The 230,686-nt window shown below is 43.8% G+C and carries 211 protein-coding genes, 1 tRNA gene, 2 pseudogenes and 2 riboswitches (2 of these 216 only partly in view); of the genes and pseudogenes, 24 read left to right on the top strand and 190 right to left on the bottom strand.

What is annotated here, in order from left to right; all coding sequences use genetic code 11:
* From KQI39_RS01590 to KQI39_RS01575, 4 genes are all read right to left on the bottom strand, one after another.
* On the bottom strand, positions 1-459 hold the beginning of the coding sequence (locus KQI39_RS01590) for an aconitate hydratase (RefSeq protein ID WP_216415937.1). It extends 1,500 nt beyond the left edge of the window; 459 of the gene's 1,959 nt are visible here — the first part of the coding sequence; the start codon lies at positions 457-459; the stop codon falls past the left edge of the window.
* Between the two features lie 142 nt (positions 460-601).
* Positions 602-1,819 (bottom strand): NAD(P)-dependent oxidoreductase, encoded by a 1,218-nt coding sequence (locus KQI39_RS01585; RefSeq protein ID WP_216415935.1) that lies wholly within the window; start codon positions 1,817-1,819, stop codon positions 602-604.
* 116 nt (positions 1,820-1,935) lie between these two features.
* The gene (locus tag KQI39_RS01580) at positions 1,936-2,562 is read right to left on the bottom strand and encodes an RraA family protein (protein WP_216415933.1); all 627 of its coding nucleotides are present in this window, start codon (positions 2,560-2,562) and stop codon (positions 1,936-1,938) included.
* Between the two features lie 111 nt (positions 2,563-2,673).
* A complete protein-coding gene (locus tag KQI39_RS01575) occupies positions 2,674-4,962 on the bottom strand; it encodes a hydratase (RefSeq protein ID WP_216415931.1) in 2,289 nt (762 codons plus the stop codon).
* A gap of 215 nt (positions 4,963-5,177) precedes the next feature.
* On the opposite strand from KQI39_RS01575, the gene KQI39_RS01570 reads away from it, so the two are divergent.
* Positions 5,178-5,813 carry a hypothetical protein gene (locus tag KQI39_RS01570; RefSeq protein ID WP_216415929.1) on the top strand — a complete coding sequence of 212 codons (636 nt, stop codon included), beginning with the start codon at positions 5,178-5,180 and terminating at the stop codon, positions 5,811-5,813.
* A 77-nt stretch (positions 5,814-5,890) separates the two neighbouring features.
* Here the strand turns inward: KQI39_RS01570 and KQI39_RS01565 are convergent, their stop codons facing one another.
* From KQI39_RS01565 to KQI39_RS17525, 14 genes are all read right to left on the bottom strand, one after another.
* Complete coding sequence (locus KQI39_RS01565) at positions 5,891-7,303, bottom strand: amidophosphoribosyltransferase (RefSeq protein ID WP_148447825.1); 1,413 nt, start codon at positions 7,301-7,303, stop codon at positions 5,891-5,893.
* Between the two features lie 199 nt (positions 7,304-7,502).
* Positions 7,503-7,970: a TspO/MBR family protein gene (locus KQI39_RS01560; RefSeq protein WP_174095610.1), complete on the bottom strand. Its 468-nt coding sequence runs from the start codon at positions 7,968-7,970 to the stop codon at positions 7,503-7,505.
* Positions 7,971-8,162: 192 nt separating this feature from the next.
* Positions 8,163-10,721 (bottom strand): heavy metal translocating P-type ATPase, encoded by a 2,559-nt coding sequence (locus KQI39_RS01555; protein WP_216415927.1) that lies wholly within the window; start codon positions 10,719-10,721, stop codon positions 8,163-8,165.
* Positions 10,722-10,757: 36 nt separating this feature from the next.
* The gene (locus KQI39_RS01550; RefSeq protein ID WP_148447831.1) at positions 10,758-11,069 is read right to left on the bottom strand and encodes a metal-sensing transcriptional repressor; all 312 of its coding nucleotides are present in this window, start codon (positions 11,067-11,069) and stop codon (positions 10,758-10,760) included.
* Positions 11,070-11,301: 232 nt separating this feature from the next.
* Positions 11,302-12,699: a tRNA (N6-isopentenyl adenosine(37)-C2)-methylthiotransferase MiaB gene (gene miaB / locus KQI39_RS01545; protein WP_148447833.1), complete on the bottom strand. Its 1,398-nt coding sequence runs from the start codon at positions 12,697-12,699 to the stop codon at positions 11,302-11,304.
* A gap of 132 nt (positions 12,700-12,831) precedes the next feature.
* Positions 12,832-14,406 carry a cardiolipin synthase gene (cls, locus tag KQI39_RS01540; RefSeq protein WP_216415925.1) on the bottom strand — a complete coding sequence of 525 codons (1,575 nt, stop codon included), beginning with the start codon at positions 14,404-14,406 and terminating at the stop codon, positions 12,832-12,834.
* Between the two features lie 83 nt (positions 14,407-14,489).
* Complete coding sequence (rpsU, locus tag KQI39_RS01535; protein WP_004222305.1) at positions 14,490-14,666, bottom strand: 30S ribosomal protein S21; 177 nt, start codon at positions 14,664-14,666, stop codon at positions 14,490-14,492.
* Between the two features lie 165 nt (positions 14,667-14,831).
* Positions 14,832-17,474, bottom strand: a complete 2,643-nt coding sequence (gene alaS, locus KQI39_RS01530) for an alanine--tRNA ligase (RefSeq protein WP_216415923.1) — start codon at positions 17,472-17,474, stop codon at positions 14,832-14,834.
* A gap of 86 nt (positions 17,475-17,560) precedes the next feature.
* Complete coding sequence (gene tyrS / locus KQI39_RS01525; RefSeq protein ID WP_216415921.1) at positions 17,561-18,787, bottom strand: tyrosine--tRNA ligase; 1,227 nt, start codon at positions 18,785-18,787, stop codon at positions 17,561-17,563.
* A gap of 494 nt (positions 18,788-19,281) precedes the next feature.
* Positions 19,282-19,761 carry a ribonuclease HI gene (gene rnhA / locus KQI39_RS01520; RefSeq protein ID WP_216415919.1) on the bottom strand — a complete coding sequence of 160 codons (480 nt, stop codon included), beginning with the start codon at positions 19,759-19,761 and terminating at the stop codon, positions 19,282-19,284.
* 85 nt (positions 19,762-19,846) lie between these two features.
* Positions 19,847-21,583, bottom strand: coding sequence for a MutS-related protein (locus KQI39_RS01515; protein ID WP_216415917.1), 1,737 nt, complete (start codon positions 21,581-21,583; stop codon positions 19,847-19,849).
* A 122-nt stretch (positions 21,584-21,705) separates the two neighbouring features.
* On the bottom strand, positions 21,706-22,974 hold the full coding sequence (locus tag KQI39_RS01510) for a cell wall hydrolase (protein WP_253293014.1): 1,269 nt from the start codon (positions 22,972-22,974) through the stop codon (positions 21,706-21,708).
* A 185-nt stretch (positions 22,975-23,159) separates the two neighbouring features.
* Entirely contained in the window at positions 23,160-23,480 is a 321-nt protein-coding gene (locus KQI39_RS17995) for a hypothetical protein (protein WP_216415915.1), read from the bottom strand.
* Between the two features lie 13 nt (positions 23,481-23,493).
* Positions 23,494-23,628 (bottom strand): hypothetical protein, encoded by a 135-nt coding sequence (locus KQI39_RS17525; protein WP_256442586.1) that lies wholly within the window; start codon positions 23,626-23,628, stop codon positions 23,494-23,496.
* A gap of 102 nt (positions 23,629-23,730) precedes the next feature.
* On the opposite strand from KQI39_RS17525, the gene KQI39_RS01500 reads away from it, so the two are divergent.
* The 6 genes from KQI39_RS01500 to folK all read left to right on the top strand — a co-directional run bounded on the left by KQI39_RS01500 (position 23,731) and on the right by folK (position 27,506).
* Positions 23,731-24,069: a hypothetical protein gene (locus KQI39_RS01500; protein ID WP_148447847.1), complete on the top strand. Its 339-nt coding sequence runs from the start codon at positions 23,731-23,733 to the stop codon at positions 24,067-24,069.
* Positions 24,070-24,085: 16 nt separating this feature from the next.
* Positions 24,086-24,361 carry a hypothetical protein gene (locus tag KQI39_RS01495; RefSeq protein WP_216415912.1) on the top strand — a complete coding sequence of 92 codons (276 nt, stop codon included), beginning with the start codon at positions 24,086-24,088 and terminating at the stop codon, positions 24,359-24,361.
* Between the two features lie 221 nt (positions 24,362-24,582).
* Positions 24,583-24,679: riboswitch (THF riboswitch) on the top strand.
* 144 nt (positions 24,680-24,823) lie between these two features.
* The gene (gene folE / locus KQI39_RS01490) at positions 24,824-25,381 is read left to right on the top strand and encodes a GTP cyclohydrolase I FolE (protein ID WP_148447851.1); all 558 of its coding nucleotides are present in this window, start codon (positions 24,824-24,826) and stop codon (positions 25,379-25,381) included.
* On the top strand, positions 25,381-25,857 hold the full coding sequence (locus tag KQI39_RS01485; protein ID WP_216415910.1) for an HD domain-containing protein: 477 nt from the start codon (positions 25,381-25,383) through the stop codon (positions 25,855-25,857). Before folE ends, KQI39_RS01485 begins: the two co-directional genes overlap by 1 nt.
* An 11-nt stretch (positions 25,858-25,868) precedes the next feature.
* A complete protein-coding gene (gene folP, locus KQI39_RS01480) occupies positions 25,869-26,675 on the top strand; it encodes a dihydropteroate synthase (RefSeq protein WP_216415908.1) in 807 nt (268 codons plus the stop codon).
* A 9-nt stretch (positions 26,676-26,684) separates the two neighbouring features.
* Positions 26,685-27,506, top strand: a complete 822-nt coding sequence (gene folK / locus KQI39_RS01475) for a 2-amino-4-hydroxy-6-hydroxymethyldihydropteridine diphosphokinase (RefSeq protein ID WP_216415906.1) — start codon at positions 26,685-26,687, stop codon at positions 27,504-27,506.
* 244 nt (positions 27,507-27,750) lie between these two features.
* Here folK and putP read toward each other — a convergent pair whose 3' ends face one another.
* From putP to KQI39_RS01380, 20 genes are all read right to left on the bottom strand, one after another.
* Positions 27,751-29,259: a sodium/proline symporter PutP gene (putP, locus tag KQI39_RS01470; RefSeq protein WP_216416096.1), complete on the bottom strand. Its 1,509-nt coding sequence runs from the start codon at positions 29,257-29,259 to the stop codon at positions 27,751-27,753.
* A 197-nt stretch (positions 29,260-29,456) separates the two neighbouring features.
* Positions 29,457-30,704, bottom strand: coding sequence for a hypothetical protein (locus KQI39_RS01465; protein WP_216415904.1), 1,248 nt, complete (start codon positions 30,702-30,704; stop codon positions 29,457-29,459).
* 18 nt (positions 30,705-30,722) lie between these two features.
* Positions 30,723-31,688: an ABC transporter ATP-binding protein gene (locus KQI39_RS01460; RefSeq protein ID WP_216415902.1), complete on the bottom strand. Its 966-nt coding sequence runs from the start codon at positions 31,686-31,688 to the stop codon at positions 30,723-30,725.
* Positions 31,681-32,466: an ABC transporter ATP-binding protein gene (locus KQI39_RS01455; protein ID WP_021976429.1), complete on the bottom strand. Its 786-nt coding sequence runs from the start codon at positions 32,464-32,466 to the stop codon at positions 31,681-31,683. The genes KQI39_RS01460 and KQI39_RS01455 overlap by 8 nt, the downstream gene beginning before the upstream one ends.
* Before the next feature lie 14 nt (positions 32,467-32,480).
* The gene (locus tag KQI39_RS01450; protein ID WP_216415900.1) at positions 32,481-34,049 is read right to left on the bottom strand and encodes an ABC transporter substrate-binding protein; all 1,569 of its coding nucleotides are present in this window, start codon (positions 34,047-34,049) and stop codon (positions 32,481-32,483) included.
* 63 nt (positions 34,050-34,112) lie between these two features.
* On the bottom strand, positions 34,113-34,940 hold the full coding sequence (nikC, locus tag KQI39_RS01445; RefSeq protein WP_173761678.1) for a nickel transporter permease: 828 nt from the start codon (positions 34,938-34,940) through the stop codon (positions 34,113-34,115).
* Complete coding sequence (gene nikB / locus KQI39_RS01440; RefSeq protein WP_118062895.1) at positions 34,941-35,879, bottom strand: nickel ABC transporter permease; 939 nt, start codon at positions 35,877-35,879, stop codon at positions 34,941-34,943.
* 189 nt (positions 35,880-36,068) lie between these two features.
* Positions 36,069-36,258: riboswitch (cobalamin riboswitch) on the bottom strand.
* 288 nt (positions 36,259-36,546) lie between these two features.
* Entirely contained in the window at positions 36,547-37,506 is a 960-nt protein-coding gene (locus KQI39_RS01435; protein WP_118062897.1) for a M14 family metallopeptidase, read from the bottom strand.
* 94 nt (positions 37,507-37,600) lie between these two features.
* Complete coding sequence (hisIE, locus tag KQI39_RS01430; RefSeq protein WP_216415899.1) at positions 37,601-38,881, bottom strand: bifunctional phosphoribosyl-AMP cyclohydrolase/phosphoribosyl-ATP diphosphatase HisIE; 1,281 nt, start codon at positions 38,879-38,881, stop codon at positions 37,601-37,603.
* Between the two features lie 19 nt (positions 38,882-38,900).
* Positions 38,901-39,488 carry an imidazoleglycerol-phosphate dehydratase HisB gene (gene hisB / locus KQI39_RS01425; protein ID WP_216415897.1) on the bottom strand — a complete coding sequence of 196 codons (588 nt, stop codon included), beginning with the start codon at positions 39,486-39,488 and terminating at the stop codon, positions 38,901-38,903.
* Positions 39,488-40,798, bottom strand: coding sequence for a histidinol dehydrogenase (gene hisD / locus KQI39_RS01420; protein ID WP_021976577.1), 1,311 nt, complete (start codon positions 40,796-40,798; stop codon positions 39,488-39,490). Before hisD ends, hisB begins: the two co-directional genes overlap by 1 nt.
* A gap of 79 nt (positions 40,799-40,877) precedes the next feature.
* Positions 40,878-41,516, bottom strand: a complete 639-nt coding sequence (gene hisG, locus KQI39_RS01415; RefSeq protein WP_148447866.1) for an ATP phosphoribosyltransferase — start codon at positions 41,514-41,516, stop codon at positions 40,878-40,880.
* Positions 41,516-42,637: an ATP phosphoribosyltransferase regulatory subunit gene (gene hisZ / locus KQI39_RS01410; RefSeq protein WP_216415895.1), complete on the bottom strand. Its 1,122-nt coding sequence runs from the start codon at positions 42,635-42,637 to the stop codon at positions 41,516-41,518. Before hisZ ends, hisG begins: the two co-directional genes overlap by 1 nt.
* A 109-nt stretch (positions 42,638-42,746) precedes the next feature.
* Positions 42,747-43,280: a Holliday junction resolvase RecU gene (locus tag KQI39_RS01405; protein WP_148447870.1), complete on the bottom strand. Its 534-nt coding sequence runs from the start codon at positions 43,278-43,280 to the stop codon at positions 42,747-42,749.
* An 11-nt stretch (positions 43,281-43,291) separates the two neighbouring features.
* The gene (gene lepB / locus KQI39_RS01400; RefSeq protein ID WP_148447872.1) at positions 43,292-43,849 is read right to left on the bottom strand and encodes a signal peptidase I; all 558 of its coding nucleotides are present in this window, start codon (positions 43,847-43,849) and stop codon (positions 43,292-43,294) included.
* Complete coding sequence (locus KQI39_RS01395; protein ID WP_148447874.1) at positions 43,833-44,801, bottom strand: RluA family pseudouridine synthase; 969 nt, start codon at positions 44,799-44,801, stop codon at positions 43,833-43,835. Before KQI39_RS01395 ends, lepB begins: the two co-directional genes overlap by 17 nt.
* Positions 44,802-44,812: 11 nt before the next feature.
* Positions 44,813-45,433 (bottom strand): hypothetical protein, encoded by a 621-nt coding sequence (locus KQI39_RS17205; protein WP_253293013.1) that lies wholly within the window; start codon positions 45,431-45,433, stop codon positions 44,813-44,815.
* Positions 45,396-47,345, bottom strand: a complete 1,950-nt coding sequence (locus tag KQI39_RS01390; protein WP_253293012.1) for a YgiQ family radical SAM protein — start codon at positions 47,343-47,345, stop codon at positions 45,396-45,398. The genes KQI39_RS17205 and KQI39_RS01390 overlap by 38 nt, the downstream gene beginning before the upstream one ends.
* A gap of 71 nt (positions 47,346-47,416) precedes the next feature.
* Entirely contained in the window at positions 47,417-48,229 is an 813-nt protein-coding gene (locus KQI39_RS01385) for a GTP pyrophosphokinase (RefSeq protein WP_148447876.1), read from the bottom strand.
* A gap of 280 nt (positions 48,230-48,509) precedes the next feature.
* Positions 48,510-49,955 (bottom strand): aminoacyl-histidine dipeptidase, encoded by a 1,446-nt coding sequence (locus KQI39_RS01380; RefSeq protein ID WP_173761688.1) that lies wholly within the window; start codon positions 49,953-49,955, stop codon positions 48,510-48,512.
* 80 nt (positions 49,956-50,035) lie between these two features.
* Between KQI39_RS01380 and KQI39_RS01375 the strand changes: the two genes are divergently transcribed.
* Complete coding sequence (locus KQI39_RS01375; protein WP_216415892.1) at positions 50,036-50,971, top strand: hypothetical protein; 936 nt, start codon at positions 50,036-50,038, stop codon at positions 50,969-50,971.
* Here KQI39_RS01375 and KQI39_RS01370 read toward each other — a convergent pair.
* The 5 genes and pseudogenes from KQI39_RS01370 to KQI39_RS17805 form a co-directional block, all read right to left on the bottom strand.
* On the bottom strand, positions 50,948-51,583 hold the full coding sequence (locus KQI39_RS01370; protein WP_173761690.1) for an ATPase: 636 nt from the start codon (positions 51,581-51,583) through the stop codon (positions 50,948-50,950). The genes KQI39_RS01375 and KQI39_RS01370 overlap by 24 nt on opposite strands.
* A gap of 12 nt (positions 51,584-51,595) precedes the next feature.
* Positions 51,596-52,090 carry a pantetheine-phosphate adenylyltransferase gene (gene coaD / locus KQI39_RS01365; protein WP_216415890.1) on the bottom strand — a complete coding sequence of 165 codons (495 nt, stop codon included), beginning with the start codon at positions 52,088-52,090 and terminating at the stop codon, positions 51,596-51,598.
* A 15-nt stretch (positions 52,091-52,105) separates the two neighbouring features.
* Positions 52,106-52,654, bottom strand: a complete 549-nt coding sequence (gene rsmD / locus KQI39_RS01360) for a 16S rRNA (guanine(966)-N(2))-methyltransferase RsmD (RefSeq protein ID WP_173761691.1) — start codon at positions 52,652-52,654, stop codon at positions 52,106-52,108.
* Positions 52,651-53,046, bottom strand: coding sequence for a methylglyoxal synthase (locus KQI39_RS01355; RefSeq protein WP_021976563.1), 396 nt, complete (start codon positions 53,044-53,046; stop codon positions 52,651-52,653). Before KQI39_RS01355 ends, rsmD begins: the two co-directional genes overlap by 4 nt.
* Before the next feature lie 188 nt (positions 53,047-53,234).
* A pseudogene (locus tag KQI39_RS17805) lies at positions 53,235-53,870 on the bottom strand (DNA/RNA non-specific endonuclease); the annotation flags it as partial.
* Between the two features lie 413 nt (positions 53,871-54,283).
* Between KQI39_RS17805 and KQI39_RS01345 the strand changes: the two are divergent.
* Positions 54,284-54,514, top strand: a complete 231-nt coding sequence (locus KQI39_RS01345) for an alpha/beta-type small acid-soluble spore protein (protein WP_021651493.1) — start codon at positions 54,284-54,286, stop codon at positions 54,512-54,514.
* A 110-nt stretch (positions 54,515-54,624) separates the two neighbouring features.
* Here the strand turns inward: KQI39_RS01345 and KQI39_RS01340 are convergent, their stop codons facing one another.
* The 6 genes from KQI39_RS01340 to KQI39_RS01315 form a co-directional block, all read right to left on the bottom strand.
* Positions 54,625-55,863 carry a hypothetical protein gene (locus KQI39_RS01340; RefSeq protein WP_216415888.1) on the bottom strand — a complete coding sequence of 413 codons (1,239 nt, stop codon included), beginning with the start codon at positions 55,861-55,863 and terminating at the stop codon, positions 54,625-54,627.
* An 82-nt stretch (positions 55,864-55,945) separates the two neighbouring features.
* On the bottom strand, positions 55,946-56,569 hold the full coding sequence (locus KQI39_RS01335; protein ID WP_195566764.1) for a GDSL-type esterase/lipase family protein: 624 nt from the start codon (positions 56,567-56,569) through the stop codon (positions 55,946-55,948).
* Between the two features lie 186 nt (positions 56,570-56,755).
* Positions 56,756-57,307 (bottom strand): DUF6465 family protein, encoded by a 552-nt coding sequence (locus tag KQI39_RS01330; RefSeq protein WP_173761693.1) that lies wholly within the window; start codon positions 57,305-57,307, stop codon positions 56,756-56,758.
* 77 nt (positions 57,308-57,384) lie between these two features.
* Entirely contained in the window at positions 57,385-59,445 is a 2,061-nt protein-coding gene (gene recG, locus KQI39_RS01325) for an ATP-dependent DNA helicase RecG (protein ID WP_216415886.1), read from the bottom strand.
* 12 nt (positions 59,446-59,457) lie between these two features.
* The gene (locus KQI39_RS01320; RefSeq protein ID WP_180215092.1) at positions 59,458-61,077 is read right to left on the bottom strand and encodes a DAK2 domain-containing protein; all 1,620 of its coding nucleotides are present in this window, start codon (positions 61,075-61,077) and stop codon (positions 59,458-59,460) included.
* A gap of 59 nt (positions 61,078-61,136) precedes the next feature.
* Complete coding sequence (locus KQI39_RS01315) at positions 61,137-61,496, bottom strand: Asp23/Gls24 family envelope stress response protein (protein WP_015524900.1); 360 nt, start codon at positions 61,494-61,496, stop codon at positions 61,137-61,139.
* A 228-nt stretch (positions 61,497-61,724) separates the two neighbouring features.
* On the opposite strand from KQI39_RS01315, the gene rpmB reads away from it, so the two are divergent.
* Complete coding sequence (rpmB, locus tag KQI39_RS01310) at positions 61,725-61,913, top strand: 50S ribosomal protein L28 (RefSeq protein WP_015524898.1); 189 nt, start codon at positions 61,725-61,727, stop codon at positions 61,911-61,913.
* Between the two features lie 350 nt (positions 61,914-62,263).
* On the opposite strand, the gene KQI39_RS01305 is transcribed toward rpmB, so the two are convergent.
* The 22 genes from KQI39_RS01305 to rsxC all read right to left on the bottom strand — a co-directional run bounded on the left by KQI39_RS01305 (position 62,264) and on the right by rsxC (position 84,774).
* Positions 62,264-62,632 carry a GerW family sporulation protein gene (locus KQI39_RS01305; protein ID WP_148447893.1) on the bottom strand — a complete coding sequence of 123 codons (369 nt, stop codon included), beginning with the start codon at positions 62,630-62,632 and terminating at the stop codon, positions 62,264-62,266.
* Positions 62,616-63,317 carry a DUF2953 domain-containing protein gene (locus KQI39_RS17615; protein WP_216415883.1) on the bottom strand — a complete coding sequence of 234 codons (702 nt, stop codon included), beginning with the start codon at positions 63,315-63,317 and terminating at the stop codon, positions 62,616-62,618. The genes KQI39_RS01305 and KQI39_RS17615 overlap by 17 nt, the downstream gene beginning before the upstream one ends.
* Before the next feature lie 391 nt (positions 63,318-63,708).
* Positions 63,709-64,008: a hypothetical protein gene (locus KQI39_RS01295; protein ID WP_180215088.1), complete on the bottom strand. Its 300-nt coding sequence runs from the start codon at positions 64,006-64,008 to the stop codon at positions 63,709-63,711.
* Between the two features lie 71 nt (positions 64,009-64,079).
* Positions 64,080-64,535 (bottom strand): NUDIX hydrolase, encoded by a 456-nt coding sequence (locus KQI39_RS01290; protein WP_148447899.1) that lies wholly within the window; start codon positions 64,533-64,535, stop codon positions 64,080-64,082.
* Between the two features lie 108 nt (positions 64,536-64,643).
* On the bottom strand, positions 64,644-66,122 hold the full coding sequence (locus KQI39_RS01285) for a penicillin-binding transpeptidase domain-containing protein (protein ID WP_330385191.1): 1,479 nt from the start codon (positions 66,120-66,122) through the stop codon (positions 64,644-64,646).
* Positions 66,040-67,419, bottom strand: coding sequence for an FtsW/RodA/SpoVE family cell cycle protein (locus KQI39_RS01280; RefSeq protein ID WP_216415881.1), 1,380 nt, complete (start codon positions 67,417-67,419; stop codon positions 66,040-66,042). Before KQI39_RS01280 ends, KQI39_RS01285 begins: the two co-directional genes overlap by 83 nt.
* Positions 67,420-67,425: 6 nt before the next feature.
* Positions 67,426-69,585, bottom strand: coding sequence for a peptidase U32 family protein (locus tag KQI39_RS01275; protein WP_253293027.1), 2,160 nt, complete (start codon positions 69,583-69,585; stop codon positions 67,426-67,428).
* Positions 69,586-69,686: 101 nt separating this feature from the next.
* The gene (locus tag KQI39_RS01270; RefSeq protein WP_021976549.1) at positions 69,687-70,094 is read right to left on the bottom strand and encodes a cell division protein ZapA; all 408 of its coding nucleotides are present in this window, start codon (positions 70,092-70,094) and stop codon (positions 69,687-69,689) included.
* Between the two features lie 130 nt (positions 70,095-70,224).
* Positions 70,225-71,235 (bottom strand): Holliday junction branch migration DNA helicase RuvB, encoded by a 1,011-nt coding sequence (ruvB, locus tag KQI39_RS01265; protein WP_173761696.1) that lies wholly within the window; start codon positions 71,233-71,235, stop codon positions 70,225-70,227.
* A 60-nt stretch (positions 71,236-71,295) separates the two neighbouring features.
* Positions 71,296-71,907: a Holliday junction branch migration protein RuvA gene (ruvA, locus tag KQI39_RS01260; RefSeq protein ID WP_148447909.1), complete on the bottom strand. Its 612-nt coding sequence runs from the start codon at positions 71,905-71,907 to the stop codon at positions 71,296-71,298.
* A 128-nt stretch (positions 71,908-72,035) separates the two neighbouring features.
* Positions 72,036-73,100 (bottom strand): tryptophan--tRNA ligase, encoded by a 1,065-nt coding sequence (trpS, locus tag KQI39_RS01255; RefSeq protein ID WP_148447911.1) that lies wholly within the window; start codon positions 73,098-73,100, stop codon positions 72,036-72,038.
* Positions 73,101-73,166: 66 nt separating this feature from the next.
* Entirely contained in the window at positions 73,167-74,378 is a 1,212-nt protein-coding gene (locus KQI39_RS01250; protein WP_148447913.1) for a glycosyltransferase family 4 protein, read from the bottom strand.
* A 48-nt stretch (positions 74,379-74,426) separates the two neighbouring features.
* Positions 74,427-75,869, bottom strand: a complete 1,443-nt coding sequence (locus tag KQI39_RS01245; RefSeq protein ID WP_216415877.1) for a flippase — start codon at positions 75,867-75,869, stop codon at positions 74,427-74,429.
* A 43-nt stretch (positions 75,870-75,912) separates the two neighbouring features.
* On the bottom strand, positions 75,913-77,052 hold the full coding sequence (locus KQI39_RS01240) for a glycosyltransferase WbsX family protein (protein ID WP_148447917.1): 1,140 nt from the start codon (positions 77,050-77,052) through the stop codon (positions 75,913-75,915).
* A gap of 35 nt (positions 77,053-77,087) precedes the next feature.
* Positions 77,088-78,338, bottom strand: coding sequence for a glycosyltransferase (locus KQI39_RS17610; protein ID WP_216415875.1), 1,251 nt, complete (start codon positions 78,336-78,338; stop codon positions 77,088-77,090).
* Between the two features lie 17 nt (positions 78,339-78,355).
* Positions 78,356-79,420, bottom strand: coding sequence for an NAD-dependent epimerase/dehydratase family protein (locus KQI39_RS01230; RefSeq protein WP_148447922.1), 1,065 nt, complete (start codon positions 79,418-79,420; stop codon positions 78,356-78,358).
* A 342-nt stretch (positions 79,421-79,762) separates the two neighbouring features.
* Complete coding sequence (locus tag KQI39_RS01225) at positions 79,763-80,554, bottom strand: RnfABCDGE type electron transport complex subunit B (RefSeq protein ID WP_148447923.1); 792 nt, start codon at positions 80,552-80,554, stop codon at positions 79,763-79,765.
* Positions 80,555-80,567: 13 nt separating this feature from the next.
* The gene (locus tag KQI39_RS01220; protein ID WP_216415873.1) at positions 80,568-81,143 is read right to left on the bottom strand and encodes an electron transport complex protein RnfA; all 576 of its coding nucleotides are present in this window, start codon (positions 81,141-81,143) and stop codon (positions 80,568-80,570) included.
* A gap of 16 nt (positions 81,144-81,159) precedes the next feature.
* Positions 81,160-81,864 carry an electron transport complex subunit RsxE gene (gene rsxE, locus KQI39_RS01215; protein WP_148447924.1) on the bottom strand — a complete coding sequence of 235 codons (705 nt, stop codon included), beginning with the start codon at positions 81,862-81,864 and terminating at the stop codon, positions 81,160-81,162.
* A gap of 14 nt (positions 81,865-81,878) precedes the next feature.
* Positions 81,879-82,457: an RnfABCDGE type electron transport complex subunit G gene (locus KQI39_RS01210; RefSeq protein WP_148447925.1), complete on the bottom strand. Its 579-nt coding sequence runs from the start codon at positions 82,455-82,457 to the stop codon at positions 81,879-81,881.
* Entirely contained in the window at positions 82,457-83,434 is a 978-nt protein-coding gene (locus KQI39_RS01205) for an RnfABCDGE type electron transport complex subunit D (protein ID WP_148447927.1), read from the bottom strand. Before KQI39_RS01205 ends, KQI39_RS01210 begins: the two co-directional genes overlap by 1 nt.
* Positions 83,435-83,448: 14 nt before the next feature.
* On the bottom strand, positions 83,449-84,774 hold the full coding sequence (gene rsxC / locus KQI39_RS01200; protein ID WP_216415871.1) for an electron transport complex subunit RsxC: 1,326 nt from the start codon (positions 84,772-84,774) through the stop codon (positions 83,449-83,451).
* A gap of 420 nt (positions 84,775-85,194) precedes the next feature.
* Here rsxC and KQI39_RS01195 point away from each other — a divergent pair, with 420 nt between their 5' ends.
* Positions 85,195-86,214, top strand: coding sequence for a ribonuclease H-like domain-containing protein (locus KQI39_RS01195; protein WP_216415870.1), 1,020 nt, complete (start codon positions 85,195-85,197; stop codon positions 86,212-86,214).
* A 169-nt stretch (positions 86,215-86,383) separates the two neighbouring features.
* Here the strand turns inward: KQI39_RS01195 and rpsA are convergent, their stop codons facing one another.
* The 23 genes from rpsA to KQI39_RS01080 all read right to left on the bottom strand — a co-directional run bounded on the left by rpsA (position 86,384) and on the right by KQI39_RS01080 (position 110,575).
* A complete protein-coding gene (gene rpsA / locus KQI39_RS01190; protein ID WP_021976537.1) occupies positions 86,384-87,460 on the bottom strand; it encodes a 30S ribosomal protein S1 in 1,077 nt (358 codons plus the stop codon).
* Complete coding sequence (gene ispH / locus KQI39_RS01185; RefSeq protein WP_216415868.1) at positions 87,441-88,307, bottom strand: 4-hydroxy-3-methylbut-2-enyl diphosphate reductase; 867 nt, start codon at positions 88,305-88,307, stop codon at positions 87,441-87,443. The genes rpsA and ispH overlap by 20 nt, the downstream gene beginning before the upstream one ends.
* Positions 88,304-88,969: a (d)CMP kinase gene (gene cmk, locus KQI39_RS01180; RefSeq protein WP_173761699.1), complete on the bottom strand. Its 666-nt coding sequence runs from the start codon at positions 88,967-88,969 to the stop codon at positions 88,304-88,306. Before cmk ends, ispH begins: the two co-directional genes overlap by 4 nt.
* Positions 88,970-88,996: 27 nt before the next feature.
* Positions 88,997-90,226: an NAD(P)/FAD-dependent oxidoreductase gene (locus KQI39_RS01175; RefSeq protein ID WP_216415866.1), complete on the bottom strand. Its 1,230-nt coding sequence runs from the start codon at positions 90,224-90,226 to the stop codon at positions 88,997-88,999.
* Between the two features lie 102 nt (positions 90,227-90,328).
* Positions 90,329-91,741 (bottom strand): oxaloacetate decarboxylase subunit alpha, encoded by a 1,413-nt coding sequence (locus KQI39_RS01170; RefSeq protein WP_015524872.1) that lies wholly within the window; start codon positions 91,739-91,741, stop codon positions 90,329-90,331.
* A gap of 36 nt (positions 91,742-91,777) precedes the next feature.
* Positions 91,778-92,926 (bottom strand): sodium ion-translocating decarboxylase subunit beta, encoded by a 1,149-nt coding sequence (locus KQI39_RS01165; RefSeq protein WP_118168967.1) that lies wholly within the window; start codon positions 92,924-92,926, stop codon positions 91,778-91,780.
* A 15-nt stretch (positions 92,927-92,941) separates the two neighbouring features.
* Positions 92,942-93,319, bottom strand: coding sequence for a biotin/lipoyl-containing protein (locus KQI39_RS01160; protein WP_216415864.1), 378 nt, complete (start codon positions 93,317-93,319; stop codon positions 92,942-92,944).
* Between the two features lie 23 nt (positions 93,320-93,342).
* A complete protein-coding gene (locus tag KQI39_RS01155; RefSeq protein ID WP_216415861.1) occupies positions 93,343-94,107 on the bottom strand; it encodes an OadG family transporter subunit in 765 nt (254 codons plus the stop codon).
* Positions 94,108-94,120: 13 nt separating this feature from the next.
* Positions 94,121-95,557, bottom strand: coding sequence for an acyl-CoA carboxylase subunit beta (locus KQI39_RS01150; RefSeq protein WP_216415859.1), 1,437 nt, complete (start codon positions 95,555-95,557; stop codon positions 94,121-94,123).
* 141 nt (positions 95,558-95,698) lie between these two features.
* Positions 95,699-96,919 carry a D-alanyl-D-alanine carboxypeptidase family protein gene (locus KQI39_RS01145; RefSeq protein WP_253293011.1) on the bottom strand — a complete coding sequence of 407 codons (1,221 nt, stop codon included), beginning with the start codon at positions 96,917-96,919 and terminating at the stop codon, positions 95,699-95,701.
* Between the two features lie 110 nt (positions 96,920-97,029).
* Entirely contained in the window at positions 97,030-97,827 is a 798-nt protein-coding gene (locus KQI39_RS01140) for a zinc dependent phospholipase C family protein (protein WP_173771188.1), read from the bottom strand.
* A 76-nt stretch (positions 97,828-97,903) separates the two neighbouring features.
* Entirely contained in the window at positions 97,904-98,473 is a 570-nt protein-coding gene (scpB, locus tag KQI39_RS01135) for an SMC-Scp complex subunit ScpB (RefSeq protein WP_216415857.1), read from the bottom strand.
* Between the two features lie 23 nt (positions 98,474-98,496).
* Entirely contained in the window at positions 98,497-99,282 is a 786-nt protein-coding gene (locus KQI39_RS01130; RefSeq protein ID WP_216415855.1) for a segregation and condensation protein A, read from the bottom strand.
* A 9-nt stretch (positions 99,283-99,291) separates the two neighbouring features.
* Positions 99,292-100,098 (bottom strand): metallophosphoesterase, encoded by an 807-nt coding sequence (locus KQI39_RS01125; protein ID WP_216415853.1) that lies wholly within the window; start codon positions 100,096-100,098, stop codon positions 99,292-99,294.
* Between the two features lies 1 nt (position 100,099).
* The gene (locus tag KQI39_RS01120) at positions 100,100-101,134 is read right to left on the bottom strand and encodes a molybdopterin-binding protein (protein ID WP_216415851.1); all 1,035 of its coding nucleotides are present in this window, start codon (positions 101,132-101,134) and stop codon (positions 100,100-100,102) included.
* Positions 101,135-101,245: 111 nt separating this feature from the next.
* Positions 101,246-102,400, bottom strand: coding sequence for a D-alanyl-D-alanine carboxypeptidase family protein (locus KQI39_RS01115; RefSeq protein WP_432364558.1), 1,155 nt, complete (start codon positions 102,398-102,400; stop codon positions 101,246-101,248).
* Positions 102,401-102,564: 164 nt separating this feature from the next.
* Positions 102,565-105,771: a SpaA isopeptide-forming pilin-related protein gene (locus tag KQI39_RS01110; protein ID WP_216415849.1), complete on the bottom strand. Its 3,207-nt coding sequence runs from the start codon at positions 105,769-105,771 to the stop codon at positions 102,565-102,567.
* On the bottom strand, positions 105,768-106,997 hold the full coding sequence (locus KQI39_RS01105) for a hypothetical protein (RefSeq protein WP_173771198.1): 1,230 nt from the start codon (positions 106,995-106,997) through the stop codon (positions 105,768-105,770). Before KQI39_RS01105 ends, KQI39_RS01110 begins: the two co-directional genes overlap by 4 nt.
* Positions 106,994-107,578: a hypothetical protein gene (locus tag KQI39_RS01100; RefSeq protein WP_148447958.1), complete on the bottom strand. Its 585-nt coding sequence runs from the start codon at positions 107,576-107,578 to the stop codon at positions 106,994-106,996. The genes KQI39_RS01105 and KQI39_RS01100 overlap by 4 nt, the downstream gene beginning before the upstream one ends.
* Positions 107,575-108,222 carry a TasA family protein gene (locus tag KQI39_RS01095; protein WP_148447960.1) on the bottom strand — a complete coding sequence of 216 codons (648 nt, stop codon included), beginning with the start codon at positions 108,220-108,222 and terminating at the stop codon, positions 107,575-107,577. The genes KQI39_RS01100 and KQI39_RS01095 overlap by 4 nt, the downstream gene beginning before the upstream one ends.
* Positions 108,209-108,799, bottom strand: coding sequence for a signal peptidase I (locus KQI39_RS01090; RefSeq protein ID WP_148447962.1), 591 nt, complete (start codon positions 108,797-108,799; stop codon positions 108,209-108,211). Before KQI39_RS01090 ends, KQI39_RS01095 begins: the two co-directional genes overlap by 14 nt.
* Positions 108,800-109,046: 247 nt before the next feature.
* On the bottom strand, positions 109,047-109,925 hold the full coding sequence (locus KQI39_RS01085; RefSeq protein WP_148447964.1) for a M14 family zinc carboxypeptidase: 879 nt from the start codon (positions 109,923-109,925) through the stop codon (positions 109,047-109,049).
* 110 nt (positions 109,926-110,035) lie between these two features.
* Entirely contained in the window at positions 110,036-110,575 is a 540-nt protein-coding gene (locus KQI39_RS01080) for a hypothetical protein (protein ID WP_253293010.1), read from the bottom strand.
* Between the two features lie 148 nt (positions 110,576-110,723).
* Between KQI39_RS01080 and KQI39_RS01075 the strand changes: the two genes are divergently transcribed.
* Positions 110,724-111,566 carry an ABC transporter ATP-binding protein gene (locus KQI39_RS01075; protein WP_148447966.1) on the top strand — a complete coding sequence of 281 codons (843 nt, stop codon included), beginning with the start codon at positions 110,724-110,726 and terminating at the stop codon, positions 111,564-111,566.
* Between the two features lie 41 nt (positions 111,567-111,607).
* Positions 111,608-112,339: an ABC transporter permease gene (locus KQI39_RS01070; RefSeq protein ID WP_148447968.1), complete on the top strand. Its 732-nt coding sequence runs from the start codon at positions 111,608-111,610 to the stop codon at positions 112,337-112,339.
* A gap of 102 nt (positions 112,340-112,441) precedes the next feature.
* Here the strand turns inward: KQI39_RS01070 and KQI39_RS01065 are convergent, their stop codons facing one another.
* From KQI39_RS01065 to KQI39_RS00900, 34 genes are all read right to left on the bottom strand, one after another.
* Entirely contained in the window at positions 112,442-115,135 is a 2,694-nt protein-coding gene (locus tag KQI39_RS01065) for a hypothetical protein (protein WP_216415847.1), read from the bottom strand.
* A 119-nt stretch (positions 115,136-115,254) separates the two neighbouring features.
* Positions 115,255-116,505, bottom strand: a complete 1,251-nt coding sequence (locus KQI39_RS01060; protein ID WP_216415845.1) for a glutamate-5-semialdehyde dehydrogenase — start codon at positions 116,503-116,505, stop codon at positions 115,255-115,257.
* 50 nt (positions 116,506-116,555) lie between these two features.
* Positions 116,556-117,116, bottom strand: coding sequence for a 5-formyltetrahydrofolate cyclo-ligase (locus KQI39_RS01055; RefSeq protein WP_173761713.1), 561 nt, complete (start codon positions 117,114-117,116; stop codon positions 116,556-116,558).
* Positions 117,094-117,315 (bottom strand): DUF896 domain-containing protein, encoded by a 222-nt coding sequence (locus KQI39_RS01050; RefSeq protein WP_148448053.1) that lies wholly within the window; start codon positions 117,313-117,315, stop codon positions 117,094-117,096. The genes KQI39_RS01055 and KQI39_RS01050 overlap by 23 nt, the downstream gene beginning before the upstream one ends.
* A 19-nt stretch (positions 117,316-117,334) precedes the next feature.
* Positions 117,335-118,198, bottom strand: a complete 864-nt coding sequence (gene proB / locus KQI39_RS01045) for a glutamate 5-kinase (protein ID WP_148447976.1) — start codon at positions 118,196-118,198, stop codon at positions 117,335-117,337.
* A gap of 28 nt (positions 118,199-118,226) precedes the next feature.
* Positions 118,227-119,276, bottom strand: a complete 1,050-nt coding sequence (locus KQI39_RS01040) for a DUF3048 domain-containing protein (RefSeq protein WP_243278970.1) — start codon at positions 119,274-119,276, stop codon at positions 118,227-118,229.
* A gap of 74 nt (positions 119,277-119,350) precedes the next feature.
* A complete protein-coding gene (gene ybeY / locus KQI39_RS01035; RefSeq protein ID WP_015524845.1) occupies positions 119,351-119,845 on the bottom strand; it encodes an rRNA maturation RNase YbeY in 495 nt (164 codons plus the stop codon).
* Complete coding sequence (locus KQI39_RS01030; RefSeq protein ID WP_174087680.1) at positions 119,842-120,867, bottom strand: PhoH family protein; 1,026 nt, start codon at positions 120,865-120,867, stop codon at positions 119,842-119,844. The genes ybeY and KQI39_RS01030 overlap by 4 nt, the downstream gene beginning before the upstream one ends.
* Positions 120,860-122,065 carry a sporulation protein YqfD gene (locus KQI39_RS01025; RefSeq protein ID WP_216415843.1) on the bottom strand — a complete coding sequence of 402 codons (1,206 nt, stop codon included), beginning with the start codon at positions 122,063-122,065 and terminating at the stop codon, positions 120,860-120,862. Before KQI39_RS01025 ends, KQI39_RS01030 begins: the two co-directional genes overlap by 8 nt.
* Positions 122,062-122,328, bottom strand: coding sequence for a YabP/YqfC family sporulation protein (locus tag KQI39_RS01020; RefSeq protein WP_021977755.1), 267 nt, complete (start codon positions 122,326-122,328; stop codon positions 122,062-122,064). Before KQI39_RS01020 ends, KQI39_RS01025 begins: the two co-directional genes overlap by 4 nt.
* 56 nt (positions 122,329-122,384) lie before the next feature.
* Positions 122,385-122,927 (bottom strand): DUF2284 domain-containing protein, encoded by a 543-nt coding sequence (locus KQI39_RS01015; protein WP_021977754.1) that lies wholly within the window; start codon positions 122,925-122,927, stop codon positions 122,385-122,387.
* Between the two features lie 2 nt (positions 122,928-122,929).
* Positions 122,930-123,892, bottom strand: a complete 963-nt coding sequence (locus KQI39_RS01010) for a tRNA dihydrouridine synthase (protein WP_216415841.1) — start codon at positions 123,890-123,892, stop codon at positions 122,930-122,932.
* Positions 123,892-124,683: an NYN domain-containing protein gene (locus KQI39_RS01005; protein WP_173761716.1), complete on the bottom strand. Its 792-nt coding sequence runs from the start codon at positions 124,681-124,683 to the stop codon at positions 123,892-123,894. The genes KQI39_RS01010 and KQI39_RS01005 overlap by 1 nt, the downstream gene beginning before the upstream one ends.
* A gap of 104 nt (positions 124,684-124,787) precedes the next feature.
* On the bottom strand, positions 124,788-126,008 hold the full coding sequence (locus KQI39_RS01000; RefSeq protein ID WP_148448057.1) for an L-serine ammonia-lyase, iron-sulfur-dependent, subunit alpha: 1,221 nt from the start codon (positions 126,006-126,008) through the stop codon (positions 124,788-124,790).
* A gap of 89 nt (positions 126,009-126,097) precedes the next feature.
* A complete protein-coding gene (locus KQI39_RS00995) occupies positions 126,098-127,063 on the bottom strand; it encodes an ABC transporter ATP-binding protein (RefSeq protein ID WP_148447986.1) in 966 nt (321 codons plus the stop codon).
* Positions 127,060-128,019 carry an ABC transporter ATP-binding protein gene (locus KQI39_RS00990; RefSeq protein WP_216415839.1) on the bottom strand — a complete coding sequence of 320 codons (960 nt, stop codon included), beginning with the start codon at positions 128,017-128,019 and terminating at the stop codon, positions 127,060-127,062. Before KQI39_RS00990 ends, KQI39_RS00995 begins: the two co-directional genes overlap by 4 nt.
* A 15-nt stretch (positions 128,020-128,034) precedes the next feature.
* The gene (locus KQI39_RS00985; protein ID WP_118071465.1) at positions 128,035-128,868 is read right to left on the bottom strand and encodes an ABC transporter permease; all 834 of its coding nucleotides are present in this window, start codon (positions 128,866-128,868) and stop codon (positions 128,035-128,037) included.
* 13 nt (positions 128,869-128,881) lie between these two features.
* Complete coding sequence (locus tag KQI39_RS00980; protein ID WP_021977747.1) at positions 128,882-129,832, bottom strand: ABC transporter permease; 951 nt, start codon at positions 129,830-129,832, stop codon at positions 128,882-128,884.
* Between the two features lie 99 nt (positions 129,833-129,931).
* Entirely contained in the window at positions 129,932-131,506 is a 1,575-nt protein-coding gene (locus tag KQI39_RS00975; protein WP_216415838.1) for an ABC transporter substrate-binding protein, read from the bottom strand.
* A gap of 178 nt (positions 131,507-131,684) precedes the next feature.
* Positions 131,685-133,025, bottom strand: a complete 1,341-nt coding sequence (locus KQI39_RS00970; RefSeq protein WP_216415836.1) for an MATE family efflux transporter — start codon at positions 133,023-133,025, stop codon at positions 131,685-131,687.
* Complete coding sequence (gene groES / locus KQI39_RS00965; protein ID WP_021977745.1) at positions 133,025-133,312, bottom strand: co-chaperone GroES; 288 nt, start codon at positions 133,310-133,312, stop codon at positions 133,025-133,027. Before groES ends, KQI39_RS00970 begins: the two co-directional genes overlap by 1 nt.
* A 146-nt stretch (positions 133,313-133,458) precedes the next feature.
* Positions 133,459-136,032: a hypothetical protein gene (locus KQI39_RS00960; protein WP_216415834.1), complete on the bottom strand. Its 2,574-nt coding sequence runs from the start codon at positions 136,030-136,032 to the stop codon at positions 133,459-133,461.
* Positions 136,014-136,211 carry a hypothetical protein gene (locus tag KQI39_RS00955; protein ID WP_216415832.1) on the bottom strand — a complete coding sequence of 66 codons (198 nt, stop codon included), beginning with the start codon at positions 136,209-136,211 and terminating at the stop codon, positions 136,014-136,016. Before KQI39_RS00955 ends, KQI39_RS00960 begins: the two co-directional genes overlap by 19 nt.
* Before the next feature lie 212 nt (positions 136,212-136,423).
* Entirely contained in the window at positions 136,424-136,903 is a 480-nt protein-coding gene (rlmH, locus tag KQI39_RS00950; protein ID WP_148447996.1) for a 23S rRNA (pseudouridine(1915)-N(3))-methyltransferase RlmH, read from the bottom strand.
* Complete coding sequence (locus tag KQI39_RS00945; RefSeq protein WP_216415830.1) at positions 136,900-139,554, bottom strand: FtsK/SpoIIIE family DNA translocase; 2,655 nt, start codon at positions 139,552-139,554, stop codon at positions 136,900-136,902. Before KQI39_RS00945 ends, rlmH begins: the two co-directional genes overlap by 4 nt.
* A gap of 23 nt (positions 139,555-139,577) precedes the next feature.
* A complete protein-coding gene (locus tag KQI39_RS00940; protein ID WP_173761723.1) occupies positions 139,578-140,453 on the bottom strand; it encodes an undecaprenyl-diphosphate phosphatase in 876 nt (291 codons plus the stop codon).
* A 188-nt stretch (positions 140,454-140,641) separates the two neighbouring features.
* Positions 140,642-142,036, bottom strand: a complete 1,395-nt coding sequence (gene gltA / locus KQI39_RS00935) for an NADPH-dependent glutamate synthase (protein ID WP_173761724.1) — start codon at positions 142,034-142,036, stop codon at positions 140,642-140,644.
* Positions 142,036-142,923 (bottom strand): sulfide/dihydroorotate dehydrogenase-like FAD/NAD-binding protein, encoded by an 888-nt coding sequence (locus KQI39_RS00930; RefSeq protein WP_148448001.1) that lies wholly within the window; start codon positions 142,921-142,923, stop codon positions 142,036-142,038. Before KQI39_RS00930 ends, gltA begins: the two co-directional genes overlap by 1 nt.
* A gap of 165 nt (positions 142,924-143,088) precedes the next feature.
* The gene (locus KQI39_RS00925; protein WP_173761725.1) at positions 143,089-143,802 is read right to left on the bottom strand and encodes a ClpP family protease; all 714 of its coding nucleotides are present in this window, start codon (positions 143,800-143,802) and stop codon (positions 143,089-143,091) included.
* 66 nt (positions 143,803-143,868) lie between these two features.
* Positions 143,869-144,612: a YebC/PmpR family DNA-binding transcriptional regulator gene (locus KQI39_RS00920; protein WP_118064285.1), complete on the bottom strand. Its 744-nt coding sequence runs from the start codon at positions 144,610-144,612 to the stop codon at positions 143,869-143,871.
* Between the two features lie 158 nt (positions 144,613-144,770).
* Entirely contained in the window at positions 144,771-145,118 is a 348-nt protein-coding gene (locus KQI39_RS00915; RefSeq protein ID WP_021977735.1) for a type II toxin-antitoxin system PemK/MazF family toxin, read from the bottom strand.
* Positions 145,119-145,273: 155 nt separating this feature from the next.
* Positions 145,274-146,443 (bottom strand): alanine racemase, encoded by a 1,170-nt coding sequence (gene alr, locus KQI39_RS00910; protein ID WP_173761726.1) that lies wholly within the window; start codon positions 146,441-146,443, stop codon positions 145,274-145,276.
* Positions 146,440-147,957 carry an NAD(P)H-hydrate dehydratase gene (locus tag KQI39_RS00905; RefSeq protein WP_173761727.1) on the bottom strand — a complete coding sequence of 506 codons (1,518 nt, stop codon included), beginning with the start codon at positions 147,955-147,957 and terminating at the stop codon, positions 146,440-146,442. Before KQI39_RS00905 ends, alr begins: the two co-directional genes overlap by 4 nt.
* Positions 147,958-148,017: 60 nt before the next feature.
* Complete coding sequence (locus tag KQI39_RS00900) at positions 148,018-148,665, bottom strand: redox-sensing transcriptional repressor Rex (RefSeq protein ID WP_148448011.1); 648 nt, start codon at positions 148,663-148,665, stop codon at positions 148,018-148,020.
* 214 nt (positions 148,666-148,879) lie between these two features.
* Here KQI39_RS00900 and KQI39_RS00895 point away from each other — a divergent pair, with 214 nt between their 5' ends.
* Both KQI39_RS00895 and KQI39_RS00890 read left to right on the top strand, forming a co-directional pair.
* On the top strand, positions 148,880-150,796 hold the full coding sequence (locus KQI39_RS00895) for an ABC-F family ATP-binding cassette domain-containing protein (protein WP_148448013.1): 1,917 nt from the start codon (positions 148,880-148,882) through the stop codon (positions 150,794-150,796).
* Between the two features lie 38 nt (positions 150,797-150,834).
* Positions 150,835-153,447, top strand: a complete 2,613-nt coding sequence (locus tag KQI39_RS00890; RefSeq protein WP_216415828.1) for a YfhO family protein — start codon at positions 150,835-150,837, stop codon at positions 153,445-153,447.
* Here KQI39_RS00890 and KQI39_RS00885 read toward each other — a convergent pair.
* Positions 153,442-154,215: an inositol monophosphatase family protein gene (locus tag KQI39_RS00885; RefSeq protein WP_148448017.1), complete on the bottom strand. Its 774-nt coding sequence runs from the start codon at positions 154,213-154,215 to the stop codon at positions 153,442-153,444. The two genes, KQI39_RS00890 and KQI39_RS00885, sit on opposite strands and share 6 nt — an antisense overlap.
* Positions 154,216-154,235: 20 nt before the next feature.
* Positions 154,236-155,105: a pyridoxamine kinase gene (locus tag KQI39_RS00880; RefSeq protein WP_253293008.1), complete on the bottom strand. Its 870-nt coding sequence runs from the start codon at positions 155,103-155,105 to the stop codon at positions 154,236-154,238.
* 89 nt (positions 155,106-155,194) lie between these two features.
* Here KQI39_RS00880 and pdxR point away from each other — a divergent pair, with 89 nt between their 5' ends.
* Positions 155,195-156,532: a MocR-like pyridoxine biosynthesis transcription factor PdxR gene (gene pdxR / locus KQI39_RS00875; protein ID WP_148448020.1), complete on the top strand. Its 1,338-nt coding sequence runs from the start codon at positions 155,195-155,197 to the stop codon at positions 156,530-156,532.
* 25 nt (positions 156,533-156,557) lie between these two features.
* Here pdxR and KQI39_RS00870 read toward each other — a convergent pair whose 3' ends face one another.
* The 12 genes from KQI39_RS00870 to KQI39_RS00815 all read right to left on the bottom strand — a co-directional run bounded on the left by KQI39_RS00870 (position 156,558) and on the right by KQI39_RS00815 (position 170,656).
* Positions 156,558-157,199 (bottom strand): precorrin-8X methylmutase, encoded by a 642-nt coding sequence (locus tag KQI39_RS00870; protein ID WP_148448022.1) that lies wholly within the window; start codon positions 157,197-157,199, stop codon positions 156,558-156,560.
* A gap of 2 nt (positions 157,200-157,201) precedes the next feature.
* Positions 157,202-158,722 carry a cobyric acid synthase gene (locus tag KQI39_RS00865; RefSeq protein WP_148448024.1) on the bottom strand — a complete coding sequence of 507 codons (1,521 nt, stop codon included), beginning with the start codon at positions 158,720-158,722 and terminating at the stop codon, positions 157,202-157,204.
* Positions 158,707-159,759, bottom strand: coding sequence for a threonine-phosphate decarboxylase CobD (gene cobD / locus KQI39_RS00860; protein ID WP_216415826.1), 1,053 nt, complete (start codon positions 159,757-159,759; stop codon positions 158,707-158,709). Before cobD ends, KQI39_RS00865 begins: the two co-directional genes overlap by 16 nt.
* Positions 159,760-159,823: 64 nt before the next feature.
* Positions 159,824-160,798, bottom strand: a complete 975-nt coding sequence (gene cbiB, locus KQI39_RS00855) for an adenosylcobinamide-phosphate synthase CbiB (protein ID WP_216415824.1) — start codon at positions 160,796-160,798, stop codon at positions 159,824-159,826.
* Positions 160,785-162,188, bottom strand: coding sequence for a cobyrinate a,c-diamide synthase (locus tag KQI39_RS00850; protein WP_216415822.1), 1,404 nt, complete (start codon positions 162,186-162,188; stop codon positions 160,785-160,787). The genes cbiB and KQI39_RS00850 overlap by 14 nt, the downstream gene beginning before the upstream one ends.
* Complete coding sequence (gene cobK, locus KQI39_RS00845) at positions 162,185-164,161, bottom strand: precorrin-6A reductase (RefSeq protein WP_216415820.1); 1,977 nt, start codon at positions 164,159-164,161, stop codon at positions 162,185-162,187. Before cobK ends, KQI39_RS00850 begins: the two co-directional genes overlap by 4 nt.
* Positions 164,154-164,885 (bottom strand): precorrin-3B C(17)-methyltransferase, encoded by a 732-nt coding sequence (gene cobJ, locus KQI39_RS00840; protein WP_216415817.1) that lies wholly within the window; start codon positions 164,883-164,885, stop codon positions 164,154-164,156. Before cobJ ends, cobK begins: the two co-directional genes overlap by 8 nt.
* Entirely contained in the window at positions 164,878-165,966 is a 1,089-nt protein-coding gene (locus KQI39_RS00835) for a cobalt-precorrin 5A hydrolase (RefSeq protein WP_216415815.1), read from the bottom strand. The genes cobJ and KQI39_RS00835 overlap by 8 nt, the downstream gene beginning before the upstream one ends.
* A 3-nt stretch (positions 165,967-165,969) precedes the next feature.
* Complete coding sequence (gene cobM, locus KQI39_RS00830; RefSeq protein WP_216415812.1) at positions 165,970-166,728, bottom strand: precorrin-4 C(11)-methyltransferase; 759 nt, start codon at positions 166,726-166,728, stop codon at positions 165,970-165,972.
* A 2-nt stretch (positions 166,729-166,730) separates the two neighbouring features.
* Positions 166,731-167,432, bottom strand: coding sequence for a precorrin-2 C(20)-methyltransferase (gene cobI, locus KQI39_RS00825; RefSeq protein ID WP_216415810.1), 702 nt, complete (start codon positions 167,430-167,432; stop codon positions 166,731-166,733).
* A 73-nt stretch (positions 167,433-167,505) separates the two neighbouring features.
* Positions 167,506-168,687, bottom strand: a complete 1,182-nt coding sequence (gene cbiD, locus KQI39_RS00820) for a cobalt-precorrin-5B (C(1))-methyltransferase CbiD (RefSeq protein ID WP_216415808.1) — start codon at positions 168,685-168,687, stop codon at positions 167,506-167,508.
* A gap of 628 nt (positions 168,688-169,315) precedes the next feature.
* The gene (locus KQI39_RS00815; RefSeq protein WP_216415806.1) at positions 169,316-170,656 is read right to left on the bottom strand and encodes an MATE family efflux transporter; all 1,341 of its coding nucleotides are present in this window, start codon (positions 170,654-170,656) and stop codon (positions 169,316-169,318) included.
* Between the two features lie 227 nt (positions 170,657-170,883).
* On the opposite strand from KQI39_RS00815, the gene KQI39_RS00810 reads away from it, so the two are divergent.
* A complete protein-coding gene (locus KQI39_RS00810; RefSeq protein ID WP_216415804.1) occupies positions 170,884-171,804 on the top strand; it encodes an RluA family pseudouridine synthase in 921 nt (306 codons plus the stop codon).
* A gap of 64 nt (positions 171,805-171,868) precedes the next feature.
* Here the strand turns inward: KQI39_RS00810 and KQI39_RS00805 are convergent, their stop codons facing one another.
* The 4 genes from KQI39_RS00805 to KQI39_RS00790 form a co-directional block, all read right to left on the bottom strand.
* A complete protein-coding gene (locus KQI39_RS00805) occupies positions 171,869-172,633 on the bottom strand; it encodes a type III pantothenate kinase (RefSeq protein ID WP_216415802.1) in 765 nt (254 codons plus the stop codon).
* A gap of 32 nt (positions 172,634-172,665) precedes the next feature.
* Positions 172,666-173,298, bottom strand: a complete 633-nt coding sequence (locus KQI39_RS00800) for an ECF transporter S component (protein ID WP_148448805.1) — start codon at positions 173,296-173,298, stop codon at positions 172,666-172,668.
* 96 nt (positions 173,299-173,394) lie between these two features.
* Positions 173,395-174,591 (bottom strand): bifunctional phosphopantothenoylcysteine decarboxylase/phosphopantothenate--cysteine ligase CoaBC, encoded by a 1,197-nt coding sequence (gene coaBC, locus KQI39_RS00795; RefSeq protein ID WP_173761730.1) that lies wholly within the window; start codon positions 174,589-174,591, stop codon positions 173,395-173,397.
* A 14-nt stretch (positions 174,592-174,605) separates the two neighbouring features.
* Positions 174,606-175,223 (bottom strand): peptidylprolyl isomerase, encoded by a 618-nt coding sequence (locus KQI39_RS00790; protein WP_334297578.1) that lies wholly within the window; start codon positions 175,221-175,223, stop codon positions 174,606-174,608.
* A 495-nt stretch (positions 175,224-175,718) separates the two neighbouring features.
* Between KQI39_RS00790 and KQI39_RS00785 the strand changes: the two genes are divergently transcribed.
* Positions 175,719-176,198: an S-ribosylhomocysteine lyase gene (locus tag KQI39_RS00785; protein ID WP_173761732.1), complete on the top strand. Its 480-nt coding sequence runs from the start codon at positions 175,719-175,721 to the stop codon at positions 176,196-176,198.
* A gap of 124 nt (positions 176,199-176,322) precedes the next feature.
* On the opposite strand, the gene KQI39_RS00780 is transcribed toward KQI39_RS00785, so the two are convergent.
* The 3 genes from KQI39_RS00780 to KQI39_RS00770 form a co-directional block, all read right to left on the bottom strand.
* A complete protein-coding gene (locus KQI39_RS00780; RefSeq protein WP_148448799.1) occupies positions 176,323-176,811 on the bottom strand; it encodes an SH3 domain-containing protein in 489 nt (162 codons plus the stop codon).
* A 99-nt stretch (positions 176,812-176,910) separates the two neighbouring features.
* A complete protein-coding gene (locus KQI39_RS00775; protein WP_216415800.1) occupies positions 176,911-177,939 on the bottom strand; it encodes an XdhC family protein in 1,029 nt (342 codons plus the stop codon).
* Between the two features lie 18 nt (positions 177,940-177,957).
* Positions 177,958-179,112, bottom strand: coding sequence for an aminotransferase class V-fold PLP-dependent enzyme (locus KQI39_RS00770; RefSeq protein WP_216415799.1), 1,155 nt, complete (start codon positions 179,110-179,112; stop codon positions 177,958-177,960).
* An 81-nt stretch (positions 179,113-179,193) separates the two neighbouring features.
* Here KQI39_RS00770 and KQI39_RS00765 point away from each other — a divergent pair, with 81 nt between their 5' ends.
* The gene (locus KQI39_RS00765) at positions 179,194-180,414 is read left to right on the top strand and encodes a dicarboxylate/amino acid:cation symporter (protein ID WP_148448793.1); all 1,221 of its coding nucleotides are present in this window, start codon (positions 179,194-179,196) and stop codon (positions 180,412-180,414) included.
* 55 nt (positions 180,415-180,469) lie between these two features.
* On the opposite strand, the gene yedF is transcribed toward KQI39_RS00765, so the two are convergent.
* The 6 genes from yedF to KQI39_RS00735 form a co-directional block, all read right to left on the bottom strand.
* Positions 180,470-181,081 (bottom strand): sulfurtransferase-like selenium metabolism protein YedF, encoded by a 612-nt coding sequence (gene yedF, locus KQI39_RS00760; protein ID WP_148448792.1) that lies wholly within the window; start codon positions 181,079-181,081, stop codon positions 180,470-180,472.
* Positions 181,082-181,101: 20 nt separating this feature from the next.
* Positions 181,102-181,293: a hypothetical protein gene (locus KQI39_RS00755; RefSeq protein WP_148448790.1), complete on the bottom strand. Its 192-nt coding sequence runs from the start codon at positions 181,291-181,293 to the stop codon at positions 181,102-181,104.
* Positions 181,294-181,295: 2 nt separating this feature from the next.
* Complete coding sequence (locus KQI39_RS00750) at positions 181,296-181,940, bottom strand: GTP pyrophosphokinase (RefSeq protein ID WP_148448788.1); 645 nt, start codon at positions 181,938-181,940, stop codon at positions 181,296-181,298.
* Positions 181,941-182,062: 122 nt separating this feature from the next.
* Positions 182,063-183,310 (bottom strand): DUF1015 domain-containing protein, encoded by a 1,248-nt coding sequence (locus KQI39_RS00745; protein ID WP_216415795.1) that lies wholly within the window; start codon positions 183,308-183,310, stop codon positions 182,063-182,065.
* A gap of 89 nt (positions 183,311-183,399) precedes the next feature.
* Positions 183,400-184,374: a choloylglycine hydrolase gene (bsh, locus tag KQI39_RS00740; RefSeq protein WP_148448784.1), complete on the bottom strand. Its 975-nt coding sequence runs from the start codon at positions 184,372-184,374 to the stop codon at positions 183,400-183,402.
* Positions 184,375-184,397: 23 nt separating this feature from the next.
* Positions 184,398-185,792 carry an MATE family efflux transporter gene (locus KQI39_RS00735; RefSeq protein WP_216415793.1) on the bottom strand — a complete coding sequence of 465 codons (1,395 nt, stop codon included), beginning with the start codon at positions 185,790-185,792 and terminating at the stop codon, positions 184,398-184,400.
* 235 nt (positions 185,793-186,027) lie between these two features.
* Here KQI39_RS00735 and KQI39_RS00730 point away from each other — a divergent pair, with 235 nt between their 5' ends.
* Together KQI39_RS00730 and KQI39_RS00725 are read left to right on the top strand one after the other, a co-directional pair.
* Positions 186,028-186,327 carry a BMC domain-containing protein gene (locus KQI39_RS00730; protein ID WP_119238896.1) on the top strand — a complete coding sequence of 100 codons (300 nt, stop codon included), beginning with the start codon at positions 186,028-186,030 and terminating at the stop codon, positions 186,325-186,327.
* 16 nt (positions 186,328-186,343) lie between these two features.
* Complete coding sequence (locus KQI39_RS00725; RefSeq protein WP_216415791.1) at positions 186,344-186,634, top strand: BMC domain-containing protein; 291 nt, start codon at positions 186,344-186,346, stop codon at positions 186,632-186,634.
* A 365-nt stretch (positions 186,635-186,999) separates the two neighbouring features.
* Here KQI39_RS00725 and KQI39_RS00720 read toward each other — a convergent pair whose 3' ends face one another.
* The 14 genes from KQI39_RS00720 to KQI39_RS00655 all read right to left on the bottom strand — a co-directional run bounded on the left by KQI39_RS00720 (position 187,000) and on the right by KQI39_RS00655 (position 201,797).
* The gene (locus tag KQI39_RS00720) at positions 187,000-187,587 is read right to left on the bottom strand and encodes a nucleotidyltransferase family protein (protein WP_216415789.1); all 588 of its coding nucleotides are present in this window, start codon (positions 187,585-187,587) and stop codon (positions 187,000-187,002) included.
* Positions 187,532-188,326 (bottom strand): selenium cofactor biosynthesis protein YqeC, encoded by a 795-nt coding sequence (gene yqeC / locus KQI39_RS00715; RefSeq protein ID WP_216415787.1) that lies wholly within the window; start codon positions 188,324-188,326, stop codon positions 187,532-187,534. The genes KQI39_RS00720 and yqeC overlap by 56 nt, the downstream gene beginning before the upstream one ends.
* A 19-nt stretch (positions 188,327-188,345) precedes the next feature.
* Positions 188,346-189,191 carry a selenium-dependent molybdenum cofactor biosynthesis protein YqeB gene (yqeB, locus tag KQI39_RS00710; protein ID WP_216415785.1) on the bottom strand — a complete coding sequence of 282 codons (846 nt, stop codon included), beginning with the start codon at positions 189,189-189,191 and terminating at the stop codon, positions 188,346-188,348.
* Positions 189,169-189,990: a DUF975 family protein gene (locus KQI39_RS00705; RefSeq protein ID WP_216415783.1), complete on the bottom strand. Its 822-nt coding sequence runs from the start codon at positions 189,988-189,990 to the stop codon at positions 189,169-189,171. Before KQI39_RS00705 ends, yqeB begins: the two co-directional genes overlap by 23 nt.
* A gap of 3 nt (positions 189,991-189,993) precedes the next feature.
* The gene (locus KQI39_RS00700; RefSeq protein WP_216415781.1) at positions 189,994-190,593 is read right to left on the bottom strand and encodes a histidine phosphatase family protein; all 600 of its coding nucleotides are present in this window, start codon (positions 190,591-190,593) and stop codon (positions 189,994-189,996) included.
* Positions 190,586-190,966, bottom strand: coding sequence for a bifunctional adenosylcobinamide kinase/adenosylcobinamide-phosphate guanylyltransferase (locus KQI39_RS00695; RefSeq protein WP_216415779.1), 381 nt, complete (start codon positions 190,964-190,966; stop codon positions 190,586-190,588). Before KQI39_RS00695 ends, KQI39_RS00700 begins: the two co-directional genes overlap by 8 nt.
* Before the next feature lie 27 nt (positions 190,967-190,993).
* Positions 190,994-191,770, bottom strand: coding sequence for an adenosylcobinamide-GDP ribazoletransferase (cobS, locus tag KQI39_RS00690; RefSeq protein WP_216415778.1), 777 nt, complete (start codon positions 191,768-191,770; stop codon positions 190,994-190,996).
* A complete protein-coding gene (locus tag KQI39_RS00685; protein ID WP_216415776.1) occupies positions 191,767-192,294 on the bottom strand; it encodes a bifunctional adenosylcobinamide kinase/adenosylcobinamide-phosphate guanylyltransferase in 528 nt (175 codons plus the stop codon). Before KQI39_RS00685 ends, cobS begins: the two co-directional genes overlap by 4 nt.
* Before the next feature lies 1 nt (position 192,295).
* Positions 192,296-193,348, bottom strand: coding sequence for a nicotinate-nucleotide--dimethylbenzimidazole phosphoribosyltransferase (gene cobT, locus KQI39_RS00680; RefSeq protein WP_216416089.1), 1,053 nt, complete (start codon positions 193,346-193,348; stop codon positions 192,296-192,298).
* The gene (locus tag KQI39_RS00675) at positions 193,348-193,776 is read right to left on the bottom strand and encodes a GtrA family protein (protein WP_148448760.1); all 429 of its coding nucleotides are present in this window, start codon (positions 193,774-193,776) and stop codon (positions 193,348-193,350) included. Before KQI39_RS00675 ends, cobT begins: the two co-directional genes overlap by 1 nt.
* Entirely contained in the window at positions 193,748-194,704 is a 957-nt protein-coding gene (locus KQI39_RS00670; RefSeq protein ID WP_216415774.1) for a glycosyltransferase, read from the bottom strand. The genes KQI39_RS00675 and KQI39_RS00670 overlap by 29 nt, the downstream gene beginning before the upstream one ends.
* Positions 194,701-197,475 carry a YfhO family protein gene (locus tag KQI39_RS00665; protein ID WP_216415772.1) on the bottom strand — a complete coding sequence of 925 codons (2,775 nt, stop codon included), beginning with the start codon at positions 197,473-197,475 and terminating at the stop codon, positions 194,701-194,703. The genes KQI39_RS00670 and KQI39_RS00665 overlap by 4 nt, the downstream gene beginning before the upstream one ends.
* Before the next feature lie 112 nt (positions 197,476-197,587).
* Entirely contained in the window at positions 197,588-201,133 is a 3,546-nt protein-coding gene (gene nifJ / locus KQI39_RS00660; RefSeq protein ID WP_148448754.1) for a pyruvate:ferredoxin (flavodoxin) oxidoreductase, read from the bottom strand.
* A gap of 250 nt (positions 201,134-201,383) precedes the next feature.
* The gene (locus KQI39_RS00655) at positions 201,384-201,797 is read right to left on the bottom strand and encodes an RrF2 family transcriptional regulator (RefSeq protein WP_148448752.1); all 414 of its coding nucleotides are present in this window, start codon (positions 201,795-201,797) and stop codon (positions 201,384-201,386) included.
* Between the two features lie 335 nt (positions 201,798-202,132).
* Between KQI39_RS00655 and KQI39_RS00650 the strand changes: the two genes are divergently transcribed.
* On the top strand, positions 202,133-203,773 hold the full coding sequence (locus KQI39_RS00650; protein ID WP_021650411.1) for an ABC-F family ATP-binding cassette domain-containing protein: 1,641 nt from the start codon (positions 202,133-202,135) through the stop codon (positions 203,771-203,773).
* A gap of 144 nt (positions 203,774-203,917) precedes the next feature.
* Here the strand turns inward: KQI39_RS00650 and ybaK are convergent, their stop codons facing one another.
* The 5 genes from ybaK to KQI39_RS00625 all read right to left on the bottom strand — a co-directional run bounded on the left by ybaK (position 203,918) and on the right by KQI39_RS00625 (position 209,816).
* Positions 203,918-204,397, bottom strand: coding sequence for a Cys-tRNA(Pro) deacylase (ybaK, locus tag KQI39_RS00645; RefSeq protein ID WP_173761745.1), 480 nt, complete (start codon positions 204,395-204,397; stop codon positions 203,918-203,920).
* A gap of 24 nt (positions 204,398-204,421) precedes the next feature.
* Entirely contained in the window at positions 204,422-205,639 is a 1,218-nt protein-coding gene (locus KQI39_RS00640) for a TMEM198/TM7SF3 family protein (protein ID WP_216415770.1), read from the bottom strand.
* 110 nt (positions 205,640-205,749) lie between these two features.
* The gene (locus KQI39_RS00635) at positions 205,750-206,958 is read right to left on the bottom strand and encodes a transglutaminase domain-containing protein (RefSeq protein ID WP_148448746.1); all 1,209 of its coding nucleotides are present in this window, start codon (positions 206,956-206,958) and stop codon (positions 205,750-205,752) included.
* Positions 206,959-207,049: 91 nt separating this feature from the next.
* Entirely contained in the window at positions 207,050-208,966 is a 1,917-nt protein-coding gene (locus KQI39_RS00630) for a C40 family peptidase (protein ID WP_216415768.1), read from the bottom strand.
* Between the two features lie 253 nt (positions 208,967-209,219).
* Positions 209,220-209,816, bottom strand: a complete 597-nt coding sequence (locus KQI39_RS00625) for a zinc dependent phospholipase C family protein (RefSeq protein WP_216415766.1) — start codon at positions 209,814-209,816, stop codon at positions 209,220-209,222.
* 350 nt (positions 209,817-210,166) lie between these two features.
* Here KQI39_RS00625 and KQI39_RS00620 point away from each other — a divergent pair, with 350 nt between their 5' ends.
* Positions 210,167-210,709, top strand: coding sequence for a Uma2 family endonuclease (locus KQI39_RS00620; protein ID WP_216415765.1), 543 nt, complete (start codon positions 210,167-210,169; stop codon positions 210,707-210,709).
* Positions 210,710-210,961: 252 nt separating this feature from the next.
* Here the strand turns inward: KQI39_RS00620 and metA are convergent, their stop codons facing one another.
* From metA to KQI39_RS00605, 3 genes and pseudogenes are all read right to left on the bottom strand, one after another.
* Positions 210,962-211,894, bottom strand: a complete 933-nt coding sequence (gene metA, locus KQI39_RS00615) for a homoserine O-acetyltransferase MetA (RefSeq protein WP_148448738.1) — start codon at positions 211,892-211,894, stop codon at positions 210,962-210,964.
* A 56-nt stretch (positions 211,895-211,950) separates the two neighbouring features.
* A complete protein-coding gene (gene ligA / locus KQI39_RS00610) occupies positions 211,951-213,912 on the bottom strand; it encodes an NAD-dependent DNA ligase LigA (RefSeq protein WP_216415763.1) in 1,962 nt (653 codons plus the stop codon).
* Positions 213,913-213,997: 85 nt separating this feature from the next.
* Positions 213,998-214,648 (bottom strand): annotated as a pseudogene (locus tag KQI39_RS00605) (pseudouridine synthase); the annotation flags it as partial.
* Positions 214,649-214,760: 112 nt separating this feature from the next.
* On the opposite strand from KQI39_RS00605, the gene KQI39_RS00600 reads away from it, so the two are divergent.
* Positions 214,761-215,291 carry an N-acetylmuramoyl-L-alanine amidase family protein gene (locus KQI39_RS00600; protein WP_216415761.1) on the top strand — a complete coding sequence of 177 codons (531 nt, stop codon included), beginning with the start codon at positions 214,761-214,763 and terminating at the stop codon, positions 215,289-215,291.
* 66 nt (positions 215,292-215,357) lie between these two features.
* On the opposite strand, the gene KQI39_RS00595 is transcribed toward KQI39_RS00600, so the two are convergent.
* The 13 genes from KQI39_RS00595 to KQI39_RS00535 all read right to left on the bottom strand — a co-directional run.
* Positions 215,358-216,278 carry an SH3 domain-containing protein gene (locus KQI39_RS00595; RefSeq protein WP_243278965.1) on the bottom strand — a complete coding sequence of 307 codons (921 nt, stop codon included), beginning with the start codon at positions 216,276-216,278 and terminating at the stop codon, positions 215,358-215,360.
* Between the two features lie 57 nt (positions 216,279-216,335).
* Positions 216,336-216,407, bottom strand: a tRNA-Arg gene (locus KQI39_RS00590).
* 176 nt (positions 216,408-216,583) lie between these two features.
* A complete protein-coding gene (locus KQI39_RS00585; RefSeq protein ID WP_216415759.1) occupies positions 216,584-217,357 on the bottom strand; it encodes a hypothetical protein in 774 nt (257 codons plus the stop codon).
* A gap of 9 nt (positions 217,358-217,366) precedes the next feature.
* Positions 217,367-218,398: a DUF6077 domain-containing protein gene (locus KQI39_RS00580; protein WP_216415757.1), complete on the bottom strand. Its 1,032-nt coding sequence runs from the start codon at positions 218,396-218,398 to the stop codon at positions 217,367-217,369.
* Positions 218,395-220,689 (bottom strand): xanthine dehydrogenase family protein molybdopterin-binding subunit, encoded by a 2,295-nt coding sequence (locus KQI39_RS00575; RefSeq protein ID WP_216415755.1) that lies wholly within the window; start codon positions 220,687-220,689, stop codon positions 218,395-218,397. The genes KQI39_RS00580 and KQI39_RS00575 overlap by 4 nt, the downstream gene beginning before the upstream one ends.
* Positions 220,686-221,156, bottom strand: coding sequence for a (2Fe-2S)-binding protein (locus tag KQI39_RS00570; RefSeq protein ID WP_216415753.1), 471 nt, complete (start codon positions 221,154-221,156; stop codon positions 220,686-220,688). The genes KQI39_RS00575 and KQI39_RS00570 overlap by 4 nt, the downstream gene beginning before the upstream one ends.
* A complete protein-coding gene (locus tag KQI39_RS00565; protein WP_216415751.1) occupies positions 221,153-221,965 on the bottom strand; it encodes an FAD binding domain-containing protein in 813 nt (270 codons plus the stop codon). The genes KQI39_RS00570 and KQI39_RS00565 overlap by 4 nt, the downstream gene beginning before the upstream one ends.
* A 122-nt stretch (positions 221,966-222,087) precedes the next feature.
* Positions 222,088-223,764, bottom strand: coding sequence for a glycoside hydrolase family 13 protein (locus KQI39_RS00560; RefSeq protein ID WP_216415749.1), 1,677 nt, complete (start codon positions 223,762-223,764; stop codon positions 222,088-222,090).
* Positions 223,765-223,776: 12 nt separating this feature from the next.
* Positions 223,777-224,412 carry a GNAT family N-acetyltransferase gene (locus KQI39_RS00555; protein WP_216415747.1) on the bottom strand — a complete coding sequence of 212 codons (636 nt, stop codon included), beginning with the start codon at positions 224,410-224,412 and terminating at the stop codon, positions 223,777-223,779.
* Between the two features lie 20 nt (positions 224,413-224,432).
* On the bottom strand, positions 224,433-226,532 hold the full coding sequence (locus tag KQI39_RS00550; protein WP_330653907.1) for a M28 family peptidase: 2,100 nt from the start codon (positions 226,530-226,532) through the stop codon (positions 224,433-224,435).
* 166 nt (positions 226,533-226,698) lie between these two features.
* Positions 226,699-227,925 carry an ABC transporter permease gene (locus tag KQI39_RS00545; protein WP_216415745.1) on the bottom strand — a complete coding sequence of 409 codons (1,227 nt, stop codon included), beginning with the start codon at positions 227,923-227,925 and terminating at the stop codon, positions 226,699-226,701.
* On the bottom strand, positions 227,922-228,593 hold the full coding sequence (locus KQI39_RS00540) for an ABC transporter ATP-binding protein (RefSeq protein WP_216416085.1): 672 nt from the start codon (positions 228,591-228,593) through the stop codon (positions 227,922-227,924). The genes KQI39_RS00545 and KQI39_RS00540 overlap by 4 nt, the downstream gene beginning before the upstream one ends.
* 21 nt (positions 228,594-228,614) lie before the next feature.
* Positions 228,615-230,686 carry the 3' portion of an HlyD family efflux transporter periplasmic adaptor subunit gene (locus KQI39_RS00535; RefSeq protein ID WP_216415744.1) on the bottom strand. 559 nt of this gene lie beyond the right edge of the window, so the window shows 2,072 of its 2,631 coding nt (coding positions 560-2,631); the start codon falls outside the window, past its right edge; the stop codon is at positions 228,615-228,617.

The following is a 230,686-nucleotide window of genomic DNA, read 5'->3' as shown; positions in this document are numbered from 1 at the left end:
CATTTTCAATCTCATAGGAACACCGGTCATTGCTGTGGCAACATCCATTCCGCCCACACCAATGCAGAGCATTCCGATGGAACCGCCGTGAGGGGTATGACTGTCGCCGCCCATGCTGATCTTTCCGGGAGCACCGAATCTTGCTACGTGTACGGTATGACAAATACCGTTTCCAGGTCTGGACACATGAACTCCGAATTTCTTTGCTGCGGACTGAAGATAAATGTGGTCATCCGGTGTTTTGTGATCTACATAGAGCAGGTTGTGATCCAGATAGCTGACACTGCATTCTGTGCGGATACGGTCAAGGCCAATGGCCTCAAATGCCAGATAAGTCATGACTGCGTTGATGTCATGAGTCAGTGTCTGGTCTACTTTGATAAAAACTTCTTCCCCAGGAACCATGCTTCCGGATACATAATGAGATTCAATGATTTTTCTTGTTAATGACTTTCCCAAGTGGATTACCTCCTTAGTGTTTACGTCTGGCTGAACGTTTTGATTTGTTTTTATGATTTTATTATAAGCGGGAGGTTTCCGAAAATAAAATTGCTTCTCGCAATACAGATATTCCTTTTTTTCATGGCCTTTTTATCGGGGATCAGTTCTCTTCCATGTAGCGGATCATTCCCATGGCTGCGATCTTGGCACCTTCTACTGCATGTACCACAGTTTTGGAACCGGTAGTTACATCACCTGCGGCAAAAACGCCTGGTTTTGTGGTCATTCCATTTTCATCCACGATCAGAAGACCGCGGTCAGATCCTTCCAGACCAACGGTGGTACGGATCAGTTTTCTTCTTGGTCCCTGGCTGATGGAAATAATGGTGGAATCTGCTTCCACCTGTTCTTCCTCTTCCTCAAAACCGATGGCTTTTCCGTTTTCATCCAGAATAGAATTACTGAATACAGGGCCTTTTTCTGTGATGCGGCGGATCTCTTTTCCAAATACAAACTCCGCACCATCCAGCTGAGCATAGGAAATCTCATGGGAGCTTGCGGCTGCTCTGGTTCCTCTTGCATAGAGGGTTACATGTCTTGCGCCGTTACGGAGTGCAGTTCTTGCCACATCCATAGCTGCATTTCCCATGCCGATCACTGCCACATTCTCACCCAGCTGATAACCGGAAGGATTGGCAAGATAGTCGATACCAAACTGTACATTGCCGAGACATTCTCCGTGGATCCCTAAGTTTCTTGCCTTCCACACGCCGGTTCCTACAAAAATGCTGGCGTAGCCGTCGCGGAGCAGATCATCAATCTTCAGAACAGCTCCAATGGTCGTGTTTGGACGGATCTTGATCCCCATTTCCAGAAGACGTTTCTGATATCTGTCCAGAATGCTTTTTGGAAGACGGAATTCCGGGATTCCGTACTGCATGATCCCTCCGATCTTATCTTTCCACTCAAAGATCGTCACATCGTAGCCTGCCTTTGCAAGGATAACTGCTGCTGTGATACCGGCAGGACCGGCACCGATCACTGCCACTTTTTTCCCTTTTTTCTGAACTTTTGGAATTTCCATACGATCCAGATAAGTATCGGAAATATAGTTTTCTATGCTGGAGAAATGTACCGGAGTACCTTTTCTTCCAAGCACACAGTTTCCCACACACTGCTGTTCATGATTACAGACAATGGAACAGATCACGGACATGGGATTGTTTTCGAATAATTCTTTTCCTGCTTCCATAACCTGGTTTTCTTTGAACATCTGGATGATGTGCGGGATCGGTGTATGCACTGGACATCCTTTCTGACACATTGGTTTTTTGCAGTTGAGGCAGCGGTTTGCCTCATCAATGATATGTAAGCCCATTTGATTCCCTCCTGTATTGATCACTTGGTATTTTTTCTTACTTATATCTTATCCCGTGACTGCTCATTTGGAAAATTCAGAAAGGGAATTCATATATGCCTGTTGTTTATCAGATGCTATTTCTTCATGATCACTCTTGGCAGGATCTCGCCGGTTTCTTTCATCCTGCGGATGGTTTCTTCTTCTGCCTGGATCTTCTTTCTGGCGCGTTCCATCACACCTTCCACTTCCTCCGGTTTCAACACCAGGACACCGTTACAGTCTGCCACAATGATATCACCAGGGCAAACCATAACTCCGCCGCACATAACCGGAACATTCAGTTCTCCCAGAGATTCTTTTCCGGCACTTCCGGGAGTGACGGCTCTGGCATAGATGGGCATTCCTGCTTCACGACATCCTTCCAGATCACGGAAAGCTCCGTCGATCACAACGCCTTCCACGCCTTTCATGGCCGCACAGATGCTTCGGTGGTCTCCCCAGTAAGAGCCCTGGCAGTATCCTTTCCCTGCAATGACCATAACCTGGCCTTCCTGGATCTTCAGAATCCCGTCAGGAACAAGTCCGCTGATGCCAATGGGGGTTTTTACTGTGTAGGCAGGACCTACAATCTTTTTATCTGTGACCATCTGACGGATGTGATAATCCATGGTCTGATATTTTCCCGCACCCACACCATCACATAATTCTGAGGTGGAAAACTCTCGAAGTTCTTCTACCAGCTGCTGGATCGTTTTTTTCATGATTCGTATACTCCTTTTACATAAGTTCACAAAAAGGCCTGTTGCCAGACAGACCTTTTTGCTCAAGGGAAAATTATGGAATTACCGGTTTATTTACGCGGTTATATATTATTATTTACGGTTTCTGTTGTAATTGATCAGACAGCCGGCTTTTACGATCTTCTTCTCGTCGTCTGTCATGTCTGCGATGTAGAGTGAGAGCTCGCGGATCTCATCTCCGATCACATAAGCTTTGATATCTTTGAGATCTCCGTCCAGGGCCTCAAGGATGTTTGGTACATAAATGTAGTCACCAACAGCGAAATCCGGCTCACCGTTCATCTGGAATGGGATCATACCCCAGTTCATAACATTGGAACGATAACGTTTTGTTGCATATTCCTTTGTGATATTGGCAAGTCCGCCGATGACTCTCTGGCAGGAAGCTGCCTGCTCTCTTGCAGAACCATCGCCTGGTTTTACTGCGTAGATCATACTGCCGATCTCAGTCTGAGACGGCTCTACATCTGCCTGTCCCGGAAGTTCTTTGATCTTTGCAAAAATCTTCTCAAGTTCCGGCTCTGCTGCAAAGATATCTTCTCCTGCAACTCTTGCTTTCTCAAGTTTGTCCACAGCTTTGGATCGGCCTACATATTCCGGATCACGTCTGGACAGAGTAAACTCAGCAAGTCCAAGAGGATTGGAACGGAAGGAAGAAGTCTCTCCGGATGGGATCAGCTCATCGGTTGTTGTTACAGGGTCAAGGATCCTGGAGCAAACTTTCAGAAGGATGTTGTCAGTAAGCGGGCTCATCTCCGGCCAGTCTTTGATATTCGGGCCATAGACAAGATCTTTCTTTTCGTCACCTTTCTGATAGCCGTTGTAAACTCTCTTCTGGTAAACGGTATTATCGTATGTGTATTCCGGTACATCTCCCCAGCAATCCAGAGTTTCTGCAGATGTAAGGATACCACCGTTTGCTGCTGTTGCTGCGATGGAACGTGCATCCATAAGTGCAACTGCGGACATCTGGCCGTTTCCTGGCTTGCTTCCCTCTCTGTTCGGGAAGTTTCTGGTTGTATGACGGATACTTAAGCCATCGTTGCACGGAGTATCGCCTGCACCGAAGCACGGTCCGCAGAATGCAGTACGGATAATTGCACCTGCTTCCATAAGATCTGCGATATAACCCTGTCTTGTAAGGTTGATAAATACAGGCTGGGAAGACGGATATACGGAAAGACTGAATTCTCCGTCGCCTGTGTTTTTGCCTTTCAGTGCATGTGCTGCTTCTACTACGTTTGTGTAGTTACCGCCTGCACATCCTGCGATGACTGCCTGCTGTACCTGAAGGCCTTTGTCTGTGATCTTGTCTACCAGGTGGAACGGTGCTTTGCCCTGGGCAACCTTTGCTGCTTCCTCCTCAACATTGTGAAGGATATCTTTCAGGTTTGCATTGAGCTCATCGATCTCGTAGGTGTTGCTCGGATGGAACGGAAGTGCGATCATTGGTTTTACGGTACTTAAATCTACGTAAACCACGCCATCATAGTAAGCAACTTCTGCAGGATTCAGCTCTTTGTAATCTCCGCCACGGCCATGGATGGTCAGAAACTCTTTTGTATCCTCGTCTGTTCTCCAGATGGAAGAAAGACAGGTAGTCTCTGTTGTCATAACATCGATACCATTTCGGAAGTCTGTTTTCATGGAAGACACGCCAGGTCCTACGAACTCCATAACTTTGTTTTTCACATATCCGTTTTTGAACACTGCACCGATAATAGCAAGTGCGATATCCTGTGGTCCTACCCATGGATTTGGCTTTCCATCCAGATAGATTGCGATCACTTCCGGACATGAAACATCGTAGGTATCACAGAGAAGCTGTTTTACCAGCTCACCGCCGCCTTCGCCGATGGCCATGGTTCCAAGTGCACCGTAACGGGTATGGGAGTCCGAACCGAGGATCATTTTTCCACAGCCTGCAAAATTCTCTCTCATATACTGATGGATAACTGCAATGTGAGGTGGTACATAGATTCCGCCATATTTCTTTGCTGCGGAAAGGCCGAACATGTGGTCATCCTCGTTGATGGTTCCACCTACTGCACAGAGAGAATTGTGGCAGTTTGTAAGTACATACGGGATCGGGAATTTTTCCATTCCGGATGCCTTGGCTGTCTGGATGATTCCTACAAATGTGATATCATGGGAGGCCATTGCATCGAATTTCAGTTTCAGGTTTTCCATGTTTCCGGATGTGTTGTGTGCCTCCATGATGCCGTAAGCCATGGTGCCCTTTCTTGCTTCCGATTTCTCTGCCTTTTTTCCGGTGAGTGCTTCTACTTTGGCAGCTTCTGCTTCCGGTACGATCTCTGTTCCGTTTACCAGATATGCGCCGCCATCATATAACTTTACCATAATGTATTCGCTCCTTTTTCTTTTTTCACGATGTTTGTTCTTCGTGACTTTATTGTATCGCATCCAATGCATTCTGACTAATTGCCAAAATGAATGCTGTTATAACTTTTTGTGAAAATAAATTAGAATTAAAATGACCAATCTTATAAAGAAATGTTGACAGAAATTCGTTACTATTTTATAATTTTCTTATAATTATGAAGGAGGTATGAATAATGAAAAAATTCAAGAAACTCTTGGTCTGCATGCTGGCAGTTATGATGCTTATTTCATCTGCGATCCCGGTTTCCGCAGCCGCACGCCCGGCAATTCCAACCATAAAGAATGCAGAGGTGACCAGTACCGGACGTATGTATCTCAGCTGGAAAACTGTAAGCAATGCAGATGGATACAAACTGCGAATCTACAACTGTAATACGAAAAAGTCAGCATCCAAATTTTTTGGAAAGTACAACGTCAATTATTCCACAAAAAAGAATGCCAATACTGCTTATCTTGTATCTGTATGGAGTTACAGATGGGTAAACGGACAGAGAATATACAGTACTGATTCAGATGCATTTGTATGTACACCAAGAGATTTAAAAACAGTAAAAAGCACAGCATCAGCTTTAACCGTTAAATGGTCCAGACTTTATGGAATCAGTGGATATTATGTTTATAAATCTACCAGTCCTAATTCTGGCTACAGACGTACAGCAACCTTAGCTGCCAACAGGACTTCTGTAACAATACATAGATCTTCTTCCTCAGGAAGTACTTATTTTTATATCGTGCCGTACAAAACTTATAACGGAAAAAGATATCTGTTACCTCACAAAATTTACCGTATGTATACCGTATACTATTAAATCAAACGGATATCCAGAAAGTAAAAAGGCTTTCCTGTCAGACCTGCTCTGACAGGAAAGCCTTTTTTATACATTTATCATTCTTTTCCGTTAAAGCAGTATGTACATACATTACACGGATCAATACCTATGGATTCCAGAAGATCATCCAGTCTGTGATAACGAAGAGTCGTAAAATTCTGCATCTTGCAGATATCCTGCACCATCTGCTCATATTTCTCTGTACGTGGATCTGCGTATTCGTCCAGTACTTCCTGCGGACAGTTTGGTCCCTCTCTCTTCTCGATGACCTGACGTGCGATCAGCTCCATCTCGGATTTGGAGCGGGAGAAGTTTAAGTATTTACATCCGTACATGATCGGCGGGCAGGCAGGACGGACATGAACTTCTTTTGCACCGCTGCGGTACAGAAATTCTGTTGTCTCGCGAAGCTGGGTACCACGTACAATGGAATCGTCGATGAGAAGAAGTTTTTTGTCCTTGATCAGCGCACGTACCGGGATCAGTTTCATTTTGGCGATGAGGTTACGCTGGTTCTGATTGGTTGGCATAAAAGATCTGGGCCAGGTTGGGGTATATTTAATGAATGGTCTTGCATATGGAATGCCGGATTCATTGGCATATCCGATGGCATGAGCGATACCGGAATCCGGAACACCTGCTACAATATCCGGGTGAACGGAATCTCCGTCTCTTTTTGCAAGCATGCTTCCACAGCGGTAACGCATCTCTTCCACATTTACACCTTCATAGGATGCTGTCGGATATCCGTAGTAAACCCAGAGGAAGGAACAGATCTTCATTTTCTTTCCAGGTTCTACCAGAGTTTTCACTCCATCTGCAGTAACAAAAACGATCTCTCCCGGTCCCAGTTCCTTATAGTCTTCATAACCCAGATTAATATAGGCATGGCTCTCAAAAGAAAGGCAGTAGGAACCTTCTTTGTGACCGATCTCCACCGGAGTTCTGCCCATCTTGTCACGGGCTGCATAAATTCCGTCTTTTGTCATAAGAAGCAGTGTCATAGAGCCGTCGATCAGCCCCTGCACATATTGGATACCTTCCACAAAATTATCCTTTTCACAGATCAGAGCTGCGATCAGTTCTGTCACATTGACAGTTCCGTTGGTCATCTCCTGAAAATGTACCTTGGTCGTATCGTACATCCGCTGCAGAAGTTCATCATAATTATTGATCTTTCCCACAAAAGTAAGGGCAAAGCTTCCAATTCTGGAACTGAACAGAAGGGGCTGAGGTTCATAGTCAGAAATACATCCGATTCCCATATTTCCCTTCATGGAACCCACATCTCCGTCAAATTTTGTGCGGAAAGGTGTGTTCTCAATGTTGTGGATAGCACGGTCAAATCCATGCTCTCCGTAAACAGCCATACCGCCGCGGCGTGTTCCCAGATGAGAATGATAATCCACTCCGTAAAAAAGTTCCAGTACACAGTCGTCTTTTGATGCTACTCCAAAAAATCCGCTCATAATGTGCTCCTCTCTACTTCCATAGTATTAACGATTCCTGTTATCGTTCGTACATCCATAATCGCTATCAGTATAGCATAAGAGAATTGAAAATAACAATCAATTCAGCGGATATTCCTGCTTTTTCAGAATAAATTATAATGATATTAGCCGGATTTATAAAAGCAGAAAGCATTTTCTGCATGAAGCAAATGTTCCATCAGTTCCAAAGTGCGATAAACAGATTCAGGTAACCGGCAAAAGTCAGCCATGCCAGATACGGGACCATCAGATATGCAGCGTTCCGGGAAAACTCCCCGAATGTGCGGATACAGCAATATACAAGTCCCCATAGAAAAATAAGCCAGAGAAATGCAAAGCCATACCATCCTGCTCCAAAGAAGAAAAACGGCCACAGGAAATTCACGGCAAGCTGGATCCCATATAAAGCAAGGGCCCTATCCCTGTCTCTGCTTTTAGGCCTGGATGCGATCAGGAACGAAGCAATCCCCATTATGATAAAAAGGATCGTCCACACAACCGGAAACAGCCATCCCGGCGGCGATAAAGGCGGCTTATTTAACTTTGCAAATACTTTCATTCCGTTTCTGGTAAAAAATCCGGAGACAGCTCCTGTTGCCAGGGGCACTGCAATGCAGGTGATCAGTTTTCTGGTATCTTTTTTCAAAAATATCCCCCTTTCTGGTCTGGGAAGATTTTCGGACAACACAGGTTTTCTCTGTTTATTATATTTCGGGATACCGTTTTCTATACGATCATATATAAAAAAGAAACAGCCCTGTTTTTATGCAGAACTGTTTCTTTTTGTAAACCGTTTAAATTTTTAGATCATTTAACTGGTATATGTTTTTTCTGTTTATTACTCCTGAGTGATTCCCTTGAACTCGTAACCGGCTTCTTTGATCACCTCTTCCACTTTTGCCTCGTCAACTTTCTCAGGTACTGTAAATACAGTTGTTCCGTTCTCGTGGGAAGATACCACATCCTCTGCTCCGAAAGCTGCCTGAATAGCTTTGTTTACGTGTGCCTCACAGTGTCCGCACATCATTCCTTCTACATTGACTGTTACTTTTACCATTGTTTTGTTCTCCTTTTCTTCTTTTTTATTTTCATCATGAGTGATGTTTAATGTTACCGGATTTTTGATTGCTTTGTCTCTGGCTGTGTTGTGGATCTTAAACAGATTCAGTCGCAGCGCATTTGTTACAACACAGAAACTGGAAAGACTCATAGCTGCAGCTCCGAACATCGGATTCAGTGTCCATCCAAAGATCGGGATCCAGACACCTGCTGCCAGCGGAATACCAATTACGTTATAGAAAAATGCCCAGAAAAGATTCTCGTAGATATTCCGAAGTGTGGCACGGCTTAAACGTACTGCCGCCGGAACATCGCTTAACTGGCTCTTCATCAGAACAACATCTGCCGCATCAATGGCAATGTCTGTTCCTGCGCCGATGGCAATTCCGATATCTGCTCTTGTAAGTGCCGGTGCATCGTTGATACCGTCACCCACCATGGCAACTTTCCCCTGTTCTTTTAAGGAACGGATCACACTCTCTTTTCCATCCGGAAGGACTCCTGCGATCACATCGTCAACTCCTGCCTGGGCTCCGATGGCTCTTGCGGTACGCTCATTGTCACCGGTAAGCATAACTACGCGGATTCCCATGTTCTGAAGCTCTTTTACCGCACGTGGACTGTCTTCCTTGATCACATCCGCAACAGCGATAATTCCCAGAAGTTTTCCGTTTCGGGTGAAAAGAAGAGGTGTTTTTCCCTGCTCTGCAAGCTGTTTTGCTCTCTTATCAAGGTCTGCGGAAACCTTTGTCTGGCTGCTGATAAATTTCATACTTCCGCCGGTCAGTTTGTCACTGCCAAGTACAGCGGAAAGTCCGTTTCCTGGAAGTGCCTGGAATCCGGTTACTTCACCTGCAACAAGTTTCTCTTCCTCTGCTTTTTTGAGAACTGCTTTTGCCAGAGGATGTTCGCTTTTTTTCTCCAGTGCACAGGCAAGTGTGAGAAGTTCTGTTTCTGTGACTCCCTCTGCCGGAAGAATATCGGTTACTTCCGGCTGGCCGCTTGTAATGGTTCCGGTTTTATCCAGTGCGACGATCTGGACTTTTCCGGCTTCCTCAAGAGAAACGGCTGTCTTGAAAAGAATGCCGTTCTTGGCACCCATACCGTTACCGACCATAATGGCAACCGGTGTTGCAAGACCAAGTGCACAGGGGCAGCTGATAACCAGCACGGAAATTCCTCTTGCCAGTGCATAACCAAAAGGATGCCCGGTAAGAAGCCAGATAATGGTTGTAATCACTGCAATGGTGATCACTGCCGGTACAAACACACCGGAAACACGGTCTGCGATCTTTGCAATCGGTGCCTTGGTGGCTGCCGCGTCGCTGACCATCTTGATAATCTGGGAAAGGGTGGTATCCTCTCCCACTCTGGTTGCTTCACATTTGATAAATCCAGACTGGTTCACAGTTGCCGCGGAAACCATATCTCCGGCTTCTTTGTCCACCGGAATACTCTCTCCGGTCAGCGCAGATTCATTGACTGCAGTAGTTCCTTCCAGGATCACTCCATCCACCGGAATATTCTCTCCCGGGCGGACAGCAAAAGTTTCTCCTTTCTGAACCTGTTCGATGGGAACGGTAAGTTCCTGCCCGTTTCGTACTACAACCGCAGTTTTTGGTGCCAGTTTCATAAGGCTTTTCAGTGCATCGGTAGTCTTACCTTTGGAACGGGCTTCCAGCATTTTTCCTACGGTAATCAGTGTCAGGATCATGGCCGCGGACTCAAAATAGAAGTCCATCATGTAATTCATAACTGCGGCAGAGTCTCCGTCTACCTGTGCTCTTGTCATGGCAAACAGTGCATAGACACTCCACAGGAAAGATGCCATGGAGCCAAGGGCTACCAGAGTATCCATATTGGGAGAACGGTGCCACAGGCTCTTAAATCCGTTGATAAAGAATTTCTGGTTGATCACCATGATGATGCCGGCCAGGAGCAGCTGTACCAGTCCCATGGCTACATGATTGCCGTCAAACCATTTCGGCAGCGGCCATCCCCACATCATATGTCCCATGGAAAAATACATCAGCACCAGCAAAAATCCTACAGATACGATGAGACGTCTCTTTAAAACCGGAGTCTCATGATCTTCCAGTGCTTCTTCTGCTGCAGACATGGAGATTTTTTCTCCGGCAGCGCCTTTTAAGGATGCACCATATCCAGCGGCTTCCACAGCGGCAATGATCTCGCTTGGGGAAGCAGTTCCTTCCACTCCCATGGAGTTGGTCAGAAGGCTGACTGAACAGCTGCTCACTCCCGGAACCTTGGATACGGCTTTTTCCACACGGGTAGAGCAGGCAGCGCAGCTCATACCGGTTACGTTATATTGTTCCATTTCCTTTCAGTACCTCCTAAAATCTAGTATGTCCCTTTATTTCATCAGCTTCTGGAGGGTTGTTACCAGCTCATCGATGGTCTCATCCTTACCTTCCCGGATATCTCTGGCAACGCAGGTACGGATGTGGCTGGCAAGCAGCTCTTTATTAAACGCATTCACTGCGGCATTGACCGCGGCAGACTGGATCAGGATGTCATTACAGTAGGCATCATTCTCCATCATTCCTATAATGCCCCTGATCTGGCCTTCAATACGTTTCAGACGGTTGATCAGCTTTTTTTTCTCCTCCTCTGAACGTGCAGTGTGTTTTTCACAGCAGCAGGGACAGGCTTTCTTTTCAGACATAGGCTGTCTCTCCTTTCCTATAAATACCCTCATGGGGTATCCTCTATATATGGAATAATATATACCCTCATGGGGTATTTGTCAATAGAAACAGTATTTTTATAATAAAAAAGCCCGCTCATCCGATAATGGCAATGAGCGGGCAATATAAACTTATAATTAGCCGAATCAGGTAAGTCCCCAACGGGGTTGCGAAAAGCAATAAGCAGTGGGTGGGGACTTGTCTATAATTCTACTCTTCCACGATATGTCCGAAATAATAGAATCCCTTGCAGGTATCCAGGCTTACTTTTACATATTTGCCGATGAGATCTTTTTCTCCCGGGAAATGTACCAGGAGATTATGCTGGGTACGGCCTGTGAGCGTACCTTTTTCACGGTTTTCGTCTTCTACCAGGATTTCCTGAATGGTTCCCTGGAAACGTGAGGAATTCTCCCGTCCTTTCTCCTGTACCAGGGCAAGAAGACGGCCGAAACGGTCTTTTACCACGTCTTCCGGCACCTGATTTTCCATGCCGGCAGCCGGAGTTCCGCTTCGTTTGGAATAAATAAATGTAAATGCCGTATCATAATTCGCTTTTCTTACCACATCCAGTGTCTCCTGGAAGTCTTCTTCTGTCTCTCCCGGGAATCCGACCATGATATCCGTTGTCAGTGAGATATCCGGGATCGCCTTACGGATTTTATCTACCAGTTCCAGATATTTCTCCTTGTCGTAACGACGGTTCATTTCTTTTAAAACTCTGCTGCTTCCGGACTGCAGTGGAAGATGCAGGTGATGACAGATTTTTTTGCTCTCTGCCATAGTCTGGATCAGTTCGTCGGACAGATCCTTCGGATGGGAAGTCATAAAACGGATACGCTTCAGTCCTTCGATCTTTTCCACTTCTTTCAGAAGTTCTGCAAAGGTAACAGGTGTCTCCAGATTTTTTCCGTAGGAATTTACGTTCTGACCAAGGAGCATGATCTCTGTAACGCCGTCTGCAACCAGCTCCTCGATCTCACGAATAATGGCCTGAGGCTCACGGCTCTTTTCACGGCCACGGACATAAGGAACAATGCAATAGCTGCAGAAGTTATTGCAACCAAACATTACGCTGACGCCTGTCTTGAAGGAATATTTACGGGAAGTTGGCATACCCTCCACGATCTCATCGGATTCTTTCCAGATATCAATGATCTGGTCATCGGTCTGTAATGCCCGGTAAAAAAGCTCCGGGAATTTATGGATATTATGGGTTCCAAATACAAGGTTTACATATTTATAATCCTTGCGGATCTTTTCTACCACGTGATGTTCCTGCATCATGCATCCGAACAGTACGATCTTCATATCCGGATGGTTACGCTTGATACTCTTTAAATGGCCCAGGTGTCCGTAGATCTTCTGGTTGGCATTCTCGCGGACTGTGCAGGTGTTAAACACAACTGCGTCGGCATCTTCGGTATCTACCATCTCATATCCCATTTTTTCCATGATGGCTGCAATGGATTCCGTCTGGATGGAGTTCATCTGACATCCTTCATTCTGGATGTGGAAGGTGGGATGTTTCGCACTGTTTTTTGCGAGAAGTTCTTTACATTTTTCAATGTACTGAAGCTGGATCTCTGTTTCTTTATTCTGGCTCAAATCAATTCCTCCAATAAATAAAATTTCTTATGTATCTTTATAAAATATTTTCCATTAGACAATATCAGACGGGAGCGCTTAACTCCCGTCTGGTATATCATACAGAATTTACACTTGTCTGTCAAAGAGTTTTTATAACAGTGGCGCAAAAACTCTCAGCACATTCTGGATGGCACGTACCATAATATTTCTCTTCTTGCAGAATTCCAGATCAATGGCATTACAGTACTCCAGTGTTTCCAGAAAATCATCCCGGATGTCCAGAATCACATCGTTCTTATACATCCAGACACCGTCTTCAAAATGCAGATAAAGACTCCGGTAGTCCAGGTTGATAGTTCCCACAACACCTACCTTATCATCGCAGACAAACGACTTGGCATGCAGAAATCCCGGCTGGTATTCGTAGATCTTTACTCCTGCCTCAAGAAGCTGTTTATAGTAGGACTGGGTCAGAAGAAATACCATTTTTTTGTCCGGAATTCCAGGCGTCATGATCCGGACATCCACACCGCTTTTTGCCGCAAGGCAGAGCGCCGTCATCATCTCATTATCAATGATCAGATATGGCGTGCAGATATAAACATAGTTTTTGGCACGGTTGATAATATTAAGGTAAACATTTTCGCCTACAACCTCATCATCCAGAGGGGAATCACAGAATGGCTGGACATAACCACTGCCCGTAAACTCGTCTGGATGCCATCTGTGTGGAACATAATTTCCGAAATCAGAGGAAGTATCCGTTCTGGTAACAATTCCCCACATATACAGGAACATGGCCGTCATATTCCAGACACCTTCGCCCTTCAGCATAACTGCAGTATCTTTCCAGTGGCCAAAACGGTTCCGCTGGTTGATATATTCATCTGCCAGGTTGATGCCGCCGGTAAAACCGGTCCAGCCATCGATCACACAGATCTTACGGTGGTCACGGTTATTCTGGATAATATTCAAGATCGGGCGGAACTTGTTAAAGACTTCGCATTTGATCCCACGCCGGCGCATTTCCTGATCATATTTGTATGGCAATGTGGTAAGGCAGCCAAAACCATCATAGATCAGGCGGACATCCACACCTTCTTTTGCCTTTTTTTCCAGGATATTGAGGATTGTCTGCCACATTACTCCGTCATTGATAATGAAGTATTCAATAAAAATATAATGTTTCGCCTGTTCCAGCTCATGCACCAGAACCGGAAACATATCATCTCCTACCTGAAAATACTCTGCGGTTGTATTCTCATGGACCGGATATCTGGAATACTGCCAGATATAATCCGACTGGATCCTCATGGAACGGTCATCTTCATTCAGATGTTTTCTGGTGCATTCCGATCCTTCCAGATATTCCGCGGTCTCGTCGATCAGATTCTGATAGTGCTGTTCCATTACAGTACCGATCCTGGATTTACCGAACAGAAGGTACAGGGAAACACCAAATACCGGAAAAATAAGGATCAGCATCGTCCAGGCAAGCTTATAAGATGGATTGATCTTCTTGTTTACGATCCACAGAACGACCAGAAATCCTACAACCTGCATTCCGATCATCACCCATCTGGAATACTCCATAAGCCGGAAAAGAGCGATCAACAGCCATGACAACTGTACTACCAGAGCCAGAGCTACATAAAAAATTCGATTAAATAATAACTTCAGGAGCGATCGCAATGGTTTGATAATTAGTTTGATAATCAAATTCATACTTTTTTCCTTTTGTCAAACGGTCTTGCGTCTCTTTTTAATTAAAAATCCCTGACCATACAGCCAGGGATTTTTGCGCACAATTAATTATATTTACGTTTTCTTGCGGCTTCAGATTTTTTCTTACGACGAACGCTTGGCTTCTCGTAATGCTCTCTCTTACGGATTTCCTGCTGGATTCCCGCTTTAGCACAGCTTCTCTTGAATCTGCGAAGAGCGCTATCTAAAGTCTCGTTCTCTTTTACGATAACGTTTGACATAGACTCACACCTAACCTCCCTCCAGTTGTAGATTGTGCTAAAATACAACTGTCTGGGTATTTTTCTTGCACGAGTGTTATTATATAGCATAACATGTGGTTTCGTCAACATCTTTTTCGATTTTTATGAAAAAAATGTCAAAATTGTAAATCACACACAACTTTGTTATTTTGTGAGCTGTTTCTCAAGGATTCCTGCTGCTGCGTCCATAGCTTCCTGAGCCTTCTCCGGATTCTTTCCGCCGGCCTGTGCCATGTTCGGACGTCCGCCGCCGCCACCGCCAACGATTGCGGCTACTGCTTTGATCAGATTTCCAGCATGAGCGCCTGCTTTCTGAGCTGCGTCAGTTGCCATTGCAAGGAGATTTACCTTGCCGCCGTTTACTGCTGCAAGAAGGACAACGCCCTCGCCAAGCTGCTCTTTCAGCTTGTCACCGAGATCTCTGAGACCGTTCATGTCAACGCCATCAACTTTGGCTGCAAGGAGTTTCACGCCGTTTACTTCAACGACTTTATCCATAACATCGCCAAGTGCACTCTGCGCTGCTTTGCTCTTGAGAGATTCATTCTCACTCTGAAGAGCCTTTACCTCAGCCTGAAGATGGCCGATCTTCTCTACAACTTCCGTTGTGTTTGCTTTTAATGCTTTTGCTGCCTCGTGAAGAAGCTCTTCCTGTTTTCTGTAGTACTCGATTACGGCTTTGCCGGTAAGTGCCTCGATACGGCGTACACCAGCTGCGATACCGGATTCGGACACGATCTTAAAGAGCATGATGGAGCTTGTATTCTTTACATGAGTACCACCACAGAGCTCTTTGGAAAAGTCTCCCATGGATACTACACGTACCTTCTGATCATATTTCTCACCAAAAAGAGCCATTGCTCCGGATTTCTTGGCTTCTTCCACATCCATGACATCTGTATGAACATCAAGCCCTGCCTGGATCTCTTTGTTTACAAGCTCTTCTGTTGCCTGGAGTTCTTCTGCTGTCATAGCCTGAAAATGAGCAAAGTCAAAACGAAGTCTGTCCGGAGTTACCAGAGAACCCTTCTGCTCTACGTGGGAACCAAGAACGGTCTTCAGTGCTTTCTGAAGAAGATGTGTTGCACTGTGGTTTTTTTCGGTATCTTTTCTTGCTTCTTCGTTTACCTTCAGGGATACTGTCTCACCTGAGGAAATCATACCTGATTCCATATGTCCTACATGGCCGAACTTGCCGCCACGAAGCTTGATAGTGTCCTCAACAACAAATTTACCATTTGCAGTCTCGATCACACCGGTATCGCCTTCCTGTCCACCCATGGTTGCATAGAAAGGAGTCTGCTCTACAAATACGGTACCCTTCTGTCCCTCTGTGAGAGAATCCACGATCTCTGTCTCTGTGGTGAGGACAGTAACCTTGGAATCAAAGGTAAGATGATCGTAGCCGACGAATTCTGTTGTTACGTTTACATCAATATCATCGTATACGGTTGCGTCTGCACCCATATAGTTGGTTACTTCACGGGCAGTACGTGCCTTGACTCTCTGTTCCTCCATTGCTTTCTGGAAGCCTTCCTCGTCAATGCCGTAGCCTTTTTCCTCAAGGATCTCTTTTGTAAGGTCAAGAGGGAATCCGTACGTATCATAAAGCTTGAATGCGTTGTCACCGGAAAGAGTCTTTTCACCTGCTTTTTTCATATCCTCTTCCATGTCGGAAAGGATACGAAGTCCCTGATCGATAGTTTTGTTGAACTGATTCTCCTCATTTGTCAGTACACGGAAGATGAACTCTTTCTTCTCCTCAAGTTCCGGATATCCGGCTTTGGAGCTCTCGATTACCTGTGCACTTAATTTTGCAAGGAAAGTTCCCTCGATGCCAAGAAGACGTCCGTGACGTGCCGCACGGCGGATCAGGCGGCGGAGAACGTATCCACGTCCCTCATTTGTCGGCATGATTCCATCGGAAATCATAAATGTTGCGGAACGAATATGGTCTGTGATCAGACGGATGGAAACATCGTCTGCATAATTTTTCTCATATTCTTTATGTGCGATCTCACATACAAGATTACGAAGTGCACAGATTGTATCTACATCAAAAATAGAATCTACATCCTGAACAACGACAGCAAGTCGCTCAAGACCCATACCAGTATCGATGTTTTTCTGTTTCAGTGTTGTATAGTTTCCGTTTCCATCATTCTCGAACTGTGTGAAAACGTTGTTCCATACTTCCATGTAACGGTCGCAGTCACAACCTACGGTACATCCTGGTTTTCCACAGCCGTATTTCTCACCACGGTCATAGTAGATCTCAGAACATGGACCGCATGGACCTGCGCCGTGCTCCCAGAAGTTGTCCTCTTTTCCGAAACGGAAAATACGTTCAGACGGAATCCCTACTTCTTTGTTCCAGATATCAAATGCTTCATCATCATCCAGATAAATGGACGGATAGAGACGGTTCGCATCAAGGCCTACCACCTCTGTAAGGAACTCCCAGGACCAGTGGATGGCCTCTCTCTTAAAGTAATCACCAAAAGAGAAGTTTCCAAGCATCTCAAAGAAAGTACCGTGACGTGCGGTTTTACCTACGTTCTCGATATCTCCGGTACGGATACATTTCTGGCAGGTTGTCACTCTTGTTCTTGGCGGCTTCTCAGCACCTGTAAAATATGGTTTCAGCGGAGCCATACCTGCATTGATCAGCAGAAGACTCTTATCTCCCTGAGGAACCAGGGAAAAGCTTTTCATTACAAGATGGCCCTTGCTCTCCATAAAGTCAAGGAACATCTTACGAAGTTCGTTCACTCCGTATTTTTTCATGTTGTTATCCTCCTTGTGTCAACCCTACCTGTCAGCATTTCCGGAATGCCGTAGCTTTATCCCGGAAATGTCACAGATATGGGAAATTATTTTACACAGATCTTTTTGAATTTCTTTTTGCCTCGCTTGAGAACGATTCCGTCTCCTGCAAAAACATCTTTCTCAACGGTATGATAGATATCTGTGATCTTATCACCATCGATGGATACACCACCCTGCTGGATCGCACGGCGTCCCTCGGAACGGCTTGGTACCAGTTCTGCTTTTACAAGAAGTGTGATCAGATCGATCTTTCCTTCCTCGTCAAAATCCTCTTCTGCAAGCTCGGTTGTTGGCATATGAGAAGTGTCTGCACCTGAGAACAGTGCGCGGGCACCTTCCTGTGCTTTCTTAGCTTCTTCCTCGCCGTGTACAAGTTCTGTCAGCTGGTATGCAAGGATCTCTTTAGCCTTATTCAGCTCGCTGCCTTCCCATTTTGCCATCTCGTCGATCTCTTCAAGCGGAAGGAAGGTAAGAAGACGCATACATTTGATAACGTCTGCATCATCCACATTTCTCCAGTACTGGTAGAAATCAAACGGGGATGTCTTGTTCGGATCAAGCCATACAGCTCCGGACTGTGTCTTGCCCATCTTTTTGCCTTCAGAGTTGAGAAGCAGTGTGATAGTCATGGCATAGGCATCCTTGCCAAGTTTGCGGCGGATCAGCTCGGTTCCGCCAAGCATGTTGCTCCACTGGTCATCGCCACCGAACTGCATGTTACAGCCGTATTTCTGGTACAGCATGTAGAAGTCATAGCTCTGCATGATCATGTAGTTGAATTCCAGGAAACTTAATCCTCTCTCCATACGCTGTTTGTAGCACTCTGCTGTCAGCATACGGTTTACGGAAAAGTGAGCGCCTACCTCACGGAGAAGCTCTACATAGTTAAGATTCATAAGCCAGTCTGCATTGTTTACCATAAGAGCTTTTCCATCGGAGAAATCGATGAAACGGCTCATCTGCTGTTTAAAGCAGTCAATATTGTGCTGGATGGTTTCTTTTGTCAGCATCTGACGCATATCGGTTCTTCCGGAAGGGTCACCGATCATTCCTGTTCCGCCGCCAAGAAGGGCGATCGGACGGTTGCCTGCCATCTGCAGTCTCTTCATCAGGCAAAGAGCCATGAAGTGACCTACGTGAAGGCTGTCTGCTGTGGGGTCAAAGCCGATATAGAATGTGGCTTTACCATTGTTTACCATCTCTTTGATCTCATCTTCGTCTGTAACCTGCGCGATCAGGCCACGTGCTTTCAGTTCTTCCCAAACTGTCATTGTTCTTTCCTCCTGTATAGTCATATAAAAAATGCCCGGTTCCTGTCCCTTTAGGACGAGAACCGGGTCCCGCGTTACCACCTAAATTTACAGAAAACTCGCATTTCCTGCCTCATAAAGTGAATCTATATCCTCTTATATCCAATATAATACGATATAAAACCACTTCAGCACAATAACGGGTGCTATTCCGTCGCAGCCTATCTGTAATACGTTATTATTATAAATTTATTTTTGACAGTATCAAATCCAGATTCGGTACGCAGCTCCGGGATGTATTCACAGAAGTTCCACCCCTGCGCCTCTCACCTGCCGGCTGCTCTCTGTGGGCTTTCCTTAAGTTACTTCTTCCCTTCTATGCCTTTTACTATACTATATGAAGTATACAAACTGCTTTTTTGTTTGTCAAGAAATTTTGATATTGCTTTGACAACTTAAAGTGACAGAATACCCCTGCCCCGTTTCGTCCGGAACCGTTGGAATTCTCATTACAGTTATCCGTTTAATCCCTCATCTACATAAAGCTCATCACCGTCTGCTGCAGACGTGGCAAGCTGGTCACAACGCTCATTTAACGGATTATCCGCATGCCCCTTAACCCAGTGTAAGCTTACCTGATGCTGTTCTTTAGCTTTTAGAAGGCGTTTCCAGAGATCTACATTTTTCACATTTTCATTCTTACCACGTTTCCAGTTTTTCTTCAGCCAGGAATCGATCCAGCGCTGATTGAAGGCATCTACCAGATATTTGGAATCGGAATACAGATCTACCTGGCAGGGACGGTTCAGTGCCTCCAGAGCTACGATAGCTGCCATCAGCTCCATCCGGTTGTTTGTAGTTTTCTTGTAGCCTCTGGACAGTTCACGCTCATGTAACTGGCCTTTGGTGTCAATATACTGAAGAACTGCTCCGTAGCCGCCTGGTCCGTCCGGGTTTCCACGGGCTGCGCCGTCGGTATAGATTTTTACCTGCATATTTGACTCTCCTTGGATTTCAAGTTAAATGTTTAAATAAAAGTGTTTATATAAAATTTATATTTTACAGTTACGCTGCTCTTGATTATACCTGCTCTTTTCTTTCGGCGCAAGAAATTTTTGCCCATATGCCGGTGCGTTCAAATTCAGCTGCCGCATTTCCGGCATTTTTCACAAGCTCCTGATCATATCCCAGCATATCCAGAAGACGGATGGCATTTCGTGTAGTTGCTCTTCCTGGCTGAAGAAGATAATTGAACACCACTTCCTGTTCCCGGACTTTCTCTTCAAAATGATAATTTGTATAAATTTCATCCAGAATATAAGAAAGTTCAATATCATGAGTCGCCGCAAAAGGCAGTATCCAGTTTCCCCGAAGAGAATTTAATATCTGCGAGGAAGCCGCGATCCGCTCAATGGTGTTTGTACCCCGGAGAACCTCATCGATCACACAGAGCAGAGGTTCTTTTTTCCTGCTTTCATCCAGGATCCGTTTCAGAGACCGGATTTCTACAATGAAATAACTTTCTCCGCTGCTGATATCGTCCCGCAGCGCCATGGAAGTCATTACTTTCAGAAACGGTGTCTGACAGGATGTGGCTGTACAGGTGTGGATGGTCTGTGCAAGAATACTGTTGATCGCCACATTTTTCAGAAATGTGGATTTGCCGGAAGCATTGGAGCCGGTAACCAGGGTGCCTCCTGTTGCAGTGATACTGTTTGCCACCGGATTTCTGATCAGAGGATGGTAGAGATCTTCTATTTTAATCTGGATCGCAATATCAGATTTCTCTGACCAGGGCATAAACACGGGTATGCTCCAAAGTGACAGTGTCCGGCGAAAAGAAGCTATGGAAACCAGCGCGTCCAGTTCCCCGATATTATCGATCAGCAACATGATCGTATCTGCTTTGTCTTTGATTTCTTTTAATAGGGAATTGTATGCCAGAATGTCCACATGAAATACCATCCGCACATAACTCATCAGCAGCTGAAAAGGATCTCCGGAATCTGCATTTTTGCCGGTGATCAGAAAGGCTTTTTTCCGGAAACGGCGGAATTCTTTTTTTCCTTCCGCGATCGCTTCCATCTGTTTTTTGGCTTCAGGATATTTCACGATCTGCATCTGATCTGCCGCTTCCAGCATTTTCAGAAGATGGTTAAAGCAGTCCATATAAGCTTCTATGACCTGCTGCCCTGCACTGGCATAATAGATTGCGATATTGGCGATCATCAGACACATGAACACCAGAAATCCCATCATCGGATACATTGGAAGCAGCACAAAAATACTAACAAGAAGCGCCACCAGCATCAGAATATGGATTTTTATATTGATCACAGGTGCATCATTGAGGGCAAGCACTGTGTCCGCCAGAGAGCCAAGCCTTGTCTTCCCGATGGAGGCCAGAATCAGCTGAAGATCTGTCCGTTCTTTTTCGTGGGTATCAAAAAAATGTATCAGTTTCTCACGTTCTTCCAGAATTTCTTCGTTAAAAACAGGCCTTCGGAGCATATTATAGAGAACATCTTCCCCAGGTGAGGAAAACGTCTGATTGATCTGTATAAAGATCCGATCCATATCCAGATCGTTCCAGGTAATATCATCAATATAAAATTCCCCGTTTTCTTTTCTGCGGAAATAATGGGAAATACGCTCCAGATCATCCGGGGAATATTCTCTTTCCGGAATTTTTCCGAAAATTCTTTTTATTCTGTTTTTCTGAGCTTTTTTCCACTTGTAATTGTTCCATGCCATCATGACAATAAACAACACAACAATTCCTACTGCCCACAGGATCACCTGTAAATAAGGGTTCATGCTATATCTCCTTCCCGTTTTTAACTGAATCAGGGAAATCTCCCTGCAAGGTTACGTATATCCTCTTAATACAAAAAGTCCCCGTCAGCGGCTGAACTGCTGCTGACAGGGATATGGCTTTATTATACCCAGTCTACAAAGAATGTGTGGTCTTTATAAACTTCGTATTCCACTTTGCTGAAAGTCAGTGGCTGTTTTTTAAATGCACTGTTCATCATAAAATACATATAATTAAAGTCTTTCTTCTTAAATCCGCTTAAGGTTCTCGCTTTTCCGGTTTTTACATAGTTGTTGAAAATAGTCATCGCTTCTCTGGCAGCCTGATATGCAAGTGTACGGTTCTCAAAAGTTCCTTTGAGCCGCTTCGCAAGTGCACCATCTCTTACAACAGAATACTGTGGTGTCGTACTGCTTCCAATGTTTTCGTAAATTACACCTCGAATTGTTGAAGGAAACTCTTTATCGGACTTAATTGTACGGTTTAGAACACAAAGTGCGACTGCTTCCATACCGATTTTTCCCTGATTTCCCGCCTCTGCTTCACAAAGTGCAGCCAGAAGAGCCTCATCCGTTGTTTTTCCGTTTGCAATTCCCGGATGGCTTTTATATTCCTTAACCATTGTATAATAACGACTGTTTGTAGTGTCATAAACCTTAACATTTCCGTTACTTACATTCACATTTGGTTTACTGGTCTTTGCAGTTGCTACACCTGTTGCGGATATGGAATATGTAACACCATTTACTGACACGGTTGTGCTGACAGCCATGACTCCATTACTCTTAAAGTAATAAAGCTTACCACTGATCCGATTCAGGCCGGTATACATATAACCGGTATCTGTATCAAAATAATACGTGATATTTTTGGAGGTATTCTTAAGCCAGCCTGTCGCCATCACACCGGAATTACTGTAGAAATAACGTTTCTGCCCTTTACTGTTTTTCATCCAGCCAGTAGCCATAACGCCTTCACCGCTTGTGAAATAATACTTCTGGCCTTTGCTGTTCTTCATCCAGCCCCTGGTCAGTTTACCGGTCTTTGGATTGAAATATCGTTTATGCTTCTTGGAATCCGTCATCCAGCCAGTTACCATGGCTCCTTTTTTGCTTGTAAAATAATAGGTCTTTTTTCCAGATACACTAAGCCAGCCCTTGACCTGAACACCGGTTGTTTTATTGAAATAATACTTATATTTTCCTAATGTCAGCCAGCCTTTCTGCTTACTTCCGTCACTTTTTATGTAGTAAGTTTTTCCTCCAATGGTTTTAAAACCGGCAGTTGCCGCCTGAACCTCCGTTGTGGAATTTGATAGAAACATACATCCTGTGAAAAGCAATGCAACCAGAATCAGACCTTTCAACCATTTTCTTGTTCTGAAATTCTTCATAATTTTCCCCATTTCCTTATAACTGATACAAATGTATCAACTCTATTTCAAAAATTACAAAAATGTTACATCGCGTTTATTATATCGTAACGAATAAATACTGTCAACTTTTTTGTAACTGTGGACAGCTTCCAACCATATGATGAACTGTAAACAAAATTCTGGAGGACTTATCGATGAGTGACTTAGCTGCTACAAACTGTAATGACTGCGGATGCGGCTGCGATTCCGGATGCGGAAACAATAGTTGCGGATGTAATGGTGGATGTAACAATGGATGCGGATGTAACAATGGCTGGGGTACTTCCCTGTTTGGCGGCGGAGGAAGCAGCTGTTCCTGCATTCTCTGGATTATCTGTCTCCTGTGCTGCTGCGGAAATAATAATGGATGCGGATGCAATAACAATGGCTGCTGTAACGACAGCTGCTGGATTATCATCCTGCTTCTGCTCTGCTGCGGAAACAACGGATGTGGTTGCAACAATTGCTGCTGATCTTTCCGGCAAGAAAAGGCAGAGGTTATCTCCTCTGCCTTTTCTGCTGCCGTTTCTTTGCTTCCTCCTGTTTCTTTCTTTTTTTCTCCAGACATCTCAGATCTATTTCATAAAAAGCATTTCCATCAATTACCAATTTCTGCTTCTTTTCAGATTCCATAAAACGCTCCAAAAAAATTCTTCCATATATAATATGGCAGCTGCAGGTTTTCCGTCATATTTTCATTTATGAAATCATAGATTTCAGGAAAAAGGATTTTTTATGGAACAGGATTATATTGCCAAAACTGCGTTGGATGAAATGGTTGAAAGTGACCGGGATCAGATGCTAAAAGCCATGGTTCCGTATCTTCCCCCATCCGGCCAGCAGTTTCTGTCTATGTATACAAAAACACAGGAGCTTATGAATACCATGTCTCTTTTCCGAAACCGGAAAAAATCTGCGGATCTGCAGGCTGCCAGTCTTTCCGGCATAGATCCTCTGGAAATGCTGCAGGATATCCGAAAATGCTGCAGTGGGGAAAGCCGTCGTCAGATTGACCAGATCACCAATCTGATGGCGACCATTCAGATGCTGCAGATTATGAACGAAAATTCCTGAAGGAGGGGAAAAATCCATGAGCGATGACTGGAAAAACAATCCAAAACTTTCCCAAATGGATCCGCAGAAACTTTCCATGTTACAGAATCTTGCAGATCAGGGACTTGGGAAAAATCCTTCTGAACTGATGCCGTTTATTATGGGCGCAGCTTCTCAGGGAAAAAATGCGGGATTAAATTTTAGCTCCGATGAAATCTCTGCGATTATTGAAGTACTTAAGATGGGAAAAAGTCCCGCGGAAATCGCCCGGCTTGACCGTATTGTAAATCTGATGAAAATGATACGCCATTAACAGCTCTGTGATCCCGGAACAGCACCTTTTCTGTTCCGGGAATTTTCTGTCTTATATTCCTTTTTCTATCTGTCTGAATATAATCTGTAAAAATCTGTCAAATCCATAGATTCTATTGCATAATTCATAGAACATATTCCCTATTTTTGTGATATTTTTTTATCATTTTCCCTTTCTTATTATACCAGTATATGGTATACTTGTCCGTGAAATGAATGATATGCAAAATAGGACTTTATGCGTCAAGTGTTTGGCGAATGGGGAGTTGTCGCCAGAACGAAAAGTACGTCTTACGGTATGGAGTCCGCACCCGTTGCAGCAATATAAGAGGATATCTCATATTGTGTAGGGCTTTTTTCGACATACGTTCTATTACAATTGGAGATATCTTTTTTGTGTGCAAAAATAAAAAAGACAGTCTCCGAAAAACGTGATTTTTTTAACAAATGGAGGTTGTTATTTATGGTAGACAAAGCAAAAGTAGAAGAAGCGATCAAACTTCTTCTCGAAGGAATCGGCGAAGATGTGGACAGAGAGGGACTGCAGGGAACTCCGGAGCGTATCGCCCGTATGTGTGAGGAAATTTATGGCGGACTTGACAACGAGGCGGACGAATATCTTCAGAAACAGTTCCATGTAGAAAACAACGAAATGGTCCTGGAAAAAGATATTACCTTTTATTCCATGTGCGAGCATCATCTTATGCCATTCTATGGAAAAGCTCATATCGCATATATCCCAAATGGCAAAGTTACCGGCTTAAGCAAACTGGCCCGTACCGTTGATGTGTACGCAAGAAGACCACAGATCCAGGAACGCCTGACTGTGCAGATCGCAGATGCTCTGGAACGTGTCCTTGATCCAAAAGGAATCATGGTAATGCTGGAAGCAGAACATACCTGCATGACCATGCGCGGAATCAAAAAGCCGGGAAGCAAGACCATCACCACTGTCACAAGAGGTGAATTCAAAGAAAATATGGAACTTCAGAAACAGTTCCTCGCTATGGTCAAAGACTGATGGACAGAGTAAATCAGATCTGGAATCATCCGCTCTATCAGACTGAGCTCCGTAAACTTCAACTTCTGGAGGCTGACCGTGAATTCTGCAGACATACACCGGAACATTTTCTGGATGTGGCACGTCTTGCCTATATCAGAGCCCTTGAGGAAAATTATCCGGTTTCAAAGGAACTGATCTACTGTACTGCCCTTCTTCATGATATCGGACGGGCCAGACAATATGAAGATGGTACGCCTCATGATGAAGCCGGTGCGATTATCGCCGGACAGATTTTAAAGGAACTTGGATTTTCTCCGGAGGAAATCCAAGCAATTGTTTCGGCGATCCGCGGTCACAGAGCCGAGACTGACCAGACGGTTCTCGGAAAACTGATCTATCGTGCGGACAAAAAATCCAGAAACTGTTTTTCCTGTAAGGCAGAACCAGAGTGCTACTGGTCTCCTGCCAAAAAAAATATGACGATCCAATATTAGGAGGTTTTTCCATGAAAATCGGAAATCGTGAATTTGATGTGAAAAATAAAACATATATCATGGGTATCTTAAATGTCACACCGGATTCTTTCTCAGACGGTGGAAAATGGAACGACATGGACCATGCCCTGAAACATACAGAAACTATGATTGCTGAAGGTGCTGATATCCTGGATATCGGTGGAGAGTCCACCCGTCCGGGCCATACACCGGTTGGTGCACAGGAAGAGATCGAGCGTGTACTTCCTGTTATCGAGGCAGTAAAAAGCCGTTTCGATATCCCGATTTCTGTAGATACATATAAGGGATGCGTTGCCGAGGAATCCCTGAATCACGGAGCAGACCTCATCAACGATATCTGGGGACTGAAATATGATCCGGAGATGGCTCCTGTTATCGCCAGATATAATGCTCCCTGCTGTCTGATGCATAACAAAGATAACACAGAGTATAACAACTTTATTGTAGACATGCTGGCTGAAACCCAGGAATGTGTCAATATCGCCAAACGTGCCGGTATTGCCGATGACAAGATCATTCTTGACCCGGGTGTCGGATTTGGTAAAACATATGAGATGAACCTGATGACAATGGATAATCTGGAGCTTTTCCAGAAACTAGGTTATCCGGTACTTCTTGGTACTTCCAGAAAATCCATGATCGGACTTGCCCTTGATCTTCCGGTGGATCAGCGTGTGGAGGGAACTCTTGCCACATCCGTGATCGGTGTTATGAAAGGCTGTGCGTTTGTCCGTGTTCATGATATCAAAGAAAACAAGCGTGTCATCCAGATGACAGAAGCCATTCTGGGACGCTAGGAGGAACCGATGGATAAAATCGAAATCAGAGATCTTGAGATTTTTGCAAACCATGGTGTATTTCCGGAAGAAACTGCTCTTGGACAGAAATTTGTTGTTTCTGCCATTATGTATACAGAGACACGTCCGGCAGGGCTGACAGATGATCTTTCCGCTTCCATCAATTATGGGGAAGTCAGCCATATGATCACCGATTTTCTTCAGAAAAACACCTATAAACTTCTGGAAGCTGCTTTGGAGAATCTGGCAGAAATGTTGCTGCTCTCTCTTCCGCTTCTTAAAAAGATCACCCTTCGTATTGAGAAGCCATGGGCTCCGGTAGGGCTTCCACTGAAAACCGTTGCTGTGGAAATTACCCGTGGCTGGCATACGGCCTATATTGCTTTTGGTTCCAATATGGGGGATAAGAAGAAATACCTGGACGATGCGATCCAGGGGCTTCGGGATATGAAAGAGATCGTTGTTGAGAAAGTTTCGGAGTATCTTGTGACAGAGCCTTATGGCGGTGTGGAGCAGGATGAATTTCTCAATGGAGCTTTAAGAGTCCGGACTTTGCTTTGTCCGGAGGAGCTTCTTGACAGGCTGCATGTGCTGGAGCAGGCTGCGGATCGGAAGCGGATCATACATTGGGGGCCACGGACACTGGATCTGGATATCTTGTTTTATGATAATGAGATCATTGACACGGAGGTATTGCATGTGCCTCATATTGATATGGAGAATCGGGATTTTGTGTTGAAGCCTATGGTGGAGATTGCACCGTATTTACGGCATCCGGTGTTGAATTTAACAATGGAGCAGTTGTTAAAAAAGCTTGAGGGAAAAAATTAGTTTTTTCTCGGCTTGAAAGCTGTGAAAAGCGTGGGGAAGGGAAGCATTCATAGTTGCGAAGGCCATTTCCCTTCCCCACACCCCTTCCCTCCGGCCACGCTTAAAACATTTTGGCTGTGTGACTTTATTCAAATTATAAATAAAAAAGATGACAAGCCCGATACAGATGTCCTGATTGCGATCTGTATCGGGCTTGTTTTGTATGGTGTGAATTGTTGACTACTTGTTGTTATTGAAAAATAGTTTATTTCTGGTTTACCAAATCGAATTCGTCGGTGATTTCTTTGGATGGGGCCTTGGTGAGGAGACTGACGATGATGTTTGCTGCGATGGCCACCAGGAAGGCGGGAAGGAGTTCATAGATTTCCCAGGCGCCGCCGAGTTTGCTGATTCCGTATTTCCAGATGAATACCATGGATCCGCCGCAGATCATTCCTGCCAGGGCTCCCTGCCAGTTGGAGCGTCTCCAGAATAATGCCAGGAGGACTACAGGGCCGAATACGGCTCCGAAACCTGCCCAGGCAAAGGATACGATAGTAAACACGGAACTGTTCGGGTCGCGGGCAATAAACATGGCTACTACTGCGATGAGAAGAAGCGTGATCTTATCGGCTACCATGCTTTCTTTTTTTGTTTCTTTATCCTTCAGGATGCTTCCGAGAAGGTCGGAAGAAACGGCTGAGGATGCTGCCAAGAGCTGAGAATCTGCGGTTGACATGGTGGATGCCAGGATTCCTGCGAGGATAAGTCCTGCAAGGATTGCTGCAATTACACCATGTTTACTGAGAAGATCTGCAATCTGAACGATAATTGTTTCAGATGCGGAGCCCTCCAGAAGGTCAAACTCTCCTGCTGCTGTCATTCCAAGTCCTACCACACCGATCAGTACTGCTACTGCCAGTGAGATCACTACCCATGTAGTTGCTACTCTTCTGGAAAGTGTAAGCTTTTCTTCGTCTTCGATCGCCATGAAACGAAGAAGAATATGCGGCATTCCGAAATATCCAAGTCCCCATGCAAGCATGGAAATGATATTAAGCAGTGGGTATGCCTGTTCTGTTCCGGTTGTCGGATCATATGTAGTAAACATAGTCAGATATCCGGGCAGTGATCTTGCATGGTCTGCAACTGCTTCAATACCACCTGCTGTGCTGATCCCAAATACAAATACGATCACAAGTGCGATGGACATGATGATACTCTGGATAAAGTCTGTGGTAGATGCTGCCAGGAACCCTCCCAGTGTGGTATATCCAACGATGACCAATGCACTGATGATCATAGCCGGCAGATATTTTACCCCGAAGAGACTTGCAAAAAGTTTACCACAGGCTGCAAATCCGGAGGCTGTGTACGGAATAAAAAAGATTACGATAAAAATCGCTCCGATAGACTGCAGGATCTTTTTCTCATCTCTGTAACGGTTGCTGAAAAAGGATGGCAATGTAATGGAATTTCCTGCCACATGTGTGTAGCGGCGGATTCTTTTTGCCACGATCCTCCAGTTAACGTAAGTTCCGATCGCAAGGCCAATGGCTGTCCAGCCTGCATCTGCAATACCGGTAAGATAAGCAAGTCCAGGCAGGCCCATCAGAAGCCAGCTGCTCATATCCGAAGCCTCTGCACTCATAGCTGTTACAAGAGGTCCAAGCTTTCTTCCTCCCAGATAGAAATCGGAACTGTCGTTATTGTTCTTGGAGCACAGATAACCCACAAAGATCATTGCACCCAGGTAGACGATAATGGCTGCCATTATACAAATATGTGCTGTTGTCAAGAATAGTTCTCTCCCTTCATTTATCTATGTATGTTTTCACATATTTATAGATTTTATTATATTAACTTAAGAAAGTAAAGAGGATTTTCCATTTTTTTGAATAAAAATGTCTTTTATACGAAGAAAAAGGGCTGAACCCATAAGACAGCCCAGCTCTTTTCCAAAATTTCTGTTTAGTTTTCCTCAATACGCTTCTGCACATCTTCCACTGTATACGCTTCTGTCAGTGCTTTCAGATCATCCGGTGTGGTATCTGTATTGTAAGCTTTGATCACTTCCATCAGATCTGCACAGCTGTATGCATTTTCATAAATATCCTGTGTGTATCCGTAAAGCTCATTGAAGGTATCTTTATCGGATGCGCTCCAGAATCCCTGATACAGACGAACGGTATTGCAATCTGTATCATCCGTGTTTGCCTCCGGATGACCGGACATTGCATTGTACAGGATCGCAAATGCAGGGCCGCCCATGGATGCATATTTTCCTGCAATGTAATCAATCTTCGGATTACCAAAAGAATCTTTATCGTTGATCTCATCATGATTTCCCATGGAGAAGCAGTCAACAGCTCCAACTTTGATATTGGAGCCCTGCTCTTCTTCCTTGGAAGTAATCGTCTTCATGACCTCATCTACATTGAAGGTACAGAGAACTGCATCATAATTTCTATCTACAAAAGCATGTTTCAGGTTATTGATTCCTTTCGGATCTGTCATATATCTAGGGCAGATGGTAATGCTGACATCATCCTTTCCTGCATCTACAACCGTTGTTTTCTCAGATGACGCAAGTTTCTCAACATCCTCCGAATAAGTCAGTCCTTCTTTTTCAGCCAGTCCTTCCAGAACACCAATGGTTCTCTGAAGGTGCATGTAGTTTCCTACGGAAGAACCACCGGTCAGCACAATATAACTGCTGGTATCTGCATCTGCAAAATAATCTGCCATATTGTAGCCGGCTTCATAATCTGCCTTTGCATCCGGTCCTACACTTCCAAGAAAATACGGGCTGGTTTTTACCTTGTCATAATCTTCATCGCTGATACTTCCGGAACCAAGAACATAATACATTTCTTCTTCATCACAGGCTTCTACGATCTTCTGAATATCCTGTCCATAAAAAGAAATGATTCCGCTTACGCCCTGCAGCTTCATTGCGCGGATGAAATTGATCTCGTCCTCTGCAGAATTAATGCTGCCTGAAAAATAGAACTTTACCGGAAATCCCTGCTGGATATATTCTCTGTAATAGTTCATAAACATGTTCATTTCCGGGCTGTTCTGATTATATACTACAACACCTATTGTATATTGAACATCTCCGTCTTCGGAAGCAGCAGAAACTTTTTTCCCGCCAACTGCAAAAACGGCAAGCAACAACAGCAGAATGCCCAGTACTTTAAAGTTTTTTAATGTCATACTGTTTTTTGCCTTTCTTTATTTCTCAGTTACATAATGGCAGGCTACTTCATGTCCGGACTCTACCTCTGTAAGCACCGGACGGATCGTCTTACATTTCTCCATGCAGTGCTCACAGCGATTCTGGAACGGGCAGCCATGAGGAACATCCAGAGGGCTTGGAGCCTCACTTTCAATACTCTCGATCTTTTTGTTCTGATCCATATGAATGGAAAACTGAGCGCCAAGAAGAGCCTGTGTATATGGATGAAGAGATTTTTCTGCAACATCCTCTCCTGGAATTACCTCCACGATATTTCCAAGATACATTACCGCGATCTGATGAGCAAAAGAACGGATCAGCGCCAGGTCATGGCAGATAAAGAGCATGCTGATGTTTTTCTCCTTCTGGAGACGTACCAGCAGCTGGATCACCGATTCCTGTACAGAAACGTCAAGTGCGGAGGTTGCCTCATCACACACCAGGATCTCCGGTTCCAGGGAAAGTGCACGTGCAATACTGATACGCTGCCTCTGACCACCACTCATATTATGAGGATAGCGGTCTACAAAATCTCCGGGAAGTTCTACCATTTCCAGAAGTTCTCTGGCTTTGGCTTCCTTTTCGCTTCTTTTCAGTTTCCCGTAATTGATCAGCGGCTCTGTAAGAATATCCACGATCTTCATTTTCGGGTCAAAAGATGCCAGTGGATCCTGGAATACCATCTGCATATTCTGACGGTTCAGCCAGGTTTCTTTCTTGGAAAGATTGGAGAGATTTTTTCCATGATAAAGGATCTCACCACTGGTTGGCTTGTCAAGAGAGATGACCATACGGACAAAGGTGGATTTACCACAGCCGCTCTCTCCTACGATTCCCAGAGTCTTTCCTTTATAAACATTTAAGTTTACATCATTGCAGGCTGTCAATGTTCTGCCACCAGAAGCCGGGAATTGTTTTACGATATGTTTTGCACTGAGTACGATATCGGATTCCTTAAACATAACGCTGTCCCTCCATTTCCGGCACTGCAGCCAGCAGTTTCTTTGTATAGTCACTGGTCGGATGATTCATGACTTCATCACGTGTTCCCTGATCCACAACTTTTCCGTGCTGCATAACAACCAGCTGATCGGCCATATAAGCCGCTACACCAATGTTATGAGTAACGATGATGATGCCGGTTCCGAAATCATCACGGAGCTCCATCATCTGGCGTACGATCTGTGCCTGCGTGGTTACATCCAGGGCACTGGTCGGCTCATCTGCAAGAAGCAGTTCCGGGTTAAAAGTCATAGCCATGGCAATACCAACTCGCTGACGCATACCACCGGAAAGCTGGTGAGGATAACTTTTCATGATATTTTCCGCGTCTGGAAGACGCATTTTCTGAAGCATGGAGCAGCCTTTTTTCCATGCTTCTGCTTTGGATACGTCAGTATGTGTACAAATATACTCCACATACTGGCTTCCGATTTTGCGGATCGGGTTCAGGGTTCCGCCGCAGTCCTGAAAGATCATGGAAATGCGGGTACCTCTTAAATTTCTCCATTCATCCTTGGTATTGGAAAGCAGGGAATGTCCGTTGAACTGAATATCACCGGCACTGACCCGGCCACCCCCAGCAAGAGCGCCGAGGACAGCACGGATCACGGTTGTTTTTCCACTTCCACTCTCTCCTACAACACTGATGATCTCACCCTTCTTCATGGAAAGATTGAAATGCTCAATGGTAGGTGCCTGCTTTCCGTACTGAACGGAAAGATCCTTGATTTCAAGCATAAATAAACGCTCCTTTACTCGGCAAGAGTGATATCCTTTGTCAGCCAGTAGTAATCCATCGGATACATCTTAACTCCAGTTACTTTCTTATTGGAGAAGAGATAAGTTGTCTCATAACCGAAGAATACAGTTGCTGCATCATCCATAATATCCTGCTGGATGTCGATAATCAGATCTTTTCTTGCATCCTCATCGAATGTCTGAGCAAGCTCGTCAAGAAGTTTATCTACATCCGGATTGTTGTATCCTGCAGTATTGTTTGCGGAAGAGCTGTACCAGTTCTCTCTTAAGTAGTTCTCCGGATCACCTGTGTTGGCAACCAGTACGTTCCAGATCAGAAGATCATACTGACCGGAATCTCTCATGTCAAGAAGTGTCTCATAACTTACAGTATTCAGGTTTACATTGATACCGATCTCTTTCAGGCTGGCCTGTGCTGCCTGTGCGTATACACCAAGCTCTGCACGGCTTGTGTAAATAACGAAATCAAGAACAAGCGGATCTCCGTCCGGAGTCTCTACAAATCCGTCACCGTCAACATCTTTGTATCCAGCTTCCTCAAGAATCTTCTTTGCGCCATCCGGATCGTAAGCATTCTCATCGTTCAGATCATCAAATCCAAAGTCAAGTGTTGGCGGAACCGGTGCTTTACCAGCTGTTGCACCACCCTCAAGAAGAGTGTTACAGTATGTCTCTTTGTCAAGTCCGCGGAGAAGTGCCTGGCGAAGTGCCTTGTCGCTGAGTGCATGATCCTCGTTCTGGTTCATAAACGCATAGGTGGAACGAAGAGACTGAAGTTCCTGAATATCATAGTTGTCATTTCCCTCGAACTCAACCAGATTCTCTGTTTTCAGGTTGTAAGCGATATCGATCTCACCTGTCTGAAGAGCCATGGAACGTGTTGTCTGGTCATCCACACATTTCAGTGTAACTTTATCAAGGGGAACTTCTCCATCCCAGTAGTTCTCATTTTTTACTACGACACAGGAATCTGTCGGGTTGAAGGACTCTACTGCGTAAGGTCCTGTACAGATCGGTCCTTCCATGGCAAATGTAGAATCATCTACATTTGTATCTACGATCAGAAACAGCGGGTCTGCAAGGCATCCGGCCATGTTTGCATTTGCTCTGTTCAGGTGGAAGATCAGGTTCTGTCCATCAACCTCGATGCTGTCGAGATCAAAGAATTCCGGAACACGGTCACTCTTTTCAGCGGTACGCTCGATGGAAGCTTTTACCATCTCTGGTGTCATATCGTCGCCGTTGGAGAATTTTACGCCCTCACGGATCTTGAAGGTCCATGTTTTTCCATCTTCGCTGTTCTCCCATTCTTCTGCAAGACATGGAACGATCTCACCGTTCTCATCGAATTTTGTGAGGCACTCTCCGATCGCATAACGGGATACTACCCAGCTGAAATACTGCTCTGTCGGCTCCAGTGTATCTGCAAAGCTTGTTACTCCGATGGTGATCTCCTTATCACTTTTTTTGTCACCTTTTGCCTGAGCCACTGTTGTCATGGAAAAAGTCATCATGCATGCAAGTGTAGCAGCCAGCACTTTTTTAACTACGTTATTTCTCATTTCATCCTCCTAAAGATAAATATACTAATAATATGGTGTTGGTTTGTTACAGAAAATGTTTTATTAATCCTGGCGTGGATCCAGTACGTCGCGGATGCTGTCTCCAAGCATGTTGAAAACAACCACGCAGATCACAATGGCAATACCAGGGTAGATCATAAGCCATGGCGCTTTTGCCATGTAGGTTCTTCCCTCGTTGAGCATCAGTCCCCACTCCGGTGTCGGCGCAGTTGCACCAAATCCCAGGAAAGAAAGGGAAGCCAGCTCCAGCATCATGGTTCCGATATCTGCTGCCGCAGTTACCACCATCTGTGTTACCATGTTTGGAAGAACATGTACAAGAAGAATCTTCCAGGTCTTTGTTCCGTTTACCACAGCTGCCTCTATGTAAAGACTCTTCTTGACTTTCAGAACCATACTTCTTGCAAGACGGGCATATTTCGTCCAGCTTACAGCCGCGATGGAGATAACGGCATTGACAAGGTTCGGTCCCAGCATACCGGCAATGGCGATGGCCAGCACAAGGCCCGGGAAGGAAATCATCATATCCGCAATGCGCATGATCACCGCATCTACAATACCGCCAAAATATCCGGCAATAACTCCTAAAAATGTACCGATCACAAAAATCACCGCAACCAGACATAAGGTCATGATCAGAGACGTTCTTGTTCCGAAAATAACACGGGAAAGAAGATCTCGCCCAAGTTTGTCTGTTCCAAATGGATGGGCGGAGCTCGGCTCCTGCAGTGATTCGGTCATAACTGCATCCAACGGATCATATGGGGAAAGCTGCGGTGCAAAGATCGCAACACCGATCACCACAAGACCTAGAATAAAGAAAAGAGTGAATTGTTTGTTTTCTTTGAATATTCGTAATACTTTTTTCAATTATCTATCCTCCTTAAGTCTTGGATCGAGATAAGTGTAGGATAGATCCACAAGCAGGTTGATGCACATGTACAGGATCGCGATCCAGAGTACATAGCCCTGTACAAGAGGATAGTCACGACAGGAAATTGCCTTTACTGCCATATTTCCCATTCCAGGCCAGTTGTAAATGATCTCTACAACTGCAGTACCTCCCAGAAGACTTCCAAGGGAAAGTCCCAGCAGTGTTACCAGCGGAAGCATTACATTAGGAAGAACGTGTTTCCAGAGAATGACGCTTTCCTTGATCCCACGCATTCTTGCACCTGTGACATAATCCTGGTGAAGCTCCTCCAGTACTGCACTTCTTACCTGTCTGGTATACTTTGCAGACATGGCAAGTGCAAGTGTCAGCGCCGGAAGGATCATGGATTTAAAATCTGTACTGCCTCCGGCAACATTGATCCAGCGAAGCTGAACACCAAAGATGCTGAGAAGGATCAGGCCCAGCCAGAAGCTTGGAACAGATACTCCCACAAAGGTAATTCCTCTTACAAAATAATCCGGGAATTTGTTCTGATATACAGCGGCCAGTATTCCAAGCGGTATGGAAATAATGACCATCATCAGAAGTGCCAGCAACGACATCCTCAGCGTCGGCCAGAAACAGGATACCAGTTTATCCGTTACCGGCATTTTGAAAGAATAGGACTGTCCCATATCTCCTGTTACAACACCTTTCAGCCAGGAACCATACTGTACAAGAAATGGCTGGTCAAGGCCGAGATCATGTCTTGTCTGTTCCAGAAGTTCCGGTGTTGGAAGATTACCACACTCTGTCAACATGATCTCCGCAGGATCACCAGGTGACAGGTAGGTCAGTCCAAATGTGAAAAAGCTGATTCCAAACAATACAATTATGATCTGGAGAAATCTTTTTCCTACTTGTTTCTTTGTCACGTTTTACTCCTTTCCTCATTTGATGTGATTTTTAGCATAGCCGTTTCAACTTATATAAGATAATAATAACTATAATGGGATTCTTTATATGCAGAAAATGCATGGAATTTCAGAAATACGCACGAAAAAAGCCCGTGACGAAATACGGGCACACACAAAAAAACATGCTTCCTATCTTCCGTAAGAATCATCTTAAAACAATTACAAGCAGGTCTCCTGACTCAGGCTCCTCACCCTCAGACACCTTCCCGGCCCTATTTCTCACGCACCCGGCCAGTGGTATTTTATCTGAGGATTCCCCATTACAGTGACGGGATCGTACCGGATTTACACCGGTTTCCCTATTAATCCTCTCGGAACTTGCAACGGCTGATGTAAAAATCAGCAAATGCTGTTAAATTACGGATTTATTGTATGATAAATCTATTGCTGTTGTCCATAGAAAAATGTTGTATTTTTAGAATATTTATCAATTTTGTCAAAGCTGTTTGAATTGTACATATACCCCGTTAGGTATTTAACAACTGAGTTTATCCGATTTGTCAAAAAAATACGGATTTTACGCGTTTATTTTTACAAATAGAACAACAAACGGTAAAATCCGGTTTTCTTATCGCTTCTATAGGAATTGAATAAAACAATTTTTGGTGGAAAAGCTCTGCGAATATCAGGTCAGCGTCTCTGTGATCGCTGCATAGGCGATCATCGGTCCGTCCTCAATAATATTCAGGCTGGCTGTCTGATAAAGTACAACTCCATTTTCTGTTGCAATGGATGTATAAAGCAGGTTTCCGTAGTAATCTCTCAGTTCACCCAGGTCTTCTCCTTTAAAGAAGTACTCTCCAGGCTTTTTGGATGGATACCAGCATCCGGTATATGGTGCATATTCATATACCACATTTTCCAGAAGCATCTGACGGTAATGTTTCAGTCCGTGACATTTCTTCCCCTGAAGATGAAACACAAGATGACGGACGTCTCTTTTGTCCTGTTCCACTTCCTCCCAGGTCCAGTAACTGTGTCCGCCCCTCTCGATGAGAATACTTGGAATTCCAAGAGAAGAGGCATAATTATAGGCACCACCTGTAGCAGTTGTAGAGCGGACCACATATTTGACACCGATATGTCTTGCCATATGTAAGGACTTCTCTGCCGTCTCTTCATCTACAACCCCTACATAATAAACATATGGATGAAGCTGCTCATATCCGTCTCCGCTGTGCAGATCAATATAATAATCCGTTATGGAAAAAAGTTTCGTCACCATGGTATAGGCAATGCGGTCTGCAGCTGTCCCCTCAGGATCTCCCGGGAAAACACGGTTCAGATTCTTACCATCTTCATAGACCATACTCATGGTACGATGTTCAAATCCACTGACATTGACCAGCGGAATGATGATCACATTTCCCTTCAGTTCCTCCGGCTGAAATTCTTTCGCAAGTTCCATCGCCGCCTGTATTCCTACATACTCGGCGCTGTGTACTCCTGCTGTGATCAGGATCGTCGGTCCGTCTTCCACCCCGCAGATCACAGTCGCCGGCATCGCCATGCCGCATCCTGTGATCTCAATCTTACCTTGTGCTTTTTCTCCTTTTTCGATCACCCAGTCATCAATTTTGATCATTGGCTGTTTCCCTTTCCCTTTTTCTTATATTTCCGCACTTTGTTCCGATAAGTATACCATGCCTAACCAAAATTGTATATGTCTTTTTTTAATTCTATCTTTTTGCCAGTTCTCTGGTGATCTCTTCCCAGCTGACACCTTTTTCCACCATCAGTACCATCATGTGATAGAGAAAATCTGAGATCTCATACTTGATCTCTTCTTTATCCGGATTTTTGGCGGCAATAACGATCTCTGTACATTCTTCACCGACTTTTTTCAGGATCTTGTCAATTCCCTTATCAAAAAGATAATTGGTATAGGAACCTTCCTTCGGATTCGCTTTCCGGTCTGTGATCACATCGTACACATTCTGGAATACATGGAGTGGATTGGTATCATCGTACTCTTTCTTCATCAGTGGTTTGAAGAAACAGGTACGGTTTCCTGTATGGCAGGCAGCCCCCACCTGATCCACCTTGGCAAGGATTGTATCATTGTCACAGTCAATGGTAAGAGATTTTACATACTGTACGTGTCCGGATGTCAGGCCTTTTGTCCAGAGTTCATTCCGGCTGCGGCTCCAGTATGTCATTTTTCCCAGTTTCAATGTGGTATCAAAAGCCAGTTCATTCATATAGGCCAACATCAGCACTTCATCTGTCCGGTAATCCTGGACAATAACCGGAACCATTCCATCACTGTTTAATTTAAAATCGGACCATGCAATATTGCTTTTATAGGTATTCACCGGAATTCCGGCTTTTTCGCAGGTCTCTTTTAATGTATGCAGATCATTTTCAAGACTGCTCACATAAGCACCGCAAAGTCCGGACACGGCGGTTTCCCCTAAAAGCTCCAGAACTTTTTCCTGACTGCTTTCGTCCGTGTGGAGAACAATGGAAATCTGCGAAATCTGTGCGATTTCATTTTCCACTGTATCCAGAGCCAGAACACTGTCTGCATAGGTTTCGATCAGATCCTGATTTTCTGTAAATTCCTTCAGATCAGAAATACTGATCATCATACGTTCTTTTCCAAAACGTCTGGATACTTCCTCCAGAAGCTCAATATTACTTTTCTTTGAAAAATTTAATACAACTTTGGCACAGCCTGCATAGATCAGTTTTTTTACGTCTTCCATGCGTTTGATGTTTCCTGCTGCGATCACCGGGATTTCCGATGCCTGGCAGATATCCCGGATCTTTCCAATCGCACGGTCATGCTCTGCATCTGCAGAAGAAAAGTCAAACACCAGAAGCTCATCTGCTCCATTGTCGCCGTAAAACTTTGCAAGTGTCTCTACATTTCCATCTCCGAAAAGATTTCTCTGTCCAAACCCTGTTACCGCTTTTTCTGCCTGAAGATAAAGGCATGGGATCAACTGTTTGTTCATAAGTGGTCTCCTTTATGTATCAGAGGCTTCCCTTGGTAGAAAGCACGTCTGTGATCCGGGAATCATACTGTGTTGCCGCGTCAAGGGCTTTGGCAAAACTCTTAAACATGGCTTCTGCCACATGGTGGCTGTTTCCGCCGGAAAGAACTTTGATGTGAAGATTCATTGCTGCGGAATAAGACACTGCATAAAAAAATTCCTTCACCATCTCGGTTGCCATATCTCCTATTTTCTCCGTGGAAAACTCCGCATCCCATCCAAGATAAGGTCTTCCGGAAAGATCCACCGCACAGAGCACCAGAACTTCATCCATGGGAAGGATACAGCTGCCGTAACGTTTGATTCCTTTTTTGTCCCCTACCGCCTCACGGATCGCATTTCCAAGGACAATACCTGTATCTTCAATGGTATGATGATCATCCACATTCAAGTCACCGTGTACTCTCAGTGTAAGATCGTACAGTCCATGACGCGTAAAGCCGTCCAACATATGGTCAAAAAAGCCAATACCTGTATCAATATCGGAACTTCCTGTTCCGTCAACATTCAGCTGCAGACGAATCTGTGTTTCTTTTGTGTTTCTTTCGATCAGTGCTTCTCTTGCCATTATTCGTTCTCCTTATCCTCTTCCTCAAAACGGACTGCAATGGAGTTTGCGTGTGCGGTCAGCTGTTCCGATGTGGCAAACTGGATAATGTCCTTGTGGATCTTCCGGAGTGCTTCTCTGGAATAATACACAATGCTGGATTTCTTAATAAAATCATCTACAGAAAGTGCGGAGAAAAATTTCGCGGTTCCATTGGTAGGAAGTACATGGTTCGGTCCTGCAAAATAATCTCCAAGAGGCTCGGAGCTGTGCTCTCCGATAAAGATCGCACCTGCATTTCGTACTTTCATCATATCTTCAAACGGATTCTTTGTGACGATCTCCATATGCTCGGAGGCAATTTCATTGGCTGCCTCAATGGCCTCGTCCATATCTTCTGCGATCAGGATATATCCAAAATTCTCCAGAGATTTCTCGATGATAGCTTTTCTGGAAAGTTTTTCAACAAAACCTTTTACCTCTGCGTCAACCTTATCTGCAAATTCTTCATTTGTTGTGATCAGGATCGCGGACGCCATCTCATCATGCTCTGCCTGAGAAAGAAGATCTGCCGCGATATAACGTGGATTTGCAGTCTCATCTGCAAGAACAAGGATCTCGCTTGGTCCGGCAATGGAGTCAATGCTGACATAACCATAAACTGCTTTTTTTGCAAGAGCAACAAAAATATTTCCAGGTCCTACGATCTTGTCCACTTTCGGGATACTCTCAGTTCCGTATGCAAGAGCTCCGATAGCCTGGGCACCGCCCACTTTATAAATTTCATCTGCACCGGCCTCATTGGCAGCAACCAGTGTGCTTGGATTCACCTTTCCGTCTTTTCCCGGAGGAGTTGTCATTACAATACGGTCCACACCTGCTACTTTGGCAGGAACGATATTCATCAGTACAGAAGATGGATATACAGCTTTTCCGCCTGGAACATAAACACCTACACGGTTCAGTGCAGTTACTTTCTGGCCAAGCATAGTACCGTCTGTCGTACTTGTGAACCAGCTGTTCTGAAGCTGCTTTTCATGATAGCTGCGGATATTTACCAGCGCTTTTTTGATCACATCAATCAGAGACGGATCTACCAGTTTATAAGCTTCCTCGATCTCCTCCGGTGTAACACGGATCGTCTCCTTTGTCACTTCAACTTTATCAAATTCTCTGGTAAAAGCAAACAGAGCTTCATCTCCCTCTGCCTTTACTTTTGCGAGGATATCTGCTACAGCATCCTCATATTTGCCATAATTATTAGGACTTCTTTTTAAGAGAGTTTCCAGAATATCTTTTGTAGATTCCTTGGTGAGTTTTACCTTACGCATAATAACTTCTGCCTTCTTTCTGTATTTATTCACAATCCGTTCCACTACATGCTCATAAGCAAATAAACAGCTTCACAGCTTATTTGACAACGTTTCGAAGTTCTGTGATCAGTTTACGGATCCTTTCATCTTCCATTTTCATGCTGACCTGGTTGACTACCATACGGGCAGACAGCGGGCAGACTTCCTCCAGCACCTTAAGACCATTTTCGCGAAGGGTACTTCCTGTTTCCACGATATCCACGATGACTTCGGAAAGACCTACGATCGGTGCAAGCTCAATGGAACCATTCAGTTTGATGATCTCCACAGTCTGGTGTTTTTTATTATAGAAGTAATCCTTTGCTATGTTCGGGTATTTGGTGGCAACACGGATCAGCTGGTTGTTATTTAAAACTTCTCTGGCGCTTTCCGGGCCACATACGCACATGCGGCATGCTCCGAATCCCAGATCCATAACCTCGTAAAGTTTTCTTCCCTCTTCCAGAATGGTATCCTTACCTACAATACCGATATCTGCGGCACCGTATTCTACATAAGTCGGCACATCCGGGCCTTTCGCAAGGAAAAACTTCAGTTTCAGTTCCTCATTGGTAAAGATCAGTTTACGGGAATCCTTGTCACGCATCTCCTCACATGTGATACCGATCTTTTCAAACATATCCAGTGTTTTGTTGGCCAGACGCCCTTTTGTGAGGGCAAATGTAAGATATCTCATTATTCCTGCTCCTCCTTTGCCGGGCATAATGCCACTTTTTTACCTTCTCCACGAAGTGCAACTGCCTCCTGGATCGCTTTTTTCAGCTCTCCCGGAGCATAGGTGATCACAACGGTCTTATCACCGGATGGAACGGTCAGCTTCTGTCTGGAAAGAGCAAGCATCAGGTTATCAACCACAATGGCAAATCCAATGGAAGAAGCCGGTTTTCCGAAATGTTTCATCAGCTCGTTATAACGTCCACCTTTGATCAGTGGTTCGCCGGTTCCATATGTATAAGCCTGGAAAATGATTCCTGTATAATAACGGAATTTACTGAGCATTCCAAAATCAAAAGCAATGTATTTCTCACAGCCATATACTTTCAGGATCTCGTAGATCTCTTCCAGACGTTTTACTGCGGAAAGTGCCTCCGGATTGGAGGTAAGTTTTTTCGCTTTTTCCAGAACTTCCACGGAACCGAACATCTGCGGCAGTTCCGCAAAAGCTTCGGAAAGGCTCTCGCTTAAATTCTGTCCCTTCAGAAGTTCTTCCACACCAAAATAATTCTTCTGGGAGATCAGTTCACGAAGATGTTCCTCCATCTCCGGTTCCAGATCTGCTTCTGCAAGCAGGGATTTATAATAATCTACCTGACCTACACTGACCTGGAATTCCGTAAGTCCTGCTGCTTTCAGGCACTCTACAGTCATGGCAAGGATCTCCGCATCTGCCGCCGCGGAATCATCTCCCATATGTTCCACACCCATCTGGGTATTTTCTTTCATCTGTCCTCTGTAACTGGAATTGTTGATAAATGTATTTCCTGTATAACAAAGTCTTACCGGTCCCTTTTCCGGATCAAAATATGTGGCACACGCTCTGGAAACCGATGGTGTAAAGTCAGGCCTTAGAACAAGGGTATTTCCCTCTCTGTCAAAAAATTTATAAAGATCCTTGGATGGGATCGTTCCCACTTCATTACTAAACACTTCAAAGTATTCAAATCCCGGTGTTTCTATATCTTCATATCCATATCTCGAAAACACCTGGTGGAGCTCCCTCTGGAGCCGTTTTTTGCGGCTGCATTCCTCTCCATAAATGTCCCGCACACCTTCAGGTGTATGAAAAATACGCTGCATGTTCATTTCCTCCGTAACACGTTTTGGATTTTCTGCGTTTCGCTTTAGTTCGCTACCATGCTACCACAGAAAAACTTAAATTTGATTATATAGGAAACTTTTCCAAAAGTCAATCCCGTAATTGCAGATCTTTCTGGATCCCCTCCAGATAAGGAACCAGAAATCCGCTTTTTGCCGGAAGATAAAATTCCTCATCCAGTTCTTCCCGGCGGAAACTTTTCCGTCCGCCCTCTTCCATCCGTTTCCAGAATTCTTTCAGTTTGCGTAAAGTAAGATAATAAAAAACATTATCTGCGCTGAAATAGATCAGAAAAAAAGAAATCCCCTTCTGCTTCTCAAACTCCTCCATAAAAGCTACCTGATGAGGATGAATGTTTGCAAGGGGAAAGGTCTTTACACAGCATTCTTTTGCATCGAAGCAGACAGGAATTCCCTGTACTGCTCCGATATAATCTACTGTACTTTTCTGTTCAAAATATGCCAGCGTAATATGACGGCTATCTTTATCCATTTTCACCGGGGTGATCGGCGTCGGAATTTTCTGGATCAGGGCCAGTCCCTTTTCCCTGTACTGTTCATTGGTACGGTTAATCAGTTCCTCAAGCGTGGAACCTCTTAACCCTCTGCTGTTCCATGTTGCCATAACACCCTTCCTTAATTCAGAAGTTTGATGGATGGGAAATAACGGATTTCGGCTTTTCCCACAATCTGATCAAAACGCACATATGTATTCTGCCAGTATCTGGAATCCTTGGAATTATTACGGTTATCACCCATCATAAAATAACAGTTCTCCGGTACTTCATATGGTCCGAAACTTCCCAGCGGTGTCTCCGGTACAAACGAATCATCCAGTGGTGTTTCAGAATCATTGAGATAAACTTTACCATCTTTGATTTCAACTTTATCTCCAGGAAGTCCGATAATACGTTTGATAAACAGCTGAGATTCGTCATCCGGATATTTAAAAATCACGATGTCAAAGCGTTCCGGATCTTTCCATTTTTTGGATATTTCATTTCCAAATACATTCATATTAAAGCCATATGCCAGACGGAAACCAAAGATACGGTCACCTGTCATGATGGTATTTTCCATCGATTCTGATGGTATTTTGGCATTGATAAGTACCACATTATTGATAACAAGAACCACCACTACCACAATGATGATCATTTTTACATAATCCCATATTTCATTCCAGATTTTCATAATAACTTTCCTCCAACTGCTCCTCTTTTAATTTCGTGAGAAAGATTTCCGGAACCGGTGCTGTAAATATCTTTCCGGAAAGATAAGAAAGAACTCCTGTAAGCTCGGGAAATTCCATTTGGAAAGAGTGCAGCAACTGACCACTTAACTTTTTCTCTGTCTTTCCATATTTGGGATCGCCCACCACAGAATGTCCTTCCGAAGCCAGATGTGCACGAATCTGATGTGCACGTCCTGTAATCAGCTCAACTTTAAGAAGTGTCCGTTTTCCATTATTTTCAAGAGGAAAATATCTGGTTTCTATGGGCAGAGCATTTTCTTTCTCCTGTTTATATATTGTTACTTTATTACTTTTTTTGTCTTTCGCAAGATAGCCTTTGATATATTTCTCTTCGTCCAGGATGCCTTCCACAAGACAGAGATAATATTTGTGAAGTTCCCTTAACTTAAACATTTCGGAAAGCGTCTGCAATCCCACAAGGCTTTTCCCCGCTGCAATCAGACCACTGGTATTCCGGTCAAGGCGATTACAAACGGACGGACGAAATGTTCTCAAATCTTCTTCCGTAAGGCTGCCATTTTCCAGAAGATAGCCTGTAAGATATTCCACCAGAGATGGGGTGCCATCATCTGCTGGCTGCGAAAGCATTCCGGCAGGCTTGTTAATCAGAAGAATATTTTCATCTTCATAAATAATATCCAGAACATGATGTGCACGTGGAGCAGCAATACTTCCACTGAATTTTTCGAATGTTTCGTCACTTAAAAACAATTTCACATGATCCCCGGAAAGAAGTTTTTCATTTCCAGTTGCTTTTTTTCCATTGAGCGTGATATTTTTCTTACGCATCATTTTGTAAAAAAAACTTTTCGGGGCTTCCCTGAGAAGCTTGGCCAGATATTTGTCAAAACGCTGTCCTGCTTCATTTTCATTAATGATAAATTCCTTCATTATAAATGCTCCTACAGACAGATTGCCAGGATTGTATGCTTGATCAGTTCTTCCCTGGAAAGATCCGGATATCGTTCATCCGGTGTGAATTTGATTCCACTTCTTAAAGATTCTTTATGTTCATTCATAGAATCCAGACGTTCCAGATATGGCTTCAGATCTTTAAGAATCTTCACATCTGCTTTATATCCGTTTTTTCGGATAATTTTCTGAGACTGTTCTGCCAGATACGCTGTATCGGCCTTAGAATCGCTGGTGTATCCCACAACGGTATTTCCACATACAGCAACTGCATCCAGATAGCCGCTTTTTTCGTAAAAGGTCATATACATTTCGTAGGCCATAACAAGGTCGCCTGCATGTTTCCGTATTTCTTTGTAAAGTTTTTCGTCCATAGGATGCCGCATCAGAATCATAATCAGACTTACCATGGATTTACATCCTGGAAGACAACCTACAACAGTCAGAACAGTCCATACTGTCATTCTTGTCCCGTTGACATACCATGCCACGAAAAAAATAAGAAGAGGAAGAGAAAATAACCCGACTGTAATCAGAAACCGGCGTTTTTTCTCACTGCTGAAGTAACCAAAATCACCTTTTTTTGTTTTTCTTTTTCTGGTATCTTTCATGTGCCCCACTCCTTGTCTGTGTTTTTTGTGTCTTTTTCGAAGAAACAGCAGAATATCTTCGATCGGTATTTGTATTTCTGGTGCCGCTGTTTTTGCCTCCTGTACTCTTTCCACGAAACTCTCTTGGGCGAATCAGGCATTTCGGTCCAAATCCTACCAGATCCATGCGGCCGGTCATTTTAAGACCTTCCAGAATCAGTTCACGGTTTTCCGGATTTTTATATTGCATCAGCGCACGCTGGATTGCCTTCTCATGAGGATTTTTCGGTACATAAACCTTCTCTCCTGTAAGTGGATGAATTCCTGTATAATACATACAGGTGGAAAGTGTAGATGGAGTCGGATAAAAATCCTGCACCTGTTCCGGTGTAAATCCAAGATCCCGGACATATTCCGCGAGTTTCACCGCTTCTTTCATGGTACAGCCCGGATGGGAAGACATAAAGTAAGGAACTGCGTACTGCTGTTTGCCCGTATGGGCATTGGCATTCTCATATGCCTTTAAAAAGCTCTCATAAACGGCATGTTTTGGCTTCCCCATATATTTCAGCACTTCATCCGAAACATGCTCCGGTGCCACACGTAGCTGACCGCTGACATGATACTTTACAAGTTCATTGAGAAAAGTTCTGTCCGGATCAGCCATCAGATAGTCAAAACGGATCCCGGAACGTACAAAAACTTTCTTGACTTTCGGAATATTCCGGACTTTTCTGAGAAGCTGCAGATAATCTTTATGATCTACGGTCAGATTTTTGCAGGGTGAAGGAAACAGACACTGCCGTTCCTTGCAGACACCTTTCGTCAGCTGCTTTTTGCAGGAAGGATGCCGAAAATCTGCGGTAGGACCGCCGACATCATGAATGTATCCTTTAAATTCCGGATCTTCGGTCATCCTTACTGCTTCTCTCACAATAGATTCATGACTTCTTGTCTGCAAAATCCGGCCCTGATGAAAAGTCAGCGCACAGAAATTGCAGCTTCCAAAACATCCTCTGTTACTGGTCAGGCTGAATTTAATCTCTTTCAGTGCCGGAATCCCACCCTCTTTCTGGTACATAGGATGGTACTGTCCTGTATAAGGCAGATCATAGACATCGTCCATTTCCGTCTGAGTCAGAGGCTGTGCAGGAGGATTCTGTATTACATATCCCCGGTTTCCATATAACTCCGCCAGTGGTTTGGCTGTAAAAGGATCTGTATTCCGATACTGTATTGCAAAACTGTCCGCATATGCTTTTTTATCCGATTTCACCGTTTCAAAATCCGGAAGTACCATCGGATCATAAACTCTGCCGAGATCATGGCTTTTAAAGACAGTACCTGCCACATAAGTGATTTCCTGCACTGGAATTCCGCTCTGCAGAGCTTCCGCAATCTCCAGAATCGAATGTTCTCCCATTCCATAGGAAATCAGGTCTGCACCGGAATCAATCAAAATGCTGTGTTTGACCTTGTTTTCCCAGTAATCATAATGTGCCATTCTCCGAAGACTGGCTTCAATTCCACCGAGAATAATCGGTGTATGTTTGTATGTCTGCCGGATCAGATTGCTGTATACCACGCAAGCCCGATCTGGTCTTAGGCCCATTTTCCCACCTGGCGAATAGGCATCTGTACTTCTGTGTTTTTTGGAAACTGTATAATGATTCACCATGGAATCCATGTTTCCGGCTGTAACAAGAAAACCCAGGCGCGGTTCCCCGAACACCTGGATACTCTCTTTCTTTCGCCAGTCTGGCTGGGGAATCATTCCAACTCGATAGCCTCTGCTTTCCAGAAGGCGCCCGATAATGGCAGATCCAAATGACGGATGATCTACATAAGCATCACCCGTTACATAGACAAAATCCACTTCTTCCCAGCCTCTTGACTTCATATCTTCCCTTGTAACCGGTAAAAAATCCTGCATTTATAATTCCTCGTATGTATGTGTATTGATCTTCTTTCAGATCTGTAAAGCAGACCCTCCCATGCCTTTCACTATATGCTGTGATGCACGGCCTGTGCACGGTAACCTTCCGCAATGATATCCAGCTGCCTGTGGAATCTCTCCAGCTGACGCAGATCCTTGGTTTTAAATACCCGCAGGAATTCATCCTGAATCTTACTGACTTCGCGTTCACTGGAAACCCGGTAAAGATTTTCAATATTACTGAGAATGTCTTTTACCAGATTGGACTGCATCTGAGATGAGTTCTGTGCATCCATAATTTCATTACGCACAGACGACATTTCATGATCCAGTGAGATAATCGCATCAGACGCCTTACTGAGACGCTCTGCCACATGAGGTGGCATATCACCTTTATATTTATATTGAAGAGAATGCTCTATCGTTGCCCAGAAATTCATCGCCATGGTACGGATCTGAACTTCTACCTGAAGCCGTTTCGGACCATCGATTGTTTCTACTGTGTAGTAAAGAATCATGTGATAGCTTCGATATCCACTCTGTTTGATATGAGTCAGATAATTTTTTTCACTTTTTACTTCCATATCGGTTCTTCTGCGAATAATGGCAGCAACCGTATCAATATCCTCCTCAAACTGGCAGATAATCCGAACACCAGCAAGATCTTCTACTTCTGTTTCCATTTTCTCAATAGGAATATGTTTACGCTGTAATTTCTCCAGAATACTGGAGACACTTTTTACTCTTCCACTTACCTGTTCAATGGGAGAATAACGATCGTTTTCACGATACTCTTCTATCATATGTTCAAATTTGACTGTCAGTTCCTTCACAGCCAGTTCGTAAGGGCACAAAATACTTCGCCATAACTGTATTTCCATGTTGCTCGCTCCTTATCATCTGCCGTCAGCCTCTTTTTTGTTTTGGTGGCAGCGGCATACATTTTTTATTATAACATATGTTTTGAAAGAATAGGGATTCTTTATCAATTTTTTATCAAAAAATTATAGAAAAATTTCTTTTTTTGTGTGATGCATCCACAAATCTATATATATGTAAAAATTTCTATTTTATGAATTTTTTACCCCAAAAAATTTACAACATAAAAATGCCCTGAAGCTTTTTACTTCAGGGCAAAATAACTATCTTCTATGAATACTGTCAGTCTTTCAGATTCTCAAGTACTTTTACAAGATAATTCCATACTCTTTCTGTAGAAGCAATACTTAATACTTCCTCCGATGTATGAATATCTTTCATATCCGGTCCTAGAGATACACAATCAAGACCTTCCATCTTTTTGTAGAAAAGACCGCACTCAAGACCGGCATGAATTGCTACCACTTCCGGTTTATGGCCATACATTTCTTCAAAAATTTCCACCATTTTATCTCTTAACGGAGATTCTTTTCTGTATTCCCATGCAGGATATGCCCCCTGTACCTCATACTCGCCACCAAGAAACTCTGTAAGATATTCGATTTTATCAGACAGTGCTCCACACGCTGCATCAACGGAGCTTCTTACGCTGGAACTTGCAAAAAGCTCGTCCTCATCCAGGCGAAGGATTCCAATGTTGCTGGAAGTTTCTACCAGCCCGTCAATCGTTCCGCTCATTTTCTGAATTCCAAATGGTACATTCTGAAGATAGAATACGATTTTCTCCTGACTTGTCGGATGAAGAACCTGAGATGTAACTGTACCTTCAGCTTTTACTTCGATGGTAATATTCTCATCAGAACCTGTATATTCCTCACGAATCTGAGACTGAAGCTCTTTTGCATAAGTGTTCACGTCTTCCACTGCATCCGTCAGAAACTCAACTGTACATTCTCTTGTAATCGCGTTATCTTTCTGGCCTCCTGCCAGGGAAATAACAGCATAATCTGCTTTTTTCTTAAGGCCATAGAGGAAACGGCCCATAAGTTTATTGGCATTAGCTCTGTTCTTATCAATCTCTGCTCCGGAATGTCCGCCCATAAGTCCACAGATTTTAACCTGAACTTTCTCTCCTTCACCTTCCACACGCTGAACCGGAATATGGCTGATTCCGGAAAGACCACCAGCGCAGCTGATCCAGAGACTACCCTCTGCCTCAGAATCCAGATTGATAAATCTTCTTCCTTTCAGTACGCTGCAGTCCAGTCCTACTGCACCGAGAAGTCCGATCTCCTCATCAACAGTAAGAAGTACTTCAAGCGGAGGATGTGGAATATCTGTGCTGTCAAGAAGTGCAAGACCATATGCAACAGCAATGCCGTCATCACCACCAAGTGTTGTTCCATTGGCAGTTATATAACCATCTTTTACAGAAATATTTAATCCGTCTTTTGTAAAATCATGATCGACATCCGGACGTTTCTCGCACACCATGTCCATGTGTCCCTGAATAATTACCGTCGGGGAATTTTCATATCCTGGTGTACCCGGTTTATAAATTACTACATTATTCATTTCGTCCTGCACATATTTAAATCCGTGATCTTTGGCAAATTCTACAAGAAAATCACTGATCTGTTTTGTATTTCCGGAACCATGAGGAATTTTACAGATTTCCTCAAAATAGTGAAAAACTCTCTTCGGTTCACAATTTTCTAATACTGGCATATTTCTGCCTCCTTTTACTTCATAAATTCATTTATTTCTATAATAATCATATACTGTAAAAAAAGCAAGGCCGGGATTTTATGAAACAAAGAATAATTACTCTTTTCTGTATCTGCCTGCTGCTTTTTCTGCTTGTTCACCCGGAGGAAGCACTTTTAAGTGCAAAAGATGGGATGTCCTTATGGCTTAATGTTATGATTCCTACATTGCTGCCCTTCCTGATTCTTACAGGAATTCTTCTAAAAACCGGAAACATTCCACAGCTTCTTGAACCACTGGCCCCTTTCTGGAAACACTTTTTCGGTATTTCTCCTGCTGGAGCATATGTCCTGATCCTAGGTTTCTTGTGCGGCTATCCCATGGGTGCAAAACTTGCCCATGACCTTTACATAAATCATCAGATTTCACAAAGGGAGGGGGAATATCTGCTTACTTTTTCCTGCAATGCCAGTCCGGCTTTTATATTTTCTTACCTTTCCCAAAATATTCTGGAAGGCAAAATCCCTCCACACTCGCTTCTGCTGATCTTACTGTCTGCAGATTTCGTCTGCATGCTTTTCTTTCGTTTTCTGGTATATCGCGGAAATACAGTTAGCTCTGTCAAACCAGAATACAGAAAAAAAGAGACATACCAGCAGGACTCCACAGGAGTCATCCTGGATGTCTCGATCATGAGCGGGTTTGAAACCATCACACGGCTCGGAGGCTATATTCTGATATTTTCACTGCTATTTACCGGTTTTTATCATTACTGGCCATTCTGCAGCCAAAATAAAATCCTGCTTACAAGCCCCATTGAACTTACCACCGGTCTGCATCAAATCGCACAGTCCGCCTTTTCATGGAAGATCAAATACATAACTTCCATGACTCTCACCGCATTTGGTGGCTTCTGTGTCATGTTTCAGACAAAAAGTGTACTGGAAGAAAAGCTGTCAATTCTTCCGTACATCTTCGCCAAATGTCTGAATGCCTCACTTGTTTTTCTGTTCTTAGTTCTCTCCAATATCATCTAACAGATCATCATCACTGTCTGCGGATACATTCTCATCATCCTGGAAAGTATTGGAAATGGCTGCTGCCTGTGCAGTCTGCGGTGCAAGCTCCTGACGGTTATGGTTAACCACCTCAAGGCAGCTCTGCAGTGCATCAATAAATGCTTTATATTTACCACCTGCATCCTCAAGAGTCTGATTCAGAACAGAACCAATATTCGCCATCATATCATCGGTATATGTGATTGCACTGAGACGAATGCTGTTTGCATCCTGTGTGGCAGAATCAAGAATTTCCTGAGCCTGTTTGTTGGCAGCATTAATTGTTTCATTCGCCTGTGCATATGCTTTCTGCATGATCTCATGCTGTGTAACCAGCTCCTGAGCTTTCGTCTGAGCATCTGCAATCAGACTGTCAGCCTTGGACTGTGCATCCTCAAGGATTGCATCCTTATTACTGATAATCTTCTGATAACGTTTGATCTCATCCGGAGTTTTCAGACGAAGTTCACGTAAAAGCTCCTCAATCTCTTCTTTATTCACTACAATCTTGGTAGTGGAAAGAGGCTGGAATTTACAGCTGTCCACATACTCTTCAATCTCCTGAATAATCTGTTCAATTCTGCTGCTCATAATACACTCTCCTTATTTCTCTGTTTCTCTTTTTTTCAATTTTTCTTCAACTGCTTCCGTAATCTCACGCGGAGCAAATTTGCTCAGATCTCCTCCGAAATTAGCAACCTCTTTCATAATTGTGGAGCTTAAGTATGCATATTCCAGACTGGTCGTGAGAAAAACGGTATCTACATCCGGCGCAAGGACCCGATTGGTCTGTGCCATCTGCAGCTCGTATTCAAAATCCGTGACAGCACGAAGACCGCGAACAATCACCTGGGCATGGTGCTCCCTGGCAAAGTTCACAGACAGACCTTCGAATGCTTTCACCTCCACATTCGGGATAGCTTTTGTCGCCTTTGCTAGTATCTTAACACGTTCTTCCACAGAAAACAACGGACTTTTTGCAGAATTATGCAAAACTCCCACTATAACCCGGTCAAAAGAAACGCTTGCCCGTTTGATAATATCAAGATGACCATAGGTTGCCGGGTCAAAGCTTCCCGGGTATACTGCTGTTATCATATGTCTGTCTCTCTTTCATTTTTTTAAGAAAACATGCTTATTTGTCTTATATTCCTTAGATCGAACCAGATGATACCCCAGTTCTTCTACATAGGAAAAATCTGTGTGAAGATCTTCCTCCACAATAATCAGCGTGTCCTCATCTGCAAGAGTACTGTCAGCCAGATATTCAAGAACCGGCTGTTCCAGATGCTGTTCATACGGAGCATCCATAAAAATACAGTCAAACGGTTCTCCGCCTTCCAGCGAACGCAAAGCCTGCAGTACATCCATGTTCAGCAGTTTACCACCTTCAGAGAGTTTTGTAAATGAAAGATTTTCGCGGATACATGCACATGCCTTGGGATTTTTCTCCACAAACACAGCATAATCAGCGCCGCGGCTTAAGGCCTCAATGCCAATCGCGCCACTTCCGGAAAACAGATCCAAAAAACGGCACCCCGGTATTTCAGGCTGGAGAATGTTAAAAAGAGTTTCCTTAATACGGTCTGTCGTGGGTCTTGTATCATTTCCGGGAATTGTTTTTAAATTTAATCTACGTGCTTTTCCTGCTATTACTCTCATTTCAGATTTAATCTCCAATCCAGATCACCACGGGCCAGTCCAAGGATTAAAAGCTCCGCAGTGGCAATATTTGTAGCAACCGGAATATTATACTGGTCGCAGCGTTTGACAATACTCATGATGTCCGGCTCTGCCGGATCCATCATAACTGGATTATAAAACAGGATAACCATATCCAGATCCTGTCTTTCCACCATTTCCATAAACTGTTTATCTCCGCCTATACTTCCGGCAAGAAACTTATGAACGTGAAGGCTGGTTGCTTCCTCAATTCTTCTTCCTGTTGTTCCGGTTGCATATACTTCATGTTTGGCAAGGATATTCTTATATGCAATACAGAAGTCTTCAATCAGAACTTTCTTACTGTTATGTGCAATAATTCCTAAATTCATAATTCACCTCTCCATTCTGCCCTCGGGTTACATCCCTTTTCTCCCCCACATATCGGTAAAATCATATAACTCTATAAATGATTCTAGCATAACGCCCAAAAAAGTGCAATTTAATTCATATAAATTCATGGAAAATTAATATTTTCTATTTCCAGCCACAGGATTCTGTAAATTCAGGACTGCAACCAACTGTTTCCAGTGAGATAATCAATCTCAATTCCCGGCTGTACGTTGTATACAAAAACATGAAATTTTACTTCTGAATCATTCACAGATTCCGCTTCCATCTCCACTCCTCTTGCCACCAGTTCCTCTCCTTTGAAAACCGGAGTAACCCGGTACATACATGGATTACCAGTACTGTGTACATAATCCGCCACTTCATTTTCAAAAGGAAGCATTCCGGTTACATTGAGATATCGGGTTCCGGTAATCAGATTTTTCCTGTTTGCATTTTCACCAGTAAGCTGATACCCCAGAAGATGGCAGCGATTATAAAGATATTTTCCATCTATATTGTCATATTTTACGGTATGCCATCCGGTCGGTTTAATCATTCCGATCGCACCACGTTCTTCTGTCGGCATCAGTTCCGGAGTGATTTTGGACTCCGCATATCCACATCGGCCAAGGGAATCCAGCTCACTGTAAAATTCATAAGCCGGTCCGTTCTTTTTTTCGGTAGAAAAATCCGGAATATTTCCATTAACTTCTATATAAGGACTGCCGCTGTATTCCGGAATATTTCCCGAAGAAATTCCCTTCTCCTGTTCTTCTGTCTGTTTCCCTTTCTGGTTCAGTGTTTCACGGACTGCATCAGAAATCGTTTCGGATATGTTTTCTGAGAAATTTTTTGCGTTTTCTTCTATATATGTAAGAAAAACAGTGCCAAACAGTTCACCCTGCTTTTTTACATCTTCCAGAGTGTGTGGCGGAACCCATCCATTACACAGAGCAATTGTAATACAAAGTACAACTGCGGTTATCATATTTTTTACAGGTTGTCTTTTTCTCTTTCTCCTGTATGTGGGATATCGTTTCTTTTTCAAAGTGTCCCCCTTTATTTCCTCTGACAGATATTATATGCACTGTAAAAAGTATTATAACCTTCCGTTTCAGCAAAAACAACCATACATTCGATTTTTATTTTTCCTTTAACTGCCAGTGTATTATTTTTGTTATTTCATATACTAGCACTGTAACATCAAACCAAACACAACCAAGGAGGAAATGAATTATGCCAAGTAATACTTCTTCTAACAAAGCAGTTGTACCGGAAGCAAAAGGCGCACTTGACCGTTTTAAATACGAGGTAGCAAACGAGCTGGGCGTTCCGCTTACAGATGGATACAACGGAAACCTGACCTCCAAGCAGAATGGATCTGTTGGTGGATATATGGTCAAAAAAATGATTGAAGCGCAGGAACGTCAGATGTCCAGCGGTTCCCAGGGCGGCCAGCAGTATTAATCGTTCCGGGGATTTTAAGTAGATCTGTTTCCATGCAGAACTAAACACTTATACAAAAAAAGATGCTGTGTGACAGAGGTATTCCTGCCAGACAGCATCTTTTTTCTTATTCAGGATCTCTCAGGAGCTCTTTTTCCGCAAAAGGATGTAAAATAAAACAAAATCGCCAGACAACTGACGGCCAGCTCCCGATGTGTAAAAAAGGAATGGATATATGAATGGTTACTCATTATAAAATACCACACAAATGGCATACATGCTATAATTATAAAGACACTGTTACTGATAAAATTTATTTTATCAGTTTTTTTCTGAACACACCGGATCAACAGATAAACTACAAAAATCAATACCGGAACCAGTATTATTTTGGGAGAATTGGAAATATTTACTTTCCAGACATCCATATGTGTCCATGTATCATTACCGTTACTGGTAGATACACGAAAAGCAGCGGTATCTACTGCATTTTTAAGTACATTTTCACGAAGGATCAGACTTGAAATCAGCCACTTCGAGGCCCACATTCCTCCATAACCGATTCCCCATGATAACGTATAGCCCACCATATTCTTCCATTTCCCAAAACATCTGGAATTTTCGTCTGATATGATCGCAAAACATAGCAAAAATCCTACGCTTACCAACGGATATGTTAAAAGATCCAGATATGCAGTTACGATCCCGGAAAACAAAAACAGCAGTCCATATTGAGCATGAAAATTTTTTTCATATTTCAGCATGACCAGAATTTCCAGCAGTACCGGAATAAAAACTGTGGAAAACTGGAGAGATTTTCCCACTATATTTAAAGGAAAAAACATCAGCGTGATCAGAAATGGAAAGATATATCTGTTCCTGCCTTTTTTCTGCATAAGAAGACAAATCCAGACTATCAGCAAAAGATCCGTAAAAATAATCAGACTCCTTATTTGCTGATAATTAAAAACTTCCAGAAGAAGTTTAAGTGGGACAAGATATCCATGCCAGTACCTTGCATAAGATACCGATTTAGCATCTTTATCGTTCCTGTGTTCCAGCCAGGTTACAGCATATTTATCAGAATTTCTTTTTTTATAATTTCCGAAGGCCTTCTGAAGCAGCGGATACTTACTGTCATAGGATGCCATATTCAACATTATTGCATCGGTATAATTATCCCTCATTGTTCCCAAAATTCCAGGAGTCTCCACCGGATAATTCCCCTCTTCTGCCAAAACGGCCACAGATTCTTCCACATGTTTGTCTATGGATCTTTGCGGCAACGCGTAAGCAGCGGCCAGCAAAAAACTTCCACCTATAACAGAACATAAAAAAGCTGTAATATATGTAAATAAAGTTTTCTTCATATACCTGTTCTCCTTCAATTTAATACTTTTTAATAGTATCATATTATTCACATTGACACAAGGAGACAGTATATTTGGTTTTCTACAGCAGTTTCTGTAATTTCCTGTACACTACTTCTGCAAATTTTTTATGTCCTTCCGCATTAAGATGTTCCTGATCTGCCTCACAGCACTTGACATGATCGGCGGCCGGAAGAAATTCAATTTGCCGGTCCCTGGCTATTTTTTCATAAACAGGCTGGAGATTTCTGGAAACAGTTACCGATTCTCTGGAAAACTCCTGGTCATATCCCTCCTGCCACACCTTTTTCCCAAGATAAATCGGTGATATCAGAAGAACTTCAGCTTTTGGTGCATATTCCTGAATCTGATCCAGAAGACGGCTGATTCCCTTTCCGATCACGTCTGCCGATGCGCCAAATACCGTTTTGCAGTCATTGGTTCCCAGCATCAGAGTGATTACATCTACCTGGGCATGTGTTTCCAGCAATGTGGGCAGAAGTGCCGTGCCTTTTCTTCCATCGCGGAGAGGATCTTCAAAAACTGTTGTCCTTCCGCAAAGTCCCTCTTCAATAATCCTGTATTCTTCCTGATTCAGTTTTTCCTGAAGAAGACTGGTCCAGCGCACACCCCATGGAAGTCTTTTTCTGCTTTCGCCATCATATCCCCAGGTATTGGAGTCTCCAAAACATAATATTTGCTTCATCTTTATATCCTCTTTTTCATATATACTTACTATGTTTATTGATGTAGCTATCGTATCATGGCTTTTCCAGTTCGTCAAATATGTAAAAGAAATAGCCTGCTATAGTTGTTCGCTATAGCAGGCTATCCAATATACTCATAAAATGTATACGTTCGTTCAAACAGATCATTAAATTGTCAATTCTGATCAGAGACCAATAAATCCTGTAACATCTCCATTAATTACATAATGAGCTCCATTATCTTCCGGTTTGATATAAATCTTGAGATCTTTCAGATCAGAAGCTTTTTTGCCCATATCATCTGTCCAGATCTTTCTGATCCGGTCAGCAACTTCGGAAGTATGTATCTCTTTACCCCAGTACTGAACATATACTTCTGTAACTGTCTCTGTTTTTTTAGCAGTTGTTTTTCTTGTTGTTGTTTTAGCAGCTGTCTTTGTGGTTTTCTTTGCTGTTGTTGTTTTTCTTACTGTTTTCTTTGCAGCAGGTTTCTTTGCCGGTTCTTCCACCTCGGCAGCAACTGGCTTTTCTTCAACAGTTTTTGTTTCTGCTGGTTTTGTTTCTACTGGTTTTTCAGCTGCTTTTGTCTCTACAGAAACTTTTGCATCGTCTGTTTTCGGTGTTTCAGCCTTAACGGCATTCTCTTCGGATGTGGTTACTACAGATTTTGCAGGAGTCTCACTTACTGAAGCCGTTTTTACAGTTGTCTTGGTTGCAGCTTTCTTTGTTCTAGCCATTTGATAGCCTCCTTACAAGGGATTTGTTAATCTTTTCTCGAAGTTAAGGATATCACTTTTCATGACTTAACGCAAGATCAGATACCGAGATTTTCCAGATCTTCACTCATATAATCAAGTAACCGTGCTTTTAAAAGTTCATGTTGCGGCAGACACAGATCGAAATCCAATGCCAGAATTTCTCCTGCTGTTTCACTTGCATCTTTTAATATACCGGCATCATTGTAGATATCACCAATCTTAAATTCCATCAGTCCGCTTTGACGAATTCCAAAAAGATCTCCCGGACCACGAAGTTTCAAATCTTCTCCGGCAATAAAAAATCCGTCATTGGATTCATTCAGAATTTTCAGTCGTTTGGAAGTATCTTCTTCATTGTTTCCCTGAATAAAAATACAGTATGACTGATGTTCCCCACGTCCTACGCGCCCACGAAGCTGATGAAGCTGAGCAAGTCCAAAACGTTCTGCATTTTCCACCATCATGACCGTCGCGTTTGGTACATTGACCCCGACTTCTACAACGGTTGTGGATACAAGGATCTGGATTTCTCCTGACGCAAAAGATTCCATAATCTTATTTTTTTCTTTTGGTTTCATCTTTCCATGCAGAATTTCTATACGGATATCTTCCGGCAATGCTTCCCGGAGTTTTTCTGCATAATCCGTTACATTTTCCGCATCCAGCCCTTCACTTTCTTCAACCATGGGGCAGATTACATAAGCCTGCCTTCCTGCATGGACTTGTTTTTCTATAAAAGAATACGCTTTCGGACGATAGGCTGTTCCTACTACACAGTTTTTGATCGGGAGACGTTTGGCAGGAAGTTCATCGATAATGGAAATATCCAGATCTCCATACAAAATAATTGCCAGCGTTCTTGGAATTGGTGTCGCACTCATAACCAGAACATGTGGAGGATTCCCCCTGGTTGTCAGTGCTTCTCTCTGCCGAACACCAAATCTGTGCTGTTCATCTGTAATCACAAGACCAAGATTCTTATATTCTACTTTTTCCTGAATCAGAGCATGGGTTCCAATAATAATATTAACTTCTCCGCCTGCAATCTTCTGATAGATCTCCCGTTTCTGTTTCGCTGTTGTCGATCCGGTCAGAAGTACAGGACGACAGGAAGTAATCTTCTGTTCTTCCATCAGATTCAGAAATCCCTCATAATGCTGATTCGCAAGTACTTCTGTAGGCACCATCAAAGCACTTTGAAAACCATTCTCTGCCGAAAGTATCATCGCAAGAAATGCAATCACCGTTTTTCCACTTCCGACATCTCCCTGTACCAGCCGTGACATCAGCTTATGGCCGCTCAAATCTCTTTCAATCTCATGCCATACATTTTTCTGAGCATTTGTCAGTTCATAGGGCAAACCTTCTATGATTTCCTCCGTCGTCCATACCGGTTTCATGGGAAAAGTATTCAAAGCCTCTTCTGTTTTTTCTTTCAGAAGCTGCACTGCCAGCACAAAAAGAAGAAACTCATCAAACACCAGTCTTTTTCTCGCAGTAAGCAGTTCCTGCATATTTTTCGGAAAATGTATAGTACGTACCGCAAAATTATCATCTGCCAGCTGATAACGTTCCCGGATCTCTTCTGGCAAATATTCGGTTTTCAAAGGCCGTGTGTCAAGAACCTGATGAACCAGCTTCGTGATTGCCTTATTGGAAAGCCCTTTGGTCAGTGCATACACCGGTTGCATACTGTGAACAATCTCTTCATACGCTGCAGGGGTAAAAATTTCTGGATGTTCCATCTGCAGACGACCTTTTTTGCGGATAATCTTTCCGCGTAAAATAAATACACTGCCCTTTTTCAGACTTCCTCGCAAATACGGCGCATTAAACCAGGCAACTGGAAGACGCCCGCTCTGATCCGCCACGGTTGTAGAAAGTACCTGCAGATTACGTACCTGATTAATATAGAGACTGCCAGTTATTGTTGCACGGATGGAAACTGTTTTTCCTTCCTCTGCCGTCCCAATCTCAACCGGCTCTTCATATACATCGTAAGTTCGCGGATAATAACGGAGAAGCTCCTCCACTGTCGTAATTCCGATCTTCTGGAAAAGCTTCTCTGTTTTATCACCCACGCCTTTTAATTCACGTAAAGGTGTTTTATCATTCATTTTTTCTACTCTTTATTCTACGGAAATCAAGTAATAATAAATTGGCTGACCACCCTGGTTCAACTCAACTTCACACTCCGGATATTTCTCCGCAAGCGCATCGGAAAGTGCCTCCGCATCCGCTTCGGATACATCTTCACCATAGTATACACTGATGATCTCTGCTTCCTCATCGATCATTTCCGCTACCATATCTTCTGCTACCTGAAGGCGTTCCTTACCTACTGCAAGAATACCTGCATCACCGATTCCCATGATATCACCCTCATGGATCTCTTTATCATCAATGCGGGTATCACGAACGGCATAGGTAACCTGACCGGTTTTCACTCTGGAAATCGCCTCTGTCATAGAAGCAAGATTTTCCTCACCATTCTTTTCAGGAACAAAACTGATCATTGCGGAAATTCCCTGTGGAATCGTCTTCGTCGGCACTACAATAATTTCCTTGTCTTCTGTCAGATCTCTTGCCTGATTTGCTGCAAGAATGATATTTTTATTATTCGGGAAAATGTAAATCGTTTTTGCATTTACTTTTTCAATGGCATTGAGCATATCTTCTGTACTTGGATTCATAGTCTGACCACCTTCAATCAGGTAATCTACGCCAAGTTCACGGAAAATCTGAGAAAGTCCCTCTCCTACGGATACAGAAATAAATCCGTTTTCTTTCGGTGGCTCTTTCTCCTTCTCGGCCTGTTCTCTGGCAAGTTTCTCTGCATCTTTGATCAGTTTCTCCTGATGCTCCTCGCGCATATTGTCAATTTTCATACGGGAAAGCTGTCCATATGTGAGTGCACGTTCAAATGCCTGTCCCGGATGATTTGTGTGTACATGGACCTTTACAATTTCATCGTCTGCTACCAGTACAATGGAATCTCCAATCGAATCCAGGAATTCACGGAAGCGGTTGATTTCTTCCTGCGGAAGCGGTTTCTCAAGAAGAATGATAAATTCTGTACAATATCCAAATTTAATATCAGCCTCAGCCTGCGGAGAAATCTTGGTTACTTTCGGAGCAGCAGATGCCTCGAACTGGGAATAATCCACCTCTTTCCCATGGTATCCGTCAATGGCTCCACGAAAAACCTCCAGAAGTCCCTGTCCGCCGGAATCCACAACACCTGCTTCTTTCAGAACCGGGAGCATTTCCGGAGTTCTGGCAAGCGTTTCCTCTGCATGCTGAAAAATCCCATCAAAAAATGATTCCAGATCCTCTGCTGTATCTGCAAGTTCTGCCGCTCTGTCTGCTGCTGCTCTGGCAACGGTAAGGATCGTTCCTTCCTTCGGCTTCATAACTGCCTTATATGCTGTTTCAACACCTCGCTCCATAGCTGCGGCGATAGCAGGTGCATCCAGATCATTAAGTTTACGTACACCTCTGGTAAAACCACGCAGAAGCTGTGACAGAATAACACCGGAATTACCTCTGGCTCCACGAAGAGAACCAGATGAAATAGCCTTCGCCAGCGTTTCCATATCCGGATCTGTAAGAGCACCTACTTCGGAAGCGGCAGACATGATGGTAAGTGTCATGTTCGTTCCCGTATCCCCGTCAGGTACGGGAAACACATTTAGTTCATTAATCCATTCTTTCTTCGCTTCCAGATTCTTGGCTCCTGCCAGAAACATTCTGGAAAGTATTTTAGCATCTATGGTTTTGTTATTCACCACAAGTTCCTCCTCTAAAACTAATCTATAGCGCGTACGCCTTCAACCATAATGTTAATCTTTTCGATCTCCATTCCTGTAAAGGCTTCGACTTTATATTTTACATTGTTGACAAGATTGTCTGCAATAGTACTGATATTCACGCCATATGCTACGATGACATGGAAATTCAGTCGGATCTTATTATCATCGGTAATCTTAACACTGATACCATGTTTCAGGCTGTCAATACGTAAAAGTTTAACCAGTCCATCCTTCATACTGATAGCTGCCATTCCAATAATACCAAAGCATTCTACCGCCACACTGCCGGCATAGGTTGCGATGACATCCGTATCAATTACGATCTGACCCAATCCGGAATCTATACGTCCATTCATATGGTTACCTCCACTGTTTCATTTAAAATTAAATTATATAAATCTATTATAACCTTTTTTTTCCGAGAACACAACGCTTAATTTCGCCATGATTTTCATGGTTCTCTCCAATATAAAGCAGTGATAAAAAAACTCTTTGCAGAATTTTTGATAAATTTCCTTTTTTTGCTTGCAAAAGAGCAATTCATCTGTTAAAATGGTGACTGTTGATAAAAGGAGGTGCTATTCATGGCTAAATGTGCAATCTGCGATAAAGGAGCTCATTTCGGAAACAATGTGAGTCATTCCCATAGAAGATCCAACAAAATGTGGAAATCTAACGTTAAATCCGTCAGAGTAAAAACAACTGCCGGCGGAGCAAAGAAAATGTATGTATGTACTTCTTGTTTAAGATCCGGAAAAGTTGAGAGAGCGTAAGTAGTATCGTATGCCCCCGTAGAATGCGGGGGCTGTTTTTTTACCTTTTTATAAAAATTCAAAACAAAAGGGAGGCATGCCTTAACCGCACACTTCCCCTTTATCTGCAAAACATATGATATCCACATAGCAGACATATCACTGCAATTGAAATCACAATAAAATTTTCTGTAATAAGAATTCCAAGAACCATTCCAACCCCGATAAAAAACAGCATAAAACCTGTTAGCTTTCCCACTCCTGTCTGCCCATTTCTCTTTTCTTGTTACAGTATATGCACAGAACCGAAAGTAAGTACTGTCTACAGCCGCAAAATCTTATGTCATTCCGAAACCGGCTAAAAAACACTTCTATTCTTCCTTATCCGTATCGTCATCTCCGCCTGCACCAGGTACAAAACGATTTACAAAATCCGGAACCATATCCAGAACCTTGGTAAGTCCATCCTGATTCTTCACATTCACAAGTTTGGTAGTTCCATTCTGGATCACAAGTACTGCACAGGGAGTCATTTTTCCGGCAAGTCCCCCACCTCCGTTGTTCTTCTTGTCTCCCTCAAAGGCTCCGGCACCTACACCGAAAGATACATCGACAAGAGGAAGGATAATCGTATCACCTACATGAATAGCATCTCCTACAACAGTTTTGGCAGATACAAAACCATCCATTCCTTTAAACAATGAGTTCACGGTATCCTTGAAATTATTCTCTTTCTCCATGTTTTACCTCCTTATGTCTCCACCTGTGGATGACGTATTTGATATTTTTATTGAAATAAAGTTCTACTGCCGTCTTTAAAAGTATCACGCCGTATATCCGGCCTTTCAGCATAATCTCCCCTTCCAGAATGTTTTCCCCGTCAAAAAGAGGTTTTACGGTTACTTTATTCTTGTGAAAAGGTATCGTCATTCCCATTACAGCTAACACGGTGCCTGTAACCGCAGGATCTTCGCATCCAAATGTAATCATACCTGTAACTTTGGTAGGAAATATATGGCGCAGCAGTTTTTTGGCATCTTTCCATACAAGAGAAATCGCTGCTCTTGTTCGTGGATGATTTATAAAATCTCTCCACCTTTTTATCTTATCACAGAATTTTCTGATTGTTAATGCGAAATTCCGGATCTTTTTCTGAATCTTTCCAGGAAATTCTATAACACTACAAATCCGTTTACGGAGTGCTCTTCCTGCTTTTTTTATTTTTTCCACAATTCCCGAAATTAAGCCAGAAATACTTTTCCGGGATTTTTTTTCATCTTTTTTTATTTCGTCTGCCAGCGGTATCCGACTGGATTCTTCCACTGAATCCTGGATATTATATTCCGTCCCTTCTTTCGGCATGTCTGGCTTCTCTTCCTGGCAGACCGGGATATCCGTCTGCTGTGTACCTTTCTCAGATTCCACCGAAGAATTCTCTTCTATTATAATTACAGGAGATTCCCTTTTCTTTTCTGCATTCTGAAATTCTGTCTTTTCTAATGAAGTTTGTGGTTTTTTCTTTCTTCTGTCTCTAAACGCTTTCAGCTTCGACAATGGTATTCCCAAAACATAAATTTCTGTTTCAGGGCTTCCTCCCTGCCAAAATGCTTTGACAGAAATCCCGTGAAACAACCAGCTTATCTCTCCAAAAGCCTCTATCTCTCGGATCCCTTCTGTCCGTTCCTTTTTTACCTTTCCTCGATATCTGACAGGACAAAATAAAAGGAGCAATGCGCCTAGAAGTATCAGACCGATAACAATCCCCAGAAGTATCAATATCACTTTTAGTATGAGCCATAATATGTGCAGCATTCATTCACCTGTTCTTCAGATATTCTTTTATTTTAAAGTCTCCGGTTTCTTTATAAACCTGCTCAACGACATCCCGTACCATCTGAATTGCCTCGTCTTTTCCTTTGGCCATACCAATAATCAACGGACAGATTGCCCTGGCTCCCCGTTGTACCAGTGTAACCGCAGGAAGGATTTCCAGAATGTTTCCAGGATTGTCTGATAATGTAACAATATAAATGTCCGGAACACATTTTCCGGCAGTGATCCGTGCTCTCACTCTGGTTGGATTTTTTACACCGTCTCCAATATAATAATTTTTCATCCATTTCAGCACCCTACGATCACCTCCATATGTCAAACAGGGCTGCGTAAAAACACAGCCCTGTCCTGTTGCTAAAAATACTTTTGCTGTTTCGCCCAGACGCCTTCACTCCGCATCTCCAGATACTCCTGATATGCCTGTTCCACAATATGCTTCTCGTTGGAAAAACGAAGAAGATGATAAATCTCATGAAACTTATAGTATCCAGAATCTACAAAATATTCCTCACGCTGGGGTTTGCTATGATAATTATCAGCTATCATGAGATACCAGTGTACCTCTTTCATTACCACGTCCTCCGGAACTGTGAAATTATACTGGCTCTTTCCGATATATTTCACAATCGAAGCTCTGACACCTGCCTCTTCCTTCACTTCACGTAAAGCAGTCTGTTCAAAAGTCTCTCCTTTTTCTACAGTTCCTTTCGGAAGCACCCATCCTTCATAACGGTTCCTGTAGGATTTATACAATGCCAGGATCTTACCCCGATGAATTACCACACCGCCACAGCTTGTTGCTTCTATCATATTGCAATCCTCCTGTAATGCGTGTGTCTTTTGCACTGACTACAGTATACCTCTTTTTTCACTTATAAGCAAGGGGCAAGAAGCAGATACTGTTTCAATTTTAGCAACTTAATCAAAATAATATGCATCAAATATATCTCCAGCAATTGGAACAGCTGCCTCACTTCCGGTTCCACCATTCTCAACAATTACGGCAACCGCAATATCCGGATCATCCACATTCGAATATCCGATAAACCAGGAATGACTGGAGCCATTTTCATCAAACTCTGCAGAACCTGTTTTTCCTGCAACTGTATATCCACGTCCATTCAGTGCGGATGCTGTACCATTCTCAACAACGTTCTTCATCAGCTTTCCGAGAATATTCGCCTCATTGCTTGTCATTAAACGTTTATACTCTGTTTTTTCTGTTTCCCTAACGGTATCTCCGGAATTATTCACAATCTTATCAATCATGGTCGGTTTCATCAGTACACCGTCATTGGCAATGGCACTTGTAATCAGCGCCATGTGCATAGGTGATACAAGCGTATTGCCCTGTCCAATAGAAGTCTGCATCACAAGTGCATTCGGAGAATTTTTATCCAGCGTAAAACGGCTGGTTTTATAGGAATTCAGGGGAAGTGCTTTATTAAAAAGCAGATCTTCTGCCGTACTGCGTAGAGAACTGCTGCCAAGGCTCAGCCCCATATCCGCAAATGCACAGTTACAGGAATGGGCAAATGCCGAATAAAAATCTTCCTGTCCATGAACCGCGCCATTGTAGCACTGAATCGTATGATCATCTACTGTAATACTGCCCTGACACAGATAAGAATATCCTTCCAGGGAACCTTTTTGCCGAAAATAATCCAGCGCTGTGACAACTTTAAATGTAGATCCAGGAGGATATGCTCCATTTGTGGCACGGTTAAGAAGGCTACTGTTATTCTCGTCATTAACGAGGCTATCCCAGTTCTGTGCTATGGTATTCGGATCAAAGTCCGGCTTGCTCACCATAGCAAGAATTCTTCCGGTCGACGGTTCCAACACAACTACGGCACCTCTTCGATCTCCCAGAGAATTATAGGCAGTCGTCTGAAGATCTGCACTCAAACTGGATATCACCGTATCTCCCTGATTCTTTTTCCCTAAAAATTCATTCTTCATCTGTTCCAGAAAAAAAGAATGCGAAGTCAGAAGCTGAAAATTCGCTTCTGATTCCAGTCCACTTTTACCATTGGTATCATAACCGACCGCATGTGCAAAAATATTGGCAAAAGGATACGTCCGTTCCTCCGTACCATCTTCGTATACATTGGTCTGTGCCAGAATTTCTCCATCCGAAGACTGAATACTTCCACGGACTACCCGATCTGAAAATGTATCCTGTCTGGTATTATACGGACTGTTTATAAAATCTTCACTTTTTATGGCATCAAAATAGATCAGATACCCAATCAGACTGACAAAAATCAGTATGAAGAATGCCGATACAAAGGTAAACGGTCGGTTCTTCCTCCTACGGAGCCTGGCGGCGTCCCGTTCTCTCAGGCGTCGCTCTCTTTCCTCTTCTTTCAAACGTTTCTTTTCGCTGCGTCTCAATTTCCTCGTCCTCATCTTCCCTCAGAATATAAAGTCCCTGAATAATTGCCAGCATCAGGATGGTACACATAACAGAACTGCCTCCGTAACTTACCAGAGGAAGAGTAACACCTGTCATCGGAATAAACTTGGTTGCTCCACCAATAGTCAGAAATACCTGAAAAGCATATTCTGTTCCCAGTCCCAGTGCTATCAGCTTATAAAACGGATTCCGGATTTTCAGTGCAATGGTAACTATCATGAGGAAAAAGCTGGTACACACCAGAATAAGGCAGATCGCAAAAATCCCTCCCAGTTCCTCACAGATCGCGCTAAAAATAAAGTCGTTCTTTACAACCGGAATTTTTTCCGGAGATCCCTGGCAAAGTCCCATTCCAAACCATCCGCCGGTTCCAATTGCAAATAATGACTGTACAATCTGATAACCTTCATTCTGATAAACCGCCATTGGATCTTTCCATGCGCTGACTCGCTGGCGGACATGTCCAAAAAGATGGTATGCAATCACAGCTCCTACACAGCCTCCGCCAAGTCCCAGAAACATATATCCCTGATTTCTGGTTGCAACATAAATCAGCACAAGATAGGTAACAAAAAAGATTACGGCACTTCCCAGATCTCTGGAAAGAACCAGAATTCCTACATGAATCACCGCAACAACTGTGGCCAGTACGACTTTTCGGAAATCCACCCTCGTACTGAGAAGCGATGCCATAAAAAATACAAAGGTAATTTTGATTACTTCTGATGGCTGAATTCCCATAAGGGAAAGCTTTGCACCATAACTTGTTCTTGCCAGAACAAGAACTGCTGCCAGCAAAACAATACCGATTCCTGCATAAATCCACGTAAGATCTTTCAGAAACTTCATTTTCCGAATCATCACGGGAATCACAAGTGATACTGCACTTCCTGCTGCCACAATCAGAAGCTGCTTGTTTGCAGATGGAAGGGATAGTCTGCACAGCATAATAAATCCCACACTCAGAAGCATGCACATATTATTCAGAAGAAGTAACGATGCATCCCGATAGATAATCCGATACAAAATCTGAATTGTCGCAAAAAAGAACATCATTTCAATATAAAACAGAATGACTTTAAAATCCATGCTCTTCAGATAGATCACAAGAAATGCTGTAAAATCAATAAAGAAAATCATAGTCAGCTGTTGATGAAGCAGTTCTTTTTTTTCTTCCTCATCCTGTCGCCATACCATATAAAAGCAGTGAAAGGTATAGACAATCATCAGCGTGAGGATCACATATTTGGATAATTCTGTAATTACGTTAATCATACACTTTTACTCGGCTCCTCTTTTAAAATGGCCTTTTGTATATTTACGTCCGGAAGGTTTTCCATTTCCCTGATAAATATTTCTAAACTCTTCCAGAACCGCTTTTGCTTCCGTTGGTGCTTCAACGGTAAATGCCAGCCTTAAAGACTGAAGATTTAATTTTTCCACACGTTCTTTTTCACCTGTAAGTCCATAGGGAATGCTGTTATATATAATATTATAACAGTATTTCGCCTTCGTCGGGTCAATTTTTCCCCAGGGGATACAGCAACACTTTACCGGAAATTCACTGTTATAGCGATCTTTCAGATAGACCGTTTCACATTTCCCGGTACATCCGAAAAGATTCTTTCTCACACACTGCGCGGAAACCATCAGTGGAATATACCCGTACAGAAGAAGTTCCGAGGAAGTATTATCCCGATGCTTTAGTTCTCCTTCATTCAGTTCAAGAGGAACCGCGTTTCGAAGAATTCCTTCTTCTTTCCAGAAATCTATTGCCTGGTTATTCCATGTATACATAGATGCATCCAGTACACATTTTTCTTCGTACCCGAGTTTTTTTAATGCGGCATAGGACTCCAAATTTCTTACCAGAAATCCCTTCATTCCCTGACTCATCCAGCTCTCTGCTGCCTGAACCCATTCTTCCGGAATCGGACCTCGATGAATATGTGGCGTGGAAAGATATAATTCCTTCTGTTTTGCAAGCTCCGGCGAAAAATACTTCTTCATGATATCAAATGGAAAATAAAAACCTGTAATTCCCTTTTCTTTCAGAAATGCTTCCGCAACATCTTCGCGTTCACAGGACACATACAGCGGGCATTCTTTTATTTCAGATCCTGAACAGACATGGCTCTTTTTATGCTCTTCTGTCTGTTTTTCCGGACAGTTTCTTCTACTGCATCCGGACAGTTTTTCTCTCATCTGTTCCAGTGCATCTCTACGCACTTCATTGAGAACTTTTACCGGAACAAAAATTCTTCCATTTGTTTCAATCTTCAGGCTCTCCCATTGAAATTCTGTGTTTCCAAGCTTTTCCATTTGCTGGCGGATTCTTGTTTCCTCCATGGGCTGATTCTTCGCGAACTGAACTTCACCGCCCATGGCTGTCACTGTTTTATCCCTGCAGGTTATTTCCAGTATAACAGGACTTTCCGGAGAAAGTATTAAATTCCCATGAATTTTTTCTTTTATTTTTCTGATCTCCGGCTGAATATTGCCAGATTTCTTCTCATTTGCAAAAGCCATCATCTCAGGGCCACGATACATATCATAATATCCGGTGCAGGATCCTCCCCTGCTGAAAAGATCAAGAAGATATTTCCGGTCTTCCTGCTGAACAGAATATTTCTTTCCACTCAGATAAAGGTCCAGATATTTTCGATACATGGCTGTAACACCCGCGGTATAACCTGGCTGTTTCATACGGCCTTCAATTTTCAGTGACATCACACCTGCTTCCAGAATATCCGGAAGAATATCCAGTGTACAAATATCTTTCAGGCTTAATGCACAGAAATTTTTATCCCCTTTGTATTTTCTGTGATCATATGTTCCGCTGTAAGGAAGCCTGCAGGGCTGTGCACATCTTCCACGGTTTCCACTTCGGCCGCCAAAGATACTGCTCATCAGACACTGACCGGAATAACTGTAACAGAGTGCTCCATGAATAAATGTTTCAATTTCCAGCGGGCTTATCCGATGCATAGCTGCAATTTCTTCCAGCGAAAGTTCCCTTGCCGGAACCACACGGGTCGCCCCTTTTTCTTCCAGGAATTTCATACCTTCCGGGCCTGTGACAGTCATCTGTGTACTTGCGTGAATATCCAGATCCGGAAAGTTCCGACGGATAAAAGAAAACACTCCCATATCCTGTACAATTACTGCATCAAGCCCTGCTTCGTAGTATGGTGCCAGATACTCAAAAAGCTGACCTTCCAGTTCTCTATTTTTCAGTAATGTATTAACTGTAAGATACAATTTCCGGTTATGGATATGTGCCGTTTCAATGGCTGTTACCAGTTCTTCCTGAGAAAAATTCTGTGCATAAGCCCTTGCTCCAAAAGCCGGGCCTCCTACATACACTGCATCTGCACCAGCTCCTATGGCCGCTTCAAAACTCTCATAAGAACCTGCTGGTGAAAGCAATTCTGTTATCATCTTTTTCAAAATATTCCCCCATTTCCTGTCTTTTAATCCAATTCTGTCCCGTAAAGCATTCAAGAAAACAAAAGAGGATTACCGAAGCAATCCCCCCATTCTTATTTGAGCAATTCGTCAAGCTCTTTTTCCAGTTCTTTCACCTTGCCATCCAGAAGATTCTTCTGATCCTGAGCTTCCTGTTCTGCTTTCTTTGCCTCTTCAATCTGCATTTTCAGAGAAATCAGTTCATGTTTCAGATCATACATCTCCTGGTCTTTCTGCTGTAGATCCTGTTCAAAAATCTCCGCCTGTTTTTTCGCTTTAAAATAATCATCTGTAATATTCAGACTGAGCAATGTGTGCTTGGTTTCCATGGCCTGTCTGGAATATCCCGGCATCTGGCTCAGTTCACTGATCTTATTATTCATATAAGCTGCGACCTTCTGAAAGTACTCCTCAGATTCATATCCGCCCAGAGTAATAATCTTTCCATCGATAACAACCTGTGCTGTATTCTTTACCGCCATTCGTAAAGCCTCCTGAATTCATCTGTTACTGGTCATTTCCACAATAACATTCCTCTATATTGCTAGCCTTACAGCTCACAACTTCTTTCATTATAACTGATTCCGCTAAAAATGTATAGAAGTTTTTCTATTATTTTGTCGATATATCAGGACGGGGATATCCAAGATGGGTATATGCAAGCACAGAAGCCATCCTTCCACGGGGTGTTCTGTTCAGGAATCCGGTCTGCAGAAGATAAGGTTCATACACGTCTTCCAATGTTCCGGAATCCTCTCCAATAGAAGCCGCAAGTGTTTCCAGTCCTACCGGACCACCCTGAAAATTCAGAATCAGCGTCTGCAGAATACGGCGATCCGTTTTATCAAGACCATACTGGTCTACCTCCAGAAGATCCAACGCAAAACAGGCAACCTCATAGGTAATCACACCATCGTATTTAACCTGGGCAAAATCTCTTACCCTTTTCAGAAGGCGGTTCGCAAGCCTTGGTGTTCCTCTGGAGCGCTTGGCAATTTCAGCCGCTCCATTTGGTTCAATTTCTACTCCCAGAACCTGTGCGGATCGCAGAACAATGGTGGTAAGTTCCTTTTTGTTGTAAAATTCCAAACGCTGTGTTACTCCAAAACGATCACGAAGGGGAGCTGAAAGAAGGCCAGCTCTGGTAGTCGCCCCAACCAATGTAAATTTCGGAAGATCCAGACGGATCGAGCGGGCAGACGCTCCCTTACCAATCATAATATCAATGGCAAAATCCTCCATAGCCGGATACAAAACTTCCTCCACCTGACGGTTCAGTCTGTGGATTTCGTCCACAAATAGTACATCTCCTTCCTGAAGATTATTCAAAATTGCAGCCATTTCCCCCGGTTTCTCAATAGCTGGTCCGGAAGTAACTTTCATGTGTGTTCCCATTTCATTGGCAATGATTGCGGAAAGTGTTGTCTTTCCAAGACCTGGAGGTCCATAAAACAGTACATGATCCAGAGAATCATGGCGTTGTTTCGCCGCCTCAATATAGATTTTCAGGGTATCTTTTGTTTTTTGCTGACCAATATACTCTTCCAGACTCTGAGGCCTTAAGTTTCCCTCCAGGGAAAAGTCCTCTTCTGTAACGTCTGTTGTAATGATCCTGTTTTCCATTTATTATGCTCCGTTCCTAATGTAACGCGGATATTTGCATTCCGCCTTGCCATATGCCCATTAAAAATTTTTCAGTGCAGCCCGAAGAATCGCTTCCACATCATCTGCCTGCACTTCCTCAGGAACTTTCCGTACTGCCCGCAACGCATCTGCCGAACTGTATCCCAATGCAACCAGGGCTTCCACCGCTTCCTGACGACTATCTCTGAGATCAGAAGCTCCTGCTGCCACTTCTTCCTGCTGATGTGCAAGCTTCATCTCAAACGCATCTTCCAGCTTCAGTTTGTCTTTCAACTCCAGAATCATTTTCTGTGCAGTCTTTTTACCGATTCCGGGGGCTTTTGATATTGTCTTTACATCATCGGACAATACCGCAAAACGCAGTTCATCCGCACTGATTCCGGAAAGAATTCCCAAAGCGCCTTTCGGTCCTACTCCATTTACCCCGATCAGCAATTTGAACATGCCAAGATCATCTTTTGAAAAAAAGCCATACAGTTGAAGAATATCTTCCCTTACATAAAGAAATGTATGTATTTTTTTCTCATCACCAATGTGCGCTTTCTCAAGATCCTGACCTGTCATATAGATCTCATAACCAAGTCCGCCATTTTCCATAATAAGGAAATTTTCACCAATATCTGCTACTGTACCTTTTACAAAAGAAATCAAAATTAACGGCTCCTTCCCGAAAACAGCAACTGAACATCTGTTTCCCATATGAACGCAATAGTAACATAATTCTCAAAAAAAATCAACCCGGAATACGAAACTCCGGGTTGATTCGAAATATCTTACTGTTACTGATTCAGGAAATCCTGATCTTCAAAATAATTGATACGCATGGAAGAACGAACATCATGAAGGGTTGCTGCCGCTTTTTCTCTGGCAACTTCTGTACCAGCTTTCAGAATATCAAACACATCAGCGGTGCGCTGTTCCCACATCTTTCTTCTCTCACGGATCGGTCCAAGCTCTGCCTGCATAACATTATTCAGGAATTTCTTAACTTTTACATCGCCAAGGCCGCCTCTCTGATAGTGTGCCTTAAGCTCATCAAGATTCTGATATTCCGGAAGAAATTCCGCAAAATGTTCCGGACGGCTAAATGCATCCAGATAGATAAATACCGGATTTCCTTCCACACGTCCCGGATCCTGTACTCGAAGATGGTTCGGATCGGTAAACATGGACATAATCTTTTTCTTAACTACATCGGCTTCATCAGACAGATAAATACAGTTTCCGAGAGACTTGCTCATTTTTGCTTTTCCATCGATACCTGGAAGACGTAAGCATGCCTTATTTGAAGAAAGAACGATCTCCGGCTCAGTCAGTGTCTCACCATAAACTGTATTAAATTTATGAACAATTTCCTTACACTGCTCAAGCATCGGAAGCTGATCTTCACCTACCGGTACATGCGTTGCACGGAAAGCTGTGATATCTGCAGCCTGGCTGATTGGATAGCAGAAAAATCCTACCGGAATACTTGCTTCAAAATTACGCTGTTTAATCTCAGATTTAACTGTAGGATTACGCTGCACACGTGCTACAGTAACCAGATTCATATAATAAAAAGTCAGCTCTGTCAGCTCCGGAACCATGGACTGAATGAAAATATTGGATTTCTCAGGATCAAGACCACATGCCAGGTAATCCAGGGCTACCTGAAGAATATTCTGGCGAACTTTCTCCGGATGCTCTGCATTATCCGTAAGCGCCTGTGCGTCTGCGATCATAATATAAATCTCGTCATATAAGCCGGAATTCTGCAGTTTCACACGCTCTGCCAGTGATCCAACATAATGACCTACATGAAGGCGTCCCGTCGGACGGTCGCCGGTTAAAATAATCTTGCTCATGAATTTTGTTCTCCTTGAAGTATACTGAATATTTATACCTTATTATAGACCCTTGCAATAATCTGGTCAAATAGTTTCGATCGGAAAGTTACTTTTTTCATCAACCAGTTCTTGCATAATCTTGTAAATCTCTTCTGAACATTTTCCTATGGTGTAGTCATTAATCGCAGTAATGTGCCCATTCTGAGCTATTTTCCTCATTTTATCGGCATCATGAATTACAGTTTCTATCGTTTTCTCTAAAGACTCCAAATTACCTGCTTCATATAAAATCCCATTTACTCCATCACAAATCAATTCACTGGTACCGGCTACATCAGCACCTATTACCAGCATTCCAGCCAGCATAGCTTCAACGGTAACTCTTCCAAATGCTTCACTGCAAGAAGCTACAAGGGCAATATCCATTTGGCGCCTTAAAGAATTCATATCTGTTACATAACCCAAAAAATGAATATTTTCTTCCAATTTATATCTTTGCACATATTTCAGTATTTCCTTATAATATTCTCCTCTCTTTTCTCCTGCAATATACAAATGAACATTGCGATTTCCCTTTTTTATTATTTTTTGAATTACCTGTATTGCTTCTTTTTGGCCTTTACCAGGTTTTATTGTTCCGGCTATCAAAATATTACATTTTGTATTCGGCTGCAGAATCTGATGCTGGTTTATAATGAATTCTGGAGAAATATCATCATATATTACCTGCATTTTTTCTGGATTTACATATTTTGAATATTTGTCAAACAGGCTCTTGGAAATCATTATAATTTTATCTGAATATGTATTCATTCCCCTGTAGAGTCTATTTACTCCACCTATAATCCCAAGTTTGTGGTCTTCGTAACCAAATTCCCGAATATGCCAGATCATTGGAATTCCATATTTTTTCTTTATCAGCATGCCAATCGGAAGCACCATTGTATTGGTATATATCAAATTTATGTGAAATTCATTTATTACGCTGTCTATTCGATACAAAAAATCATATGTATATGCAAAACTTTTAAGTGTTTTTAGAATCATATATAAATTTTTAGGCGTATAATCTTCCATATGATAATCCCATCTTCCATAGCAAAATGGAACTATATAAACATTTTTAGATTTCAGATATTCAATTGCAGACCCTTCTTTTACAGGAAAAGCTGCCAATATTTCTATATTTTTCTTTTCCAATAAATTATCTATGACATCTATAAGCGAGCGATTTCCTCCATTATTTTTATTTCCATCATGAAAACAAAATAAAACTGTTATTTTAGAATTTTTCATTTTATTATTTCTCCTGTTAATTGGAAATAATGTACACCTACATCATATTTATTCTAAACCTATGCGTGACTTTAAAATTCCCACAAACATTCCCGCTGTTTTCACCTTCATCATAACTGTTGTTATTGTGTAAAATAAAACTCCCAGTATGCCTGACAAGATAATAACTATAATCTCATTTTTTAATACAGTTTCTACCAATATTACGATAATTGCCATTCCTGTAGAAGCCAACAAAATCTTCAGAATATCCATCTTATCAAATTTTGTATGCACTAATTTCTGTGCAGCCGTAAACTGATATAGACATACAACAAATTCACTTATTACAGATGCAATTGCCGCACCGTTTTGTCGAAAGGCCGGTATCAGTATTAGATTCATAATTATATTTGATATTGCACCTAAAACAGTCGTATAAAAAAGTATTTTCTCTTTTCCAAAGGCAACCAGAATCTGAACCCCATAGAGATTACCAATAGATTTAATAACTACTAAAATTGTCAAAATCTGAACCGTTAAAACTGCTGGCAAAAAATCAGCTCCAAACAAAAAAATAATTATATATTTTGATAGCAAAGCCAGCCCAACACATGCAGGTATTGATAAATAAAGAAGCCCTGCCTGTGCATTTTCAATAGTTTTTTTTAACTCTTCCATTTTATTCTGTTCTCTATATAAGCTGAAACGCGGAAGTAAAATTGTACTTACTGAAGCGGCCAGTCCAACAACAATTGACGATATTTTTGTTGCATAATTATAATAACCCACATATTCTTCTGATGTCATTATTCCTAATGTTGTGGTATCTAGCTTCGTATATAATTCTACAGCAAATCCTGTTGACAACAAAATAAACAATGGTTTTATATGTTTCGCAAGCTCTATATGTTTCACATCATCCAAAGTCAAATACTTTCTCAGATGAATAACATTAATAATATTATTTCCGGCCAAAGCAATGCTGCTAAAGAGCGCATACGCAATGGTGTCATCTTGTTTCTTTACAAATACAAAAATACCTAATAATGTTAGAATTTTTACTATTAAACTTCTAACAGTAATATATTTATATTCTTCCATTCCCTGGTAAAACCAGTCAACATTAGCAGCAGTCAGAAGTAATTGTATTCCAACTACATAATAAAGCATTTTACTATTCTGAAAATACGGTAAAGTAGATACCATTCCATAATAAAAAGCAGAGCAAATAAGTGTAGAAAATAATGTTATTATTAACAATTCCACAACCGTCTTCGAATATTCCTCTTTATTCTTCTGCTTTTTCCCGATTTCTCGTATTCCATAGTTACCTACACCAAGTGACGCAGCTGTAATAAAATAAGATGCAATATTTTGGGCATACGCAACTTTTCCGACTCCCATTGGTAACAAAATTCTGGAGACATAGGCTGAAGAAATAAGCGGAAAAATTATCATGAAAAGTTTGTAAATGATATTGTATAAAGAATTTTTAAATAATGATTTCATCAATATCTTGTCCTTTTACATTTTTTAATCTGATCTAAATAGATCAATCCGGAAATTCTCCGTTTTCTATAAGTGCACTTCTGACAGCTTCCAGATATCCATACTGATTTTCTTCATCTGGTTCGAGATATCCTCCCTCTCCCCATTCATTCCACGCAAACAAAAACATAAAATCTTTTTTGTAAGTTTCCCGGGTCCTTTTCACTAATTTTGAAAAATATTTTTTAAATTTCTGTGGTGTCGCTCCTATGTAAACCTGACCTCTTTCATGATATCTTGGACTATTATCCCAGTTCACAAAAGCGCAGGGGACAGATTTTTCATTTTCCGGCTTTCGTGTTAATATATTATTCCATGTAGCATCGTAATCCGGCCGCGTTAAACCAGCTATCTTATTAAAAGTGCTCTGCCCATATCTGCGTAGATCCCATCCAAATTTTCTTTCACAAAAACGCATAAATTTACGTCGAATTTCTTTTAAGCCCTCCAACTTTTTATTAGCCATTTTCTTTCTCGATGTCTGGGGCTCATATTCGATTTCAAAATCTATTTCGCTATGATCTAATGATTTATCCAAATTGAATTCTGCACTCTGACTTGCAAAATACAGACCTGGAAAACCTTCCTCTTCTGCAAGTTTCCTCCAATATTTAAGCATTTCCGTAAGACATGGGATCGACTCTGGACGATAGATGACAATCAACGGTTTTCCATCTTCTTTTATATATCTTTCATCTCTGAGAAAAGGCAATAAATAATCCCAATGTTCTTTCCATTCTTTTCTGTCACCGTAAAACTGAGGCATAATAACCGTCTTTTTTCCAGTCCACTCCATTGACCACGCCTCATTTGCCCAGCAAAAACAAAATGGAAGATCTATTTCTTTGTCAGCTAAAATCTGCTCACATGGCTTTTCCAGGAGCATTTTGCCATTAAACCAGTAATGATAATAACAAAATCCATAAATACCATATTTTTGGGCCAAATCTTTCTGCCAGATTTTTGTTTCTCTTTTTAATAGATCATAATAATTATTATTCAAAGGAATTTTGGGCTGAACATGACCTTCAAAAAGTGGTTTTGCATTTTTTACATTGACCCATTCCGTAAACCCTTTTCCCCAATATTTATCATTCAACGGGATTCTATGATATTGAGGTACAAAAAACGCAATTGTTTTCATTGGAGCAAATATCCTTTCTTTTCAGCAATCAAAATTTACTTATTATTTTTTACAGCCTCCGAAAAAACTTTCATCAAAGCCTCGTAATGTGTTTCCGGCGAAAATCTGCTCTCCAGTCTTCTTCTGCTGGCTGCTCCCATTTTTTCAACTACCGTATCATCATCCAATAATTTTATTTTTTTAATAAGATCTTCTGCATCAGCAGGCTTAAACAAATAGCCATTTTCCCCGTCAACAACCAGTTCCGGGAGACTTCCTATGTTGCTTGCGATAACCGGCTTTGAATATTGAAATGACTCCAACGCTGTGTTGGGCAGATTATCATACCAAATTGATGGAATTAATGTAAATCTTGCACCTTTGATAATATCTTCTAATTCTTCTCCGCTCTTAAATCCAAGAAATTCAATATTTTTAATTTTATGTTCTTTTATATATCTTTTGAGACGTATTGCTTCCTCTGTTGTATCATCTCCCATAATTTTAACTGTATATTTCTGGAGCTTTTCATAGGCCTGGACAACGGTTTCAACACCTTTTTCTTCTGTAATACGGCCAAAATACAAACCATAAGAACCTATTTGAGGTTCTCCCACTTTGGTTTTGCTCGCTGTAAAAGTAGGAATACAGTGGATCTTTTCTTCTTCAAAACCATTTGCTGATAATTTCTGTTTCAAAAATTCTGACGGTGTTATAAAAGCATAAACTCCATCATATACATGAATCAGCTTGTGGAACTTCATAGAAAAAACTCTTACAACAGATGCAAACAGTGAACCTTTCACACATCTTTTCTTTATACAGCTTCTATATCCTTTAGTCAGACACTCCTCGCATACTCTTTTTTCATACATAAAATCAAATCGAGGACACAAAAGGAAATAATCGGATAGTCTCAAAACTACCGGAATTCCTTTCTTCCTGGCCCCCCTGATTACACTGGGAGAAAGTTTATTAACAAAGTGAATGATATACACCAGATCTGGTTTTACATCATCAATTTCTCTTTTTATCGCTTTTTCAACTTCCTTCGAATAGATGCTCCGTGTAAGCATCTGCCAGATAGATTTCGGTGTTTTTTTTACTTCCTCGAAATAAGTTGCATCCCTGCCGCCAATCGGTTCAACAAAATATTTTGAATATTCTGTTGCAACATTTTTATTTGAATGTATAGAAAAAGGAATAACTTCATGTCCCTGATTTTCAAGCATTGTTTTTATGTTAAACATATATTTCTCAGGACCACCTGAAATAAAATATCGATAATTAACTAATAATATTCTCACTCCGTATTCCGCCTTTCTTACTTATAAAAATCCGCATACCATTCTGCAAATTCCCGCAATCCTTTACGTAGGTCTGTACCCGGTTTATATTCAAAATCCTTTTCCAACGCACTGGTATCTGCATAAGTTATAGGCACATCTCCCGGCTGCATCGGCACCAGTTCTTTATGTGCTTCGAAATCATAATCTTTGGGAAGAATTTGGGCTCTAATTAATTCCTCGCTTAATATCTGCACAAAATCCAGCAGATTTTCCGGTGTACCCTTTCCAATATTATAAACTCTGTACGGCGGTACAGGTAGTCCATCTTTTCCTGTTTTTCTGTCCGGTGCTTTTTTCATAACACGGATTACACCTTCAACAATATCATCAATATAAGTAAAATCCCGTTTGCAGTTTCCATAATTGAAAATACGGATTTTTTCATTATTTTTCAATTTATTCGTAAATCCAAAATATGCCATATCCGGACGACCAGCAGGACCATAAACAGTAAAGAATCTAAGTCCTGTAGATGGAATATTATAGAGTTTAGCATATGCATGTGCCATTAACTCATCACTTTTCTTTGTAGCGGCATAAAGGCTTACCGGATTGTCAACCTTATCCTCTGTACTATATGGAACTTTTTTATTCGATCCATATACGCTGGATGAACTGGCATATACAAAATGTGCAACACCTTCTCTGCCTGCATCGTAAGAATGACGGCAGGCCTCAAGAATATTATAAAAACCTATCAGATTTGATTCTATATATGCATCTGGATTAGTTATCGAATAACGTACCCCTGCCTGTGCCGCAAGGTTAACTACAACGGATGGTCTATATTTTTCAAAAATTTCCTCTATCAATTTCTTATCTGCAATATTACCTTTAACAAAAGTAAATGTTTTATACTCAGATAACTCTTTCAGACGAAATTCCTTCAATCTCACGTCGTAATAATCATTCATATTATCGATTCCAATTATACTAGCCAATGGGACTTCTCTGTAAATCCTTTTTATGAGATTCGAACCAATAAATCCAGCTGCTCCTGTTACCAAAATATTTTTATTATCTAAATTTACTTTTCCCATACTTTCTCCCAACGAAAACAATTCTACTCTATCCACATTCAATAAAAATTAATAATTGTCATAAAAATACACTGTGACTCTATACTATTCACATAAACAGCTACAGTCCCAGTGTAAAATATTAGCTTAGATAGTATCATTTATATTTCTTACCATACATCTTCTTTTACCTTCAACAATTTGACTATTATCTAAATAATGATATCATTGTATCCATTACATGTCAAGAATGTTGTCATATTAACAATTTCTATAACAAATTCCATTTTTGAATTTCCTGCAAAAAAGAAGGTTGCCATATCTGGAAAATATATTCCGGACAGACAACCTTCTCTGAATTTTTTACAGTATTACATGTCTCGGGCAGACTTCCTTACATTTACCGCATCCTGTACATTTGTCATAATCAATGTGTGCACAGAAATCAGTAACTGTGATTGCCTCTGACGGACAGTTCTTCTCACATTTTTTACAGCCGATACAGCCAAGCTCGCAGGCAGTTGTAACTGCTTTACCTTTAGCATGGGAGCCACAGGCTACACGAATCTGTTTGTCATATGGTACAAGTTCGATCAGGTGACGCGGACATTTGGCAACACATTTGCCACAGGCCTTACATGCTTCCTGGTCTACTACCGCAATACCGTTCACTACATGAATGGCATCAAACGGACAGGCCTTTACACAGCTTCCAAATCCCATACATCCATATGTACAGTTTTTTGCGCCGCTGCCTGGGATGAAGGCCATCATCTCGCAGTCTTCCACACCTGTGTACTCATATTTCACAGTTGTCTTATCACAGGTTCCCGCACATTTTACAAAAGCAACCTGACGTGCGGTTTCTTTTACTTCCTGTCCCATGATCGCACCGATCTTGGCTGCAACCGGAGCGCCGCCAACCGGACACTGATCTACAGGAGCTTCGCCTTTTGCGATTGCGGCAGCAAGTCCGGAACATCCCGGATAGCCACAGCCGCCACAGTTATTTCCAGGAAGAACACCAAGAATGGCTTCTTCTTTTTCATCTACCTTTACGGTTAATTTCTTATCTGCAAGTCCAAGGAAGATACCAATGAATAAACCAGTACCGCCGACAATGACTGCAGCCATAATAATTCCTGTTATACTCATGCTCTTCTTCCTCCTATACGATTCCGGAGAATCCAAAGAATGCAATTGCCATCAGTGCTGCTGTAAGCAGAACGATCGGCATGCCCTGGAAAGATTCCGGAATATCGTTGTATTCCATTTTTTCACGGATTCCCGCAAGTAATACAATTGCGATCAGGTAACCTACACCTGTAGCAAATCCGTTTACAACACTTTCAAGAATGCTGTATTCATATTTTACGTTATTCAGTGCCACACCAAGAACTGCACAGTTTGTTGTGATCAGTGGAAGGTATACACCGAGTGCCTTGTAAAGAGATGGTACGAATTTCTTGAGGAACATCTCTACGATCTGTACCAACGCCGCAATAACAAGGATAAATACGATTGTTTTCAGATACTCAAAATGAGTCGGTACCAGAATGAATTTATAAAGCAGTCCTGCAACAAAGGATGCAATGGTAATAACAAACACAACTGCACCACCCATGCCGGCTGCGGTCTCTGTTTTCTTGGAAACTCCAAGGAAAGAACAGATTCCCAGGAACTGACTCAATACAACGTTACTGCAAAGTGCAGAACCAATTGCAATCAATATCAAGCTTGCCATCTTCTATTCCCCCTTTTTATTCTTTGTCAGAAGGACATCCGCCGCAGGTCGCACAATTGGAGCCGCAACCAGACTGGATCTTGGAAACATCTTTGCCCTTCTTTGCCATGTTGATCTTTACTTTGTTCTGGATCGCTGCAAGTCCGGCAAGAACCAGAAATGCTCCAGGTGCAAGGATAAAGATAGTGATCGGGGTATAGCCTGCAGCGCCGGTAGCTGCGTCAGCAACCGGAATGATCTGTGCTCCGAAAGCTTTTCCGGAACCCAGGATCTCTCTTACAAGACCGATAGCAACCAGGCCCACTGTAAAGCCAAGGCCCATTCCAAGTCCGTCAAAGATAGACGGAAGGACAGGATTCTTGGAAGCATAACTCTCTGCACGTCCCAGAATGATACAGTTAACAACGATCAGTGGAATATAAATTCCAAGTGAATCATAAAGAGAAGGAGTAAAGCCCTCCATCAGAAACTGTACAATGGTTACAAAAGATGCTACAACTACGATAAAGGCCGGCATTCTGACGGAATCCGGGATAATCTTACGCAGCATGGAGATCAGCATATTTGACATAACCAGAACTACGGTTGTGGAAAGTCCCATACCAATACCATTGATAGCAGAAGTCGTTACCGCAAGAGTAGGACACATACCAAGCATCAGAACAAAAATCGGATTTTCGGTAATAATACCGTTTTTTAATCTTTCACCACAATTATTCATATTCAACTACCCTCCTAAAATGCGTTTTTGCAATAGCCGATAGCTGTATTGACTGCACCGGTAAAAGCTCTGGATGTAATGGTCGCACCGCTGATGGCATCAATAGGCTCACCCTCGCCGCCGTCCTTGGATACATAGAATTTATCGGTATTCTTTCCAACATACTGTTCCTGGAACTTCGCTTCTGTAGCACGCATTCCAAGTCCGGCAGTCTCACTGATGGAAAGAATGGAAACGCCGCTGACGGTACCATCCTTTGTTACGCCAACTGTGATCTGGATATCACCGCCGTAACCCTCTTTATCGGTTACAGTTACCACATAGCCTTCATCTGCTGCTTCACAGACTTCATCTACGGTTGCCTTGATCCCAAGATCTGCTGCTGTTTTATCTGCTGCTTCCTTATCTACATCTACAGCTTTAAAGTCTTCCAGGCTTACATCACTGAATACAGTCTGCCATGCTTCTTTTTTTGCCTGTTCTTCGGTTCTTGCGATGGGTTCTTTGGTAACTTCGTAAACCAGTCCAAGGCCAAGTCCGGCAACAACTGTAATGATCGTAAGGATCAATGTATTTTTGATAATCTTACCCATTATTTCTTGCCTCCTTTTCCAAAAGCAACCGGTTTTGTTACTTTTTCAATAAGCGGAACCAGAAGATTACAGAAAATGATCGCATAGGAAACGCCCTCTGCGGAACCGCCAAAGAGACGGAATACTGCTGTTACGATACCGAGGCAGCAGCCATATACCAGCTGACCTTTCGGAGTGATCGGAGTTGTCACATAATCTGTTGCCATAAACCAGGCTCCAAGCATCAGACCGCCTCCAAAGATATGGCTGAAAAGATAGTTTACATCAAAACCTTTGCCTGTTCCCAGCATATAGAAAATGACAAATACTGCAAAACTTCCGATATATGTAAGAGGTACCTTCAGATCAATGATCTTGAATGCAAGAAGGATCACTGCACCGATGAGGATCGCCAGAGCAGAAGTCTCACCGATAGTACCCTGGATATTACCAAGGAACAGATTCTTTACAGGAATAGAAGTTCCCTCAATGAATCCCTGGTTTTTAAGTGCTGCCAGAGGTGTTGCCTGTGTAACTGCATCTACAACAGCATGAGAGCTTTTGGAAACTGCAAAGTTAGTCATTTTTCCGGCAAAAGAGATCATAAGGAAGCATCTTCCTGCAAGAGCCGGGTTCATAAAGTTCTGTCCAAGTCCACCGAACAGCTGTTTTACAACAATGATCGCAAAAGCACTGCCAAGAATCGGCATCCAGATCGGGATCTGGGGCGGCATGTTCAGCGCAAGCAGAAGTCCTGTTACAACTGCACTGAAATCAGTAGTTGTATTTTTTTTATGCATCAGTCGGTCATACAGCCATTCAAAAAACACACTGGATGCAACCGTTGCCAGCACTACAAGGAGTGCATGCACTCCAAAGTTCCAGATACCAAAAAGTGTTGTCGGCAGAAGTGCGATCACTACCAGCTGCATGATACGGCTGGTGGTCATTTTATCCCTGATATGGGGATTAGATGATACATTATACATTTGTTCCATTGTTATTCCTCCCCCTATTTCTTTTTCTTGCGCTCGGCAAGAACCATTTTTCTCATAGATTTAATACTCTGAGTCAGAGGTCGTTTGGCAGGACAGATGTAACTGCAGCAGCCACACTCGCAGCATTCCATACCATCCATCTTTTCGAAGCCTGCCATATCACCGTGTTCTGCAAGAGTTGCAAGACGGGCAGGAACCACATGTCCCGGACAGACGCTTACGCAACGTCCGCAATTGATACATGCAGTCTGGATCTGCTTCGCCTCGGAGACTGCGTCACGCTCCAGGAAAAGCAGGGAAGAAGTTGTCTTCGTACATGGAATATGAAGATCATACAGAGCAAATCCCATCATCGGTCCGCCGGAGATTGCTTTTGCGATCTTTTCTTTCAGGCCGCCTGCAGCGTCTACCAGTTCTGACAGATCTGTTCCTGTAAGAACGGAAAAGTTCTTCGGTGTGCGGATACCGTCTCCGGTCACTGTGACATTACGGCTGATAACCGGCTGTCCCAGGATTACTGCTTTATAAACAGAAGTAACGGTCTCTACGTTATCAACCACGCATCCTACGTCTGCCGGAAGCATGGTAGAATTGATCTCTCTGCCTGTTACCGCATAGATCAATGTACGCTCACCACCCTGCGGGTATTTGGTCTTGAGTTCTTTTACTTCCATGCGTTCTTTGCCTTTGATGGCTTCTTTCATCTTGGCAATACAATCCGGTTTGTTGTCCTCAATACAGATGCATCCCACTGCTTTCGGGAAAGCTTTCAGGATTACTTCTAGTCCGCCGACAACGCTTTCCGGTTCTTCCATCATTCTGCGGTAATCACTTGTGATGTAAGGCTCACATTCGGCGCCGTTTACCAGGATATGGTCGATCTTGTCCGGTTCCTTTGGTGAAAGTTTTACGTGTGTCGGGAAACCTGCGCCACCCTGTCCTACAACTCCGCCTTCCTGGATTCTTTTCAGGATGTCTTCCTTGGAAAGGTCAGACAGTTTGGCAGGCGTATATTCCGCAGATTCATACAGACCGTCATTTTCAATGATGATCGCATCCCCCATGGCGCCTACTGCAGTCAGACGCTTCTCGATTCCCTTTACAGTTCCTGATACAGATGAATGTATCGGTGCGGAAACAAATCCTCCTGCTTCTGCGATTTTCTGTCCTGCAAGCACATGATCACCTTTTTTTACGATGGGCTTGGCCGGAGCTCCGATGTGCTGAGAAACAAGAATTGCCAGATCTCCTTTCGGCAGATACTTCTCAACAGGACAGTTTTTTGACAAATCTTTGCCGTCATAAGGATGGATGCCACCCCTGAAGGTTAAAAATGCCATAGATCTCATCTCCTCCTTTATTCTTTGCAAGTACATGTACATTGCGTTTCCGTACTGTGCATATACTCATTTTCAAAGTTGATTTCCGTGTTTCTGATTTTTCTCTTCTTTCATATGAAGCAAACAGCCTTCATTCCTATCCAGACATGTATGAAAGATTGATTCTCTCTGCCATGCTGTGATATACTTCAATAAGAAATATTCTCAATTCCTTTAAGAAAATGGTAGATGAAAAATCAATTTATGAAATGACAGAAGTCAATTTCTCTCACTGTCAATTCCCACATAAATCCAGTAGCATTTCCTGTTTTTTTCATCAACTCTACTAATATACTATAACTCATTTCACCTTAAATTGCACTATGGAAAAACAATTTTTTTGTGTATAATCAGATACAATCCATAAAGGAGGAAATTAACATGATTGTTAAAAAAATGCCGATTTTACAAGGTTTTCCAGACTTTGAGACTGTTAAAAAATTGACTAGAAATCGCGTTTTTTCAGAACATTTTGCACCACTTTTCTATGATATCGAAACGACAGGACTATCACGAAATTCCACTTTTCTGTATCTGATCGGCGCTGTGGCCTATGAAGAAAATAACTGGCAAATGTATCAATGGATGATCAAAAATGAAGACGAAGAATCCGAACTTCTGAAAACATTTTCGGAATTTCTGCAGAAGTTTTCCTGCACGATCCAGTATAATGGAGACAGCTTTGACCAGCCCTATCTGGAAGCAAGATATCAGCTCCATGGACTGCCCTCCCCTTTTAAAGAGTTTCCTTCACTGGACCTTTACCGGGAACTGAAGCCACTCAAAGGGCTTCTGAAACTTTCCCGGATGAACCAGCCTTCTATGGAAGCTTTCCTGGGTATCACAGATCGGGTTTACTGTGATGGAGGTGCCTGTATACGTCTTTATAAGCAATTTGCATCCGGAAAGAAACCGGAAGCATCAGAAATCGTTATGGGCCACAACCAGGAAGATCTTCTGGGTCTTGGAAAAATTTTCTCCATGCTGTCCTACCTGGCTCTTTTTGAAGAAGATTACGAAGCTCTGGATTGTGAAATTCAAGACGATCAATTAACCTTTACTATTGACATGAATTATGATTTACCTGTAGAATTCTCAAATCATAGTGAAGAATTCTACATAACCGGACAGAAAAACCGCGTTCGTCTTCTTGTAAAGTCTCAAAATGGACGATTAAAGCAATATTACTCCAATTATAAAGATTATGATTATATTCCTTCTGAAGACACCGCGATACCCAAAACCTTAAGTGCCTGCATGGATAAAAAGCTTCGCAGACCCGCCAGAAAGGAAACCTGTTACACCTGGTTTCCTGTAACAGAAGATTTCCTGAAGAACCCTTTAAAACAGAAAACCTATCTGAAACACTGTCTACCATATTATCTTTCCAGCCTGAAATAATATCATCCCTGCCATATATACATATATAGTAAAAGCGAGTCCCTCTCAAAGGACTCGCTGAAAATTTCTTCAAAATAATAATAAATCCATCCTAAAAGAGGCCGTCACATAAATGTGACGACCTCTAAAATATCAAAACATAATATCTTCTATACAGATTCCCAGAAAATTACTCCTCTGTCTGCTCTGCAGAATGATCCTCAAGTGCTTTCATGCTGAGGCTGATCTTTCTGTCCTCGCCGTTGAAATCAACAACTTTAGCCTCGATCTCCTGGCCGATGGAAAGTACATCAGATGGTTTTGCAACGTGCTCTCTGGAGATCTGAGATACATGAAGAAGTGCATCTACTCCAGGTGCAAGCTCAACAAATGCACCGAAATCTGTCATACGTGCAACTTTACCTTTTACTACATTTCCTACTGCGAAGTCCTCAGCAGCTGTAAGCCATGGGTTCTCCTCCGGGAATTTAAGGGAAAGTGCGATCTTATCTCCGTTGATATCTTTGATAAGAACTGTAACTTTATCGCCTACATTGAAGACTTTCTTCGGGTTCTCTACTCTGCCCCAGGACATCTCAGAGATGTGAAGAAGTCCGTCTGCTCCGCCGAGGTCGATGAATGCACCGAAATCTGTAACATTCTTAACAACACCCTCAACTTTGTCACCAACGTTGATCTTAGCAAGAAGCTCTTTCTGTTTCTCAGCTTTCTCAGCAAGAAGAAGCTGTTTACGGTTACCGATGATACGGCGTCTTCTTGGGTTGAACTCTGTGATAACGAACTCGATCTCCTGATCTGCGTATTTGGAAAGGTCTTTCTCATATGTGTCGGATACGAGGCTTGCAGGAATGAATACTCTTGCTTCCTCAACGTTAACACAAAGACCACCGTCAAGTACCTGTGTTACAGGAGCTTTCAGAACCTCCTGGTTCTCAAATGCCTCCTCAAGACGTTTGTTGCCTTTCTCTGCAGCAAGACGTTTGTAGGTCAGTGTGACCTGTCCCTCTCCGTCGTTTACTTTGAGAACTTTTGCTTCCATGGTATCGCCAGGTTTAACAACGTCTGTAAGCACAACGCTTGAATCGTTTGTGTACTCGTTCTTTGTGATGATACCGTCTGCTTTATAGCCGATATTCAGGATGATCTCATCATCTTTAACATCGATGACGGTACCCTGTACGATCTCTCCATTTCTGATTGTTTTTACGGAATCTTCCAGCATCTGTTCAAAACTTAACTCTGACATGTTCTTGAACCTCCTCAATAATTTTCTTTGGGGTGGAAGCCCCTGCTGTAATACCTACACAACTACTGCATTGGAACATTTCAGAATCCAAGTCTACAGGTGTTTGTATATAGTAAGTATTTCCACATTCCTTTTTACATATTTCAAACAGCTTTTGAGTATTGGAACTATGTCGGCCACCTACGACCAGCATAGTGTCTACCTCTCCGGCTATCGCTTTAGCTTCTTTCTGCCGTTCTTCGGTAGCATTACAAATAGTGTTTAAAATATTTAAAATATTTAAAACATTATTATCATAACTCTTTTTGCGGAGAATTTCAACTAATTCTTGAAATTTGTTGTAATTAAATGTCGTCTGTGACACTACACACACTTCTTTTTCCGGAGAAACGGTGAATCTTTCAGCATCTTCGGCGTTTCTTATTACGGTGTACGGTCCCTGGCACCATCCGCAGATTCCCTGGACTTCCGGATGATCCGGATCACCAATGATCACAATATGGGCACCTCTGGCACTTTCTCTCTCAACGATCTTGTGGATCTTCAGCACAAAAGGACAGGTAACATCCACATACCCAAGGCCATATTTTTTGATCTTATCATAGACTTTACGACCGACTCCGTGGGAACGGATCACAACGGTGCCGCCTTTTAAAGTGGCAAGATCTTCCTCACTGATTACAGCCACACCTTTTTTTTCCAGATCTGAGACGACTTCCTCATTATGGATGATCGGGCCCAGTGTGTAGATCGGTGCAGCATCGGAACCGATCAGGTCATAAACACGGTCTACTGCTCTCTGTACGCCAAAACAGAATCCGGCAGTTTCTGCAACTTTTACCTTCATCCATTCACCTTTTTCCTGTATACAGAAAGGATACTCTCAACCACTTCCTCAATCCCCATCTCTGAAGAATCAACAAGAACTGCATCCTCTGCCTGTTTAAGCGGGGAAACGGCGCGGTTCATATCTCTCTCATCTCTGTCAATGATATCTTTCAGGATCTCATCCATATCGCAGGCTTCACCCTTCTCTGTAAGTTCCAGATATCTTCTGTTTGCGCGGGTTTTGGCACTTGCAGTCAAAAAGATTTTTACTTCTGCATTGGGAAGAATAGTGGTTCCGATATCTCTTCCGTCCATAACTACATTGTTCTCGGCCGCAAGGTTGCGCTGCAGTTTCAGAAGATGCGCGCGCACTTCCGGATTGGCAGAACTTACCGATGCCATATTTCCAACCTCTTCCTTACGGAGAAACGCAGTTACATTCTTCCCGTTGAGGATCACCTGCTGTTCGCCGCTTTCATAGCGGATGGAAATATCCGCATCGTGACAGGCTTCGGAGATTTTTTCATCACCGCTGATTCCCTTTTCCAGAAGATAAAGTGCCATGGCACGGTACATGGCTCCTGTATCTACATAGATAAAGGACAGCTCCTTTGCCACTTTTTTTGCAATTGTGCTTTTTCCTGCACCTGCCGGTCCGTCAATTGCAATATTAATACCCATAATCAAATGCTCCCTTCCTCTTTTCTGTTATTCGATCGCCTGAGCTGCCGCATATGCTGTAGACCATGCGATCTGAAGATTATAGCCACCGGTCACTGCATCCAGATCCAGTACTTCACCTGTAAAATACAGATTTTTTACTTTTTTGGATTCCATTGTGGATGGCTGTATCTCTTTTACTGACACACCGCCTCTTGTGATGATCGCTTCCTTGAACTCTCCCATTCCCGTGATCGTAAATGGAAAAGCTTTGATCAGACGGCCAAAGGCCTGACGTTCTTCCCTGGAGATCTCATGCACTGGTTTCTCTCCCGGAATACCACCGATCTCAATCATGATCGGAGTCAGAGAAGACGGAAAAAGAACACCGATCACGTTTTTGAACTGTTTGTTATGATTTGCATCAAATTCACGCAGGATCCGGGCATCCAGCTGTTCTACGTCAAGTGCCGGCTTCAGATCCAGGAAAGCCTGCAAAGGTTCTTTTTCCAGCTTTTTGCCAATCTGGGCACTGGCGGAAAGGATCAGCGGTCCTGTGACCCCGAAATGAGTAAACATCATCTCCCCAAAGTCTTTATAGAGAACTTTTTTGCCGGATTTTACTGTCAGTTCCACATTGCGGAGGGAGAGTCCCTGGAGTTTGGAAACATAATCTTCTTTCGCTACCAGCGGAACCAGTGATGGTGACTGGGGAACCACTTTATGTCCTGTCTCAGAAGCAAAACGATATCCGTCTCCCGTGGAACCCGTGGACGGATAAGATAAACCTCCTGTGGCAACTACCACCGCATCAGCCTCAAAAAAAGTTCCGTCATTAAGTAATACCCCGGTAACTTTTTCATCCTGCGTACATACTTCCTTTACTTCTGTATGAAGATGGACCTGTGCTCCGGCTTTTTTAAGCTCCCGCTCAAGAGCCCTGATAATATCTGATGAATGATCGGATACCGGAAAAACACGGTTTCCGCGCTCTGTTTTCAGCGGCACACCTGCCTTTTCAAAAAACTCCATCACATCTCTGCTTCCATAGGTGTAGAAAGCGCTGTAAAGAAATTTGCGGTTTGACATCACTGCCGGAAAAAGTTCTTCTGTATCCGAATCATTGGTGACATTGCACCGTCCCTTTCCTGTGATGAAAAGCTTCTTTCCAAGTTTCTCATTTTTTTCCAGTATGTGGACCTGGTGTCCTCTGCGCGCAGCATATACGCCGCAGAGCATTCCGGCGGCACCCCCGCCTATGATCGCAACTTTGGACATTACCTGTTATCCTGCCTTTTTATCTTTTTTATGCACAAAGGAGCCTGCATACAGCAAGCTCCTTTTGTTGTATTGAAATGCATCTGCATTCCTGTGTGTGCTTTATACCGGGTATGCGCCGTTCTTAGTATCTGCTACAGTCTCATCGACTTTAGTCTTCTGAGCCTGACGATATTTAAAGAAGTCCATGGCTACCTGTGGGAACAGTGCGTATGTCAGAACATCCTCATCCTGCTCCTTGTACTGTGCCATCTCGCTCTCAAGTTTATCAAGCTCATCTTCCAGAAGATCAGCCGGACGGCATGTGATCGGTTCAATATCTCCGATACATTTTTTCTGTACTTCCGGATTAAACGGTCTGGCTGTTGCGCCATATTTACCGCTTAATACGTCTTTTGTCTCTTTTGTCACAACTTTGTAACGCTCGCCCATGATCACGTTAAATACAGCCTGTGTACCAACGATCTGAGAGGACGGTGTAACAAGTGGTGGCTCACCGAGGTCTTTACGAACACGCGGAACTTCCTCAAGTACTTCGTAGAATTTATCCTCAGCATGCTGCTCTTTCAGCTGTGATGTCAGGTTGGAAAGCATTCCACCTGGTACCTGATACAGAAGAGTCTTGATATTTACGCCAAGGTTCTTCGGATTGAGAAGACCTGTATCAAGAGCTTCATCACGCATCGGGCGGAAGTAGTCAGCGATCTCAGCGAGAAGCTGCTGATCAAATCCTGTATCATATGGTGTTCCCTTGAAGGTCTCAACCATAACCTCTGTTGCCGGCTGGGATGTTCCAAGAGCAAATGGAGACATAGCTGTGTCGATGATGTCAACGCCAGCCTCTACTGCTTTCATGTATGTCATGGAAGCAACACCGGATGTATAGTGAGAATGAAGATCAATCGGGATCTTAACAGTCTCTTTCAGGGCCTGAACAAGCTCAGTAGCCTTGTATGGAACAAGAAGACCTGCCATATCTTTGATACAGATAGAATCTGCACCCATATCCTCGATACGTTTTGCAAGGTCTGTCCAGTAATCAAGTGTGTAAGCATCTCCAAGTGTGTAAGCCATTGCAACCTGTGCATGTGCTTTTTCCTTGTTTGCTGCTTTTACAGCTGTCTGAAGGTTACGAAGGTCATTCATACAGTCAAAGATACGGATGATATCGATACCGTTAGCTGCGGATTTCTGTACAAAATACTCTACTACATCATCTGCATATGGACGATATCCAAGGATGTTCTGTCCACGGAACAGCATCTGAAGCTTTGTGTTTTTGAAGCCGTCACGAAGCTTACGAAGTCTTTCCCACGGATCCTCTTTCAGGAAACGTAAGGAAGCATCGAAAGTAGCACCGCCCCAGCACTCAACTGCATAGTAGCCGACTTTGTCAAGCTTCTCAATGATCGGAAGCATCTGCTCTGTGCTCATACGTGTAGCGATCAGGGACTGATGAGCGTCACGCAGGATCGTTTCCACAACTTTCACAGGTTTTTTCTCTATTTCTGCCATAATTATTCTCCTTACAAAATTTTATAATACAATGGGTTAGACGCCAAAGATCGCCATAAATGTACCGGCAGCAACTGCTGTACCGATAACACCTGCAACGTTCGGTCCCATCGCATGCATCAGCAGGAAGTTTGTAGGATCTGCCTCAGCACCAACCTTCTGGGATACACGGGCTGCCATAGGAACGGCAGAAACACCGGCTGATCCAATCAGAGGATTGATCTTTCCGTGAGTAACCTTGCAGAGAAGCTTACCAAGCATAACACCACCAAAAGTACCGCAGGCAAAAGCAACAAGACCAAGAACTACGATCTTCAGTGTATCTACGTTCAGGAACGCCTCAGCACTTGTGGAAGCACCTACAGATGTTCCAAGAAGGATTACTACGATGTACATAAGAGCGTTGGAAGCTGTTTCAGAAAGCTGTTTAACAACTCCGGACTCACGGAACAGGTTTCCGAGCATCAGCATACCAACAAGGGGAGCTGTTGTCGGAAGGATCAGGCAAACAACGATTGTGATAACGATCGGGAAAAGGATCTTCTCAAGTTTTGTAACAGGGCGGAGCTGCGCCATTTTGATCTTACGCTCTTCCTCTGTTGTAAACGCCTTCATGATCGGAGGCTGGATGATCGGTACCAGGGACATATATGAATATGCTGCTACTGCGATCGGTCCCATAAGAGAAGACTGTCCAAGCTTACCTGCAAGGAAAATGGAAGTCGGGCCGTCAGCACCACCGATGATGGAGATCGCTGCTGCTGCTTTTCCGTTGAATCCAAGGAAAATTGCAAGGAAGTATGCAAGGTAAATACCAAGCTGTGCAGCTGCTCCCATCAGGAAGCTGATCGGGTTTGCGATCAGCGGACCGAAGTCTGTCATCGCACCGACACCCAGGAAGATCAGTGAAGGAAGAATACTCCACTCATCCATTAAGTAAAAATAATGAAGAAGTCCGCCAACGCCATTGGATGAATCCTCAATGCTCAGCATAATGTCCGGATAAATATTTACCAGAAGCATACCAAAAGCGATCGGAACCAACAGCAGCGGCTCAAAACCATGTTTAATGGCAAGATATAAGAACACACATGCCACTGCGATCATCAGGTAGTTTCCCCAGGTAAGGTTGAAAAATGCTGTCTGATGGATCAGGTTTGACAGGGTATTTGTTACATAAGACATTTGTCTACCTCCTGTTTAGTTCATTGTTGCAAGAGTATCTCCATTTTCAACGGCAGCACCCTCTGCAACATCGATGCTGGCGATTGTTCCGTCCTGAGGAGCAACAACCGGGATCTCCATCTTCATGGACTCAACGATAACTACGCTGTCACCAGCTTTTACGCTCTGTCCAACAGATGCAACGATTTTTACAACTTTTCCAGGAACGGCTGCGGAAACTTTAACAGAACCTGCGCCTGCTGCCGGTGCTGCGGCCTTCGGAGCTGCTGCTGGAGCTGCCTTCGGTGCCGGTGCTGCGGCCTTCGGAGCTGCTGCTGGAGCTGCTGCGTTTCCGTTCTCTTCTACAGTAACTTCATATGCTGTTCCGTTAACAGTAATTGTATAACTCTTCATTTTAAAATCCTCCTAAATAATGATTATCTTTTTCTGCGGTTGACTTTACGGATGGAACGTACTACGAATCCGTCTGTGCTTGTTTTGCCTTCAGAAGCAGCAATTGCTGCTGCGATAACGGCAACAAGCTCACCATCGTCTGTCACATCCTCAACTACAGGCTCGGCAACTGGTGCTACTGCAACCGGTGCCGGTGCTGCGGCTGCTGGAGCCGGTGCGCTCTCTTTTTTCTTTCCTTCCACAAGGCCAGGAATATATTTGAAAAGAGAGATCACGAAGATCAGGAATACCAGGATCACAAATACGGTTCCAAGACCCATCAGTGTGTTCATGGCTGCCTTCTCCATATTCTGTGCCAGTGTATAATTTACATCAACAGAAAGAGAAGTCGGTGTTCCTGATTTATCAAATACATAAGTGAAATTCGCTTTGTTTTTCTCGAAGGATACCGGAACAACAACGGTATACTGATCATCGGAATACTCTACTGTGATATCTTTCTCATCGATATCACCTTTCTTCTCACCAAGCTCTTCTCTGGAGCCGTCCCATGCGCTTGCAGCACTCTGTGTGAAAGCATCCTCTGATTCCAGATAACCCTGGAGATCTTCATCAGACATCGCGATGATCGCATCTGTCAGGCCTTTGGTTGTTGTAACGAGCTGACTCTTTACAGTATCATCAACCTCATCAGCAGCCCATGCAGTAGCTGTGCATCCGATCAGAAGTGCGGCTACGCAAAGGAATGCCAGGCAGACAGAAGAGATCTTTTTATAAAACTGTCTCATACGCTCACCTCACTTAGACTGTTCCATGCTTTTTGGATGGACGGTCTTCCCTTTTTGTGAACAGCATCTCAAAAGCACCGATTACATATTTTCTTGTATCCTCTGCTTTGATCACAGTATCCACATATCCTCTTGCTGCTGCGGATGCGATACCGTTCTGGAGCTCTTTATACTCGGCTGCCTTCTCATTCAGTGTAGAAGCGTCAGCTCCCTCATACATGATCTTTGCTGCAAGGGAAGCATCCATCATACCGATCTCTGCACTGTCCCATGCGTAAACCATATCTGCTCCAACGGACTTGCTGTTCATGGCAACGTATGCGGTTCCATATGCTTTACCAACTACAACATTTACCTTCGGTACCGTTGCGGATGCAAAAGCATGTACCATCTCACCTACGGATTTTGCCATCATCTTCTCGTTACAGAGAGTGGCTTTAAATCCTGTTACATTGGTAAGAGTAAGTACCGGGATTTCAAAAGCATCACAGAATTTTACGAAATCTGCTGCTTTTCTTGCGCCTCTGGCTGAAAGAGTTCCATCGGAAACCTCAGTCTTATTGCCATCAGCATCATAGGATTCGCTTCTGTTTGCAACAGCACCAACAGTAGCTCCGTTCAGGCGAAGGAAACCGGTTACGATATCCTGTCCGTAAGCTGCTTTTGTCTCAAAGAATTCACCATTATCAGCGATTCTTGAAAGTGCGATGGCTGTGTCACCTGTGCAGCCTGCGATATCATCACATACTCTGTTCAGGTCGTCTGTGCACTCTTTGAAGCTGTCATTGTCTTCATTATTCTCAGGAAGCATGCTGATCAGAGTACGGATCTGTCCAAGGATCTCCTCTTCTGTTCCGATACCGTCAACAAGTCCTGTCTCCTCGCTCTGAAACTTTGCGGAAGCTGAATCGCATTTTTCCACTCTGTTTCCTTCCAGTGCATTCGGAGTGTTTACAAACAGTCTGCCCTTTTTCTCCTCTACAAATGTAAAGTCTGTAAGAGCCGGTACAACTGCCATTCCACCGCCACATGTTCCGAAAACAGCAGTGATCTGCGGAACAACGCCGGATGCCAGTGTCTGTTTCAGATAGATCTCACCAAATGCCTCAAGTGCATCAGTAGCCTCCTGAAGACGAAGTCCCGCACAGTCTACAAGACCGATAACAGGTGCTCCTACTTTCAGAGCGAGATCATAAATTTTGGCGATCTTTTTGGCATGCATCTCACCAACTGTTCCGTTCAGTACAGATGCATCCTGGCTGTATACATACACCAGACTGCCGTCAATCACACCATATCCGGTGATCACACCATCTGAAGGTGCTTTTTTTTCAGTCATGTTGAAATCTGTAGCTCTGGCTGTGACAGCCTGTCCGATCTCAACAAAACTGTTGGCGTCAAGCAGGGAATTGATCCTTGCAGCCGCTACGCTTTGTGTCGCATTACTCATTATACTATGCCCTCCATTTTTTTATTAATATAACCAAAAATTCAGCCGAGTATAATTGTACCTTTTTTTAAGCGAAAATTCAATACTTTTCGTCATGAATGTTAAAAAATTAACCCCTGACAGATGCCAGGGGTTGACGGATTAGTGAAAATAATCCTGAAAAACCTTATTTACATACCATTTATAGGTGATCCTGCCGATTTTCTCATTCGCTGTCACAGAACAGGAAGTTATTTCTTTTCCATTCAACATTGCTCGAAGTGTACCAATCTTCTGGTTTTCCCGCACTGGTGCCGCTATTTTATCTGGGAGATCTGTTTTCCAGATAATTGTTTCCGTTTTTTTCAGAAGATATCTTTTCGCCTGCTCCCTCTCTGGCAGAGTCGCATGTACTTTTAATCTCCTATGTATTTCCGAATATCCTGACCCTTTCTTTTTTTCCGGGTATGGACTGTTTTCCTCCGGCACAGCATCTGTCACTGTAATTTCCGGCAGATCCGGAAGATCCGGAAGCAACACATAACTGTAATTTTCCCTGCCATAAGACAGCAGTTTTTTTGTATCAGACCATTTGTAATTTTTATTTCCGGGCCAGCCACATCCCAACAGTGCCACAATAAACAGTTTTTCATCCTGCCGTACAGCACAGACATAACAGTATCCGGCATTTCCGGTAAAGCCGGTTTTTCCGGAAATTACGCCGGTCTCCATATCCAGAAATGCATTGGTATTATGCACCGAATAATGTTCCTTTCCGGAAATGTCTGAAAATGTATAATCTCTAGTCTGCGTGATATGAACAAATGTCTCATTTTTTATGGCATACGCCATAATCAGTGCCAGATCCCTGGCAGTCGTGTGATGAATCCCCCCTTCATCTTCTGCATCCAGACCATTCGGTGTCACAAAATGTGTATCTTTGCATCCCAGTACCTTTGCTTTTTCGTTCATCAGAACTGCAAACTTTTCCACAGAACCACCAATATGCTCTGCAATTGCCACCGCCGTATCGTTATGGCTTTTCAACATCAGGGAATACAGAAGGTCTTCCAGATAAAACTGCTGACCTTCCCGCATCCCCAGGTGCGTCTGTGGCTGTGATGCCGCATTCCTGGAGACCTGTACATAATCATCTCCGGAGGCCATCTCAAGAGCCAGAATACAGGTCATGACTTTTGTAGTGCTGGCATTTGGCCGTCCTTTATAAGCCTCTTTTCCATACAGCACCCGTCCGGTTTCTCCATCCATAAGAACTGCCGAAAGCGCATAAAGCTGCTCTTCTTTCGCCCAGACAGGAAATATCTGCAGAATAATAAGGACCGCTGTCATCAGCACGACAGCGGCCATACGCCTGTTTTTCATACTATCACCCCGCATACATTTCTATAATTGTTTGCAGCAACCACTATATTTTTAATTTTATGCAGGAGTATCCCAGTGATATAACTTTCTATTTTTATCCGTCAAATTCATTATCCATTAAAGGTCAAATTCCATCGTTCAGAAAGATGTCCCGGACGAACTGCCAGCGCAGAGAGTTCTTCAAGCATATCCGGTGCTTTTTCCAGAGCTTCTTCCATAAGGCTGTCCAGTTTCAGAAGTTCTTTTCTGCAGTCCACCTCCGGTTCCGGGCTCATAAAAAACTCTGTGATAAAAGCAGCCCGTTTCCGGCCCGCCGGAGAAAGCGCATGCTCGGAAAGACGTTTTTTTCTTCCTCCATCATCACATACCAGAATGCAGGTGAAAATTTTCATCATTTTCAGGGAAAGGTAAATATTCCATGTACGGATCAGTGGAAGCACCTGATGAATGGTTCTGGCACTGTAAAAGCTGGCACGGATACCATGCGACGGATAAAAACGTAAGGGATTTTTTCCGGTTTCATACATCAGCATACGGTCAAATTCCTTTTCCAGAAGCGTATGGGAGATTTTTCCCTCTGCCGCCACCTGATTTACATAAGGATGGCAGGTGGAATCCAAAATATAATGGCAGCCAAATCCCAGCATATATGCCATAAGTGCAGGATTTTTCTCCTCCCGGACTTTTTTCATTCCTTTTTCAAAGAAATCCCTGGCCTTCTGGCCATGCATACGCACTCCGTACTGCGTCACCGGATTTTTGGATATGAAATAATAAAACAGAATATCCGGTCCATGCTGTCCAATTCGGTACAGATTTCCGTTGCTTCGAATCAGGTGCTGCAATTTTGCAGGAAGCTTCCGATAAACCCTTTTTCCAAAAAGATCATGTGTATATGTCGTAGGCATTTTCTGTTCCTCCTCTTCTGTTCCCATAGATCTGTCCGGCCGTTCCCGATGTTCTGGTATCTGTCAGTGTTTTCCTTTATACATCCAGTTTCAGCTGAATTTCTTCCTCTGCTTCTGCCTTGAAATCTTCCAGCTGAACAGGATCCATTTCCGGAAGTTCATCCAGGCCCTGAACACCAAAGCAGCGCAGAAATTCTTCTGTGGTGCCAAGCAGAATCGGACGTCCCGGCGCATCCAGTCGGCCCAGTTCCCGCACCAGATCATAATCCATCAGTTTGTTAATGGCATGGTCACATTTCACTCCTCTGATTTTCTCAATCTCTGCTTTTGTAACCGGCTGTTTGTAAGCAATAATAGAAAGAGTCTCAAGCATAACATCCGTTAATGTCGGTTTTTTGGGCTGTGCGGCAATTCTTATAAGAGAATCATAATATTCTTTTTTTGTACAGAGCTGAAAAGAATTTTCAAGTTCAATAATCTGAATTCCCCGATCCTCTTCCTGATAACGAATCACCATATTTCGAATGATGTTTTCCGTTATAGTCATATCCTGCTGAATTGCTTTGGCAATACGGCTTAACTCCACAGCCTCACCCATTGCAAAAAGAATGGCCTCTATCTCTCCTTCAATTCGTTTAATTTCCACTTGTTATCCTCATTCCTGCTGTATTATTCGTCTGCAAACTCTGTCAGATTCTTCCATGTTTCCGGATCTGTAACTACTTCTACATGAATGTCATCAAAAAGATCTGCCTGCTGTGCATGGACATGTCCCATTTTCATAAGTTCCAGAATTGCCAGAAAAGTAACAATCAGCTGTATCTTTGAATGCTGGTTTTCCATCAGCTGGCGAAAGCTGAATTTTCGGTTAGTCCTGGCATACTCCCGCATCTCAAGGAGCTTATCTGACAGGGATATTTCTTCCTTTTCAATCCGCCCGAATTTACTTCGAATCGGATCGATTTTATTTTCCTGTCTGCGAATCAGTGCCTGATAAATCGCACTCATTTTTTCCAGTGTCAGTCCTCGAAGAAGTTCCTGTGGATCTGCCGGCGGCGTATACTGCATCACTTCCTCTGGAAGATCCTGTTTCCGGTAATAAACTCCTGCCGCGTCTCCAAGCCGGTCTCTCAGCTCATAGGACATATATTTATACATTTTATACTCCAGAAGTTTCTGCACCAGTTCTGCTCTCGGATCTTCCTCTTCTCCCTCTTCGTTGATCTCTTTTGGAAGAAGCATCCTGCACTTGATATCCAGAAGTGTCGCCGCCATAACCAGAAATTCGCTCATAACACCAAGGTCTTCTTTTTCCATGGAATGCAAATACTCCATATACTGGTCGGTAATCTCTACAATAGGAATATCATAAATATCTATTTTATTCTTGTCAATCAGATGAAGCAGAAGATCCAGCGGACCTTCAAATACATTCAGCTTAACAGATATTGCCATATGGTTTCCTCATTTCGTTTTTTCGAAAGGTTTCACATCGATTACCAGCAGTTCTCTGGGATTATGAATCCGCAGAGGAATCGTGTGTTCCCCAAGCCCGGCACTGACAAACATATGCTGCTCTCCCTTATGAAAATCTCCGCAGCAAAAAGGAGGCAGCACCAGGTACTGTGGAGAGGAAAGACCGTGATGCTCACTTAAGCGGACAACCCCTCCATGATAATGTCCTGACAGGATGATATCTGCTCCCCAGTCAAAATATGTTTTTCCATATTTGGGATTATGGGCCAGAAGAATCTGCATTCCATTTTTTCCGGATTTTCCAATCAGTTCTTCCATCATTTCTGTCTTAAGTTTCGGAGATTTGGGTTTGTGATAATACTCAATGGGAAGTTCAAGACCCCAGAAACAGAAATGTTCTCCCTTAAAAATTGCGTGCTCATGGGTATTTCTCAGGATATGCACGCCTGCCGCTTTCAGCATTTTTTCATATTTTTCATAATATCCCCGATATTCCTCCGAAAGAGCCATTTTATACTCATGATTTCCCAGTGCATAATATACCGGAAAATCATGTTCCAGTTTTTTCAGTAATTTGCATGCCGTGACAAGCGTATCAGGCTGCGTACGCACAGCCATATCACCGGCAGAGAGTACCCCATCCGGATTGAGCCTGCGGATTGTTTCCACAAGTCGTATATTGTCCCTCCCATAGGAAATCCCATGAAGATCTGCCAGCAATACGAAACGCACACCTTCCGGATTTTGAATCTTGTCTGTATGAATCTGATATTTTTTAACTCTGAAATCTTTCATCCTATTTTCCAAATCCGCAATTAGGGAATGTACATACCGGACAGTTCAAGCACAGTCCGCCTTCTCCCAGTGACGCAATTTCCTCTGCCTTTATTTCATCATCCGCCATCACCCTTGGCAAAATCAGGTCAAACACCGTTCTCTTTGCATACATAACGCATCCTGGAAGTCCAAGAACTGGTATGGTCTTTTCATTTCTTTTAAGATATGAAACCAGAAGCATCGCCCCTGGAAGTACCGGCGCTCCGTACGTCACAATTTCGGCTCCTGTATCACGAATTCCTCCAGGTGTACGGTCATCCGGATCCACACTCATCCCACCAGTACAGACAATCAGATCCGCTCCCCTGTCCGCAAAAGAAAGAATTTCCGCTGTAATCTGTTCTTTATCATCTCCTGGCATTACCTGACCCAGAATCTCTGTTGGAAACTCGGAAAGCTTTTCTTCTAATACCGGAGTAAAAGTGTCCTGTATCAGCCCCTTTTTAATTTCGCTTCCAGTTGTGACAATTCCCACTTTCTTTTTCTGATAGGGCAGAATATCAAAAATCGGCGTTTCTCCTGCTGCTGCCTTTGCAGCATCCATTTTTTCTTTTTCAATTACAAGCGGAATAATTCTGGTTCCTGCAATTTTTTCTTCTTTTTTTACCGGAAAATCCCCATGCCTGGATGCAATCATCATCTCTCCCAGAGAATTCACTGCCATAAGTGCTTTTCGGCGAATTTTCAGAACACCGTCTATTTTTGATATTACTTCAATCTTACCCTCTTTGATATCAGTTCCATGTACTTTGGAAGAATCTCCCGCACAGATCTTATAAAGAATCTGCGCCGCTTCATTTTCATGAAGAATTCCCTCTTTTTTCTCCCACACAAAAAGGTGTTCTTTTCCTACCGAGAGCAGAAGTGGAATATCTTCTTCTTTTACTACATGCCCTTTTTTGAAAAGAACGCCTTTTTTTTCATCTTTTATGATCTGCGTGATATCATGGCATAAAATATGACCTACCGCATCTTCTGTTCTGATTTCTTTCATCCAAAATCCCTTCTCTGCGCTGTTATTTCTTCAATCTGTTATATTATACATCCTGAGATACCTCTTTGTCAAAATATGTGTGTCAGTAAGGTGTCTATTCACAACAAATTTTCACAGCAAAACTGCCTGCACGGTCCGCTTCAGCCAGTCATAATATCCTGCTCTTTTTACGGTTTCCCCATACAGAATATCAATGCTCCCTAGCTTTTTTCCATCCTGATAATATTCCTGTTCTCCGGCTTTTTCTCCTTTTATTACCGGAGCAGTATGTTCTTTCGGAAGAATCACTTTCTTTTTTACATGATCTGGTTTTGTTCCATCTGTGCTGAGATATCGAAATTTATTTTTGTATACAAGCGTCACCTCCTGTTTTACTCCTCTTCGAATTTTCTGGGGTTTTAATGGTTCCAGCGCCTCATCCAGATATAAGGTACATTTTGAAAAGCCATAATTCAAAAGTGCCGCTGCATCCCGGAATCTTGTTTTGGGATCCGGTGCCGCCATCACAGCTGCAATCAATGTAATCCCATTTTTCTCTGCCACCGCACTGAGACAGTATTTTGCGAGACTGGTACTTCCTGTTTTCAGCCCCTTGCAGCCATCATAACTACGTAACAGTTTATTGGTGTTCGTCAATGTAAATGTGGAAGAACCTTTTCTGGTAACATGAGTGATATCCTCCATCCATACGGATGAATATGTAAGGATCTCCGGATATCGAAAAATCAGTTCCCGGCTCATGAGCGCAATATCGTAAGGGGTTGTATAATGTTCTTCCGATTCTGTCAGTCCGCAGCAATCCACAAAGTGGGTATTTTTCATCCCCAGCCCTTTTGCCCTCTCATTCATCTGCTCTACAAAAGCCTGCTCCGTTCCCGCAAGATGTTCGGCCATAGCCACGCTGGCATCATTTCCGGAAGCTATCACAATGCACTTGATCATGGTTTCCGCTTTCTGGGTTTCCCCTTCTTCCAGAAAAACCTGGGAGCCTCCCATGGATTTTGCATAAGCACTGGTTGTTATGGTATCCTCCAGATGCAGTTTTCCGCTCTGTATTGCATCAAAAATCAGAATTAATGTCATAATTTTCGTAATACTGGCCGGACTTCTTCTGGTATCCGGATCTTTTGAGTAAATCACAGTTCCCGTTTCTTTTTCCATCAGTACAGCTCCTGGTGCCTCCACAAGATCCTGCTGTACTTTTTCCTGATTTTCTGTGATTTCTCCCCATGTTTTCTGCGGAGCAAAAACAAAACAAAAAATCATAATCCAGACCAAAATATTTCTTCGAACTTTTCTGATGTCCATAGACCCACTCCTGACCTGTTTCTCTCTGTTCTATTGTAAAAAGTTTTTCTCCGAAATATACCTGAAATCCCAAAACAGACCGGAAAGGACAGAATCTGCTTTCTGTCTTCCGGTCTGTTTTATCAGGAAAATAACAACGGGATTGTGTTTTTTATACAGTCCGTATGAGAAAATTTGTCGTATCTGGCTTTTTCATTTAAAAAAGTAAGCGCTGCGTCCGGTTTTTCCACTGTTAATGCTGCAGTTCCCACTGCTGTCTCCTTTGGATCTTTTCCATAAGCCGCTTCTGCCTTTTTTGTGATCCGTACATTTTCTGTATCTGCCCACACATCTTTCAGATAATATCTGAGAACTGGTTTCTCCCAGATTGTATACTGTCCCAGCGGAATATTTCGAAGTGTAACAGAAACTGTTGCATAGCCGTTACCATCTGTTTCATAGTTATCCGGCACAAAAGTCACATAATCCTCATAACGATGAGCAGCTCCCGACAGATCGGTTCCCTCTGCTACAAAGAAAAAGGTCGGATTTCCATGAGCCCATGTAATATCATTTTCTTTTATTTTTTTGGTTACAGTTATTGTTCCCAGTGGTAATATCATTGGGGTATTTTCTGCCTGAAGCAGAATTTCGTCTATATCCGTATCCGCTTTTTTCTGAAAAACAACATCTTTTTCATATTTTCCTGTATAATTTGCAGGATTTCTGGTTTCTATAATCCGGAACTTTCCAAGATTTTCATCTGTGATCATCAAAGCCTCCGTATAATAATAGCCGTCTTCTCTATCATATTTCAAAAGTCTTTTTTCACCCAGATTATCTTCATAAAATCCTTTCCTACGGTTCCACTGATATACGGTAAACTCCGCATCTTCCAGAGATTTTCCTGTATAAACATCTGTTTTTTTCAGACGTATCCGGCCTTTATACTCCGGCAACGGTCTGTTGGTTACATGAAATGCAAGACTTTCATTTTTGTCTGTGATATCAATTTCCTGTTCCCAGCTACCCTCATAGCCCGTCGGAATTTTGGTTTCCACAATTTTAAATTTTCCATTATTGTCCGAAGTTACCAGAAGTTCCTCACTGACATAAATCTGACTTTCTTCTTCATATTTCAGTACAATTCCTTCTGCCTTGTAAGCGTTTTGAGAAATACTGTACTCATACAGTGTAAACTGTGCATCTTTCAGAACATCCCCCGTATTTTCGTCTGTTTTCCGAATCTCTATTCTGCGTTTATCTGCCTGATAATTCAGAACTTCAAAGGAATATTTTTTATGCGTACCGGGTTCTGTAAGCTGAAAATCTTTCTGCCAGTTTCCTGTATAATTTGCGGGAGCTTTTGTTTCACGAATCCTGAATTTTCCCTGATTGTCTTCTGTATAAAAAAATTCTCCCGACTCATATACCCGATTCTGGCTGTTGTATGTAAGGAGCGTTCCTGTCTTTCCATAACTTCCGGTCTTTTTGCTCCACTCATACAACGTAAATTCCGCACCGGCAAGAGGAGCACCAGTATCTCCGTCTTTTTTTGTAATAACTGCCGTTCCGCTTATATTCATAATATCTGTCACTGCAACAGATGCTGTCTTACTAGCAGTTACCGTAACATTTTTTATTACTGTGCTCAGTACATAACCAGAAGGGGCTTTTATCTCCTTTACATAATACCGTCCCGGAGGCAATTTCAGATATGTGATTCCTCCATTCTGATCCGTAATCCCGGTTTCAATTTTCTGATCTTTTTTGTACATAACACGGTAACCAGATTTCACATCTTCTCCTGCATAGATTGCATATTGGGCATTTGCAATTTTTTTCCCTGTATTTGCTTCTGTTTTTACCAGTTTAACACTTCCATAGGTGGATGGTTTTACCGTAAAATCAACCTTTCCCCTTGTTCCCTGGTATACATATGCCCCAAAATCCTGCATTCCGTCTTTTCCTGACTGTGCTTTTCCATCTACAAGAATATATGATACCGGCTGGAGCAGCATTTTACACGAAAATTTTCTAGATGCTGTCGTATTCAGAGGAAAAATCAAATACAAATACGCACCTTCTTTTAAACTAAGACTGGTTCCTGTCATCATTTTGGGGCTGGTTCTCTGGGAATTATACTCTGACGCGCTTGTCCAGTAAGCCAGCTGCCATTTTTCTGTGGAATTCCTGGTTATGGTAATCCCGTTCCCGGCCTTTGCACCATCGGTAACTCTCATAAGGTTGCTCATCTGAAAGCCGTCTTTCATGCTGTCCGGTATATAAGGAAGTGTATCCGGCCTGGAACGGTACACGCTCAAAGGAACCGTCTGTCCTACTGCAGACACCCATCCGTTTTCACCTTTCACAGACACAGATGCCTTGTTTCTCGCAGGGATTGTCAGTGTTTTTATCTTGTCGATGAGGCGGTTAATTCCCACATGTTCCACTTCCGCTTCTGTTGCATATCCACGGTCATTGAAATAAGCTATGGAAAGGGCGATATGTGTAAAAACATATCGGTTTTGCCATTTTGACCAGCTTATATGGCTGCAGGATGGATCATACCCCGTTCCAAGATCTCCGGGACCACCATATCCAAAGTAAAGAAGCTTTTGAATCACAGCATTTTTCAATACTTTAACTGCTTCATCTTTCAGCATGGTACTATCCATACCATCTTTGGTTGCCTTCAGGCAGTACAGCGGAGAAACTTTTTCTGTTCCTGTATCATCAATATAATGTACCGAACGATAAGTACATCCCATACGAGTTTTGTTTCCGTTTCCTATAAAATCATTTGCCTCTGTCCAAACCTCATCACAATAAACTCTCGTCCAGACATCCAGATAATACTGTGAAGGGTCTAAGGCTGTGGTGGAAAGGTTTTCTTCATCAGAAGCAGACACTGTAACACTTTCTGATCCTGTAAAACTTTCCGGAAGTGCCGGAGAAAGTGCAAAAACTTCTCCGTTTTCAATTTCCTGAATCAGCTGATCAGCTTCTTCGCTGTCACCTGTCAGTATTTCCGCGTTCTCCTCAGAAAACAAAGTAAATTCAGGCTCTTCCTCCACATCTGTTTCCTCATCATAAGAAAAAATCTCTTCATCCAGAACACTTTCTGATCCTGTCCCTTCCGAAAACTCTTCCTCCACATCTGTATTGCCGGAATCTGTCTCAACATTTTCCTGACTGTTTTGATCTTCATCTTCTTCCAGAAACATGCTTTCTGAATGTTCTGCCGCTTCATTTTCCAGAGCACTTCCCATTGTGGAACTGTCTGACACTGCAAGGGAGGAAGCCAGAATCAGCAGTGACATCACAGCCCCTGTCATTCTTTTTTTCAAATTTTTCTTCCTCCTTTCCTAAGCACCAGAATTGCTGTAAAAAACGCTGTACTTCCTATAAACAGGAAAAACAGAATTCCGGTCTCGTCTCCGGTTTTTACAGGAGCTGACTTTTCTGAGGAAATGTTTTTTTGTGAATCACCTCTGTCAGACTTTTCTTTTTTTTCAGTCTGTCCGGGCGTTGGAGATAAAATTGTGTTTTCTTTTTCTTCTTCATTTACAGAAAAAATCCATTTTACATCTCCGTCACGAAGAGCATATGTATTATCAAGTTCTTTGGGAACTGTAACCTGAAATTTCATGCTTTCTCCTTTTCCGGACTTAATTTTTCCGAGCGAAACCGGCTTATTTAAGGATGCTGCAAGAAGATCACCCGAATACAGTTTCTTTTCACCTACGGATATTTCCAGTTTCAATTTTTTCAGAAATTCCTGGTCCTTCACAGATTTACACTCCGGTGCTGTTCGAAAATAGATCTCTGCTGTATGTTCCGTAGTATTTCGTATTTCTACGGAATCCTCAAATACATCTCCTGGCATAGCTGCGGAAAATCCGGCAAAAAAATCCTCCGGCGCCGCAATCAGTTTATGTGCATTTCCCTCAAATTCCACATTCAATTTTACCGGTTTCTTTTTTTGTACAATCCGTCCACTGGTATCATGAATACATCTTAATATTTTCTGATTTCCCCATGGAGTCATATCTTTAAAATCCGGCGAAAAGTTTGCCGCCTGCACGGCATCTGCAACAATTGTAATTCCCAGTTTCTTTTCCTGATATGGCTGCTCCCATTCTTCCGGAACCGAAATCCCTGTAAAAACGTCTATGCTGTCTCCCTGTTCAAGTTTTCTGGTGCAGTAAAAATATTTTCCTTTTTTTATCCAGTATTTTGACATGCCGGTAAGATTACTGTCGTCAAGCCCTTTCCTGTTTTCCAGATTATCTGTATATGTAATCTTTACCCTTATCCAGCAGGGCTCCGACTGATTGGTAATTCTTGGGATTTTGGATATTTTATCTCCGGGAAGGATTGTTTTATTATCCTGATAGACAATTTCTCTGCCATTCTTTTTCTCCAGTTCTTTTAATGAGATATTGATATCTCCCGTGGAGATATGATTGGTTACCGTTACAGAATCTGAAAATTTTCCGTAGGCAACAGCACAGACTGCGATACTCCCAGCTGCAAACATTCCCGCAAGCAGAACTTTAAGAACTCTTTTCAACCATTCCTCCCCCTTTCTGCATTTCCAGATATCGGATTATCAAAATATCTCCATGCACTTTTAAAATCCTCAAATCCTTCTGCCTGTACAGATTCTTCGTATATATTGATTGCAAAATCTGAAAGACTATTTTTATATGTATCATCAATTTTTGCTGAATCAATCCGAAAACCTGTACATAAGGGCGTCGTCTTTTCTCCTTCCGCAACCACATTACGGTAGTAATAATAGCCATCCTCATTGCTGTACACCCAGTTTACTGTATCCATTCCCAGAATTTCTACTCCTCTTCCTATATCATCATCAGAGTAGGAAACCATCATCCTTACATAACAGTCTGCGTTAAATCCTTTTTCACTGCTGGAAAAATTTCCTGTCCAGATTTCTTTTCTGTAAGATGGATTATTCTCCATTGGTGTGGGGGTAGGGTCCGGAAAATTTTCTTCAATTTCTGTTGTCACAGTTCCCACAGCAACTTCATTTATCCTATTATCGGAATCCGAAAAATATGCCGCTGTCCCTGCTGCACAGATAGTTCCGGCTATAAAAAGAAACAGCACCGGATTTTTCAGCTTTCTCATTTAGTGACACCACCAGCCTGTCCTTTGTTCTGATTTACATATTTCTGATAAGCAGCTTTGGCCTGTTCCAGAACAGTTGTACTGCCGTCTCCTGTATTGGTAGCCTGAATTGCATAGGCTCTTACAGGCATATCCAACTGCTGCATATCCAGCTGCCCTTCAATAATATTGGCAAATGTTACGGTGTCAAACAGTGTTGTTGTTTTTTCCCCGGGATTCAGAATATGATTATAGGCATATGTATACACCATATTCTGTCCGATTTCTTTTCTCTCCATCTGTGTCCAGTCACTGTTCTTGGAATAACTGAACAACTCCGTTTTTTCCAGATTATTTCTGGTTCCATCTGCGGCTGCGGTAATGATTTCTCTCACAGGAACAGATACTTCCAGGTATACAAAAGCTTCATTTACTCCTTTGTTTTCCACATAAGGATCTTTTTTGATTACCTGAGTAGGTACAATCTTGGTGTTTTCTTCCGGTTTCCATCCAGGTTCTTCCAAAGCAATATCTACTTTTCCTACGGTAAAACTGTTGGTAGCAGTTTCAAAATCTGTAAGATAAGCCGCAGTTCCTCCTGCTGCCAGTGCTGCGATCATTGCTCCAAGTGCGATTCCTTTTACCATTTTTTTATTTTTCATCATAATTTAATCCTCCAGATATTTCTTTTTTAATTTTTTTAGGGGTATATGCCAGATCAGAGATCACTGACAGACCTGCCGCAATACATACGGCAGCAAACGGAATCCGGGCTTTCAGAAAATAAAGTACATAGCCCAGATAAGGCAGGCAAAAGACTACCCGCCCGATAATCTGCGACTCTTCCACAGGGACAGGGTCCGCAGTTTTGTTCGCATCACCTTTTGTGATCCAGGTACCGTTTTGTTTCTTTACCACTCTGTGCGTGATAACGGTATCCCTGTTGCGAAACGTAATAATATCTCCTTTTTCAGGAGATAACTTCTCCACCTTTGTGAAAACAACAGCTCCTGTTTGGATTTCCGGCTCCATGGAACCGGAATAGACCACATATGGCCGAATTCCAAAAAGACCTGGAAAGAGAAGAATGAATGCAGTCACAAACATTATTCCCAGAGCCGTGTTAAAAATACAGCGAAAAAATTTTTTCATGATGATGACTTCCATTTTTACGGAAAAAGAGTATCTTGATTTCTGCCCGTCTCCAAATGGTGGCGATCTGCTCCCAACATAGCAGTACATAAAAAATCCTCTTTCTTTTTCAAATACAGATAATAAATGGTTACTTAATAATAAATCAGGAATTTTATGGAACGGAACCGTTCCGGAATGTCCGCCTGGTAAAGACGGTATAGAAAATTTAAAAGATCTTTTTCAGATGTTGTCATTATAAAACTTGTTTCAGGAGAAGTCAATGAAATTCGTCCGACAGAATTCGACATTCCCCAAATCCGCCGCAAACTGTGAGATCTGTTTGCGGCGGATTTCTTTATTGTGTAAGAGAATAAATATATTCTAATGGAAGCAGCATCAGTTCCTGTATTTCCATTTTCTCCTCTTCCCGGTTTTTCCCTGTAACAGGAATTTCGATCCGGAATGCCGGCTGATGAATAATCTCTCCATAAAACTGTTCCGGTCTTCCAGTACTTCTTTTTTCATTCTCTGTATGAAACCGCTCCAATTTTCCATCTGTGCATTTCTTCAAATGTCTGGCAAGACGATGACATCGTGGTCCTGTGGAAAATTTCTGGTCCTGTCGATAATACACAATTTTTTTCCCTGATCCGCAAAAAACAAGCAGCCCTCTGCCTCCATATTCCTGAAAAATCCTTATCAAAGCTCTGGTTTCATTTTCACTTGCCGGCTGCTGATGAATCTTTTTTCTGCTGCTGAAACTGGTTGGGAAATTTAAAACCGGATTCATTCCTCTTGCATTGCACACAAACTCATCACATGGAATATCCTGCATTTTTAACATTTGACGGAAAATTGGATTCCGCACAGCACCATATCCTCTGCGACAGATTTCATAACCATCCGGATTTACTACCGGAATGATACATAACCTTGTCGTATCCAGAAGTTTTTTTACTTCATAAAACTCCTTTACCATCCAACCACATTCGTAATTCCTGCAAAGTTCCATTGTCACCTCTGTTAGCCTGTCCGACATCATCCAATCTACACCCGAAAAACCGGCCACACAAAAAATGCAGGTATCTCCTGTTCCTATTTCCAGCATGGGAATCATTCTGTCGTCATGGCTTTTTCCAATTACACGAAATTGTGTAAAAGTTTTATATCGCTGTGACAATTCCCATAGCTGATAATAAATGCTCTCGTAGGTTTTCTCCTGTATCATATCCATTTTCTTTCCTCCGATCCATAAAGCCGCAGTTGGATATTTTTTCTTTTTTCCATTTCCGTACTGCCATTCTATTATCTATGTATGCGGAAACACATAAAAAAAGAACCGGCTCAGCACCGATTCCTTTTATTTACGAAATAATTCAATATTCCTCCACCGACAATAATTATCAATGCAACTGCAACCACTCTTTTTGCAGCTTCCTGGGGCAGCTGTCCTTTTGATCCGATGGAATCTTCATAAAAAGTCAGCGTATAATTAATCTCATGAGGTGCTCCCATCGCCAGAGTATCCGCAATTACTTCCATTTTATCATCCAGCACCGTGATCGGTACTGTAAAAACAGAATTTCTGCCTTCTTCGCTTTCATTGAGAAATTTCTCACCATCTACAATCATATAATCATAATTGGAACTGCTCCACTGAAGCTCTGCATACATTCTTCCATCTTTCACCAGCATCAGTGTCGGTGAAGAGACACTGGCTTTACCACTTCCGCCTTCCAGATCTACCTGTATGGAATATTCTCCATTCGTAAGATCTGTTTTCACTCCGCTTATCCCTTCTGCCGCCAGTATCTGTGCCGGACATAACAGCATCACCGCCAGCATCACAAACGTCAGCATTCTTATTCCTGTTCTGTATTTCATCTCTCATTCCATCTCCCATAAGTCATTTTGTACAACTATATCACACCGGCTGTTTTCTGTAAAGAACCCACCAGGGTTGTTGAAATATCCTTTTCTTTCAAGTATAATAGAGAGAAATTTGTATACAAACGAAAGGAAATGAACAGAGATGATCGAAACCAAAAATCTCACCAAAAAATTCGACAATTTCACTGCTGTGGATTCTCTGAATCTTCGTATAGAAACCGGCGAATTTTTTGGACTTCTGGGCCCCAACGGTGCAGGAAAAACCACTACGATCAGTCTGCTTTCCACTTTGCTTCTGCCCACGGAAGGAGAAATCCAGATTGACGGGCAGACACTTGGACGCAACCGACCGGATCTGAAACGCAAAATCAGTGTCATCACGCAGGAGTATTCCATGCGTCAGGACATGAACATGGATGAAATTATGGAATATCAGGGCCGTCTGTATTTTATGCCCCGGAAGGAAATCAAGGCAAAAACCGAGGAACTTCTTGATTTCTGCGGGCTTCTTCCTTTCCGGAAACGAACGGTGCGTAAACTTTCCGGTGGTATGAAACGTAAACTTATGGTATGCCGCGCACTTCTCACCAGCCCGGAAATTCTTCTTCTTGATGAACCGACTGCAGGAATGGATGCCCTTTCCAGACGACAGATGTGGAATCTTCTTCGTCAGCTTAACGGGAAAAATCTCACAATCCTTCTTACTACCCACTATATGGAGGAAGCCCAGTCTCTCTGCAACCGGGTTGCTCTTATGGACCATGGCAAACTGGAAGAAATTAATACTCCATCCGGTCTGATCGAAAGTCTTGGAAAATATACCGTTGATCAGGAAACTTCTTCGGGAGCCAAAAGCCATTATTTCCATAGCAGAGAAGAAGCTATTACATTCCTGTCCGCTCTGGACGGACAGTGCACACTTCGCGAAACAACTCTGGAAGATGTTTTTGTGGAACGGGCAGGCAGACATCTGATGCAACGATAACATACTTATATACAATTTAATAGAATGGACGATGAATTATCATGGGTATACTTACTATTTTATGGGAAAAATGGGTCGAATTTCGAAGAGATTTCTATAAGATCACACTGGCTGCCATGATTGCACCTCTGATGTATCTTATTGTCTTTGGGATGGGAATTCAGACTTCTTCGCACGGAGAACCTTATCTGAACTTTCTGATCCCCGGTGTGGTTTCACTGACTACCATGAACGGAAGTTTCAATGCAATTGCACAGAATCTGAATGTGCAACGTCTGTATGAAAAAGCCTTTGATCAGGTTATGATCTCACCTACACCTCTCTGGCAGTTTATTGCCGGACAGATTATCGGCGGCAGCCTTCGTGGACTTTATGCAGGTGGCATTATTCTTCTTCTGACTATGCCTATCGGAACAGGCCTTGTATTTAACGGATGGTCTTTTCTGGTAATGTTCCTGAATGGAGCTGTCTTTTCCGCTATTGGAGTGGTCGTTTCCTTCCTTGCAAAAAACCATGCTGATGTACCACGTTTTTCCAACTATATCATTATGCCAATGGCATTTTTATGTAATACTTTCTTTTCTACGGAAAAGATTCCGGGAATTCTTGGAAACTTTGTGGCAGCACTTCCCCTGTCACAGACCAGCCATTTAATCCGGACTATCGCTTCCGGAGGAGCCGTCAATTACCTCAGTATTCTGATACTGTTTGTTTATCTTGCTGCTTTCAGTGTGGCAGCATCCTGGTTTATCTATAAGAAAAAAAATCTGTAAAAAACATTTGCATTCATTTCATAAAAAATCACCGGTTTCCCTGAAATACAAGAAACCGGTGATTTTCTTTTATCTTTTTATGCTATTCTGGCTATTGTGCAATCAATTCTCTTTTTTTCTTCTTCTGACAAGTACATAACCTCCTGCAAGAAGGGATGCGCCTGCAAGTGCAGCCATGGTTCCAATCGGTGAATTATCTGCTGTGGATACTGCATTTCTGGAGCTGGTTCCATCACCATTGGCAGAAGTTGCGGATGCCTCTCCTGTTACCGTTACATCCGGATCAGAACCGGTCTGTCCGCCGCTTCCATCTGTTCCGTCTGCTCCCGGAGTTCCGGATGGCGTCAGTGTTGCGGATTTAAACTGGTATACTGCGGATTCTACCGTATCCATTGCGTTCCACTGGCCACCTGTATAAATATATTTCTGGAAGAAGATATACAGATTATAAGTAGCCTCTTTATTGATTCCGGATGTGGAACCAATCTTCCATGCAGTATGCTGCTGTTTGGAAGTTGGATTTGCAACCGTGCTCCAGTAAATCGGAACCCATTTTACATCTCCCTCATTAGGATTCTCGTTAGTTGTTCCTGCACCGATAACAGTAAACTCATAGAATGTATTCGGATAGAACTGTAATGCATCGTCAAGTCCCTGTACGACACTTTCTTTGACATCCGGTACATAGGCATCCGGCACATTTGTCGGAGACGGAGTCGGAATCGCCGGTCTGCTGCTTTCAGATAACGTAATCTTAAAGGATTTCGCAGTTTTTACAACGCCGTTAATGGTCGGCTGTAACAAAATGTCATTTCCTTTGGAATCTTTTGCTGTAATATACAGCTCAATTTCTTTATCTGGAAGATTATTCAGCTCAATGGCAAAAGACTTATCCTTTTTCATGCTTACTTTTCCACTTCCGCCATCTTTATTGGAGTCTTTTTCCTTCCAGGTATAATTACAGGTACCATCTGCTCCGATAATCAGATTAACAGTTGCAGAAGAGTGATCTCTCCAGCTGAAGCCTGTCCAGCGAAGGGACGCTTTTGTCTGCGTTTCTGCCTTCGGACGTCTGGACTCATTCAATTTTATCTGCTTGGAAACTTCCTGTCCGTCATTGTCTACAAACCATACCCACAGATCAATGGCGCTGTTTGCATCAAGATTTTCCAGAGTAACTTTGAAATTACCAGCCTTGCTGACAGAAACTTTATTCTTCTTATCGTTCTTGGCTGAAGCATTACGTTTCACCCATTTATAATAGCAGGTACCGGCCTTGGTGGAATTCAGTGTTACAGTTACATGTGTACGGCTTGCCCATTTGGAGGTAACTGCCTTAATCACCGGTTTGACTACCGGATCTGCTGCTTTTGTGATGGTTGTCTTTGCAGGTTCTGCGTTTACTGCACCATCATCCGTTTTTACCCATACATACAGATCAATGGCACTGTCTGTAAGATTATCAAGTTTAATTGTGGCTGTTCCATTGGCATCCACGTGTCCGCCTTCGGTACTGTTCTCAATAGATGGAGCTGCCGCGCCCTTCTTGACATACGCATAACAGTATGTACCTGCCTTATCAGAACTGATGGTTGCCGTTGCAGTGGCTGCACCGCTCTTCCACTCTGTCGCTGTAATCTGAACAGTCGGTCTGTTGGAAACCAGTTTTCCTTCGGAATCGACTTTATAGTTCTTATCTCCCTCATACTGGGATGCCAGAATTGTAAGTGCACTGGCAAAATCACTGTCTGATACATCGTCTGCTTTTGCAACTGCCACATAATTCTCAGCCACATTTTCAACAGAAAAACCAATCTGTGGGGAGGTAAGCGCTCCACTTACAACGATCTTTCCATCGGTACCTGCCAGAACAATGTTCGCCGGAGTCTGTCCGTCTGTCATTGTATTTCCGGTAACAGCAGGCTCTGTATCCGCTGCTCCGTCACCTTTTTTTACAAAGATGGAACCAGTGCTGTAAATGGCACCTTTATCAGATTTATTGCCTGTAATGGTACCACCTGTAATCTGAACAATTCCGCCTTCATTGAAAACAGCCGCACCAGATGCGGAAGTTGTATTATTGATAAGTTTGATTCCTGTTGTCATGGAAAACTTCGCACCGGCAGCTACATGAATCAGGGAGCCTGCCACCTGTGTCGAATCTCCAACAGATCCATCAACAGAAAGAGTTCCTGCACTTTCGGTTTCTGTTGCGTCTTTTTTTGCCATATAAAGGGCACCATTTACAGCAAAAAGATCACCGGCAAATCCATCTGCACGATTAATCTGGGCATTCTCATCTGCACCTAAAATCACAATTCCCTTTCCTGCCGGAACTGTAATTGTATTGGTAATCGAAATGGTCCCGCTGACAACAATTTTGGTAAGGTCTGCTTCAGCAGCGTTATTTGGATCTTCCAGATTGGCTGCAGAATTAATGGCAGCAACCAGTCCGGCTTCGTCTGTAACAACATTTCCTTCCGCAGCTGTCTGCTCCTGCTGAACTTCTTCCTGGGTCTGTGCAGCTTCTTCCACTGCGGCCTGCTCTTCCGCCTGGGCCTGTTCCTCCGAAGCGGTCTGCTCGCCGGCATCACTCTGTGCCTGTGTATCTTCTGAAGGAGTTTCTTCTGCAGCCTGTTCTCCTGCATCTGCTCCTTCTGCAGCTTCTGTATTATCATCTGCAGTCTGCTGTGCTTCCGTAACTGCTGTATCTTCAGCAGCAAAGGCAGCGGCCGGTGCCATTCCCACTGTCATGGAACCGGCAAGCAGAACTGCAAAAAGTTGCTTTTTTTTCATTTATATGTCCTCCTGTTTGAGTTAGTCTCTCTCTCAACCCCCAGTTAACTGGGAAAAGTATAGCACAACACTTCAAAAAAGTAAAGCGGACGCAACAATCCGCTTCACTCTATGTATTCTTATGGACGCACCTGTCCATTACCATATACGATATATTTGGTTGTTGTCAGTGCCAGCAGTCCCATAGGTCCTCTGGCATGAAGTTTCTGTGTACTGATTCCAATTTCAGCCCCAAATCCGAACTCATTTCCATCTGTGAATCTGGTAGATGCATTGACATAGACCGCTGCCGCATCTACCTCGTCCAGGAATTTCTGTGCATGAGTATAATCATTGGTAATGATCGCCTCTGAATGTTTCGTATTATATTTATTGATATGAGCAATGGCTTCTTCCACGGAATCCACCACTTTTACGGAAAGAATATAATCCAGATATTCCGTTCCCCAGTCCTCTTCCGTTGCAGGAACAGCTCCAGGCATCAGGGCACCGGCTGCCTCATCTGCGCGGACTTCCACGTGTTTCTCATCCAGACGTTTTGCCAGTACCGGCAGGAAAGCATCTTTCACTTTTCGGTTTACAAGAAGGGATTCACATGCATTGCAGACTCCCACACGCTGTGTTTTTGCATTGATGACAATATCTGCTGCCATGGAAAGATCTGCTGTCTCGTCCACATAAATATGACAGTTACCAGTTCCTGTCTCAATTACCGGAATTGTGCTCTGGTTTACAACAGCCTTGATCAGCCCTCTCCCACCTCGTGGAATCAACACATCCACATACTGATTCATTTTCATAAATTCCGCAGCTGTCTCTCTGGAAGTATCTTCGATCAGCTGAATTGCGTTTTCTGTAATGCCACAATCTTTTACTGCCTCACGGATACATTTTACAATTGCAGTATTGGAATGAATGGCATCACTTCCACCTTTCAGAATCACAACATTTCCGGTCTTAAAACAAAGTCCAAACGCATCAGAAGTTACATTCGGCCTGGCTTCATAGATAATTCCAATTACCCCTAACGGAACACGTTTCTGCCCAATAAGAAGTCCGTTGGGACGTTTTTTCATACCGGTTACTTCTCCAATAGGATCTTCAAGACCTGTAAGCTGGCGAAGTCCGTCCGCCATTCCCTCAATACGCTCCGGTGTCAGCATCAGACGGTCAATCAGACCTTCCGGCATCTGGTTCTTTTTTCCATTTTCCACATCCAGCGCATTGGCTTTGAGAATTTCTTCTGTATGATTTACCAGAGCTGATGCTACAGCCTCAAGAGTTTTGTTTTTGTCGTTTGTAGAAAGATTTCGAAGGACAGTTTCTGCATCTTTTGCATTTTGTCCCAGTTTTTCAAGCATTTCATTCATTTCCAAATATTCCTGCCTTTCTTTCTGTTCATATCAATTCTATGTCCATCTTACTGAATATCCCGGTATACTTGTTCTTCCGTGACAATAACCTGCGGACGGATATCCGTTGGTTCTGTAGGTACTTCCGGAAGCATCTGGAAAGAAAATCCAACCGCAACCCGCTGAATCTTCGGATGTTTTTCCAGAAAACGGTCATAAAAACCGCCGCCATAACCTACACGGTTACAGTTCACATCAAAAGCCACCCCTGGCATGACCATCATTGCCTCTTCCCAGGAAACAACCTGTCCGTCTTCTCTCGGCTCCGGAATACCAAAATAACCGGCTTCCAGCTGAGAAAAATCCGTCAGCCTGTAAAATATCATGTCTTTCCCGAAAACTTTAGGTACCGCAACTTCTTTTCCGTCTTTCCAGGCCTGCTCGATAATATAACGGGTAATTACTTCATGGTTATAATCCGCATAGGCCATAATACGATCTGCGTTTCTGTATTCCGGAAGCTGTGTCAGAGTTTCTGTAATTTTACGGCTTTTTTCTTGAATCCAAGCATCCTCATGCTCTTTTCTGGCTTTAAATATTTTTTTTCTAATTTCCTTTTTTTCTTCCATATTTTTCTCCCAGGTTGGTAATGCTGCCATCCTTTTCCCTGATATCAATGTTATTCAGATGCGCCCGGAGATTTCCTTTCACCGCATCCAGATATTCTCTGCGAAGTTTTGCCTGTTCCACTTTCTCTTCTTCTGTAAGGCCCACACTCTTCTGTTTGTGTGCCAGTGCATTAATTCTGTCAATTTTGATATTATCCATCATAATATTTCTGTTCTCCTTAAAGCAGTTTCTCAATATAATCAATGAGGAAAAATTCCTCTTTCTTGTTTCCTACAAACAAAGTTCCGCAGTTTTTCCCTTCCATAATTCTGTGGATATTATGAAAATCATTTCCGTTTGCGATTACCATATCCGCACCTGCTGCTGTCGCAATAATTGCAGCGGTAAGTTTGGTTGCCATGCCACCGGTTCCCACGTTACTTCCTGTAGAAGATTTTCCAAGCTTACGCATATTGTCATCCATGTTCTCCACAATATCAATAAACTCCGCATCCGGGTTGGAATTGGGATCATCGGTAAAAAGTCCGTCAATATCAGACATCAGAATCAGAAGATCCGCACCGATCAGCGCCGCAACCACGGAAGAAAGTGTGTCATTATCTCCGAATTTTACCAGATTCTGGAATTCGTAGGAGGATACCGAGTCATTTTCATTTACAATGGGAATGACTCCTTCTGCCAGCAGCTGATTGAATGTATTCTGTGCATTCCGGCGATTGGTGTTATTGACCATGGTATTTTTTGTCATAAGGATCTGCGCTACCATCTGGTTGTATTCTCCAAAAAGCTTCTGATATATGGTCATCAGCCTTGCCTGTCCTACCGCCGCACATGCCTGTTTCTTTTCCAGTTCTGCAGGCTTGCCTTTCATCCCAAGGGCCGCAGCTCCTACAGCAATGGCACCGGAGGATACCAGAACCACATCCTTCCCCTGGTTGTGAAGATCGCTGAGTTCTCTTGCAAGAATTTCCAGTTTACGGAAATCCAGTCTTCCTGTTTCTGAATGGATCAGTGATGAAGATCCAATCTTGATTACAATACGTTTCTTGTCTTTCAGACGTTCCCTGTAGTTTGCATTCATGTTTCTGTTTCTCCTGATAGCTGTATATTTACTGATAAGTGACGGAATCTATCCGGTCATTCTGTATAATCTCCACCCAGGTAGTTCCCGGATTCAGACGGATCTCCTGTTCATTTCCATCATAATAATGTGTGATTCCCCACGGGGAATCTTTTTCCCAGCGGATATCCATAGCTTTTCCTCTGGTAATATATTTTCCCTCGCCACCGGAAATGGCATCAATATTCAGATAACCATTGCCGTCATATGCCGGGCAGGAAGAATACTGAAGGATAATATTATCACAGGTGAGCTGTTCATTATCCAGCTGGTCCACATGCTCTTTTCCATACTGGAAACGGCGGTATTCTCCGGATTCTGCATCATATTCATACCACGGATGATTATCTGTGAAATTATCAAGTTTTACAATTGCCGCAGTAATTCCATCCGGAACTGTTTCCGTTCCATCTTCCGCAAATAGATAATGGCCGGTATAGTCTTCCTTATATTCCTGACTGTATCCCATGGCATCAATTCCTGCCTGAAGATGAGCTGCATCGGTATAGGCATTGTGGGGGGCTTTTCTGTCTGTTGTTCGGAAAAACGCCAGATTTCCCATCTGAATCCCGTTAAGATTGTCAATTACGTGCTGCTCCAGATAAGGCAGTGCATAGGCTGCCTGTCCATAATGTGCATAAATTGCCTGAAATTCATTGGCATAAAAGAGATAATAATCGCGACAGCTACGCACGGAGCCAATCCGTTCCAGCTCATCGTAATCTTCGAGAATTCCCATAAGACGGGTAATATTTCCTTCCACAGGTGCTTCATATACTACACCTGCGTGTCCGATTCCACTCTGTGGCGCACCGGAAATGTTATTTCCCATCATTACGGCAACAGGTCTCCGACGTCCAATGCTCTCGGGAACACTCTCGCCTGTAAGATAACTCTTTACCTGCGTTTCCGTCTGGTTTCCCTCACTGGGGACAAAACCAACCAGATCCTGCTGTGCCCCAAATGCCGGAACACTCTGGGCAATACAGATGCATGTTGCCATGATACCTGCCAGAATACCTGTCTTTTTCATTCTCATATATTACCTCCTTTTCTTCAGGCGGAAAAAATTTTCCGCTTTCCTTCTCTCTTATACCGGTTTACCCGGCATTTTTAACGGTTAATCCCAAGCTCTTTAAGTGCCGCAGCCTGTTTGGCTTCCATAACTTTCGCCTCATCTTCTGTCATATGGTCATATCCCAGAAGATGCAGCATGCTGTGTGCAACCAGAAAACAGAATTCCCTCGTTACACTGTGCCCGTATTCTTCTGCCTGTGCAAAAACCTTGGGCACGGAGATCATAATATCTCCAAGCAGAAGTTCATCACTGTCCAGATCAAAATAAGATTCATCCTCTTCCACCACAGAATAATCGGCCGGAGTCTCAAAAGGAATCATGGGAAACGATAACACATCTGTCGGTGCCTGAATATTCCGGAACTCCGTATTTACTCTCTTGATCTCCTCATTATCTGTGAGAACCAGATTGACCTGTCCATCATAAGGACATTTCTCCATTTCCAGAACTTTATCCGCAACCTGGGATGCAAGAGCAGCATAATCAATCCCGAGCTCCTGGTCTGTTTCATATTCGATATTTATGGTCATCTTCTGTACTCCTTATTCTTCACAGCATACCTGTCATCCTTCCTGGATTTGGCAGGTTTCTGCTTTTTCTCATAATCATCATAGGCCTGCACGATCTGCTGTACAAGAGGATGACGCACAACATCCTTGCTGGTCAGCTGGCAGAACCCGATATCATCAATCTTCTTCAGAACCTTCATGGCCACATCAAGGCCTGATGTGGCATCTTTCGGAAGGTCTTTCTGGGAAGCATCGCCTGTGATGATAACCTTGGACCCAAAACCGATTCGTGTCAGGAACATCTTCATCTGTGCGGGGGTGGTATTCTGTGCTTCATCCAGAATGATAAATGCATTATCCAGAGTACGACCTCGCATATAGGCAAGAGGAGCAACCTCGATCAGGCCTTTTTCCATATTTTTTGCAAAGCTGTCTGCCCCCATGATCTGATAAAGTGCATCATACAGGGGACGAAGATACGGATCGACCTTACTCTGGAGATCTCCCGGAAGAAATCCCAGTTTCTCGCCAGCTTCAATGGCAGGTCTGGTAAGAATAATCCTGGAAACTTCTTCATTGCGGAATGCGGTTACTGCCATAGCCATGGCAAGATATGTCTTACCGGTTCCTGCAGGCCCCACACCGAACACGATCATTTTCTTACGGATCTGCTCCACATAATCCTTCTGTCCAAGTGTCTTGGGTTTAATGGGTCTCCCCTGTATGGTATTACAGATAAAATCCTTGTCGATCTCTTCCATTACGGAACCGATCTTCTCCATTGCAAGGGAAAGTGCGTAATTCACATTCTGCTGTGTAATGGTATTGCCTCTGCCTGCAAGAGTATTCAGCTCTTCCACGATCGCTTTCGCCTGTGTAGCTCCCTCCTGGCTTCCCAGGATCTTCAGAGAGCCATCCCGGAAAATCATCGTTACATTCAGAGTACGTTCGATCAGCTTCAGATGCTCGTCAAACTGTCCGAAAATATTCGCCTGGCGGTCTGCCGGCACATCCACATATAATTCGATAATGCTGCTAGCCATCCTCTGGTGTCCTTTCTTTTGGCTGCGTCTTTCTTTCTGTAGGCCCTTCCTTTCCTGTTTTTTCTATGACAGTAAGGGAACCTCTGCTGACGCAATCCTGATGTTTTATTTCTATTTTAACATTATTTTCAGATATTTGAACCCCTTTTTCTATTAATTTTTCTTCATAATTATAAAGCCTCTGAATGGCCTGTTTTTTTGCGGCCTTTTCTGTCAGTTTTTCTTTTCTGATTTCATATTTTCTGGTGGTGATGATTCCCGCGGAAATGGGGAGACGAAAATTTTCAGAAGGTACAAACGGGTATTCACAGATCAGACGATCTTCATTCTTCTTTGCAGCCGGAGACAGATCGAGGAGCCAGTTTTTATTTTGGATAAAAATGCTCCGCTTTTCTTTCCCCTGGTAAACTTTTTTCTCTGCAGTAAGCGGAAATGTATCATAATAATCCATGATATGGCGTACATAAACATCTGCATCTGCCAAAACGTACTCATAACGGACCACTTCCTGGCTGTCATCTGTAATATTAACAATACCGGAGACCAGTTCCTGTCCCTTTTTTACTTCTTCACCACTCTTGATCAGGGGAGTGCCCTGTCGTGTGACTACAGACTCTACAATTCCATCCACAGTTGAAAAAAGGCTGCAGGCAGCTTTTGATGTTTCTTCAGATAATTTCGTATCGCCTTCCCGGATTTCAAAACTCAGCCTGGTCCCGGAAAGTTTTGCCGATACCCAGGTAATTTCCGGAAACTCCCGCCGCATCTCTTCTGCCAGTGCATTGCAGTGGATCTTCTTTTTGAATACTCCACAACAGATGCCTTTTTCTTCCAGAAAGTCTACCAACTGTGGCGTAGGATTTAAAATATTCCCCTCTATATGAATGTTCCAGACCCTTCCGGACAGAAAAAAAAGGACTCCGATCACAGTCAGAACTCCTGCCGGCAGGAGTTTATTCCGTCTGCACGCCAGCAGAAAAAAAACAGGTCCTCTTTTTTTCAGGATATGAATATGTACACCCGTTTTCCTCCGAAGAGGACCGATCAGAAAAAAATCTTTCACCCGCATTGTCAGCAGAAGTTCTTTTTCTCCTGTCTGAACGATTCTCCTGAACATTATCCCACGGCTTTTGCACAGATTCAGGAACCGTTCACGCTGTTCGCCTGTAACGGACAGTCTTACAAAACCAGGAATCATTTTTTCTTTCCCTCCTCAAGCAGAATGCTTTCGATCCGTCCGCAGACACACATTTCAAATGCTGTATAACAGGAAATTTCCAGGCGTTTTCCATGGATCACAAGTCTGCCGGACGGAGTCAGAATTATAATCTCCTCTCTTGTATAGCGCTGAAGATTCCTGTAATTTTCAACGATCGCCCGGCGTTTTCCGGTAAGGATCACCTGTGTTTCACGAAACGCCGGTTCCACCGGCAGATCCAGAAACTCCGACATTTTTTTCATAAAAAAATCCTCCGGCATTTATCATTAATCTATGCCAGAGGATTTCTTCATATGTATTATTTGCGGATCAGAACCATGGAAAACCAGAGAATGGTATTTCCCCCCAGATTATATTCCATCTGTTCCCGTTCCACGATCTCATTTACCACGACACCATAGCTTTCCAGACAGGGATGCATATGTTCCGGAAAACGGCAGGGTTTTCCATCCAGATACGCACATCGTTTACAGTAATCACAGGATTCCGTGGAAAGAGTAAAGGTCTCATATCCTTCTCCCTCCAGAAAATCCCGGACTTTTTCTGTAAGATCTTCGTGTGCCATTCGTGTGGAAAGCATCTCTTCCATATTCATCATGTCCGATACTTCCGCCACACTGGAAAAAAAGATTGCCTGGGGAAAACTGTGAATCTTTTTCTCACATTCCGGAAGTTCTCCTACTGCCGGGGGACAGGCCCAGGTGCTGCCATAGCGCTCACATTCCTGTTTGCAGATTGTCCGTACACGTTCCTGCACTTTGATATCAGCTGTGTCCAGCAGACGATACTCAAAAATCGGATACTGGGCAATAAAATCTTCGAATTTTTCTTTTATATCCATACTTACAAAATCTCCTGTTCTCCAAAAAGGCTCATAACTGCCGCCTCATAGTCACCCAAATGCTGGGATTTTTTGATCTTTTTGAGGTATTTTGCGTAATTGGTAAATCCCGGTGCCATATAGTTCCACAGTTCTTTCATACGAAAAAGCACATTTCGTTCTCCGGAAAGGTACTCCTGATACTCCCGATAAAGACAGTCATGGAACTGGCGCATTTTCTGCTTATACTGAGACTGACGGTCTTCTTTTTTCATTCTGGTTCCGCACATAATTTCATCCAGAAGGTAAGGCCTTGCAATGATCCCCCGTCCGTACATGAAGCTGTCCGCATCCGGAAATTTTTCCTGGATTTCCTGATAAGCTTCCACGGAAAAAATATCTCCGTTATAGCCCAGCGGAACTTTGATTTTTCTCTGTGCCTCTTCGTATAATCCATACCGCGGAGTTCCCTTATAATGGTCCTTCAGAATGCGTGGATGGATGATCAGCTCCTTTATTGGATATTTGCTGTAAATTTCAAGAAGTCTTTCCCAGTCTTCCTCGTAATCGGTGCCCACGCGCGTCTTAATGGAAATCTCCATCCCTGTGTTAGCAAAGATCTCGTCCAGAAAACGGTCAAGCTTTTCCGGTTCTCCCAAAAATCCGGCCCCTTTTCCCTTGGCTGTTACGGTTCCTGAAGGACATCCAAGATTTAAGTTCACTTCTTTATGGCCATATTCATCCCGAAAAATATGTGCGGTTTTGACAAAGTCTTCCGCATTATTGGTCAGGATCTGGGGAACCACCGGAAGCTTTCCGTTTGTGTCAGGGGACACTTCTTTAATTTCCTTGCTGCTGAGTCTCTTGTTTGGCTTGGCGGTAATAAAGGGGGTAAAATATTTATCCATGGGATAAAAGCATTCATGATATGCATTGCGGTAAACCCAGTTGGTAACACCTTCCATGGGTGCCATATAATTCTTCATTACCGTTCCTCCTTCATACGGAAATAAATCTGTTTCCTTCCGCCACTGCCGGTAGGAATCCTGCCGGTTTCATAACTGCCCAGGGATTTGATAAACGGAGTCAGCTTGGAATACCCGTAATTACGCACATCAAAATCCGGAAGACGTTTTCCCAGCTGATCGCCCAGCTGTCCGGAAGACAGCCAGCCTTCCTCGTCAGAAAATTTCTCGATGATGGCATTAATGGTTTTCCGTACTTTTTTTAAGTCTTTATTTTTCTTTGAACCGGAACTGTTCTGTTTATTATTACTGCTTCCTGCTTTCTTTGCCTCCGCCGCAGTTTCCAGATCTTCTTTTTTCTCTTCTTCCTGCTGATTGCGGTAAAGAAGATCCAGATATTTAAACTGATTACATGCGGAAATAAAAGGTTTGGGCGTCTTTTCCTCGCCCATGCCCAGCACCAGCATTCCGGATTCCCGGAGCCTTGCTGCCAGCCTGGTAAAATCACTGTCCGAAGAAACAATACAATATCCGTCCACATTTCCGGAATAGAGAATATCCATGGCATCAATGATCATGGCCGAATCCGTGGCGTTTTTTCCCGTAGTATAGCTGTACTGCTGAATGGGAATGATAGAATCCTCCAGAAGAACATTTTTCCAGGAAGAAAGCCTGGCACTGGTCCAGTCTCCATAGATCCGTTTATAGGTAGCGATGCCAATGTTCGCCACCTCGTCCACAATGATCTTGATATATTTGTCTGATACATTATCAGCATCGATCAGTATTGCAATTCTTAATTCATTGTCCATAAATCCAACCTTTTCTTTGTCAAGCGGATAAAAGCATCCGCATTCGGTTAATCTGTGCCGTCTCCGCCCCGGCGTCTTTTAAGAACAGTATAACTGAAATTTCATCAGTGTTCCAGCATGATCTTAAGGATTTCCCGGTCTGTTTCTTTCATTCCGTCTTTTCCGATCTGTCCCACACAGCTGATGGTTTCTGCTGTTTCTTCCTGAAGAATTCCTGTATAAGGAGCATAGGACTGACCGTTCATGGCAAGATGGTGAGCAAGAAACGCCGCATCCAAGCTGGCCGCGATCTTGGCAGCACAGGAGATCTTTGCTCCATCACAGATGATTCCCGGAATATTGGCCAGGGTGTTCTCGATAGTCTTTTTGATCTGGGAAATACTTCCCCCTACCATATAAGTGATGGCTGCTCCTGCCGCACAGGATGCAGACACCGCACCACAGAACGCCGATAGTTTGCCTATATAATGTTTCTGATACACGGTAAGAAGATTGGAAAATACAAGTGCCCGGTACAGACTGTAGTCCGGCAGCTCCATTTCCCTTGCATAAACGATCAGTGGAACGGAACAGGCAATTCCCTGATTTCCGCTTCCGGAGTTAATGACAACCGGCATGTCACATCCGCCCATACGCGCCTCGGAAGCCGCCGCGGTAAGGCTTCGCATTCTGGTAAGCATATCATGGGAATAGTTTTCGCGGATCACACGTCCGATCCCAAGTCCGTATTTTCCGGTCATTCCCTCATGGGCAATGGCCATGTTGCTTTTGATCTGGGTATCCAGAAGAATTTTTACATCAGAAAGTTCTACGGTATCAGCAAACTCCCGGATATCTTCCAGATTTAAAAGACTGCGATCTGCCGCCTCTTTTTCTTCCAGCGCACGGTCCGCATCCAGAAGGATTTCTCCGTTTTTTTCAATTCTGGTCACATTAATGTGATCGTATTTGATCTCCAGACAGACGGTATCCTCTCCTGCACTCATTTCAATCACAATATGAAGTACAACCGGAGTATCCAGAAGTTCCACTTTACAGATATCCGCATCCAGAAGTTCCCGGCAGCGTTTTCTTCCCTCGTCTGTTACTTTTGAGAGAACCTCCATATCAAGCGATGCATCGCCTGCCACCGCACCAAGAACCACTCCTGCGGGGATCCCCTTTAATCCCCCGGAGTTTGGAATGATGACACAGCGCACATTCTTTATGATATTTCCGGAGCATTTTGCCACAATGTGCTCCGGTTCTTTTCCAAGAACTTCTCTTGCCCTTGCTGCACCGTAAGCCAGAGCAATCGGCTCCGTGCATCCCATGGCAGGAACCATTTCTTCCCTCAGAATAGCCAGATAATTATCATATATATTTTTTTCCACCTTTTTCTTTTCCCTTCTCGTATTGTCCGAAATTCCTGATATCAGTATTTATGGCAGGCTACCAGATGTCCTGGCTCTGCTTCCCGAAGCAGTGGAACTTCCTGCCTGCATCGCTCTTCACACCACGGGCAGCGGTTATGGAACCGGCATCCGCCAATGGAGCGGGACTGTACGCCGGTATCTGTCACGATCTGATCCAGCGTTTTTACTCTCGGGTCCGGTACCGGAATAGAAGAAATCAGCATTTTTGTATAAGGATGCAGCGGATTGGAATAGAGCTTGTCCGCATCTGCGATTTCCATAAGATTTCCCAGATAGAGAACTCCGATCTCATCGCAGATCTTCTGTACCACCTGCAGCTGATGGCTGATAAACAGGTAAGTAAGTCCGTATTTTTCCTGAAGATCCTGAAGCATCTGAACGATCTGTGCCTGGAGAGAAACATCCAGCGCGGAAATGGGCTCATCGCAGACCACAAACTCCGGCTGCACGGAAAGTGCCCTGGCAATGGAAATTCTCTGTCTCTGTCCGCCGGAAAACTCATGAGGATATTTCAGAAGATCCTGCTCTTTAAGGCCAACAACCCGGATCAGTTCTTTTGCACGTTCTTTCCGCTCTTTTGGCGTATACAGTTTATGGATTTCCATGGGCTCACAGATAATATCCTGCACGGTATGACTTGGGTCCAGGGATGAATACGGGTCCTGAAAAACAGACTGCATTTTTTTGCGGTATGGAAGAAGCTCTTTTTCTCCCATGGCTCCAATTTCCGCTCCTCCGTAAAAAATCCCCCCTCCTGTAGGCTTATGATAGCGCAGGATTGCTTTTCCGATGGTAGATTTTCCGCTTCCGGACTCTCCTACCAGACCGAAAGTTTTTCCCTTTTCAATAGAAAAACTCACCTGATCTACAGCTTTCAGGATACCCGGCTTAAAAGACAGAAGTTTCGGAGATTTCTGTTTAAAATATACTTTCAGATCTTTTACTTCAATTAAAGAATTGCTCATTTTTCCTCCTCCCTTCTGTGGCAGAGAATCTTATGTCCCTCCGAAGATTCATAATATTTCGGAAGACAGGCCTCGCAGGTTTTATCCGCATATTTGCAACGGTTCAGAAACGGACATAAATTTCCGCTTCCGTCAGAAAGATCTCTTTCCAGAAACTGTTCAAAAGTTCCTCCCACACGTGGCATACTTGCAATCAGTGCCTGGGTATACGGATGGCCCGGATTAAGAAAAATCTCTTCTACCGTTCCTTCTTCCACCACGTAACCACCACACATAACAGCCACTCTCTTACAGGTCTGTGCCACAACACCCAGATCATGAGTGATCAGAATAATACTCATATTGTTTTTTTTCTGAAGTTCCAGAAGAAGATGAAGGATCTGTGCCTGAATGGTTACATCCAAAGCTGTCGTCGGTTCATCGGCAATGAGAACTTTCGGATTACTGCTCATGGCCATGGCGATCATTACACGCTGGCGCATACCACCGGAAAGCTCATGGGGATAACTACGCATGGCTTTTTCCGGATCTGTGATCCCTACTGCTGTCAGCAGCTCAAGCACCCGGGCCTTTGCCTCTTTTTTTATTATGGAAGTATGGCGGCGGATCAGCTCCACCATCTTGTTTCCTACGGTATAAACCGGATTCAGTGCAGAAAGAGAATCCTGAAAAATCATGGCAATCTCACCACCACGAATTTCCCGGAGCTCTGCCTCACTTTTTTTCAGAATATCCTCCCCCTGAAACAGGATTTCTCCGCCCATAATCTTGCAGTTGGACGGGCCAAGACGGAGAATGGATTTCGTTGTTACACTTTTTCCGCTTCCAGATTCGCCTACAATTCCGAAAAAATCTCCCTCTTCAATGGCAAACCCGGCATCTTTTACTGCCTGTGTTTCTCCAAGATCCGTAAAGAAAGACACTTTCAGATCTTTTACTTCCAGTAATTTTTCCATTTGTGCATGTCCTCCTTACTTGGGCTCAAATACTTTTCTCAACACTTCTCCCAGATAGTTGAAACTGATAACCGTGATCAGGATCAGAATACCCGGAAAGATGGCAAGGTACGGAGCCTGCTGGATATAACGCTGTGCATTACTGAGCATGCTTCCCCAGGAAGCTGTGGGTGGCTGGATGCCCAGGCCGAAAAAGCTCAGTGCGGACTCCATCAGGATCGCGTTTGCAATATTCATAGTTGCGGCAACAATAATGGTCGGCATGATATTCGGAAGAATATGATGCACAATTGTGGAAAACTTTTTCTGTCCGGAAATCTTTGCATAGATAACATATTCTCTCTCATTCAGGGAAATCGTCTCACCACGGACGATCCTGGCAATGTTCATCCAGGTCAAAAATCCAATGATCAGGACAATATTCTGTAAACCCGGTTTCAGAAAAGCGTTCATAACGATCATGATCAGGAATGTAGGAAGGCTCATCAGTGCATCTACCAGACGCATCAGTACCGCATCCACGGTTCCTCCTACAAATCCACTGATGGAGCCCACAATCACTCCAAGGGCTGTAGAAAGGATCATGGACAGAAATCCAACCAGAAGAGAAGCTCTTCCGCCATAAATACAACGTGCCAAATAATCCCTTCCCATATCGTCGGTTCCAAAGAGATGTGACATAGAAGGGGCGTTCAGTCTCTCTGTAGCGCTGATGGCATTGGGGTCCACCGGATACAGAAAGGCAAAAATAGAGATCAGTGCCAGAAGAAGGATAGCCACTGCTCCTGCAACTGCCAATTTATTTGTCTTAAAACCAAGTTTAATGTTTTTCCAGATATTTTCTCTCATGACCCTTCACCTCCTAACATCCGGCCTTGCGAATTCTCGGATCAAAGACAGCGTACAGAACATCTGCCAAAAGATTTCCGAGCACCACAAGAAGTGCTGTAAACATGGTAATGCCCATGATCAGGGGATAGTCATACTGCATAACAGCAGTAACCGCCAGCTGTCCGATTCCCGGCCATGCAAAAACCTGCTCTGTAATAATGGCTCCGGAAACCAGTGACTGCAAACTCATTCCAAGAACTGTGATCATGGGAAGCATGGCATTTTTCAGTACATGGCGGAACAGAATCCCGGACTCTTTCATTCCATAGGCTTTCTGCACCATAACATAATCTGAGGACATCTCCGTAATGGTACTGCTTCTCAGATACCGGATATACTGGGATGCATTGGCAAAAGTCAGCACCGCACAGGGCATCACCATGTGAAGCACCAGATCTCCAAAAGAGCGGTCCCCGTCTGAATGCATACCAATACTTGGAAGGATATGAAGATGCACACTGAACAGGTAGATCAGCATGATACCGAACCAGAAAGTGGGGATGGAAATTCCCACATAGCAGAAAAGACTGGTGATTTTATCCAGAATTCCGTTCTTATTCTTACCGGAATACAATCCCAACACAATGGCAATGAGAAATCCCAGTAACATACTGGTTCCCATCAGGATCACTGTTGCGGGAAGACGCTCCAGCATCTGTGTCAGTACCGGACGGTTATTCATCAGGGAATTTCCGAAATTCCCGTGAAAAATCCTTCCCAGCCACAGAAAATACTGTTCATAAAGAGGCTTGGTAAGACCCAGGCTTTCCCTTAAATTCTGAATGTATTCTTCACTCATATTCGGCTCCACATAAGTCAGAACCGGATCTCCGGGCGCTGCTTTTGTCAGTGCAAAACAGAGAACGGAGACAATAAACAGTGTCAGAATACACTGTACCAGACGGTTTGCGATTTTCTTCAAAATGTACCTCCTTTATTTTCCCCGAAAACAGGAAATCGGCTGGCGCGAAAAACGCGTCAGCCACTTCCTTTCCGTGATTATCTTTTATAAATTTGTGTTTTATTTCTCCAGTGTGTAGATCTTGGAATAATCATAATAAATCGTCTTTAACAGACATTCATCAAATCCGCCGAAATCTTTATTTACCGCATAGAATCCATTGGAATACGCAATCGGATAAATATACATATTATCGTTGATAGTATTCTGAATTTCTTTATATATGTCGCTGCGCTCTGTCTCATCTGCTATACTGTTTCCTTTTTCCCACAGTGCATCCAGATCCGTATCTTTGATTCTGGAGTAGTTGGAACGGCTGTCGGAAGAGCACATATCCGCATAAAGACTCGGTTCCTCACCTAAAGTATAAAAGCTTAATACCAGGTCATAATCTGTACATTCCGGATCCTTGGTTTTATTCTTGAATGTTGATTCGTCTGTCGGAACAAGATTTACCGTGATTCCCACATTTGCAAGTGCAGACTGTACATACAGGGCCTCACTCTCCATAGTCTTGTCTGTGGAGATATACATCAGATTCAGAGAAAGAGATGTCTTTCCTGCTTCGGAAAGAAGCTGCTGTGCCTTGGCCGGATCATTGTCATAAGTATTGTCCGGTTTTGCATAATAAAGGGTATCCGGTGTAAACAGGGAATCCGCCGGTTCTGCATAATCTTCGGAAATGAATGCAAACTGACAGAATTCCTCTTTATTCAGTGCGTATGCAATAGCCTGACGTACCTTTACATCCTGAAGATCTTCATTCAGCTCATTCATGAACATGGCATTAACACGTCCGGAATTGTAGGTATTGATATTTACGTTGTCGTATGCACTGACTGTATCATAATCATCCGCGCTGATCAGACGTGCATCCAGATCACCGCTTGCAAGTGCCGCATTGGCGGAACTGGAATCTTTAACGATCTTGAAAGTGATGGAATCCAGATTTACATCTTCATAATAATCATCGAATTTTGTTACTTTAAGGTACTCACCAGATTTGTACTCCTCGAACTTAAACGGTCCGTTTCCTACCGGCTCATTGTTCAGATCGCTCTCTCCGATATTCTCCACACCTTCATAAATGTGTTTCGGAATACAGTAAACCTGGCTTAAACCGCCAAGAAATCCTGCGGAAGAAGATCCAAGGGAAAGCTTCACAGTAAGGTCATCGATTTTCTCTGCCTCTACTGCCTTATCATTCACATATCCGTAAGAAGAATATGGCACATTCTGTTTCTCGTCTACCAGAACCTGCATGGTAAATACCACATCATCAGCAGTAAGCGGCTCACCGTCATGCCATTTCAGTCCGTCTTTCAGCTTCAGAGTAAACTCGCTGGCATCCTCATTGGCTGTCACGCTCTCGCAAAGTCCGTTTCCGTAATACATCTCTCCGTCCACGATCTCAAAAAACGGACTGTACAGTGCCTGCATCATATCAAAGCTTGTCTGATCCACAACATACAGTGGATTGATATTCTGAGGATCTGCAGTCTCTGCAATTGTAATGTTACCGCCAGAAGCCTTGGTTCCTTCGGTGTTCTCTGCCGCAAAAACTACTGTTCCTGCCATAACAGTCGTTCCTGCTACTGCAGCTGCCAGAAGCGCTGCCAGTACTTTTTTTCTCATCTCTTTGTTCCTCCTATGGCCCAGTGAGTATTCCTGTTTTCCCACTAAGTTACTATGATATGTGTACGATGGTACTATATCCTTATATTTTTGTCAAGCTTATCCTGAAATTTTATCCGGAATTTCCCTTTCGCACATAAACCTTTATCTTTTATTCTACCTATAGGCTGGACAGGCGTCAAGAAATATTTGTCATGGTTTTGATCCAGTGCCCGTAATTGCATTTCAGGAATGCGGGTACACACTTAAAAATCTGATCTGCGTTAAGGCAGCACACCACAATGGCCGGTGATGCTTTGACCACAAATGCCATAAACATAGATAATGGGATCACAATCGCCCAGGTACTAATTAGATCCACCTTCATGGAATAGGCAATACTGCCACTTCCACGGATAATGCCTCCATTGGTAGGCATCTGATAAGACATTCCCACCATCACCACACTTAAGATCATAAGAAAGGTATTAGCCATCTCTCGGGTTTCCGGAGAAAGCTGGTAAAGGCTTAAAACCGGAATACGGATAAAGAAAAGCAGCACACCGCAGATAATCCCCATGACTACAAAAAGTTTCTGAAGTTTTTTGGAATAGAGTTTTGCAAGCTTCAGATCTCCGGAACCTATGGTTTTTCCCATGGTAACCGATGCGGCGGAAGCAGCTCCCACAGCTGCGGATTTTACCATCAGAAACAGATTGGACGCTGCACTGTTGGCTGCAATGGCTGCTGCCGTCATGTGGCCCAGAATTGCTGTCTGAAGCGCTGTATTTACACCCCAAAGTCCCTGGATCACAAGCAGAGGGCATACCACTTTATAATATTTCCGTCCGAACTTCCAATCTGCCTGCAGATAATCCTGGATACGGATACCGATCCAGCTCTGTTTTTTAGAAATATAAGTGATCAGTACGCAGATCTCCGCAATACGGGCCGTCAGTGTTCCCACCGCTGCTCCTGCCGCACCCATCCTGGGCGCACCAAAATGTCCGTAAATCAGAATCCAGTTAATGCTGCAGTTAATTATCAGAGTCATGACAGAAAGCCCGAAAGCGATCCCCGCGATTTCCACACAGCGCAGCGTAGCCAGCAAAATCTGTGTCACTGCAAAGAAAAAGTAGGTAAAACGGATGATCGCAAGATAGGAAAGACCGGCTTCAATAATTGTCTGATCTGTTGTGAAAAGCCCCAGCATCCGACGCGGAAAAAAGCTTGCCAGGATAAACAGGATGAGAGCAATAAAAATGCCTGTGCACATGGCCCAGGCACTGATCTTTCTCACCGGTTTTGTCTCTTTCTTTCCCCAGTACTGGCTTCCGAATATGACAAGTCCGTCTCCCAGCGCCATAATAAGCTGCTGAAAGACGAACTGTACCTGATTTACAGTGGTTACTCCGGATAATGCAGTCTCACTGAATGCGCCAAGCATAATATTGTCAGCAAGGTTGACACTTAACGTTACTACATTCTGTAAAACCAGCATGGAGCATAATTTCAGAAAATTACGGTAAAAATTCTTCATCAGTCTTTTACAATGGCAATAATATCATCGGCATTGATGACCAGATATTTCTCACCTTCGTATTTGATCTCAGTTCCTGTGTATTTTCCGTAGATTACACGGTCGCCGGGTTTTACCTGTATCGGAACTTCTTTCCCGTCTACGATCTTACCGGAACCAACAGCAATAACTTCTGCCTGCTGTGTCTTCTCTTTGGAGCTGTCCGGAAGAACAATACCGGATGCTGTCTTATCCTCTGTCTCAAAATATTTCACGATTACTCTGTCTGCAACTGGTTTTAATGCCATGTTTATTTCCTTCTTTCTGTATTTATTAGCACTCTTTTCTTATGAGTGCTACTCTTTTCTTATCATACTACAAATCTGGAAATTGTCAAGATATTTGCAGGAATCCGCCTGACTCTCTCTGCTGTTATCCGGCAGAATTCCGGTCATTATTCTTCCTCGCTGACTTCGATTGCTTCTGTCTCATAAATAAATTTTACACTTCCATCCATATCCTCTGCACGCTGTGTGAAACTGTCATAAGAAACCGCCTCCGATTTCAGTGCACGGAAACGGTCTATCACATTTTTCAAATCTTTGTTTACTGCATCGTCCAGTTTTTTCACACCTTCTTTATAGAACTTTTTCTGACCGTCACTTAATGTCTTTGCGCCATCTGCAAGTTTGCTGATTCCCTCCTGCACCTGTCCGCTGGCCTCTTTCAGTTTATCCGCTCCGCTCTGCAGAGTTCCTACGCCAGATGCAAGAGCGGAAGTTCCGCTTTTTAAAGTCTGCGTTCCGGACGCAAGGGTGCTGCTTCCTGCAAAGAGCTGTCCTGCCCCCTGTTCCAGCTGACTACCCGAAGAAACCAGCTGATCCGCTCCATTGTTAAGTGCACTGCTGTTTGCGGAAATCGTCTGAATGCCTTTTTTAAGCTGTGTAATTGCCTCCTGTATCTGGCTGCTTCCCTCGGTCAGTGTCTTTCCTGCTTTTTTCAGAGATTTGGCACCTTTTAACAGTGCACTGGCATTGGCATTCTTTTTTCCCTGAAGGTCTGTAATTCCGGAATTCACAGCACTTCCCATAGCATTCAGATCCTCGGAATTTTTCTGAAACTGCTCATTTGCATTGGTCAGATTCTGCTGATAACCGGACTGAAGTGTTTCATTTGCACTGGAAAGAGCATCTGCCGTATCCTTTAATTTATTGATCTCTGACTGAATTTCCGGAATCTGTTCACTTAAGCTACCAAAAGCATCGTCCATATTCCGGGCCGTGTCTGATAATTGTCTGCCGGTATCAGAAAGTGTATTTCCTGTATTTTTCAGATCCTGATCCTTTTCTGTCAGATTCTTCACATCTTCTTCCAGCTCACTGACTGCTTTCTGAAGATCTGACAATGCACTTCCCGCAGAAGCAGATGTGTGATTCAGCGCAGTGAGATTTTCTACTGCGGACATTGCTTTCTGTTTTGCACCATCGGCTTCTGATGCCGAACTGCGTAAAGCTTCTGCCGCGTTTTTCAACGCTGAAGTATCCGCCATCTGTCCGTTTGCAGAAGAAGTATCTATTCCATCGGCCGCGCTTCTGGCTGCTGAGATAGCGCCAAGGGCTTCCTGAACTGCCGCTGCGGTTCCTTCATCCATGGTACTGTAATCAATTCCCGAAAGTGCATTTTCTGCTGCTGAAAGATTATTTTTCACACCGGAAAGGCCTTCTTCAATTGCAGTCATATCTGTCGTTGTTTCTCCGGCATTGTCTGCCCAGTTTTCTATGATATCCGCCTGTGCATTCATGGTATCTGCATTATTTTTCAGAGTATCTGCCGCTTCCTGAACGTCGGATGTTATCTCTTCTGTACTTTCTGTATCTGTTGTCTTTGCGATCTGTTCCCGAAGTGCTGTAATCTTCTCTCCAAGCTGTTCTACACCGGCCACATATTCCTGCATCTGTACATTATAAGCGGAAACTTTTCCGGCATATTCTTCCATATTTCCGGAAAAATCGTTCAAAGTATCACTGTCCAGAGAATCTGCCATTGCTTTCATTTTTTCCACAGCCGTCTTTGCACTTTTTACTGTCTCATCTGTCTGCGGAATTACGGTACCCATACCGGAAAGCAGTGTCTGTATACCGTTTAAATATTTAAGCATTCCTCCGGTAAGTGCATCACTTCCCTCTATGTATTTCTTCATATAACCGGTCAGTGTGGAAGCACCGTTTACATATGCCATTGTTCCGTCTGACAGACTGCTTCCACCGGAAACATAACTGTCGACCCCTTCTGTATAGGAATTGACTCCGTTTGCAACTTTATCCATACTGTCGCTGACAGTATCGACTCCGCCGGTGTACTGCTTCAGTCCTGTCGCAAGAGTTCCGGTTCCCGCAGTATAAGCGGAAATTCCCTGTGCCAGCTGCGACGCGCCTTCGCTGAGAGCAAAAGCACCGGTACTTAAAGTTCCCACTCCGTCATCCAGTTTCCCAGCCCCTGATTCCAGTGCGGAAACACCGGTACTTAATGCGGCAATTCCCTCATCAAATTCTTTATATTTTTCATCAAGGGTGTTCACACCTTCTGAAAGTGATTTTGTTCCTTTTACCAGTTTTGACGCTGCTTTTGTCATCTTCTTTATGGAATCCTGCAGATCATCCACACTGTCCAGATCATCCAGATCAACTTCATCCAGCACATCTGTCATTGCCACTGTAAAAGAAGAACTCATTTCACAGTCTGTCACATCTGCTTCCACAGTAAAATCTTCCGGAATGCTGAGATCCTTTTCCACATCTTCCGTAAGATCCAGGCTTTCCTTTAATCCGGGCATTGCAATTCCAAGTACAATATTTCTGGAATCATCTTCCACTACTTTGCCATTATCAACCGTTACATTGGAAAAATTATCTGTAGACAGAATCATCCCTGTAATCATCATAAAAGGAGAATATAATTTTTCTGTTTTTCCATTAATTTTTTTTGTGGTAACTGCACGGTTTTCATAGGTTACACATTTTTCAGCCACTCTGAAACTGTAACCTCTTTTACATTTCCATCTGCTTCTGTATTTACATATACCGTTTCTTCCCTGCTGATCTTGTTATTATCCGTCTGTTCTGTAGCACCTGCAATTGTACCGGCCCCCAGGAGTACAGACATCCCTGCCGCCAGTGCAGCAGCTGATTTTCGTTTTCTGTTTTTCATACCAGATAACTCCCTCTGCTATAATTGTTATATCTCTATAACTTTGTTATACAATAATGAGTTAGTCTCGTCAATCTTTTTTGCAAATTTTTACTTATTCGGTAAAATTTCTCATGCAGTACAGATTCTTCATCCATATTGCGAAATTTCCCACACATAAAAAGCCTTCCACTGTTACTTAAAAGTAATGGTGAAAGGCTTCCTTTTTAATTTTATTTATGATAAGGTTCTCCACTTATGATCCGGTAACTCCGGTAAATCTGTTCCAGCAGAATCACCCTCATCAGCTGATGAGGAAATGTCATTTTTGAAAAGCTAAGTCCATAATCGGATCTTTTCAGCACCTCTTTTCCAAGTCCAATGGAACCTCCAATTACAAACTGGATATGGCTGGTTCCCCGGATGCCAAGAGTATTGATTTTCTCTGCAAATTTCTCAGATGTCAGCTGTTCTCCTGCAATTTCCAGTGTAATTACAAAAGCATCGTCCCGGATATATTTCAAAAGGCGCTCACCCTCTTTATTTCTGATTGCCTCTTCTACCGTTTCGCTGGCATTATCCGGTGTTTTTTCATCAGATACTTCTATAATCTCCAGTTTGCAATAACGGCTTAAACGTTTGGAATACTCTGCAATGGCATCTCGTAAATATTTCTCTTTTATTTTTCCTACTGTCAGAACGCTTATTTTCATCCGCCATTCTCCTCCAGATAATTCTCAAATTCTTCCGCAGACATCAGAACTTTCCTTGGTTTGGTTCCTTCCTCCGGACCTACGACTCCTGCATCGCAGAGCTGATCCATGATTCTGGCCGCACGGTTGAAACCGATTTTAAACATACGCTGAAGCATGCCAATGGAGGCCTTCTCTTTCTCAATAATAAATTTGCCGGCTTCTGTAAAATATACGTCTCTGTCACCGCCACCTGCTCCTCCGGGAACCGTGGCAGTATTTACCTGCTTCTCAATGGCGGTATCATAAACCGCTCCCTGATTTTTGTCGGAAACATATTCCACAACAGCGCTGACTTCCTCGTCAGACACAAAGGCGCCCTGAAGTCTGGCAGGTTTCTGATATCCCTGTGGATAAAACAGCATATCACCTTTTCCGAGAAGTTTTTCTGCGCCGTTCATGTCAAGAATTGTTCTGGAATCCACACCGGAAGATACGGAAAATGCAATTCTGGACGGCATATTTGCCTTAATCAGTCCTGTAATAACATTAACCGAAGGTCTCTGTGTGGCAATAATCAGATGAATGCCGGCTGCACGTGCAAGCTGGGCCAGACGGCAGATGGCATCTTCCACTTCGCCCGGCGCTACCATCATAAGATCCGCAAGCTCGTCTACAATAATTACGATCTGTGGCATCTTTTCGGGTGCTTTTTCCCCTTCCGGTACACGCATATTCGCAACTTTTTTATTATATTCTCCAAGGTTACGTACACCATACTCCGCAAAAGCATTATAACGGCTTGTCATCTCTGAAACCGCCCAGTTCAGTGCTCCGGCCGCTTTTTTCGGATCTGTAACTACCGGAATAAACAGATGTGGAATTCCATTATATACACTTAATTCAACAACTTTCGGGTCAATCATAATCAGACGAACTTCATCTGGTGTTGCCTTATAAAGAATACTGATAATCAAAGTATTGATGCATACCGATTTACCGGAACCGGTAGCTCCTGCGATCAGAAGATGCGGCATCTTTGCAATATCTGCCACAACCGATTTCCCTGCAATATCTTTACCTGCCGCAAAAGAAAGCTTTGACTTGGCATTTTTGAACTCCTCAGACTGCAGAAGATCTCGAAGCATAACCGGACTGTTTTCTTTATTTGGAACTTCAATTCCCACAGCAGCTTTTCCGGGAATCGGTGCCTCAATACGAATATCCGGTGTTGCAAGATTCAGTTTAATATCATCCGAAAGACCTACAATCTTGCTGACTTTAACACCCATCTCCGGCTGCAGCTCATAACGGGTTACTGTCGGGCCGCAACTGACATTGGTAATCGTTACATTTACGCCAAAATTGTGCAGTGTTTCCTGCAGCTTCTGAGCTGTTTTTCTTAAGTGTGCATCAGAATCTCCCTGAGATCTGCCATCACCTCGCTTCAGAAGTTTCAGTGGAGGATACTGATATGGTTTTTTCTCTGCAACTTCCTTCTGACTGATCTCATGCTGAATATTTTTGATCCCATGTTCAATTTCTTTCTGTGAAGATTTGGGGTTATTTGTGGAAGCTTTTTTTTCTGTTTCCAGAACCGGAGACATTTCCGGAACCGCAACATCTTCATAACCGTCATACTCATCTTCTGAGACTTCCTGGATATCTTTTTCAAAATCTGGTTCTTCCACTTCTTCAGTCACTGTCTGCGGCTGAGATCTGTGAATCTGAAATTCCATGTTCTCATGGGAAGCCGGCCGGATTTCCTCCTGTCCCTCTGTTTCCTCTGCTTCTGGCAAATCTGTATCCGATGGAAGCGCAGCCTTCTCCTCATCCAGAAAAGAAGGCAGATTAAATTCCCCTTTTCGGTTGGCTTTTACAGCTGCCTGTCTTTTATTTTCTTCTTTTTTTGATTTTCCTTTACGTTTTCTGGATGTTTTCTTGGTGGTTTCTTCCGCAAACGCCAATTCTTCCTCTTCCAATTCCTCTTCCAGCTGACGGATCTTTTCTGCTCTTCTCTCAGCACGGATTTTCCTTCGGAGTTCTTTTTGCTTTTCTCTGTCCGGCTGTGCCTCCAGATATGCCTCTCTTCCCTCCCGGGCAGCATCTGCAAACAGATCCAGAATTTTATTCATAAACCCGAAAAAAGATCTCTGCGTAATAATAATCATGGAAACCATCAGTACCAGTACAATGATCACCACGCCTCCAACTGTACCAAATGCGGAAGCTGTGGAAATACATACTGCACCTCCAATCACGCCTCCTCCTGTATGATACTCCGAACTGAGTGCATAATAATCCGCAAAAGTTGTACTTGGTGTGTAACCTTCTGTAAGAAGCTGTAAAAGTCCGCATAAAAAGGCAAAAAACACAATTCCGGCAAAAATCTTCTTATAAGCAAGACGGTTCTTATTATTGACAATCAGAAACGTAACTCCCCCAAACAAAACTACTGGAAACAGATATGCACACAATCCCATGATTCCAAAACAGATGCTGCTGATGGCATTTCCTACGATACCACCCATGCCAAACGCACTGATCATCAGAATCAGGCAGGCTGCAAACATAACCAGAATCAGTATTTCTGTCTGAAATCGGTTTCCAGCGCTCTGCTGTTTTGTCGCAGTTTTCCCTTTTCTTTTTTTTGTTGTTTTTGAAGCTGCCATTGTCAGACTCCCTCCAGTTGATATCAAATATAATTTGCTGCCAGAATAAGGATACCGGCTGCAAAGGAATAAAATGCAAAATAACGCAGTCTGACCTGATTCGAAAGCTTAAGCATGAACCGGATTACCAGATACCCTGTAATTCCGGCCACCAACATTCCAAGGACATAGGTAAATCCTTTTCCCACCGTCATACTTACCGCTGTAAACTCGCCCATTTCTACAAAAAAAGCTCCAATCACAGCCGGTATACTCATTAAAAGAGAATACTTAACCGCAAATTTCCGGCTCAGTCCGCAGAAAAGTCCAACGCTCAGTGTAAGTCCGAATCTGGAAAGTCCGGGAAATACTGAAATTCCCTGACAGATTCCCATCCACATGGCATCTCCGAAATTTACTTCCCTTGTACCCTTGTTCCCGTTTATATTGCTGTAATCCACAACAAGAAGAATTACTCCTGTAAGCAGAATTCCAATTCCCGAAAACATATGTGAAGACGCACTGCGTACAACAAGGCGCTTACACTGATATCCAATTAATGCTGTAGGAATTGTTGAAACAAGGATCAGAGCAGTAAGTTTCCGGTAAGTTCCGTGCACAATTTTTGCATAGGTCAAATTTTTACCGGTTCTTCTGTTATAAAGAAAAATATTGGCATTTCCGATCAGATCCAAAATCATTCCGATCAGTTCGATTCCGATTTTTTTGATATCTTTCAGAAAAACGAGAATCAGAGCTACCATGGTTCCCAGATGAAGCATTACTTCAAAAAGCACCCCGGAACCTCTTGATCCGTTAAGAAGATCCTGGGCTGCACAAAGGTGTCCAAAACTGCTCACCGGCAAAAATTCTGTAATTCCCTGAAGAATTCCCAATATAATCGCATGTATCACTGACATAATGATATTTCCTTTTCTAAAAATTTTTCCAACACATTATAGCATAATTACCGGAAACTTACAATCCACACTTAAGCAATCATTCAAACAAATGTTCTTTTTCTTAAAATTATAATTGTATATACAAAAAACTTCCGGTTACTGTGAATCAGCAACCGGAAGCCTGGATCTAAAAACGAATCTTCTTTTTATTTGTTTTTCAGATATTCGTCGATACCTCTTGCACCAGCTTTACCTGCACCCATAGCAAGGATTACAGTAGCTGCACCTGTAACGGCATCACCACCGGCATATACGCCGTCCTTGGATGTCTTACCGGTTTCTTCCTCGGCAACGATACATCTTCTCTTGTTGATATCAAGGCCTTTTGTTGTGGAAGAGATCAGCGGGTTCGGTGAAGTACCAAGGGACATGATAACAGTATCTACGTCCATCTCATACTCGGAACCAGGAATCTCTACCGGGCGTCTTCTTCCGGAAGCATCCGGCTCGCCAAGCTCCATCTTGACAACCTTCATACCATTTACATGGCCGTTCTCATCTACAAGGATCTCCTTCGGATTGGTAAGAAGATCAAAGATGATACCCTCTTCCTTAGCGTGATGAACTTCCTCTGCTCGTGCAGGAAGCTCTGCCTCACTTCTTCTGTATACGATATGTACCTCAGCGCCAAGTCTCAGAGCTGTTCTTGCAGCATCCATAGCAACGTTACCACCGCCGACAACTGCAACTTTCTTGCCTGCTGCGATCGGTGTATCGTAGGAATCATCGAATGCTTTCATGAGGTTACTTCTTGTCAGGTACTCGTTTGCGGAGAATACACCACTTGCATTCTCACCCGGGATACCCATGAACATCGGAAGACCTGCACCGGAACCGATGAATACGGCCTCAAATCCCTCTTCCTCGATCAGCTGGTCGATGGTTGTAGATTTACCGATGACAACGTTTGTCTCGAATTTAACACCAAGCTCTTTAACTTTCTCGATCTCTTTCTTAACGACTTTCTGTTTTGGAAGACGGAACTCCGGAATACCATAAACAAGAACACCGCCAAGCTCATGAAGAGCCTCGAATACAGTTACATCGTATCCTGCCTTTGCAAGGTCACCTGCACAGGTAAGTCCGGAAGGACCGGAACCGATGACTGCAACTTTATGTCCGTTCTTACCCTCTGCTCCTGCAGGTTTGATGTCATGCTCCAGAGCATAGTCAGCAACGAATCTCTCCAGTTTACCGATGGAAACAGCCTCACCTTTTTTACCACGGATACACTGTCCCTCACACTGGGATTCCTGTGGGCAGACACGGCCACAGATAGCTGGAAGTGCGGAAGATAATCCGATCACTTTGTAAGCTTCTTCCATGTTGCCCTCTTTGATATGTTCAATAAATCCAGGAATGTTGATGGATACCGGACATCCCTCTACACATTTCGGTTTCTTACATCCGAGACATCTCTGTGCCTCTTCCATTGCCTCTTCCTGATTATATCCAAGACATACTTCCTCGAAGTTTGTCGCACGTACCTTCGGATCCTGCTCTCTTACAGGAACTTTTTTTAACATTTTTGCATCTGCCATTACTTGTCACCTCCGCACTGTCCGCATCCACCGTGGTGGGTATCGCCTTCCTGAAGTTTCAGTAATGCACGTCCCTCCTGGGTCTTATACATCTGACTTCTCTTCATAGCCTGATCAAAGTCAACGAGATGTCCGTCGAACTCCGGTCCGTCTACACAGGCAAATTTAATCTCATCACCGACCTGAAGACGACAAGCGCCGCACATACCGGTTCCGTCAACCATGATCGGGTTCATGCTGACAATTGTGTGGATACCAAGTTTCTTGGTAAGAAGACAGACGAATTTCATCATGATCATCGGTCCGATTGCTACACAGACATCATAATGTTTGCCTTCGTTTGTTACAAGATCCTCAAGAGTCTTGGTTACCATACCAGAACGTCCATAAGAACCATCATCAGTTGTGACGTAGAGATTGGAAACAGCGCCGAGCTCTTTCTCAAGAATAACCATATCCTTTGTCTTGGAACCAAGGATAACATCTGCTGTGATACCGTGCTCATGAAGCCATTTAACCTGCGGATAAACAGGTGCGGTACCAACACCACCGGCAACGAATACCAGTTTCTTCTTCTTGAGTTCTTCGATATCTTCGTGTACGAACTCAGATGGACATCCGAGAGGTCCTACGAAGTCACGGAATGAATCTCCTTCTTTCAGTGCGGACATCTTAATTGTAGATGCTCCGATCTCCTGGAATACGATGGTAACTGTTCCAGCCTCGCGATCGTAATCGCAGATGGTAAGAGGAATTCTCTCACCCTTCTCGTCAAGTTTCACAATGATAAATTGTCCTGGCAGACAGTGGCTTGCCACACGTGGTGCATGCACAACCATAAGATGGATCTTAGCTGCCAACGTTTCAGCTTTTAAAACCTTATACATGGTCTTCCTCCTCGCGCAAATTATAAACCTCTATTAATAATACGCTAAAAATCTGCATATGGCAAGGGGAGATTTACAATTTCTGTCGATTTTCTTTACCACAGCACAGCGTAACCACGTTAGTTATGTTTAACCAATATAACCAAAAGCCACATAAAAAAGCGATCATTTCTGTGATTTTTTCTCTTCAATCAGGGCATACAGTTTGTCCAGGGCATCCCGGATCCCGCCGACTTCATCAATCACACCTTCCTTCACTGCCTGCTCTCCTTCCAGCATGGTTCCCACATCTTTTACCAGTTGGGAAGTATCCAGCATCAGTTCTTCCAGCCGTTCTTTGGTTATATCAGAATGCTTCGATACAAAGGCAGTGATACGGTCCTGGATTTTCTCCATATTGCGGTACGTCTGTGCCACACCGATAAACATCCCGTTCTGCCTTACCGGATGGATGACCATGGTAGCACTTGGCACGATAAAAGAATAGTCCGCGGAAACCGCCATGGGAACGCCTATGGAATGTCCGCCGCCCAGCACAAGGGAAACCGTGGGAATACTTAAAGACGCGATCATCTCCGCAATCGCCAACCCCGCTTCCACATCGCCACCAACTGTATTTAAAAGAATCAGAAGTCCTTCAATTTCCTCATCATCCTCGATCAGAGCCAGTTTTGGCAGTACATGTTCATATTTGGTGGTTTTACTGTGTGACGGGGCCGATTCATGACCTTCGATCTCCCCGATTACCGTCAGAAGTTCCACCTTATGTTTCCGGGAATTTCCATCCAGCACTACCTGTCCTGTTTCCTGGATCTGCTTGTCCTGGCTTTCTTCCCGATCCAGTTCCTTCTGTTTTCCCTCTTCTTTATTTTTTTCCATAAAAATACCTCCGGAATCTAAAATTCTGGAGGTATTATATGCAAAATATTATTTTCTATTCTAAGATCACTCGTCCCAGTTTGTCCATACGTCTGTAACGTCATCATCCTCATCAAGAAGATCCAGTGTTCTGTGGAGATCCTTGATAGCCTGGTCGTCGGTAAGTTCTACGTAAGTCTGCGGAATCATGGCGATCTGTGCTTCCATAAGCGGAATTCCGGCTTTCTCAAGAGCTTCACGTACAGCGCTGAAATCATCCGGATCTGTAAGGATCTCGAAGCTGTCCTCTTCCTCGCTGAAGTCCTCAGCACCTGCATCCAGAGCTGTCATCATCAGCTCGTCCGCATCCATCTCGCCGCACTCATCCTCAAGCTCTTCCTTGTCGATGATGATCTGGCCTTTCTGATCGAACATAAAGGATACACATCCCTGAGTTCCGATGCTTCCGTTACCCTTGGTAAAAGCGTTACGTACGTTACCTGCAGTACGGTTCTTATTATCTGTAAGAGTCTCTACGATAATGGCAACACCGTTCGGGCCATATCCTTCGTATACAGCTTTCTCGTAGCTGTCTGCGGAGTCAGCACCTGCTGCCTTCTTGATTCCACGGTCGATGGTATCGTTCGGCATGTTGTTTGCTTTTGCTTTTGCAATGACATCACGAAGTTTGCTGTTGTTTGCAGGATCCGGGCCGCCGGCCTTTACTGCCATAACGATCTCACGGCCGATGACTGTGAAGATCTTACCCTTCTTGGCATCATTTTTCTCTTTCTTATGTTTGATGTTGGCAAATTTTGAATGTCCTGACATGTTATCTTCCTCTCCTTGTTACCGTATATTTTCTTTCGTGCCCCTGCCTGTTACAAAGGTACCGTTTTACATAATTGCAACTCGGTTAAATATAGCACTTATGGAAGATTTCGTCAAGAATCAGAATCCAAACCTGTCAAAAATCCCATGAAATTGCCCTAAAATGTAAGCTCCAGGCTGATTTCAAGTGCATGATTTACCTTATCAAGCATGACACTGTCCAGATGACACACCTTATCTTTCAGCCGCCGCTTATCAATGGTACGAAGCTGTTCCAGAAGAATTACGGAATCCTTCTCAATTCCATAGGCAGATGCATCAATTTCAATATGTGTCGGCAGTTTCGCCTTGTTCATTTTTGATGTAATGGCCGCGCAGATCACAGTAGGGCTGTGCCGGTTGCCCACATCGTTCTGAATAATCAGTACCGGCCGGATACCGCCCTGTTCACTGCCTACTACAGGCCTTAAGTCCGCATAAAAAATATCCCCTCTTTTTATAACCACACAATTCACACTCCGATTCTGGTCCGGCTTATTTATAAGCCGTATTCCTTTTTACAGATAAGTATTTCCATAATTTCCTTGTGTATACCATGAGTGGTACTTTTTTATCGGTCTTACGCCTGATCCGGGTTTTCTGTCACCCGAAATTTACTGATTTACTGAAAAAAGCTCTCTTCTTCTCCGCATTCTTTTCCGTCTTTAATATAAACCCTCGGAACACGTTTGCTGATCTCACAGACAAACTCGTAGGAAAATCTTCCAGAAAGATCTCCCAGTGTTTCCACACTGATAAATTCTTCTCCGTCTCTTCCCATCAGTGTTACCTCATCTCCGGCTTTTACCTCAGGAATATCCGTAACATCTACCATAAACTGATCCATACATACGCGTCCAAGAATAGGAGCTTTTTTGCCATGGATCAGAACCCATCCTTTATTGGAAAGCTGTCTGGGATATCCGTCCGCATAGCCTACCGGAATGGTTGCCATTCTGGTAAAACGTTCTGTAACAAAAGTTCCACCATAACTTACCGCAGTTCCACGTTCCACATTTTTCACATAGGACACATGGCTTTTCAGTTCCATGGCTGGTGTCAGTTTTATCACATCCCGTTCCACCTCTTCCGACGGATAAATACCGTAAATGGTAATTCCCGCACGGACAACGTTAAGATTTGCCTCCGGCACACGGATAATTCCCGCACTGTTGGAACAGTGGCGTACCGGAATATGGACTCCTCTCTTTTCCAGAAGATCCGCAAAACGAAGATATCTGTCAAGCTGTACAAGTGCCGGAGAACGGTCAAACTCATCTGCTCTGGCAAAATGCGTAAACATTCCTTCAATTACAAGATTCGGAATTTTGGAAACCGCTTCAATCTTTACTGCATTTTCCGGAATATCCGCATATCCGATCCTTGTCATTCCTGTATCCAATGCCAGATGAATATGTACATTTTTTCCGATACGCTCTCCTGCCTTCGCATATTCCACTGCTGTATTCAGATCTGAAATGGTAATCCGGATGTCATTGGCAGCCAGCTCCTCATAATATTCTTCGAATACAATGCCAAGAATCAGGATTGGTTTGGTAACGCCTGCATGACGCAGTTCCAGCGCTTCTTCTGCCGTTGCTGTGGCAAAACCCCAGATATAATCATAATCGTGAATCAGATGTGCAATTGCTCTCGCACCATGGCCATAGCCATCCGCCTTGATCACTGCAATGATTTTTGTTCCTTCTTTCACATTTCTGTGCATTTCCTCAAAATTATGAGCAATGGCATCCAGAGATACCAGTGCCTTGACTCTCTCGTATTTTTTCATGATTTTGACTCCTCTTCACCTATCGCTAAAGCCTGGGGCAGATATTCAATGATATCGCCTGCCAGCATACTGCGCTTTCCTTTTTCAGCGGCTGCAAGATCGCCGCAAAGTCCGTGAAGATAAACACCTAACGCGGCCTTTAAAACCATGGAGGGATGTTCCTCCGTTTTCAGATACATACATAATACTCCTGCCAGAAGCCCGGAAAGCACATCTCCGCTTCCGGCAGTTGCCATACCGGAATTACCGGAAAGGTTCAAATACAGATCGCCTTTCCCATCTGTAATTACTGTACAGGCATCTTTCAGGACACATACGGTACCGGTTTCTTTCGCATAGTCCACTGCGGTCTGTGCAATTGTTCCCTGGATTTCCGATATGGTTCTTACACAAAGTCTGCTCATCTCACCGATATGCGGCGTCAGAATAACATTTTCACCCAGGAATTCCTTCCACTGAGGATGCATTGCCAGAAGATTCAGTCCGTCTGCATCCAGAATCAGTGGCTTTTTCTCCCGGGCGGCTGCCGTAAGAAACCACTGTTCTCTCTCACGGCTGGCCCCCGATGTTCCCAGTCCCGGTCCAATCACAAGGATATCACACCAGGAAAGAAGCTGTTCGTTGGATTCCTCATCAAACCGGGTGCATACCATAGCCTCCGGAAGAAGAATCTGCAATGGAATCCTGTTTTCTTCTACTGTCTGAATTTTTACCATTCCCGCCCCGGCATGAAGAGCAGCACTGGCGCTTAAATAAGCAGCCCCGCACATTCCCTCGCTTCCGGCAACAAATAGAATTTTTCCAAAAGTTCCCTTATTTCCGCCGGGATCACGCTCCGGAAACAGTTTCAGGTCTTCCTGCTCCAGACAACATGCAGATGCCTTTACAGCTTCCTGCTCATAGATTCCGATATCAGCGGTAACAATCTTTCCTGCATACAATCTGCCCGGATAAAAGCAAAGTCCTCTTTTCCGGTAACCAAACGTAACAGTCAGATCCGCGCTGAAGGCAATTCCCATTTCCAGGCCTGTATCTCCGTTTACTCCTGATGGGATGTCAACAGCGATCTTTTTTGCCCGGGCACTGTTCATCTCATGAATAACTTCCGCATAATGTCCCTCGATCGGACGCACCAGGCCTACGCCAAACACGGCATCTACTATAGTAGTATATTCACTCCAGTCCGGGTTATTCACTTCCGGGACCTGATATCCTGTGGCAATTTTATACTGAAGCACCGTTTCTCTGGTCATTTTGTCTTTGTTTCCGACCATGCAGAATTCTGCCCGGATTCCCTTCAGATAAAGCAGTCTGGCAACGGCAATACCATCGCCTCCGTTATTGCCGCTTCCGCATACAACCAGTATTCTTTCATTTTTTTCGAGATATTTCTCTATTTCTTCTACTACTTTCAGTGCTGCCCGCTCCATCAGAACTTCTGATGCCACTCCGATATGATGAATGGTGGCACCATCCAGCTTCTTCATCTCCTCGCAGGTAACAATTTTTTTCATGCTGTGCCCTGCCTCCCCTCTTAATAGAGAAAGCTGCCGTTTCCGGCAGCTTAACACTTTCTACTTTTCCACATGCTCCTGCCTGTATTTACTCAGATTATAAGACAGTGTCATAAGACTTTCGGAAAGATGCACGTTCTCCACAATTACATCATCCGGTGTCTCCAGATCAAGATGTGCAAAATTCCAGATTGCTTTGATTCCGTTCTCCACCAGAATATCTGCCATTTCTTTGGCTTTGTTCTTCGGAAGAGTGAGAATTGCAATCTCTACATTATTTTCTCTCAGGAAAAACGGAAGTTCACTGAGCATCTGAATCTCAAGTCCGCGGACTGCAATACCCTCAAGCACAGGATTTACATCAAAAATTCCCACCAGCTTGAAGCCACGTTTCTCAAAGTCCACATAATTGGCAAGTGCCTGTCCCAGATTACCGGCACCTAAAATGATCATCGGATGAACGATGTCCAATCCGAGAATTTTACCAATTTCCGTATAAAGATAATGTACATTATAGCCATACCCCTGCTGCCCGAAACCGCCGAAATTATTGAGATCCTGACGGATCTGGGAAGCTGTGGTATGCATCTTCTTACTTAATTCATTGGAAGAAATACGCTCTACATTGTCTTCCATCAGCTCTCCTAAGTAGCGGTAATAGCGTGGCAGACGCTTAATCACCGCTTTCGAGATTTGTTTTGTCTCCACGATAGTTCTCCTCCTTACCTTACACTAGGTTAATTATACCGAATTGACATTTTCCTGTCAATTAAAGTTGTGAGTTCTGTACAAATTTCTTCATATTTTTTTAAAAAATTGATTTTTTCTTTGAAATCCTGGCGGTTTCCGTTATAATAGGTGGAGGATTTTCCCTGTTTTATGACCAGACAGAGACAATTCTTTATACAGGAGGACAGTTTTTATGATTTTATCATGTCAGAATATATGCAAAGCCTTTGGCGAAAAAGTAATTTTAAATGACGCATCCTTCCATATTGAAGACCGGGAAAAAGCGGCCCTTATCGGATGCAACGGTGCAGGAAAAACAACCCTTCTTCGGATCATCATGCAGGAAATTTCCGCTGATTCCGGCAATGTTGTTCTTGCACGTGACAAAAATATCGGCTATCTGGCCCAGTATCAGGACATTCACGGGCACCATACGATTTATGAAGAACTTCTTACCACCAAGCAGCACATCATTGATATGGAACGCCGCATCCGTAATCTGGAGCAGGAAATGAACCATGTACAGGGCGAGGACCTGAACCGTCTGATGGAGACTTACACCCGTCTTACCCATCAGTTTGAACTGGAAAACGGTTATGCCTACAAAAGTGAACTGACCGGTGTTTTAAAGGGTCTTGGTTTTACAGAAGAGGATTTTGACAAACAGATCGAGACGCTTTCCGGAGGGCAGAAAACCCGTGTTGCCCTTGGCAAGATGCTTCTCTCCAAACCGGATATCCTGCTTCTGGATGAGCCTACCAACCACCTGGATATGGAAAGTATCTCATGGCTGGAAACCTACCTTCTGAATTATCCGGGAGCTGTATTTATTGTCTCCCATGACCGTTATTTCCTTGATAAAGTTGTCACAAAGGTAGTGGAGATTGAGGCCGGACAGACCCGTGTCTACAGTGGAAACTACTCTGCTTATGCTCTTAAAAAAGCCCAGCTACGCGATGCCCAGTACAAGGCATACTTAAATCAGCAGAGAGACATCAAACATCAGGAAGCAGTCATTGCCAAACTGAAGTCCTTTAACAGAGAAAAATCTATCAAACGTGCCGAAAGCCGTGAGAAGATGCTGGATCGTGTACAGCGTATCGAAAAACCTCTGGAAATTCAGGATCGTATGCGGATTTCCCTGGAACCCCGTGTATTAAGTGGAAACGATGTCCTGCATGTGGAGGAACTCTCCAAGGCATTTCCGGGACAGACTCTGTTCTCCGATATTTCTTTTGATATCAAACGTGGCGAACGTGTGGCACTGATCGGAAACAACGGAACCGGCAAAACTACCATGCTGAAAATTATCAATGGTCTTCTCGAAGCAGATGCCGGAAAATTTTCTCTTGGTTCCAAGGTGCAGATCGGTTATTATGACCAGGAACATCATGTTCTTCATATGGATAAGACTATTTTCCAGGAGATTTCCGATACGTATCCGACTCTTACAGAGACCGAAATCCGAAATATGCTTGCAGCATTTCTTTTTACCGGAGACGATGTATTTAAAGAAATCTCCGCACTTTCCGGTGGAGAACGAGGCCGTGTTTCCCTTGCCAAGCTGATGCTCTCCGAAGCCAATTTCCTGATTCTGGATGAGCCTACCAACCATCTGGATATCGCTTCCAAGGAAATCCTTGAAGAAGCACTGGTAAGTTACACCGGTACTGTCCTTTATGTCTCCCATGACCGTTATTTCATCAATCAGACCGCAACCAGGATCATGGAACTTACCAATCAGGCTGTGGTCAATTACATTGGCGATTATGATTACTATCTGGAGAAAAAAGAAGAACTGACCAGCGCCTATGCTCCGGGAATTGATTCTCCCGAGGCCCCTCAGGAAGAAAAAACGGTTTCCGAAAACAAACTTTCCTGGCAGCAGATGAAAGAAGAACAGGCGAAGAAACGAAAACGGGAAGCAGAACTGAAAAAAGTGGAAGCCCGCATTGAGGAACTGGAAACAAGAGATAAGGAAATTGACGATACCATGGTTCTCCCGGATGTCTGCACCAACGTGGCAGAATGTACCAAATTAAGCCGTGAAAAAGCTGCCATTTCGGAAGAACTGGAAGAACTTTATGAAAAATGGGAAGAGCTGGCCTGACGGCCAGCTCTGTTATAATCATCCCGGAGGAGGAACCTGTGAAAAAGAAGCGCATTTATTTTTCTGCATTTGGTCTTACTTTTGCAGTTTTACTGATTTTATTTATCACCTGTGGCTATGCCCCTTTTGGCAACAAATCACTGGCTGTGGATGATGCCAGCATTCAGTATCTGGATTTTTATGCTTATTTCAAGGATGTTCTGGCGCAGAAAAACAGCATTTTTTATACATTTGGAAAAACACTGGGAGGTACCAATATCGCTGTTTTCAGCTATTATCTTTCCTCCCCGTTTATGCTTCTGAGTGTCTTTTTTCCAAAAGAAAATCTCCATTCATTTTTTGACATCCTGGTACTGCTGAAATTATCTCTGGCTTCCATGACCTTCAGTATTTTTCTTGTAAACCGCTTCCGGAAATATCTGACAGAAAACACGGAATCTGCAAGAACTTTTTTTGTTGTCCTTTTATCCTGCTGTTACGGTCTTTGCCAGTATACCATTGCCCAGAGCAGTAATATCATGTGGATTGACGGTGTCTATCTTCTTCCGCTGATTCTTCTGGGAACCTATCAGATCATACATGGATCATCCATCTGGAAGCTTTCTGTCTGGGTGGCATTGTCGATTCTTTTTAACTGGTACAGCGGTGGTATCAACTGTGTATTTTCCGCCCTGTGGTTTCTTTTTGAACTTGCCTTATATTTTCTGGGATCATCAAGAAAATACAGCCATATTCCACGAAAAGCCCTGGTCATGATATTCCGTTATGGCCTCTCTATGTTTCTGGGGCTTATGTGCAGCGCGGTTCTGTTTTTACCCACTGTACTTGCCATGGGAAATTCCAACCGTGGTTCTCTGGACCTTGCAGCATTGAAGGATTTTTCTTTCGTCGGACAGCTTCCCACCATTCTGGAAAGTTACCACCTGGGCGCGCACAGTACTCCAAACAGTACTTCTCTGTTCTGTGGTACTCTGGTAATCCTGGCGGTTATTGCCCTTTTTCTTTCTTCTACGTTATCTGCACAGAAAAAAAGTATGCTGGCCTGTTTTCTTGCTGTCATAGCACTGATTTTTTACTGGAAACCTTTTTATATGGTATTTTCATTGTTCAAAACTGTGGAAAGTTACTGGTGCAGATATTCCTATGTGGGAATTGCCGCTCTGATCTTTCTGGCTGCCTGTTTTTATCTGATTTACTTGGATGACCATACCGCAGTTCTTCTTTCCAGAGGATGGATCATTTTTTCGGTTCTTCTGTTTTTTCTGGATAATATTCACCCCGGTGAACATACATCAAAAATCTATCTGACCGTCTTTTACGCTGCAGTTACCTTGATTTCTGTGAGACTTTTTATGTACAGCCGGAATTTCAAATCATGGAAAAAAGCAGTTATCACTCTGCTTTGTACAGGAATCATCCTTTCAGAACTGGCAGTTAACGCCAGCTTTCTGATGAATGATTACCATGCTGACGAAAACAGCCAGTACACCGCTTATTCTCTGGGTTCCCAGAAACAGATCGGCGAAATCAAGGAATCGGACAGTTCCATTTACCGGATTTCACAGACTTCCACAAAGATTCAGTACACTGACGGTGCAACTGCAAATTATAACGAAGCTCTGGCTTATAATTACCGTTCCATTTCCGGTTATACTTCCTCCCCGGACGATACGCAGAGAGAATTTCTGGAACGTATCGGTTACCGTGAAAACGGTCTGAATATGAACATTACCAACTCTCCTGTCATTGCTGCAGATGCTCTGCTGGGAGTAAAATATACCTTGTCTGCCTATCCCGTTAACGGACTGACAAAACTGGATTCTATAGAGGCGGAAAACGGAAAGTCCGTATACTGTAACCCGTCTGCACTGCCGATGGCCTTTCTCTATCATGACAATTCGGAATCTATACAGACTCCGCAGACCGATGACCCGTTTGTATACCAGAATTATCTGTACAGCATTCTGTGCGGACATCCGGTTTCTCTGTATCGGCCGTTATCCTATACCTATTCTTCCAAAGGAGATTCCGATTCCGGCACTGACCAGGTATACACCCTTTCTGTTCCAGAGGGAAATTACGCACTATATGGAAACATACCCTGGGATTCCCCTATGGAAAATGCTTCTTTAAATGTAAATGACTCCTATATCAGCCGTTATTCCTGGTGGCTCAGTCCCTCAGCTTTTTATATTCCAGCAGCTTCCGAAGCCGCTTATGCAAAAGTTTCCATCCATTCAGACAATGGATATTTCATCCGGGATGGGGGCGAACAGTTTTACGCGCTGGATCTGGATGCCCTTGCCGCTGTTTCCAAGGAGATTTCAGGCAGAGCTGTGGAAGAGTTCCAGCTGGAAAACGGGCATGTTTCCGTTTCCTGTACTGCTGCTGATTCCAGCTCCCTGCTTTATCTATCCATCCCTTACGACAAAGGCTGGAAAATATACAGAAACGGCCAGCAGATTACTGCCGGCCTTCTGGATGACTGCATGTATTCTATTCCTCTGACAGAAGGGAAAAACCAGATCGAGCTTCGTTACATCTGCCCGGGAATCCGCGCCGGAATTCTTCTCTCTGTTTCCGGAATCCTGCTCACGCTGCTGATCTCCCTTTTTGAACACAAAAATCGGTTACAAAAAAATAAATTATAATTCTTTTAGAAGAATTTCCGCAAACTGCGGCGCACAGGCGAGGATGTCCTCATTTTTCAGATAGGACGGTTCCTCGCCTTTCCAGTTCTTCACAATACCGCCTGCTTCACGAAGAATAATGGTTCCCGCAGAATAATCCCAGGGTTTCAGGTCACGTTCAATATATCCATGCTCCCTTCCACAGGCAACATAACACATATCGAGTTCTGCAGATCCGGTACGACGGAAATCCGCACATTTCATAAAGATGTGATAAAAAATCGGAAAAAGATTTTTTGCTTCTTCTTTTGTGTAAGGAGTGGAGCCATAGGAAATTACCGCATCCCCAAAATCTTCGGTATCGGATACATGGATTCTCTTTCCATTAAGATAAGCGCCCTCTCCCTTGGCTCCGTGGAACAGTTCATCGGAAAACGGATTGTATACAATACCGAAAACAATCTCACCGTTTTCATAAAGTCCCAATGCAACTGCGCTCATATGAAAATCCAGAATAAGATTTGTAGTACCGTCAATAGGATCCAGAATCCAGTAAGTTTTTTCTCTGGAAAGTCCCAGGTTTTCTTTTTCTTCCGCGATCAGGGAAATCTCCGGAAATGCTTTTCCAAGTTCCTCTTTCAGAAAGTTCTGCACGGCCAGATCCACATTTGTCACATAGTTAGCAGCTCCCTTTACCATTACTTCTTCGTTATTCATCTCTTTTAAAATCAGTTCTTTTGTCTGTTTTACAAGAGCAATTACTTTTTTCTGTTCTTCTGCTGAAATCATGATTTTTCCCCTTTTCTTTATTATGAAAGTAACATACCTAGATGCGCTTCAAAGCATACCCCGTCATTACGGTCTGTTCCTTCTGATACTGCGTCTCTGATTGATGTGGAAATAAACTCCACCGCCATATGTGCACAGGTTTCCATAGAATATCCTTTCACCAGCCCGGCACTGAGCACTGACGCAAAAAGATCTCCGGTTCCGGAATAACTTCCACCGGATTTTTCGGCAAATACCCAGGAGACCTTCTCTTTTTCCAGGACAAGATTTCCCATTTTCGGTGTCTGGCTGTTTTCTCGGTAATTCACACCTGTAATCACCACTGCGGAAAGAGAAAATTCAAGAACAAGGCGCTGTCCGATCTCCTGGATTTTCTCCAGCCTTTCTGCCTCCGGCATAGTTTCCAGAACTTTCCATTTTTTCTCCATTTCTTCTTTTCCGTAAAGGAGCAGCAATGCCTCTGTAAGGTTTGGGGTAATTACATAGGAACGGCTGACCAGTTCGCGGAAACGGCTTCGAAGTCCCTCTGTATAAATCGGGTAGACTTCCCCGTCATCGCCCATTACCGGATCAGTAAGAATCAATGTCTCCTCACCGGCAAACAGATCCATAAATTTCAGGATCTTATCTGCCTGCTTTTCATCCGAGAGAAAACCTGTATAAATTCCATCCGGGATAAATCCCCGCTTTTTCCACTGTTCCATATATGGCGTCATCTGCCGAGTAAGATCCTCGCAGAAATAAGTTTCATATCCTGTCTGATTACTTAAAACAGCGGTAGGAAACGGGCATGCCTGCACTCCCATCACGGAGATTACTGGAATGGCTGCTGTCAGCGAGCATTTTCCCAGTCCGGAAAGATCATTGATCACGGCTATTTTCTTCATCATAATTCTCCAGTCTTGTGTTTTTTTCTGTATTATTATAGAATGAATTGTCAGGTTTACGCAATCATTTTTGGAAGGAAATTACCATACCTATGTTGAATATATCCGTAGAACACAAAAAAGAACACCTCTATCTGGAGGTTTATCATTATTACCGGAAGCTGATTCTGGAAAACCGTCTGCTCCCGGGCAGCAAGATGCCTTCACTCCGTAAATGTGCCCAGGAGCTGAAGCTGAGCCGTACCACCATCGAAAACGCATATCTTCAGCTTGCGGCAGATGGTTATATTATCGCCCGGGCACAGAGCGGTTATTACGTTACCGATATTGCAACCAAACAGCATCCTCCTGCTCCGGAAAAACATGCGGCAGACGTCCCTCCCTGTCTTTATGATTTCGCCTCCTCCGGCGTAGACCGGGAAAGTTTCCGCTTCGATCTCTGGCAGCGTTACATCAAAAGTGCACTCCGTCAGGGTGACCGTATGCTTTCCTACGGTGAACCCCAGGGGGAAAAAGATTTCCGGGAAGTTCTCGCCGATTATATCCGGGAACGCAGAAATGTGATCTGCTCTCCGGATGATATTGTTGTGGGCGCAGGCCTGCAGAGTCTTCTCCAGATTCTCTGCCCTCTGCTTCTGGAACAAAAAACCGTTTCTTTTCCCACCCCATCCTTTATTCAGGGAAGTACCATTTTTGAAGATTATGGATTTGATGTCCACTACAGGGATAAAAACTGTGATGTAATCTATGTTTCTCCTGCCCATATGACCAAATGGGGTGAAATCATGACTGTAAAACGCCGTCTGGAACTGATTCACCATGCACAGGCCAACGGCCACCTGATCATTGAAGATGATTTTGAAAATGAATTCGTTTATCTGCAGAAACCAACACCATCTCTTTTCGGTCTTTCCGGAGGCGAAAACGTTGTATACATCGGATCTTTTTCCAGACTTCTTCTTCCATCCATCCGTGTCAGCTTTATGGTACTTCCGCCCACCCTCCGGGAACGGTACCAAAAAAAAGCAGACTTTTACAACCAGACTGCTTCCAAGGCAGAACAGATTGCTCTCTGCCAGTTTATCCGTGACGGCCACCTGGTTTCCCAGACAAGAAAACTCCGCCGTCTGTATGCACAGAAACTGAAAGCCCTCTCCACTGCTGTCCGGGAAACCTTCGGTACAGACTGCCAGATCAAAACAGGGGCTGCCGGAACCAGTCTGGCTCTTACCATTCCCTGCACAATTTCAGGCAGCGAACTGAAAAAAAAAGCACGTGAAAAAGGCCTCCGTCTGGAAATTCTGAAGGAAACCCCGGAAGATATCACACTGGTTCTTTCCTGTTCTTCCATTCCTGTAAAAGATTTCCTGCCTGCATGTCAGCTTCTGAAAAGTGTTGTGGAAAAAAACGCCTCCGCTGCCTGTTTTTAACAGTTGCGGAGGCGTTTTTACATTCTTAATCTCTTCGGTTATCAATCATATAAAGCAGTGCATTTACAATACACGCCGCAATATTGCTTCCACCCTTTCGTCCTTTTGCCACAATATACGGAACATCTGCATGCATAATCAGTTCCTTTGACTGTACCACATTTACAAAGCCTACCGGTACGCCAATAATCAGTTCCGGAGAAAGTTTTCCATCCTCAATCAGTTCATAGAGACGAACCAGGGCAGTTGGTGCGTTTCCAATAGCAAAAATCAGCTTCTCATCCATCTCGGCAGCTTTATCCATACTGGCTGTAGCTCTTGTGGTTCCGTTTTTCTTTGCCAGAGCTGCCACATCCTCATCGGACATGAAACAATATGCCTCACCGCCGTAACGCGCAAGAGCACGTTTGTTGATGCCTGCTTTTGCCATCTGCGTATCTGTAACAATGCACGCACCATTTCGGATCGCTTCCATTGCCTTTTCTACCGCACCCTCAGAAAAACAGAGATTTTTTGCATAATCAAAATCCGCACTTGTATGAATACAGCGTTTTACAATCAGCTCTGTTCCCGGAATCAGAGGAGTGTCTCCCAATTCTTCGGTAATGATCTCAAAACTTCTTTTTTCGATCTCCATGGGTTTTACATTTTCAAGCTCAACTTTCATTTTTATTCGTCCTCCGTAATCCCGTTTTCCAGTATCTCATAGATTTTTTTCATATCCAGATGTTTTCTAAGCTCTGCCGCCAGGATATCATACTGTTGCTCTTTAAATGCGGCAAAATCCACTCCTGTCATATTTTCCACATCAATGCCCTTTTTCTCACCGATCACACGGATAATCGCCTCTGCAGATGCCTCTTTATCAAAGACTCCATGTATATAGGTTCCGCACACATTTCCGGAAAAAGCGCCTTCCTCTTTGGTCTCACCACTGACACTGTCCGTAATTTTTGTGGCTGTACCCGCATCTTCCTTTCGAATACTCTCTCCCATATGGATCTCATAACCTTCAATTTCTGCTCCGGAAAGAGGTGCAAACACACCGGAAAGCTGTCCAAACTGTCCGTGAACCCTTGTCCTTGTTTTCTTTTCCGCAAATATGGTATCCATGGGAAGAAGGCCCATTCCCTTCATGGAGCCGCCATTTTCCACTCCATGAGGATCGCTTAAAGTTTCTCCCAGCATCTGATAACCACCACAGACACCAAAAATCAGCTTTCCTCTGGAAGCCTCTTTCAGAACTGCCGCTTCCATTCCGCTTTCCCTCATCCAGATCAGATCGCCCATCGTGTTCTTGGTTCCCGGAAGAATAATCATATCCGGAGAATGGAGATCTCTTGGATGTTTCACATAGCGAAGTGAAACGCCCGGAATGCTTTCGAAAGGATTGAAATCTGTGAAATTGGAAATCCTAGGAGTTCGAATCACCGCGATATCAATCACACCGGCTTCCTGTTTTCTGTCAAAGCGTTCCGTAAGGCTGTCCTCATCTTCTACCTGAATATCCAAATATGGAGCCACTCCCACAACCGGAATTTTGCTTCTCTCTTCCAGCATCGCAACACCAGGATCCAGAATGGTCTTATCCCCACGGAATTTGTTGATGATCAGGCCTTTCACCATAGCCTTTTCATCTTCTTCCAGAAGTTCCACCGTACCGATCAGCTGTGCGAAAACGCCACCACGGTCAATGTCACCTACAAGAAGAACCGGCGCCTTGGCCATCTTTGCCATTCCCATGTTTACAATGTCCTCATCCTTGAGATTGATCTCTGCCGGACTTCCCGCACCTTCGATTACAATGATATCATTTTCTGCCGCAAGGGCATTGTAAGCTTTCATTACATCCGGAACCAGTGTCTTTTTATATTTAAAATAATCTCTGGCACTCATGGTTCCAAGAACTTCTCCGTTAACAATTACCTGGGAACCTACATCATTGGTTGGCTTCAGAAGAATTGGATTCATCAGTACCGATGGCTTGATCCCGGCTGCTTCTGCCTGCATGACCTGGGCACGTCCCATTTCAAGCCCATCCTCTGTAATAAAAGAATTCAGGGCCATATTCTGTGATTTAAAAGGAGCCACTTTATAGCCATCCTGCTTAAAAATTCTGCAAAGCCCTGCTGCCAGCAGACTTTTTCCGGCATTGGACATGGTTCCCTGTACCATTATTGCTTTTGCCATAATATACCTCCCTCAAGTACCTGGATCAGTTTTACATTTTCCTCATGGCGCTTTACCGCAATCCTGTAAAAGCCTTTGGTGAGCCCCGGATAATTGCTGCAGTCCCGGATCAGGATGCGTTTCCGAAGACAGAACTCATACAGTTCTTCCGGCCCTTTAAAGAAAATATAATTTGCTTCCGACGGAAATACTTTATACCCAATGCGGGTCATCTCATTTTTCAGCCATTGTGACTCCCGAAAAACAAGCTGTCTTCCTTCCTCTACATATTTTGTCTCTGTCAGTGCCTGGATTCCCGCAGCCTGCGCCATGGTGGAAACATTCCAGGGCTGAACATGAAGTTCCATTTTCTCCATCAGTTTCCGGTTGGAACAAAGGCCATAACCCAGCCGTACACCAGCCATGGCATATCTCTTTGTAAATGCTTTCAGAATAAAAAGATTGTTAAATCCCGAAAGTGACCGTTTCAGAGAATATTCCTCCGGTTCTTTCACAAAATCCAGGAAACATTCGTCTACCACCAGAAGAATCCCAAGTTTTCTGCACTTTTCCAGAATCCGTTTCAGAAGCCTGTGAGGAATCAGCATACCAGTGGGATTATTCGGATTGCATAAAAATGCCATGTCCAGTCCTTTGTGAAGAATATCCAGATAAGACTCCCCCAGCACAAAACCTTCATTTTCCGTCAGCATATAATATTCCAGTTTACAGTCCGTACTCTCCAGTGCCTGTCCGTATTCTGCAAAAGTCGGCGCAGGAAGCAGCGCCTTTTTGGGTTTTACCGCACGGCAGAGGGTAAAAATTACTTCTGCTGCGCCATTTCCACAGACAATTTCTTCTTTTTTTACACCTTCATATTCTGCAATCTTTTCCCGAAGAAGATCACAGCCTACCTGAGGATACTGTGCAATATGATCCAGACTGCCGATAATCGCCTGTTTTACGCTTTCCGGTGTTCCCAGAGGATTCAGATTCGCTGAAAAATCAAGGCAATCTTTATGTCTGTATACATCTCCTCCATGTATGTGTTTTGTCATTGGTCCTTCTCCTGTCTGTTATGTATTATCTGCATTTTTCCGGGTCAGAACGTTTCTGTGCCGGTCAGAAAAACAGCATACGAATGCCTGCACTGATCAGACAAAATATAATAATTCCCAGCACAGATGCCGCATACATCAAACGGTTGGCTCTTTTGATATCCTCCGGCTCCACCGGGCGGATCGGATCCCCAATCGTAGGTTTTTCATATAATTTTCCAAAATAATACGCATTTCCCGCAAGCTGTACTTCCAGAGCACCTGCCATAGCTGCTTCCGTCTGTGCAGAGTTGGGGCTTGCATGGTTTCTCCGGTCTCTTTTATAGATCCTGGCTGCATTTTTTGTGTTCATTCCTGTCAAAACCGTTCCCGCTACCATCAGCCAGCCGGAAATTCTGGCGGGGATATAATTGGCCACATCATCCAGCTTTGCGGCAACTCGTCCAAAATACAGATATCTGTCATTTTTATAACCCAACATGGAATCCATGGTGTTGATTCCCTTGTACAAAAACATCAGCGGTACTCCGCCGACAGCCATATAAAGCATAGGGGCAATTACGCCGTCTGATGCATTTTCTGCCACGGTTTCCACTGCTGCTTTTGTCACACCGATCTCCGTAAGTTCTTTTGTATCACGGCCGACAATCATGGATACCGCATAACGCGCTTCATCCAATGTTCCATTTTTCAGACGGTCATAGACTTTCATGCTTTCATCTTTCAGGGAGCGGGTGGCAAGAAGCTGGTAACACCAGAAAGTTTCCAGCACAAAGCCGGCCACTGTTGAAAAACGGTAGAGATAATGCAGAACCAGAAATGGTACTCCGCCACTGAACAGACAGATCAGCACCACAGTCACAAAGCCGCCGGCAAGTTCCCCTCCATGACTTTTCGGAAAAATTTTGCGAATTCCCTTTTCCAGTAACGCAATCAGATTTCCGATGACACAGATAGGATGATACAGCCATCTGGGATCTCCGATAAGAAGATCCAGGACAAATCCCATAACCAGTGCAGGAAGACTATATTTCAACATCTTTCTTCATCCTCCGTTCTTTCTTGTATTCCAACGCATCTGTCAGAAAACGCACCGGAACTTTCGGATTTCCATAATAATAAAGATGCGGAAATCCTGCCATCATACGGCCCTTTTTGTGGATACAGTCCCAGCCTCTTTTGGATGCCGGTTTTGACGCATGGAACGCGGCACCACAATCTGTGGAATCAAAATAATGAAACTCATGGGCAGGTATTTCACCAAGTCCGGTATTTTCTTTTTCCGTAAGAGTAATATAACCAAATCTGTTAAGTCTGGGTGTCCGAAACGATCTTCCCCGGATTACACCGCAGACCTTACGGAAATGGCCTTCCATGTCCTCCATCTCCTGATGAAGATACATAAATCCGCCACATTCTGCCAGGCAGGGCATTCCTTGTTCCATCGCATTTCGAATCGCCAAACACATCTTCTGATTCTTTTCCAGCGCTTCTCCGTTCAGTTCCGGATATCCGCCGCAAAGAAGAAGTCCATCCAGATCTTCCGGAAGTTTTTCATCATGGATCGGAGAAAACGTTACCAATTCTGCCCCCATCTGTTCCAGAAGATTTAAATTATCCGCATAAAAAAAGCAGAAAGCTTCATCGTCTGCCACACCAATCCGTACTTTTTCCTCTGTATGATAGGCAAATGCAGCGTCTTCCTGAATCAGCTTTTTCAAATCCGGTGCCTGAAGTTCCGGTGCAGTTTGGGCAAGTTCCAGAATTCCGTCAATATCCAGTGTCTTTTCCAAAACTTCCGCAAGTTTCTGTAAACGGTTTTTCAGTTCCGGAATTTCTTCCGGAAGCACCAGTCCCAGATGACGGCTTTCAATAACACAGTCTTCCACTTTTGGTACATATCCCAGAACTTTTACGGAAAGCTCTTCTTCCAGAAGCTGTTTCATCCTCGGATACAACATCGGAGACATCTGATTAAAAATCACTCCACAGATATGGCTGTCTTTCTTATATTCCAGAAATCCCTTCACATAGGCAGCCAGTGATACACTCATCCCACGGCTGTTTACAATCAGAATCACCGGTGTATCCGTAGTTTTTGCAAGATCATAGGCACTGGCTCTGGATGTCGTTCCACCCACACCATCATAATAACCCATGACACCTTCCATCACCGCAATCTCACAGTCTGCGGCATTTTTTGCCAGAAGGTATCTGGTCCTGTTTTCATCTGTAAAAAATGTATCCAGATTCCTGGATTTCGTACCGATTACCCGGCTGTGGAACATAGGATCAATATAATCTGGTCCACATTTAAAAGAGGCAGTCTTTAAATTCCGGTTTACCAGTGCCTGCAGAAGGCCGCAGGTAATCAGGGTTTTTCCACTTCCGCTTGCACCTGCCGCAAGAAGCACTCTGGGAATTTTCACTTTGGTTCCTCCCCTCTTCCACTGCAGGAAATAATATAAATCGGGTTTTCTCCCATCATCATATGGTATCTTCCAACAGATTTGGATCTTGCAACTCCAAGCTGTACAATATCCACGTCTTCCAGATCAAATTTGCGGATGGCTTCCATGGCTTCCGTAACCGTTTCCAGAGTAATACAGTTAATCACAATACGTACTTCCGGGTTCTTTTCCAGAAGAAGTTTTATAATTGCATCCATATTTCCGGAGGAACCACCGATAAATGCATGAGTCGGAACCTCCAGTTCCATCATAGCCTCCGGTGCCATTCCAGGTATGATCTCCAGATTATCTACAGCAAATTTCTGTTTATTCTCTTTCAGAAGTGCAAGGGCGTCTTCTTTTTTCTCAATGGCATAGACCTTTCCGTTCCATGCACGAAGAGCCATTTCAACGGATACAGACCCTGTTCCTGCCCCCACATCATAACAGATGGAGTCTTCAGACAGATGAAGTTTGGAAAGAGACACGGTCCGTACCTCTTCCTTTGTCATCGGCGCCTTTCCTCTTTGAAATTCTTCGTCTCGGATTCCATGAACTGCCGGCAGAGACCGGGCATTTTCGTTATACGCTGTCACCACACTTAATGCATCTCCATGGTATTCCGTAAGATTTTCTGCCTTATCATGAAAAATCTTCTCCTGGTCATAGGAAAGATTCTCTCCCACATAAAGTGTCACATCCCCCATGTTGTAATCTACCAGTTTTGATGCAAGTGCCGCCACTCCATCCTCGGTTCCAAGAATGGAAAACACTTTTCGGTTGTTCCGGATCAGAGAGACCAGATTACAGTTTCTTCCGTGGGCGCTGACAATCTTTGCGTCATCCCAGGAAAGGCCGATTTTTGCCATAAAATATACCACAGAAGAAATTCCACAGATCACCTGAACATCCGGTCCCAGAAGATCCAGAAGTTTCTTTGCTCCGCTGTAGAATCCCACATCCCCGGAAAGCGCAATGGCAACCGTCCGGTATTCCGGATGTGCTTTGATATATTCTGCAATCTTTTCGCTGCGGTATTCATGAAGAACCGCCTGGCCTGGTTTCTGTACGGCTTCCGTCATACGTCTGGCTCCGATCAGAAGCTCCGCCTCCTCAAAAGCTTTCTTTCCCTCTAAAGTCAGCGTTTTTTCTGCCCCCATGCCGATTCCCACAAGAGAAATCTTCTGTGACAGACTCACCCCGAAAAATTCTGCCAGAAAACCCCTGGCTTCTAAAAGAGAGAGCCCTTCTTCCTTTAGCGGTCTTCCAATAATCACCGGAATAACACCCAAGCGCCGGCAGGCTTCCATTTTTTCCGGAAATCCTCCCGCCAGCCCGGTATCTTTCGTCACCAGATAACTGCACTGATACTGGCGCAGCATTGCTTCATTGATTTCCGTCGAAAACGGTCCCTGCATACCGATGAGATGTTTTCCCTCAACTCCAAGTTCCGCGCAGGCACTGATTACAGAGGGAATCGAGAGAACCCTTGCAAAAAGTCTCTCTTTATAATCCGGAATTACTGTAAATTTGGCCAGTTCCTTACTTCCCGTGGTAAGAAAGATATTTCCTTCTGTGCCGCAAAGAAACTCTGCCGCTTTTTTCGTACTTTCCACATAAACTGCCGTTTCACTTTTTTCTCCCTCCGGACGAAGAACCCGCTGATAACGAATTCCTGTATTTTCACAGGCTGTCCGGATATTTTTTGTTACTTCCGCAGCATAAGGGTGTGTGGCATCCAGAACAATTTCCGGTGTTTCCTTTCGGAAAAGTTCCTCCATATCTTCTGTTTTCAGCCTTCCTGCGCTGACATGAAGGAACTCATTTTCTTTAAGAAGAGAGCCACCGTACTCTGTAGCAGCACAGGCATACACCGAAACTTTATTTTCCGCAAGAAACTCACAAAGTGCATAACCTTCTGTGGTACCTGCAAAAACAATGGCTTTATACATTCTTATATCCTCTTGGCGTTACCATCTTGCCATCTATGTTCTTTGTCTGGGAATTTCCCACAAAAACGGTAGTAAACATATCTACTTCCGTATCTCGAAGTTCTCTTAACGTCATAACCTGTGCGGTTTCTCCCTCTCTTGCGATCTGGGCAACTGTACCGCATACTGTATCCGGGGATTTGTATTTCATCATCAGGTCACAGGCTTTCTGAAGATAATCTTTGCGCTTTCTGCTGGATGGATTGTAAAGGCATACTACAAAATCTGCCTGTGCGGCTGCCAGAAGCCTTGCCTCAATTTTTTCCCATGGAGTGAGAAGATCGCTTAGGCTAATCAGGCAGAAATCATGAATCAGCGGTGCCCCCAGAACTGCAGCCCCACCGGTTGCAGCTGTTACACCTGGAATAATGTTAAGCTCCACATCCGGATAATTTTCTCCCACTTCGTACATCAGACCCGCCATGCCATAGACACCGGCATCTCCACTGCAGATCATGGAAACGGTTTTTCCTTTTTTTGCTTCCTCAAAAGCAAGTACACAGCGGTCCACCTCTTTCTTCATTGGAGTGGTCATAAATTCTTTTTCTGCAAAATATTCTTTTACAAGATCCACATATACGGTATAGCCAATAATCACATCGCTTTCATTTAATGCACGGATCGCTCTCCCAGTCATCTGGTCGTATGCTCCCGGGCCAATTCCAACAACATAAATTTTACTCAAAACGTATCCTCCGATTTCCGGCTGCAAGAGCGGTGGTTACACCGTCCCGGCCTGTTTTTTTTCTGATCAGGGTACCCTGTCCGCAACCCAGAACCGCGCTTCTTTCACAGACATTGTCTACACCTGTTATTTTTTTGACAAATTTTGATGGAGTAAATTCTCCTTTTACTGCTCTCAGCTCTTCTTCGGTAAAGGTCCGAAATGGAAGGTTCCAGGTTTCTGTCAGAGACAGTAATCCCTGCTCTTCTTTTTTCAGATCAATACTTGTGATCGCCTGCAGTGCTTCTTTATACAGATCTGCTTCTTCCAGACATTCCTCCGCTGCCGTCCGGATTGCCGCAGCATCCTTACCCTTTCTGCATCCCATTCCCAGAACTACGTCAGGTGGTACTACGTGAACAGTATTTTTAAATGGCAGACAGCTTTTATGAAAAGTCACCGCAATACCGGTTTCCGGCACTTTGCCGGTTTCTGAAGCTGTCGGATCCTCTTTCTTATTTAAGGGGCTTCCATCTTTTCCGCAAAGCATCAGTCCCTCCGGCAATTCGCCTTCCCATGGAAACTCACTGTAAAAGCCAACCGTCTCTCCTGCAAGCAGTGCTGCCGACGCTTCTTTCGCCGCTTTCATATGAAAAATCGCACACCCGTTTTTTTTGGCAAAAACATCTACCGCAAAACGGCTGTGAAGATCTGTCGCTGTAGTTACCACAGGTACTGCCTGGAGATCTTTCGCACATCGGATGGCCAGTTCATTTGCTCCGCCCAAATGACCGGAAAGAAGTGAAATCACAAATTTTCCACATTCATCCACTACCAGCACAGCAGGATCTGTTTTTTTTCCTGCAATATAGGGTGCAATGCTTCGAACCGCAATTCCACAGGCACCCACAAAAATCACTCCGTCTTTTCCGGACTGAAACTGCTCCTCTGCCCATTTTGAGACAGATACAGAAATCGAATCCGGAAGATAACGGCTCTTTTTTGCCAGCGTAACCTGATCGCCTTCTTTTTCCAGTGCCCTCTGAAGTTTTTCCCCTGTCTCCAGTCCTGTCATGCTGAAGCAAATAACGGAAATATTCATATTCTACTTCGTAGCCTCACGGAACTCTGTTGTAAATCCGGGATCATAAAGCTTGGAGCGGTCATAATGTGCCGCATTTACTGCATCTCCCACCAACATCAGAGCGGTCTTTGTGATATTGTTCTCCTTTGCTGTCTGTGCAAGAGTTCCCACTGTACAGATAAATTTCTTTTCATCCGGCCAGGTTGCCTTGTAAACAATAGCTGCCGGTGTATCTTCCCGGTAACCGCCCTCTACCAGTCTGCGGCTCAGTTCTTCCAACATACCTGTACTGAGGAAAATTACCATTGTTGCATTATGTGCGGCAAAAGACTGAATACTTTCTTTTGTCGGAACCGGTGTTCTTCCTTCCATTCTGGTAATAATTACACTCTGGGAAATATCCGGAAGAGTATATTCCAGATTCAGTGCTGACGCTGCCCCGCAGAATGCACTGACACCTGGACAGGAATCATAAGGAATCCCCTTTTCATCCAGAATATCCATCTGCTCACGGATTGCACCGTAAATACACGGGTCACCGGTATGTAGACGAACGGTCATTTTTCCTTCTGCTTCTGCTCTTTCCATAACGGAAATCACTTCCTCAAGAGTCATCTTTGCACTGTTATGAATAGTGCAGACATCTTTGGAATACTCCAGAAGCTGCGGATTTACAAGAGAACCTGCATAGATAATTACATCTGCTTCCTCCAGATACTGTTTTCCTCTTACTGTGATAAGATCCGGCGCTCCCGGACCTGCTCCTACGAAATGTACCATAACTATTCCTGTGTCCTTTCTTTATTTTCTTTAATAATAATCAGAGAATAATATCCTGCATCCTCCGGAATCTCTTCCACACTTCTGTAGATTTTTTCATCCGGCATTCCGCAGTTTTCAATCATCATGGCTTCCGCACCCTGAGCGAGAAGCTGCTCTTTTACATTTTTCATTTTCTTTCCGGCTTTCATAAGAACCTTGGTTCCCGGAAGTTTCAGTGCATCCTCAATCTGATAGGAAGCCGGAATTACATGGAGCGGCTCTGCTTTTTCCACAAGTCCGGTATTCAGACGTGCAGAAACCGCACAGAAGGATGTGATTCCACAGACAATTTCTGTGTCATACCCCTGTGCTACAAGCCTATGATGTACATAGAGATAGGTGGAATAAACCGTTGGATCTCCAAGTGTCAGAAATACCACATCTTTCCCCTGATCCAGGACAGCTTTTACTTTCTCGGCACCTGCATCGTGATAACTTTTCAGGACTTCTGGATCTTTTGACATTGGAAAAGGAACTGCAAGGAGTTCTTTTTTTCCAAGTTCCGGATAAGCGCCCTCTACAATTTTAAATGCTACCGTATCTTCCGGAATCTCTCCTGGAAGTGCAATTACTTCTGCCTCTTTTACAAGTCGAAGTGCCTTTAAAGTAAGAAGTTCGGGATCTCCTGGTCCTACACCTACGCCGTATAATTTACCTGCCATTTTTCTTTCCTCCTGTAATCTATTTATTGACAGAATGATTTTTTTCTGTCCCTGTTATTTTGTAATAAAATTTTTATAATTTTTCGGATTGTTTCTTTATTTCTGTAATGAGTTTTTTTGCATCCCGTGTCTGTCCCAGCAGCCCATATACATTGGAAAACACCACAGCTCCCAGTACAATCTGTTCATAGGAACGGTGATCCAGATAAAACTGAATTTTCTCCATTACAATGGCCATGGTTTCTTTCAGAATGCCATATCGTTCAAGAACCGCCAGCGCTTCATCTGTAGTTCCGGCTTCCAGAATTTCTCTGGCACATTCCAGAGTGCCTCCTGCACGGATGGCTGAGGCACAGAGAACTTCCATTCTTCCGTCTGCACAGTGGGAATGAGTATTCATAATCCCTGCGGCAACTTTCACGAATTTTCCGATATGGGCCACAAAAAGAATTCCTTCTACTCCCATATCAATGGCCATATCAATGGTTTCCCCTACATAATTGCTGCATTTGATATTATTTTCAAAAGGAATGGTCATATGTTCCCGCAGATAATCTGCACCATAATTTCCAGGTGTCACCAGTATGTAGTTCTCTCCCTGGCAGAAATGCTGTTTCATTTCCACGTGGATGCTTTCAATCAGTGCTTTTTCACTCATGGGTTCCACAATTCCGCTGGTTCCCAGAATGGAAATTCCACCTAAGATACCAAGCCGGGGATTGAAAGTTTTTTTTGCAATCTCCTCTCCTTCCGGCACAGATACCGTAAGTTTCAGTCCACCTTCATAATTATATTCCTGGGCTGCCTCTTCGGCTTCTCTTAAAATCATGGCTTTGGGCACCGGATTGATGGCAGCCTCTCCCACCTTCTGGGAAAGCCCCGGTTTGGTAACTCGGCCTACACCGATTCCGCCGTCCAGAATAATCTGCGGATGTGTACCGGAATTTTCTGTATTTCCTGAAAAAAATTTTTCTGCTTTTACATAGACCAGAATTCCGTTGGTGGTATCCGGATCGTCACCGGCGTCTTTTTGGACTGCACAGGAGACGTAATCTTCCCCACGGGTGATGTCATGAAGAGCCAGAGTAAGAGTGATTCCCTTTGGGGTGTTTAAGGTGACCTCCGAGAAGGATTCACCGGAAAGCAGCATGCGGACTGCACCACGTGCTGCACCTGCCGCACAGGAACCAGTAGTGTAGCCGTAGCGGAGGCGTTTGTTGTTTTTTATGATGTATTTGTTTTCTAATCCATTCAAATTATTGGGGCCTCCTTTGGGAAATGAGATTTTTTGTAGGAAATTTTTTGTTTTTTCGTTTGGTGTTGCTTTTTAAGCAGTGGGAATTTGCGAGGAGGGGAAGCACTCAGAGTTGCGAAGGCCGTTTCCCCTCCTCGCGCTCCTCCCCTCCGGCCACGCAATTGGGCGTACGGTATTGGAAATGATACACCATGGCGGGGCGATGGATTCCACGATATCGACTCCGGCAGTCTGAGCCGATTAATCGCTCCGGACGGAAAGCATGTCTGCTTCGCAGATTGTTCCTGATTTTTTACTTGAATTTTTATTTTCTGACAATGTTACATTATGTATACACCTTCACCCTTTTTACAGTCTCACCCGCAATCCAGGAACAGGCCTGCCACGCAGGCCGCCTTCCGTCCCTCCCCAGATCGGCTAAGACTCACACATCCAACAAAGTATCATACATCCACCCTCTCGACAAATTCACATTGCCACAATGCGGAAATTTTCTGCGTGCCCAAGAAGGGGGAGTGTGAGGGGGATCTTCGGGCTTCGCAACTCTGAGATGATCCCCCTCACGGTTTTCCTCCCGTTTTCCAAAACGCCCTCGCCCAAAGGCTTTGGGATCCCATAAGGCAATTTCCTAAATTACCTTATGCTCCAACCACTTGCGGCTGTGGAATCTCCATGTAAATATGATTCCGCGTACTGTCCAGTCTGCAAACATTCCGATCCATACGCCCATTGGCCCAAAGTCCATAACGCGGATGAGAAATACACAGAGGCAGAACCGGCAGGACCACATGGTACAGCAGGAGGTGATCATGGAAAATTTCACATCTCCGGCTGCACGCAGTCCGTATCCCGGTACAAAACCCATTGTCCAGACAAGCGGTTTTACGATCGTGATCCATGTAATCATATGAATACACATTGCGGCACTTTCTTTCTCCATACCGCCCAGAATGGTAACCGGTCTGGCCAGGATATAAACGACCAGACAGCTTGCGATAATAACAGCTTCCGCAATGACACAGAGTTTTTTTATGTAATAGACCGCCTCATCTTTCCTACCGGCTCCAAGGCACTGCCCTACAATCGTCATCAAGCCGACACCGACACCGATAGCTGCAATTCCATTTAAGTTCTCCAGAATATTGGTCATCGCCTGAGCCGCAATGGCAGTTGTTCCCAGCGTAGATACGGTTGACTGAATCGCAAGTTTTCCAAGCTGAAACATACTGTTTTCTACTCCGGACGGAATGCCCAGTCCCAGAATTCTCTTGATCATACTCCAATCCGGACGGATTTTCAGATAATCACGAACAACAATGGGCTGCCTGTCTTTCCGTAGCTGATAAAGAACTACCACAGCACAGAAAATACGGGAAGCCAGTGTGGAAAGCGCAGCACCTGCAACACCAAGATGAAATACCCAGATCAGAATCGCATTTCCTCCAATATTCATAACATTGGAAATCATGGAGATCGTCATGGGCCCTTTTGTATTCTCCTGAGCACGGAATATGGAAGCCGCGGAATCATATGCCGCTATAAACGGAAACGACAGTGCTGTGAAAAAGAAATATGTTTCCGAAGCACGCATAACATCTGCTTCTACCGCTCCGAAAATAAACCTCAGCAGAGGTTTCTGAAAAATAAGACAGACCGCCGATACCGCTACCGAAATCGCAGTGATAATAAACAGCACCTGTCTTGCAGACATGTTTGCTTTCTCATAATTTTTCTGTCCGATATACTGGGCACACACAATCGCGCCCCCTGCTGCCAGCGCCGAAAAAGCCTGAATCAGAAGTATATTGATGGAGTCTACCAGAGACACCGCAGAAAGAGCCGCAGATCCCACATTGCTGACCATCATGGTATCTGCGGTTCCCATTATCGAATTCAGAATCTGTTCCAACACAACCGGAACCAGAAGATTACGAATCATCCGGTTGGTAAACATATGCTGCTGTTCCATTGTTTCATCCCCCACACTGTCTATAAAGTTATCCTTCATTTGTCTGTATTTTATCAATCCTGCTATCTTTGACATTATACCCTTTTCCGGCACTTTTTCCAATATATTTTCTGTGTTTTTCTGCAAAACTATACAAACTCTGTCTCCGATGCTATACTGTAACAGAAATCAACAGAAACATATTCCTGTATGTTTCTGCTGCCAAAATTCAGAAAAGGACATTCTATATGCAGAGAATTATTACATATACCATTTCCCCGGAGGATTCCGGAATTTCGATTTTATCCTTTCTCCGGAACAACGGTTTTTCCAAACATATCCTGACTACCATGAAACGCGCCGATCATGCCATTCTTCTTAACGGACAACCCTCTTTTGCCAAAACGGCGCTTAAAGAACAGGACGTTCTTCGCATTCTCGTTCCTGAAGAAGCCGGATCAGAAGAGTCCATCCTTCCTGTAAAAATACCCCTGAATATTCTGTATGAAGATGAAGATATTCTGGTTCTCAATAAACCGGCGGACATGCCAGTACATCCTTCTGCCGGAAATTACGAGAACACTCTGGCCAACGGAGTCGCCTGGTACTACCGACAGCAGGGAGAAACGTTTGTATACCGCTGTATCAACCGGCTGGACCGGGACACAACTGGAGTGCTGGTTCTGGCCAAAAACCCTTTAAGTGGTGCTCTTCTTTCCACTCAGATGAAACAGCGCAGAATCCGCCGCACGTATCTTGCACTTACAGACGGAATTCCACCAGAAAAAGGGACTGTCCGTGCACCAATTGCAAGGGTAAATGACTCCGTAATTACCAGGGAAGTCAATTTTGAACGGGGCGAACCTGCTGTAACTCATTACGAGCGTCTGGCAGTCAGCAATGGATACGCTCTTGTTGAGCTCCATCTTGAAACCGGCCGGACACATCAGATCCGTGTTCATATGAACTACATCGGCTGCCCTCTGCCCGGCGATTTTCTCTATCATCCGGTATTTGACCGGATTGGCAGACAGGCACTTCATTCTTTTCAGCTGGAATTCAAGCATCCCATTACCAAAGAGCCACTGCGGTTTCTGGCACCTGTACCGGAAGACTTCCGGAAGGCCTTTACCGGAAACGGAAGATTTATCAGTCAATTCCTACCATGATACAAAAACAGCTGTCTGTATGCAGATTTTCACATACAGACAACTGTTTTCTCATTTTTCTTAATTATTTATTCTTTTCATAAATTACAAGCAGGCCTTTAAGAAGAAGATCCTCATCCAGAATAATATCCTTCTTACAGTGGGAAACAATCTTCTTTGCAAGACCGCCGGTTGCAATGACCGTTGCTTTCTCACCCAGTTCTTCTTCCACACGGTCGATAATTCCGTCAATGGCTGCCGCATTGCTGTAAAGCACACCACTCTTCATGCACTCAATCGTATTCCGTCCGATAACATGCTTTGGTGCGTCAATACTGATTCCACTTAACTGGGAAGCTCTTGCAGTTAACGCATCCAGAGATATTCCAATACCAGGAAGAATCATCCCGCCAATATACTGTTTCTTGCCGTTGACAACTGAAACTGTAGTTGCCGTACCCATATCAATTACAATAAACGGAACCGAATACTCCTTCAAACCAGCTACCGCATCCGCAACAAGATCCGCTCCCAACTGCCCAGGATTGTCCATCATAATATTCAGACCGGTTTTTACACCAGGCCCAAGCACCATGACTTCTTTTTTCAGAATTTTCTCGGCCGCCAGTTTTGCAATATTGGTAATCTGCGGAACAACGGATGAGATGATACATCCATCGATATCCGTCTTTTTAATATGATAAATATCCAGTACTGTTTTCAGATCAACGGCGTATTCCAGCTCTGTCTTTGTCCGCACAGTAGCAAGCCGTTCAATAAAATACGTCTTTTTGTCATCAATGCATCCCACAACAATGTTGGTATTTCCAATATCAATCGCTAAAATCATAATTTTCTTTTCCCGTCTTTTTTACAAAATACTTATGCTTTTTCCCGGCTGATCTGTGCTGCAGGTATCAGATGTGCCTTGGAAAGTGCTGCTCCCACTGCACCTGTAATTACTGTAGAAGAGATCATCTCACATACTGCATTGATTCCTACCATCAGACAGCAGCCGATAATAATGTTATGACCACCCATCAGATTTTTTACATAATCGGTATTTCCAAACAGTCCTACAAGCGCTGCCATAAAAAACAGGGTATTCAGAAATGCGGAAAAGAATCCTGTTACGGCACAGGCTACATAGGTATTGCTGATTTTCCGCATTCCCCGGAAAATATACCCAAGGCAGATACCATCCAGAAGACGCGGCACAAAACGCTGAATAAACGCGAATGCCGGATTAATGCCGAAGAGCACAACTCCCATTGCGCTGGAACCTCCTACGCCAATACACTGCAGAAAACTGGTCAGACCGAAAATCGCACCTGCCACGGCTCCACCTACCGGTCCGAGAACCACTGCACTGATTGCTACCGGAATCACATTAAAAGAAATGGCCAGTGGCCCGATATTCAGATATCCCAGGGGTGTGTAAGCCATAAGCAGAAGAATTGCTGCCATCAGGCCAAGTAACGTGAGCTGTGCTGTTGTAAATCTGTTGTTTTTCATTTTTTCTCCTCCTTGTTACCGTTCCGTCCGGGAAACTTCATGGAAACACAGCCTGTTCCATAGTTTCCTTACGGATACAATACGGTGATGGACTTATTAATGATTAATAAGTGAATTAATTTTATCCAGGATTTTAAGAGCTGCATCCTCCTTGCTCATAAGTGGGAGTGATACTTCCTCATCCTGTGTAATCAGGGTCAGAACATTGGTATCTCCCTGGAATCCGGCGCCTTCCACCTTCAGATTGTTGGCTGCCACCATATCCAGATTTTTCTTCTCAAGTTTGGCCCTGGAATTACCGATCATATTCTGGGTTTCCATGGAAAATCCGCAGAGGAACTGACCATCTTTTTTGTGCTGACCCAGATATTTCAGAATATCATCCGTTCTTTCAAGTTCTATGGAAACCCGATCATCTTTTTTCTTAACTTTGTTATCACTGACCTGTTTCGGACGGTAATCCGCCACTGCCGCGGCCTTGATGATAATATCCTGCTGATCGCTTCTTGTGGTCACTGCCTCAAACATATCTCTTGCAGTTGTCACAGGAACTACCTTCACAAAAAGTGGCGGTGCAATCGCAGTAGGTCCGCTTACCAGCGTGACCTCCGCGCCCCTAAGCATCGCCATTTTTGCAATGGCATATCCCATTTTTCCGGAAGAATGATTAGTCAGACAGCGAACCGGATCTATCGCCTCCTGCGTTGGCCCGGCAGTGACGAGCACTTTTTTGCCGAAAAGATCTTTCTCAAAAGCAATTTCTTTCAGGATATATTCCAGAAGAGTCTCCGGTTCCGGCATTTTTCCTGCGCCTGTATCTCCGCAGGCAAGATAACCACTGGCCGGAGTAATCACTTCATATCCATAGGAAACAAGTTTCCTGATATTATCCTGTACAATCGGATTTTCATACATGGCAGTATTCATGGCCGGCGCAAAAATCTTCTGGCACCGGCAGGCCATAACCGTTGTCGTAAGCATATCATCGGCAAGGCCATTGGCAATTTTCCCAATTACATTGGCACTGGCCGGTGCAATCATTACCACATCTGCTTTCTTTGCAATGGAAACATGCTCTACCTGGAACTGAAAATTCCGGTCAAAAGTGTCCACCAGACATTTGTTTCCGGTTAACGTCTCAAACGTAATAGGATTGATAAAATTCGTGGCATTTTCTGTCATCAGTACATGGACATCTGCATGAAGCTTATGTAATGCACTGGCCAGATATGCTATTTTGTATGCAGCAATGCTTCCTGTCACTCCGAGAAGCACCGTTTTCCCTTTTAGCATCCTTCTTCCTCCTGTCAGTCAGTCATACGAATACTTTCGATTACCGGCTGCTGATCTTTTGCTATACTGCCATTGCCATCTGTTGGTGTGACATCCTTACATATCTGATCTACAACATCCATTCCGGAAGTCACATGGCCAAATGCCGCATAATCCCCGTCCAGATATGTGGAATCAGACTGTACAATAAAGAACTGGGAACTTGCGCTGTCCGGAGCAGAACTTCTTGCCATGGAAATCGTTCCCCTTACATGGGAAATATCATTTTTTACACCATTATTGGAAAATTCACCTTTGATGGTCTCATCCGCTCCACCAGTTCCATCGCCCTTAGGATCACCACCCTGAATCATAAATCCGTCAATGATCCGATGGAAAGTCAGTCCGTCATAAAAGTTCTCCTGTACCAGTTTTACAAAATTTGTTACTGTAACAGGTGCCGTATCCGCATCCAGTTCCACATCAATCTCGCCGTAATCTTTCACTGTGATTGCTGCATGATAAGTTCCGGTAAGCTGCTGGCTGGTATCAATTACTGCAGTACCTGCTTTTTTTGCGTCCTCGGAACCATCTGAAAATCTCTCTTCTGTGCTGTCTGCTTCACTTTCTGTCAAAGTGGAATCTTCCTCCAAAGTAGAATCCGAACTGCTCTCTTCCTCCGCAGTACTTTCTTCCTGGTCTGTAAACCCAGCCTTCTCTGCTTCTTCCTCGGAAACGGCTTTCGCTGCAGTCTCTTCATCTACTGCAGTCTGGCCCTGTGTTGTCTCCTCCTCCAGAGATTCTTCCTTCTGGTCGGATGTCTTCTCAGAAGTATTCCCGCTGCTTCCGCATCCTGACAGCATGCCAGCTGTAAGAACGGTCGCAAACAATACAGATAAAACCTTGCGTTTCATAATTTATAAATCCTCCTTATCAGATCCTGAAACCGTTGATTTTCACGTTCTCAGATGAGTTTTTTTACTCTCCCCCTGTAAGCTTTCCTCAGTTTAACATTATCCTTTCACAAAGTCAACTTTACGCAGTCCTTCCCTTGTATCTCGAAAGGTTCTCTGCTAAAATAAAAGCTGCGGTACCTGGGCTTAGAATACTGCAAAAGTTATTTCAGAATCAGAAAGTGAGGAATTATCATGGAAAAAATCACAAGTTTTACCATAGACCACATCAAGCTTCAGCCAGGTGTATATGTTTCACGAAAAGATCCGGTAGGCGATCAGGTAATCACCACCTTTGATATTCGTATGACTTCCCCAAACGAGGAACCGGTCATGAATACAGCAGAACTTCATGCCATGGAACATCTGGCAGCAACTTTTCTCCGTAACCATAAGGAATTCGGACCGAAGATCATTTACTGGGGGCCTATGGGATGCCGTACAGGAAACTATCTTCTTCTTAAGGGCGATTATGAATCCAAGGACATTGTACCTCTTATGATCGAAATGTTTGAATTCATCCGTGATTTTGAAGGTGAGATTCCAGGAGCGTCTGCAAAAGACTGCGGCAATTATCTTGATATGAATCTCGGCATGGCCAAATACCTTGCAAAAAAATTCCTGAATGAAGTTCTCTATGACATCAAACCGGATCGTCTTGTATATCCGGAATAAATCCCGGAAGATTTCACGAAAATAAAGCAGACATTCTCAGTCTGTGAACATAAATAACCCGGTACTCTGCTCTGGTTTCCTTACCAGAACGCAGTTACCGGGTTTTGTTTTTTGCTTTTTTCTTTTACTGTGCTGCTGCCGTATCTGCAGTTGCCGCTCCTACCGGTGGTGTTGTGCTGACATAATCACCGGATGCATAACAGGTCTGTCCATTATAATCTACACGAATCCATCCATTATCACATACACCTGTACATTTCAGCGCTTCTCCGGAAAGTACTCCGGCCACAAATTCCGCATCTGCACTGGCATCTGAACGCAGATTTACGCCTTCAACCGCATAGTAGGTCGCATCCTGAACCTGCACATTAATGCCACTTGGAGTCTGCTCTGTAGCTGCTGCCTGTGTTGTAGAATCTGCCGCTGCTGTAGAATCTGCCGCCGCTTCTGCTTCCGGTGTCGGAGTTGCGGTTGCTTCCGGTGCCTCTGTCGGTTCCGGGGTTGGTGTGGCGTCTACAACCGTTACCACTGCATCGGTACCTTCTGTAAATCCACATCCCTGTGACATAAAAGCTGCCGCTGCTATCAAAGCCAAAATACATTTTTTCTTCATTGTTTATGGTCCTCCCTTATACGCCGGTACCGGAAAACGGTTTTCCTCCCGGCATTTCGTCCAATAACATTATCTCCAAATATACACGATTTTGGCATATTATGCAAGTCCCAGCATATTCTTCCCCGCATTCACAGGCTCAAAAAGGACTCTCACCGTTCCCCCGCAGATCATACCTAGATCCCCTTTTCCCTGTCCAAGTTCATAAATCCTGGTTTCCACAGCTTGCACCTGGGACGCATATTTTCCGGCCTCAAATTCTACTTTTCCACCGCCGATACTTCCAACAGTTCTTCCATCCCGGAATACAAACATCTTGCTTCCGGTTCCGCGTGGAGAAGATCCTTTTTTTTCAATAATAGTAACCATGGTTCCTGCTGCTCCAAGGCGGATCGCCGCCTCCACTTCTTCATCGCAGTAAGTGCGGAAATGTCTGTTTTTTTCCTGGACAATTTCTGCCATAATACTTACCGCAATCTCTGCCGGCATCTGTCCTCCAATTGGCAGGCCGATAGGAGCATGAATGCTGTTCACCTGATCTTCTGTGAAACCCTCTGCCAGAAGTTTTTCCCGGGTAATCCGCACCTTTGTTTTGCTTCCGATCATTCCAAAATAAGCAAACGGTCTTTTTAAAATTGCTCTTGCACAGGCAGAATCCCCGAGATGGCCTCTTGTCACAACTACATACCAGGCATTTTCGTAAGGAGGAATTTTCTCCGGTAAAGTTTCAAAATCGCCGGTAATCCTCTCGTCTGCCTGCGGAAAACGTTCTTTCGTTACAAAATCCTCACGGTCGTCCATCACCGTTATATGAAATCCCAGAAGCTTTCCGATCTCCGCTACCGGAATAGATACATGTCCTCCGCCAAGAATAACCAGTCTTGGATTCTTCTCATAGGTTTCCACGAAAATTTCCTGATTCCCCACTTTCACAACGCCGGTCTCCACCGCGTCTGCCACTGTTTTTTTCAGTAATTCTCCGGCTGTTTCTTTCGCCTTTTTTCCATCGGGATAAAAAAAGCAGTCCTCCTCTGCCAGATACTTAAGCCCCGTTTCCTCGCCGTTCAGGAAAATTCCTGTCTTTACACGTCCTCTTTTTTCTACCACATCGTATATTTTCTGGTACATACATTCTGTCCTTTCTTTTCAGTCTTCGATCCCTGCTGCCAGTTCTCCAAGTGCCGCAGCTGCCGCGTCAATTTCTTCCTCTGTATTAAAATAGGAAAAACTGAACCTCACAGCCCCTGTTTTTTCTGTGCCCAGGGCTTTATGCATAAGCGGCGCACAGTGTCCGCCGGAACGTACACTGATTCCGTAATCCTCTCCCAGAATCATCCCAACTTCCGCGGATCCTTCTCCTTCAAGATTCAAGCTTACTACCGGAGATCGGTCTTCCTGGGAAAACTCCCCATACACGGTGACTCCGGGAATTTTTTTTACCTGGTCATAAAAACGCCACATCAGCATCTGCTCTCTTTTTCGGATTGTATGGATTCCGGTTTTCTGTATCCATTCAAGAGAAGCCCGTAATCCTGCGATTCCGTGGCTGTTGAGGGTACCGGCTTCCAGTGATTCCGGCATGTCAGATGGATGTTCTTTCTGAAAGGTTAAAATTCCACTTCCTCCCACTTTCAGAGGTTCCACCAAAATCCCTGGCCGCACACAGATGGCCCCAGTCCCTTGCGGTCCCATCAGTCCCTTATGTCCGGAAAAACATAAAATATCAATCTGATCTTTTTTCATGGAAATCGGAAAAACTCCTGCTGTCTGTGCAGCATCCACAATAAAAAGGATTCCATGTTTCCTGGCAATCGCTCCTATGGAACGGATATCATTACAGTTTCCGGTAAGATTCGATGCATGCGTACATACAATTGCTTTCGTCTCCGGGCGGATTGCCGCTTCCAGATCATCCACAGAAATCCTGCCTTTTCCATCCGCCGGAAGAATGGTCAGATCCATTCCTCTTTTCTCTAGCGCATAAAGAGGCCGGAGCACACTGTTATGATCCATCTCCGTACAGATCGCATGGACTTTTTCTCTTTCCGGATGCAGAATCCCAAACAGTGCAGTGTTTAACGCCTCTGTCGCGTTTGCGGTAAATGCCACACATTCCGGTCCTTCCACATCAAATAACTGTGCAATTTTGCATCTTGTATCAAAAATAATCCGTGAAGCTTCCATAGCCTCTCCACTGCTTCCTCTTCCACTGTTTCCTGCCTGCTGCATGGCTTCCACCACAGCCCTGGCCACACAGTCCGGTTTGTGAAAACTTGTAGCAGCGTTATCCAGATAAATCATGTCAAATCTCCTTGTGCTTTTTATAAAAAAATCTTATAATTGGTTTTGGCTTTATTTTATACTATCAGAGGAGGTTTTCCAATGAAAAAAGGATCTTTTTTCAAAAGTCTGCCTTTTAAACTCCTTGTTGCTGTAATCCTGGGTATCCTCTCCGGGCTTGTTCTGAACCGGTACAGCACAAACGGAATTTCCATGGCAGTTCTCAATATTGTTGTCACAGTCAAGTACATTCTGGGCCAGATCATCACCTTCTGTGTTCCGCTGATCGTTCTTGGTTTTATTGCCCCCTCCATTACCAAGCTCGGAAAAAATGCTTCCGTAATGCTGGGTGTTGCTGTAGTCCTTGCCTACGGTTCTTCCATCGGTGCGGCACTTTTTTCCACAGCGTCCGGATTTTTTATTATTCCGCATCTGTCCATTCATTCCTATGCGGCAGGGCTGAAACAGCTGCCGGAAGTAATCTTCGAACTGGAGATCCCGCAGATCATGTCGGTTATGAGTGCTCTTGTTTTTTCTGTCATGATCGGCCTGGCTGCCACCTGGACAAAAGCGAAACTGGTCACCGGTCTTTTGGATGAGTTCCAGAAAATCGTTCTGGCTCTGGTGTCAAGGATTATTATTCCGATTCTTCCGCTGTTCATCGGTTCTACTTTCTGTGGACTTGCCTATGAAGGTACAATTACCAGACAGCTGCCTGTTTTCCTGGAGATCATCGTGCTGGTTCTTGCCGGACATTTCATCTGGATGGCTCTTCTGTACATCCTGGCCGGAATCTATTCCGGTGAAAATCCTCTGGAGGTTGTCCGGCACTACGCACCGGCTTATCTGACTGCTGTAGGAACCATGTCTTCTGCCGCAACACTGGCTGTAGCCCTTCAGTGTGCCTCCAGGGCAAAACCGCTTCGTAAAGATCTGGTAAATTTCGGAATCCCGTTGTTTGCAAATATCCATCTCTGCGGTTCCGTTCTTACAGAAGTTTTCTTCTGTATGGCTGTTTCCAAGATCCTGTACGGTTCTGTTCCAACGCCAGGCACTATGGTTCTGTTCTGTCTGCTCCTTGGTGTATTCGCTATCGGTGCTCCGGGCGTTCCTGGCGGAACGGTTATGGCATCCCTTGGTATCATTACCGGCGTGCTGAAATTTGACAGTTCCGGTACTGCTTTGATGCTTACTATTTTTGCACTGCAGGACAGCTTCGGTACTGCATGTAATGTAACCGGAGACGGTGCCCTGACGCTGATGCTTACCGGTTATGCAAAACGTCATAATATTGAAGAACAGAATATTGATATTGAATTATAAAGATTTCAAAAATGCCGCAGACTCCGAAAAATCTGCGGCATTTCCATATTCTGTTTTATGGGCGGATTACTTTACCGGCTTTCGTAAGTTTCTCTGCAATGGCATACATGTTCGTCACGGTTCCCACTGCCGGCTCTTTCAGCCCGTAGAAGTTCACACAGGTTCCACAGGTCAGGATCTCACAGCCCTGTTCCTGCAACGTTTTCAAATCTTCAATGCATGGGGAATCCGAAGCAGTAAGCTTCGCTCCTCCATTATAAAAAAGCATTACAGACGGCGGTGTCTCAAGCTGTGTCAGAGCATACACAAAGCCTTTGATAAGGATCGCACCAAGCTCCGGATCTCCGTCTCCCATCTTATCAGAAGTGATGGCCACTGTATAATCTCCCTGTGGTGCAGCCGGTGTGCAGACAATTTCCGGTTCTGCGGCAGTTCTGGCCTGTACATCGGATTTCACTACCATATGGATTTCATAACCGCCTTCCGTCTTTCTGGAAACAAAACTGCATCCGGTACTTCCGGCAAGTCTGCTTAAGTTGTTTACTGCGGTCTCATTATCCACAAGAACCTGGATCTCATCTCCCTGTTCTGCTTTATCCAGAACTTTTTTTGTCATTACGACAGGGATCGGGCACTGTTTACCCATTGCATCTACTGTATGTTTCATATTTCTTTCCTCCCTGAAATTTATTTCTGCTCCAGTTCATGTGCCTGCCTGAAAATTTCGCAGGCTCCTGTATTCACACAGCGTTCATGTGCACAGTCCATAAAAGTCAGCTCTCTACTTCCGTCTTCCCGCTGTGTATACTCACAGCATACCGTCTCTCCGCCATTCATAGTGCGGCAGAATCCGGAGATAAATTCTTCTTCAATTTCCATTGTTATCCCTCTGCCGGAGCATCCACAACCTCAGAAGGTGTGATCTCCTCCAGCATTCCAGTCTCATTATACGCTTCAAACTGTTCTTCGATCTTTCCCAGGATATCTGCATACTGACAAAAAGCTTCTGCCAGCTCTTCCCTGTGTTCCGGAAGTTTCTTGTAACAGACACGGTGCTCCATACTTGCCCACAGATCCATGGTCATGGTACGCAGCTGTATCTCCACTGGAAAATATTCCATTGTATCCAGATAATAAACCGGTACGGCAATAATCACATGATAGCTTCTGTAACCGTTAGGTTTCGGATTCTGTATGTAATCCTTCTCCCGGATGAAAATCAGTTCACTCTGTCTCTTAAGCGCATTTACAAGGTTATAAATATCATCTATAAAATAGCAGATCACACGGATTCCGGCTATATCCCGGAGATAATCCTTGGCATTCTGCACACTGTCCGAATGTCCCAGCTTCTCAAGCTTCTTCTCGATGCTTTTTTTGGCTTTGATCCGTTCCTGAATGTTATGGATCGGAGATATGGAAGACTTCTGGTACAGACTTCCATTCAGCACCTCCAGCTTGGCCCGCATGATCTGGCATGCATTCTGATATGGCTGGATACAATCGTAATACTGTTCGTTTGTCATGAAAACCCCTCTTTCTCATTTGCTCACCATGGTTTATATCTTATAAAATAAATGTGAGCAATCTGTAGTAATTTCCTAAGATTTTCCTGACCATTTTATTAAAATTCTATAAAAAACTATTGTCAATCTGAAAGTTTGTGGATAAAAAGACCACTTCGAAGCTTCGGCTCAAACCATGTGCTCTTAGGCGGCATCAGTTTTCCTTCATCTGCAATCGCCATCAGTTCTTCCATCGAAGTCGGATACATGGCAAAAGCAGCGCCACCGGTTTCATCTGCAGCCGCAGCCAGATCTTTCAGTTTGTGATTTCCTCCCATAAAACAGATTCTCTCATCTGTACGCGGATCTTCAATCCCAAGTACCGGTCCCAGAACCTTATCCTGAAGAATGGATACATCCAACTGTCCTACGCTGTCTTTCTTGGCATAAACATCCGGATATGCTTTCAGATGGAACCATTCCCCATCCACATAGAGACCAAAGCAATGCTTTTCTACCGGTTTGCATGGAAATCCCGGCATTGCCATCAGTTCAAAATTAAACTTCATACTTCCGATGAAAGCTTTCGGTTCCATACCTTTAAGATCTTTTACAATTCTGTGATATGGAAGGATTGTCAGCTGATCATACGGGAATACTACGGACAGGAAAAAGTTAAATTCTTCTTTTCCTGTGTAATCCGGATGTTCTTTTCTTCGTTTCTGTCCTACTTTTACGGCAGACGCTGCTCTGTGATGGCCATCTGCAATATAGATGGAAGAAATTCCACCAAAAAGGCTGTGGATCTTCTGAATGTTCTCCTCCTCATCCACGATCCATACCCGATGTGTAATTTCATCTTCGGAAGTAAAATCATATACCGGTTCATGACTGTTTTTCCAGTTTTCCATCAATACAAGAAGTTCTTTTGGATATCTGCAGGCAAGAAAGATCGGGCCTGTATTGGCATCACAGATATCCACGTGGTGGATTCTGTCCTGCTCTTTGTCCTCTCTTGTCAGTTCATGCTTCTTGATCACACCATTCATGTAATCATCGATAGAGCTGACGCCCACGATTCCTGTCTGGGATTTTCCCTTCCGGATCAGTTCATACAGATAATAATTCGGTTTTTCATCCTGTATCAGCGTTCCCTCTGCCTGAAAACGGTCCAGGTTTTCCTTTGCCTTTTGATAGACTTCTGCATCATAAAGATCAATCTCCGGATCCAGATCCATTTCCGCTCTGTCTACATGTAGGAAAGAATAGGGATTTTTTTCGCCAATTTCACGCGCTTCCTCTCTGCTTACTACATCATAGGGAAGTGCTGCCACTTTTTCCGCTTTTCCCTCAGTGGGTCTCACTGCCCGAAATGCCTGAAATAAAGCCATTGTGTTCTCCTCTCGTTCCTGTCCGCTTTCTCCGGACAGTCATAAAATCATCCTGCTTATTCTAGCACATACAAAAAAACTCTGCAATTTTAATTCTGCATACAGATTTTTTCGCCCTGAAGAACCGGATATCTCACAGGCACAGTCCCATCCAGATCTTCATGGTGCATATCAACTGCAGAAATCTGATGATTTTCGTAAGTTGTATAATAATAAATTCCTTTATCACAGTTACAGCAGGAGGTATAAAGAGTAATCTCATATTTTCCTGGTTCTACCTCACAGCATCCTCTCTGCTGGTCAACAGACCCCAGGATATGAAAGAACTGGCTGACGCTTTCTTCCTCGGAATCTCCGGAAAAAGAATGGTCTTTCACAAACGCTACTCTTGCAAACCTGGATGCAGAAGAAAGATCTCCCGGAAGTCCCAGCGCTCCCATACCACGGCTGTAGGTTTTTAATCCCAGCGATTCAGAAAAATGATTTTCCGGCTGTCTGGGAGAAAGATGCATATAATTATTCAGCATAAACATCTGCTGGTCAAAAGGCGGATTATTGGTAAGGACTCCTGCCGGATTATCCCAGACGTGAAGACCGTCCGCCATAGATTCCACTGTGATCGATTCTTCTTTATCCGCTATGATCCAGTGAAGCTGTGCACAGGGAAGCATTTCACTGAAGGGAGTTTTTACAAGATTGATCTTTTTCAGGAGATCTTTTGCCTCCTGCACAGTGGCACATTTACCAAGGATCCAAGGAATGAATTCAAACTGTGCCACATTTTCTTTTCCATTTTCCACCACATTATATACAGCGTTTCCAACAAAATTAAGGCCTGCCATTCCAAGACCTTTTTCATTGACAGCATCATAATAAAGTGGATAATCTCCTGCCACGTGAGCCATGCCTATGATCGCATAATGGCTAGAAAGTTTCTCCATATGCCGGAACTCAAATGTATAATTTCTCGGTGTGATGGTGATCTCATCTCCATAAGAGAATTCGTAATCCAGTGTTCTTCCGAAGTAAAAGTCTTTTGTCTTATAAGTTGCTGCTGTACACATAAACTGTTCTCCTTTTTGTTATTTTATATCTTCTGCCTGTTAGTTTGTTTTTCCCCGGTTCCCGGCTTTCCATTCAGTTCCGGCAAAACCGTTGCCAGCATGGTAAAAAAGCATGCACAGCCGCCTACCAGATTGGAAATCGGTTCTGCCCAGAATACACCGTCTGTTCCCAGTCCTCTCACATAGGGAAGCAGGATCGTCAGGGGAACGACTATGATCGCTTTTCGAAACAGTGAAAAAAAGGTCGCTTTTTTTGCTTTTCCAAGTGCGACAAATACACTCTGTCCCGTAAATTGAAGTGCCATAAAGCAGAATCCGAAAAAATAAATATGCAGTGCCGGAACACCCTTTTCAAGAAGTTCCGGATCGCTGTTAAATATACGGATAAAAAATTCCGGCATCACTTTCAGGATTCCCCAGCCTGCCATTGTATAAACAATACAGACTACTGTGATAAATTTAATGGCCTTTTTGATCCTGTCGTACGCCTTTTCCCCGTAGTTAAAGCTCATAACTGGAGACGCTCCCGTGGTCAGTCCATGAACTGGCATAGTAAAAATGTCCCTGACAGAGTTTAAGACTGTCATAACACCTACATAGATATCTCCACCCCAGGTCTGAAGTGTTGCATTACAGACCACCTGCACAAGACTGTTGGTAAAAGCCATAAAAAATCCGGACATACCAAGGCTTACAATATCAGCCACTCTTTTCCAGGAAATCTTCATGGCACTTTTTTTGAGATTTAAAACCGCCTTTTTCCCACAGAGGAATCTTAATACCCACACAGCTGAACAAAACTGTGAAATGATCGTAGCCACTGCCGCGCCTCGGACTCCCAAATGTAATCCAAAGATAAACAACGGGTCCAAAACGATATTTAATACTGCTCCGATCAGAATTGTAAACATTCCTGTATTTCCAAATCCCTGGCTGTTGATAAAAGGATTCATTCCCAGTGTGATCATTACAAACAGTGTTCCCAAAAGATAGATCTTTATGTAACTGGCAGCATAGGGAAACGTAACATCACTGGCTCCGAACGCATAAAGGATCGGCCTGTAAAAAACAAGCCCGATCACGGTAAGGACCATGCCTGTACCAATCAGCATCACAAATGTATTTCCCATCAGCATTTCTGCTTCTTTTTCATTGCCTCTTCCCCGTTCCATGGAACAAAGTGGAGAACCGCCATTTCCGAACAGATAGGTAAATGCTGTGATCAGTGTTATGATGGGAAAACACAGTCCCACACCAGTCAGTGCGGTCGCCCCGATCTCCGGGATCCTTCCGATATAGATCCGATCTACAATATTATATAGGAGATTCAGTATCTGCGCGATGATCATCGGTACCGCCACTTCCATGATATTGCGATATACATTTCCTTTCGAAAAATCCGTTTGATGCGTTTGCATTTTTACACCTTCTCAGTAATTTTTAATATTTTTACTATACTATATATAAAAATCAATGTAAATATCCTGTCGTTTTTTGCCGACATAATGTTTTCTTATGACAGATTCTTTTATTTATTTCTTGTTATTTGTGACGGAATCGTTTATAATAAAACCATAAAAACGGAAATGATTCCACGTACAATCGGTCAAAAAACCACACCACGGAGAATCAACCCCGAACGGAGGTATTTTTATGGATAATAATTACAGCGGCATGGCCGTAGGTGTCTTTGAGCTGGATAACCTGGTTGCCTGTTTCGTTGCCCTTGATGCTGCTTCCAAGGCAGCTAATGTTAAGATTCAGAGTGTTGAACGTAACCGTCTAAAAAGCGGTGCCTGCGTAAAGATGCGTGGTTCTGTATCTGATGTAAATGCAGCTATGGAGGTTGCGCTGGAAGCAGCTAAGCCTCTTGGTAAGGTCGTTTCTCATACTGTGATCGCTTCTCCTTCTGAGGATACAGAGATTGCGCTGAAAATGACGATCAACAAGTAAAGGGGGAGACTGATTTATGAATTATGGTGCTTTTGGTTTAGTTGAGGTTGTCGGCAGCAGCAATGCGATTCTTGTGATCGATCAGATGCTGAAGACTTCTGATGTTTCTTTTCTTACATGGCAGACGAAATGTGGTGGCCATGCCACTGTTTTTCTGACTGGTGATGTTTCTGCTGTGACTGCTGCTGTAGACAGTGTGAGGGGGAATCCTCCCTGTGAGATCGTGGCTTCTGCAGTGATTTCCAATCCTTCTGAGGAGACGGTTCGGTTGGCTGAGGAAGAGGCGGCTAGGAATCATTTTATGTAAGTAATAATAAATAAAAGTATGATAGACGTACGTACGCAGGGAACCGCCCTGGCGTATCGGGAAAGGCTTCGTCGTCCGCTGAATTCTAAGGCGCTGCGGCTTCTGCTAAAACCATTCCCAAAAGTTCTGAACTCGCGTCCAGACGCTCAGGCAGCAGACCTTTTGGGAATAACGCAGAAACCACACCACCTAAGAATCAGCAGGACTCCTGCAGAACATCCCGATACGCCAGGGCGGTTCCCTGCTGGCTTTCTTTTTTCCGGTAATAAGTCTAGCCGGCTACTTACTTGTTGTAGTTAGTATATACAAAAGCGTAAATTATAGTCCAAAAGCCTCTCGCTGCCACCACTAAATTCCCAGGTACCTCACCGGCGTCCGTCCGCCATCACATCTACATCCATCATTTCCATCCCATCCAACACCCTCATTATCGCCACATCCCCCCGATTCCGCACAACCACTCTCTTCCCCCCAACATCCCCCTCAAGTCCCATCAGCTCCCCATAATACCTCTCCGAAAATACACAAGGATTCCCAAGCTTCCCCTCATACTCCACACAGGCAATCCCTTTCCCCTCTCTCAAAAATACCCCAACCAGTGCCAGGATCGTCTCCCCCCGGAGCCACGGCTGATCAGCCACTGTAAACAGACAGGCATCCATCTCCCGATTTCTCCTGAGCCCAATTTTCAGAGAAGAAGAAATCCCCTCATCCGGATGTAGATTATAAAGCACCTGTGCACCACATTTTTCCGTTTCTGCCGCTATCTCGTCATACTGTGTTACCACTGTGATCTCACAGCTATGCCCCTGCTCTTTCAGCACTTTTCTCACTTTCATAAGTTCTGAAAGAATATGCCGGTACATTGGTTCTCCTTCAATGGTATACAAAAGCTTATTACTCCCAAACCGTCTGCTGTTTCCTGCTGCCAGCATGATCAGTCCCAGCTTCATCTCTCATTTCCTCCTTATTCCATGAAACTTCCGGCATATTTCCTGCCGGCCGCATCGTCTCTTTCAGACTTCCACACACTGCTTCTAGGCCCGCTTCCCGACACTTTTTAATGATATTTTCAGCCACGTCTGAAGATTCCAGCACATCTGCCTTGTTAAAATATACCAGAAAACTTTTTTCACCTACATTTTTACGCAATCCATCTTCTGCTGCCGCAATCTTTACAACGTCTTCCCACATCACCAGCTCTTCTGTCTTTTTCTGCAAAAATTCCGCTACATCATCCGGGCGATGAGCCGTATCACAGATCTTTTTTCCAATGCAATCCAGCCCTGTCACACCCACTACAACATCCGCAAATTCCGGAATTACCGGTTCGTGCACAGCAGGAACCTTCAAAGGTAATCGCTTCGCTCCATCTGCTTCTACAAGAAGAAGATCACAAAAACCGGACAACCTTTTCAGAGTTTCCGGTTCAGGACCGGAAATCTTCGGCTGTCCGGCTTTATGTTTCGCCGCAATCACATATCCATATTGTTCTATAAGCCGGCAGAGTTCCTCTGTATCCTCTGCATCTGCAAAAGGACGCTTCGGTTCCCATGCCATGTGGGTGGTTGTTGTCACGATCACACGTTTTCCCTGACTGGAAAATTTTTTTGCCAGATAAAAGATCAGACTGGTTTTTCCTCCGCCTCCTGTAAAAGCAGCTGTCAGAGCTCCTTTTTCTTTTCTGTTCATGACATAACCCCGCCTGTTTTTAATTTTTTTCTGTTGTGGTATCCGGGAGTATCCCGCAGGATAGCAGTACTTCCAGTACCCCTCCGGCAATGCATCTTGCCTTATCCGAAATCGTAAAGCAGTTTTTCTTCTGTTCCGCTCTTGGATCGATATCTGCAATTTTCATCCCTTTAAAAACAGGATAACCGTCACGGATCAGTCCCCGGATCACTCCGGATATTGTTGCTTTTACAGGAACATCCCCGACCATGGCAATGATCTGGTCTTTTTCTACGATATCTGCGATCCTGCTGATATTTTTCATTTCACCAGCCGCCGGTGAATGGATCACTCTTTCTTTTCCGATTCCTGCGATTAGACCAGGCACACCTGTGTTTGGAAGTGCACTGCCTTCTTTTATGATCCTTCCCAGATTATGGCCTCTCATGGTTTCGATCACATAATCCACATCTTCCCCTGCAGTAAATCCAGGCCCAAGACCTACGGTCACTGGTGCCATATCTCTGTTTGTCCCAAGATTTTTTTTTGCAAGGATCGCATCGATTACTGCTGCCGGTGAAAGTTCCCGGATATGTTTTCCCTCCGTATCTGTCAGAAGAGGAATTTCTCCTTTTTCCCAGCACCTTCTACACTGTGCCGGAATTTCCGTTTCCGGGATCCGTCTGCACACAACGCCTTCCACTTCCGAAGTTCCGTCATAAACAGCTTCACAGAAAGCCACATGACGACGGATAGCGCTTGGCCGGTCACATTCCAGAATCAGAATGTGATAGCCGCTCTGGTGGAGTTTATGGATCACACCGGTGGCAAGATCCCCGCCGCCACGTACAAGGATCATTTTATCAGTTATAATAGAAGTTTCCATTTTCATACACCTGCTGTCCGTTATTTCCCGGCATTCCTGTTGCCAGAGTATCGTAAAGTTCCGCATAGGTTGCATCCTGATATGGAGATACATAGAACAGACCTACCAGTCCAAATGTGATCGTGGAAAGGATATTCCACGGAATGAAGGAAAGATCCAGAACAAACGTATTCCACTTCTGTCCATACATCATATCACGGCTTCTTGCAAAAACTTCTTTTCTGTCCATATCCGGATATTCTGCAAGAAGATACGGAACCATCTTATATTCATAAGACTTTATGATTCCCGGGATAATAAACAGTAAGGTCCAGAGAAATGTAAACAGATCCCTGAAAAACATGGTCTTTACTACATTTCCATAATATCCGGAACGAAATGCGCTGAGCAGTTTGCCGACACCTGGAACTGCATACAGATTTTCAATATAAAAACTGCGCCCTCCTACTTCAAATACATTGCACACAAAAATTTTAAGTAATATCCCGACCAGTGCCGCTGCAACAACTACTCCGGCTCCTACCAGTGCAAAAATCAGTGCCCACGGAGAATACGATCCGCCAAACATATGGCCTGCATAGGAACTGAAGCCATCGGAATGATAGGTATTGACCTGATAACTGTAATCTGAATTCATCACATTGCCGGCACCACTTTGAGCTGCGCCTTTTCCGCCGGATGCCAGCACGATAGCAAGCACCAGACTGACCAGAACTGCGGACCAGTAATTTTTTCGGAAAGCCTGTTTTGCACGCCATTTCAGATCACTGCGTGTCCAGCTGATTATCCGTCCATTCATTTTTTAACCCTCCATATATGCTTCACAGACTGTAAACTCTCTGCGTTCTTTTTGCCAGAGATCCGGGTCCAGTTCAACCAGATAACCGCCGCCGTTTTTTACATGCCATTCATAAAACGGTCTGTGTCTGTCTGCATATTCTTCCATAATATTCATAATGGTTCCGCCATGAATCACCAGCGCCGCTGTATCCACATTTTTTCGGATACACTGTGTCACAGCTTTCTGAAATCCTGTAAGGCTTCGATGTTTAAAGACTTCTCTACTCTCTCCGCCCGGAAACGGCATTGTTCCATTGCTGTCGATCCATTTCTGATAATTTTCATTTCCGGCAAGCTCTTTGTAATTTTTATTCTCAAACTCTCCAAAATCACATTCCGAAAGCTCTTCTATAATGTGAAGCTGTTTTCCCGGAAAAAGGATTTCTGCTGTTTCCACACAGCGGAGAAGCGGACTTACAAACAGCTCCTCCGGCATGGGATAGGAAATTTTTTTCAGAAATTCCCGGCCTTCATCACTCAGCGGCTCATCCGTGGTACCGATATAACGTGAAAGTTTGTTTCCCGGAGTCTGGCCATGACGTATCAGATATAATTTAATCATTTTTCAGCACCATCCCGATTCCACATACAACTCTTGTAACCTTGCTGCTTTTTCCCGCAAGTTCCGTACAAACACGGCCTACAGCCTCCCGATACTGCCGTTCAAAAGCATCAGCCGGAACGATTCCGTATCCTACTTCCTCACAGACCAGAACCACACCCGGATTTTTCTCCGCAAGCTTTTCTGCAAGGCCTGACAGATCCGCACCTGCTTTCAGGCACTTTCTTATGTACTGGTGAAAACCGAGAACTCCTTCTGCTTCCAGAAGTTCCTCCTCTGTAAGCTCCGCACCACATTTCCATTTCACATCAGGAAACTGTTTTTTTGCATAACTGCTTTTTCCCTGATAGGCACCGCCGATTATCATTTCCATATCTTTTTACCTCATTCCATTTTCATTTCACAGAACAACTATACCACTTACGCCCAGCACCAGAGCCATCACAACTTCACAGATACAGAGGAAAAAGCCTGAAAGATCTCCAGTCGTTCCTCCAAAATATTTCATGGCCATATGATGATACCACCAGAATACCAGCAGTGCTGTTCCTGCTGCAAGTACACCTTTTACTGGATTGATCCATATCATCAATACTGCCAGTGCCGCAAACATCATGGCCAGAACATTTCGTGCCACAATCTCTGATGCATTTCTGGAAAATTCTGCTACGGTTCCATCTGTCCTTGCTTTTGGAAATATGATCACACCAATTCCGGAAAGACATCTGGACATCATAAATCCAATGCTCATGATACAGATTCCATCGTGATCACCAAGCAACTGTTTCCAGGCACCCAGCCACAGAATAAAATAAACGCAGGCTGTGATAATGGCAAATGCCCCTGCATGAGAATCTTTCAGAATCTCCAGTCTTCTTGTACGCTCCTGCCAGGAACTTAACGCATCTGAAGTATCCAGAAGTCCGTCCACATGGATCCCGCCTGTGACAAAAACCGGGATCACAGTAAGGATCACTGCAAGAAAAAACGGCTCCATCTGTACATGGCTTCCCAGCACATATCCCACAAGCCAGGTCAGAATACCGATGGCTGTTCCTACAAAAGGAAAGAAACACATCATGTACTTCATGTTTTCTTTATTCCAGTCTACCATAGGTGTGGGAATCTTAGAAAACATGGCAAATGCCGCTTTAAAACTGTTCCATACACTTTTCATGCTTTCTCACCACCTTTATGCCAGACCGGGATTCCGTATACCACTTCTACAACAGCATCCGCCATCTCAGCCAGATTGCAATTAATCTGTCCCAGCTGTTCCTTATATTTTTCAGATTCTCCTTCATAGAGAATTCCATCGGAAAAAATTTCGTTGGTAACGATCACCACGTGTTCTGCCTGTGAAAGAAGGTTTCTTACTCCTTCTGTGATCTTTTCGGAAACCTCCGGATGGAATCCATCTTCCCGGAACATTTCATTTGCCACCAGATTGGACATACATTCCAGAAGCACGACACAGTTTTTGGGAAGTATCAGCTCATCCAGCTCTGTGTATCTCTCAATGGTCTCAAAACCTTTTCCTGCCCGCATCCGGCGATGTCTTCGAACGCGACGGTGACTTTCCTCATCAAAAGCCTGCATGGTGGCAATATAGATCCTTCTCGCCTCTCCAAAAGAAAGTACCCTGTCCTCCGCAAAAGCAGACTTTCCGCTTCCGCTGCCTCCTGTTACAACAACCAGCATCTTATTTCAGCTCCTCATACTGTTCTACATTGATATCTCCAAAAGTACTCATGGAATTGTATACTGCACAGGACAGATCCATCAACGGGAATAAGGCAACCGCTCCGGTACCCTCTCCAAGGCACATTCCGGCATGGATGATCGCCTCTTTATTCAGTTCTTTCAGGATCAGATGTGCCGCTGGTTCTTTGGAAACGTGGGACGCAACAATATAATCCTGTACCTGCGGGCAGATTTTTACTGCGATCAGCGCAGACACACAGGAAATAAATCCATCCATTACAACTGGCATACCAAGTGCCGCTCCACCGATAAACACACCGGCCATTCCTGCAATATCCAGTCCTCCTACCTTTGCCAGGACGTCAATGGCATCCGAACGATCCGGACTGTTTAATGCAATCGCCTTTTTGATCGCATTAATTTTTCGTACAAGCCCCTCACCGGAAAGTCCGGCTCCTCTTCCTGTCATATCTTCTACCGGTTTTCCCAGAAGCACTGCCGCAACTGCACTGCTGGTAGTGGTATTTCCGATTCCCATTTCACCGGTGGCAAGAACTTGGTATCCTTTTCCCTTCAGTTCCTCAGCCATGGCAATTCCCGCTTCAATTCCCTGAATTGCCTGTTCTCTTGTCATTGCCGGCTCTTTTGTCATATTTTTAGTTCCGTAAGCAACCTTATGATCTGTACGTACTTTTGTGTCCGTTACCATTCCAACATCCACAGGAAACAGCTCCGCTCCACACTGACGGCACATTACACAGCAGGTTGTGGTTCCTGCCAGAAAATTCTCGGCCACAATTGCAGTAACTTCCTGCCCGGTCTGTGTCACACCTTCCTCCACAACCCCATTATCCGCACACATGGCAACCACTGCTTTTTTCTCCACACGGACATCCGGAGTACCTGTGATACCAGCAATCTGTGTCAGCATATTTTCAAGTTCACCCAAGGAATGCAGTGGCTTTGCAATACTGTCCCATCTTTTTTTTGCACCCTCCATGGCTTTTTCATCCAGCGGACGGATCTTTTTTACTGCCTCTTTCAAAGTCATCATTTGCTACCTCCCGTCTTTTTACCTGTAGTAAAAATTAAAAATTTACTAAATATATAATTCAGCACCAGCACAAGAAACTGGGTGCAGAATTTTGCAACCATGTCATGAAATCCCATTACAACAGCCAGAAGCCACACACCGCCAACTTCAATAACCATCGTCACCAGACGTGCACTTATAAATTTTACAAATGGCTGTATGTGATCTTTCAGTGTCTCACACGAATCGTGAAATACAAATCTGGAATTTACAACATACGCAAACAGGATTGCCAGTATAATTGATATGATGTTGGCAGCCATCAGAGGAAGCCCTGCAATTCTCATAAGATAAAAACTTACCAGATTTACAAGTGTTGTACAGCCGCCCCAGAAAATATAACGAATGACATCATTTTCATACATCTTTAAAATCAGTTTCTTCACTTATCATTCCTCCATGTATAATTTTTGATACGATATATCTCGGCCGATGCTTTACCTCTTCGTAAATTCTGGCAATATAATATCCGATAATTCCAAGGCTCAGCATAATTGCACTGCCAATAAACAATGTGACAATCAAAAGGGTCGTATACCCTTCTACTGCATGTCCGGTAAAATACCGTATCAGAGAATATATAAGAAGAATCAGCGAACACAGAAAACAGGCACCTGCTCCCGCAGTTACAAACTGCAACGGAATCGTAGTAAATGACACAATATTTCGGAATGCATATCCAATTAACGCTCTTGTAGACCATTTCGTCTCCCCGGCTTCTCTTTCCTGAACTTCAAAAGGTACGGAAGTACTTTTAAATCCAACCCAGGACGATGCCGCCCGGAAAAACATATTTCTCTCTGGCATGGAAAGAACACTCTCTACTGCTTTTCTATCCAGCAGTTTAAAATCCGACGCATTTTTCATATCAAAACCTGTAGCTCCGGACATGATTCTGTAGAAAAATCCAGCACTTTTTCCGTGAATTCTGCTTTCTTTACCCCGGCTTTTTTTGACGCCTTCTATTACTTCAAATCCCTGTCTCCACAACAAAAACATTTTTACAAGCGTTTCCGGCGGATGCTGAAGATCACAGTCCATCACTGCCACCGCATCCCCGGAAGCCTGTGCAAGTCCTGCAATAATTGCGGCCTCTTTTCCAAAATTTCTGGAAAAATGTATTCCTGAAATATTTCTGTCTTCTTTCGATACTTTTTCGATCACATTCCAGGTTTTGTCTGAGGATCCGTCATCCACAAAAACCAGTTCATACTCTATTTCTGAAAAACTCAAAATTTCTTTCAATATACGGCAGGTTTTTGCCAGAATCTGTTCTTCGTTATACGCAGGCAAAACCACCGATAATCTGCTCATTTTTTCTGTTTTCCCCTTTCTCCAGATTTCTTTGGCTTCCGATATGACACTGCAATCAGCAGAAACAGAAGCAGCCCGGTTGCTGTCAGTATCAATCCCGGTACAATATATGGAGTACAGTAAGTAAGTACAATCTCATGTTTTCCCTTTTTTAATTCAATTCCCATATACATACTGTTGGCTTTTATAAGATCAACCTTTTTTCCGTCTACGTAAGCACGAAATCCCGCACTGTAAGGAATCGAAAATGCCAGAAATTTATCGGAAGATACTTCAATATCACCGATAATTTTATTTGTTTCCATACTCACATTCTCAAGGCTTTCTTTTCCAAGCTTCTCTGTCTGTTTTTCAACAGATTCCATAGGCTGACACACCAGATACAGATCATCAAACGTATATTCTCCTGGCATGGAAAATGTCAGCGTCATAGTTCCCGCACTGTAATTTTTATACCCCATATTCAGAAGAAAATTATGACGGCCACTGTATCCGTTATATTTATCGGTAAAAATCCGAATTGTCTTGTCCACAGACCCCAGTGAAACCTCCACTGCTGATTCTTTGCTTTCCTTCCAGTAGCGCCAGTTATCATCTTCGTAAAGAATCTGGTTCTTTTCGTATTCCGTAAGAGAATTCCATTTTTTATCGCTGACCTGTTCCCGGGGAGAATAAGCACTAAAATCCAGATTTTTGGCAATCAGATAAACTTCTGATTTGGGCTCTCCCCGATATCCGATAGAAATTTTTGCATTTTTCTTTGTCACAATAATTTTTCCATCTTTGATCTTACATCCTTTACCAGCTTCCAGTGTAAAATCTGCTTTCTTGTCATCAAAGGAAAGCTGCGTTTCCGGAAGGCTGCTTTTTTCCACAACTGCTCCCTGCAGCAATGCCTGCTGTTTTTCGGTCACAGAAAGCTTTTCATATTTTTCTCTGGAAATCCAGGAATCGTACGTATAGCCCAGTGGCAGAGAATCCTCATCTTCATAAATTCTGTACTTTTTGGTTGAAGCAGCCTCTTCGTCGTATCCGTAAGGAATATATCCATATCCGTTTCTTTTGACAGCAAAATATTTCACAGAAGCAAGTCGATCCAAAATCGTTCTTCCATCCAGACTGCTGTAATGATAATCCCACGGTGTGTTCAGATACATTTCGTCAAAAAACCGGCTGATATTTCCATTTGCCACACTGAAATAATAGGAAGTGCTGTTAGTTCCCATATACATGGCAGTATTTACATAAGAGCCCGTTTTGTACTGATCATACCTGCTGGAAGAAGACCCATCCAGGGACAGAATCGTCCGATCCGGCCCATCCTGAAGTTCTTCCAGTGCCCGATTCTTTTCTTCAAACTCTGACAGATAATTTTTTTCATAGGAATACTGATAAGATACATTCAGAATAATGCTTGTTATAAGCACAGCAACCAGCATTCCACAGAGATATTTTCCCTGTATGAAAATGTTCCCATAAGAAAGTACTGTAAATACAGCCAGTACCAGCAGCATCACAGCCATACTGTTCCGCTCCGTGCGGGCAGATTTCGAAACCAGCGCAAGAACACAATATACCAGCAGCATAATAAAAATCCGTCGTTTTTCCTGCATCTGCAAAGTAAACAGTTCCGGATATGCCTGCACCAGAATATAGGCGATCAGCATTCCATATGCCCAGATCCAGCGGTTGGAGACATAGGAAAATCCATTGAGCACATGACCCGCAAAAGGAATCAGCAAAAACAGATTCAAAAGTACAAATCCCAGTTTCAGTCCTGTATATTTTTTTCTTTTGGAAAAAATTACAAACACGCCTGCCATGGCAACTGCAGAATATCCAGCCACTCCCCACTGGATCATATTCTCGCCGATCAGGCAGCCGAGATATTTTTCATAATAAATGCGATCATATAAAAATGGCACATAATTCTGTGCCTGAAAACGCTCTGTCCCAAACAGAGTCATGATCACAGGCAAAAAGATCAGTGCAGCAATCATAAGTGCCACCAAATAAAATCCGGCAAATTTCAGGAACCACTGAAATACATCTTTTACGGAACGCTTCCGGAATATGCCGAAATACCGGAAAGCCGCATATAACACCATAAAGACACTGATCATATAAAAGAAATAAAAATTTGACATTGCCGCTACAGCCGTTGCCCAGATAAAAAGGTATGGCTTTTCTTTTTTGTAGACCTTATCAATTCCCATAAGAACAAGCGGCAGATAAATCATGGGATTGGAAAAATAAGGATGTTTCATGGACGCATAGATAGTCCACCCTGCAAATATATAAACCAGGCAGCCGATAAATGTCGCCTGTTTTGGATTTTTTCGATAAAAACAGTAGATACTGAACGTAATCCCCGCAAGATAAATCCGCAGAAAAATCAGAATCTCATATAAGATTTCCGTATTTTTTTCGGGAACAAAAACGGAAAACAAAGTCAGCGGATCGCCAATCACATAATAATGCAATGTTGTAAGGATATCAGAGCCATACCCAATGTGCATATCCCACATAGGCAGCGATATCTTATGGTCAAATACCAGTGTTTTCAGCACATTCCGCAGATATTTTCCATAATAGGCCAGAGCATTGATATGCTGTGGGACTCCATCATGACTCCAGACCAGTGCTTTTCCATTAAAATAAAAGCAGCCATAAATAACCAGCGAAATCGCCACAAAAACCATCGTATACAGAATATAAAAATCTGCTTTTTTCTCTTTCCCGGATTTCTCCTTCGAAAAAAATCTTCTCATATATGTCTCTCCTGTATATGAAAAAGGCCTGCGGTGCGCTAAACACCGCAGGCCTGTCACCTAATGCTTAATCAGCAAGCACACTGTATAAACAGTAACTATTGATCAGTAATTAGTCTTCTTTCTTATCTGCTCCGTAAAGAGTAATAAGTTTCTGCAGATACTCATATCTAGCCTGAGCCTCAGACTCGTTCTTAGCGAACAGTCTAGCAGCTTTCTCAGGATTCTGACGCTGCAGAGAGTTGTAACGAACCTCACCGTTCAGGAAGTCCATATAGTTCTCCATATCCGGTGTCTTGGAATCAAGGCTGAACTTGTTCTCAGCAGCCGGGTTGAATCTGAAGTTGTGCCAGTATCCGCACTTAACTGCCAGCTCTTCCTCTGTCTGAGCTTTGCTCATACCTTTCTTGATACCATGGTTGATACATGGAGCATAAGCGATGATCAGGGATGGTCCCGGATATGCCTCTGCCTCTGCAATTGCTTTTACAGTCTGGTTGAAGTCAGCACCCATGGAGATCTGTGCTACGTATACATAGCCATAGCTCATTGCGATAGATGCCATATCTTTCTTCTTAGTCTCTTTTCCGCCTGCTGCGAACTGAGCGATCGCACCTGTCGGTGTAGACTTGGAAGACTGTCCGCCTGTGTTGGAGTAAACCTCTGTATCGAATACCATAACGTTGATGTCGCGTCCGCTTGCGAGAACGTGGTCAACACCACCGAATCCGATATCGTAAGCCCATCCATCACCACCGAAGATCCACTGGGATTTCTTGGAGAGGAAGTCTTTCTGTGCAAGGATCTCATTAGCCTTGTCACATCCGCAAGCCTCAAGAGCTGCAACGAGTTTCTCTGTAGCTGCGCCATTTGTTGCGCCTACAGCGTAAGTATCCAGCCATTCCTGACCAGCTGCCTTAACATCCTCGTTTGTTCCGTTAGCTACAAGGTCTTCGATCTTCTCTTTCAGACCGCCACGGATTGCACGCTGTGCAAGAAGCATACCATAACCGAACTCTGCGTTATCCTCGAACAGAGAGTTGGACCATGCAGGACCCTGTCCCTTAGCGTTTGTTGTGTATGGTGTAGATGGTGAAGAGTTACCCCAGATAGAGGAGCATCCTGTAGCATTTGCAATGTACATTCTGTCACCAAAGAGCTGTGTGATCAGCTTAGCGTATGGTGTCTCACCACAACCTGCACAAGCGCCTGAGAACTCGAGGAGCGGCTGTTTGAACTGGCTGCCTTTTACAGTTGTCTCTTTATATTTAGCGATAACGTCTTCCTTCTGAGGAAGTGTTACACCGTAATCGAAGTATTTCTGCTCTCCTGCGTTAGCTTCAAGTGGAGCCATCTCAAGAGCTTTGTTGCCTTTCTTTCCTGGGCAGACATTTGCACAGGAACCACATCCTGTACAGTCAAGAGCGGATACAGTCATTGTGAATGTATACTCTTTCATTCCTGTAAGCGGAAGTGTCTTGATTCCCTCTGGAGCGTTAGCTGTCTCATCTGCTGTCATGGCAACCGGACGGATTGCAGCATGCGGGCAGACATATGCACAGCGGTTACACTGGATACAGTTGTCCGGAACCCATACAGGAACGTTAACTGCGATACCACGTTTCTCATATGCAGCTGTTCCGGATGGTGTTGTACCATCTACATAATCCTTGAATGCAGATACTGGGAGGCTGTTACCTTCCTGAGCATTGATCTTGCACTGGATGTTGTTTACGAAGTCCTGAGCTTCCTGAGCACCGTGGGATGCGTGAGACATGAAGAGTCCCTCGTCCTCAGCGTTCTTCCAGCTCTCCGGAACCTGAACCTCTACGACCTGTTTAGCACCGGCATCGATAGCTGCCCAGTTCTTCTTAACAACGTCATCACCTTTACGTCCGTAAGTAGCTTTAGCAGCAGCTTTCATAAGCTCGATAGCCTGCTCCTCAGGAATGATTCCTGTAAGTTTGAAGAATGCGGACTGAAGGATTGTATTGATACGTGTTGGTCCCATGCCAGTCTCAATACCAATCTTAACACCGTCGATGGTGTAGAATTTGATATTGTGGTTAGCGATGAAAGCTTTAACCTGTCCTGGAAGATGTTTCTCAAGTCCTTCCATATCCCAAGCACAGTTCAGAAGGAATGTACCTCCGTCAACAAGCTCCTGTACCATGTTATATTTGTTAACATAGGACGGATTATGACATGCAACGAAGTTTGCTTTGTGGATCAGGTATGTGGATTTGATCGGTTTCTTACCGAAACGAAGGTGAGACATTGTAACACCGCCGGACTTCTTGGAGTCATAATCGAAGTAAGCCTGAGCGTACATGTCTGTGTTATCACCGATGATCTTGATGGAGTTCTTGTTAGCACCTACAGTACCATCAGCTCCAAGTCCCCAGAACTTGCAGTTTGTTGTTCCCTCTGGTGTTGTAACAAGTGGTGCACCTGTCTCAAGAGAAAGGTTTGTAACATCATCAACGATACCGATTGTGAATTTCTCTTTCTCAGTGTTCTCATATACTGCTACGATCTGTGCAGGTGTTGTATCTTTGGAACCAAGTCCGTAACGTCCTGTAAAGATCTTAACATCGCTGAACTTGCTGTCGCGAAGAGCTGCAACAACATCAAGATACAGAGGCTCGCCAAGTGCTCCTGGCTCTTTTGTTCTGTCAAGAACAGAGATCTGCTTAACTGTATCCGGGATTGCATCGATAAGAGCCTGTGCACAGAATGGTCTGTAAAGACGAACTTTAACAACACCGACTTTCTTACCAGCTGCCATAAGGTAATCGATTGTCTCCTCGATGGTATCGTTTACGGAACCCATAGCTACGATGATGTGCTCAGCGTCAGCAGCTCCGTAGTAGTTGAACAGTTTGTAATCTGTTCCGATCTTCTCGTTAACTTTGTCCATGTACTCCTGAACAACTGCCGGAAGAGCGTCATAATATGGATTACATGCCTCTCTTGCCTGGAAGAAGATATCCGGGTTCTGAGCGGAACCTCTCTGACATGGATGGTTCGGGTTCAGAGCACGGTTACGGAACTCTGCGATTGCGTCCATATCTGCCATATCTTTCAGATCTTCATAGTCCCATGTCTCGATCTTCTGGATCTCATGAGATGTACGGAATCCGTCGAAGAAGTTGATGAACGGAACTTTTCCTTTGATTGCTGCAAGATGAGCAACCGGTGTAAGGTCCATAACCTCCTGTACAGAAGACTCACAAAGCATTGCACATCCAGTCTGACGACAGGCCATAACGTCGGAATGGTCACCGAAAATACAAAGTGCGTGGGAAGCAAGTGCACGGGCAGATACGTTGATAACTCCCGGAAGCTGCTCACCAGCAATCTTGTAAAGGTTCGGGATCATAAGCAGAAGACCCTGGGAAGCTGTGTAGGTTGTAGTCAGGGCACCTGCTGCCAGAGAACCGTGAACAGCACCTGCTGCACCAGCCTCAGACTGCATCTCTGTAACCTGTACTTCCTGTCCAAAGATGTTCTTTCTTCCCTGAGTTGCCCACTCGTCTGTTGCCTCAGCCATTACAGATGAAGGGGTAATCGGGTAAATAGCAGCTACATCAGAAAAAGCATATGATGCATGAGCGGCTGCATGGTTACCATCCATGGTTTTCATCTTTCTTGCCATTTGTTTATTCCTCCTTAAAGGTTTGTTGAAAATATATTTTTAGGCTGTCAAGGGCCTAAAATTCCATTGGTTATTATAGCATAGATTCCCAGTTATGTCCATTTTCTTTCGCTGTTTTTTGTATATTATCATGTACAAACGTTGTTATCTTTTTGACAAGAAAAAAGAGCCGGCCAGAAGCTTCATTCCTGCTCCTTTCCCGCTCTTCTTATTATCTTATCATACGCTTATTTTCACCTGTCACGGCAGTTTACTGCTCCTCTTTTTCAAAAAGATCTTTCATGGATTTCCGCCGGAGCATCGCCCACAGCTGTCCCTGAATTTCTTTCAGTTCATCATGAGCATAACATGGCACACCGTCCTGACCGTTTCTTGTACATTCACATTTTCCATTCAGACACTCAATGATAGACATGTCAGAATCAATCGCACTATATATATCATATAATGTCAGATCCGCAGGATCTCTTTTCAGGGCATATCCGCCATGAACTCCGCGATATCCTTCTACAATTCCCGCATTCTGAAGTTTCTTCAGTATTTTGTAGGCAAAAGGTGCTGTAATCGCCTCCCTCTCGCAGATCTCACTGACGCTTAAACGCGTCTCCCCCATCAATGCGCGGACAACCCGCATCGCATAATCGCTTTCTCTGGTGATAAACATCTCTAACCTCTCTTCTGTTCAACTAAGCTGCTGATTTATGATAATTTCTGCCCCTGCCTGTACCGACACGTTCCCGGGTGTTTCATCCGTGTCAAAATATATCTTTAATTCCAGGCTGCTCTGTTTATCATATACGTCAGTATAACGCATTTTTTTCAATAATAAAAGGTTATTATTTTCCTGTAATTCATTGTAAATCCGCTGTTTTTCCTCTATTTATATAAAAAAAGAAAATACAGCTTGCAAATTTTTCAGTTTACGGTACAATAGGAAACGATTGTAATGTTATACTATGTAATTGAAACGATTTTTATTAATGAAAAAAGAGGTATGATATGATTTCAGCAAACAACATCACACTGCGTGTTGGAAAAAAAGCACTTTTTGAAGACGTTAACATCAAATTTACAGAGGGCAACTGCTATGGATTAATCGGCGCTAACGGCGCAGGTAAATCTACATTCCTCAAAATCCTCTCCGGCCAGCTTGAGCCAACAAAGGGTGATATCGTAATCACACCTGGACAAAGACTTTCTTTCCTGCAGCAGGATCATTTCAAATATGATGCCTATCCTGTTCTGGATACTGTTATCATGGGTAATGAAAGACTCTATCAGATCATGAAAGAAAAAGAGGCCATTTACGCAAAAGAAGATTTTACAGACGAAGATGGTATCCGTGCTAGCGAGCTTGAGGGCGAATTTGCGGAGATGAATGGCTGGGAAGCAGAATCCGATGCCGCTACTCTTCTGAACGGCCTTGGTGTTGACACCGAGTTCCACTATACACAGATGGCAGACCTTACCGGTAGTATGAAAGTCAAGGTCCTTCTTGCACAGGCCCTCTTCGGAAATCCGGATATCCTTCTTCTGGATGAGCCTACCAACCATCTGGACCTTCCTGCTATTGAATGGCTGGAGGAATTCCTGATCAATTTTGATAATACCGTTATCGTAGTATCCCATGACCGTTATTTTCTGAATAAAGTCTGCACACATACTGCTGATATCGACTATGGTAAGATTCAGCTCTATGCCGGAAACTATGACTTCTGGTTTGAATCCAGCCAGCTTCTGATCAAACAGATGAAAGAAGCCAATAAGAAAAAAGAAGAGAAGATTAAAGAGCTCCAGGAATTTATTTCCCGTTTCAGTGCCAACGCTTCCAAATCCAAACAGGCAACTTCCAGAAAGCGTGCCCTGGAAAAAATCCAGCTGGACGATATGCGTCCTTCCAGCCGTAAGTATCCATATATCGACTTCCGTCCAAACCGTGAAATCGGAAACGAAGTCCTTATGGTCGAAAATCTTTCCAAGACTATTGACGGAGTAAAAGTTCTGGATAATATTTCCTTTACTCTCGGACGTGAAGATAAGGTTGCTTTCGTAGGTGCCAATGAGCAGGCAATTACAACCTTCTTTAAGATTCTTACAGGAGAGATGGAGCCGGATGAAGGAAATTACAAATGGGGTGTCACCACTTCCCAGGCATATTTTCCGAAGGACAATACCCAGGAGTTTGATAACGATCTCACTATCACAGACTGGCTTACACAGTACTCCGAGATCAAGGACGCAACTTATGTACGTGGCTTCCTGGGACGTATGCTTTTCCCTGGCGAGGATGGCGTGAAACGTGTCCGTGTCCTTTCCGGTGGCGAGAAGGTACGTTGTCTTCTTTCCAAAATGATGATCTCCGGAGCCAATATCCTGATTCTGGATGAGCCTACCAACCACCTGGATATGGAGTCCATTACAGCATTAAACAATGGACTGATCAAATTCCCGGGCGTGATCCTTTTCACTTCCCACGATCATCAGTTCGTACAGACAACTGCAAACCGTATCATGGAAATCCTTCCAAACGGCAAACTGGTTGACAAAATCACAACTTATGATGAATATCTTGCAAGCGATGAGATGGCCAAAAAACGCCATGTCTTCCAGGTTAATGAAGAAGACGCCCAGGATAACTAAATTTTTCATAACCATTTTGATGCATGTATTTCCCCTGCCTGCTTATAAAAAGCAGATGCAGGGGATTTTTGTCAGTAAAAAAGCTCCTGCCGCAGGTTTTCCCCGCATGCAGAAGCTTTTTAGTATTTCTTTTTTGTCAATCCGTTACTCCATTGTGATCGGAGCAAGTTTTCCCTGTGTCACATCCAGGAGATCTTTAAGTGGAACTTTCAGAGTAAGCCCTACTCTTCCGCCACTCACATAAATTTCCTCAAAATTCTCCGCTGACTGATCAAATACTACCGGATAATTCTTCTTCATTCCAAGAGGACTGCAGCCTCCTCGGATATAGCCGGTAATCTTCGTAAGATCTTTCACATGAATCATATCTACCGTTTTTTCTCCAACGGATTTCGCCGCCGCTTTCCTGTCTACCTCTTTTTCGATCGGAACCACAAATACATAATAGCCACCACTTTTTCCTTCCATAACCAGAGTTTTAAAAGATTGATCATGAGGCGCACCTGTAATATCCGCACAGTGGATTCCGTCAATAAATTCTCCGCAGTCATAGGCGATTGCCTCGTATTTCACTTTTTTTCTGTCAAGCATACGCATCGCATTGGTCTTCGCTTCTTTTCCCATTTCTGTCACTCCCCGAATTTTCTCTTAATTATCTTTCCATTCATCATAATCTTCCGTATCTGTAGCTTCTGTGGATTTCAGATCATCATAATCTGCCATATTTTCAATGTCCATCTGTCTTTTTCTCTGCTGGCGTCTTTCAAAATCATCATATGTATCCACAGGTTCTTCATAAACATCATCATAATAAGAAACGTCACGATCTTCTGGCTCCGAATCATTATAGCGGGATCTTCGGCCGCTCTGTCCGCTGTTTCCAGACGAATTACGGCCTTGGCTTCTTCTTGTATCAGAAGAATAATTTCGGCTTGTGCTACTTCGTCTTCGATCCGGGGAACTGTTTCTTTCCGATGCCGTTCTTCTGCCGGCGCTAGCGCTGCTTCTTGCACTTCTTCGGTTGTCCGAAGAACTGTCTTCTTCTCTTCTGCGGATTCTTCTCTGAATATCTGCTGATTTTTTTCTGTCAGAATATTCTTTATTACGCCCTGTATTCCTGCGGGAATACCTTTCATCAGAATCTGTATTTCGTATTCTGCCTTCCGAACGTCTATCTGAAGGATTTTTATATAAGTCTTCTCTGTTATATTTAGAATCATATTCCTGACTGTTGGAAGCATTTTTCTTTCTTATTCGTTTATCTGTATCTTCGTATGGTTCTTCCTCATCCTCTTCCTCATCATAATGATCCTTGTTAATTGTAAACTGGATAAGCATACCAAGAAGCGCAATTCCAGCCGCCATGCCAATCCCATAGGGAAACTGTGCCAGACCGCCTATCTGAGCGATAGAAATTCCGGTCAGAACTCCTCCAAGCACACTGGTTCCGATAATAATCACACCTTTTGCATAGCGCATGGCCAAAACACCAAGTCCTACACCAATTAAAATGCAGAGAAAGAAAGAAAATGAACTGGTCGGATGAACCAGATAAATGCTTAAGGATATTCCAATGCCAAATCCCAGCACAAAAATACCCGCCCTGTAAATCAAAAAAGAAACAATTGCCAGTACAATACCCAGACCAGCCATCGCACCCACAATTACCATTTTATCCTGGACACCGGATATATAAGTTGCCGCAAAACCGCCTCCGGCGCCGATGAGAAATCCGAAAATCATCATCCAGAACCGCAAGATACGGTATCCAAGAATACAATTCATAAGGCCAAAAACACAAATCACACCATACACGATTACCATAAGCTGGCCGACTTGTTCCATTCCTCCAACCCTCTGTATCATATCAAACACTCTTGATAGCATATCCATATTCATTATCCTGCTCCTTTCTTTTTCAAACTTCTTTTATAATCAAAGCCTTCTGCCATATATCCGTAAACACAATCCTATATTCAAAAAATAAAATATATGGTATAAAAATTATTCAACACTCCATAATGATACTCTACCTGTCCAAGACCATTCAGTTTCATATAATACTGTGCTACCCTCTGTACTTCTCCACCGTCCAGCCATTCCTTACAAGCCGCATCAAAAGCTTCCTGATTGCTGAATTTAAAACGTACCACTGCTGCACCATTATCCAGTCTCATTTTACAGTAGTCATCTATTGTCTGCCAGTCATATTCATCAAAACATCCCTGATTCAAAACATAAAAGTTCAGATCCTTCGCTGTACATTTGGGAACTGTCAGCTCTTCTGATGGTGTATAGGTTTTTTCATATTCTTCCGGGAAAGGACAGAGATAATCATAAATTGTAGTCTTATGTTCTTCCAGCTGAGCTGCATCCCCATTCAAAAAATCCGGCTGATCTCCGTTTGTCGCATCTACATAATAATACGCTTCGCCTATTTTTACAATATCCCATGCATGTCCTTCTGTACTTTCTCTCGTACTTCCGTCCACATAAATACATGGAACATCCAATCTTTCCAGAAGATACTGGACAGCTCCCGCGTACCCTGCACATACAGCAGCTTTTTTCCAGAATACCCCGGCAATACTCTGGTCATCTTCCCCGGACTGATATTCTGTCGTATCTATAATATAGGTATAAACAATACGAACCTTTTCATAATCACTGGCATCTTCCGGAATCAATTTTCTGACCGCTTGAAATCCCCCTTCCATCGCTGTCTGAATCTCTTCTATCTGACTGTCTGTATAAGTGTATCCAGGCGCAAATGTACAATAATCACTGTCTGAATATGTTGTTTTATAAATTTTTTCACGATTATGTACCCAAAAAATTTCCGGATGGTCTTTCAGTACTGCATGATAACTTCTGTCAATGCTATCATCATCCGAAAGTGTCAGATAAAAATCATTTTCCCGTGCGCGAATTCCACGAAGGATTTCCCTGTACACTCTCTGTTCTTCTTCACTTAGCTGTTTGAAGTAATATTCCTGATGTCCTTCTTCACTCTGCGCCACTTCCATCTGGCGCAGTTTTTCCACCTCTTCCGGCTCTCCCGAAAAAACGCTTCTGGCAATAGCTCGGATTTGATCAAAAGCACCAGCCTGTACGTTGCATGGCTGAAACACAAGCGCCAGGATCACTGCGATTGTTATTATGCGGCTTGAAAAAATTTTTTTCATTTTTTATCCTCGTTATATTTTCGCTCTTAAATACCGATTATAAGAAAGGGCAGCCTCCCACAGGAAACTGCCCTTATCACGCCACTGTTTCTTAATTCTCGATTTCCAGTGCCTCTACATCGTCAAAAGTGCTTACCGCATCATTAATGGCTTCCGTATCCAGAATCAAATCCTCAACTTCTTCATCATCTTCATCATCCTGAAGTGACTTATTCTTAAAATTCTCAAGAAGATTATTGGAAACTGTATCACTGGATGCAAGAGCGTCCTGAAGCGCTGTGGATTTTACAACATCTGTAAGAAGTTCTTCTGCATTTGCTTCTGTCACAGCATTTTCCGTATTTTCACTGGTTGTATCCACCGTTGTATTCGAATAGAAGGACGGCTGTCTGATATAGCGGAAACTTGCACTGTAGGCTTCCCCTACAGTTACTCCGTTTTTACTTGAAGAGCAATGTACCGCAATCCAGTCTCCAGAATCTGTTTTACCACAAAGAATTCCTACGTGGTTATCACTTCCGGACTCCGGTCCACGCTGAAATACAAGATCTCCAGGCTGTGCATCTGCCTCACTGACAACATTTGCCTTCTCCCACTGATCAGAAGTTCCATCTCCAACAGCTGCCTGCATTCCCTGATCCTGATATCCATTGATAACTGCCCAGGTAACAAAACCGCTGCAGTCCAGACCATACGCACGCAGTGTGCCGGAACTTTTGCTGCCTTCTGCTGAAACTTTCTCAACAGTTCCCCAGCTTGGGTCTTCCCCAATCACGGTTGATTTACCGCCCCAGAAATATCCCACTTTACCAACCAGAGAGTACGCTGCCGCGATGACATCCACACGATCCTCAGATACATTGTCACCAACGCTCTCCCGCACAAATCCCTTGGAGGCAGTAACAACCGCACAGAGAAGTTTACAGTCTGTCTCTACATATTTCTTAAGAATCGTACGGTCACTCTTGGCAATATTATTCTTCTTAATATAGTAGTTAATTTTTCGGTTTCCGTAGGATACCTTTGTGATATCCTGCTTGTCTCTGACAATCGGATTCATCTCTGCAAAAATTCTTGCAAGATCTTCCTTGCAGGATGCATCCAGTGTGAAAGATGTTTCACCGCTTTTACTCTTCTCATAAATATAAACAGCCAGAATGTCCTGCCAGTTACGTACTACAAGTGTAGAATCGGTAAGTTTGTTTTTTTCTTTATATTCCTTCTCTATCGCATCCATAACAGATGCAAAATCATCAGAAAATGTTAAGTGGTAATTATTCTTAAGGCTATCAAGATAAAAATCTTTACCTGCATGAAGATTGGATACCATATTTGTTACATATACCGGATTCCCAATCTGTGTAGCTGTTGCATTATTTCCATCTGTAATATCTGAATTTCCGTTACCGGAATTATTGTTATTATTTGCTTTCTTCTGTATATCCGCAAGTTTCTGTTCTGCGTCAGTCAGAGTTGCATAATTTGTAACCTTGGCTTTTTCTGCATCTGATAATGCATCATAAGCTGCACGGGCAGCTGCAATTTCTGTCTGAGAATCCGCAGTGACCGTTTTGTCTGCCAAAGCATTAATCCGATTAATGACAGCCTGCACTTTAGCCTCATCCACTGCCGCCGGTGTTGCTGTAGGCTGTGGTGTCTCTGTTGGTACCGGTGTCACTGTTGGCGCCGGTGTTGGTGTTTCCGTTGGTGCCGGAGTCGGTGTCTCCGTTGGCTGCGGTGTTTCCGTAGGTTCTGGTGTTGGCGTTTCCGTTGGCTCCGGTGCTGGCGTCTCCGTCGGCTGCGGCGCTTCTGTCGGCTGCGGTGCCTCTGTCGGTTCCGGTTCTGACGGAACTTCAGGCTCTGTTACCTCCTCACCTCCATCGGAAAAATCCCCGTCGGCTGCAACTGTTTCTGTCGCGTCAGCTGCTCTGACGCCGGTTGGGCATGCCAGTACCATAGCTGATAACATCGTGATGCAAAAAAACTTATTAAGGTACTTGTTCTTCATATTTATTAAGATGCTCCCTTCTTTCCTTGAACATCCCTTTACTTCCCCTATAATAAAGGTCTGCCTTAAACCATTTTAGATAACCTAAAGTTTAACTCCACTTATTTTAGCATAGGAATTTTGTGAAATCAACCGTTCTCACCGGATATCCTTTTCAATTTATCTATTTTTCACTTTTTATTCACATTTTCGTAAGAAACATTTATATTCAAAAAACTGCGATGTTTTCACACCGCAGTTTTCTCGTATACTGTCAGACAGCAGTTACCGGCTGTCCTTCCATATGAAACTGTCTTCTGACACAGAGCTGAAAAATTCCTTGTATCACCTGATAACATACACTGAGAATAAAGCGAATATCATCCGCAATACAGCGTGGGCTTTCCAGATAATACGCATGACGTTCACGAATATACTCCACAAGCTCCTCAAAGCTGTCAAAATGCTTCGCTTCTTCCAGCTGGCTATCTGCTCTGCCACTTAAAATGCATTCTTTCAACCGGTTCTTCAGCTCTGCCTCATAGGAATTATGTTCTGCAAGACTCCCTTTATATGTCCTGTTATGAGGAAAAGTAAAATAATCAGCCATATAATGCATGACCTCACCGAATCTGCGCCAGTACACCCTGGCATTTTCTTCCTCCGGGTTTCTCTCAACCAGTTCCTTCATCTTACTCTGAAGCTGATTGAATGTTCCAAAAAACTCATGTCTGGTAGTAAGAAACGACGGTCTCAGATCCGGCATAATGTTACCCAGGCAAAACGCTTTTCTGTGTTGCTGAAGACTGTACACCTCAGACATCTGGTCAGCCAGGTATCTGCCCAACAGTATATGTGATTTTTTACGCAATTTTTTCCCTCTTCCTTCTTTCCTGATTCAGGCCGTGACCGGATACAACAGTAAAATGGCCCCGCCGGTCGGCTGCCGGAATCCGCAAATTCTTCGTTTGTCGGAACCAACTTTACTATAGCACCAATCCTTTAAATAAGCAAATAAAGTTTGCATAAAATAAATGTTTTTTCTTTCCAGTTTAAATCTCCCTAAAATCCGGCGCTCCGTACAGGTCGTATGGGGTGCTCTGGTATAAGAAAGAACTGCTTTCTGAGATGGCAGGATAAGCGGATCAACGTTGAATGTTTTGCTTCAATCCGGTATAATAATAACAGGAACCTGACTTATTAAGAAGGGAGCGTGAAAAAATGCCATTACTCAAAGAAGATACTTATACTATAGAAGATATATATGCTCTTCCAGAGGGAGAACGTGCTGAACTGATTGACGGACAAATTTATTATATGGCTCCGCCCAGTCGTAAGCATCAGCGGATTTCAACAAAGCTTACTAGCATTATTGATCGTTACATTGAAGATCATCAAGGACAATGTCAAGTTTATGCTGCCCCGTTTGCTGTTTATCTGGATGAATCCACAAACACATATGTGGAACCGGATATCTCTGTTATCTGTGACCCAAATAAACTGAATGACAAGGGCTGCAATGGTGCTCCTGACTGGATCATTGAGATTGTATCTCCTGCAAGTAAACGGATGGATTACTACACTAAGCTCTTTAAATACAGAACCGCAGGCGTAAAAGAATATTGGATTGTTGATCCTGACAAGAGCAGAATTATTGTATACAATTTTGAGCAATCTACTATGGAGGAATATTCCTTTACGGATTCTGTCAAGGCTGGAATTTACAGTGATCTGTTGATTGATTTTAGTATATTAAATTTTTAACATAATTGTATTCTAACCACTCTCAAAATTGAAGTTTTTCCGAAAAAGCAAAAGTTGGCGATTCCCTATATAGGACAAGGGTTTACGCCAACTTTTTATTATATCTCTCTTGAAATTTTATCTACACCATTTTTACCCCATTTTTGTAAAAACTTTCGTGAATTTACGGCAACTTATATGAAGTTATCCGCCCTCTTCCATTTTCATGCCAAAATCCCCAGAAATGGCTCAACCCTGCGGGTTTCAAGCCCCTTAAATCTCCCTAAAATCCGGTGCTCCGTACAGATCGTATGGAGTACTCTGGTATACGTAGTAATTCAGCCAGTTTGTATACAAATTGTTTGCATGTGCTCTCCAGGTAAGCATTGGTTTGTTATTTGGATCGTCATCTTTATAATAATTCTTGGGGATTTCAATAGGAAGTCCCTTGGCAAGATCACGCTTATACTCTCCGTCCAGAGTTACTCTGTCATATTCCGGGTGACCCATAACAAAAATCTTACGTCCGTCCTCTGCCATGGCAAGAAACAGCCCCGCTTCTTCGCTTTCTGCCAGAACTGTAAGATCTTTGCACGCATGAATATCCGCAATCGGTACTTCCGTATGTCTGGAATGTGGAGCAAGAAATACATCATCAAAGCCACGTACCAGCGGGATTTTCCGGTTCAGTACTTTGTGCCAGAAAAGGCCAAACATTTTTTTGTCCAGTGGTTTCTTCTCAAGTCCATAAAAATAATACAGACTGGCCTGTGCTGCCCAGCAAAGGAAGATCGTGGAAGTCACATGCTCCTCTGTCCAGTCCATAATCTCTGTCAGTTCATTCCAGTAATCCACCTCTTCAAAAGGCATCTGCTCAACCGGAGCTCCAGTGATAATCATTCCGTCAAATTTACGTTTTTTTACATCTGTGAATGTTTCATAAAATTTATTCAGATGGCTGAGGGATGTATTCTTAGCCTCATGGCTCTCCACCGCCATAAAAGTCACATCTACCTGCAGCGGTGAATTGGAAAGAGAACGCAATAGCTGCAGCTCTGTTTCTTCTTTCAGCGGCATCAGATTCAGAATCAGAATCTGAATCGGACGGATGTCCTGGTGCATGGCACGTTTCTCATCCATCACAAATATATTTTCTCTTTCAAGAATCTCCTTTACAGGCAGATCCCCCTGTGTTTTGATCGGCATTGTTCGCCCTCCTTTATATATAAGCGGAATTTATCAAAACCGCTCTGTTACAGTTCTTACTGCTGTTTTGTAAGTTCCAGAAAATCTTCTTCGGAAAGAATCGGAATTCCCAGTTCTCTTGCTTTTTTATTTTTGGATGAATTGGACTGAATATCATTGTTAATCAGATAATTGGTCTTTTTTGTAACAGAGCCTGTCACTTTACCGCCCAGAGATTCAATCAGTTCCTTTGCCTCGCTTCGGTTCCCGAAATGCTCCAGGCTTCCTGTAATTACAAAATTCATTCCTGCAAAAATCTGTTCCTGTTTCGGTCCTTCTTCCTGAATGTGAAGAAAACTCATAAGATGATCCAGCCGGCGGTTATTCTCCGCATCCTGAAAATATGCCACCAGATTTCCGGCAATTACAGGCCCGATCGTATCAATATCACTGACCTCTTCCAGACTGGCATGCCGAATTTTCTCCAGATCGTTATCAAAATGGCGGCAAATCACCTTCGCATTGGCAAGACCAATATTTGCAATTCCAAGGCTGTAAATCACCCTCGGAAGAGTCGTTTCTTTTGCCCGTTCCAAACTTTCTATGAGATTATCATAAGATTTCTGCCCAAAACCTTCCATTTCCACAATCTCATCCCGGTATCGGCCAATCTCAAAGATATCTCCAAAATCATGAATGAATCCACGAGCAATAAATTTTTCCAGTGTCGCTTCCGAAAGGCCGTCAATATTCATGGCATCTCTGCTTGTAAAAAGCCCGAAAGATTTAATTTTTTTTGCCGGGCATCCCGGATTAACGCAGAAAAGGCACTCCACATCATTTTCTTTTTTTATAACAGTTTCCTGCCCACAGGCCGGACAGATATGAGGAATCGGAGCATTTCCGGTTCCTGTCAGATTTTCCGCTATCTGCGGAATAATCATATTCGCTTTATATACACGGATGGTATCTCCAATTCCCAGTTTCAGTTCTTTCATAATACTGATATTATGCACACTGGCACGGCTCACTGTAGTACCTTCCAGTTCCACCGGTTCAAAAATAGCCACTGGATTGATCAGGCCGGTTCTGGATGGGCTCCATTCAATCTCCAGAAGTTTCGTATCACGCATTTCATCTGCCCATTTAAAAGCCATGGCATTTCGAGGAAACTTGGCTGTAGTTCCAAGGGATTCTCCATAGGAAATATTATCATACAATGCCACCAGTCCATCCGATGGGAAATCATTCTTTGTAACCGCATCTGCAAAATAATCCATGGCAGCATCCAGAGTATCCCCTGTGACTTTGCGGTATTCTACCACATCAAATCCCTGCGCGTTCAGCCATCGAAACTGCATTTCCCTGGAATTCTGAAAATCCACCCCATCCGCACTTACCAATGAAAACGCATAAAAACGGACATTTCTTTTTGCCGTAATCTCGTTATTCAGCTGGCGCACGGAGCCACTGCAGAGATTCCTCGGATTTTTGTATTTTGCATCTGCATCGCCGATAGTTTCATTAATTTTTTCGAAGTCAGAATATGTGATAATTGCCTCGCCTCGCAGAATCAGACGTTCTTTAAACGAAATCTTAAGCGGGATATTTTTGAAAACTTTTGCATTATTGGTAATAACTTCACCTACAATACCATTTCCCCTGGTAACTGCCTTTACCAGTTCTCCGTTTTCATAGGTGAGTACAATCGTAAGTCCGTCCAGTTTCCAGGAAAGAAGCGTTGGATGTTCTCCGATAAATTCACGCAGTGCTTCCCGCTCCTTGGTCTTATCCAGAGATAGCATTGGACGCTCATGTTCCTCCTTGGGAAGCTGGTCTACCGCTTCATAGCCAACACTAACGGTTGGGCTGTCTGCCAGAACGATTCCTGTTTCTTTCTCCAGTGCGCTCAGTTCGTCGTACAGAGCGTCGTACTCCACGTTGGGCATAATCTCCCTGTCCTCCTGATAATACGCCCTGGACGCTTCCCGAAGCTTTTCTCCCAGCTCTTTCATTCTTTTTATGGATGTTTCGCTCATGGCTTCCTCCTGTCTCTTTTTCTGTTCTTTTTGAGGAAAGCATTTCCTCCAGCTTTTTTCTTTCCTCCGGCCGTATCTCCCGGTATTCTCCTTCTGCAAGGCCATCCAGATACAGATTCATAATCCGTACTCTTTTTAATGTCACAACTTTATAGTCAAAATATTCACACATACGACGGATTTGCCGGTTCAGTCCCTGCGTGAGAATAATCTGGAAACTGTTTTTTCCAGTTTTTGTTACCTTACAGGGACGTGTAACAGTATCCAGAATTGGCACGCCGCCGCTCATACCCCGGATAAATTCTTCGGTTACCGTTTTATTGACCGTTACCTGATATTCCTTTTCATGATAATTTCCTGCTTTCATGATACGATTCACAAGATCTCCCTCATTGGTGAGAAGAAGAAGACCCTCTGACTCCTTGTCCAGGCGGCCTACTGGATATATCCTTACCGAATAATTCAAATATTCTGTCACGGTTATTTCATCTCGCTGCTGTCTGGTACTGCAGACAATTCCTTTCGGTTTATGAAAAAGAAGCAATATCTTTTTTTCCTGTTTTTTTATCGGTTTTCCGTCAATACAGATCTTATCCTCTGCTGATATCTTCATTCCCGTAGAAACAGGCATTCCGTTTACGGTCACACGTCCTGCTTCTGTCAATCTGTCTGCCTCTCTTCGGGAGCAGACACCTGCATCGCTTAAATATTTATTAATTCTGATTTTTTCGTCCATTGTTCTATTATATATTTTTTCCCATATATTCGCAACCGGTTATTTTCCTTGTATTTTATGTGCATGTATTGTATGATAAACAAAAACATACCAGTAATCAGGAGGAAAAATTATGCCAGACCGTAATCCGAAAATAAACCGGCTGCTGATTTTTATTACTGTTTTTTTATGTCTGATCTGCGGTCTTCTGTTTACTCAGTCATCTGCCGGTCCATTTGGAAACAATTATAATTCTGTTGTCACCGGAAATACAGACGATATTTCCGTTATGGCCTCCAATTCAGGCCATAATTCCACATCATCCAGCACGGAGATTTCCGCTACTTCGTCCATAACGCCATCCCCGGTACCTTCTAAAGTTCCGGAAAACGGAAATGTTTCTCCGGAAGCCGAAAACGGCATCTGGACAGCGGATGGATCAGACTGGAAATTTCTCGTAAACGGAGAAGCCTACACTGGCTGGCTCACAGATACTGACGGACACAGATATTACTTTAACGAAAATGGTATCATGCAGCGTGGCTGGATCAAGCTCAACAAAAAACGTTATTATCTGGACGAAGATGGAATTCTTCAAACGGGCACCCTTACCATTGATGGTAAGAAATACACCTTTGCCGCAGATGGTTCACTCAAAAAATGATATTTCATTATATCGGAACATCAAAAATGCAGGTTCCAGAAAGAACCTGCATTTTTATTACCCTTATTACTCTAACAAACCGCTGTATATATATCCGGTCTGTCCATCATAATCAACCTGTATCCAGTCGCCTTCCTGCCCCTTCTTCTCAACTTCCGTTCCTGCAGAAAGTCCACCGATAACCTCACCCTCTGAATCTGCTGAAGCACGAACGTTACAGTCCTCTGTAACTGTAAGTACTGTTCCCGCATCTGCGGAAGCACTTGCATCATCACCAAGTCCCTGAAGAAATTCTGCCAAGGCCGAATCACTCGCCTGCGCTGCTTCATAATCCGCTTTTACTTTTGTGATGAGATCCTGCACATCTTTTCCAGATTCCAGTTTTTTTACATAGGCACTGATATCTGCATCTTCATCAGCACCACCTTTGATCTTCAGGCTGCCGTCACTGTCCGTTTCTACATAAAACTGACTCAGCGCCGGAACCGGAGTCTCAATACCTGTACAGATATAATTAAAGACCACATAAACGACATACGAATCGTCCGTTAATCCTTTTTTCGCATAAACATCCTGTACTTCATACCCATCAATATAATCCCTTGAATTAATCTGTGACTCATCGGCCGGTGTAAATCCGTCCTCAATCGTCTTAAGTGTTGCAATGTCTTTTTCCCCAAAAGCTTTATAATAGCTTTGAATCAGCTCGGTTACTTCCGTGCTGGCTTTTTCCATGGTTGTCTCCGCATTCGTATCTGTCGCGGGACTGGCGTCTTTCTTCTCGTCTGTCTCCCCATCATTTGCCGGAGAAGAAGGATCATTTTCCTGGTTACTTTGGGCTGTTTTCTGATCTTCATTGGAATTCCCCTTCTTACCTCCAACACAGGCGCGGACGCCAAAGATCAGAACAAGCACGATCACCAGAATTGCTCCGCCTAGCATAAAATAGCGAAGGTTATCTGATAACCATTCTCTGAAATCATCCAAGTTCTTGTCCTCCTTATCATAACAACACGCCGGAACAATTCCCACTGTCCCGGGTAACACACCTGAAGGGAATCGAACCCCCGCACATGGTACCGGAAACCACTGCTCTATCCACTGAGCTACAGGTGCATAATGAAAAACATAACTTCTAAATCAGGTATGAAATTATCAAAGTAGGTTTACACTGTCTTTGATTTTAGCACAAAAGCCGGAAATTGTAAAGATTTTTTTGAACAGTGTACATTCATTATACATTTTGTGTTATTTCAGGCGCAGATTGCAATGATATCCACGCCCAAAACTCTTTATCTGTGCTGTTCACATACAAAAATATAATACAGATCCACCGTATCCAGAATACGATAACCTCCATTCTCCATATCCTGAAGAAATTTTTCATCCGGAGGTACCATAACTACATAAGTACATTCTGCAGTATTCGCCAGATCGGATACCGTTTTTCCATCCGGAATCTCGGAAGTAATCTGTTTATACAGACTTTTTATAGTTTTGTCCGCAGCCCCATATCCTCTTCGTCCATATACCATTTTCAGCGACGGATCATAAACCCGGATATAAGATGCCGCATATTCATCTGCCGCAATTCTTACTTCACTTTTGTTTCTGTCAGCATTGATTCTGTTACAGATCATTGCAATTTCATCCGGAACCTGCCGATGGTTATAAACTCTTTCAAAATTCCCAGCTTTTATCATGCCTGTTCCGGAAATAACGACTGCCCCCACAAGAACCGCCGTCAGAACTGCCTGCAAAATTCCATTTTTCAACCTGCTCACAACTTCTGTAAAACCGCCTGCAATTACAGGTACTGTAGGCAAAAGCCAGAGAACTCTCCAGTATACGCTCTCTCCTATACACCGCATAATCACGCGTCCGGATACAGGACAGAAAAACAACCCCAGCAGAAGAACCGTATAAAAAAACAGTCTGAGTGCGATCCCTTTCTTTCTTCCCAGAATCAGTATACCAATTCCACTAAGCGCCAGCAGATATTGTACCCATCCATTGCCCCAGTACATATCCCATATGGTAACAGCCCATGTAACGATTTCTTTCATTCTCTTCTCCTATCGGATCACAATATATATTGCTCCCAGAATCAGGGATGGCAGACAGCACAGTGCCGTACATGCAGCTTTTTCAAGGCTTCGAAACCGCACCAGTCCCATCACCATAAGAACCACCAGCATGATACATGCCAGAATAATCCCCATGGAAGAAAGCAGACAACAGGAAATATCTGCCATCAGAAGCAAAAGCCACGTATATTCCCTTTGCTTCTCCAGAATAATGCAGCAACCCAGATACAGAAGCAATGGAAGAAAAACAGAAGCCAGGCAGGCTTTTCCCTGCCAGATACGAATCATCTGAAAGTTTTCTGAATTATAAATGGAATATCCCGAAAACCAGATCAATACTGCACAGAATATCATAAAAATTCCCCTGGCGTTCTTTTGTTCAGGGAACCATTTTTTTGCATACTGATATAAGACCACATAAGCCATAAAAATAAATACTGCCGGAAATATCATATGTGCCACAATCGCCGGATGAAATCCGCAGAGAGAACTCACCACTGCAAGAAACACCGGAAACGGCGACAGAACGTATCTGCTTGGCAGATGTGCATATGCATAACCGGTATATGGATTTATGGAAAAAATCGTATTTGTATGTACAGACGTTGTGGCAGTTGCCACATAAAAAGCATCGTCGGCATCCATATGTGCCAGAAATGATGCAACCGCCAGCTGAAAAATGATCAGCACTGCCGCAATCCAGAAATATACCGATGTTTCCATGTGTTTTTTTTCACCGTTTCCGGACATACGTTTTTCTCTGCACATAAAAATAAATCCTGCCACAGCTGCCACAGCCATAACTCCCGCAAAACTGTATTCCAGAATATGCAGCGAAAGTTTTGCCCACATCATCGGAAGTATCATCAGTTCCGCAACGGAAAACATCAGAAGATACCCGGCAAGAAGATACATGCCCATGGATTTCTTTTTACTTTTGTAAAAGACTGTCCCTCCGGCTGCCCACGGAACTGCCAGCAGCCACAAAGCTGCCAGCAGACATTTGATCACCATATTCATTTCTTCTCTCCGGCTTCCTGCTCAAGAATTCCCATCGCAACTTTTTCCGGAGTGATCGGGAGCTCTCTGACACGTACACCTGTTGCATTATAAACCGCATTGGCAATGGCCGGACAAGGTGTATCGATCACAAGCTCACCAATGGATTTTGCACCGAAAGGACCTGTCTTCTCGTAGCTGCTTTCAAACTCGATCCGTACCTTCGGAATATCCATACGGTTGGGGATCTTATACTGCATAAAGGAATTGTTACGGATCTTTCCCTTATCTGTATACTGGATATCCTCATACAGAACCATTCCGATACCCTGACCGATACCGCCTTCTGCCTGCACTCTGGCAAGATTTGGATTGATCGGGGTTCCACAGTCGATCACGCCCACATAATCAACGACATCGATCTGTCCGGTTTCCTTATCGATCTCCACTTCAGCTGCACCTACCATAAACGGTGGCGGAGAGATCGGAGAAGAATATTCTTTTACAACCTGAAGCTCACTGCAGACTCCACAGGTTGCTTTTCCTGCGATCTGCTGCAGCGTTACCTCTTTTCCGTCTTCTGTGCGAACTTTTTCTCCGTCAAAATCAGATTCTTCCTCAGATACACCAAGCATCTGTGCACCAAAAGCGTGGATTCTCTTCCTGAGCTCTCCGCAGGCCTGGATCACCGCATTTCCGGTGGCATAAGTTGTGGAAGATGCATAAGAACCGGAATCATAAGGAGAAATATCCGTATCCACACTGAACACCACGATATTTTTCATATCAGTATCCAGACAGTCTGCTGCCATCTGTGCAAGGATCGTATCGCATCCGGTTCCCATATCGGAACAGCCAAGAGCCAGTGTATAGGAACCATCCTCATTTAATTTGATATCTGCTCCGCCAACATCGATCCCCGCAATGGAAGATCCCTGCATAGCCATGGCGATACCGACACCACGTACTTTTCCGTTGCCCATATCACGGAACGGATATTTTTCATCCCAGCCGATCATTTCTTTTGCACGGGCAAGACATTTATCCATGGTACAGCTGCCGTTGATCGGTACATCCGGATATCCAGGAAGCGCCTCTCCCTCCATAGGCATGTTCAGCTCACGGAATTTTACCGGATCCATACCCATCTTATGAGCCAGCTCATCTGCTGCGGACTCCACAGCAAAAATACCCTGTGTGGCACCATAGCCACGATAAGCGCCTGCTGCCTGCATATTGGTGTAAACCACATCATAGGCAAAACGGTAGGCTTCTGTATGGCGGTATAATGCAATGGATTTATGTCCGGAAAGTCCTACGGTTGTAGGCCCATGCTCTCCATAGGCACCGGTGTTGGAAAGGGTATAAAGATCGATCGCCTTTACAATACCGTTTTCGTCCGCACCCATACGGATATGGATCTCCATCTCATGACGCGGAGAAGATGCGATCATGGATTCCTTTCTGGAAAAAACGATCTTGGACGGACGTCCGGTAACCCAGGTTACCAGTGCCGGAAAAACCTCACTGACAGAGGACTGTTTTGCACCAAAGCCCCCTCCGATACGCGGCTTGATCACACGGACTTTGGAAGACGGAATATTCAGCGCATTTCCTACGATCCTTCGGATATGGAACGGGATCTGTGTGGAAGAAACCACCGTCAGTCTCTGAAAATGATCCATATAACAGTAGGTACGGAAGGTCTCCATCATGGTCTGCTGATTTGCCTTTGTGTGGTAAACCTGGTCTACTGTATACGCACATTTCTCCAGCATGGCGTCCACATCACCCACTTCTTCTACATTGGAGGAGCAGAGATTCCGTTTATTATCTCCGCCGGCCGGGATCGGCATATACCAGTCATCCTCCGGGTGCACCAGGATCGGATTATCCTTGGCTGTGTGGATATCCAGAACTGCTTCCTCCACACGATATTTTACCTTAATGCGCTTCAGGGCTTTATCTACTGCTTCTTCTGTCTCACCGGCTACGATGGCAACCGGATCCCCCACAAAACGCACATGCTTATCTATGATATAACGATCCCAGGGACTGATCTCCGGTGCTGTCTGTCCGGCCAGGGTAAATCTTTTGTGTGAAACATCCTCATAGGTGAGAACACAGGCAATCCCCTCGATCTTCTTTGCAGCATCTGTTTTGATCTCTTCCACCCATGCATTGGCATGAGGGCTTCTTAAAATCTTGACGATCAGGCAGTCAGAAGGTGCAAGATCATCGGTATAGACCGGTTTTCCGGTTACCAGCGACATGGCATCTGTTTTTGGTACCGGCTTGTTTACGTATTTCATTTTCCTTCCTCCTGTCCTTTTTTATAGTCGAGAAATTTCAGGATACTTCTGGTCTGTCCCACAAATCCCGAACAACGGCACAGATTTCCAGAAAGATACTCCAGGATATCCTCTTCTGTAGGATCATCCAGTTCCTTTAACATGGCAAACACATTCATGATAAATCCCGGATTGCAGAAGCCGCACTGCTCTGCTCCCTCATTGGCCATAAAAGCTCCGAATTCCTTTGCTTCCTCCTGCATTCCCTCCAGAGTCACGATCCGTTTCCCATCTGCGCGGGCAGCCAGCATGGAGCAGGACAGTACCGGACGTTCATCCATCAGCACAGTACAGAGACCACAGTTTGCAGTCTCACAGCCACGTTTTACGCTGTAACAGCTGTTTTTCCGCAGGAAATCCAGAAGCAGTTCATCCGAACGTACCTCTGCCTGCCGTTTTACACCATTCAGCCAGAAAGTGATATTCATTCTGCTCTACCTCCGATCTCTTCCCAGGCTCTTCTCGTAAGGACTTTCACAAGAAGGCTTCTGTATTCCTTTGAAGCACGCATGTTCTTGTCTGTAGGAACATGTTCCACCGCATATGCGGCAAAAGAAGCTGCTGCCTCCTTTTTCTGCTGTGCATCCATCTGTGCAAAATCTTTTAAGATCCCCTCTTCATCTTCTACGATCATTGCTTTTCCGGGTCTGGCGCCAATGACAGTTCTTGCTTCTCCGTCAATAAGAGCAGCCGCACAGGTGATCACCGGAAAATCTGTGGAATTGTTCCGCTGGCTTAAGTACACTGTGTTCAGCGGCTGTTTTTTCACAATGATATTTACCAGGATATCGTTATCTTTTTCCATGGATGCAAACTGCGCCAGAGGAATGGTTCCACCCTTGTACAGCTCTACCCAGGTATCCAGCGCCAGGAACATAGTCAGCACATCGGAAAATCCGAATCTTCCGAAAATACTTCCGCCCACTGTGGCACAGTTTCGAAACTGCACGCCTACAATGTGCCGCACGCTTTCCCGGATGGCACCCTTCGTATAGGCATTCAGCTCTTTATGGGTTTCCAGTGCATGAAGCGGTGTCATGCAGCCGATCACAAAGGCTTCTTCTGTTTCTGTAATGGTATCCAGCCCAAGGCCTGATAGGTCAATGGCCGTCATGATGTTCCGGTTTCCCATTTTCAGCCAGACCATACCGCCCAGCACACAGGCTGTTCTTTTCTGGTTCAGTTCATATGCCTGTTCAAGGCTTTCTGCCTTTACGTAATTCTTTATCTTCAGCATACTTTATTCCCTTCTGAATTCTCATTCTCTTTCTTTACAGCTGTTTTTTCAGCCGAACATTTATTTTAACAGACTGTCAGCTAAATAGCTATTGTTTTTTTCTCTGCTGTTCTGACGCCGCATTAGTCAGCTGTCTCCAGAGTGATAAACTGATACGGTTTCAAAATGATCTCTTTTCCTGTGATCTCCGCTGTTTCCTGATTATTCAGAAGCACCTTCTTCATTTTTCCGGGAAGAGATACCTTCTGAGACTGTGCCTGCATATTTCCCAGGATCAGCAGATCCTTCTCACCGTTTCTTGTATAGGCGATCAGATTCTTCCGTTCTTCCTGATATGGAGTGAAGGTTCCGTATACAAGGGTTTCTTTATATTCCGGAGCTTTTCTCAGTGCAGTCAGCTTTTTGTAGAAAGAAAGGAGGGAGTCACTGTCCGTTAACTGGGTCTCTACATTGATCTCCTTATAATTCGGATTGACCTCAAGCCACGGCTCTCCTTCTGTAAATCCCGCATTTTTCTCTGCGCTCCACTGTACCGGAGTTCTGGCATTGTCTCTGGAAAATGCAGAAGCAGCATCAAGAGCCTCTTTTTCACTGCATCCGGCACGGAGTGCTACCTGGTATTCATCGATGGTACTGATGTCATCGATCTGGTCCATAGAAGTAAACTCCATATTTTCCATACCTATTTCCTGACCCTGATAAATAAACGGAATTCCCTTCAGCAGGAAATAAATACCTGCCAGAAGCTTCTTGGAATCCGGGCAGCGGTCTTCCGGAGAAATATAGTGACAGACACCTCTTGGCTCATCATGATTCTCAATAATGTTGGAGATCATACCGGTATCCCCGATCTTTTTCTGAGTATGGAAAATACACTTCTTATACTCTTCCGGACTCAGGTACGGTTTGGATGCATACCAGCCATCCGCGCTCTTTCCATAACAGGTTTCCTCAAAATCAAACATGGATGAAAAATATCCGTTTTCTCCAATGAAGTCTTTGATCTCATCTTCCTTTTCATTGAAGACCTCTCCTACAGTAAAAGCATCATAGGGATGAAAGCACTTCTCAGCCATCTCTCCCAGGAATTCTCCGATTCCCTCTGCCTCCTCCAGCATCCTCTCGATATTGCAGAGCCCGTCTGCACGATCGGCAGGATAATCGGAAAACGGAAGCTTCTTCTTGATATTGATAATGGCATCAATACGGAATCCGCCAAGCCCCTTTTCCATCCACCAGCGGATGTTTTTGTAGACTTCCTCTCTTAATTCAGGATTCTCCCAGTTGAGATCCGGCTGCTTCTTGTGGAATACATGAAGATACTGTTTATCCGGATGTCCCGGAAGTTCTTCCCATACCGGACCACCGAAATAGCTTCTCCAGTTGCAGGGAGCCTTATCATCCTTTTTGTCACGGATATAAAAGAAATTTCCATACTTTCCGTCCGGATCCTTAATGGCCTGCTGAAACCACTCATGCTCATCGGAACAGTGATTTACCACCAGATCCATCAGGATGTACATCTCTCTTTTTTTCGCTTCTGCGATCAGACGGTCCATATCCTCCATGGTTCCAAATCTTGGATCAATAGCATAATAATCTGCAATGTCATATCCCTGGTCTGCAAGGGGAGATTTATAGATTGGGGAAAGCCAGAGGATATCTGCTCCCAGCTCCTTCAGATAATCAAGCTTGCTGATGATTCCCGGGATATCTCCGATCCCGTCTCCGTTGGAATCATAAAAGCTCTTAGGGTATATCTGATATACCACCTTGTCATGCCACCATTTTCGTTCCATTTTAATTCCTCCTTATGCCTGTTTGATCATGCAGTACTGCTTTAGATCAAATCCTTTTTTCTGTACAATTCCGTATAATTTAAATCCGAATTTCTCATACATGGAAACATTTGCCGGATTATGAGTTTCCAGAGAGATCATCAGCTTATGCCTGTCCGCATAATCGATCACCTCATCCATCAGCTTCTCAGCAAGACCATGATGCTGCATCTTCGGCGCCACAGCCAGATAGATCACATGAAGTCTTTCTACTGTATGAAGCTGGGAAGTCCAGCTGGAATTCAGATAATCTTTTCCCTGGATGAATTTCCGCAGGGTCGCAAGACTTGGATCCTCTTTGATCAGATAGCCATCTGTTTTCAGAAGGGCAAAAAAATCCACCATCAGATTATGTAAGGCTGCTTCATGCTCCGTTCCGTCGGATACTACCAGGATGCTGTTCAGCTCACTGCTGTCTGCATAGATCTCACAGGTCTCAAAAAACTCCGTAAGATCACAGGTAAAAAGCTCCGGCATCAGACGTTCTCTGGTATCCCTGTCCGGGATCAGTGCATGATACAGAGGATCCTCCGAAAAACATACGGTCAATATCCGGATCAACCTGTCCAGATCTTCTTCTTTCACTCGGTATAAATTATGGCTTTCCATTCTTTCCTCCAGGTATGGTTTTATTCTGTTCCTTTTTCAAACATATCGCTGACCTCACAGATCAGATTCCTGAGCTTTTCCACTACACGGATCAGATATTCAATATCATCCGCATAATAATGCTTCTGTCTTTCCCAGGCCTCCTTGAGGCTCTGCTTTTCTGCCTCCAGGCTGTCACCCGACTTCTTTTCCTTCAGGCTTTCCACAAGATCATAAAGATTCTCATGGTGGATGATCCTGCCCTTTCCCCACATCAGGCGATCCGGGGACTGCTTCAGGATATATTCCGTAAAATGATAAAAGACTTCCCGCTCAAACTGAAAGGCATAACAGTTGTTGTCAATACTGTAAAAAGCTTCCAGCGCAGGTGCGATCTCTCCTTTTTCCAGATATCCCATCGCTTTCTTCAGCGCATAAAGATTGTTCTGCACTGCCTGCTGCGGAAAGATCACATTGTCATCCCAGTCCAGACGCACCAGATAATCCTGGGATTTCCGAAATACACCGAGAAGTTTTTCGGTGATGGCATCGGCTTTTTTCCAGTCACGTTTTTCTTCCGGAATGCTGTTGAAGCGGCGCACCTGCTCTGAAAGAATGGCAGCTGCTTTTTTCGCTTCTTCTGTTTTTTCCAGAAGGAGAACACCGTTGGCGCCGGTCTGCATACACAGATCCAGATCCAAGCTCTCAATACTACCGGCCAGTGCCCGTCCGAAATCCATCGGCGGCAGTGCAAGACTGTCAATAGCAAGAAGGAGCCTCAGATAAAATTCGTGGTGGAATTTATATACTTCTTCCTCATAAACATCCTGGTTATCATACTGGGAATGATAATAATTTTCCATAAACGGACCACCGCTGAAATCATTGACCATGGACGGGATCCCGGAAATCGCCATGGTAAAATCATCCGACCAGGTCTCAATGGGATACAGTGTAGTCATACCCTCCGGATAAATCCCCTTCGGCATCTGCACTGCGTCCACAAATCCACGTACAAAATCCGCATACTCATAGGTACAGCGCACTGCATCCCTGGTGCTGTGTGCATGGGCCGGAAGTTCGAAATTCAGATCTGCGATCACATGTCCCGACCACTCTGGTCTTGCCTCAAACACCTGACGATAAGCGCCTGTGGACCAGTCATATTTCGTGTCGGAAATCCCCCATTCTTCTGCTGCAAGCGCACATACTACAATGGTATGGCGAGGTCTGTATCCACCGTGGATCAGAGCCCGGGCAATTCCGATGATCATTGCTACGGCCGCATTATCATCCTGAAATCCTTCAAAATAGGAATCATAATGGGCACTTAAAAGGATCATGGAATCGGAACTGGTTCCCGGGATTTTTCCTACAATATTATAGGTATACTGGTCTTTAATCACCTCTGTGTCCGCGTCAAATTCCACGGAAATCTTTGGAATCTTCTTTCCGTCCTCATTTTTTTCTTCCATCAGACGGCGGATCTTAAGAAAATCTGCTCTGGACATGGAAAAAGCCGGAGCACTGGAAGGTCCTGCAATGTCCTGTGCATTCAAAGCCGTATCGTCGATCTGTGCGTACCCTCTGCTCTGTACGGCAATGAGAGCTGCCGCGCCTTTTAAGTGAGCCTGATACACCGGATAATTGATCCACCACTCTTCTCTCTGGTTGATCTCGATAAGAACCAGCTTTCCTTTTACATCGATATTTTTATATTCGTCAGCAGTACCTTTTCCAAGATATACAAGGTCAAATTTCTGAAAGCCATCGGTCTTAAAATCCGTCTGGTATGCACCAAGCTGGATCTCATGCACGGTTCCCTCCTGGTCACGGTAGCGCATCACCGCTTTTTTAAATTCCCATGCATCCACACGGATCTTGTCTTTCTCTACCTCGGTGAGGCCTGCTTCTTTCATTTCTTTTAAAAGCATATCTCCGGTTTTCCGTTCTGCCAGGGAACCTGCGGTGCGGTATCCCAGAACCGGATTTGTTTTTTCCTGTTCCATGCGCTTGGCCAGATCATAGGATTCTTTTACATCCAGGCATGAAACACATTTCTCCACGATGTTCAAATTTACTGTCATCCCTTTCTTGGTAGTTCCCTGGTCAGCAGTTCTGTCCACTCCCGGCAGGAACACGCTCTTAACTGCTATAGATTATACCTTATCAATGTGCGGATTTCCAGATAAAAAAACATGATTTGTTCTGACAGGAAAAATCACGTTCGTACAAATCACGTTTTTATCATATCTCTTCTTGCCCTGGCAGGCTGTTGACGACAGTCTTAATCTGGCAAAATTTTTATTAACCGGAATACCGGAGCGCATCGATCGGTTTCTTGGATGCCGCCTTGTTGGCCGGATACAGACCAAAAAGCACGCCGATCAAAACAGAAAATGCCACAGACAGCCAGACCACTTTCATATCCATGGTAAAACTCATGGAATTGTTCATCACAACGGCTGCTACCTTCAGGATCACCCAGGAAAGACCAATTCCCGCAAGACATCCCATCAGGCTTACCAGAAGCGCCTCGATCAGAAACTGCAGCATGATGGTTCCTCTTCCTGCACCGATAGCTTTTCGGATACCGATCTCCCTGGTACGCTCCGTCACAGATACCAGCATGATATTCATAATTCCAATTCCACCGACCAGCAGTGAGATAGCTGCAATCCCTCCGATCATCAATGACATGGTATTGGTGACACTGGACATGGCCTCCATGATCTCCGACTGGTCCACAATGGAAAAAGCATCCTCGTCCTGCCCAAATCGTTCCATAAGCAGTTCCGTAAGAGCATTTTCCGCCGGTTCCAGACTGTCCTCATCGGTTCCGGATGCGTAAAACATGGTCACATCCAGAACATTATCCGCAAGTCTGGTCATGGTGGAAAACGGAATATAACCCTCCAGCTGTACTGAGGAGGAGCTGTCGGAATCATCCGAATCCGAAGAACTACTCACTGCCGTCCCCTGGGTCAGTGAGCTGCTGTCAGAAAGCACACCAACGACCAGGAAGCTTTTTCCGTTTAATTTAATGCTTTCTCCTACGGCATCTGCACGGCCAAGAAGTTCCGTTGCCGTGTCTTTTGTGATCACAACTACATAAGAATTGTTATCAATATCTGTCTGTTTGAGAAAACGTCCGCTGAAAAGTTCCAGTCCCTGGATATCCGCATAACTTCCTGTTGTGCCGGTCAGTGTCATGGTTCCGTTGGAATAACTTGTTTTTGCGGTAACGCTGGTCCAGGAAACCGGCGCCACCTCATCCACTTCCTCCGGTTCACAAAAATCCGACAGTTCCTTAAGACGCAGTGGATTTTCCTTATCATCGGTAATGGTCACCGTCAGATAACTGGAACCCATGCTGGAAATCTGATCCGTCACAGAAGAGGTCGCTCCATTGGCAATGGATACCAGCACGATCAATGCCACCACACCGATGATGATACCCAGCATGGTGAGAAAAGAACGCAGTTTGTTGGACACCACTGCGTGCCACGCCATTTTCATACTCTGAAAGATCATAGGCTCACCTCGCTGACTTTTCCATCGCGGATAAAAATTTTCCGCTCTGCCTCATCTGCCACTCCATTGTCATGAGTGATCAGTACAATGGTGTTTCCATTTGCATGAAGTTCGTGAAACAGCTTCATGATCTCTTCCCCTGTAGAAGAATCCAGATTTCCAGTGGGCTCATCTGCCAGGAACAGAGAAGGCCTGGTCACAAGTGCTCTTGCAATAGCCACCCTCTGCTGCTGGCCGCCGGAGAGCTCGGTAGGCCGGTGCCCCATTCTGTGAGAAAGTTCTACTTTTTCCAGAGCTTCTTTCACACGCCGTTTTCGCTCACTCTTGGAAATTTTCTGATAGATCAGCGGCAGTTCCACATTTTCCTCTGCTGTCAGTTTGGGAAGCAGATTGAAACTCTGAAAAATAAATCCGATCTTATGATTCCGGATCTTTGCCAGCTCCCGCTCTGTATAATCTTCAATGGAAATCCCATCCAGGATATAAGTTCCTTCATCTGCAGTATCCAGACAGCCGATAATATTCATCATCGTGGATTTTCCACTTCCGGAAGGTCCGATGATGCTGACAAATTCGCCTTCCCGGATCACCATATTGGCATGATCCAGAGCGTGGACCGTATCTCCTCCGATGCAGTAAGTTTTGCACACATCTTTTAATGTTATCATTCCGTCCATTGTTTCACCGCCTTACATATTCGGAGGCGTACCGCCACCGTTACCGCCGGAACTTCCGCTTCCGCCAGGACCTCCTCCGTTTCCTCCTGGGCCTCCGCTGTTTCCGGAGTCAGAATTTCCACCAGGGCCACCACTCATATCACCAAAATCGCCCATACCGTCAGGCATACCGGAATCATTGCCACTTCCACTGTCCGTATTTCCTGATTTGTTATAATATACGGTATCTCCTTCAGAAAGACCTTCTGTGATCTCCACGGTAGTTCCATCGGAAAGACCTGTGGTTACTTCTGTCTCGCCGGAAAGATTTCCGTCCTCGTCTTTCTCTGTGTAGACAAAAACCTTATCCCCTTTTTCCTGCAACGCATTGACCGGAATCGTAATTACATTTTCACGGTTTTCAATGGTGATCGTAGCTGAAGCATTCATTCCCTGCTTCAGCTCTTCATCTTTTGGCACGGAAACAGATACCGTATATTTTGCCACGCCGCCATTGACCGATGCGGTATTTCCTATCTCTGTAACTTCACCGGTAAATTCTTCGTCTTCAATGGCATCAAAGGTAACTACTGCTTCCTGACCAATCTCCACAGAGTTGATATCCTGCTCATCTACACTGACTTCCAGAGTCATTGTGTCATCCGGAGAGATGGTAAAAAGCGCGACATCTGTACTGTATTCCGATGCGGAAAGTTCTGTGCCGGATGTGGAAGAATCTGTCTCCTGACTGTCCCCTGTCTGTGATGCACCGGAAGAAGAGCCGGAAGCATCGCTTACAGATGTACCTCCACTGTTTCCGGAGGCAGCACTACCTCCGGACTGATTGTTACCACTCTGTGTGGAATTTCCATCTGTTCCGCTGTTTCCGCTGGCACTGTCTGTTCCATTATCTGCGGAATCTGTTCCAGACTGACCATCTGCTCCATCCGTGACCTGATCTGCGTCATTATCTTTGTTATCATCAGTACTCTTTCCGTCAGTTGTGGAATCATTTCCATTACCGGAATCATCCTTCTTTATATCCTCTGCTGCCGCAGTCTCTGGAAATGTGATCTGAAAAGACATGCTTTTTCCATCCTGGGAAACACTGATACCGGAAACTGTTCCCAGAGCAATTTGGGAAATACTTCCTGCCTGGAAAACATAGCCATCCCCTGCAGTAAGAGTAACTACTGCCTGATACACTGTTTTTTCCTGGAAACTGCCGTCTCCCGGATTCCATGCCACCGTACCTGTATAACTTCCATCTGTCGCACTTACTGACGTAACAGGCATCTGCCCGGTCACCGGAGCCGCGATTACAAGAGAGGATGCTGTGCTGGTGCCTTCTGTGGCAATAGCAAACTGCAAAGTTGTGGATGTTTCAGCTGTATCTTCGCCGGAAGAATCCTCTTCTCCGTCAACATCTGAAGAAAAGTATGCATCGGATGACGCCAGCGCAACAATCTCTGTCTGTTGTTCTGTATCTGTTTCTCCGGCTTCCTGGCTGTTCATATCACTCTCAGATATATCTGTCACACTGTCTGAAGAAACAGCTGCCCCTGTATCACTGCATCGAACCACACTTACACTTCCAGATACTACATACGACATCTGCGAAACTGTCTTTCCACTTCCGGAACTGCCGGAAGAACTTCCACTGCTGCTATCCGTTGTTGTACTGCTTCCTGCGGAAACATTCACACTCTGAACTGTTCCGGAAATTTCCGCTTCGATCTCCGGATCTGCTTTCAGCTGGATCAGTTTTTTCAGGGTTGCTGTCCTTGCCTCCCGTTTTGCAAGAAGTTCCTGATATTGTGTCTCATTGGCACTTCCTTCCAGAGTCAGCAGGGTTGTTCCCTCGGAAACACTTGCATTCTCTGAAACATTTACTGCGGAAACGGTACCGGAAGTCCCTGTGATCTCCAGTGGTTCGTGGATCGTAAGCTCCCCGCTTCCAAGCTCCTGTCCACTGCTGTCTGTAACAGTAACCGTATCACCATATGTTGTTCCGTTATCTGTAAGAGTAACCACGCAGTCTTTTCCACTGACAGAATCCACAGTTCCAGTCACCTGTGTACCGGAAGACAATGTTACTGTTACAG

The organism is Blautia sp. MSJ-36 (assembly GCF_018917985.1).
GTDB lineage: Bacteria > Bacillota > Clostridia > Lachnospirales > Lachnospiraceae > Blautia_A.
The sequence above is the reverse complement of the archived record's forward strand: the minus strand, read 5'-3'. Positions and strand labels throughout refer to the sequence as shown.

Bases quoted from the DNA above. Each gene is read 5' to 3' on its own strand.
- trpS (WP_148447911.1), bottom strand. From the start codon at position 73,100: ATGAGCAAGATTATTTTAACCGGCGACCGTCCGACGGGACGCCTTCAT.
- KQI39_RS01555 (WP_216415927.1), bottom strand. From the start codon at position 10,721: ATGGAACAATATAACGTAACCGGTATGAGCTGCGCTGCCTGCTCTACC.
- metA (WP_148448738.1), bottom strand. From the start codon at position 211,894: ATGCCGATCAAAACACAGGGGGATCTGCCTGTAAAGGAGATTCTTGAA.
- KQI39_RS01175 (WP_216415866.1), bottom strand. From the start codon at position 90,226: ATGTCCAAAGTTGCGATCATAGGCGGGGGTGCCGCCGGAATGCTCTGC.
- KQI39_RS01305 (WP_148447893.1), bottom strand. From the start codon at position 62,632: ATGGAGAAAGAGAATAATTTCAAGGATACCGTGAACTCATTGTTTAAA.
- KQI39_RS00780 (WP_148448799.1), bottom strand. From the start codon at position 176,811: ATGAAGAAAAAATGTATTTTGGCTTTGATAGCAGCGGCAGCTTTTATG.
- KQI39_RS01385 (WP_148447876.1), bottom strand. From the start codon at position 48,229: ATGGAAATACAGTTATGGCGAAGTATTTTGTGCCCTTACGAACTGGCT.
- tyrS (WP_216415921.1), bottom strand. From the start codon at position 18,787: ATGACAGTTTGGGAAGAACTGAAAGCACGTGGCCTGATCGCGCAGGTT.
- KQI39_RS00600 (WP_216415761.1), top strand. From the start codon at position 214,761: ATGCCAGACCGTAATCCGAAAATAAACCGGCTGCTGATTTTTATTACT.
- cobD (WP_216415826.1), bottom strand. From the start codon at position 159,759: ATGACAAAACACATACATGGAGGAGATGTATACAGACATAAAGATTGC.
- KQI39_RS00655 (WP_148448752.1), bottom strand. From the start codon at position 201,797: ATGTTTATCACCAGAGAAAGCGATTATGCGATGCGGGTTGTCCGCGCA.
- KQI39_RS01140 (WP_173771188.1), bottom strand. From the start codon at position 97,827: ATGCCTACGACATATACACATGATCTTTTTGGAAAAAGGGTTTATCGG.
- bsh (WP_148448784.1), bottom strand. From the start codon at position 184,374: ATGTGTACAGCAGCAACTTATAAGACAAAAGACTTTTACTTCGGAAGA.
- ispH (WP_216415868.1), bottom strand. From the start codon at position 88,307: ATGAAGGTAAAAGTTGCAGAAACTGCCGGATTCTGTTTTGGCGTACAG.
- KQI39_RS01095 (WP_148447960.1), bottom strand. From the start codon at position 108,222: ATGATGAAAAATAAAAAAATGGTAAAAGGAATCGCACTTGGAGCAATG.
- KQI39_RS00865 (WP_148448024.1), bottom strand. From the start codon at position 158,722: ATGGCAAAAGCAATAATGGTACAGGGAACCATGTCCAATGCCGGAAAA.
- coaBC (WP_173761730.1), bottom strand. From the start codon at position 174,591: ATGCTAAAAGGGAAAACGGTGCTTCTCGGAGTGACAGGAAGCATTGCT.
- KQI39_RS00540 (WP_216416085.1), bottom strand. From the start codon at position 228,593: ATGATAACATTAAAAGATGTGTGCAAAACTTACTGCATCGGAGGAGAT.
- KQI39_RS00635 (WP_148448746.1), bottom strand. From the start codon at position 206,958: ATGAAAAAAATTTTTTCAAGCCGCATAATAACAATCGCAGTGATCCTG.
- groES (WP_021977745.1), bottom strand. From the start codon at position 133,312: ATGGCATTAAAACCAGTTGCAGACAGAGTAATCGTGAAATATTTTGAG.
- pdxR (WP_148448020.1), top strand. From the start codon at position 155,195: ATGTTGAATATATCCGTAGAACACAAAAAAGAACACCTCTATCTGGAG.
- KQI39_RS01210 (WP_148447925.1), bottom strand. From the start codon at position 82,457: ATGGGTAAGATTATCAAAAATACATTGATCCTTACGATCATTACAGTT.
- KQI39_RS01275 (WP_253293027.1), bottom strand. From the start codon at position 69,585: ATGATAACAGAATTGCTTTCACCAGCAGGTTCTTATGAGAGTTTTGAA.
- KQI39_RS01230 (WP_148447922.1), bottom strand. From the start codon at position 79,420: ATGGGAAAAGTAAATTTAGATAATAAAAATATTTTGGTAACAGGAGCA.
- KQI39_RS01345 (WP_021651493.1), top strand. From the start codon at position 54,284: ATGCCAAGTAATACTTCTTCTAACAAAGCAGTTGTACCGGAAGCAAAA.
- KQI39_RS01060 (WP_216415845.1), bottom strand. From the start codon at position 116,505: ATGAATGAAATGCTTGAAAAACTGGGACAAAATGCAAAAGATGCAGAA.
- KQI39_RS01155 (WP_216415861.1), bottom strand. From the start codon at position 94,107: ATGAGACAGTTTTATAAAAAGATCTCTTCTGTCTGCCTGGCATTCCTT.
- alaS (WP_216415923.1), bottom strand. From the start codon at position 17,474: ATGAAAAAATACGGAGTGAACGAACTTCGTAAGATGTTCCTTGACTTT.
- KQI39_RS01580 (WP_216415933.1), bottom strand. From the start codon at position 2,562: ATGAAAAAAACGATCCAGCAGCTGGTAGAAGAACTTCGAGAGTTTTCC.
- rpsU (WP_004222305.1), bottom strand. From the start codon at position 14,666: ATGTCAAACGTTATCGTAAAAGAGAACGAGACTTTAGATAGCGCTCTT.
- KQI39_RS01115 (WP_432364558.1), bottom strand. From the start codon at position 102,400: ATGATTTTTTGTTTTGTTTTTGCTCCGCAGAAAACATGGGGAGAAATC.
- KQI39_RS01485 (WP_216415910.1), top strand. From the start codon at position 25,381: ATGGACAGAGTAAATCAGATCTGGAATCATCCGCTCTATCAGACTGAG.
- KQI39_RS01395 (WP_148447874.1), bottom strand. From the start codon at position 44,801: ATGAAGGAATTTATCATTAATGAAAATGAAGCAGGACAGCGTTTTGAC.
- KQI39_RS01120 (WP_216415851.1), bottom strand. From the start codon at position 101,134: ATGAAAGAAATCAGAACAGAAGATGCGGTAGGTCATATTTTATGCCAT.
- KQI39_RS17525 (WP_256442586.1), bottom strand. From the start codon at position 23,628: ATGGAATCTGAAAAGAAGCAGAAATTGGTAATTGATGGAAATGCTTTT.
- KQI39_RS01585 (WP_216415935.1), bottom strand. From the start codon at position 1,819: ATGGGCTTACATATCATTGATGAGGCAAACCGCTGCCTCAACTGCAAA.
- KQI39_RS01065 (WP_216415847.1), bottom strand. From the start codon at position 115,135: ATGAAAAAAAAGCAACTTTTTGCAGTTCTGCTTGCCGGTTCCATGACA.
- KQI39_RS00990 (WP_216415839.1), bottom strand. From the start codon at position 128,019: ATGGAAAAATTACTGGAAGTAAAAGATCTGAAAGTGTCTTTCTTTACG.
- gltA (WP_173761724.1), bottom strand. From the start codon at position 142,036: ATGGCAGATGCAAAAATGTTAAAAAAAGTTCCTGTAAGAGAGCAGGAT.
- KQI39_RS00695 (WP_216415779.1), bottom strand. From the start codon at position 190,966: ATGGAAATGATAATCGGCGGTGCCTATCAGGGAAAAAGCAGTTATGCA.
- KQI39_RS00940 (WP_173761723.1), bottom strand. From the start codon at position 140,453: ATGTCAGTGATACATGCGATTATATTGGGAATTCTTCAGGGAATTACA.
- KQI39_RS00630 (WP_216415768.1), bottom strand. From the start codon at position 208,966: ATGAAGAACAAGTACCTTAATAAGTTTTTTTGCATCACGATGTTATCA.
- KQI39_RS01510 (WP_253293014.1), bottom strand. From the start codon at position 22,974: ATGAAGAATTTCAGAACAAGAAAATGGTTGAAAGGTCTGATTCTGGTT.
- cmk (WP_173761699.1), bottom strand. From the start codon at position 88,969: ATGGGTATTAATATTGCAATTGACGGACCGGCAGGTGCAGGAAAAAGC.
- folK (WP_216415906.1), top strand. From the start codon at position 26,685: ATGGATAAAATCGAAATCAGAGATCTTGAGATTTTTGCAAACCATGGT.
- KQI39_RS01145 (WP_253293011.1), bottom strand. From the start codon at position 96,919: ATGAAAAACAGGCGTATGGCCGCTGTCGTGCTGATGACAGCGGTCCTT.
- KQI39_RS00640 (WP_216415770.1), bottom strand. From the start codon at position 205,639: ATGATACAGAGGGTTGGAGGAATGGAACAAGTCGGCCAGCTTATGGTA.
- cobI (WP_216415810.1), bottom strand. From the start codon at position 167,432: ATGGCAGGTAAATTATACGGCGTAGGTGTAGGACCAGGAGATCCCGAA.
- KQI39_RS01205 (WP_148447927.1), bottom strand. From the start codon at position 83,434: ATGGAACAAATGTATAATGTATCATCTAATCCCCATATCAGGGATAAA.
- KQI39_RS01515 (WP_216415917.1), bottom strand. From the start codon at position 21,583: ATGAACCCTTATTTACAGGTGATCCTGTGGGCAGTAGGAATTGTTGTG.
- KQI39_RS01100 (WP_148447958.1), bottom strand. From the start codon at position 107,578: ATGAGAAAGCTGAAAAATCCGGTGCTGTTTCTTTTTATAGCCGGAACT.
- KQI39_RS01070 (WP_148447968.1), top strand. From the start codon at position 111,608: ATGGGTATACTTACTATTTTATGGGAAAAATGGGTCGAATTTCGAAGA.
- KQI39_RS01565 (WP_148447825.1), bottom strand. From the start codon at position 7,303: ATGAGCGGATTTTTTGGAGTAGCATCAAAAGACGACTGTGTACTGGAA.
- KQI39_RS00725 (WP_216415791.1), top strand. From the start codon at position 186,344: ATGAATTATGGTGCTTTTGGTTTAGTTGAGGTTGTCGGCAGCAGCAAT.
- KQI39_RS01570 (WP_216415929.1), top strand. From the start codon at position 5,178: ATGAAAAAATTCAAGAAACTCTTGGTCTGCATGCTGGCAGTTATGATG.
- KQI39_RS01405 (WP_148447870.1), bottom strand. From the start codon at position 43,280: ATGGCAACATGGAACAGCAGAGGGTTAAGAGGTTCCACGCTTGAGGAA.
- KQI39_RS01130 (WP_216415855.1), bottom strand. From the start codon at position 99,282: ATGGCAATATCTGTTAAGCTGAATGTATTTGAAGGTCCGCTGGATCTT.
- KQI39_RS01165 (WP_118168967.1), bottom strand. From the start codon at position 92,926: ATGTCTTATGTAACAAATACCCTGTCAAACCTGATCCATCAGACAGCA.
- KQI39_RS00880 (WP_253293008.1), bottom strand. From the start codon at position 155,105: ATGATGAAGAAAATAGCCGTGATCAATGATCTTTCCGGACTGGGAAAA.
- KQI39_RS00970 (WP_216415836.1), bottom strand. From the start codon at position 133,025: ATGAAGAATTTTTACCGTAATTTTCTGAAATTATGCTCCATGCTGGTT.
- KQI39_RS01090 (WP_148447962.1), bottom strand. From the start codon at position 108,799: ATGTACTGCTATGTTGGGAGCAGATCGCCACCATTTGGAGACGGGCAG.
- KQI39_RS00730 (WP_119238896.1), top strand. From the start codon at position 186,028: ATGGATAATAATTACAGCGGCATGGCCGTAGGTGTCTTTGAGCTGGAT.
- KQI39_RS01005 (WP_173761716.1), bottom strand. From the start codon at position 124,683: ATGGACAATGAATTAAGAATTGCAATACTGATCGATGCTGATAATGTA.
- KQI39_RS00735 (WP_216415793.1), bottom strand. From the start codon at position 185,792: ATGCAAACGCATCAAACGGATTTTTCGAAAGGAAATGTATATCGCAAT.
- KQI39_RS01030 (WP_174087680.1), bottom strand. From the start codon at position 120,867: ATGGCTAGCAGCATTATCGAATTATATGTGGATGTGCCGGCAGACCGC.
- cls (WP_216415925.1), bottom strand. From the start codon at position 14,406: ATGAATTTGATTATCAAACTAATTATCAAACCATTGCGATCGCTCCTG.
- KQI39_RS00755 (WP_148448790.1), bottom strand. From the start codon at position 181,293: ATGGAAATTGAAGAAGAATTTATCTCCGGATTCTGCCGCACTATGAAT.
- KQI39_RS01250 (WP_148447913.1), bottom strand. From the start codon at position 74,378: ATGAAAAATTCTAAAATAACAGTTTTATTTTGTTTTCATGATGGAAAT.
- KQI39_RS17205 (WP_253293013.1), bottom strand. From the start codon at position 45,433: ATGAAAGATACCAGAAAAAGAAAAACAAAAAAAGGTGATTTTGGTTAC.
- KQI39_RS01330 (WP_173761693.1), bottom strand. From the start codon at position 57,307: ATGGCTAGAACAAAGAAAGCTGCAACCAAGACAACTGTAAAAACGGCT.
- hisIE (WP_216415899.1), bottom strand. From the start codon at position 38,881: ATGAACAAACAGTTGATCCCATGCCTTTATCTTCAGGCAGAAAAAGCG.
- KQI39_RS01315 (WP_015524900.1), bottom strand. From the start codon at position 61,496: ATGAATGGACGTATAGATTCCGGATTGGGTCAGATCGTAATTGATACG.
- folE (WP_148447851.1), top strand. From the start codon at position 24,824: ATGGTAGACAAAGCAAAAGTAGAAGAAGCGATCAAACTTCTTCTCGAA.
- KQI39_RS01370 (WP_173761690.1), bottom strand. From the start codon at position 51,583: ATGAGCAGCAGAATTGAACAGATTATTCAGGAGATTGAAGAGTATGTG.
- KQI39_RS01375 (WP_216415892.1), top strand. From the start codon at position 50,036: ATGAAACAAAGAATAATTACTCTTTTCTGTATCTGCCTGCTGCTTTTT.
- KQI39_RS00810 (WP_216415804.1), top strand. From the start codon at position 170,884: ATGCAGAGAATTATTACATATACCATTTCCCCGGAGGATTCCGGAATT.
- KQI39_RS00775 (WP_216415800.1), bottom strand. From the start codon at position 177,939: ATGTACCAGAAAATATACGATGTGGTAGAAAAAAGAGGACGTGTAAAG.
- KQI39_RS01240 (WP_148447917.1), bottom strand. From the start codon at position 77,052: ATGAAAACAATTGCGTTTTTTGTACCTCAATATCATAGAATCCCGTTG.
- KQI39_RS00975 (WP_216415838.1), bottom strand. From the start codon at position 131,506: ATGAGAAAAAAAGTACTGGCAGCGCTTCTGGCAGCTGCAGTAGCAGGA.
- KQI39_RS01015 (WP_021977754.1), bottom strand. From the start codon at position 122,927: ATGGATATAAAAGAAAAATTCGAAGATTTTATTGCCCAGTATCCGATT.
- KQI39_RS01495 (WP_216415912.1), top strand. From the start codon at position 24,086: ATGAGCGATGACTGGAAAAACAATCCAAAACTTTCCCAAATGGATCCG.
- KQI39_RS00765 (WP_148448793.1), top strand. From the start codon at position 179,194: ATGAAAAAAGGATCTTTTTTCAAAAGTCTGCCTTTTAAACTCCTTGTT.
- KQI39_RS01040 (WP_243278970.1), bottom strand. From the start codon at position 119,276: ATGAGAATGAAAAAGACAGGTATTCTGGCAGGTATCATGGCAACATGC.
- KQI39_RS01455 (WP_021976429.1), bottom strand. From the start codon at position 32,466: ATGCTTGAAATCAAGGATCTTTCCGTTCAGTACGGAAAGCAGGCACCT.
- KQI39_RS00620 (WP_216415765.1), top strand. From the start codon at position 210,167: ATGCCATTACTCAAAGAAGATACTTATACTATAGAAGATATATATGCT.
- KQI39_RS00565 (WP_216415751.1), bottom strand. From the start codon at position 221,965: ATGCTGAAGATAAAGAATTACGTAAAGGCAGAAAGCCTTGAACAGGCA.
- KQI39_RS00945 (WP_216415830.1), bottom strand. From the start codon at position 139,554: ATGGCAGCTTCAAAAACAACAAAAAAAAGAAAAGGGAAAACTGCGACA.
- hisZ (WP_216415895.1), bottom strand. From the start codon at position 42,637: ATGCAGCGTATTTTTCATACACCTGAAGGTGTGCGGGACATTTATGGA.
- KQI39_RS00750 (WP_148448788.1), bottom strand. From the start codon at position 181,940: ATGACAAACGAACAGTATTACGATTGTATCCAGCCATATCAGAATGCA.
- KQI39_RS01390 (WP_253293012.1), bottom strand. From the start codon at position 47,345: ATGCAGGATTTTTTACCGGTTACAAGGGAAGATATGAAGTCAAGAGGC.
- KQI39_RS01220 (WP_216415873.1), bottom strand. From the start codon at position 81,143: ATGGCAAGCTTGATATTGATTGCAATTGGTTCTGCACTTTGCAGTAAC.
- recG (WP_216415886.1), bottom strand. From the start codon at position 59,445: ATGAATGATAAAACACCTTTACGTGAATTAAAAGGCGTGGGTGATAAA.
- rlmH (WP_148447996.1), bottom strand. From the start codon at position 136,903: ATGAAAATAAGCGTTCTGACAGTAGGAAAAATAAAAGAGAAATATTTA.
- rpsA (WP_021976537.1), bottom strand. From the start codon at position 87,460: ATGTCAGAGTTAAGTTTTGAACAGATGCTGGAAGATTCCGTAAAAACA.
- KQI39_RS01340 (WP_216415888.1), bottom strand. From the start codon at position 55,863: ATGAAGAAAACTTTATTTACATATATTACAGCTTTTTTATGTTCTGTT.
- KQI39_RS00955 (WP_216415832.1), bottom strand. From the start codon at position 136,211: ATGAAAAACAGAAAACGAAAATCAGCTGCTGCACTGGCGGCAGGGATG.
- rsmD (WP_173761691.1), bottom strand. From the start codon at position 52,654: ATGAGAGTAATAGCAGGAAAAGCACGTAGATTAAATTTAAAAACAATT.
- cobM (WP_216415812.1), bottom strand. From the start codon at position 166,728: ATGGTACATTTCGTAGGAGCAGGTCCGGGAGCGCCGGATCTTATCACA.
- rsxC (WP_216415871.1), bottom strand. From the start codon at position 84,774: ATGGCATTTTTAACCTTCAGGGGTGGCATCCATCCTTATGACGGCAAA.
- KQI39_RS00665 (WP_216415772.1), bottom strand. From the start codon at position 197,475: ATGAGAAGATTTTTTTCGAAGGAGAAATCCGGGAAAGAGAAAAAAGCA.
- KQI39_RS00815 (WP_216415806.1), bottom strand. From the start codon at position 170,656: ATGGAACAGCAGCATATGTTTACCAACCGGATGATTCGTAATCTTCTG.
- KQI39_RS00985 (WP_118071465.1), bottom strand. From the start codon at position 128,868: ATGAGAGAAAATATCTGGAAAAACATTAAACTTGGTTTTAAGACAAAT.
- KQI39_RS01500 (WP_148447847.1), top strand. From the start codon at position 23,731: ATGGAACAGGATTATATTGCCAAAACTGCGTTGGATGAAATGGTTGAA.
- putP (WP_216416096.1), bottom strand. From the start codon at position 29,259: ATGGCAGCCATTATCGTCTACCTGGGTGCAATGATCTTTGTGGGTTAT.
- cobS (WP_216415778.1), bottom strand. From the start codon at position 191,770: ATGAAAAGTGTATGGAACAGTTTTAAAGCGGCATTTGCCATGTTTTCT.
- KQI39_RS01320 (WP_180215092.1), bottom strand. From the start codon at position 61,077: ATGTTTCTGGCAGGAGCCAAGAATCTGGAAGCGAAGAAAGAATGGATT.
- KQI39_RS01280 (WP_216415881.1), bottom strand. From the start codon at position 67,419: ATGATTAACGTAATTACAGAATTATCCAAATATGTGATCCTCACGCTG.
- hisB (WP_216415897.1), bottom strand. From the start codon at position 39,488: ATGGCAAGAGAAGCACTGATCGAAAGAAACACAAAAGAAACACAGATT.
- ybeY (WP_015524845.1), bottom strand. From the start codon at position 119,845: ATGACCATAAATATCGAATATGAAACAGACCAGGAGCTCGGGATTGAT.
- KQI39_RS00805 (WP_216415802.1), bottom strand. From the start codon at position 172,633: ATGATTTTAGCGATTGATATTGGAAATACCAACATTGTTGTGGGATGC.
- KQI39_RS01055 (WP_173761713.1), bottom strand. From the start codon at position 117,116: ATGGAAGAAAAAAAGGAAATTAGAAAAAAAATATTTAAAGCCAGAAAA.
- KQI39_RS01245 (WP_216415877.1), bottom strand. From the start codon at position 75,869: ATGAAATCATTATTTAAAAATTCTTTATACAATATCATTTACAAACTT.
- KQI39_RS01000 (WP_148448057.1), bottom strand. From the start codon at position 126,008: ATGGTTCCTGCCATGGGATGCACGGAGCCGATTGCTCTGGCTTACGGT.
- KQI39_RS01225 (WP_148447923.1), bottom strand. From the start codon at position 80,554: ATGAGTATAACAGGAATTATTATGGCTGCAGTCATTGTCGGCGGTACT.
- KQI39_RS01170 (WP_015524872.1), bottom strand. From the start codon at position 91,741: ATGGCAGAAATAGAGAAAAAACCTGTGAAAGTTGTGGAAACGATCCTG.
- KQI39_RS01195 (WP_216415870.1), top strand. From the start codon at position 85,195: ATGATTGTTAAAAAAATGCCGATTTTACAAGGTTTTCCAGACTTTGAG.
- KQI39_RS00575 (WP_216415755.1), bottom strand. From the start codon at position 220,689: ATGAAATACGTAAACAAGCCGGTACCAAAAACAGATGCCATGTCGCTG.
- KQI39_RS01355 (WP_021976563.1), bottom strand. From the start codon at position 53,046: ATGAATTTAGGAATTATTGCACATAACAGTAAGAAAGTTCTGATTGAA.
- KQI39_RS01270 (WP_021976549.1), bottom strand. From the start codon at position 70,094: ATGGCGGTAAAGAATACAGCACAGGTTGTTATCGATGGAAAGATTATT.
- KQI39_RS00700 (WP_216415781.1), bottom strand. From the start codon at position 190,593: ATGATTAAATTATATCTGATACGTCATGGCCAGACTCCGGGAAACAAA.
- KQI39_RS00555 (WP_216415747.1), bottom strand. From the start codon at position 224,412: ATGGAAAGCCATAATTTATACCGAGTGAAAGAAGAAGATCTGGACAGG.
- coaD (WP_216415890.1), bottom strand. From the start codon at position 52,090: ATGATAACAGCAGTATACCCGGGAAGCTTTGACCCGGCAACCTATGGT.
- proB (WP_148447976.1), bottom strand. From the start codon at position 118,198: ATGAATGCAAACTACAGGGAACGTCTGAAAGACAAGAAACGTATTGTA.
- cobK (WP_216415820.1), bottom strand. From the start codon at position 164,161: ATGTATAAAGCCATTGTTTTTGCAGGTACCACAGAAGGTTATGCACTT.
- KQI39_RS01335 (WP_195566764.1), bottom strand. From the start codon at position 56,569: ATGAAGCAAATATTATGTTTTGGAGACTCCAATACCTGGGGATATGAT.
- ybaK (WP_173761745.1), bottom strand. From the start codon at position 204,397: ATGGGAAAAGAAGCGAAGACCAATGCGATGCGTATGCTTGACAGAAAA.
- KQI39_RS00930 (WP_148448001.1), bottom strand. From the start codon at position 142,923: ATGTATAAGGTTTTAAAAGCTGAAACGTTGGCAGCTAAGATCCATCTT.
- KQI39_RS00800 (WP_148448805.1), bottom strand. From the start codon at position 173,298: ATGAAAAACAACAGATTTACAACAGCACAGCTCACGTTACTTGGCCTG.
- KQI39_RS00885 (WP_148448017.1), bottom strand. From the start codon at position 154,215: ATGATTTCAGCAGAAGAACAGAAAAAAGTAATTGCTCTTGTAAAACAG.
- KQI39_RS00770 (WP_216415799.1), bottom strand. From the start codon at position 179,112: ATGATTTATCTGGATAACGCTGCTACAAGTTTTCACAAACCGGACTGT.
- hisG (WP_148447866.1), bottom strand. From the start codon at position 41,516: ATGAGATATCTTACATTTGCCCTCACAAAAGGGCGTCTGGCCAACAAA.
- KQI39_RS01450 (WP_216415900.1), bottom strand. From the start codon at position 34,049: ATGAGAAATAACGTAGTTAAAAAAGTGCTGGCTGCTACACTTGCATGC.
- KQI39_RS01295 (WP_180215088.1), bottom strand. From the start codon at position 64,008: ATGAAAAATTATTATATTGGAGACGGTGTAAAAAATCCAACCAGAGTG.
- KQI39_RS01290 (WP_148447899.1), bottom strand. From the start codon at position 64,535: ATGATAGAAGCAACAAGCTGTGGCGGTGTGGTAATTCATCGGGGTAAG.
- KQI39_RS01575 (WP_216415931.1), bottom strand. From the start codon at position 4,962: ATGGTAAAGTTATATGATGGCGGCGCATATCTGGTAAACGGAACAGAG.
- folP (WP_216415908.1), top strand. From the start codon at position 25,869: ATGAAAATCGGAAATCGTGAATTTGATGTGAAAAATAAAACATATATC.
- lepB (WP_148447872.1), bottom strand. From the start codon at position 43,849: ATGAAAATCTGGAATGAAATATGGGATTATGTAAAAATGATCATCATT.
- KQI39_RS00670 (WP_216415774.1), bottom strand. From the start codon at position 194,704: ATGAGCAGATTATCGGTGGTTTTGCCTGCGTATAACGAAGAACAGATT.
- KQI39_RS00925 (WP_173761725.1), bottom strand. From the start codon at position 143,802: ATGGAAAAAAATAAAGAAGAGGGAAAACAGAAGGAACTGGATCGGGAA.
- KQI39_RS00920 (WP_118064285.1), bottom strand. From the start codon at position 144,612: ATGTCAGGACATTCAAAATTTGCCAACATCAAACATAAGAAAGAGAAA.
- KQI39_RS00705 (WP_216415783.1), bottom strand. From the start codon at position 189,990: ATGAATGGACGGATAATCAGCTGGACACGCAGTGATCTGAAATGGCGT.
- alr (WP_173761726.1), bottom strand. From the start codon at position 146,443: ATGAAAAAATACGAGAGAGTCAAGGCACTGGTATCTCTGGATGCCATT.
- KQI39_RS00545 (WP_216415745.1), bottom strand. From the start codon at position 227,925: ATGATCTTTCAGAGTATGAAAATGGCGTGGCACGCAGTGGTGTCCAAC.
- KQI39_RS00720 (WP_216415789.1), bottom strand. From the start codon at position 187,587: ATGAAGCTGGGACTGATCATGCTGGCAGCAGGAAACAGCAGACGGTTT.
- KQI39_RS00585 (WP_216415759.1), bottom strand. From the start codon at position 217,357: ATGAAAGAAATCGTTACATGGGCTGTTACCATATGGGATATGTACTGG.
- KQI39_RS01050 (WP_148448053.1), bottom strand. From the start codon at position 117,315: ATGGATAATATCAAAATTGACAGAATTAATGCACTGGCACACAAACAG.
- cbiB (WP_216415824.1), bottom strand. From the start codon at position 160,798: ATGTTGAAATATAGTCTTCCTGCACTGGTTATGGGATTTGTCCTGGAT.
- ruvB (WP_173761696.1), bottom strand. From the start codon at position 71,235: ATGGAAAACAGGATCATTACAACAGACGTTACAGAAGAGGACTTTTCC.
- rsxE (WP_148447924.1), bottom strand. From the start codon at position 81,864: ATGAATAATTGTGGTGAAAGATTAAAAAACGGTATTATTACCGAAAAT.
- yqeC (WP_216415787.1), bottom strand. From the start codon at position 188,326: ATGAACAGAAAAGAAAAAGGAGCTCTGACAGCTGCTTTTACAGGAGGC.
- KQI39_RS00650 (WP_021650411.1), top strand. From the start codon at position 202,133: ATGATTTCAGCAAACAACATCACACTGCGTGTTGGAAAAAAAGCACTT.
- KQI39_RS00905 (WP_173761727.1), bottom strand. From the start codon at position 147,957: ATGAAAAAAATTGTTACCTGCGAGGAGATGAAGAAGCTGGATGGTGCC.
- KQI39_RS00785 (WP_173761732.1), top strand. From the start codon at position 175,719: ATGGAAAAAATCACAAGTTTTACCATAGACCACATCAAGCTTCAGCCA.
- KQI39_RS01160 (WP_216415864.1), bottom strand. From the start codon at position 93,319: ATGAAGAGTTATACAATTACTGTTAACGGAACAGCATATGAAGTTACT.
- KQI39_RS01465 (WP_216415904.1), bottom strand. From the start codon at position 30,704: ATGACATTAAAAAACTTTAAAGTACTGGGCATTCTGCTGTTGTTGCTT.
- KQI39_RS00560 (WP_216415749.1), bottom strand. From the start codon at position 223,764: ATGGAACGAAAATGGTGGCATGACAAGGTGGTATATCAGATATACCCT.
- KQI39_RS00685 (WP_216415776.1), bottom strand. From the start codon at position 192,294: ATGCTGGTTGTTGTAACAGGAGGCAGCGGAAGCGGAAAGTCTGCTTTT.
- yedF (WP_148448792.1), bottom strand. From the start codon at position 181,081: ATGAAACATACAGTAGATGCAATGGGTAAACAGTGCCCGATCCCTGTC.
- rnhA (WP_216415919.1), bottom strand. From the start codon at position 19,761: ATGCAGGTAAAAATCTATACCGACGGCGCAGCCCGTGGAAACCCGGAC.
- KQI39_RS00995 (WP_148447986.1), bottom strand. From the start codon at position 127,063: ATGAGCAATTCTTTAATTGAAGTAAAAGATCTGAAAGTATATTTTAAA.
- hisD (WP_021976577.1), bottom strand. From the start codon at position 40,798: ATGCGTAAGGTAAAACTCACCAAGGAATCTACAAAAGATATTCTGGAA.
- KQI39_RS00745 (WP_216415795.1), bottom strand. From the start codon at position 183,310: ATGGCTTTATTTCAGGCATTTCGGGCAGTGAGACCCACTGAGGGAAAA.
- KQI39_RS00570 (WP_216415753.1), bottom strand. From the start codon at position 221,156: ATGAATATCACTTTCTGGCTGAATGGTGTAAAACGGCAGGCAGAGGTA.
- KQI39_RS01020 (WP_021977755.1), bottom strand. From the start codon at position 122,328: ATGAAAAAAATGTCGGAGTTTCTGGATCTGCCGGTGGAACCGGCGTTT.
- ligA (WP_216415763.1), bottom strand. From the start codon at position 213,912: ATGAGCGAAACATCCATAAAAAGAATGAAAGAGCTGGGAGAAAAGCTT.
- KQI39_RS01080 (WP_253293010.1), bottom strand. From the start codon at position 110,575: ATGAAATACAGAACAGGAATAAGAATGCTGACGTTTGTGATGCTGGCG.
- KQI39_RS01085 (WP_148447964.1), bottom strand. From the start codon at position 109,925: ATGGATATGATACAGGAGAAAACCTACGAGAGCATTTATTATCAGCTA.
- nifJ (WP_148448754.1), bottom strand. From the start codon at position 201,133: ATGGCAAGAAAGATGAAAACCATGGATGGTAACCATGCAGCCGCTCAT.
- KQI39_RS00895 (WP_148448013.1), top strand. From the start codon at position 148,880: ATGATTTTATCATGTCAGAATATATGCAAAGCCTTTGGCGAAAAAGTA.
- KQI39_RS01075 (WP_148447966.1), top strand. From the start codon at position 110,724: ATGATCGAAACCAAAAATCTCACCAAAAAATTCGACAATTTCACTGCT.
- KQI39_RS00580 (WP_216415757.1), bottom strand. From the start codon at position 218,398: ATGAATATGGTGATCAAATGTCTGCTGGCAGCTTTGTGGCTGCTGGCA.
- cobT (WP_216416089.1), bottom strand. From the start codon at position 193,348: ATGACTTTGAAAGAGGCAGTAAAAAAGATCCGTCCGCTGGATGAAAAA.
- KQI39_RS01010 (WP_216415841.1), bottom strand. From the start codon at position 123,892: ATGAAGAATTATATGGCACCCATGGAAGGTGTTACCAACTGGGTTTAC.
- KQI39_RS01550 (WP_148447831.1), bottom strand. From the start codon at position 11,069: ATGTCTGAAAAGAAAGCCTGTCCCTGCTGCTGTGAAAAACACACTGCA.
- KQI39_RS01380 (WP_173761688.1), bottom strand. From the start codon at position 49,955: ATGCCAGTATTAGAAAATTGTGAACCGAAGAGAGTTTTTCACTATTTT.
- yqeB (WP_216415785.1), bottom strand. From the start codon at position 189,191: ATGGAAACTTCTATTATAACTGATAAAATGATCCTTGTACGTGGCGGC.
- KQI39_RS00835 (WP_216415815.1), bottom strand. From the start codon at position 165,966: ATGAATATTTCCGTTATTTGCTTCAGCATGACAGGACTGGAGACAGGG.
- KQI39_RS01150 (WP_216415859.1), bottom strand. From the start codon at position 95,557: ATGAGTAATGCGACACAAAGCGTAGCGGCTGCAAGGATCAATTCCCTG.
- KQI39_RS01435 (WP_118062897.1), bottom strand. From the start codon at position 37,506: ATGATCAAAATTGATGACTGGGTGATCGAAAAAGGAGAAAAAGCACAA.
- KQI39_RS01025 (WP_216415843.1), bottom strand. From the start codon at position 122,065: ATGATTCCTGGTTTTGTAAGACTGTCCGTTACAGGCGAACAGCGTGAA.
- KQI39_RS01460 (WP_216415902.1), bottom strand. From the start codon at position 31,688: ATGTTTAAGGAATCCGATATCGTACTCAGTGCAAAACATATCGTAAAA.
- rpmB (WP_015524898.1), top strand. From the start codon at position 61,725: ATGGCTAAATGTGCAATCTGCGATAAAGGAGCTCATTTCGGAAACAAT.
- KQI39_RS00870 (WP_148448022.1), bottom strand. From the start codon at position 157,199: ATGAAAGTTGAGCTTGAAAATGTAAAACCCATGGAGATCGAAAAAAGA.
- KQI39_RS01125 (WP_216415853.1), bottom strand. From the start codon at position 100,098: ATGAAAGATTTCAGAGTTAAAAAATATCAGATTCATACAGACAAGATT.